Source organism: Streptomyces sp. NPDC015345 (assembly GCF_043078805.1).
In the GTDB taxonomy this organism is placed as follows: domain Bacteria; phylum Actinomycetota; class Actinomycetes; order Streptomycetales; family Streptomycetaceae; genus Streptomyces.
Genome location: NZ_JBIBTX010000006.1, coordinates 432,745 through 656,002 on the forward strand (window position 1 = coordinate 432,745; position 223,258 = coordinate 656,002).

Sequence of the window (223,258 nt, forward strand, 5' to 3'; positions counted from 1 at the left end):
CGCTACACCGGACAGGAGGACATCGCGGTCGGCTCGCCCGTCACCAACCGCACCCGGCTGGACATCGAGCAGCTCATCGGGCTGTTCGTGAACACGCTCGTCTACAAGACCCGGCTGGCCGGGGAGCCGGACTTCCGCGAGGTGCTGCGCCGGGTGCAGGACGTGGTGAACGGCGCCCACCAGTACCAGGAGGTCCCCTTCGAGGCGGTCGTCGAGGCCCTTCAGCCGGAGCGGTACCTCAGCCAGAACCCGCTGTTCCAGGTCTCCTTCAGCTATCTGCCGGCCCGTGAGCTCAGCTCCGGCGAGGAGCTGACGGTCGAGGCGATCGAGGGCATCCGCAACGACACCTCGAAGTTCGACCTGTGGATCAGCGTCGTGGACCGCGACCGGGACTTCCTGGTGGAGGTGGAGTACAACTCCGCGGTCTTCGACGAGGACACCGTCCAGCGGCTGCTCGACGGCTACCGGGTGGTCCTGGAGGCGGTCGCCGCCGACCCGGGCCTCGGTGTCGGGGAGCTGCCGGTCATGCCCGCCGCCGACCGCGAGCGCCTGGAACTGGAGTGGAGCGGCTCGCGGGCGCCCGCGCCGAGTGCCGAACCGGTCGCGCTGCTCCACGAACTGTTCCAGGAGCGGACGGCCGAAGCACCCGGCGCCATCGCGGTCAGCCACGACGGGGAACACGTCTCCTACCGCGAACTCGACGGCCGGGCCAACGCGCTCGCGCACCGGCTGCGCCGCCTCGGCGCGGGCCCCGGCACCCTGATCGGGCTCTGCGCCGAGCGCTCCGTCGACCTGGTCGTCGGCATCCTCGGCATCCTGAAGTCCGGCGCCGCCTACCTGCCGATCGACGCCAACCACCCGCCCGAGCGCGTCACCTACCTCCTGTCGGACAGCTCCGCGCCCATCCTGGTGACCCAGCCGCACCTGGTCGACGGTCTGCCCGAGCACACGGCCGAGCTGGTGGTCATCGACGGGGCGACGGACGAGCGCGCCCCCGAGCGGGCGCCCGGCGCCGGACCTGATGACCCCGCGTACGTCATCTACACCTCCGGCTCCACCGGAACGCCGAAGGGCGTCCTGGTCAGCCACGCCAACGTGGTGCGGCTCTTCTCGGCCACCAAGGAGTGGTTCGACTTCGGGCGTTCGGACACCTGGACCCTCTTCCACGCCTTCACCTTCGACTTCTCCGTGTGGGAGCTGTGGGGCGCGCTCGCGCACGGCGGAAGGCTCGTCGTGGTGCCGCACTGGGTGAGCCGTTCCCCCGAGCACTTCTACGAGCTGCTGCGGGACGAGCGGGTCACCGTGCTCAACCAGACACCGCTGGCCTTCCGCCACCTGTCGGACGTGGAGCGCGGCGCCCTGTGCCTGCGGGTGGTCGTCTTCGGCGGCGAGGAACTCGACGTGCGAAGCCTCGGCCCGTGGTTCGACCGCCACGGGGACCGCTCGCCCCGGCTGGTGAACATGTACGGGATCACCGAGACGACCGTCCACGTCACCTACCGCCCGGTGACCCGCGCGGACGTGGACGGCGCCGTCGCGCACAGCCCGATCGGGGTGCCCATCCCGGACCTGGAGGTGCGGGTCCTCGACGGCTATGGGCAGCCGACGCCGGTCGGTGTGCGCGGCGAGCTGTACGTCGGCGGAGCCGGTGTGACCCTCGGCTATCTGAACCGTCCGGAACTGACCGAGCAGCGCTTCCTGCGCGACCCGGACGGCTCCCGCTGGTACCGGAGCGGCGACCTGGTCCGCTGGACGGCCGACGGAGAACTGGAGTACCTGGGACGCGCGGACGACCAGGTGAAGATCCGCGGCCACCGCATCGAACTCGGCGAGATCGAGGCGGCCCTGGCCGGGCACCCGCAGGTGGGCGAGGCCGTGGTGCTCGCCCGGCGGGAGGCCGCGGGGACGGGCGACAAGCGCCTTGTCGCGTACGTCGTGCCGGGTACCCGCGACGACGAACAGGACGGCGACGCCGCCGGGGGGAGCGCTGCCGAGGACGCCGCCGACAGCGCGACGCCCCAGGGCACGGAGTGGGAGGCCGTCTTCGACCGCGTCTACGGGGAGGGCGGCGAAGGGCCCGCCGACTTCAAGATCAGCGGTTGGGACAGCAGCTACGACGGTGGCCCGCTGCCGGAGGAGGACATGCGCGAGTGGGTGGACACCACGGTCGAGCGCATCCTGGCCCTGCGGCCCCGACGGGTCCTGGAGATCGGCTGCGGCACCGGCCTGCTGCTCTCCCGCGTCGCCCCGCACTGCGAGGTGTACCACGCCACCGACATCTCAAAGGCCGCACTGGATCACGTACGGACACAACTGGTCCAGCAACGCGCTGAGTTGAGGCACGTAGAACTGCACAACGGAGGCGCGGACGACCTCGCGGCCTTCCAGGAGCGGGAGTTCGACCTGGTGGTCATCAACTCCGTGGTCCAGTACTTCCCCAGCGCCGGCTACTTGCGCAACGTCCTCGGCGAGGCACTGCGCCGCGTCGACGACGGCGGCACCGTATTCGTCGGAGACGTCCGCAACCTCGCCCTGCTGGAAACCTTCCACACGGAGGTCGAACTCCACCAGGCGGGCCCCGCGCCGAGCGACGAGCGGCTGCGCACCCGCGCCCGCCGGCGCGTCGCCCAGGACCAGGAGTTGGTGCTGCACCCCGACTTCTTCCGGGCCGTGCAGCAGGAGGAGCCCCGCCTGGCGGACGTGAGGACCCAACTGCGGCGCGGGGAGCACGAGAACGAGATGACCCGCTACCGGTATGACGCCTACCTGCGCGTCGGTGGCCCCGCCGTGGCCCCCGCGACCCCCGACGACCGCATCGAGTGGTCGCGGGGCGAGGACGTGCTCGCCACGGCCGAGCATCGGCTGCGCGCCGAGCCGGGCCGGGCCCTCGCGGTACTGGACGTGCCCAACGCCCGCCTCGCGGCGACGGTCGGCGGCCACGGCGTGCAGCCGGAGGAGTGGTGGCGGCTGGCCGACCGGCTGGGGTGCTCCGTCAGCGTCGACTGGATGCCCGACCGCACCGACGGAAGCTACGCGGTGCTGCTGAGCCCCAAGGACGACGAGCACGACCGCGTCGCCGTGGAGACGCCCGCGCCGACGGGCCGGTGGCCGGAGTACGCCACCGACCCCGTGTTCAACCGGTGGGCGCGAGCCGTCGTGCCCGAGCTGCGCGGATACCTCAAGGACCGGCTGCCCGACTACATGCTCCCGGCCGCCTACGTCCCGCTGAAGAAGTACCCGGTCAACGTGAACGGGAAGCTCGACCGGGCCGCCCTGCCGGAGCCGGCGGCCGAGACGCTCGACGAGTCCGGTGACACCACCGAGCCTCGGACCCCGGTCGAGCGGACCATCGCCGACATCTGGACCGAGGTGCTGGGCGTGGAGCCGATCGGCGCGGGCAGCAACTTCTTCCGGCTGGGAGGCGACTCCATCCACAGCATCCACGTGGTGTCCAAGGCCCGCGACCGGGGCCTCGAACTGACCCCACAGATGATCTTCCAGTACGACACGCTCGCGGAGCTCGCCGCCGCCGTGGCGGCGAACGGCACGGCGAGCGCGCGGACCGAGGCCGAGGACGATCCCGGCGACCGGGACACCGCCGCGCGACTGGCCGAACTCCGCGCGGACCCGGACGTCGAGGACGTCTACCCGGTGGCCCCGTTCCAGGAGTGGGCCCTGCGCCGGCTGCGTACGCCCGAGCCGGGAATGTTCCAGGTCCACCGGCTCACCGCGGTGCCGCTCGGGATGGCCGACAAGGACGACTTCCGGAGCTTCTTGGAGACCCAGGCCAGGACCTACCCCACGATGCGGACCTCCTTCCGGTGGATCGGTCCCGACCAGGCCGTCCAGGTGGTCCACCGGAAGCCGCGGGTCGAGCTGGACTTCGTGGACTGGCGGGGGCTCACCCCCGCCGAACAGGACGAGGCACTCGAACATCACCTCAAGGCGGACCGGGAGCGCGGCATCGAGCCCGAGGAGCCGGGCGCCATCCGCTACTTCGTGGCCGACGTCGACGACCGCACCTGCGTCATCGTGGTGAGCCTGAGTTATCTGTGCCTGGACGGCTGGAGCTTCGACATCATCGCCAACCAGGTGGACCGCGGCCTGCCCGCGCTCGCCGAGGGCAAGCCCCTCGCACTCGAAGAGGGACTGCCGTTCAAGGAGTTCGTGGCGGCGGTACGCGGCGCCGACCAGCGGGCCGCCGAACGCTACTGGCAGCGCGCGCTCGGCGGCCTCCCGGGCCCCACCCGGCTCTCCGAGCGGGTGCCCGGCAACGACCTCGGCACCGAGAGCGGATTCGGACGGCAGTGGTTCGCGCTGCCCGACCGGCTCGCGTCCCGGCTGCGCGCGGTGGCCCGTGAGCACCGGCTGACCCTGAACGTGCTGTTCCAGGCGGGCTGGGCGGCCACGGTCGCGGCCTTCGTCACCGCTGACGGGGAGCGGGCCGACCTCACCCACGGCGTACTGTTCACCGGCCGTTCGGCAGGCCCCCAGGGGGTGGGGGACATGGTCGCCCCGACCCTGAACATCCTGCCGCTGCGCACCCGCGTCGACGCCGCCGAGCGGCTGCCGGAGTACCTCGCGCGCGTCAGGGACGAACTGGTCGCGATGAGCGGCCACGAGAACACCCCGCTGCACCGGGCGCTGGCCTGGGCCGGACAGCCGGACGACACCCTGCCCACCGAGAGCTACGTGGTGTTCCAGAACGTCGGCCTCGACAACTCCGAACGGTTCAGCGCGGCGTACTACATCTCGCGGATGGGGTTCCCGCTGCGCCTGGACGTCTTCCCGACCGAGACGGTCAAGCTCCACATGTCGTACTACCGGGAGCGGTTCACCGACGCCACGATCACGCGCCTGCTGGGATCCTTCACCTCCGTGCTGGAGTCACTGGCTGCCGAAGGGCCCCTGAGCGTGCGGGACCTGATGGCGGCGGCCCGCCGCGAGAGGCCCGCGCCACCAGGCATTCTCTCCTTCCGCGAGGGCGAGTTCGTGGTCAGGGACGTCTGCGCGCTGCTGGAAGAAGCCGAAGGCGTGGCGGAAGCCGGAGAGGCGACGGACGTCGGAGAGGCGGCGCGGTGACGCCTTCCACCGTGTTCATGTTCTCCGGGCAGGGCTCGCAGTACCAGCGGATGGGCCAGGGCCTGTACCGGGCGGAGCCGGTGTTCCGGGAGACTCTCGACCGTCTCGACGCCGTCGTCGAGACGGAACTCGGCACGTCCGTACTGGGCCGGATGTACGCCCCGGGCCACGGGCCCGCCGAGCCGTTCGACGCGCTGATCTACACCCATCCCGCGATCGTGATGGTGGAACTCGGCCTCGCCCACACCCTCGCCCGGTACGGCATCCGGCCCGACCTGCTGCTCGGCGCCAGCCTCGGCGAGTTCACCGCGGCCGTCCTCGCGGGCGCCCTCGACGCCGAGGAGTGCCTGCGGCTCCTGGTCCGCCAGGCCGCCGCGCTGCGTGACACGCCGCGCGGCGGCATGCTCGCCGTCCTTGACGACGAGGCGCTCCACAGGGACATCCCGCTGCTGCGCGAGCGCACCGAGGTCGCCGCCCGCAACTACCCCGGCCACTTCGTGCTCTCGGGCGCGCACGACGACCTGGCCGAGGCCGAGGAACTTCTGCGGGCACGCAAGGTGGTGTGCCATCGCGTCCCGGTCCCGTACGCCTTCCACTCGCGCCGGATGGACGCGGCCGAGCCGCTGTTCAGGGACGTCATGGCGACGGCCGACCTGAAGCCGCCGAGGATCCCCGTCGTGTCCTGCGCCACCGCGGGCGAGGTCGACCGGATCACCGTCGACCACCTGTGGCGGGCGACCAGGCAGCCCATCGAGTACGCGGCGACCCTGGCCGCCCTGGAGCGGCTCGGCCCCCACCGGTACCTCGACCTCGGACCGTCCGGCACCCTGCACAACTTCGCGCGGGCCGGCCTGCCCGCCGACTCCCGTTCACGGTCGTTTCCGCTGCTCACCCCGCTGGGCGACGACACCCGCTCCCTGGCCGCCGTACGAGCCGCCCTGCCGGCCGCCGCACCCCCGGCCACCCCCGCAACCCCCGTATCCAAGGACGGCGTCATGAAGGTGTACGGATTCCCGGGCCAGGGCAGCCAGGCCAGGGGCATGGGCAAGGACCTCTTCGACGAGTTCCCCGAGGAGACCGCCGTCGCGGACGCCGTCCTCGGGTACTCCGTCCGAGAACTGTGCCTGGAGGACCCGCGGCGCGAGCTGAGGCTCACCCGGTTCACCCAGCCCGCGCTGTACATCGTCAGCGCCCTGACCTGGCTGCGCGAGCGGCGCGAGGACCCCGGACCGCCCGACTTCCTCGTCGGCCACAGCCTCGGCGAGTACGTCGCGCTGTTCGCCGCCGGAGCCTTCGACTTCGAGACCGGACTGCGCCTGGTGGCCCGCCGCGGCGAACTGATGAGCCGCGCCGAGGACGGCCGGATGGCGGCCGTGCTCGGCTGCGACCTCGCCAGCGTCGAGCGGGCGCTCACCGAGAACGGTCTGACGGGTCTGGACATCGCGAACCACAACGCGCCCACCCAATTCGTCCTCGCCGGGCCCACCGAACAGATCGCCCTGGCCAAGCCGGTGTTCGAAGCACTCAAGGTCCACTACGTGCAGTTGAACGTCAGCGCCCCCTTCCACTCCCGCTACCTGCGGGACGTGGCCGACGAGTTCGCCCGCTACCTCGACGGGTTCGCGCTCCGCGACCCGGAGATCCCCGTGATCTCCAACGTGCAGGCCCGGCCGTACGGACCCGGTGAGGTGAAGCGGCTCCTCGCCCGGCAGATCTCCTCCCCGGTGCGATGGACGGACACCATCCGCTACCTGATGGCCGAGGGCGACTTCGAGTTCCGGGAGCTGGGTCCGGGAGCGGTGCTGCGCAAGCTCGTCACCAGGATCAAGGCCGAGGCGGAACCGCTGGTCACGAGGGCCGAAGCGGCCCCGACCGAGGAGCCGCCCGCCGCAGCGGCCCCGGCCGAGGAGCCCCGCACAGAAGCGGCCGTCGCCCCCCGCGCACGGCCCGGCGACCCCGCGGCCCTCGGCGCCGGCACGTTCCGGGAACGCTACGGCCTGCGCTACGCCTACCTGGCGGGCTCCATGTACGGCGGGGTCTCAGGCCCGGACCTCCTGACGCGCCTCGCGAAAGCCGGCGGCATGGGCTTCTTCGGGACCGGCGGCCTGACCCTCGACGAGGTCGAGGCGGGCCTCGACGCGGTCCGCACCGACCTCGGGGCGGACGGCCCCTACGGCGCGAACCTCCTCCACCAGCACGCCGACCCGGGGCGCGAGTCGGCGCTGGTCGACCTCTTCCTGCGCAAGGGCGTGCGCACCGTCGAGGCCTCCGGCTTCCTGCGGATCACCCCGGCCCTCGTCAAGTACCGGCTCGGCGGCGGCCGCGTGCTCGCCAAGGTGTCCAGCACGGACATGGCGGCCGCCTTCCTCGCGCCCGCCCCGCGCAGGGTCGTCCAGGAGCTGATCGACTCGGGGCAGGTCTCCGCCCGCGACGCGGCACGGTTCGCGGACGTGCCGCTCGCCGACGACCTCTGCGTCGAGACCGGCTCCGGCTGGTACGACGCCGTCGGCAGCCTCACCACCCTGCTGCCCGCCGTGCTCCGCCTGCGCGACGCCGCGTCCGGAGCGGGCCCGAAGGTGCACGTCGGCGCCGCCGGCGGCATCGGCGGCCCGGAGGCTGCCGCCGCCGCGTTCCTGCTCGGCGCGGACTTCCTGCTCACCGGCTCCATCAACCAGTGCACGCCCGAGGCCAACACCAGCACCGCCGTCAAGGAGCTCCTCCAGGACCTCGACGTCCACGACGTCGCCCTGGCGCCCGCCGCGGAGATGTTCGAACTCGGCGTACGCGCCCAGGTCGTCAAGCGCGGCGTGTTCCTGCCCGCGCGCGCCGGCAAGCTCCACGAACTCTGGCGCCGCCACGACGCGCTCGGCGACATCGACGCGGCGACCCGGCGTCAGATCGAGGAGAAGTTCCTGCGCGGACCGCTCCCCGATGCGGCGGCGCCCGGGAGCGGCGACCCCAAGCGGCAGATGGCCGACGCCTTCCGGACCTACCTCGACCGCGGTTTCCGGCTCGCGCTGCGGGGCGAACCGGGCAGGACCGTCGACTACTTGATCTACTGCGGGCCCGCGATGGGCGCCTTCAACTCCTGGGTGCGCGGCACCGTCCTGGAGTCCTGGCAGTCGCGCCACGTCGACGCGATCGCCGAGCAGCTGATGTCTGAGACGGCCGCACTGCTGCGCGAACGCGCGGCCATGTTCGCCGCACTGTGAGCCGAGCAGCAAGGGAAGAGGGTACGACCGTGAGTGCGCACGACGGCACCGAAGTGTCCGGGAACGACATCGCCATCGTCGGCATGGCCGGGCGCTTCCCCGGCGCCGACAGCGTGGCCGAATTCTGGGAGCTGCTGCGGGCGGGCCGCGAGGGCATCGCCCGGTTCAGCGACGACGAACTCGCCGAGGCCGGCATCCCGGCCGCCGTGCGCTCCGACCCGGCGTACGTCCCCGCGCACGGCGTCCTGCCGGACGTCGACCTCTTCGACACCGGGTTCTTCGAGTTCACGCCCGCCGAGGCGGAGGTCATCGACCCGCAGCAACGCCTCTTCCTGGAGAGCTGCCACACCGCGCTGGAGGACGCCGGCTACGACCCGCGCCGCTACGACGGACTGATCAGCGTCTACGGCGGCGCGGCGATCAACACCTACCTCCAGCAGAACGTCCTGCCCCGCGTCGACCAGACCGCGACCTCCGACCACTTCAAGGTGATGGTCGGCAACGACAAGGACTTCCTCGCCACCCGCGTCAGCTACAAGCTCGACCTGCGCGGCCCGAGCTACAGCGTCCAGACGGCCTGCTCGACCTCCCTGGTCGCCATCCACCTGGCCTGCCAGGGGCTGATCAACGGCGAGTGCGACATGGCGCTCGCGGGCGGCGTGACGGTCAAGCTGCCGCAGACGCGCGGCTATCTGTACGAGGAGGGCGCGATCCTCTCCCCGGACGGAAAGGTGCGCACCTTCGACGCCGACGCGGGCGGCACCGTGCTCGGCAACGGCGTCGGCGTCGTCGTCCTCAAGCTCCTGGCGGACGCCCTCGACGCCGGGGACACCGTCCACGCCGTGATCAAGGGCACCGCCACCAACAACGACGGTTCCCTGAAGGTGAGTTACGCCGCCCCCGGCAAGGAGGGCCAGGCCGCCGTCGTCGCCGAGGCCCACGCCGTCTCCGGCACGGAGCCGGCCGACGTCTCGTACGTCGAGGCGCACGGCACCGCCACCCGCCTGGGCGACCCGGTGGAGGTCTCCGCGCTCACCGACGCCTTCCGGCGCGGCACGCGGGAGAGCGGCTTCTGCGCCATCGGCTCGCTCAAGTCCAACGTCGGCCACCTGGACGCCGCCGCCGGTGTGGCCGGGGTGATCAAGACCGCGCTGATGCTGCGCCACCGCTCCCTGGTGCCCACCCTGAACTACGAACGCCCCAACCCGGCCATCGACTTCGCGGCGACGCCGTTCTACGTCAACACCGAGACCAAGCCCTGGACGGGGCCGGGCCCCCTGCGGGCCGGGGTCAGTTCGTTCGGCATCGGCGGCACCAACGCGCACGCCGTCCTTGAGGAGCCCCCGAGGCCGGAACCGTCCGGCCCCTCCGTGAGGGACGAGCAGCTGCTCGTCCTCTCCGCGAAGACCCGCACGGCCCTGGAGACCCTCACCGACGACCTCGCCGACCACCTCGACCGCAACCCCGGCACGGACCTCGCCGACACCGCGTACACCCTCGCGATGGGCCGCCGGGCGCACCGCCACCGCAGGGCCGTCATCTGCGCCGACGCCGCCGAGGCCGTACACGCCCTGCGGGAGCGCACCGAGCCTGCCTGCGCCACCGGAGACGGCGAACACCCCGACGAGCAGCGGACGTTCACGCCCGGCGCGGAGCTGTCGGGGCGTGCCCTCCTGGACGCCGTGCGCGCCGCCTGGCTCGCCGGGGCGGACATCGACTGGGCCGCGTTCTACGCGGACGAGCGCCGCCGCCGCGTCCCCCTGCCCACCTACCCCTTCGAAGGCAGACGGGTCTGGCTGGACCCCGAGGCCCCGGACGCGGGCGACCGCACGCCCGATGCGTTGCACCCGCTGCTCGGCGGCAACGTCTCCACCCTGGCCGAGCACCGCTACGCCACCACCTTGACCGGCGGCGAGTTCTACCTCGCCGATCACCGCGTCGACGGCGTGCCCCTCATGCCGGCCGTCGCCTACCTGGAGATGGCCCGCGCCGCGGGAGCACTCTCGCTGCCCGTCGGCGCGTCGCACGGCCCCACCCTGAGCAGGGTCTCCTTCGAACGCCCGCTGTCCTTCGCCCAAGGACCGCGCACGCTGCACACCCGGCTCACCCCGCACGGCGACGGCGCCCGCTTCACGATCACCGCCACGGCCGACGACGACGAGGGCGGCGCGACGGGTGAGCCCGCCGTCTTCGCCCGCGGCGAGCTCACCGCCGCCGCCCCCGCCGCCCCGTCCGACGCCCTCACCCCCGCCGATCCGGCCGCACTGGCCGAGCGGTGCCCGGACCGGCTCGCCGCACCCGAGCTGTACGCACTGCTGCGCGCCCGCGGCCTCGACTACGGCCCGGCCATGCGCTCCCTGCGCGAACTGCGGCGCGGCGAGGACCAGGCACTCGGCGGCCTCGAACTGCCCGCCGCCTGCCCGAAGGCCGGCCGGGACGACGCCCACGCCTTCGTCCTGCACCCCTCGCTCCTGGACGGCGCCCTGCACGCCGTCGTCGGCCTTCTCGCCGCGCGCGAGGACGACGCCACCACGTATCTCCCGCTGGCACTCGGCCGACTGGAGGTGTTCGCGCCGCTGCCCAGGCACTGCCTCGCGCACGTCACCCTGACCGCTCCGCACGGCACGGGCGAGAAGCAGACCAAGGCGGACGTCCGTCTCCTCGACACCGAGGGGCGGCTGCTCGCCAGGCTCGCCGACCTGTCCGTCCGTACGCTGCGCGGGGACCGGAACCGGCCCGGGACCGCCCTGTTCCGCGGCGCCTGGGAGGCGGCGGAAGCGGCCCCCGCGCCCCTGCCCGCCGGGCCGCTCCTGCTCCTCGCGGACGGCCCCGCCCGCCGCGCCGAGCTGACCGAAGCCCTGCGCGCCGCCGGTGCCACGGACCCCGAGGTGGTCCTCGTGACCCCGGGCGAGCGGTTCGCGCCGGTGGACGGCCACCACTTCACCGTGGATCCGTTCCGCCAGGCCGACTTCGCCGTGCTCCTCGACCACCTCGCACAGGCGGACCTCACCCCCACCGCCGTCCTGCACACCTGGTGCGACACCGGCGACCCCGGAGAAGCTGCCAGCCCCGCCTCCTCTCCCGACGGCGGCCCGCGCACGGTCTTCGCGCTCACCAAGGCCCTCCTCGAACGCCGCGGCGTCCACCGCACCGCCCTGCTCATCGCCCATCGCACGGACGCCGCCGGGGCCCGCCCCGCCGAAGCCGCGCTCGCCGGATTCGCCCGCAGCACCGCGCTGGAGAACCCGCGCCTCACCCACCGCCTGGTCGGTCTGGACACAGGCACCCCGCTGCTGCCCACGCTCGTCACCGAACTGGCCTGCCTGGACGACGGGGAGACCGAGACCCGGTACGAGGGCGGCGCCCGGCGCGCACGGCGCCACCAGCGCCTCGAAACGGCGCCCGCGAGCGGCACCGCGATCAGCGACGGCGGTGCCTGCCTCATCACCGGCGGCGCGGGCCGCCTCGGCCTGGCCGTGACCGAACACCTCGCGGCCCGGGCCGCGGGCCCCCTCGTCCTCATCGGCAGGAGCGCGCCGGGCCCGGACGCCGAGCGGCGCCTCGCGGCGCTCCGCACGGCCGGGCACGACATCACCTTCCGGCGCGCCGACGTCACCGACGAGGAAGCCCTGCGCACGATGCTCGACGCCGTACGCGCCGACCACGGGGCGATCCGCGGCGTGGTGCACGCCGCGGGCACGCTGCGCGACGCGTACCTGCTGCACAAGAGCTGGGAGGAGTTCACCGACGTCGTACGCCCCAAGGCGGACGGCGCGCTCCACCTCGACCGGCTCACCGCCGACGACCCGCTGGACTTCTTCGTCTGCTTCTCGTCCATCGCCGCCGCCTTCGGCAACGCGGGCCAGAGCGACTACGCGTACGCCAACGCGTTCCTCGACGCCTTCGCCGAGCGCCGCCGGGCACAGGTGGCCGCGGGCCGCCGCTCGGGCCGCACGCTCTCCCTCGGCTGGCCGCTCTGGCTGGACGGCGGGATGCGCCAGGACGAGGACGCCGTCCGGGCGCTGCGCCACCGCGTCGGTCTGGCCCCGATGGCCACGGCCGACGCCCTGGCGGCCCTCGACGAGGCACTGCGCCAGGACGGCGGCGCGATCCTGGTCGCCCACGGCGAACCGGACCGTATCGCGGCGGCGCTCGCACCGGCACCCGCACGCCCCGCGCGCCGCCGGCCGTCCGCCCCCGGGGCGGCGGCCCGCACCGGCCCGTCCGAGGCGGAGCTCACCGAGTGGGCGGGCACCTTCCTGCGGGAGCTGCTCGCCGAGCGGACCAAGCTCGACGCGGCGGAACTCGACCTGCGGGTGCCGTTCGACCGGTACGGCATCGACTCGCTGATCATCACCCAGCTCAACGTGGAGCTGGAGCGGCACTTCGACGACCTTCCCAAGACCCTGTTCTTCGAGTACGCCACGCTGGAGGAACTGGCGGGCTATTTCGTGGCCGAACACGCCGCCCGCCTCGGCGAACTGGCCGCCCCCGAGCAATCACCGTCACAGACCGAGAACGCGGCCGACGTGGACGGTACGGTCGCCGGGCTCGCGCCCGCCCTCACGCCCACCGCCCCCGCGACGACCACCCCCTCCGAGCGTGACAGCGAGAATGATGACGACGGCGCCGTCGCCGTCATCGGACTCACCGGCCGCTACCCCATGGCCGACGACGTGGACGAGTTCTGGGAGAACCTCGCCGCGGGCCGCGACTGCGTCACGGAGATCCCCGCCGACCGCTGGGACCACGACCGCTACTTCGACCCGGACCCGGCTGCCCGCGGCCGCGCCTTCTCCAAGTGGGGCGGCTTCCTGCGCGACGTCGACCGCTTCGACCCGCTGTTCTTCGGCATATCGCCGCGCGAGGCCGAGCTGATGGACCCGCAGGAGCGGCTGTTCCTCCAGAACGCCTGGCATGTGCTGGAGGACGCCGGATACCGCAGGGACGAACTGTCCGGCCGCAGCGTGGGTGTCTTCGTCGGCGTGATGTACGGCGAGTACCAGCTCTACGGCGCCGCCGACGCCGAGCGCGGCGGCATCCGCGTCACCGGCTCCTCGTTCGCCTCGATCGCCAACCGGGTCTCGTACACCCTGGGCCTCAACGGGCCGAGCATCGCGCTCGACACGATGTGCTCCTCCTCCCTGACCGCGATCCACCTCGCCTGCGAGAGCCTGCGCGGCGCGGAGAGCGAAGTGGCCATCGCGGGCGGCGTGAATCTCTCCCTGCACCCGTACAAGTACGTCTTCCTCAGCCAGGGCAGGTTCGTCTCCGCCGACGGGCGGTGCCGCGCCTTCGGCGCCGGGGGCACCGGATACGTCCCGGGCGAGGGCGTCGGCGCGGTCCTGCTCAAGCCCCTGGCCGCCGCCGTGCGCGACGGCGACCACATCTACGGCGTGATCCGCGGCCACGCCGTCAACCACGGCGGCCGTACGAACGGCTACACCGTGCCGAGCCCGCACGCGCAGGCCGACTCCGTGCGCCGGGCCCTCGCCGGGGCGGGCCTCGGACCGGCGGACATCGGCTACGTGGAAGCGCACGGCACCGGCACCTCGCTGGGCGACCCGATCGAGATCGCCGGACTCGCCAAGGTCTTCGGCTCCGCGCGGACAGCGGGCCGGCGGTGGCCCATCGGCTCCGTCAAGTCGAACATCGGCCACCTGGAATCCGCGGCGGGCATCGCCGGACTCACCAAGGTGCTGCTCCAGTTCAAGCACCGGCGGCTGGTCCCCTCGCTGCACGCCGATGAACTGAACCCGAACATCGACTTCGGGCGGGCGCCGTTCGCGGTGCAGCGCGACACGGCCGACTGGCCCGCCCCCGCCGGGGCCTCGGGCCCGGCGCCCCGCCGCGCCGGACTCAGCTCCTTCGGCGCGGGCGGCTCCAACGCCCACCTGGTCATCGAGGAGTACCCGGCCGGACCCGAACGCACGGACGAACCCGTGGCCGCGCAGCGGTTCGCCGCGCCGCTGGTCTTCCCGCTCTCGGCGCGGGACACGGAGCGCCTGAGCGAGTACGCGGGCCGCCTCGCCGACTTCGCCGAACGCGACCACGTACGCGCCGTCGACCTCGCCCATACGCTGCAACACGGCCGCGAGGTGATGGAGGAACGCCTCGCGGTGGTCGCCGAGGACGGTGCCGCCCTCGTCCGGGCCCTGCGCGCCCACCAGGACGGCACGCCGTGCGCGGGCCTCGTCACAGCGGGCGAGGCCGCCACGGCCCCGGGGGCGGGCACCCTTGCCGCCGACCACCCCGCCCTCGCCCTCGCCGTGCGGTGGACGCGCGACGGCACGGCCGACTGGGACGCGCTCGCCCCGGCGCAGGGCGCGCCGCCGCGCCGTATACCCGCGCCGCACTACCCGTTCGCCCGCGAACGCTACTGGGTGCCCGCCGCCGACCGGCGGGACCAGCCCGGCACGGCCGCGGCACCCGCCCGGCTCCACCCGCTCCTCGACGCCAACGAGTCCACGCTCGACGAGATCCGCTTCCGCAGGACATTCCTGCCCGCCGAGCCCCTCGTACGCGACCACGTCATCGAAGGCCGGACACTGCTGGCCGGAGCCGCCTGCCTGGAGATGGCGAGGGCCGCGGCCGCCCTCGCCGGGCTCGACGGAGCGCTCGGGCTGCGGGACGTGCTCTGGGGGCGGCCGGTGGCGATCGGCGACGAGCCGCGCGACGTCTTCGTCAGCCTGGCCCGGACCGGAGACGCACAGCCGGGCGGCGCGGGCGCGAGCCCAGAACTGGCCTTCACCGTATGGACGTCAAAGGGCGCGGAGCGCACCGTGCATGTGCGCGGCACGGTGTCCGGCCGAGCCGCCGTGCGTGCCGTGGCAGCCGCCGTCGATCTCGATGCCCTGCGCGAGAGCTGCCCCGAGCACCGGGACGGCGCCGCCGTCCAACGCGCCTACCAGGCAGCGCACTTCGGCTACGGTTCGGCCTTCGACGTCATCGAAGAGGTCCACTTCGGCCACGGCAGCGCCCTCGTCCGCCTCACGCTGCCCGAACCGGACGCCGCCGACGCCGGGACCGCGACGACGCTCCTGCACCCGGCGGTGCTCGACGGCGCGCTGCGCGCCTGCCACTGGGCGGACCGGCCGCAACCGGAACAGAGCCAGAACCTCGCCGTGCCGTTCAACCTCGGCACACTGGAAGTCCTCACCGAACGAGGGCAGTTGCCCCGCGAGTGCTACGCGCACGCCGTCCCCGCCCGCCACGCCGACGCGGCGAGCGGACTGCGCCGGTTCGACGTCAGCGTCCTGGACGCCGCGGGCGTCGAACTGGTCCGCGTCGAGAACTTCGGGGGCCGCCATCTCACGGCCACACCGCGGCAGCCGCAAGAAGCGGCGCCAGGGACCAAAGCCGGAGCCCCCTTCTTCTACGAGCAGGTCTGGCAGGACCAGGATCTCGCGCCGCGCGCCCCCGGCGGCGCCGACGCCCTGCTCGTCCTCGGGGACACCGGCGAGGTCGCCCGGAGCCTTGCCGCGCGGGCCGGTTCGCCGCGCGTCATCGACGTACGGGCGGCGACGGGGTTCGAACGGACCGGGCCCGACCGGTACACCGTCGACCCCACCAGTTCCGCCGACTTCGAACGGCTCCTGCGGGACCTGGAGGGTGACGGCGTCCGCTCCCTCGACCTCGCCCACCTCTGGGGCCTGAGCGCCCCGCAGGTCGGACACGGACGCGACGGCGCGAGCCAGGAGGCGGGTGCCGCCCTCGACGAAGCGTTCGCGCGAGGGCTGTACTCCCTGCGCGCCCTCGTCCGCGCGCTCGACACCGTCCGGCTCCCCGGCCGGACGCGCTGCGCCTACGTCCTGGCCGAGACGGAGCACGGGCCCCGCCCCGACCAGGAAGCCGTGGCGGGCTTCGCGCTCTCGGTCCCCGGGGTCCTGCCGCGCTTCGAACTGTCCACCGTGGCCTGCGCGGACGGACTCGCCGATGACGCCGCCGCCCTGCCGGACCTGCTGGCGGCCGAACTGGCGCAGAGCGGCAGGCAGGCGGGCGTGGAGGTGCGGCACTCGGCGGCGGGCCGCCAGGTCCGTGTGCTGCGCAGGGCGGACCGGACCGCCACCGCGCCGACCGACCGCACCGACCCGCTCAAGCGGCACGGCACCTATCTCGTCACCGGGGGGACCGGCGGCATCGGCCTGGAGCTGGCACGCCACCTGGCCGCGACGCACCAGGCCGGGCTCGTGCTGGTCAGCCGCTCGGCCGAGCGCCCCGAGGCACGCGCGGCGGCGGACGAACTCGTCGCGCTCGGCGGTCAGGTCCTGCTCGTGGCCGCGGACGCCGCGGACCCGCACGGCATGCGGACGGCGGTCGCGCGGGCCAAGGAACGCTTCGGCCACCTCGACGGTGTCTTCCACCTCGCGGGCGCCGCCGACCAGTGCTCGGTGCTCGAAGCGGACCTCACCCGCTTCGCCGACCTGCTCGCGGTCAAGGCCCACGGCGTGCGGCTGCTCGACGCGCTCACCGCCGACGAGCCGCTCGACCTGTTCGTGGTGTTCTCCTCCATCGCCTCGGTCCTCGGGGACTTCGGCGCCTGCGCCTACGCCGCCGCCAACCGCTTCCTGGACTCCTACGCGGCGGGCCGCGCCGCCCGCGTGCGCGACGGCCTGGCCTCGGGCCGCACCCTCTCGCCGGCCTGGCCGCTGTGGCGGATCGGCGGCGTGGACGCCCTGATGGGCGAGGAGGAACGCGCCGGATACCGACGCCGCACCGGTATGCGGGAGTTCACCGGCGAGGAGGGCATACGGGCCCTGGGCCTCGCCTGGCACACCGGCCTCACCCGGCCGGTCCCGGCCATCGGCGACCCTGCGACCGTCGACCTGGCCCTGGCCCCGCAGGTCGGCGAGGCGCCTGGCAAGGCCGCCGCGCCGGCCCGCGAGCGGACCGTGGCCGCCCACTGTGACGTGGCGCCGGACCCGGCGCTGCTCGGCCGGATGCGCGACCACGTACGAGGCCTGCTCGCGGACGTGCTCGGCCTGGCGGCGGAACGCATCGACGACCACACGGCCCTGGATGCGTACGGTCTCGACTCCGTGCTGGTCATGGAGACCAACGAACACCTCGACAGGGACTTCCCCGGCGCGCGCGGAACCCTCCTCTTCGAGTACCGCACGGTGCACGAACTCGCGCGGTACCTGCTGAGTGAACACGCCGACGCGGCAAGGAAGTTGTTCCCGAGCGAGATGCAGGGGGCACCCCAGACACCCGAGACGCCCGGGGCGTCGGCCGCCCCGCCCCGGTCCCCGGCCCGCGAGCTCACCGTCAGCACCCCCACCACCCCCACCACCGACATCGCAATCATCGGCATCAGCGGCCGCTACCCCCAGGCCCGCGACCTGACGGAGTTCTGGGAGAACCTGCGCCAGGGCCGCGACTGCGTCACCGAGGTGCCCCGCGACCGCTGGGACGCCGACGCCCACTTCGACGCCGACCACACGACCCCGGGCGCCAGCTACGGCAAGTGGGGCGGGTTCCTGGCGGACGTCGACGCCTTCGACTCGCTGTTCTTCCGCGTCCCGCCGTCCCAGGCCAAGCTGATGGACCCGCAGGAACGCCTGTTCCTGGAGGCCGCCTGGTCGGCGCTGGAGAACGCGGGCTACCCGCCGTCCCGCCTGCCGCGCCCCCGCTACGGCGGCCAGGGCCGCGACGTCGGGGTCTTCGCCGGTGTCATGTGGGGCGACTACGCCCAGCTCGCCGCCGAGGAGTCCGCCAAGGGCAACCACCACACGGTCCTCGCCAACCGCTCCGCGATCGCCAACCAGGTGTCGTACTTCGGTGACTTCCGCGGCCCGAGCGTGGTCGTGGACACCGCGTGCTCGGCCTCCCTGGTCGCCCTCCACCAGGCCTGCGAGAGCCTACGCAGAGGAGAGTGCCGCTACGCCCTGGCCGGCGGGGTCAACGTGTCCGCGCACCCGCTGAAGTACGCGCACCTGAGCCGGATGCGGATGCTCTCCACGGACGGCAACTGCCGCTCCTTCGGTGCCGGTGGCAACGGCTACGTGCCCGGTGAGGGCGTCGGCGCCGTGCTCCTCAAGCGGCTCTCGGAGGCCATCGCCGACGGCGACCACATCCACGCCGTCATCAAGGCGACGGCGGTCAACCACGGCGGCCGCACCGGCGGCTACACCGTGCCCAACCCGCAGGCGCAGCAAGCCCTCGTCGAGGAGGCCCTGGACCGGGCGGGCATCGACCCGCGCACCATCGGCTACGTCGAGGCGCACGGTACTGGGACCGCCCTCGGCGACCCCATCGAACACACCGCCCTCCAGCAGGCGTTCGCCGGAGCGGGACCGGCGAGGGGCAGCATCGCCCTCGGCTCGGTGAAGTCCAACATCGGCCATCTGGAGGGCGCGGCGGGCATCGCCGGGGTCACCAAGGCCGTCCTCCAGCTCGGCCACGGCGAGCTGGTCCCCTCGCTGCACTCCGAGGAGACCAACCCGATCATCGACTTCGACCGTTCCCCGTTCCGGGTGCAGCGCGAACTGGCCGCCTGGCCGCGACCCGTCGCCGTGCAGGACGGGGCGCCGGTGGAGCTGCCCCGGCGGGCGAGCGTCAGCTCCTTCGGCGCGGGCGGCACCAACGCGCACGTCGTCCTGGAGGAGTACCGCGCCCCGGCGGAGGGGCCCGCCATGGCGGCGGCGCCGCACGGCCCGGAGCTGATGGTGCTCTCCGCGCGCGGCCCCGAGCGGCTGCGGGCCTACGCCGCCGCGCTCGCCGCCCACCTGCGCCGCGAGCGGCCGGGGCTCGCCGAGGTGGGGCACACCCTGCGGGCCGGACGGGAAGCCCTGCCCGAGCGCCTCGCCTTCCTGGCGTCCGACGTCACCGACGCCGCCGAGAAGTTCGCGGCGTTCGCCGACGGGGACGCGGGCCCGTGGGCGATCCTCGGCAACGCCGAACAGCACACCGCGCTCGCGGACGTGTTCACCGAAGGCGCGGGCCCGGACTTCCTGCGCACCTTGGCCGCCGACGGCGACCGCGCCCGCCTCGCCCGGCTCTGGGTCTGCGGCGCCTTCGCCGACTGGAACGCCCTGGACGTGGCGACGCCCGGCCCGCGCCGGACGGTGCCGCTGCCGGGGTACCCCTTCGAGCGGCCCCGGCACTGGCTGCCGGTCACCCGCACCGCGCACACGCCGCCCGGACAGCCGACTCCCCGGAACGTACCCCTCATCCTCGCGCCCACCGATCCGGTCGTACGCGACCACGTCGTCGCGGGCCGTCCGGTGCTGCCCGGCGTCGGCCATCTGGACCTGGTCGTCCGTGCCCTCGGCGAGGGCACGGTGCGCGGCTTCCGTGACGTCCGCTGGACGGCGCCGGTCGAGGTGCCTGACGACGGGACCGAGCTGACCCTCACGACCCGCCCCGAGCAGGACACCACCGGGCAGGCCACCACAGGCCACGCCACTACCGGGCACGCCGCCACATCGCTCGGCTACCGGCTGACCGGTACCGCCGCGACGGACGCCCCCGTGTACTCGCTCGGCCAGGTGCTCGGCGCCGTACCGGAACGCTCCGCCCCCCTCGCGATCGACGCGATCAAGGCGGAGTGCCCGCACGAGACGGGCCCCGAGGAGCTCTACGCGAGGCTGCGGCGGCGCGGCCTGCCCTACGGCCCCTTCTTCCGGCGCGTCACCCAGGCGTGGACCGGCGAGCGGACCGCACTCGCCCGGCTGCGCCGCCCCGAGACACGCCCCGGCGACACCGACCACCCGGGCCCCCTCGACCCGGGCACGCTCGACGCGGCCCTGCACCCACTGGACCTGCTGCTCGACCACGGGACGGACACGGATCCCCGGCCGCTCCTGCCGTTCGCCGCGGACCGGGTGGAACTGCACGCCCCGGTGCCCGCCGAAGGCTGGACCCACATCCGTGACCTCGGCTCCCACCGGTTCGACGTGACCCTCACCGACGACGCGGGCCGCGTCTGCGTACGTGTCATCGGCCTGGCGCTGCGGGAGCCGAGAACGGCGCCCGGCATCGACTACCGCCCCCGCTGGACGCCCGCGCCCCCACTCGGCACCGGGCAGGACACCACGGCGCCCCGCGCCGTCCTCACGCTCGCCACGCCGGAGTCCGCCCCCCTGACGGACGCCCTGGAGAACGCCTTGGCGACGGCCCACCCCGACGCGCGCCACGTACACCTGAGCATCGGCGCCCACGGCCTCGACGAGCGGGAAGTGGCCGAGGCCCTGGCCGACGCCCCCCACATCGACCTGGTGTACTTCCTCGGAGTCGGCGGCCCCGACGCACTGCCCGAGAGCGCGCGGGAGGTGTGCGAGGCCCAGGACCGGGGAGTCGTCTCCCTGTACCGCCTGGTGCGGGCCCTGAACCGCGCGGGCATGCTCGACCGGCCCCTCGGCCTCAAGGTGCTCACCGCCGACGCGCTGCCGCTCGGCGAGGACGACAGGGTGCGTCCCGCGGCGGCCGGGCTCATCGGCTTCTGCGAGGTCGCGGCCAAGGAGTTCCCGCAGCTGAGCACGGCCTGCGTCGATGTGCGCAGCGGTGAACTCGCCGATGCGGTGAGCGCGTTCGTGGCCGAACCCGTCCGGGCCAAGGCCCGTCCCGTGTCCCTGCGAGGCGGCGTACGACGGGAGCGGCGCCTGGAAGCGGTACGGCTGCCCGCCGCCCCGACCCGCTTCCGTGAGCGCGGGGTGTACCTCGTCATCGGCGGCCTCGGTGTGCTCGGCCGCGACACCGCCCGCCACCTGGCCCGCACCTACCGCGCCCGCCTCGTCCTGATCGGGCGCGGCGCACCCGACGAGCGGCGCCGCGCCGACCTCGCCGCCCTGGAACAGCTGGGCGCCGAGGTGCTGTACGTGCCGTGCGACGCCGGCGACCCGGCCGCGCTGCGGCAGGTGGTGGACGAGGCCAAGGCCCGCTTCGGGGCGCTGCACGGCGTGATCCACTCCGCGATGGTGCTGGTCGACAAGCCCATCAGGGACCTCTCCGAGGCGGAGCTGCGCAGCGCCCTTGACGCCAAGGCCGACACGGTGTGGAGCATGTTCCACGCCCTGCGCGGCGAGGCCCTCGACTTCGCGCTGCTGTACTCCTCCGCCGTCACGCTGGAGGGCAACCACGGCCAGGCCGGATACGCGGCGGGCTGCCATGTCGCCGACGCCTGGGCCCTCGCCGCCGCGCACACCGCGCCCTACCCCGTGCGAATCGTCAACTGGGGCTACTGGCACGCGGCGGGCGACGCCCACCGGGAGCGCGTCCTGCGCCGCTTCTCCGCCGCGGGCATCCGGCCGATCAGCGCCGAGGAGGGCATGGCCGCCGTCGAGCGGGTGCTGTCCGGCGAGCTGCCGCAGACGCTGGTGGTCAAGGCCGAGCCGGGCATCCTCGCCGGCCTCGGCGTCGACCCGGGCACCGTGCTGCGGCCCCAGCCGCGCCGACGCCCCGTGACGGCCGCGCCCGCCCTGCCCCGCGGCGGGGCGGACACCCCCGCACCGGCGGCGCCGGAGAGCGCGTCCGCGCGGACCGAGCGGCTCGCCCGGCGGCTCCTGGTCGGCGCCATGCGGACCATGGGCGTCCTGCACCGCCCCGGCGAACGCCACACCCGCGAGGGGCTGCGCTCCCGCCTCGGTGTCACCGCCGGGCAGGGGCGGCTGCTCGACCTGCTCGTCGACATCCTCCTGCGCGGTGGCCATCTCCGGGCCGAAGGCGCCGAGTTGGTGGTGACGGACCGGGTCGAGGAAGCGGACCTGCTGCGCTGCATCGCCCAACCCGAGGAAGCGGTGCGGCAGCTGTCAAAGCGCCACCCGGAGTCGGCTCCGGTGACCACCCTGCTGCTGCGCTGCCTCGACGCGCTGCCGGACCTCCTGACCGGGAGGCGCGGCCACATGGAGGTGCTCTTCCCGGGCGGCTCCTTCGAGCTGGTGGGGGCCGTCTACGCGGGCGACCCCGTCACCGACCGGTGCAATGATCAGGTCGCCGACACCGTTCTGCGGTACGTGGAGGAGTGCCTGCGCGTCCGGCCCGGCGAGCGCGTCCGGCTCCTCGAAGTCGGGGCGGGCACCGGCGGCACCAGCGCACGCGTACTGCGCCGGATCGCCGAAGCGGGCCACGGCGGCCACGTCCAATACGTCTACACCGACGTCTCCGAAGGGTTCGTGCGGCACGGCCGCAAGCGCTTCGGCGGCGAGCACCCCTTCGCGGCCTTCCGCGCACTGGACATCGAAAGGGAGCCGCGGGAGCAGGGCATCGAGCACGGTGGCTACGACCTGGTGCTCGGCACGAACGTCCTCCACGCGACCGGGCGGATCGACCGCACCCTGGCCCACATCAAGCAACTTCTGGGCGCCGACGGCGTGTTGGTCATCAATGAGGGCGTCGAGCCGCGCGACCAGATGTCGCTGATCTTCGGTCTCGCCACCGGCTGGTGGCTGTACGAGGACGCGGAGTACCGCCTGCCCGGCTCACCCCTGCTCTCCACGGCCGCCTGGCACGACGTCCTCACCCAGAACGGCTTCCGCGGGATCGCGGCGCACCCGAGCCCGGACGGCGGTACCTACCAGCGAGTGCTGGTGGCCACGAGCGACGGCCTGGTACCCGAGACCACGCCCGGACCCGCCCCCGGGACCGCCCCCGAGCCGCCTCGCACGCGCGCGCCGAAGCCGCCGCGCACACCCGCGCCCCCGACCGCCGCCCCGGACGCGGCGCGCGTCGAGGAGGACCGGGTCAGGGCGGTCTTCGCCCGGGTCCTGGAGATGCCCGAGGACCTTCTCGACCCCAAGGCCACCTTCGAGAACTACGGCATCGACTCACTGGTGGTCCTCAGCCTGACCAAGGAGCTGGAGCAGGAGTACGGGCCGCTCCCGTCGACCCTGCTCTTCGAGCACATCACCATCGAACGCCTCGCCCGCCACCTCGCGGCCCGGCAGGACGGACGATCCGGAGAGACACGAGAGACACGAGAGACACGAGAGGCGCAGTCGGCAGAGGGGACGGAGGCGACCGGTGCCGTGGCCTGCGACCCGCCCGAGGAACCCCCGGCGGGACTCGCGCAGATCGTCGACGGTCTCTCCGACGCGGACGTGGACCGCCTGCTCCAACAGCTCGGCGCCGTTCTCCAGGACCAGGAGGAGCAGCGATGACGACCCCCTTCACCGCCGTCCTGATCGGCGAGGAACCCCTCCTCGCCGAATGCGGGGAGCACCTGCTGACGCGTGGCCACCAGGTGGTCGCCGTGGTCGCCGCCGACCCGGGCCTGCGCCGCTGGGCGGACGGGCACGGCCTGACCGTGCTCGACCCGGGCCGTGACCTCGCGCGACGGCTGCGCCCGCTGCGCTTCGCGTATCTGTTCAGCATCACCAACCTGCGGATGCTGTCCGACGAGGTCCTGGCGCTGCCCGAGCGGATGCCCGTCAACTTCCACGACGCGCCGCTGCCCCGCCTCGCGGGCCTGCACGCCACGAGCTGGGCCGTACTGGAGGGCGCCACCGAGCACGGGGTGACCTGGCATGTGATGGAACGCGAGGCGGACACCGGCGACGTGCTCAAGCAGCGCGCGGTGCCGGTCGGGCCGGACGACACGGCCTACACGCTCAACCTCGCCTGCTACGAGGCGGCCGCCGCCTCCTTCGGCGAGCTGGCCGACGAGCTGGCCGCAGGGACGTACACGCGCACCCCGCAGGACCTCTCCCGGCGCACGTATAACGGCCCGCACGACGGCCCGCCCCGCGCAGGCCTGTTCTCGTGGCGGCGGCCGGCCCGGGAACTCGACGCGCTCGTACGGGCCACGACCCTCGGGCCGCACCGCAACACGTTCGGCCTCGCGCTGCTGGCCCTGGGCGAGCGGCTGTTCGCCGTGCGGGGCGCGGAAGTCACCGAGCGCCCTTCGACGAGCCCGCCAGGGACCGTGCTCGGCGTCGACGACGAGGCTGTCGTCGTCGCCACCGCCGACCTCGACGTGCGGCTGACCGGGCTGGCCGACCTGGACGGCGGCCCCGCGACCGGGGCAGTGGCCGGCCTGCGCCCCGGCGACCGGTTCACGGAGTTCGACGACGAGGCCAGCGAGCGGTGGGCGGCCACCGCCCGCGCCGCCCGCCGCCACGAGCCGTACTGGCTGCGGAGGCTCACCGCACAGACCCCCCTCGAAGTGCCCTGGCCGGCCCAGGACACCCAGGTCACGGGGGAGGCGGGCGGCGACCACCCGGCACCCGGCGCCGGGACCCTCGCCCGGGCCGCAGTGCCGGGCCACGTCCTCGCGATGGACCGGCAGGAGGGCAGGGCCTGGCTGCTCGCCGCCCTGCTCCTGTTCCTCGGCCGGATGGCCGGGGAGCCCGTCGGCGGCCACGACGTCGGGCTGCGCCTCCCCGCCCCACAGGGAGCCACGGGGCGCCCCGGGCCCCTCCTGGAGGACGTGCCCTTCCGCGCCCCCGACGTCCCGGACGGCGCACCGCTGGACGCGCTCCGGGCCGCCGTCGCCGGGCACCTCGCCGACCTGGCCCGACGTGGCGCCCCGCTGCGTGGGGTGCACCTGCGCGACCCCCGGCTGCGCGAGCGCTCAGCCCTCGCGGGCACCGCCCTGCCGATCACCGTGGACCTGAGCGACGGCCGCCGCCCGGCGAACCGGAGCGACGGCCCGGCCCTGACCGTGCGGCTCGGCGGCCCCGACGAGCCGCCCCGCAGCCTCTCCTTCGAACCGGCCGACCCCCGTATGGCGGACGCCGCGCACCAACTGGCCACCCGCTTCGGCCGGTTCCTCGGCCACGCCGTCGAACGGCCCGACGAGGACGCCGGTCTGCTGCCGCTCCTGAACGAGGACGAGAGCCGCCAGGTCCTCGAGGCGTGGAACGACACTGCCGCCGACTATCCGCGCGACCTGTGCGTCCACCAGCTCTTCGCTCAGTGGAGCCGACGCCAACCGGACGCGCCCGCCGTCCGGTTCGGCGAAACGGTCCTCACCTACGGCGAACTCGACCGCAGGTCGGACCGGACCGCCCACCGCCTGGCCCGCCTCGGCGCGGGCCCCGGCACCCTCGTCGGGGTCTTCCTGAACCGCTCGGCGGACCTGATCACGGGCCTGCTCGCGGTGCTGAAGACGGGCGCGGCGTACGTACCGCTGGACCCGGTCTATCCGCCCGAGCGGATCCGCCACATGCTGGAGGACTCCGGGGCGCTCCTGGTGCTCACCGAGTCCGCGCTGTCCGACGCCCTGCCCCACGGCTGCCCGGCCCGGCCCGTGGTCATCGACGAGGCACCGGAGGGCCATGACACCCAACCACCGGGCGACCTGCCGTCGGACGCCACCGGAGACTTCCCCGAGCGCGCGTCCGCCAAGGACCCCGCGTACGTCATCTACACCTCCGGTTCCACCGGGCTGCCCAAGGGCGTACGGGTCGGCCACCGGGCGCTGACGAACTTCCTGTGCTCCATGGCGAAGGAGCCCGGCTTCGGCCGCACGGACACGTTGCTCGCCGTGACCACGGCCTGCTTCGACATCGCGGGCCTTGAGCTGTACCTGCCCCTGGTGACGGGCGGTGAGGTGCGCGTCGCCCCGGCCGAGACGGCCGCCGACGGGTTCGCGCTGCGCGAGCTGGTCGAGGCGTACCGCCCGACCGTCATGCAGGCGACCCCTGTCACCTGGCGCATGCTGATCGGCGCGGGCTGGCGGGGCGGCCCGGAGCTGACCGTCCTGTGCGGCGGAGAGGCCCTGGCGGATGACCTCGCCGCCGAACTCGTCCGCCGCGCGGGCCGGGTGTGGAACATGTACGGCCCGACCGAGACCACCATCTGGTCCTCCCTCGACCGCGTGGCAGCGGGACGTCCCGTCACGATCGGCCGCCCGCTGGCCAACACGCGGATGTACGTCCTCGACGAACGGCTGCGGCCCGTGCCGCCGGGCGCCCCCGGCGAGCTGTTCATCGGCGGCGACGGCGTGGCCGACGGCTACCACCGGCGGCCCGAACTCACCGCCGACAGGTTCCTCGACGACCCCTTCGCGCCCGGCCGTGTCTACCGCACCGGCGACCTGGTGAGGCAGCTGCCCGACGGCCGCCTGGAGTACCTGCGCAGGGTGGACAACCAGGTCAAGCTGCACGGCTACCGCATCGAGCCCGGCGAGGTGGAGACCGTCCTGCGCGACCATCCCGCCGTCGCCCGGGCCGCCGTGGTGGTACGCGACGACGAGCCCGGCGGCGCCCGGCTGGTGGCGTACCTCGTGGCGCGCGACGCGCGGCGGCCCCCGGCGGCAGCCGAGCTGCGCGTCCACGTGCGGGAGCGGCTGCCCGCGTACATGGTCCCCGCAGCCGTCGTCGTACTGCCGCGACTCCCGCTGACGCCGAACGGCAAGCTCGACCGCAAGGCCCTGCCCGCGCCCCACAGCGGGGCGGCCCTCGCGGGGCACGACGGTGACGCGGTCCCGCGGAGCGCGCTGGAGCGGCGGATCGCCGAGATCTGGCAGAGCGCGCTCGGCCTGGAAGGAGTCGGCGTCGACGTCAACTTCTTCGACGCGGGAGGCGACTCCCTGCGGCTCACGCACGTGGTCGCGCGGCTCAGGGCGGAGCTGCGCCCCTCGCTGCGCCGTCTCGACATGTTCCGTCACCCGACGATCCGGACGATGGCCCGCCACCTCGCCGAGGGCGAGGCACCGACCGCACCGCCCGCGCGCGGGCGACAGCCGTCGGGCCGGGACAGGTCCCTGCTCGGAGCGCGCCGGCGGAGGTCCGGCGCCGAACGCTGAAGCCCGCCAGTGGCCGGGCGGCCGGCATCTTTCCAAGGAGGCATCGTGGAACCCACCGTCGTTCGCTGCAAGATCTGCTCACTCAAGGACGGGCACCCCGGAATCGTTCTCGACGACGAACAGGTCTGCAATCTGTGCAACCTCGACTTCGCGGGCGATCTGCTCGTCAACTACAAATACACCAATGAGGTGTTCGCCGAATTCCAGGCCGCGGCCCCGAATCCGCGGGGTGACTTCGACTGCCTCTTCATGTACAGCGGCGGCAAGGACAGCACGTACATGCTGGACAAGTTCGTCAATGAATACGGCAAGCGCACCCTCGCGTACACCTTCGACGTCCCCTTCGAGAGCACGCACGCGGCGCAGAACATCAAGCTCGCGCAGGAGAAGCTGCCCGCGACGTTCGTGGTGGACGCCGACGACGACAACATCAAGAAGATGATGCGGGACGTCTTCAACCGGCCGCGTCCGAAGAAGCCGGGGCAGTATCTCGACGAGAAGCTGCCCTGTGTCTCCTGCCGCACCTTCTTCGTGATCCGGGCCATCCTGCACGCCTTCCGCGAGCGCATCCCCTACATCGCCCTGTGCGCCGACCCCCAGCAGATCCTCACGATGGAGTCGAACGTCCGCGAGGTGGTCCGCGGCTTCTACAAGTCCTTCGGACCCGACCTCGCGAGCGAGCTGTTCAACGGCGAGATCGAGGAGATCCTCTTCGCCGAGGACGACGAACTCCCCAAGATCGTTTTCCCTTTCATCGCCATGCGGCACGACTACGACCCGGACCGCATGGTCGCGGAACTGAAGGAGAAGGGCCTTTACGCCTCTTCGCCGATGGAGACGCACTGCACGCTGTTCCCGCTCCTGAACTACTACTCGTTCAAGAACTGGGACTGCATGTTCTACAAGCTCAACGCGTCGAGCTACACGCGGGCGGTGAGCCGCAACAAGGACTACGACCGCTCCACCTTCAGCATCAAGTTCCCGCGCTCCCTGGAGCTGCCCGAGGTCGAGGAACGCCTGAAGCAGGTGGTCCTGGAGATCGCCGCGGGCGAGGGGGACCGCGAGCGGCACCGGGAGGCGCTGGTGGAGCTGTTCAAGCAGATGGACACCACCGACGACGGAGCCAGGTTCATCGCGGAGACATTCCTGGACATGCGCAAGGTCGCGGCGGACCTCGGTATCAAGGTGGGTTGAGGAGAAGAGATGAACGACCAGCGAACAGAGCAGGGCATACGGCAGGAGCAGGCGGACCCCGAGGTCAGGGACGCGGACATCGCGATCGTCGGTCTCGCCTGCCGGTTCCCCGGCGCCGACACCCCCGACAAGTTCTGGCGCGTGCTCAGCGAGGGCCGCGAGACCCTCACCTACTTCTCCGACGAGCAGCTGCGCGCGGCCGGAGTGAGCGAACAACTCCTCGCGGACGAACGGTATGTGAAAGCCGGCCAGGTGGTCGACGACGCCGACAAGTTCGACGCCGGCCTCTTCGGCATCACCCGGGACGAGGCGGAGCTGATCGACCCGCAGCAGCGCCAGTTCCTGGAGTGCGCCCTTGAGGCCCTGGAGCAGGCCGGATACGACCCGCAGCGCGACGAACAGCAGATCGGCGTCTACGCGGGCGTCGGCATGAACACCTATCTGCTGCACAATCTCGGCGAGCGCTACCGCACCGCGTCGTCCGTCGACCGCTACCGCATGATGATCACCAACGACAAGGACTTCGTAGCCACCCGCACCTCGTACAAGCTGAACCTGCGGGGCCCGAGCGTCAGCACCAACACCGCCTGCTCGACCTCCCTGGTCGCCGTGCACCTCGCCTGCCTCAGCCTGCTCTCCGGCGACTGCACCATGGCGCTGGCGGGCGCCGCCCACATCCAGGCCGAGCAGGGCGAGGGCTACCTCCACCACGAGGGCATGATCTTCTCGCCCGACGGGCACTGCCGGGCCTTCGACGCCAAGGCCCAGGGCACCGTCATCGGCAACGGCGTCGGCGTCGTGGTCCTCAAGCGCCTGAGCGACGCGCTGGCCGACGGCGACACCGTGCACGCGGTCATCAAGGGCACGGCCGTCAACAACGACGGCTCGGACAAGACCGGATACACCGCGCCGAGCGTGCAGGGACAGGCCGCCGTCGTCGCCGAGGCCCAGCAGATCGCCGACTGCGCCCCCGAGACGATCTCGTACGTGGAGACGCACGGCACCGCGACCCCGCTCGGCGACCCCATCGAGATCGCCGCGCTGAACCAGGCGTTCGGCCGCGACGGCGAACCGCTCGCCCAGGCCTCCTGCGCGATCGGCTCCGTCAAGACCAACGTCGGCCACCTGGACACGGCCGCCGGCATGGCGGGCCTGATCAAGACGGTCCTGATGCTGAAGAACCGCACCCTGGTCCCGAGCCTCTACTTCGACTCGCCCAACCCCGAGATCGACTTCGCGGCCGGCCCCTTCTACGTCGGCACCGAGACCAAGGAGTGGCCCGCGGGGCCGACACCGCGCCGGGCCGGCGTCAGCTCCTTCGGCATCGGCGGCACGAACGCCCACGTGATCGTCGAGGAACCCCCCGCGCCGCTCACCGCGCCCGACCCCGACACCCGCCCGCGGCTCCTCGTGCTCTCCGCCCGCACTCCGGCAGTCCTCGACGCCGCGACCGCGGAGCTGGCCCGTCACCTGCGCCAGCACCGCGACCTCGACCTGCCCGCCGTGTCCCACACCCTCGCGGTCGGGCGGCGCGTCCACACCTACCGGCGCGCGCTCGTCGCCACCGGCGTACGGGACGCGGCGCTCGCCCTGGCCCTCGGCGACGAGAGCCGCCTGCTGACCGGCGACCCCACCGCCGAACAGCCGGTCCTCGAACTGCTCCCCGGCGACGCGCGCGAGCACGCCCCAGGGCACGCCGCCGCGCTGTACGAGGAGAACCCCGCCTTCCGCGCGCACTTCGACCAGTGCGCCGCCGACCTCGGTACGCCCGGCGGCGCCGAACTGCTCGGCGCGCGGAGTCCCCTGGCGGCCTTCGCCGTGCAGTACGCCACGCTGCGGACACTGGCTGGCTGGGGCATCCGGACCCCGGTGGTCGCCGCGGACCGCACGGAGCTTCCGGACGCGGCGCTGCGCCTCCTGGAGCGGACCGGCGCCCAGCACGCCGCCGCGCACGGCAGGCCCGCCCTGCCCCTGCTGCCCGAGGCGTCGGCGTCGGCCGTCGGCACGGCATTCCTCCTGGACGTCCTCGGACGGCTGTGGACGGCGGGCCAGGAGGTCGACTGGGCGGCGTTCCACGAGGGCGAGCGGGTGCGCAGGGTGCCGCTGCCCAGCTACCCCTTCGACCACCAGCGGCACTGGATCGAGCCGCACGACAGCACGTCACCGGCCGCGCGGCCCGCGGCCGAGACCCTGCGGGACCGCTTCGAAGGGCGCACGGACGCGGAGAAGACCGCCCTGCTCACCGGCTTCATCCGGCAGGAGATCGCCGCGGTGCTCGGCGCCCCGGACCCGCGGACCGTGGACCTGGACACCAACCTGTTCGACATGGGCCTGGACTCGCTGATCCTCATCGAGGTCATCGCCAAGCTCGGCGAGGAACTCGCCCACCCGGTGCGTTCCTCGGCGTTCGTCGAGTACCCCACGGTGCGTTCGTTCGTGGCCGACCTCCGCGGCGAACTGGGCATCGGCCAGGAGATGGCGGCGCCAGCCCCCGCCGCCGAGGGACGGCTGTCCCGCCGTGCCCAGCGGGCCGCGGCGCGCCGCCCCGGGACGTCGTGACCGCTCGCGCCGTCCGGTGACCGGCCGCCGCCTCCGGTGAGCGAGCCCGCGGGCACCCGCCCGCGGGCTCAGCCGTCCGCGCCGTTCTCGGGGTCCGCGACCCGTGCCGAGAGGCCGTAGTCCAGCTCGGCCCCGTCGACGAGCAGGGCCTCGACGGAGCGCGTCGCGGGGTCGATGTCGGCCTCCATGCCGTCCCCGACGTACCGGGGGTAGCCGGAGGCGCCGGTCTCGCCGGTGGCCACCACGACGGCCGAACGCAGGGCCCCGCGGGTGTCGACGGTGGCCGTGCCGTCCCCGCCGAACTCGGGAACCAGCAGAATCTCGTAGCGCTGCGGATCATTCCTCATGCGACGACGCTAGACAGGAGTGGCGCCCGCCGCATGTTCTCGCCGCCCTGGCGCGGGCCGTCGCGTCCGCCTGCGGAGGTCACCAGCGTATGGCCGTGAAGTCCACCGGGCGGGGCCGCAGCGTCGCCGTCCGCGCGGTCAACGACCGCATGCGGGCCGCCATTTCGTCGGCGGGCAGGTGCTTGCGGTCACCGTGTCCCGGCAGCAGCCACTCGAAACGGAGCCGTTCGGCCGTGCGGGCCAACGAGGCCGCCAGTTCCTCGATGGAGTACCAGGTGACACTCTCGGCCACCTCGATGTCGCCCGCCGAACGCGACCAGTAGAAGCTGTCGCCGCTGAAGCAGTACCGCTCGTCGGCGACGTACAGCACGCTGCCCCGGGTGTGGCCCGGCAGCGGATGGGCGAGGACCCCGTCGCCGATCTCGACGCTCTCCGTGGCCCGCAGGACGCGGTCGGCGCCGGGCGCGGCGTCCAGGTCTCCCTCGTGGATCCAGAGCCGGGCCTTGAATCGGTCGGCGTAGCGGCGGCCATGGGCGGCGTGGTCGCGGTGGGTGAGGAGTACGTCGGTGACGGGACCGATCCGCTCGTACCGGGCGGCCAGCGCTTCGCTCCAGCGCGGGGTGTCGACCATCATCAGCGTCCCCGAAGGGCGGCGCAGGAGGTAGGAGTTGGCGCCCGCGTTACGAGTGGAGTTGTGCCCGCAGAACAGGACCGTGTCGTCGATCGGCAGGGGGTAGGGGTCCCACCGCTCGTCCAGCCGGCCGGAGGCGGGCCGGATGGAGCGGGTGTGACAGGCGAACGCGGCGGCGTGGACGCGGCGTTCCTCCGCCGCGTCGCGCGGCTGGCGGAGGAGTTCGGAGCGGCCGTCGACCTCATGGATCAGGTCGGGCGCGAGCTGCCGGGCGACGTCGCAGTTCGTGCAGCGATCGTCCACGTACCAACCGGAGGCCGGGGGCTGGGCGGCGGGGGCGTCGTTCACGGTGGGACTCGCTTCCTGCGGGGGAGTGGACCGGGTCTCTCCCACCAGGGGTATCCCGGGGCGGGACCGAAGTGGAAGGGGGGCGCGCCCTTGTTTCCCCGGCCCAGAGCGCCTCTCGCCGCGTGCGACCAGGTGGAGCAGTCATGGCGTGTGCATGCCAAGCTCATGCTCCAGGCGCCCCTCCCTTTCGCCCCCATGTCAGGACGGCACAGACTCCCTGCCCCACAGCTCGACCCGGTGCGCCCCGATCAGCGCCCGGACGCGGGCCAGGACCTCCTCGACCGGCAGCGCGTCGACGCGCCGCCCGTCGCGCAGCCGCAGGGCGACACGGCCATCGGCGGCCTCCTTCGCCCCGATGACCAGCTGGTAGGGCACGAGCCGGGCGGCCCGGACACGGGCACCGAGGCTGCCGTGCTCGGGACCGGCCATCTCTGCGCGCAGCCCGAGCTCGGCACACCGCCGCAAAACGACCTCCGCTTCCGGGAGTTGGGCCTCGGAGACCGGAAGAACCACCAGCTGGGTGGGTGCGAGCCAGGCGGGGAAGGCGCCGCCGTGCTCCTCGACCAGGTGCGCGACGGCTCTCTCGACGCTGCCGATGATGCTGCGGTGGACCATCACCGGGCGGTGCTGCGCGCCGTCCGCGCCGATGTAGTGCAGGCCGAACCGCTCGGGCTGGTGGAAGTCGACCTGGATGGTGGAGAGGGTCGACTCCCGGCCCGCCCCGTCGGCGACCTGCACGTCGATCTTGGGACCGTAGAACGCGGCCTCACCTTCGACGGCCTCGTACGCCAGGCCGCAGCCGTCGAGTACCTCGGTCAGCAAGGCGGTGGAGCGCCGCCACTTCCCGGGATCGGCGACGTACTTGCCCCCGGGGCCCGGCAGCGAGAGCCGCAGGCGCGCCGGGCGGACGCCCAGCGCCTCGTACGCGCGGCGGATCATCTCCAGAGCGGCCCGCGCCTCGTCGGCGACCTGGTCCAGGGTGCAGAAGATGTGCGCGTCGTTGAGATGGATGCTCCGCACCCGGTTCAACCCGCCCAGGACGCCGGAGAGTTCGGCGCGGTACATGCCGCCGAGCTCGGCCATGCGCAGCGGAAGCTCGCGGTAGCTGTGGGAGCGGGAACGGTAGATCACCGCATGGTGTGGACACAGGCTCGGCCGCAGCACGATCTGTTCGCCGCCCACGTCCATGGGCGGGAACATGTCGTCGCTGTAGTGCGACCAGTGCCCGGAGATCTCGTACAGCTCCCGCTTGCCGAGCACCGGCGAGTACACGTGCCGGTATCCCGCCCGCCGTTCGGCGTCCCGGATGTACTCCTCCAGCGCGTGCCGCACGGCGGCGCCGTCCGGCAGCCAGTACGGCAGGCCCGCGCCGATCAGCGGATCGGTGTCGAACAGGCCGAGGTCGCGGCCGAGTCTGCGGTGGTCGTGCATGGTGGTCTCCTCGCGGACAGCGGGCAAGTGACCCCATGCCGAAGCCCCGGGGCACTTGCCCCGGGGCTTCGGACTGAGACATCGGTCAGCGCGCCGGGACACTCTCCGGCGTCGTCGTCCTCATCGCGGCGCGCTTCATGCGGACGACCGTAACAGGGCTGCCCCCGTCGCGAAATCGATTAATGACGTACGTCGGACGCCGTAGGTCACCTGCGCCCGCCCCGCCGCGTCGTACGGCGCCAGCCGAAGGGGCCGGGCAGATCCATCGAGGTCGTACGCCGGCCCGTGCTGCTGTGGGTCCGGCGGGGGCCGTGGTGGCCGCCGGTGGTGAGGGACCAGGAGCGCTTGTTGATGTTCAGACGCACCCCGGGAAGTATCCGGAAACTCTTGCGGAACGTGAGTGGCATGGACTCCTCCTAGCGTCCCGCCACGGGTACCCCGACCGGGGCGGCACCTCACGCGCGCGCCGACGTATGCGGCCCCCGAAAGCGCCCTCGGCGTAAGGGCGTTGGGATATCCCGCTACTTGTCGGGCAGGGGGAGCCGCAGACCCTCCCAGAGGCGGCGCGTGTCGGCCTCCGGATCCTCGTGTACGGCGGGCGCGTCATCGCCCAGCCGCATGACGGACCGCCGCTCGCCGTAGGCGGGCCAGGGCGGCAGGGCGCCGCCCGGGGCGTCCGGGCGCCCGGTCCCGGCGAACGAGATCCACGCCTCGCGCATCTGACGGGAGAGGTCCTGCGGGGCGTCGGGGCCGAGGAGCGGGTCACAGAGGTTGCCGAAGACGAAGCCGACGTCCGCCAGGTGGCAGGCGCCCAGAGCGCCGTCCAGGACGGGCGTGGGCCACGCGAACTCGTACACGTAGGTCCGCGCACCGAGCGCCACCCGGGCCTCGGCCACCCGGAGCGCGGGGATGCGATAGGCGTGGTCGGTCATGGCCGCGGAGAGCAGGTCGCCGGGGCAGGCGTCCGGACGCGTGGCCGCGTAGACGGCGCGGGCCTTGGCGGGGTCGTCGAGCCCGAGCCCGGCGAGGAGGCCGTGCAGCACGCCGTCCGTGATGCGCGGCGCGATCCCCAGGGGGACGAGGAAGAGACGGAACTCCTCGGTGGTCGTACCCGTGAGGAGATCGATGTCCGCGCCGGTCCCGCCGGCGATGGCGTCGACCGGCCGCTCGGGCAGGGTGGCCCCGTCCACCACGGGCAGCACCGTGGTGCCGCCGCCCGCCGACTCGCCCCACAGCCCGGGGTCCTCGGCCCGCGCGATCTCCCGGCCGAGCGCGCTGTCGGCGGCGACGAGCCGCTCGGGCGGTACGCCGGCCAGCCCCTCGCGCGTCGGCTCGGCCCCGGCGAGGGCGGCCAGCCGCTCGGTGACGCGCCGTGCGACGCTCTCCGGATGGCTGTGGTGCCCGGCCCCGCTCTGCGTGATCGCACGGCGGAACAGCCCGCGGGCCCGCGGCATGGTCATCAGCGCCGTGATGCTGATGGCGCCCGCGGACTGGCCGAAGACAGTGACGTTGTCCGGGTCGCCGCCGAACCCGGCGATGTTGTCCCGCACCCATTCCAGCGCGGCGATCTGGTCCAGGAGACCGAGGTTGGCCGTGCCGTCGGGCAGCAGCAGGAAACCTTCCGCGCCGAGGCGGTAGTTGAGGGTGACGCACACGACGCCGTCGGCGGCGAGGCGTGTCCCGTCATAGGCGGGCAGGGAACCGGACCCGTTGCGGAACGCGCCGCCGTGGATCCAGACCATCACCGGCAGCCGCCCTCCGGTACGGCCCGGTGCCGGCGTCCATACGTTGACGCTGAGGCAGTCCTCGCCCGGCTCTCCCGCGTCCGCCAGCAGGTCGGCCATCGCGGGGAGATAGCCCGGCTGGGGCGCGGGCGGGCCGGGGCTGAACGCGTCCCTCACCCCCGACCACGGCTCCGGCGCCTCGGGCGGCCGCAGTCGGCGCGGACCGAAGGGCGGAGCCGCGTAGGGGATGCCCGAGAACGCGGTGACCTCGCCCTTCACGCGGCCTCGTACCGGGCCCGCCGTGGTGGGGACGGTGGTGAACATGGAGTGCCTCGTCACGTCGTCGATCTTCCCGGCCCATCCTCACGGCGGCCCCCGAAACGGACAACTCATTTTCTTCGTCCTGTTTCCTCGTCCTGTGAAAGTGGTCACAAGGCCCGAACTCATGATCGGGGTCGGGTGCCCATCGCGCACCGAGTTCGCGTAAGGTCGCGGGTCGGCCACCCACGGCCGACCCGAACCACACCGTCACCGAACAAGGAGTCGCAGGTCATGCCGGCCAATGACGCCGCCCAGGCGCCGATCTATGAAACCCTCGTCCAGGAGCACGGCGACGTCCTCGCCACGGCTCGCAAGGCCGCGGAGGAGACCCAGCAGACGGCGCAGGACGTACTCGACTTCAGCACCCCGCCCCGCGTGAACGTGCCCGCGGAGCCCGCGTCCTGATCCGGCCCCGGGGCACCGTTTCGCGCCGAGGGCGGCCGATCGGCCAGGATGAGGCCATGGACTACGAGTTCTGGAAAGAGATCCACGACCGCGGCGGCATCCCCGCGGTCAGGAGCGCGCTGGCGGACCTCCCCGAGGACCTGCCCCCGCAGGAGGCGGGGGCCGCGGCCGAGCTGGCCCTGAAGGTCATCGAGGAGGACATCGCCCGCATCAACGCCCGCGCCGACGAGGCGGAGTCGAGGGCCCGCGACCTGGCGGAGCAGACCCGAGAGGTGAACCGGCAGCTCACGGAGAACGCCCCCCGCGGCTCGCACGAGGCCTGAGGGGAGCGCGCCGCGCCGCTTCGAACACCCGGGTACGTCGGGCAGGGCGCGCGAAGTGCGGCACCGCCGAACGCGGAGCCGGTATACGCGGGCGTGGCGGGTGCACGCCGCCGCATGTGCGGGCCGACCGGCCCTGCAACCGGCGGGCACTGCGCATGCCGTCCGGTTGAGCGCCCGGGTCCACTGCGCATGCCGTCCGGCCGAGCGTCCGGGGCCACTGTGCATGCCGCCCGGCCGTACCTCCGGGTCCACTGTGCGTGCCGCCCGGCCGAACCTCCGAACCCACCGTGCGCGCCGCCCGGCCTTACCTCCGGACGCACCGCGTCACCGGGCGGCAGCGGCCGGCCAGGAGCCGGGCCTCCGCCCGCGTCACCCCGACCGAACCGCACCGCTCCACCGCCGGCACCGCTCCACCGCCCGCCCCGCCCGGCGCTACCGCCCCGCCCCGGCGGCGAGCCGTCACGTGCGGGCCATGAGCCGTACCATCGCCGTGTCGTACCGCGCCTGGAGCCCCGCGTCCGCCGAGACGCGGAGCAGCGCGCCGAGGGCCCGTACCGCGCCGTCGTCGTAGCCGCACGTCTCCGCCTCCAGCGCCGCGTTCTCCAGGCGGCGGATCCCCTCGGTCTCGTCGCCCATGCCCAGCAGGGCCTCCCCGATCGCGGTGAGCAGCAGCACGCGGGCCGCCGCCGACGCCTCCGAAGGGCCCTCGAGGTCCAGCGCGGTGATGGCCGTCTCGTGGGCCGCCTGCCACTCCCTGGCGTCCAGCCGATGCCGGGCGAGGTGGCACAGGGCGAGGCGTTCGGTGTGCCGGTCGCCGACGCTGTGCGCGAGCTCCGCCGCCAGCGCGCACCCCTCTGCCGCCTCGTCCGGGCTGCCGAGCGCCGCCTGGGCGAGCGACAGGTTGATCAGCGCGGTCGCCTCGCCGCGCGTGTCCCGTGCCCGCGCGGCGAGCACCGGCGCGGCCTCCAGGTGGACCAGCGCCTCGTCGACGCGGCCCTCCTCGGTCAGCACCCACCCCAGCAGGGCCAGGACCCGGGACTCGGCGCGCGGGTCACCGTCGGCCCGCGCCGCCTCCAACGCCGTACGGAGCAGGGGAGTCCACCCGTCCCGCACCCGCCATACGATCTGCGGCCACATCCCGAGGATGATCCGCCACGTCCTGCCGTGCAGCCCCGCGGTATCCGCCGCGGCGGCCGCCAGCGTCAGGTCGTCGCGCTCGGCCGCGTACCAGGCCATGGCTTGCTCACGGTTGGCGAACTCCCGCAGGGCCCGGGGCGGGCGGAAGTCCGCGGGCAGGGCGAAGCAGGACTCGTCGCCGGGCTCGGCCGCGTCGGCGGCCGCCAGCGCGGTCGCCACGGTCAGGTCGAGCACGCGCGGCAGGGCCTCCGCCCCGGCATCCAGGTCACGCGCGTACAGCCGTACGAGATCATGCAGCGTCCAGCGGTCCGGCCCGGCCCGCACGACGAGGTGCGCGGCGGTGAGCTTGTCCAGCGCCGCCTCGGCGGTCGCCGGGTCGGTGTCGGCGAGGGCGGCCGCCGCGTACCGGTCGACGTACACGCCCGGATGGCGCCCGAGATGGGCGAACTGCCGCGCCGCGTCCGTTGGGAGACGGCGCACCGTGAGCCGCAGCGCGGCGCCCACGCCCGTGTCCTCCACGTCCAGGAGGCTCAACCGGCGCGATTCGTCGGACAGTTCGGCGCACATCGCGCTCAGCGGTGACTCCGGCTGGTCCGCGAGCCGCGCGGCGGCCACCCGCAGCGCGAGGGGAAGCCCACCGCACAGCTCGGCCAGGCGCCGCGCGGCCACCTCCTCCGCGAGCACCCGCTCCGTGCCGAGCACCGCGGCGAGCAGAGCGGTGCTGTCATCTGGTTCGAGTACGTCGACGGGTACGGGACGCGCGGCGTCGGAGGCGATCAAGCCGCGCAGCCGGTACCGGCTCGTGACGACGGTGACGCAGCGGGCACCGCCCGGCAGCAACTCCCTGACCTGCTCGGACGCCCGCGCGTTGTCGAGGACGACCAGCAACTGCCGCTCGGCGCACAGGGAGCGGAACAGCGCGGACGCGGCGCCGGCCGACTCCGGTATCCGGCGCGGCGCGACCCCCAGCGCCAACAGGAACTCACGCAGCACCTCCAGCAGGGCCGGCTCTCCGGTCTCGCTGAAGCCGCGCAGGTCGGCGTAGAGCAGACCACCGGGAAACTGCTCGCGGTTGCGGTGCGCCCAGTGCGTCACCAGCGCCGTCTTGCCGACGCCCGCGGGCCCGGTGACCAGACAGACGGGCGCTTCACCGGCGGCGGCCCGGGACAGCGCGGTCAGCTCCCCGCCCCGCCCGTGGAAACCTCGGGGCATACGAGGCAGCAGGTCGATCGTGCCGGGCGGGAGCGGCTGCGATGCCCCGAGCACCACACCGGGCAGGGCGGGCGGGGATGCCGCGGGGGCGGGCGCGGGCGGCGCGGCGGCCACCGGGGGAGGGGGAGCCGCCACCGCGGTGCCCCTTACCGCCGCCTCCTTGCGCTCACCGTCGATCCCACCTGAACCCGGACCCGGGCCGCCCGGATCCTCCTCCTCGCCCGTCCCGCGCAACGCGGCCGCGTAGGCGTCGGCCAGCTCCCGGCCGGGGTCGACCCCCAGCTCGTCGGCGAGCAGCCGCCGGGTGCGGTGGAACCAGTCGAGCGCCTCGGTCCGCCGCCCCGCCCGCTGCAGCGCCCTCATCAGCGCTGCCGACAGCGACTCACGCAGCGGATGGACGCCGGCTTCCGCCCGCAGCACGGCGGCGGCCCGCGCGTGCTCGCCCATGCGCGCGTAGGCCCCGGCCAGCGACTCCACGGAGGCCAGCCGCAGCTCCTCCAGCGCCTGGGCGGCGGCTTGCAGTGGCTGACTGGGATACGCGCCGGTCAGGGCGGGTCCCTGCCACAGCGACAACGCCTCCTGATACATGGCCACGGCGTCGGCGGGCACCCGCTGACCGCGGGCCAGCGTCACCAGCTCCTCGAAGCGGTGGGCGTCCAGCAGCGACTCCGGCATCCGCAGGACGTACGCCGTGCCCTGGGTGACGAGTTCGACGCCGAACATCTCGGCCTCGGCGCCCGCGAGCAGCACCCGCAGCCGCGACACATGGCCCTGGATGACACCACGGGCCCGCGCCGGCGGCTCCTGGTCCCACAGCGCGGCCGTCAACTGCTCCACCGGAACGGGATGGTTGGGCCGCAGCAACAGCGCGGCGAGCAGGCTGCGCCGCTTGGCGGGACCGAGCGGCAACACACCGACCTCAGTGGCCACGGAAACCGCTCCGAGCAGCCGGAACTCCACTGGTGCAACTCCTCCTGCGAGAAAAGATCCAGATTACCGGAGTCGTACACCTGTCCCATCGCCGACCGCGGACGGCCTGGCTGTTGTTTGTCCCGCTTCGTTTTCGCTCTCAAGGGCGGTTTGCCTGCCGATCCGTTGCTGATCTTGAGGAGCGTGTGGCTCTCTCGTGAGCAGCGCTTGTGCGTTCGCTCTGGTGAAGGGGTCGAGTGGCTGTCGAAGCGTTCGCCGACGTCGGGCACGGTGTTTTCGAGGTCGAGTACGTCGATGAAAACCGCGTACGCCGTCGTGAGCCCCTGTCAGCGGTGTGGACGGCGAGGTTCGAGTCATTGCCGCCGGTGCGGAAGGTGCGTACGTACGCCGGGCAGCAGTCGGTGACCCGGGACCACTGGTCGACGACGATGAGGAAGTCGCTTGCCGGCCTGCTGGCCGCCCCGGGCTCTCGGGACCTGCCGTTCACAGGCCACCCGGCGGACATGCGGATCTTCATCGACGAGGTCCGAGCGCGCGTCCTGCCCGGCTATCAGTACGACTACGACGACAAGCGTGACCCGCTGGTGCGCTGGATCGCGCAGCAGCACCGCCGGCGCACGCTCCCCAATCCGATGGCTGCTTGTCCGTGACAGTGATCCCCGCGTTCTCCGGAAAGCGCCTCGTCCTCGCGCGGCACCGCCGTCGGATGACACTGGCTGCGCTCGCCCGCGCCGCCAAGCTGACGACGCACAGCGTCACTCACTTCGAGAACCGCCTGAAGTACCCGTCACCCCAGTCCCTGGACCGGCTGGCCGGCGCTTTGGACGTCACCCCAGAATTCCTCTTGGCCCCGCCGCCCCGCCAGATCCTGCCTGAAACGATGAGCCTGCGAAGCCCGACCAGACTGACCGCGCGCAAACGCTACAGCGCCGTCGCTGTCGCAGAGCTCACCGTCGCCTTGGTCCCATGGATCGAAACGCACCTGTGGCTGCCATGCCCCAACCTGCCCTCCTGGCCGCGGCTCGACCCCGAGTCCCTACGGGCCCACTGGCAGATGGGCGACGCCCCCAGCGGCCCGCTGACGCCGCTCCTCCAATCACACGGCATCCGCATCTTCGCTCTCCCGCCCGACTGCGGCGACGTCGGAGCCTTCTCCACACGCCAGACCGGGACACCATTCGTCTTCCTCCCGCCACATTTGGACGGCGGTCAGGCACGGCAGCACCTCGCATACGAACTCGGCCAACTCGTACTCGGCCACAACCGGCCAGGCGCACCTTGCGCGCCGGCATCCACGCGCAGACCACGACGCCCGTGAACAGGACGAGCACGCCCTGGCACACCGGCCTGGCAGCAGGAGGAGCCCGCGACCAGCCACATGGCGAAGGTGAACGTCCGGCCGCGAGGCCCGAGCTGCGCACCAACCGCCCCTTGTCGACGCCCTTCCCGGTCCGGACGGCAGGTGGCGGCACAACAAAAGGGGCAACCCCGTCGGCCGGGTACACGCCTTAGCGGCCGCCCAGCCCCTCCCGCTGCCGCTGCCGCCTGGGCGCCAACGCCTCCTGGGATTTCGTGGACTGCGGTGTTCACCGTGAGCGCGGTATGGGCAGTGCGGAAAGGACCGGGATGTGGACGGAAAGGGCAGATTTGTCAGGGTGGCCTCGGGGCACACGGATCACCGTGACCCGTTGATCACCGAAAGGCGACCGGCGGGCACGTGACCGAGTCGTGCGCCGGCCGGGGAAATGCATGCGGGTCCTGGTTCGGTCAGGATTCGAGGAGGGCCACCGCCCCCACATGCCGACGGCCTGCGTCTTTTCCACCAGGAGGACCTCATGCTGGACCACACGCTGCCGCTCCTCGCCCAGGGCTACGCGTGGCTCCCCGACCTCACCCGCCGCAAGGGGCCGGGGCCCGTGCGCACCCGTCTGATGGGCAAGCCGGCCATCGCGCTGCGCGGTCCGGAGGCCGTCCCCTTCTTCTACGACGAGAACCACGTGCGCCGCCGCGCGGCTCTGCCCGAGCCCGTCCTGAGTACGCTCTTCGGCAAGGGCGCGGTGCACACCCTGGACGGGGAGGAGCACCGTGAGCGCAAGGCCATGTTCGTGTCGGCGCTCAAGGACGCCACCGCGGTCACCGCGTTGGCGGAGCGGGTCGCCGAAGAATGGGAGCGGGCCGGCAAGGAATGGGCCGACCGGTCCCACGTGACGCTCTTCGACGAGGTGAGCCTCCTGATCACCCGGGCCGTCTGCGCCTGGGCGGGCGTCCCCCTGACACGGCACCCGGACGCCGGGCATCCCGACGGCGAGCACCTGCACGCCGAGCATCCTGGTGACCGGCACGACCGGCACCCGGACGACGAAGCGGACCGGACCGCACACGACCTCGTGGCCATGGTCGACGGATTCGCCACCGCGGGACCCCGCCACTGGAAGGCGCGGCGCGCCCGCAAGCGGCAGGAGGAGCGGCTCGCCCGCCTGATCGAGGACATCCGGTCGCCCGGCCACGAGGCCTCGGACCCGCCGTCCGTGGCCGAGGCCGTGGCCGCCCACCGCGAGGCCGACGGGCGGCTGCTCGACCCCCGCACGGCCGCCGTCGAACTCCTCAACGTCCTGCGCCCGACCGTCGCCGTCACCTGGTTCACGGTCTTCGGCGCGCACGCGTTGCACCGGCACCCGGACCTGCGCGAGCGGCTGGCCACCGAGGGCGAGGGCTATGCCCGCGCGTTCGCCCACGAGGTGCGGCGCTTCTACCCCTTCGCGCCGTTCGTCGCCGGCCTCGCCCCGAGCGACCTGGACTGGCACGGCGAGCGCATCGCCGAAGGCTCCATGATCCTGCTCGACCTCTACGGGCAGAACCACGACCCGGGGCTGTGGGAGGCGCCGTACACGTTCGACCCCGAGCGGTTCACCGGCCGCGAACCGGGCCGCGACGAACTCGTCCCCCAGGGCGGCGGCGATGCCTCCGCCGGGCACCGCTGCCCGGGCGAGGACGTCACCCTGGCGGTGCTGACCACGCTGCTGCCGCGCCTCGCCCGGCTCGACTACCGGGTACCGGAACAGGATCTGCGGATCCCGCTGCACCGGGTGCCGACCAGGCCCCGCAGCGGCTTCGTCATCACGGACGTACGCGCACCCGCCCTGATGAGCCCCGATGAACTGCCTCGATGAACCGCCCCGATGAACGCCCCGACCGACACCCCGGAAAGAACGGTGTGAAGCCATGGCGCGTGCCGCGCTGTTCGACGTCGACGGAACCCTCGCCGACACCAATCACCTCCATGTGACCACCTGGTGGGAGGCGTTCCGCCAAGCCGGCCAGAACGTCGCCATGCACGACATCCACCACGCCATCGGCCTCGGCTCGACCGACCTCATCGCCCACCTCCTCGGCGACGAACGCGACCGCGGCCTCGACGACGAGATCAGCGCCGCGCACAGCACCCTGTACGCCACGTACTTCGACCGGCTGCCCGCGCTGGAGGGCGCACGCGAGTTGCTGCACGCCTTCGACGGACGCGGGTGGCGCGTCGTCCTCGCGACCTCGGCGGGCGGCGGGGAGCTGGGCGCGCTGCGTCGGGCCATCGACGCGGACGACGTGATCGCCGGCATCGCGAGCGCCGACGACGTGTCCTCGGGCAAACCGGCCCCCGACCCCGTGCGGCACGCCCTGGACATCGCGGGATGCGGTCCGGACGAGGCCCTGTTCATCGGCGACACCGTATGGGACATGCGGGCGGCGTCCCGGGCGGGAGTACGGAGCATCGCGCTCCTCTCGGGAGGCATTCCCCGCGGTGATCTGGAGGAGGCCGGCGCCTCGGCCGTGTACGCGAACCCGGCGGACCTGCTGAACCAGTTGGACGCCGAGGTCCCCGCCGGCAAGGCATGACCTGACGGAAGAGTCTGACGGGAGTCAAGGAGACCGACCGGCCGCACCCCAATGCGGCCGGTCGGCGAGGCCTGCGTCCACGTGCCGTTCTGACGCTTAGCTCCCCGCGGGGCGTGTGCCCCATGAGCACGGAGATACTCCCCGAGCCGCTTTGCGAGAAGGCTGTTTGGCCACAGGTTCGAAGGGCAGGCGGATAACGTGCTTCGGACCGGAGGCGCGTTCGCGGGAGCGGTGTGTTGCCTCCCGGTGGATGCCTGTCACCGGGGCGCCTCCGATTCTCGCGGTCACTGTTCGGCACCGTTGAGGAGCGAATTTCTGATGCTTACCGACCTGACTGCTTACTCCGCCCGTCGTCGTACGGCGACCCGGCACCCCCACAACGACGCACCTGACACCGCCGAGGAATTCGCCCGCCTCGCCACTCTTGAGGACGGGCCCGAGCGCGAAATCCTCTGCGAAGGACTCGTCGAGGCCTGGCTGCCCATGGCGCACCGGATCGCCGGCCGCTTCCGCAACAAGGGGGAGAGCCTCGAGGACCTCCAGCAGGTCGCCGCGATGGGCCTGGTGAAGGCGGTCAACCGGTACGAGCCCGGACGCGGCGCCTTCGAGAGCTACGCCGTGCCCACCATCACGGGTGAACTGCGGCGGCACTTCCGCGACCGCATGTGGGACGTGCGTGTGCCCCGGCGCGTCCAGGAACTGCGGAACAAGGTCCGTGTCGCGCGCCGCGAGCTGCTCGACCGGCCCGGCAGCGGGCCGGAGCCCGGCATCACCGAGATCGCCGAGCACGCGGGGCTCACCGAGGACGAGGTCAGGGACGGCATGGAGGCCATGGAGGGGTACAGCGCCCTGTCGCTGGACGCCGAGATCTCCTCCGCCGACCCCGACGGCTTCAGCCTCGCCGACACGCTCGGGGCGCCCGATCCCGCGTATGACTGCATCACCGACCGCGAGGCGGCCAAGGCGGGCCTGCGGCAGCTGCCGGAACGCGAGCGGACCATCTTGTACCTGCGCTTCTTCGAGGACATGACGCAGAGCCGGATCGCCGAGGAACTCGGCATCTCGCAGATGCATGTCTCGCGGCTGATCAGCCGCAGCTGCGCCCGCGTGCGTGCCGAGGCCGACGCCGGGTACGACGGCGCCGAGCACGCCCACGCCGCATGACCCTCGCGCACCGGAGCCACAGCCAGAGCCACAGCTGGAGCCGCGGCCGGGTCGTCGGCCCGGACCGCGGCCGCTACGCCCGGTTGACGGAGGCCCGGATTGGACGGCGCGCCTCCAGGGAACGCGTGTCCCATGTCGCCTGATCACACCCGCGCCCCCGTACTGGAAGCTCTCGCCGAATACCGCGACAAGGGCCGGATCGGCTTCACCCCGCCGGGCCACAAACAAGCCCGCGGCGCTGATCCGGCCGTGCGGGAGGTGCTCGGCGACGCGGTGTTCCACGGCGACCTGCTGGCCTCGGGAGGCCTCGACGACCGGCGCACCCGGGGCGGGGTCCTGGAACGGGCCGAGCACTTGATGGCGGACGCCGTGCACGCCGAGCACACCTTTTTCTCCACGTGCGGCAGTTCGCTCTCGGTCAAGGCGGCCATGCTGTCCATCGCGGGCCCGGGGTCGAAACTGCTCGTCGGCAGGGACGCGCACAAGTCCGTCGTCTCCGGGCTGATCCTGTCCGGGATCCAGCCGGTGTGGGTCGAGCCGACGTGGGACGAGAAACGCCATCTCGCCCACGCGCCCGGAGCCGAGGCCTTCGAGGCGGCGTTCGCCGCCCACCCCGACGCGAAGGGCGCGCTGGTCACCAGTCCGACCCCGTACGGTGCCTGCGCCGACCTGAGGGGCATCGCGGATGTCTGCCACCGCCGGTCGCGGCCGCTCGTCGTGGACGAGGCGTGGGGCGCGCACCTGCCGTTCCACCCCGACCTGCCGTCCTGGGCGATGGACGCGGGCGCCGACGTCTGCGTCACGAGCATCCACAAGATGGGCAGCGGTCTGGAACAGGGCTCCGTCTTCCACCTCCAGGGCGACCTGATCGACCCGGAGGACCTGGAGAACTGCGCGGACCTCCTCGGCACCACCAGCCCCTCCGTCCTGATCTACGCCGGTCTCGACGGCTGGCGGCGCCAGATGGTCCTGCACGGCCACGAGCTGATGGGCCGGGCCCTGGACCTCGCGGCCGAGGCGCGCGCGGCGATCGAGGAGATCGACGGCCTGCACGTCAACGACCGCGTCGACTTCTGCGGACCCGGACTCGCCGCGGACTTCGACCCCCTGCCGGTCGTCATCGAGGTCAGCGGCCTGGGCACCAGCGGATACCGGGCGGCGGACTGGCTGCGCGAGCACCACTGTCTGGACGTGCACCTCAGCGACCACCGCAGGATCAGCGCCCAGATCACCCACGGCGACGACCGCGAGACGACCGGCAGGCTGCTCACGGCCCTGCGCGAGCTGGCCCACGCCGCCCCGCGCCTGCGCCCCGCACCGCCGGTGGAGGTCCCCTCCGCCGACGAGCTGCGCATGGACCAGGCGATCCACCCCCGCGACGCGTTCTTCGGCGTCACCGAGGACGTGCCGGTGACCGAGGCGGTGGGCCGCATCGCCGCGGAGATGATGACCCCGTACCCGCCCGGCATCCCCACGGCACTGCCCGGCGAGCGTCTCACCGAGCCTGTCCTGCGCTATCTCCGCACGGGTGTGGCGGCCGGGATGAACCTCCCCGACGCCAAGGACAGCGAACTGAACACGGTGCGGGTCGTCATCGAGTAGGCCCAGCCGCACCTACCGAGCGCCCGCCCCGAGCACAGAGAACACCGAGGAAACGGAGCACCACTCATGGACCCCATGGACGAGCGCAACCCCCCGTCGCCGGGCCAGGACGGCCCGCCCGTGCCCAGGGACCTGCCGGACCAGCAGGCCTCGGACGAGCGCGACCCCTGGGAGGTGGACGAGGAGGCGTCCACCACAGGCAACAGCCCCGACGACGCGGACGAGGACGTGCCCGACACGGACGAGGCGGGCACCGGCCGACGCGGCTCGGCCGAAGCCGAGACCTCGCCCACCGAAGACCCGGAGCCACAAGAGCCCACCGCCTGAGAGCAGCCTTCCAGGCGTACGTGGTTCTCCCCGACGCCGGGCCGCGCGGCACGCTCGCCGTGCCGCGCGGCCCGTCATGGGTGACGCTGGTAGGACGCGTACGCCGGCGGAGGAGACCGGCGGCCGGAGGTGCCGATGGAGCCCGTGGAGGCGCTGGAACGGATCGCCTTTCTGCTGGAGCGCGGCCGCGCCCCGACCTACCGCGTGCGGGCCTTCCGTACCGCGGCGGCGGTCATCGGCGCCCTGCCCGACGGCGAGGCCGCGCGGCGCGCCGCCGACGGGACGCTGGAGTCGCTCAAGGGGGTCGGGCCCAAGACCGCCGACGTCGTCCGCGAGGCGCTCGCCGGTGGTGTGCCCGGCTATCTCGAACGGCTCGAAGGCGAGGCGGGGGACCCGCTCGCCGAAGGCGGCGCCGCACTGCGGGCGCTGCTGCGCGGCGACTGCCACCTGCACTCCGACTGGTCCGACGGCGGCAGCCCCATCGAGGAGATGGGCCGGGCCGCACAGGCGCTCGGCCACGAGTGGGCGGTGCTCACCGACCACTCGCCGAGGCTCACCATCGCCCGCGGACTCTCCCCGGAGCGGCTGCGCGAGCAACTGGACGTCGTGGCCGACCTCAACACCCGCTGGGCGCCCTTCAGGCTGCTCACCGGCATCGAGTGCGACATCCTCGACGACGGCTCCCTCGACCAGGAACCGGAACTGCTCGACCGCCTCGACGTGGTCGTCGTCTCCGTGCACTCCAAGCTGCGCATGGCCGCCGCCGCGATGACCCGCCGCATGGTCGCCGCTGTCAGCAACCCCCGCGCCGACATACTCGGCCACTGCACCGGACGGCTCGTCACCGGACGCGGCAGGCCCGAGTCGACGTTCGACGCCGACGAGGTGTTCGCCGCGTGTGCGGCGGCGGGCACCGCGGTGGAGATCAACAGCCGTCCCGAGCGCCTCGACCCGCCGCGCAGGCTGCTGCGCCGCGCCGTGGACGCGGGGGTCCTGTTCTCCGTGGACACCGACGCGCACGCCCCGGGCCAGCTGGACTGGCAGATCTTCGGGTGCGCACGGGCCGAGGAGTGCGGGGTCCCCGCCGAGCGCGTCGTGACCACCTGGACGGCGGAGGAACTGCTGGCCTGGACCCGCGAGAGCCGGGGGAGAGCCGCCTCCTGACGACGCGCGCCCGCTACAGGGCCCCTTCGGCGGCCGCGAGCACCCGGTCCGGCGTGAGCGGCAGTTCGCGCAGCCGCGCGCCCGTCGCGTGGTACACCGCGTTGCCGATCGCCGCTGGCGTCCCGACGATGCCGATCTCACCGATGCCCTTGCTGCCCATGGGGTTCAGGTGGGGGTCCTCCTCGTCGACCCAGTGCGCCTCGATCGCGGGCACGTCCGCGTGGGCAGGCACGTGGTAGGAGGCGAGGTCGGACTCCGCGAAGTCACCGAACGCCTCGTCCATCGTGCTGTGTTCCGTGAGCGCCATCCCCAGCCCCATGGTCATCCCGCCGATGAACTGGGAGCGCGCTGTACGGGCGTTGAGGATGCGCCCGGCCGCGTACACACCCAGCAGGCGGCGCACACGCACCTCACCGGTCACCATGTCGACACCGACCTCGGCGAAATGCGCGCCGAACGCGTGCCGCGCGTAATCGCTGTCCGCGTCCGCGGTGCCCGCAGTGTCGGCGCTGGCGCCCACTCCCTCCGGCGGCAACTGCTGCCCGTGCTGCCCCGAGAGGCGCTCGGCCAGCCGCGTACACGCCTCGTGGACGGCCCAGCCCCAAGAGGCGGTGCCGGAGGAGCCGCCGGCCAGCGGCGCGTTGGGGAGGTCACTGCTGCCGATGTCGGCCCGCACCCGCTCCACCGGCACGCCGAGCGCGTCCGCGGCGACCTGCGCGAGCACGGTGCGCGCACCCGTACCGATGTCGGTGGCGTTGACGCGGACCACGAAACTGCCGTCCGGGTAGGCGTGCGCGCTCGCCCGGGACGGCGCGGCGAGCACGGGATACGTCGCGCAGGCGACGCCGCTGCCGATCAGGACGGGTCCCTCGGCGCGCGAGCGGGGCCGCGGATCGCGCGTCGACCAGCCGAAACGGCGGGCCGCTTCGCGCAGGCACGCGGCGAGGTGCCGGCTGCTGAAGGGCTTGGAGCTGTCGGGTTCCTCGCGGGTGTCGTTGCGCAGCCGCAGCTCGACGGGGTCGAGGTCGAGGCGGACGGCGAGCTCGTCCATCGCCGACTCGAGCGCGTACATGCCGGGCGCCTCACCGGGCGCCCGCATCCAGGAAGGGCTCGGCACGTCGAGCGGCACGACCCGGTGCGTCGTGCGGGCGTGTGGCGAGGGGTACATGACACGGGTGGCGGCGGCCGCCGTCTCGACGAACTCCTTGACGCGCGAGGTGTGCGAGGTCACCTCGTGGATCACGGAGACCAGCGTGCCGTCCGGCCGCGCGCCAAGCCGCAGCCGCTGGATCGTCGGCGAGCGGTGGCCGACCACGGTCGCCAACTGCCGCCTGGGCAGGGAGAGTTTCACGGGGCGCCCGGTCGTGCGCGCGGCCATGGCGGCGAGTACGACGTGCGGCCGGGGCGTGCCCTTGGAGCCGAAGCCGCCGCCGACGTGTTCGGAGACGACCGTGATCCGCTCCTCGGGCAGCGCGAACATGCCCGCGAGGGTATCGCGCACGGTGGTCGCGCCCTGGCTTGAGTCGTACACGGTCAGCCGCCCGTCGTCCCAGCGGGCGGTCGCCGCGTGCGGCTCCATGGGGTGGTTGTGCAACGGCGGTACGCGGTAGACGACATCGACCTGCGCGGGCGCGGAGGAGAACGCGCCGTCGGCGTCACCGCGGACGTGCTCGCCCGAGGTGCCGTCGGAGTCCTCGGGCACATAGGCGTCGGCGTGGCCGGCGGTCAGGGTGACGTCGTGCGGCTCCTCGGCGTAGGTGACCTCGACGGCGGCGGCGCCTTCGCGGGCGGCCTCCAGCGTCTCGGCGACCACCAGGGCCACGTACCAGCCGCGGTGGGGCACATGCGTGTCCTGGAGCACGGCGAGCGTCGCGTCCTCCGGCTCGACCAGGCGCGGCGCGTTCAGATGGCTGAGGACGTCGATGACCCCGGGCAGGGCGAGGGCCGCCGTGTCGTCGATGGCGGTGATCTCACCACGCGCCACCGTGGCGGGGACCGGCCAGGCGTACGCGCATCCGTCGGGCGTGTGCTCGGCGGCGTACCGGGCGGCCCCGGTGACCTTGGCGGGGCCTTCCCTGCGCTCGGCGGGCGCCCCGAGAGCGCTGGTGGTGTCCGGCATGAGGTGTTCTCCCTGGAGGGCGGAGGAGGGGCGGGGACCTGGTCAGGAAGCCGGGGGTCTGCCGGCCAGGCGCCGCAGGACGTCACACGCGAGATTGCGGGCCAGCGGCACCTTGAACGCGTTGTCCCGCAGCGGCTCGGCCGCGTCGAGTTCGGCCTCGACGGCCTGCCGGAACGCCTCCTCGCTCGGCGCGCCGCCCAGCAGCGCCCGCTCGGCCCGCCGCGCGCGCCAGGGCCGGTGCGCCAGGCCGCCGAACGCGATCCGCACCTCGCGTACGACGGAACCCTCGACGTCAAGGACCACGGCCACGGAGGCGAGCGCGAACGCGTACGAGGCGCGGTCACGGGCCTTGCGGTAGGCGGAGGGCAGTCCCGCGGTCACCGGCGGGAGCAGGACGCCTGTGATCAGCTCGCCGTGCTTGATCTCGGTGTCCAGGTCGGGACGGCCGCCGGGCAGCCGGTGGAACTCCGCCGCGGCAACGCTCCGCCGCCCGCCCGGCCCGTACAGCTCCACCTGGGCGTCGAGCGCGGCGAGCGCGACCGCCATGTCGGAGGGGTGCGTCGCGATGCACTGCGGCGAGTGACCGAGGACCGCGTGGTCGCGGTGGACACCGTCCCGGGCCCCGCAGCCGGTGCCCGGCTCACGCTTGTTGCACGGCTTGCCGAGGTCCTGGAAGTAGGGGCAGCGGGTGCGTTGGAGGAGGTTGCCGCCCGTGGTCGCCATGTTGCGCAGCTGGCCCGACGCGCCCGCGAGCAGCGCCTGGGACAGCACCGGATAGCGCTCGCGCACCAGCGGGTGGGCGGCGAGGTCGCTGTTGCGCACCGTCGCCCCGACGCGCACGGACCCGTCGCGAAGCTCCTCGACCGCGTCCAGGGGCAGGGCGCTGACGTCGATCAGCGTCCGGGGGCTCTCCACGCCCAGCTTCATCAGGTCGACGAGGTTCGTGCCGCCGCCGAGGTAGCGGGAGGTGGCCCTGCCCGCGTGCGCCGCGGCCGCCTCGTCGACGCTGTGCGCGCGTACGTACATGAAGGGCTTCACCGGGTCACGTCCTCCACGGCTTCGACGATGTGCGGATAGGCGCCGCAGCGGCACAGGTTGCCGCTGAGCCGCTCCCGGATCTCGTCCCTGGTCAGTTCCACGGGGGAGCCCGCGGGCGCCTGCGGGTCCGTGACGTGCGAGGGATGGCCCGCCTCGGCCTCCGCGACGGCGCCGACGGCCGAACAGATCTGCCCCGGGGTGCAGTAGCCGCACTGGAAGGCGTCACGCTCCACGAAGGCCCGCTGGAGAGGATGCGTCTCCGCACCGTCGGCCGGGCGCAGACCTTCGACGGTCGTGACGTCGCACCCCTCCTGCGCCACGGCGAGCAGCAGACAGCTGTTCGCCCGGCGTCCGTCGACGAGGACGGTGCAGGCACCGCACTGGCCGTGGTCGCAGCCCTTCTTGGCGCCGGTCAGACCCAGCCGCTCGCGCAGGACGTCCAGCAGCGTCGAGCGGTGGTCGACGGTGACGCGGCAGGGCCTGCCGTTCACCGTCAGGGGCACTTCCGAGTGGAACGCTTCGGTTCCCATGAGACTCTGCTCCCTCGTCCTCCGTGGTCCGTGCGGTGACCGCTTATCCAGCCTGGGGCAGGACACACGTTCCGGCATGCGGAGAGGGCCACATCGGGGCGCCGGCCGTGGGCCGCCCTTCGTGTCGTCAGCCGCCCTGACCGGTGATGTCGACCATCCAGGTGATGCCGAAGCGGTCCGTACACATGCCGAAGACGTCCCCCCACATCTGCTTCTCCAGCGGCACGCTCACCGAGGCCCCGGCGGACAGCTTCTCCCAGTACCCGCGCAGTTCGGCGTCGTCGTCGCCGCTCAGGCTCACCGAGATGTTGTTGCCCGGCCTGTGGTCGTCCGACGGGGTGTCGGCGCACATCAGGGTGAAGCCGCCGGGGGTCTCCAGCATGCCGTGCATGATCTTGTCGGCCAGCGGGCTGTCCTGCTGGCCGAACTCGGCATAGGTGTTCAGCGCCAGGGTGCCGCCGAACACCTCCTTGTAGAACTCCAGCGCCTGCCGGGCGTCACCGGCGAAGGAGATGTAGGGGTTGAGGCGCGAGGTCATGCATCCTCCCGGGAGCAGGGTCATGGACCGGATATGCCGGATGTATCGGACTCCGAGGAAGCTAGCGCAGGCCACTGACAATGGCCTGCGCACGCGCCCACCCGGGCGGCGAACGGCTTCCCCGTTCCGCCGGACGGTCACCGGCGGCGGAAAACGCCCGGCAGCACGTGTGGGCGTCCCGGGGGCGGGCAGGCGTCGGGTGCAGGGGTGACAACCTGACGGGCGCCGCCGATGGTCAGTGGGCGGCGCCACCTGTGAGCTGAGCGGCCGCGCCTTCGTGGGACAGGGCGCGGCCGCTCACGCGGTTCACCCGGCTACCGGGCGTCGCATATCCGGTCGCGCCCGGGCAGCTTGCCCGTGGCCAGGTAGTCGTTCACCTGCCCGTCCACGCAGGCGTTGCCGTAGTCGCCGTAGACACCGTGCTGGTTGGCCCCGGGCACGGTGATCAGCCGGGAGCGCGACCACTGCTTCCGCACCTGCCGCGCCCCGGAGTACGTGGTCCGGGTGTCACCCGTGGCGTTGACCAGGAGCGCGGGCACGTCGTTGTCGACCACGGTCGGCGCCTCGGCGGGGCGGTCCCAGAACTCGCACGCCGTGATGTTGTGCGTCAGGGGACTCGCGAAGGGAGCCGTGGCCCGGTCGGCCTGAATGGCGCGCCAGTAGCTCTCGGTCCCGCGCCGGGTCGCGACATCCCCGCAGAGTATGGCCGCCTGCGCACTGCCCTGGTGCGACCCCGCCTCGGTCGTCATGGATGCCAGGATCCCCGCCAGCCAGGGCTTCGGCGTCACTCGTTCACGGTCGGCCGCCCGTGCGAGGGTGCGGGTCGCGGTGGCCAGCTCGGCCCGGGCCGTGTCGAGATCGCTCCCGAGACCCCCGAAGAAGACGATCGGCAGGAAGTGTTCGTCGACGCGGAACTTCCCGACCCGCAAGGGCTTCTCGGCCGCGGCCTCCTCGATCCGGTCCACCGTGGCCAGCACGGCCTCAGGGGTGCGGCCGAGGCCGTACGTCTCGTGGCGCGCCGAGGTCCAGGCCGCCCAGTCGCCGAGGGCCCGTTCGTTGGCCGCGGTGGAGTCCGCCAGGAGCGTCTGGCTGTACCTGGCGGGGGCGATGACTCCGTCGAGCACCATGCGGTCGGTGCGGCCGGGGAACAGCTCGGTGAAGACCTGACCGAGGTAACTGCCGTAGGAGAAGCCGAAGTACGAGATCCGCTTCTCGCCCAGCGCGGCCCTGACGACATCCATGTCACGGGCGGTGTTACGGGTGGTGACGTACGGCAGTACGTCACCGTTGGTGCGCCGGCACCGCTCCGCGAGGTCGCGCCCACGGGTGACCGACCGCTTGAAGCCCGCCCGGTCCTGGCCCGCCGAGAAGACCATCGAGCCGACGTCCCAGCCGCAGTCCAGCGGCGTGGAACGGCCGACGAACCGCGGATCCACGCCGATCAGGTCGAACTTCCCGGCGGTCTTGCCCATGAACCCGGCCATGCCGGGCGGCATTTCGAGGCTCGGCCCGCCGGGGCCGCCGTTGTTGAGCAGCATCGCGCCGACACGGTGCGCGGGATCGGTGGCGCGCAGGCGGGAGATGGCGACGGTGATGGTCCGGCCGTCCGGATCGGAGTAGTCGAGGGGCACGGTGATGTCGGCACACCGGGCACCCGCGGCGTCGAGCTTCTGTCCGGCGGTGTCATCGGGGCCGAGGGAACAGTCCTGCCAGTCGACGGCCTGGTCGTAGTACCGGCCGAGCGGCTCGGCCGTGGACGAGGCCGCCGCGGGCAGCGTCCCCGCCCCGACGGCCAGCATCGCCGCGGCGGCGACGGCGACGCGTAAACAAACGTTGATTCTCATGCACCGCACGCTAGGCGCGGCGCCACCCCCGGCTCACTGCGGTCCGCCCCCGAATCTTGCCTGGGGCCAGCCCCACCCCGCGGAGCTACCTCGCCAGCTCCGCGCGGATGGTCTTTCCGGTCGCACCAAGCGTGACGCTCACGACCGTGGCCAGATTCCGCACCATGGGCCAGCCGAACCCGCCCGTTCCCCCCGCGAGATCGGGGGTCCGCTCCCGGGGCGGCCGCGGATCGGCGTCGGACACCGTGATCGTGATGACGTCGGGCAGCGCCTGGAGCCGGAGCGAGCACAGGGCGCCACGGGCGTGGCGCACCACGTTCGTGACGAGCTCGGAGACGATGAGTTCGACGCTCGCGGCGGTCTGCTCACCCACGGCCGGGTCCAGCCCGGCGAGGAAAACCCGGGTGAGGTCCCGCGCGTCGGTGACGGCACCGGGCTCCTTGTCGAAGGTGGTTGTCCCAGGCGGCCCGTCATGCAGCCGTGTCCGTTGCGCCGGCATGAGCCTCCCCTCCTCCGGTTTCCTTCTGCGCGATGGCCGTACGAGGGGAACCCCTGCCCGAAAAGCGACAGGTTTAATGCCCCCGAAGTGGCCGGAAAGTGTCGGTTGCCGAACTGTTGCACAAACCCCGGCGGCTCAGTCGCCGCCGTCCCGGCACTCCACGTGGCCCCAGCCGTGCGCGTTCTTCGCGATCTTCTCCCCGGCGGCGTACGGCTGCCCGCAATGGCAGCGGCCGGGGAACTTGGCCTTGATCACGGGGCCCGGGCCGGTCTTCTTCGCGCGGGCGGCGGCCTTCTTGGGGACGCGGCTCGTGGGGGAGGCGGTCATCCGCTCCGCGCGCGGCTCGGGGATCTCCGGCGCGCCGTGGGCGGTGCCGGCGGGCTGCTGGGTCGTCGCGGCGTCGCTGGCCGCGACGTCGGCGATCGCGTTGAGGTGGTCGCCGTCCACCTGGTGGGCGGCGACGTGCCGGAACGTCACGGCGCGCCCCTGCAACAGCGCGTCGATGCGTACGACGATGTCCTTGTTGGCGACCGGCTTCTTCGCGGCGGTCAGCCAGCCGTTGCGCTTCCAGGAGGCGATCCACTTGGTGACCGCGTTCATCGCGTACTGACTGTCCATCCGCACTTCGAGCGGCACCGCCGGGTCCGTGGACTCCAACAGCTCGGCCAGCGCGGTCAGTTCGGCCACGTTGTTCGTCGAGTGGCCGAGCGGACCGGCCTCCCAGCGCTGCGGGCGGCCCTCGGCGTCGGCGACGACCCAGGCCCAGGCCGCGGGCCCGGGATTCTTCTTGGCCGCTCCGTCACAGGCGGCAATGATCAAGTCAGACATCCCCCGATGATTTCATCCGCCGCCCGGAGCCGGGACGCCGGACACCCACACGGCGCGCGGGCGTCGCCCGGGACCGGCTGACTTCACGGGGGGAGACTTCCGCGCTGGGCCAGCGTCCACAGTTCCAGGTACGCCCGCTGGATGAAGCCGCCGGACAGCGACGGGCTCGTGTTCGCCAGGGCGGCGAAGGCGATCCGCGTCTGGGGACTGAAGCCCGCGAAGCAGGTGAAGCCCCGGGTGCCGCCGGAGTGGTGGTAGAGGTCGTGGCCGGGGCGGGGCCTGATGTTCCACACCAGGGAGATCCGCGTGCCGGCGCCCGGCAGCGCGATGCGGGGCACGGTGACGTCGGTGAGCGCGGCCCGCAGCGTCCCGGGAACGTCCGGTGGTACGGCCCCGGGGGCGCAGAGGCAGTCCAGGACCGTCAGCAGGTCCCGGGCGCTGGACCGCACGGCCCCCGCACCCGCCATGGTGGCCATCTGCCAGCTGGGGCGCGCCCTGCCGTGCCAGTAACCGGTGGCCTGCGGCTGGTCGGCGGCGCAGCTGGTGCGGGTCAGGCCGAGTGGGTCGAGTACGCGTTCGGCGAGCAGCGGGGCGAAGGCGCCTGCGGGGCCGTGGGCGGCGCGGACCAGCAGCTCACCGAGCAGGCCGACGCCGTAGTTGGAGTAGCGCACCCGCATGCCGGGCGCGGCCCGCGGCCGGGTGCGGGCGAGGGCGTCGAGCAGCGCCTCGGGGGAGAAGCCCGCGTACGGATTGCTGAACCAGGTGGGCACGCCGCTGCGCAGAAAGCCCGGGGGCAGCCGGGGCAGGCCCGAGGTGTGGGTGGCGAGGTGGAGGAGGGTGATGGGGGAGCCCCGCAGGTGCGGGAGCGCGGAGCGGGGCAGGAAGCGGCTGAGGGGATCGGTGTACGCGACCTCGCCGCGCGCGACCATCTCGGCCAGGAGCAGCGCGGTGAACGTCTTGGTGAGCGACCCGATCTCGAAGCGGGTGTCGGCGTCGGCGGGCGTGCCGCCGCACAGCGCGGTCTCGCCGGTGGTGAGGAGGGCGTGCTCGGGGCCGCGCCGGACGGCGAGCGCCACGGTGCTCGCGCCGGGCGCGGCCTCGCGCAGGGCCGCGAGGGTGTCGGCGGCCCAGGTGGGGCTGTCCGGCGCCACCACGGGCTCCGCCCGGCGCCCGGCGCGCCGCGGACCACGGAGCCTCACCGCGCACCCGCCGCCCCGCCCAGCGTGCGGGAGAGCGCGAGGGTGCCCGCGACCGCGGCGACCACGGCGGTGTGCTGGTGGTCCCGGAACCGCTGCTCGGGATCGTCGGCGACGGGATCGCCGTCACGGGGCAGGAGGCCGTCCGCGTGCTGTACCCGGGCCAGCCGCTCCCAGTCCGCGGGGTCGCAGTACGGCTCCCGGAGACAGCAGCCGACGATCATCAGCTCGGCGACCAGGTCCCACTGCTCGATCTCGGCCCAGATGTCGATCCACACGGGCAGCCACGCCGACACGTACGCGGCGATGTCGTCGGGCAGGCCCGCAGGGTTGGCGGCCCAGTCGGTGAGGTGGAAGACGGTGTGGGTGACGCAGTAGCCGGCCATCCAGTCGATGAGCCAGGGTTCGGGGGTGCCGCCGAGCCAGGTGGCACGGGTCAACGCCTCCCAGTCGTAGCCATGGCTTCCCTGGTCGAGGCCCACGACGCGGGCCGCGTTGGCGACGGCGAGTCTGCGGTTGGGGAGGATCTCGACGCCCCGGAACGAACGCAGGGCACTGGTGTGGGCGAGCAGCCGCTCCAGGCGCTCGTGCCGGAAGCCGCAGCGGGCGAAGGGCGCGTACGTCTCCAGGGGGTCGGTCGTCATCGAGTGCCGCAGCATCCGCTCATAGAGCATGTCGCCGTCGCCGAGCTGTCGCCAGCAGAAGGCCATCAGCTCACGGGCCCGGTCCAGGGCGGTGCTGCCCGCCGCCGACTCGCGCAGGACGAGGGAGGCGGCGAGGGCGGTCTCGCCGAGCGGTTTGTAGACACTGTCCGGGTCGCCGAGGTCGGCGGTGGTGTCGGGCGGCAGCCCGCCGAGCTCGCGGTGGGTGTGGAGCCAGGCCAGGGCCTGTGTGCTCACCTGGTGCGCGGTCTGCGTCACGGACGCCGTCATGGGGTCTCCAGGTCCGGGGTGAGCAGCCGCCCGGCGATCGCGACGTCGAGCGCGAGCCGCGGGCCGCCGCCGTGCAGGCGGAGGTGTTCGACGAGGGGTGCGGGGTCGAAGGGGAGCGGCACGCCCTCGGCGCTCAGCAGGGCCAGCCAGCGCGCGATCCTGGCGGCGGTCGGGAAGTCGCGGCGCAGCGCGGCGCGGGTGGCGCCCCGCGCGAGGGCCAGCGGGGCGGCGCGGGCGGCGTCCAGGACCGGCCCTTCGAGGCCCGGCAGGGCGAGGGGCGCGAGCTGTCCCATGCGGACGGACCAGAGTTGCCAGCCGGTGTCGGCGTCCGTGACGTGGGCGGTTGCCGGGGTTGTGGTCGTGGTGGCCGGGCCGTGGTCCGGTTGGGCGAGTGCCGGGGCGCCGGTGGGCCGTGGAGCGAGAACGCCCCCGTCCGGGTCGGGGATCGCGCTCGCGGCGGGGTCGGTGCAGCGGGCGAGCAGCGTGGCGGTGGCCCAGTCACGCCAGGCGACGAGCCAGGGCTCGGCGGCACCTTCCGGGGGTGGGGGAGGGGTGCTCACCGCGGCCGGGAACACCACGAAGGACTGCACGACGGCCGCCGCGTCCTGGGGAGAGAACGCCGCGTCCCCCAGCAGGCAGGGGGCGAAGAGGTCGGCGCCGATGACGCGGACGGCGGCGAGGGCGGCCTTGGGGTCGGCGGCGGCTTCGACGTGTTCGGCGACCATGGCCGTGCCCCCGATGCCATGGAGGGCATCGAGGGCACGAAGAGCCAGGTCAGCCGCTGACGCAGCGTAAGCGGCCTGCGACTGATCGGGACTCACTTGTCCTTCGGCTCCTTCGGCGCCTTCGGCGAAAGAAGTGCCAGCAGGAGAAGCTGGCCCTGAGCCTGCGGACTGTAAACAGGCGCGTCGCTCAGGTCGGTCTCCGGCTCCACCATCGTCGTGCCGAGTGCCGAGACATCCGTCGGAGTGACGAGAATTGCCTTGTGCTGAGCAAGCATTATGCCTCCTCGAAGGAGAAAGTCGTCGTCACTATGTCCAGTGACGCCCACCCTCGGACTAGTTTAGGACAATTAGCCCATGTTGTCCGCTTAGTTCAAAACGCGCGCAGTTGAGTAAGGGTGTACATACCGTCAGTCGCGGCGTCAGCCGCACCTTTCCCGTTACCTGAGTCGGCCTCTGCGCGGTTCAGGACGGGATTGCGTGCGTCCGGCCTTCGGAGTGAGGGCGGGCATCTGCGCCGCGCCAAGAAGGCTCGTGGGGCGGCGAGTTGGTGTCCCGTACGTGTCCCGTACGTATGCGTCAGGACCCGTCGAGCGGGAAGTGCGACAACATGCCTACGTCCGGCGTGAGTTGGGGAAATCGACACCCAAAGCCCCCTGCGGAGCGGCATGGAGGGTCCCACACAGCGCCGATGGGGCCGAGCAGGCATGACCGCAGCTCGTCGCCGCCACCCCTTGGCCCACGTGACGCGGTGCTTCGACGCGACCACGCACAGCCGAACGGCGTACCGGCGGAAATTCCCTACCGCGGCGGCCCGAAAGCGCGGAGACTCTCGGTCATGACTGACATGGGGGCGTTCCGTGAGGCGATCATCGCGTGGGCGGCCGGAGGCGCCGGGGACCGGGCACGGGAGCTGGCCGCGACGCTGCCCGTGCGGGCAGTGGTCCTGCTCGAAGGGCCGAGCGACGCGGCGGCAGTCGACGCGCTGGCCGCGAGCCGGGGCCGTGACCTGGCGGGCGAAGGGATCTGCGTCCTGCCGATGGGCGGCGCGATGAGCGTCGGCCGCTTCGCCGGCCTCCTCGGGCCGACCGGTCTCGGCCTGCGTCTCACGGGCTTGTGCGACGAGGCGGAGCGCTCCTACTACGTCCGCGGCCTGGAGCGGGCCAGCGCGGCGGGGGAGAAGTTCTTCGTCTGCGCGGCGGACCTGGAGGACGAGCTGATCCGCGCGCTGGGCGTGACACGGGTGGCGGAGCTCGTCGAGGCGGAGGGCGACCTGCGCGCCCTGCGGACCTTCCTGAACCAGCCCGCGCAGCGCGAGCGCACTTCCCGGCAGCAGCTGCGGCGCTTCCTCGGCACGAAGAAGGGACGCAAGATCCGTTACGGCCGCGTCCTCGTCGAGGCTCTCCCGCCCGAGCGCGTACCGGCCCCCCTCGACGACCTGCTCGCCGGCCTCTGACCGCCTCACCGACGCCGTACCCGGATCTCGTCCGATCCGGCCGCGCGTCAGCTGCCCGTCAGGGGCGGCGCGCACACTCGGTGGGCCACACCATCTGGCCGACCCCGGAAGGCCACACCGTCGGCCTTCCCGCTTCCTGGAGGAGATCGCGTATGCCCTCTGTGTTAGATCAATACGAAGCGCGCGCCGAGGCGGGGAGGAAGGCGTTCGCCGACCATCCCGCCGTCCTGGAACTGGGCTCACCGCACATCGACACCGCGCTGTTCCTTCAGTGGCACTACCGCTACTGCCTGCACGGCGTCCACGTCACGCGCGACATGCAGCGCGTCATCGAGACCGCCGGCACCCGGGCACGCGCCGCGGGCCACGACTCCGTCGGTGAAGGGCTCGTCAAGCACGCCCGGGGCGAGACGGGTCACGATCTGCTGATGGTCGACGACGCCCGCTCCACCGCCTCTTTCCTGGGCGCCAAGGGGGGCGTCGTCCTGGACACCGAGGACATCCTGAAGAACGCGGCCGCGCTCCCCTCCGCCGCACGCTACAACGCGCTGTTCGAGCGTCTCAGCGGAGGTGACGAGCCGGTGTGCACCGTCGCCGCGCTCTACGAGATGGAGCAGCTCTCGGCGGGCTTCGCCGTCGACCTCGTCGTCAATTGCAGGCGCACCATGGACGACGACCCCACGCGGTTCACCTTCCTCGACGAGCACGTCGTCGTGGACGTCGGCCACATCGCCCTGGACCGCCGCATGCTGGAAACGGCCCTGACAGACCGCCCGCAGCTGCTCGACGCAATGGTGGAGGCGGGCACCGAAGTGCTCGCCTCCTACGCGGAATTCGGGGGCGAGTGCCTCGAATTGGCCCGCGCTGACCTCGCCACGGCCGCGGGTCACTGATTTCACCCGCGGTCCGCGGCGCCTAGTTCGCCGCCGACTGCCGGGGTCGGTGGCCGACCCGTTCCGGCGTCGCTACCAGTAGTGCCGTCGGCCACCCACAGCGTGGCCGACGGAGCCGAGAACCCACAGGGCCGCACCGATGATGACCAGGATGAGACCGATCGTCCACAGGATGGAGATACCGGCCACGAGGCCGATGACGAGCAGGATGATTCCGAGTGCGATCATTGGACCCTCCGAACCCTCTGACTGAATTCAAGTATGCGCCTTATGGCTGCTGGGCGACAGTGGTGCGGCGAGGCACCTCAGTGATGGCCGTGCGCGGTATCGGAAGCGCCGCCGAAGAGCCGCGCGATGGCACGGAACGGAAGCGTCACCACGGTGGCGATGGCGCCACCGATGGCGCGGAAAACGTCTGCAATGGCCTTCAGCATGTCTGACCTCCATGACATCGCATCTCGGCTCGCAATTGATTAATTGCCGCACGGTGCTTAACAGGCTGTTGTCTACCTACCGGTTGCCCCGCGACCGCCGACAGAAACTCGTCGGTATACACGCCTGACACTCCTGCGAAGCCGTCCGAAAATTCTGTGATTACCGCCCGTCCGAGGGGGCACAAGGGGACCGCCAAACGGCGAATCCCGCACCAGAACAGCGATTCCTCGCCCCGGACGGAAGGATCACGACGTGCTCAGGCCCCACCCCTCCTTCGTGCACGACCTGCTCGAGACCCACGCGACGCTGCGCGCCCGGCAGGCCCAGGAAGATTCCGCCGAGGTCCGCCGCCGGCTGGACGACGTCACGTACACGCTCTGCGTGTCCACCGGCACGCGCACCCTCGACGCGGCCCTCGCCTCGGCCCGCGCCCAGCTCACCGGGGTGGTCTCCCAGGCGGACTCCGGCCTGGCCGCCTGAGCGGCCGACGGCTCTTCCGCAGCGCCAAGCAGTTCTTCAGCGGCAAGGAGTTCTTCCGTTTCGCCCCGTGGCCTTCGGGCACACGGGGCGGCAGCCGCAGGGCGAGCGAGGCAGCCGTCGCGCGTGCCATGCCACTGGCGCACGGCACCCCTGGACGGACGTATGCCTGTTTGGGCTCGACCTCCTGAGGCCATGGCTGTGACACCCCCCTCCCTCACAACTGGAGCACCCATGAGTGACGAGAACCGCAACGACATCCCGGGAGCGCCGACCCCGCAGCCGCCGTCGGTCGATGAGCCGACCACGCCGCACGAGCCCCTGCCCCCGAAGCACGACCAGGAGGCCCCGGAAGCGGTCTCCCCGACGGGCAAGCCCACCGGGGCCCCAGCCTCCGCGCGCGCCCAGAGCGGCGCCTATCTGACCACGGCGCAAGGTGCCCGCCTGTACGAGACCGACCACTCGCTCAAGGCCGGTGCGCGCGGCCCGGTGCTGCTCCAGGACCACCACCTGCGCGAGAAGATCACCCATTTCGATCACGAACGCATTCCCGAGCGGGTGGTGCACGCCCGCGGCGCGGCGGCGCACGGCATCTTCAGGGGGTACGGGACGGCCGCGAAGGTCACCAAGGCGGCGTTCCTGGCCAAGGACGCCGAGACGCCGGTGTTTGTGCGGTTCTCCACCGTCCTCGGGTCGCGCGGCTCGTCGGACACGGTGCGCGACACACGAGGATTCGCCACGAAGTTCTACACCGAGGAAGGCACCTTCGACCTCGTCGGCAACAACATTCCGGTCTTCTTCATCCAGGACGCCATCAAGTTCCCCGACATCATCCACGCGGGGAAGCCGCACCCCGACCGGGAGATCCCGCAGGCCCAGAGCGCGCACGACACCTTCTGGGACTTCGTGACCCTTCATACGGAAGCGGCGCACCACACCCTGTGGAACATGTCCGACCGGGGGATCCCGCGCTCCTACCGCATGATGGAGGGCTTCGGGATCCACACCTTCCGGCTCGTCAACAGCGAGGGCGCCACCACGCTCGTCAAGTTCCACTGGAAGCCGAAGCTCGGCGTGCACTCCCTGACCTGGGAAGAAGCGCAGATCACCAATGGCATGGATCCCGACTTCCACCGCCGCGACCTCGCCGACGCCATCGAGGCCGGGGCCTTCCCGCAGTGGGAGCTGGGCATCCAGGTGTTCCCCGACAACGCCGAGCAGACCTTCGAGGGCATCGACCTGCTGGACCCGACGAACATCGTGCCCGAGGAACTGGCGCCCGTGCAGCCCATCGGACTGCTCACCCTGAACGCCAACCCGACCAACTTCTTCGCCGAGACCGAGCAGGTCGCCTTCCACCCCGGTCACCTCGTCCCCGGCATCGACATCACCGACGACCCGCTGCTCACCGGCCGCCTCTTCTCCTACCTGGACACCCAGATCAGCCGGCTCGGCGGCCCCAACTTCGCCCAGATCCCCATCAACCGCACCCACGCGCCGGTCAACGACATGTTCCGCGACGGAATGCACCAGACCGCCGTCCACGCGGGGACCGCGCCCTACCGGCCGAACTCCCTCGACGGAGGTTGCCCGTTCCTGGCGGGAGCGGACAACGGCGCGTACATCGAGGTCCCTGTCGACGTACCGGCGGCGAAGAAGGTCCGCGAGGCCTCCGAGTCCTTCTCCGACCACTTCAGCCAGCCCCGGCTCTTCTGGCTCTCCATGACGCCCGTCGAACGGGAGCACATCATCGCCGCCTACACCTTCGAACTGAGCAAGTGCTACGAACAGGCCATCAAGGAACGGGCGTTGAAGGTCCTGGCCAACATCGACCCGGAACTCTGCCAACAGGTCGCCGACGGACTCGGCCTGCCCGCGCCCGAGGCGACGGTGCCCCTGGCCGACGTGGCGCCGAGCCCCGCGCTCTCCCAGATCGGCCGGACCTGGCCCGTGGAGGGCCGCATCGTCGGCATCGTCGCCGGTCCCGAGGCCGACCTCGAAGGAGTCGGTTCCGTACGCGCCGCCGTACTCGACGCGGGTATGGTCCCGCTGATCATCGCTCCCACCGGCGGCCGACTCGGCTCCGGGAAGGACGCGCTCGACGTGCAGCGTACGTTCGCCAACGCGCGGTCGGTCGAATTCGACGCTCTGCTGCTCGCGGGCACCCCGGCGCCCGGGGCCGACGCCTACGGGGCCAGGGACGCCAAGGCGGGCGAGCCGTCAGGCCCCGGTGCCGCCGCCACCGACCCGCGAGTCGTGCTGATGGTGTCGGAAGCGTTCCGCCACGGCAAGGCGATCGGCGGCTGGGGCGGCGCGGAGACGGCGCTCGAAGCGGCCGGGATCACCGACACGGCACCGGGCGTGGCGCTGGCGAGCGACGGAGTGAGCGCTCTGGAGCAGGTGACCCGACTGCTCGGCGAGCACCGCGTATGGGACCGCTTCCCCGCCGCGGTCTGACCTTTGCCGATCAGGCCCCGGGTCGTCACCCGGGGCCACGGACTGACTCGGTGACCCGGACGGGAGCCCCGCCGTGGCGGTGGGCGCCCCGGGGAGTGCCGCTTCCAGCTGGTCAGGGCCGTGCTTCCATGGTCACGCGACCGTGAATCAGCCATGTATCAGCTTTGTGCCGGCGGGACCGACCCGTCCCTGCCGACCTCGACATCGACCACGACCCCATAGTGGTCACTGGGCCAGACCCCGTCGACAGGCCGGTCGAAGGCGAGACGCGCGGCACGGACCTCACACCGCGCCTTGGGATGCGCGTGCCAGGAGCCGGTGAACACATAATCGAGTCGGCGCCGGTGCCCCGGCTGGCGCACGATCTGGTCGAACAGGGCGGCGGCGTTCTCGTTCTGGGCGCTCCAGGTGTACCCCGGCCCGTCACCCGCGACCTCCCAGGCGTCGTGGTAGTGCACGCTGCGCCCGGCGAGCGACTGGCGCCCCGTGAGATAGCGGATGCTGGCCGCGTCGGGTCCTGCGTTGAAGTCACCGGCGATGATCGTGGGGAGGTCCGTGCGGTGCCGGGCGTCCAGATCGCCGAGCGCCACGGCCTGCTGCTCACGCACGGCTTCGGCGTCCAACCGCCATGACGCGGTGGCGGCGATGAACAGCAGCTCGCCTTCGCCCGGCAGGGGAACCTTGACCGCGAGCGTGCACCAGGGCACGTCACCCGCGCCGGCCAGGCGCAGATCGAGGACTTCCACGATCTTGTGGGGCCACCGGGTGGCGACCGCGTTGCCGCCGTAGCGGTCGACAAACGGCGGTGCGTAGGACATCACTTCCGACTGGTGGGTGCAGTGCAGTCCGGTAACCGCGACCAGCTCGTCGAGGTGCCGTGGGCTGCCCCCGTCGACGACTTCCTGAAGTGCGACGAGGTCGGGGGCCAGTCGGCGCAACTCCTGGTTGATCAGGCCCAGACGCCTGGGGTCACCCTCGTTGTTCTGGACATTGATCGTGACGATCCGTAGACGCATGTGTTCGCTCGCTCCAGCTTTCTGATCAGGCGTGTGATGGGGGAGGGGGAGACGGGGGAGAGGACGGGCGCCCCCTCATATGACCGTCGGACGTCAACACGTCGTCCACGGCCGGAGTTTCTCGGGATTCCGTACCGCCCAGATGCGCTTGATCCGATCCCCCGCGACATCGAACGCGATCACCGAGATGGTCACACCGTCCTGCTGCGCCACGAGCCCGGGCTGACCGTTGACCGTGCGTTCCAGGAACGTCACGGCCGACGCCGCATGGTCGAAGACATGGACCAGACCGTGCGCGATCCGGTCGCCGCCCTCCACCGGATGGAGCGCGGCACTGACGAGACCGCCGCCGTCACCGATCGCCGTGGCATCCGGATCGAGGAGACCCACGAGAGCCTCGACGTCCTTGGCCTCCCAGGCCTCCTTGAAGGCCCTGACGATGTCCGCCTGCCTGGCCTTGGGTGTCGCGAACTCCTGCGAGGCGTGGACGCGGCGACGGGCGGAAGAAGCCAGCTGTCGGCATGCCGCGGGAGTACGCCCCACCACCTCCGCCACCTCGGCGAAGGGGTACCGGAAGACGTCGTGAAGGATGAACGCCACCCGCTCGGCCGGAGTCATCGATTCCAGAACGACCAGAAACGCCATGGTGATCGACTCGTCGAGCGTGACCCGGTCGGCCGGATCAACATTCGCGCCGCCCGACCGTCCGCCGATCCACTCCGTACGGTCCGGCAGCGGCTCGGGGACCCACTCACCCACGTAACTCTCGCGCCTGGCCCGTGCCGAGCCGAGCAGGTCGAGGCAGATCCGGCCGGAGACCTTCGTCAGCCAGGCGCCAGGAGACTCGATCCCGTCCCGCTGCCGCGGGGACATGGCGTACCAGCGCGCGTACGTCTCCTGCACGACATCCTCCGCGTCGGCCAGCGAGCCGAGGAGCCGGTACGCGAGATTGATCAGCTGGCGCCGCTCACTCATGATCGCGTCCAGGCCCGGGTCGCCGTGATCTGCCTCGGACGGGGTGCTGCTGGTTCGGGTGGTCATGGTGTGGCCGACTCCCATGGTCGCGTCTGCCTTCACTCGTACGGCGGCGCGTGCACCGGCTCGTACGACTGCTTTCACCAGTACGACGAGTCAGCGCCCCGGATTGTGAGACCTACGGCTGTATCCGGCGCGCCGGGAGAGACGCACGTCACACCTGGGTAGCCCTCACATGTCGAGGGGCTGCGTCGTCGGTGAGGTGTCACAGCAGGCGCAGCAGAGGAGATCAGCATGGAAGCCCGTCTCGACTATCTCGGCAACCCCTCGGCGGGGAAGTTCTTGAAGCACCTCGTCTCCGCCGGCCGGGCTCTTCTGGATTCGAACGTGTCCCTCACCACCCAGGAATTGATGCGGATCCGCGCGAGCCAGATCAACGGCTGCGGTCTGTGCCTCGACATGCACACCAAGGAAGCGGCCGCGGCGGGGGAGAGCGCGGTACGCATCAACCTGGTCGCCACCTGGCGCGAAGCGACGGTGTTCACCGACGCCGAGCGCGCCGCCCTGGAACTGACCGAGCAGGGCACTCGCCTGGCCGACACCCCGGGCGGTGTCAGCGACGAGGCCTGGGCGAACGCCGCGAAGCACTACGACGAGGACCAGCTCGCGGACCTGGTCTCCGTCATCGCGGTCATCAACGCCTTCAACCGCCTCAACGTCATCGTGCGGCGCCCTGGCGGCGACTACGAGGCCGGCCAGCTCTCCTGACGGCACCGCACGGAGGGCGGGACGAAACCAGCGGATCCTCGTCCCGCCCGCCCTTTCGCCGCGAGAAATGCGTGTCCAAGACGCATAAGAGGCCCAACACATACAAGGGGAAGGGAAGAAGCCGATGAACCATCTCCAGAACATCGCCGACCGGTTCGAGATCGAGGCGCTGCACGGCGAATTCAGCGACGCGGCCATGATGCGCGACTACGACCACGTCGCCTCACTGTTCACGCCCGACGGCGTACTGCGGTTCCCCGACACCAAGGTCGAGATCATCGGCCGCGAGGAGATCCGCGCCGGCGCCGAGCGGTTCCAAGACCTGTGGGAGTACTTCGTCCAGACCACGCACCCCGGCGCGATCCGCGTCCACGACGACGACACCGCGACCGGCCGCGCCTACATGACGGAGTTCGGGCGCATGCGCGACGGCAGCTCCCACCAGAACCACGGCATCTACCACGACCGCTACCAACGCACTCCGGAAGGCTGGAAGTTCACCGAGCGCACCTACGAGGTGCGTTACCTCGACACCACCCCGCTCCCCGGCACCGCGCAGAATGTTCCAGGAGTCGGCTGAGATACATGTCCATCCTGCCGAGGGTGGCGACGGCCCGAGGGGGCGTCCGCGGAGTCGCGGTCGCGGAACTGCCCATTGCCAAGCAGGGGCTCAATCGGCGGCGGAGAGTATCCAGGCCAGGATCACGAGACCGATGGATGCGGGGGCCAGTACGAGTACACCCAGCAGCGGCAGGAATCCGATGAGGCCTTCGCGGATCTTGCGGCCGGCCTGAAGACGGCCGTGCGGGCGGGCCAGTTCCGCCCGCAGGTCCAGGCGCTCGGCGGCGCGATCGGAGACGACCACTCCCGCGCCCTGCCGCCGTCTCATGAGCGCGCGCCGGACCAGCGCGTCGACGGTCTCGTCACCGCCCTGGAGTTTGTGCAGGATGACCCGCACGCCGTGCGCGTCCGTCAGGACCAACCGGTCGTCGTTCCGCGTCTGTCCCGGCACTTCGAGGCGGCCGACCTTGGTGAGCCGGCCCAGGTCGATGGTGCGTCGTCCGGTGAGAGTGCGGGCGGAGAGCAGGTCACCGTCGTGCGTGCGGGCGTGCCAGCCCATGTGGGCGTAGAAGGCCACCATCGGACTGACGATCAGCGAGAACATGTTGAGGAAGAGGAACCCCTCACTGATCAGCTCGGCCCGGACCAGTACCACCGGGGCGGCGAATGTGAGGAGAGGTATCAGCAGGACGATGAGGTCGACGACCCGCCGACCGGTGCGTCCTTGACCGGCTGCTGCCTGGGCGCCCTCGGCGGAGTCCGGGGCGGCGGCACGAGAGTTGAGCGTCACGGTCGTGACGCTATCGCACCCGGCGCTCCACTCCTCGCCGAGGCCGCCTGGCTGTTTCGCCACGTTTCTCAGCGACGTCCGTCCGCCGTCAGCCGGCGTTGTCCGACTGCGTCAAGGTGTACATGACCGACCGCTGCTGCTTGTGACGCTGGACGCGTCCCTTGGCGACCAAGGCCTCCAACGTGTTCCGTACCACCTGCGGTGACGGGTCGCGGGTCGGGTGCTTCTCCAGGAGCTCGTCGCGCAATTCCTTTGCCAGGCGCGGTTCTTCATGGCCCTTCAGCAGTTCCATCAGCAGGTCCCCGAGCAGAGGCTCGAGCGACTTCCCCTTGGCGCCGCTCTTTGCCCTGGCCCCGGCGGGAGCCGACTTGCTCTTGCCCGATGCCGACCGCTGCTTGGGCGCACCGGCCTTGCCGCGATGCTTCGCTTTCGCGACCACCGGCTCACCCTGCGCCTGCTCCGGGAGCAGCCGCGAGGCATCCGCGAAACCCTCGTACCGCTCGGCGAGGTCGAGAATGTCCGACAGCAGGGCTTCCTCCTGCTTCAGCAGCTCGATCTTCTTCGCCAGCTCCTCCTGACGCCTGCGGTTCGCCTCCAGGTCCGACGCGGCTTGTTCCACGTACCGCGACCGGAGGGTGGCGGCTGATTGGCTGCTCACAAACGTTCACTCCTTCTGCTATGGACGATGCGCGTGGGATCCAGGCCTGAGGTCCCGCGCGGATGACTGCCGACGCCAGATGGCCGTCGACCGTGTTCGCCCATCACCATAGGCGCAAATGTGCCTCTGTATGTAGGCACTGTCGACCTCTCACCCGTTGGGGAAGAACGACTTCGTCCGTACGTCCACCGGTGAGACGGCCGCCGACCGCGGCCGCTCGCTCTGCCAGCTGATACGTAGCTACTCACACGTATCCGTTCATACACGGTAGTTGTCTCAGACGGTCACGGAAGGCGCGGTCTTCTCCGCGCACGGCAGGCGGCGGTTCACACCGATCGCGGAGAGGAACCGCTCGTCGTGGCTGACCACCATGAACGTGCCCTGGTGCGAGTTGAGCGCGCTCTCCAGCAGTTCACCGACGAGCGAAGCAGAGGGCGCGCCGGAAGTGGTCCGGTTTCGAGGCGGCACGGGCAGGGTGTCGAGGCCTCATACGTGGCTCGGTGACGGCCACACGTGTCTGTACGAAGGGCAGGTATTCGACAGCCTCGCGGAGGGCGCCGCCTACACCGAGAGCGCCGGCTTCGACACGATCACCGCGCGCGGAGTCGCCGCCGAGGTGCTGCCTGCGGACCTCATCTATGTCGGCTTCTCGCTCGGCGTCCTGCCGGCGCGGAAGCCGGCCCAGACTCGCCCCGACAGCAGCCTGCCGTCCTACGACGAACAGCCCGCGACGCAGGTCCACCACCGGGTGCTCGGCTTCCTCGACCGCATGAGATGCACGCGGGCGCACACCTACGGCAACCCGATCCACACGTGCTCCGGCCCGCGTGCGAGGATCCCGGGATGTCGATCGTCGTCCACCCCGTTCAGCAGTTCACCTCACCCGGCGAGGTCACCCCCGCGACGCGGCAGAAGCTCGCCGCCTGCTGGGTCGATGTCACCAACGCCGGAGGAGCTGCGGGCTTTCCTTTCCCTCCCATCGACGAGACGCATGCGGCTCCCGCCGTCGACGCGATCCTCGGCACCCTGGCCCCCGCCACCAACCGCCTGCTCACCGCGACCTCTGACGGCGAGCTGGTCGGCTGGCTCAACATCAGACGCGACGCTTCCGAGCTGATCGCCCATTGGGGCACGCTCCATCACGTACAGACCCGACCGTCCGTCCGGGGCCTCGGATTCGGGGCTTCTCTCATGAGCGAGGCCCGCAGAATCGCCCGCGAGGAGATGGGTCTGCGGCAGCTTCGCCTCGCCGCACGGGGCGGTGCGGGTCTCGAGGCCTTCTATGGGCGCCTCGGCTGGCGAGAAGTCGGCCGCTGGCCCGGCGCCCTCCGCTTGTCCGTGGACGACTACCGCGACGAGGTCCTCATGGTCCTCGACCCGCTCTGAGCCACACCTCTCCTTTTACCAGTGCCTCAAAGGGTCGGCGGGGCGGCCTGAGACCGGCCGCTGTCAGCCCACGCGGTAGCGCACCGGAAGGGACAGCACACCACGGATGATGCCGGAACCGATCCAGTCGAGCGAGTCCAGCGGGACGGCCAGTTCCAGTTCGCGGACGCGGGACAAGAGGATGCGCAGGGCGATGGCCGTCTCCAGCCGGGCGAGCGGCGCGCCCAGGCAGTAGTGGATGCCGTGCCCGAAGGCCAGGTGACGGGCGCCCGGCCGGGTCACGTCGAGGACCGCCGGGGCATCGCCGTCCACCTGCGGCGCGTCGTGTCCCGCCGAGCCGAGAGCGACGGAGATCATGCTGCCGCGGGGGATCGACACCCCGCCCAGTTCCAGGTCCCGCGCCGCGTAGCGACTCGTCGAGCGCTCTACGGAGGTGTCGTGGCGCAGGAACTCCTCCACCGCTCCGGGCAGCAGCTCGGGCCGCTCGCGCAACAGCCGCAGCTGGTCCGGGTGTTGGAGCAGAGCCAGTACGGAGTTGCCCAGGAGGTTCACCGTGCTCTCATGGCCCGCGACGACCAGCATCATGGCCGTGCCGACCAACTCCTCCTCGGAGAGCCGGCCATCCTCCTGATCGCGTACGGCGACCAGAGCGGAGAGCAGGTCGTCCTCAGGGCGGCGGCGTTTGTCCGCGACCAGCTCGGCCAGCAGCCCGTGCAGAGCGGCCAGGGCCGGACGGTGCTCGGGGGAGGCCACCTGGAGCGCCTGCCCCGACCAGCGGCTGAAGTCCACGTGGTGCCGCTGCGGAATGCCGAGGAGTTCGGCGATGACGGTGGCGGGCAGCGGGGCGTTGAACGCCTCGACGAGGTCGAGTTCGCCCGACGGCGGCATCGCGTCGATCAAGTCGTGGGCGATCTGCTCGATGCGCGGTGCCATGTCGGCCGTACGACGTGGGGTGAAGGCGGCCGCCGCCAGACGGCGCAGGCGGGTGTGCTCGGGCGGGTCGGCCTCCATCATCTGGGCGCCGAGTCCGACCGAGGGGCGATGGAGGACGTAACCGGCGGCGGCCAGGGCCTCGGCGGCGGGCGTGGAGTCCTTGAGCAGGGCGGGATGCGTCAACGCCTCCCGGGCCAGCTCGTATCCGACGACCACCCAGCCCTTCAGCCCTAGGTGGAACTCGGCCGGATGGATGGGGCCGAGTTCCCGGAGCCGGGCGTACCGCGCGGGCGCGTCAGCCTTGAAGGCGGGGTCGATGACCACCCTGCCGTCCTGATACGGGCAGTGCTCGTGCGGGCTCATGGCGCGTCTCCCGGGTCGGCCGTGCGGTGGTGTCCGGCCCATGCCCGGACACCACAACGGACGGCGATCGTACTGCCGTTGTGGTGAGGACGGTTCGCGCCCGCTTGCGGGTCCGGCACGGTCGCTCTGCGGGCGCTCGCTCGCACTCATTCGGGGTGGCCCGAGCACCTCGGCTCTTGCCCGCGCATCAGCACCCGGGGTCCGCTCGGATCAGTCGGTGGGCAGCTTGTGGACGGTGGTGTCGTCGGGGTCGAGCTGTCGCCCGTCCGCGGACAGCACTTCCAGGGGGCGCAGGCGCTGCCCCCGCCGGCGGTCGACCAACTCCGAGTGCGGCTCGCCGGGAGCGAAGAAGTTCTGCTCGCCCCACTGCCGCAGCGCCACGATGACGGGGAAGAGCGCCTTGCCCTTCGCGGTCAGTACGTACTCGCGGTAGGCGCTGCCGTCCGAGGCGGGGACGGACTCGAGCACGCCGCCGGCGACAAGGGTGCGCAGCCGGGCGGTGAGGATGTTCTTCGCCACGCCAAGGCTCCGCTGGAACTCCCCGAAGCGCCGGCTTCCGTCGAAGGCGTCCCGCACGATCAACAGGGACCACCAGTCGCCGATCGCGTCCACCGACCGGGCGACGGGACATTCGCTGTCGTCGAAGCGCGTCCTGGTCACCATGGCTTCCCTCACTCCCAACATTGGTTGCAACATGCTACCAAAAAAGTTACCGTCACCGCAGTGGTAGCAAGTTGAAACCAGATATGCGGAGGTGAGCCGATGCCCGGCAACGGCGAGGCTGCAACAGGACGGACGGGACGGACAGAGCAGACAGGGCGGAGAAGACAGGCAGGGCGGACCAGGGGCGAATTCCGCAGCGAAGAGAGCGCCGCGTCGTCAGCCCTGACCCGTGGCGTCATCATCCTGTTCGCCATCGCCTGCGGGGCCGCGGTGGCGAACGTCTACTTCTCCCAGCCGCTCCTGGTGACCATGGGCCACGACCTCGCCATGAGCCCGGCACTTGTCGGCAGCGTGGTCACCCTTACACATGTCGGATACGGGCTGGGCCTCTTCTTCCTCGTGCCGCTGGGCGACATGGCCGACCGCAGACGGCTCGTCGTCGCCCAATTGCTGCTCCTGGTGGTGGCGCTGACCGTCATAGCCACCGCCCGCACGGCGGCGATCCTGCTCGTGGGCATGGCCGCGACCGGGCTTCTCGCGGTCGTCACGCAGACGTTGGTGGCCTTCGCGGCCTCGCTCGCCCCTCCCGCCGGGCGCGGACGGGTCGTCGGTCTGGTCACCAGCGGCGTGGTCATCGGAATCCTTCTCGCCCGTACCGCATCAGGGCTCATGGCGGATCTCGCGGGCTGGCGTTCCGTCTACCTCGCCTCGGCCACGCTCACCGCTCTGCTCGCCCTGGTCCTGTACCGCGCACTGCCACGCCACACCGACGCTTCACCGGCCACCCTGCGCTACGGGCAGCTCCTGCGCTCTACTCTCACCCTCTTCGCACGGGAACGACTGCTGCGGCTCCGGGCCGCGTTCGGACTGCTGATCTTCGCTGCTTTCAGCACCCTGTGGAGCAGCGTCGCGCTGCCGCTCAGTGAGGCCCCGTACTCCCTGTCCCACAGCGCGATCGGAGCGCTGGGTCTGATCGGTGTCGTCGGCGCTCTTGCCGCGACCGTGGCGGGCCGCCTGAACGACCGCGGGCATTCCCGGCGGACCACCGGCATCGCCCTGACGCTGCTCTCCATCTCGTGGCTACCCTTGGCGTTCACCCGCAGCTCACTCTGGGCACTGTTCGTCGGGGTGATCCTTCTCGACCTCGCCGTGCAGGCGGTCCATGTGACCAACCAGACCCTGATCTACGCGTTGCACCCCGACGCGGGCAGCCGGCTGATCGGCGGATACATGGTCTTCTACTCCCTCGGCAGCGCCACCGGCGCCATCACCGCGACCTCCCTCTACGCGGTGGCCGGATGGGGCGCCGTCTGCGTGCTGGGCGCCACGTTCAGCTGTCTTGGCCTCGCATTGTGGGCGTACACGCGGCATGACATCCCGGACGCCGGCGTCGAAATGCCCTCTCACAGCGGGAGTTGAGCACAAGCCCTCGCGGTCGCAGTCGAACTTTGGCTGACCACGGCGACAGCGCCGGGTCAGTCGGCCGACCGCCGACGCGCTGTGATCCCGGACAGGATGAGGTCGATGCCGGCGAGGAACTCCTCCCGGTCGTCGTGCTCGCGCAGTTGACCGGCGACGCTCCGGGTGAACGCGTACTCGTCGGGGTCGAGTTCCGCCCATGCGGCCGCCACGGAGTCGAGGAACTCGGTCCGGTCCGTGTCCCGCTGGAGCGCCCGGGTGTTGGCGGCGTTCTGGCCCGCCACTCCGAGGATGTAGCTCATCAACGCGGACGCGGCGGTGAACTGGGCGGCCGCGGGCACGCGGAGCGCCTGGATCTGGCGTCCGATGCGTTCGAAGACCCGCAACATCGGCGACTGCGACGGGGTGCGGGCGAGCTGTGTACCGACCCAGGGGTGGGCATCGATGGCATCGAACACGCCGAGTGCCAAGGCGCGGATCGCTTCCTGCGGCGTCGCGTCGGTGTCGTCACCGGGGATGGTGGTGGTCATGACGGCGTCGATGGCGGCGCCGAGGAGTTCGCTCCGGCCCGTGATGTGCCAGTAGATCGCTCCGGGGCCGGTGGCGAGGTGCTTGGCCAGGGCGCGGAAGGTGAGCCCGGCCTCACCCGCCGTGTCGAGGAGTTCCACGGCGGCGCTGACGATGCGCTCCCGTGAGAGCGGTTCCTGTCGTCGTTCGGGACGGCTCGGGCTGGTTGCCATGCCTGCACTTTAGACGCTGTGGAACGCCGTTCCATCTTGACAATCTCTGGAACGCCGTTCCAGTGTGGGTCTGGAACGGCGTTCCAGGGGTGTCCTGCTGAGCGAGCCGGTGCCCGGTGCCCCGAGGCTGCTCCGTGTTCGCCCACCGGTCCTCGATCAGAAAGGAAGAAGACCATGACCACTCCGGTCACGATCATCGGCGGAGGGCTCGCAGGCCTGACGCTCGCACGCGTCCTTCACGTACACGGCATCGAGGCGACGGTCTACGAAGCGGAGGCGTCACCATCGGCTCGCACCCAGGGGGGCCTGCTCGACATCCACGTCCACAACGGGCAGCTCGCGCTCCGGGCGGCCGGGTTGTTCGAGGAATTCCTCGGCATCGTCCACCAGGGCGCCGAGGCGTCCCGCGTCCTCGACAAGGACGGAAAGGTCCTGCTGGAAGAGCGTGACGACGGCACCGGCGGGCGGCCCGAGGTGCCTCGCGGAGCCCTCCGGCAGATCCTGCTCGACTCGCTGCCCGCCGGCACGGTCCGTTGGGGGCACAAGGTCGCCGCGGCCCGCACACTCGGGGATGGCCGGCACGAGGTGACGTTCGCGGACGGGACGACCGTGACGACCGGCCTGCTGGTCGGCGCGGACGGCGCATGGTCCCGGGTCCGCCCCCTGCTGTCCGACGCCAGACCCCAGTACGTCGGGACGTCCTTGATCGAGACCTACCTGTTCGACGCGGACACCCGCCACCCGGCCTGCGCCCGGGCCGTCGGTGACGGCTCGCTCTTCGCGCTCGCCCCCGGTCAGGGGATATCCGCCCACCGTGAGCCGGACGGCGTCCTGCACGCCTACGTGACACTCACCAAGCCGCAGGAGTGGATGGACGCCATCGATTTCACCGACGCGGGCGCGGCCACGGCCCGTGTCGCCGCGGAGTTCCACGACTGGGCCCCGGAACTCACCGCCCTGCTCACGGACGGCGAGACCGCCCCGGTCCCACGCGCCATCCACGCCCTGCCGGTCGACCACCGTTGGGACCGCGTGCCCGGCGTGACGCTGCTCGGCGACGCGGCCCACCTGATGGCCCCGTCCGGCGAGGGGGCGAACCTCGCCATGTACGACGGCGCGGAACTGGGCAAGGCCCTCGCAGCGCACCCGGGCGACGTCGAAGCCGCACTCGGCGCGTACGAGAACGCCCTGTTCCCGCGCGGCGCCGCCGCTGCCGCCGAGGCTTCCCGCGTCCACGAGCTGTGCCTCGACGACAACGCCCCGCACAGCCTCGTCAGCTTCTTCACGCACGCGCAGGCGGGCTGAACGCGATCCGGCCGGTGACTTCGACTTCCCCTGGCCTGCTGCCGCAACCGCATGAATCCGCCGTCGCAACGCACCCGACCCTTGGCCATTCCCTAGACGGCCCTATAAATTTAGTGTGCTCTCTAAGTTTTGGCGAAGGGCGGGGTACGTGCGATGCAGACGGCCGAAGGGGGACTACGTGAGCAGCACAAGGCCCGGCGGCGAGCTCGGATCCTCGACGCGACCCGGGAACTCCTGCGGGACAGCCCGGAGTCGGTGCTCAGTACCGAGCGGATCGCCGAGCGAGCGGAGGTCGCCCCGGCCACCGTGTACAACCTGATCGGCCCGCGCGAGAAGATCTGGGAGGCGCTCGCCGCCGGGTTCATGGACGAACTCGAACGCCGCCTGGCCCTACTGGGGGCCGGTGACCCGCGGGAGGTCGTCCGGTCGACCGTACGACTGTTCGTAGAGGACCCCATCGTGTCGCGGCGCATGGTGCGTGAGTGGGCGAAGAGCGGCCTCGTACTCGACCGCAGTCCGCTCGCCCAGCTTCGCCGCGCAATGGCCGAGGCGCAGACACAGGGCATCCTGCGCGCCGACATCCGTACTGACGCGTTGGCCGCCGCCGTCGGCACCTCGTGCGTGGGCGCCCTGCATCAGTGGGTCGCTGCCCTGATCGACGACGACCGGTTCCTCGCGCGCGCTCTGTTCGCACTGGACGTCGCGCTCGCCGCGGCGGCCGCCGACCTCCACCGGGACCGACTGCTGGCACCGCTGCGGACACGAGGCACGTCATGACGGCCGACGCACTCTCACGGCCCCGAAGCTTCGCGGGCGGAGGCGGGATCCGGCTCGCGGCGGACACGTGGGGTGAAGCGTCCTCGCCCCCTCTCCTCCTGCTGCATGGCGGCGGCCAGACACGACACGCCTGGGGCCAGACCGGCCCTCGGCTGGCCGAGCTGGGATGGCGGGTCATCGCTCCGGACCTGCGCGGGCACGGCACCAGTCAGTGGTCGGCCGACGGTGACTACGACCTCGACCTGTTTGCCGATGACGTGCGGACACTGGTCGCCGAACTCGGCGACCGGCCGGTGCTCGTAGGGGCCTCGCTCGGCGGTCTGAGCTCGCTGCTCGCCGCCGGAGAGGCACCCCGGGCGGCGATTCGCGCTCTGGTGCTCGTCGACGTCGCCCACCGGCCGGATCCGCGCGGGGTACGCCGGATCGTCGAGTTCATGCGCCATCGACCGGACGGCTTCGCGAGCGTCGAGGAGGCGGTCGCCGCGGTCTCTGCCTACCTGCCGCACCGCACACGACCGTACGACCCGGAGCGGCTGCGGAACAATCTGCGACGCCACGGTGATCGCTGGGTCTGGCACTGGGACCCCCGGGTGCTGGCCGGCTTCGAGGGCCGGACGGACCCGCCCGGCATGGCGGAGCGTCTTCTTGACGCCGCCCGCCACGCCGACGTGCCGATCCTGCTCATCCGCGGCGGGCTCAGCGACGTGGTGCGCGAGGACACCGCCGTGGAGTTCTGCGACAAGGTCCCGAACGCGCGGTACGTCGATGTGGGCGACGCCGGGCACATGGTGGTCGGCGACCGGAACGAGCCCTTCATGGACGAGCTCATCCCGTTCCTGGAAGGCATCGACTAGCGACTGAGGGCCGCGCCCGAGTTGGCGTGCCGGACAGGGGGCTCGGGTTCAGCTTGCGGTCGAGTCCTTGGTCAGCGCGTCCATGAAGAGGTCGACGAGCGGACGCGCTTGCTCCTTGGTGCCGTGCTGCACGGAATAGGCGATGCCACCCATGAGAAGCAGGACATTGTCCGGGGCGACGTCCGTTCGCAGGCTTCCGTCTCGGGCGCCGGCCGCGAGGAGGGTGGCGACAGCGTCGGTAAGGAGCGTGCGGCTGTCGGAGTATGGATCGATGCCGGAGGCGATGACCGCGTTGAGGGCTTCGGACATTCCGCTCTTTGCCGTGGCGTAGTGGATGAAGTGTTCCATCCACATCCGGGTGGCCTCGGCGGCCGGGTGCTGGGTGAGAAGGTCGTTCACCTTCTCGCACACCTGGGTGAGTTGGCGCCGGTAGGCGGCGTCGATGAGGACTTCCCGAGTCGGGAAGTGCCGGTAGAGCGTGCCGACACCGACGCCCGCCTGCTTGGCGATGGCGGCAGGCGCGGTGTCCAGCCCCTGCTCGGCGAAGGCCCGCGCGGCGACCTCCAGCAGGCGCTCCCGGTTCTGCAGCGCGTCACTCCTGGTGCGGCGGGGTGCGGCGGGCATGCGGGTTCCTTCGATGTCGGTGTCCCCATTGCTTTCCGGAATCCGTTCCGCTTAACTTTGAACGGAATGGATTCCGGTATGACTCTACTTCAGGAGGCCCCCATGCCCGCTCCCTCCGACAAGGCCTTACGCCACTGGTTCGTCACCGGAGCCTCCGGTGGGCTGGGCCGCCATCTCACCGAGCACGCCCTCCGGAACGGCGACCGCGTTACGGCGACGGTGCGCCGCCCGGCAGCTCTGGAAGACCTGCGCGAGACGTACGGCGACCGGCTGACCATTGAGATCCTCGACCTCACGCGGCCGGCCGATGTGGACAAGGTGATCGGCAGGACTCTCGGGTCCGGGCCGGTGGACATCGTGGTCAACAATGCCGGATACGCGGTTGTGGGCGCCGCCGAGGAAATGACCGTCGAGCAGATTCGCGACCAGATCGAGGTCCTCCTACTCGCGCCGATGGTGATCACCCGCGCCTTCCTGCAGCCGATGCGTGAGCAGGGAGGTGGCCGGATCATCCAGATCTCCAGTGTGGGCGGCCAGGTCGGTATCCCCACTCACAGCTCCTATCACGCGGGCAAGTGGGGGCTGGAGGGCTTCACCGAGAGCGTTAGCCGCGAGGTCTTCGACTTCAACGTTCACCTCACTCTGGTCGAGCCCGGCGCCACCCGTACCGGCTTCGCTTCGGCCCTGCGATACACCACCGAAACGGCCGTCTACCGCGACAATGCCGTCGGCCGGACCCGGCGCTACCTCGAAACCGCGGACGAGAGCGTCTTCACCGGCGACCCGGCCAAGGTCGCCGCCGCCATTTACGACACCACCCGCCATCCGAGCCCGCCACTGCGCCTGACTCTCGGCTCCGACAGCTACAGCGCAATCCACGCGGCACTCACCGAACGTCTCACCGCGCTCGAGACCCAGAGGGATCTCGCTGAATCTGTCGCCTTCACCAACTGACCCGCCCCACCGGCACGACCCGTCAGGAAATCTCGCCGCCATCACCCCAGCGGTTTCGCAAGCGGCGAAAGCAGGTAAACGGCACCGTAATGGTGTGCCCCGGATTCACGTTCAGTGTTGTGCCTCGGCCGGGGCGTTGAACGTGATCCAGGTATCGGGCGGCAGGTCCGGACGCCCCGGAACGGGCCTGCGTTCCTCGGTCCACGCGTCACCGGCGATCTCGGTGGCAACGCGCCGCCAGAATCCGACCGCGGCGACGTTGCGATCCTGGAAGGCGACTTCCCACGGCCCCGGGTGTTTCGCCACGACCTCTCGAACGGCGCGCAGTCCGATCCCTGTCCGGCGTGCCCCACGAACAACGAAGAAGCTGTTCAGGACGCGTGTCGGAGCAGTCAGGCTGCGGACGAGAGCGAGACCGACGGGGGAGGAGCCATTGGACAAGAGGTAGGGCGCCCAGTCGGCCTGCGCAAAGGCGGCTTGAAGCCGATCACTCCGGAAGGTTCCGTCGGGGTTGGGCAGTGCGCCGCTGAACTCGGACATGTCATGCCGGAAGAGCAACCAGAGGCGCTCCAGTATGGGTTGGTCGGTCACATCGGCCAGGCGCGCGGATACGTCGGTCATCAGTCTCCCTCGTTGCGACATGAAAAAAGCCTCCCTGGCGGACGCGGAGGCGGGGCCCGGCCGGGGAGGCTTGAGTGCTGAAAGGGAACGTATCAGGTCCACCTCCGCCTGTCGCAGGCGTCGCTCACACGTCCCGGCGGCACACCACGGTCACCGTCACGGCCACCGCCACCAGCGGCCACACCGCGAAGACCGTCCACGCCTCGGCGGGCGTCACCGGATACTTCTCCGCCAAGCCCGGCACGGAGGGGTTCTCCACCAGGCGCCGCCATGCGGAGAGCAGCATCGCGTTGCCGATCTCCTTGACCCACCGGTACGTGTCGCCCTGCAAGACCGCAGGCAGCAGCAGAAGTGTGCCGACCACCGCCACGACCGTGCCCGCGGCATGGCGAATGGCCGCGCCGAGCGCCATGCCGACCAGCGCGCACACCGGAGCGAGCAGCGCGGAGGCCGCGATGGCGCGCACCGCTCCGGGGTCGCCGACCGACAGGCCGCCCTCCTCGCGGAGCAGCGCCTGCGTCACACCGAAGGAAACCCCCGCGACGATCACGCCGAGCACGCACAGCACCGCCGCGACAACGGCCGTCTTCGCCGCGATCACCGCGCGGCGGTCCGGCACGGCCGTGAACGTCGTACGGACCAGGCCGCTGGTGTACTCGCCGAAGACGCAGAGCGCCCCCACGGTGGCCGCGATGACCATCCAGAGCTGCCAGGCCGGTTCGACGAAGGCGGCGTGCAGCGGGTCGAACCGGAAGTGCCGCTCGGTCCCGGCCGGAGGCTGCGGCATGCCCGCGAGCCGACGGGCGTTGGAGCAGGCGGAGTTCGCATTGATCGCGATCACGACGAGGGCGCCACCGCCGAGCACCCAGTACGTGGAACGCAGCGAGCGGAGTTTGATCCGCTCGGCGGCGAGGAGGTCGGTGAAGCGGGCGCGGAGCGCGGTGGTGCCCGCTTGGCCCCGGGCCTCCGTGGTGGGCGTACTCATCGTGCTCCTTCCGCGAGGCGCTGCCCGCGCTCCTCGTGCTTCTTTGCCGGGCTTTGGGGCGCCCCCGTGAGGTAGTCCACGCGGTCGGCGGTGAGTTGCATGAACGCCTTCTCCAAGGAGCGGCCGCCGGAGGCGAGTTCGTGCAGCGGGATCCGGTGGGCGCATGCCAGTTCGCCGATGCGGGCCGTCGGCAGGCCGGTGACCGTGAGCAGCCCCTCGCCGTCCGCGAGGACCGCGGCGCCCTCGTCGGTCAGGACGGTCGCGAGCCCGGCGGCGTCGGGGGTCCGCACGGTCACGTCGGGCCGGGACGCACGGGCCGCGAACCGAGCGACGCTTTCGGCGGCGATCAGTTCCCCGCGGCCGATCACGACGAGGTGCTCGGCGGTGTCCTCCATCTCGCCCATCTGGTGACTGGAGACGAAGACCGTGCGTCCCTCACCGGCGAGCCGCCGGAAGAGCCCGCGCATCCACAACACGCCTTCCGGGTCAAGCCCGTTGAGCGGCTCGTCGAACAGGAGGACCGGCGGGTCGCCGAGCAGCGCGGCGGCGATGCCGAGCCGCTGCCTCATGCCGAGCGAGTACCCGGACACGCGTCGCCGCGCCGCCTCGGCGAGGCCTACCTCGGCCAGGACCTCGGCGACCCGGTGGCGCGGGATTCCGTTGCCGCGGGCGAGTGCGGCCAGGTGGTCCCATCCGCTGCGTCCGACGTGTACGTCGCCCGCGTCGAGCAGCACGCCGACGTGGCGCAGGCCGCGCGGTCGGTCGCGGAACGGTCGTCCCCCGATGGTGGCGCTACCGCCGGTGGGACTCACCAGGCCGAGCAGCATGCGCAGCGTGGTGGTCTTGCCGGCGCCGTTCGGCCCGAGGAAGCCTGTCACGCGCCCCGGGCGCACCGTGAAACTCAGGGCGTTCACCGCGGTGGTGTCGCCATAGCGCTTGGTCAGTTCATGTACTTCGATCACGGTCCGAATCTGTCGCGGGCAGGGCGACCAGGGCATCGGCCGGGCGGCCACATCTGCGGGCTGGGCGGTAGCCCGTGGGCGTACGTCCGGGGGCCATGTCCCGCTGATGGCGCACGCACCTGTGTCTCGCCGCACAGGCGCTGCTCCTCCGCCGTGAACCACGATGTCGATGGGCGGTACTGTCGGCCGATGGCGTCTGACGAGTCGAGCGCGTGCCCGCTTCACGGTTCCGGGGTGACCGGGCAGAGCCTGGTGGGCCGCCGGGTCGTGAAGGTCGTCGCGTCGTGGCACGTATACCGCGGCGATGACCCGGCGGGCCCGCTGGAGGTGTGGCTGATCGATGACCGAGGTGTCGCCGTTCGCATCACGACCGGATCGGATTGGTGCCTGATCGCAGAGGAGTCGGAGCCGCACGCGGGCTACGACATGGGCGACTCGGGGCTCGTCACGGTGGGAGCGATCAGGCAGGAGACACCGTTCGCGGACCACATCGGGGAGAGTGTTCTGGCGATGCGGGAAGACCACGTGTCGAACGCCGGTCGCGTCGCCCTGGAGCTCTCATTCCCCACCGGCGGCGTCCGTTGTGAGAGCTGGGCCGGGGACCTCCGCCTGTCTGCGACCGGGCGCCATCCGGGATGGCCGACGTGAACGTGACGTGGGTGCCCAACCGGCCGATCGGTGGCTCGTCACGAAAGCTCTGGTCAGCCAGGGCTGCCGTATCGGGTTTCGCTGACGGGTCTATCGATGCGGTAGACGTAATGGGCGCGGTCGTCGTCCGGATTGTCAGGGGTCAGATCGGCGGTACCGACCCTGAGCAGTCCGGCCTTCTCCAGGGCACGCCATGACGCGCGGTTGGCGGCGTGGACCGGGACGACGACGGCGGACGCGTCCGGGTGGTCGGTCCATGTGGCCGCCACGATCTCCCGGATGATACGGGGGCCGAGTCCCTGCCCTACGCGTGCGGGGTCGCCGAGCAGGTAGTCGATCGTGACCGCCGTTGCGGGGAGATCGACCTGGGCGGCCATCTCCGCGAGGTAGTCGGGGTAGTCCGCGAATCGACACCGTTGGACCAGGGCGACGGGCGCGCCGTCCAGCATGACCAGGAGATCCTCGGACGGCTCCTCGCCGCGCGTCGCCGGCCCGAAGTCCCGCGCGACCGCCTCCACGGAGGTGTCGTGGCTCCACCAGCGGGCCACATGCGGTTGCATGAGCCACCGCCGCAACAACCCGAGGTCTCCCTCGGTCACCCTCCGCCACGTGATCACCGCGACTCCTCACCTCCTCACCACCGCGCCACATCACGCCGACCCTAGCCAGCGGCTCGCCACGCAGCCACCGGGTAATGGGTTCATGACCGCCGCCGTGTGCGGGGAGGCCGCGCTGATGCGGGCCTGGGGACACACGGCCCCGGCGAGCTGGAGCGGATGCCGCTCGCCAGTACCGGTAGCCCTGCGGACGTGCCGCGGTCGGTGCCGGCCAGTGCTCCATGTGGCCTCGACCAGCGAGACGGCTCCGTGCCGCGCCCGGCCGTCACGCTCACCCGCTCAGCGAATCGACAGGTCGAAGTACGGAAGGGCGGACGGCTGCTTGTGCGAGGACGAGTTCCCGCGCGGTCTCCATGTCGCTGAACGGGAGCAGTTCACCGCGGACGGCCTGGTGCGGTTCGCTGCCCTTGCCGGCGATGAGGACGGTGTCCCCGGGACCCGCCGAGGACAGCGCGAAGGCGATCGCCTCACGACGGTCGGCGAGCCGCTCGAACGGCGTGCCGGTGGCCGCGAGGCCCGGGGTGATCTGGTCCAAGATCGCCTCTGGGTCCTCGAAGCGAGGGTTGTCGCAGGTCAGGACGCACAGATCCGAGTGGGTGCCCGCGATGCTCCCCATCTCGACCCGCTTCGTGGTGTCCCGGTCGCCGCCGCAGCCGAAGACAGTGATCACCCGGCCGGCTGCGTAGCCGCGGATGGTGGTCAGGACCTTGTCCAGGGAGTCGGGGGAGTGGGCGTAGTCCACGATCACGGTGGCGCCCTCAGGGGTCTCGAAGCGTTCGAACCGCCCGGGGACGGGCGGAAGCTGAGCGAGCGCGCCGACGAGGGCGTCCAGGTCGTGCCCCAGTACGTGGCAGGCGGCGAGCGTCGCAAGGGAGTTGGCCACCGAGTACCGGCCCGGGAACGGTATCGCCGCCGGATACGCCCGCCTCTCGTGGTGCAAGGTGAACCGCGTACCCGAGGCACTCACCACGAGGTCGGTCGCGCGGTAGTCCGCCGGTGCGTCGAGAGCGTAAGTGGTCACCGCGCCGGGCATCATGGCCGCGATCCCGGCCCCCACCGGGTCGTCGGCGTTGACCACCGCGTGCCGGCACAAGCCCTGGAAGAGCCGGAGTTTGGCATCCCGGTAGTCGGCCATCGTCCCGTGGTCGTCCAGGTGATCCTGCGTCAGATTGGTGAACACGCCGACATCGATGAACGTCCGGTCCACCCGGTGTGTCAGCAGGGCCATGGAGGTGGCCTCCAGGACCACGCTGCCGGCCGCGCGGTCGCGCATGTATCCCAACAGGTACTGGAGGTCAGGCGATTCCGGCGTGGAGAGCACCGAGTGCGGCATGCGGATCTGTTCGTCGCCGATCCGGCTGCCGGCCGTCCCGATGACCCCCACCTTCGCTCCGGCGGAGATCCGCAGGGCGGATTCGATCATGTACGAGACGGACGTCTTGCCGTTGGTGCCGGTGATCGCCACCATGTCCATCCGCCGCCCCGGTTCGCCGAAGTACCGGGCGGCCACCACCGCGGCAGCCCGTCGCGTCTCCGGCACCCGCACGACGCACCCGTCCGCGGGCCACGGCATCGCAGGCGGCGTCGGATCATCCCCTTCTACGATGACGGCGGCGGCCCCGCGGGCGAACGCGTCGGTCACCGAACCCGGCCCACCCTCCTGGTGACCGGGTACGGCGACGAAAACGGAACCAGGCAGGACCCGGTCCACGTCGAAAGTCACACCGCCGGTGATCGCGGTCGCTCCCGGGTCGCCCCGCAGTGCGTGATGTGCGTGTCCGGCCAACAACTCGCTCAGCTTCACGATGATCCCTTCGAAGTGGCGCGGCCCGCGCGTGCGGTCGCAGCCAGGCGGCAGCACCGGCGGGGGCCGGAGAGCTGTGATGGTGACGTGGAGCGGAAACGGAGAGCGTCCGGCGGGCCGGCGAAAGGCGCTGGACCCGAGGGAGAAGATCCGGCGCACGCCACGGAGGGAGCGACGAGCCGGTGCGAGATTCGCTAGCCGTGGTCGTGCAGCGCGATACGCCGGGCCCCGGGCGTGCGGTGGCCCGCCGCGGCAACCGGCCGTCCGGCGCCGGGGCGCGGTTCAGAGGCGGCCGACGGCCGGCTCTGCCTCATGCAACCCGTGTGGCCCATGTGGTCGAGTGTACGGCCGCCGAGAAGAGGACAGCGAAAGAAGGCCCGGGCGAAGGCCGGAACGAGCTCCTCTCCCGGAACGAGCCTCGGGAGAAGTCGTATCCAGTCGTTCCCGTACCCGTCCGGCAGTGACGTTTCTGTGGTGAAAGTGCTGCACCGGGAGGGTGAGAGTAGCGCGGGTCGGGGAGTTCCGCTCTCGACGCCGAGATCATCCTGTCCCGGCATCCCTCACCTGAATCCCCCACCTGAATCCCCCACGCGAATCTCTCTCCCCCCACGATCAGGAGCCAGGCGTTGAAGCACGGAACGAAGTTGCGGGACCGGATCGCCACGCCGGGCACGACTCCTCTGATCGGCGTGTACGACATGTACTCCGCATCCGTCGCCGCCGGTCACTACGACGGGATGTTCGTGTCCGGCTTCGGCTTCGCCGCCTCGTACTACGGGCTGCCCGACATCGGCTTCATCGCCTGGCCGGACATGGTGGCGTTCACGCAGCGGCTGCGGGGCGCGTTCCCGGGGCACCACCTGCTCGTGGACATCGACGACGGGTACGCCGATCCCGAAGTGGCCTGTCACGTGGTGGAGAGCCTGGAGCGGATCGGGGCTTCCGGAGTGATCCTGGAGGACCAGAAGCGGCCCCGCCGGTGCGGGCACGCGGACGGCAAGCAGGTGCTGCCGCTCGACGAGTACCTGACCAAGCTGGAAATGGTGCTGCGGACCCGCAGGGACATGGTCGTGGTGGCCCGGACCGACGCGACGGACGAGGCCGACATCATGGAGCGCGCCAGGTGTCTGGCGGCCACCGACGCGGACGTGGTCCTGGTGGACGGCGTACGCGACGTGGAGGGCATCCGCCGGATCCGCGAGGTGGTCGACGGCAAACCCCTGCTGTTCAACCAGATCGCCGGTGGCAAGTCCCCGCGGCTCTCGCTCGCCGAACTCACTGATCTCGGCATGGACGTCGCCATCTACAGCACGCCCTGCCTCTTCGCCGCGCACGAGGCGATGGAGGCCGCGCTCGCCGAACTGAAGCGGGCCGACGGCAGGTTGCCGTCCGTCGACCCCGTCCGCGGCATCGGAGTCGCCGCCTCGACCCGGCTCCTGGAACGGAACATCGCCCGCCACCACCCCAAGGGTGCGGAAGATGCCTGAGCCTGGCCGAATTTCGACTTGCTAAGGCGAGACGACGAGACGCCACCCCCCGTTTCGCGGAACGGTTAGGTTAGGCTAACCTCTGCCGCGTGCATGTTGGTGAAGAGACCGCCGAGGCCACGCGCCCCCAGGGTCATGAACTGTCGGCCACGGGTGTCACCGTGGCGTACGAAGGCGTCGACGTCGTCCACGACGCCGCGATGACGCTGCGCCCGGGCGAGGTGACCGTCCTGGTCGGTCCGAACGGCAGCGGGAAGTCGACGCTGCTGCGCACGCTCGCGCGCCTCCAGCGGCCCCGGACCGCCACCCTTGTCATCGACGGCGAGACCGACGGCCTGGCCCTGAGCCCCCGCGAGTTCTCCCGGCACGTCGCGCTGCTCACCCAGGGCCGCCCCACGCCCAGCGGACTTACCGTGCGGGACGTCGTCGAATTCGGCCGCTACCCGCACCGGGGCCGCTGGGGCAGGACCGACCCGGGCGGCCGGGCCGCGGTCGACCGTGCCCTCGCCATGACCGGCGTCGCGGACCTCGCCGAACGTGGCGCCGAACACCTGTCCGGCGGCCAGCTCCAGCGCGTCTGGCTCGCCGGCTGCCTCGCCCAGGAGACGGGCGTGCTCCTGCTCGACGAGCCGACGAACCACCTCGACCTGCGCTATCAGGTCGAACTCCTCGACCTCATGCGGGACCTGGCGGACGACCACGGGATCGCCGTCGGAGCCGTCCTGCACGACCTCGACCAGGCGGCCGCCATCGCCGACCGGATCCTGCTGCTGGACGCGGGGCGAGTCGTCGCGGACGGCGACCCCACAGACGTACTGACACCGCAGCGGCTGACCGACACGTACGGCATCCGCATCGAAGTCGACTCCGACCCCCTCTCCGGCCGCCTGCGCACCCGCGCCATCGGCCGCCACCACTCGCGAAGCGAAAGGCTCAGCACCACCTCATGAGACGCCTCCTGTTCACCGCGGCGGCCGCCACCGCCGCGGCCCTCGCCCTGTCCTCCTGCGGCACCACCGAGCCCGCCGCCGACGACGCCAAGAAGAACGCCTCCGCCCTGACCCTCACCGACGGCACCGGCACGAAGGTGAAGCTGGACGGCCCGGCGAAGAAGGTCGTCGGCACCGAGTGGAACGCCGTGGAGAGCCTGATATCGCTCGGCGTCGACCCGACCGGCGTCGCCGACGTCAAGGGCTACAAGACCTGGGACACCGCCGCCCCGCTGAAGAACGACCCCAAGGACGTCGGCACGCGCGGCGAGCCGAGCATGGACACCATCGCGTCCCTGAAGCCCGACCTCATCATCGCGACCACCGATCTGCCGGCCGCCGCCGTGAAGCAGATGCGCAAGATCGCCCCGGTCCTCAACCTCCGCCCCGCCGACGCCGCGGACCCCATCGGCCAGATGACGGAGAACCTCGACCTCCTCGCCAAGGCCACCGGCACCACGGAGCGGGCCACGAAGCTCAAGAAGGACTTCGAGGCGAAGCTCGCCGAGGGCAAGAAGAAGCTCGCCGCCGCCGGTCACGGCGGCGCGAAGTACGCCTTCGCCGACGGCTACGTCACCGGCAATCAGACCTCGATCCGGCCCTACACCAGCGGTTCGCTCATCGGAGCCGTCAACGAGAAGCTCGGCCTGAAGAACGACTGGACGGCCAAGGGCGACAAGGCCTACGGCCTCGGCGCCACCGACGTCGAGGGCCTCACCAAGCTCGACAGGGACGTGCACTTCGCCTACATCGGCAACGACGGCGACAAGAGCAGCAACCCGTTCACCGGCGTCCTGAAGAAGGACAAGGTGTGGACGTCGCTGCCGTTCGTGAAGAAGGGCAACGTGCACCGGCTGCCCGACGGCATCTGGATGTTCGGCGGCACCGAGTCGATGAGTCAGTACGTCGACTCCGTCGTCGAGGCGCTGAAGAAGTAGCACCATGGCCGTCACCGCAACCACCCCCGCCGCCCGCCCGTCGACAGCCGCCTCCCGTACGGGTGCGGCCGCGGTGACGGCCGCACTGGTCCTCCTCGTCGCCGCGCTCGCGGTCGTCGACATCACCCAGGGCACGGCCGCCGTCGGCCCCTCCGAGGTGTGGAAGGCGTTCACCGGCAGTGCCGACACGGCCGACGCGTCCGTCGTCGTCGCCTCCCGGCTGCCGAGAATGACCGCGGGCCTGCTCGTCGGCGCCGTACTCGGCATGGCGGGCGCCGCCCTCCAGGCGGTCAGCCGCAACGTCCTCGCCTCGCCCGACACCCTCGCCGTCAACGCGGGCTCGTACCTCGCCCTCGGCGTCGCCGCCGCCACCGGCATATCGCTGCCGCTCCTCGCCTCCTCCGGCATCGCGTTCATCGGCGGCCTCGCCGCGGCGGCCGTCGTCCTCGGCCTGTCCGGCCTCGGTGCGGGCACGGTCCGCCTCGTCCTCGCGGGCAGCGCCCTCACCCTCGGCCTCACCGCCGTCACCGAGGGCCTGCTCCTGCTGTTCCCCCACGAGACCGAGGGCCTCTACAAGTGGAACCAGGGGAGCATCGCGCAGAACGGCTTCGACGGCGTACTTCAAATGCTGCCCATCGGCGCCGCCGGACTCATCGGTCTGATCCTGCTCGCCCGCAGGGTCGACGCGCTGGCCCTCGGTGACGACGCCGCGCACGGCGTCGGTGTCCCCGTGCGCTCCACCCGCGTCGTCGCGGTCGTGCTCGCCGCGCTGCTCTCCACCGCCGCTGTCACCCTCGCCGGACCCGTCGGCTTCGTCGGCCTGTGCGCGCCCGCGCTCGTACGCCCCCTCGCCCGCAGGTTCCGGGCCTTCACCCGCTCGCGGGCCCGGCTGCCGTTCGCGGGTCTCACCGGCGCGGCCCTGGTCCTCGGCTCCGACGTGCTGCTGCGCGCCGTCGTCCCCTCGGACACCGCGGTCGCCGTGCCCACCGGCGTCGTCACCAGCCTCGTCGGCGCGGTCTTCCTGATCGTCATGGCCGCGCGGGCCAAGGACACGGCGGCCGCCGCCCCCGCCGACAAGCTGCGCATCCGCAGCAGGACCGTCTTCGTCGTCACGACGACCGTCCTCGTCGCCGCGCTGATCGGCCTGGTCATCGCCGCCGTACTCATCGGGGACAGCAAGTTGCTGATGGGCGACGTGGTCAACTGGGCCCAGGGCAGAGCCGGGCAGACCGTCACCTTCGTCCTGGACACCCGCGTGCCGCGCGTGATCGCCGCCCTCTGCGCGGGAGCGGCACTCGCCCTCGCGGGGACACTCATCCAGGCCGTGACGCGCAACCCGCTGGCCGAACCAGGCGTCCTGGGCGTCACCAACGGCGCCGCGGTGGGCGCTGTCCTGCTTGTCACGACCGTGCCGGTGGCCGGTTCCTGGAGCATCGCCGCGGGCGCGTTCGCGGGCGCCGCGGTCAGCTCCCTGCTCGTCTTCGGCCTCGCGGCGAGGGGCGGGTTCCAGCAGAACCGGCTCGTACTCGTCGGATTCGGGGTCGCCACGGGAGCGACGGCCGTCATCAGCCTGCTCATCATCCTCACCGACCCGTTCAACGCGACGAAGGCACTGACCTGGCTCGCGGGCTCGACGTACGGGCGGACGCTGCCCGACGTGCTGCCTCTCGCGGCCGTCCTCGCCGTGGGCCTGGCCGTCGCGGTCGTACGACGCACCGAACTCGACCTGGTGTCACTCGACGAGGACACTCCGAGGCTGCTCGGCCTCGACCTGGGCCGCGGACGTCTGGGCTTCCTCGTCCTCGCCGTCCTGCTGAGCGCCACCGCGGTATCGGCCGCCGGCACGATCGGCTTCGTCGGGCTCGTCGCGCCGCACGCCGCTCGGGCCCTGGTGGGCCGCCGACACGCTCGGGTGGTGCCGGTCGCCGTCCTCCTCGGCGCCATCCTCGTGTGCGCCGCCGACCTGGTGGGCCGGACGGTCATCGCTCCTGCCCAGCTCGGCGCCGGGCTCATGACGGCCGTGATCGGCACGCCGTACTTCCTCTATCTGCTCGTACGCAGCCGTCGATAGGGAGCCCGAGGAGCCCGGGGAGTCGGGGAAGAGGGTGTCCGGAGGCGGACGCGTCAGGGCAGGGCACGCGCCCGGACCGTCGGATCCGCGGCCGTGCTCGCACGCGGCTGCAAATGTGTGCAGGGCCCGGCGAAGCCCTGCGGCATACGCATACGGTGCGCGAGGTCACGCGCCAGGCGTCGCGTGAGGCGGCTGTACCAGTCCACATCCGGGTAAAAGGCCCGCAGGTGGGAGACGGCACGTGTCCCCAGACCGCTGTCCTGAAGCGGGCCGGTCACTTGAGCGTGAGTCACCACACCGCTGCCGCACTCTTCGCAGACCTGGTAGTCGAGGCGGCCGACGACGCGGCGCCCGTACACCAGGAGCAGGGAGCGCGCTTCGTCACCCGTCGGTGCGGGGGAGTGGAGGATCTCCACGTCGCGGTAGGCGAGCAGCCGCCGGTGCAGCCGGCCACGGCGACGGCGGCGACGAGCGTGACGGGGCTCTCCGCGGAGCCGGGCGCCGGGCAGAGAGGCAATGGGCGCGAGAAGGTTTGTCCCAAGCATCCCTTGCGTCTACCCCCGCCCGGCGCGAGCACTCCGGTTCCCTCCGAAAGCCGCGCGGTTCAGGCGTGGGACAGGGCGAACGACACGAGGAAACCGCACACCGTGATCAGCCCTATGGCCAGGTGAGCGTTCTCGAACGCCTCCGGGATCATCGTGTCGGCGATCATGGCGAGAATCGCGCCGGCCGCCACCGCGGTCACAGCCGCCACCACCGCCGTGGACATCCCGCCCACCACCGCGTACCCGAGCACCGCCGACACGGTACTGGCCAGGGCGATCACCCCCCACACGCCGAACACGTACGTCTTGCCGCGCCCCGCCCGCCTCATCCCGGCGGAGCTGGACAGGCCCTCGGGCACGTTGCTGATGAACACCGCGGCCACCGTCGCCACACTGACCGCACCGCCCTTCAGCAGGCTCACCCCGATGACAGCCGACTCCGGCACACCGTCCAGCAGGGCCCCCAGCGCCAGCGCCAGCCCCGAGCCGCCCTGTTCGGACTCGGAAGGCTGCTTGCCGTGGCCGCTGCGCTTGCGGTGGCGGGCGCCGCGCCGTGCCAGCCAGGCGTTTCCGGCCGTATAGGCGAGTGCCCCGGCCACCGTGCCGATCGCCGCCGGTGCGAGGCCGGCCTCGTCGTACGCCTCCGCGACCAGTTCGAAGGACACGGCCGACAGCAGGACTCCCGCACCGAACGCCATCACGGATGCCACCAGCCACTGGGGCACCCGGACTCCGTACCCGATCACCGCCCCCAGCAGCAGGGCGGAACCGGCCACAAGGCCCCATACACCGGCTTCGAAGATTTCAGGCATGCGATCTTCCCTACCCGCTCGGCGCCGTACGCCACGCGGATCAACCGGACGGTGTGCCGGGAGACCACACGCCGAACCACTGCTCGGCGCCGTGGTCCTCGTACCGCTCCACCTCCGTGAAGCCCAGCTTCGCCGCGAGGCGCATCGAGCGATCGTTGGCGGTCTGGGTGCGGAGCACCACCGACTCGCCGGGCTTCGCGTCGGCGAACCAGGCGAGTGCCGCCGCGCACGCCTCGGCGGCGTATCCCCGTCCCCATGCCTGGGGCAGTAACAGGTACCCGAGCTCGGTCCTCCCGACGTCCGGACGTATGTGGCCCGGACGGTCTGCGTGCGGATCGAGCATGACCTCGCCGATCATCGCTCCGTCGAGATCGATGACGAAAACCCCGGGGCGCCGCCCGGGCGGCGGATCCTGGTTCGGTCATGGCGGGCAACCTACCAACGCCCGCTGGGCGGCGGGTGGTTGCAGGACCCGGTGCCGTCCCCGCTCGTTTGCCGCGGCGCCGCAGGAAAACGATTGACGCCGAGGTGTCGCTCGTGAACGATTCCGGCCCGTGACAACGGATACCAATCATGACCAGGCCGCCCACGGACGAGGCCCTTCGGCTGACCGCCCGCTCGCCCTGATCACCGGGGTCGGCCGCACCGTCGGCATCGGCGCGGGCATCGCCCTTCGGCTGGCCGCATCGGGCTGGGACATCGCCTTCACGTACTGGACCCCCTACGACGACCGCATGAGCTGGGGCAGCGAGCCCGGCGCGACCGAAGCGATCAGCCGATCGTTGGCCGAACACGGCGCGTCCACCACCGCGATCGAGGCGGATCTCGCCGACCCGGACACCCCGGCACGCGTCTTCGACGAGGTCGAACAGCGGATGGGCGGTGTCACCGCGCTGGTGATGAGTCACTGCGAGTCCGTCGACTCCGGGCTGCTCGACACCACCGTCGAGAGTTTCGACCGGCACTTCGCCGTCAACGCGCGCGCCACCTGGCTGCTCATTCGCGAGTTCGGACGCCGCTTCGCCGCGGAACGGGGAACCGGCCGGATCGTCGGCCTCACCAGTGATCACACCGTCGGCAACTTGCCCTACGGGGCCAGCAAGGGCGCCCTGGACCGCATCACCCTGGCCGCCGCCCACGAACTCGCACACCTCGGCGTGACCGCCAACGTGATCAATCCCGGGCCCGTCGACACCGGCTGGATGCCCGAGGAAGTCCGTGAGCACTGCGTCCGCAGCACCCCGCTCGGCCGACTGGGCACCCCGCAGGACACCGCGCACCTAGTGGACTTCCTGTGCTCCAAGGAGGGCGAGTGGATCAACGGTCAGCTGCTGATGAGCAACGGCGGCCTCGCATAGGCGCCGAAAGGCCCCGGGAACACCACATCCCCGGGGCCCGGCCGTCTGGACTCGCGCTGTCGTGATCAGCACCAGCTGCCGTCGTTGGGGAGGCGGGAGAACGCCTTCCAGGCGGCCTTGGTCTTGGTTCCGGCCACGCCGTCGATGCCGCCGGTGTCATAGCCGATGTCGACCAGGAACCTCTGGAGGCCCCGGATGGTGTTGGGGCCCACGGCGCCGTCGACGGCTCCGGCGTTGTAATCGCGGTCGTTGAGGAACAGCTGCCAAGCCTTCCAGCTGCTGGTGCCGAGCTGGCCGTCGATGGCACCAGGGTTGTACCTACCGCGCGGTGCGGCGTCGCGGACGTAGCACTGCACACTCTTGCCCTCGGAGATGGAGAGGCCGAGGTTGTTGACGGCTTGGATGGTGGCGGAACTGCTGGGCTGCTGGGTGGGCGCGGCGACGGCCGCTGTCGCGCCGGCGACGGTGCCGAGGCTGAGGGCGGCAGCGGTGAAGGTGGTCAACAGCGCTCTCGTGAGCATGCGCGATGCCATGAGTGTCCCCCTTGGTGGGCCAACGGTCGGAGCCGGCTGAGGTACGTACCGGCGGCGCAGTGTCTAGCAGCTCGGTCACGGACGGGCGAGGGGCCGGTGAGGGGTTGCCCCGTGAATTGGACAGGCTCGTATAAGACGGCAGTCCCTGGGCGCGAAGCCGACGAGGTAGGGGGAACGGCCTGATGGCTGACGTCGCTTGTCGGTTTATCGGCCAGATCGGACGAGGCCGCGCAGTATGGGATACGTGCGAATGACGGGAAACCGCCCCGGGCTCAGCCGCGGCACGCCGGACCGGCCAAGTCCGGTAACCGCGAGGCGCACATGGGCGGAGGCCCTGATCGTCGGGGAGCCGCGCAGTCGGCCGGCGGTGGGTTGACTCGATTTGACCCAGCGGGTTGACTACCTCAAATCCGTTGAACGGTCACATGAGTGAGGGGTTTTGTGAGGGCGGGTCGGCGAAGTGAAACGGCGTCGATCAGCTGGCGATTCCGCGCACTTGTGGCAAGTTATGCCGTTTCCGCCTATGGGAACTTCCTCAACCTGATCGCCCTGAGTCTGTTCACGTACGAAGTCGTGGGCAGCGCGTTCGGTATCGGCGTGGTGATGGCGCTCCGGTTGTTCTCCGGCATGCTGGCGGGCCTGGGCGCGGGCGCGCTCACCACGGCCCTCGGCCGCCGCACCGTGATGGTGGGCGCCGACGTGGCGCAGGCCCTCGCGATGGCGCTGCTCGCGGTCAGCGCCCGTGATCCCTCGCTCACCCTCCTCCTGGGCGCGGTCATCGTCCTCGGCGCGGGGAACACACTCTTCACGGTGGCGCTGCGCAGCGCCGTGCCGGTGCTCGTCGGGCACGACGGGCGCTCGCGGGCCAACGGGCTTCTGGTGGCGGGGCGTTCGGCTGCCACCGTCCTCGGATACGGCTCGGCTGCGGCCGTCATCGCCTCCGGCGGGTACGCGCTCGCGTTCGCGGTCAACAGCGCCAGTTTCGTGGTGTCGGCGGTGGTCGTGCTGGTGCTGCGGCCCCGCACCGACGCCGAGGGCGCGACGGACGAGGGACCTCCGACCGAGTCGGCCCCCGGGCGGCGGAAGACCGGGGCGAGGCTCGGACTTGCGGGAATCCCCGCGCTGTTGGCCGCGGCGCTCCTGCTGCGGGGCACCGACGCTTTTGCCTCCTCCTCGCACAACGTGGCCCTGCCGATCGTGGCCGGCCTGGAGTCCCCGGACAATCCGGCGCTGTTCATGACCCAGTTCTGGGTGGCCTGGGCCGTGGGCGCCCTCCTCTCCCACCAGGTCCTCAAACGCTTCCAGCCCGCAAAGGCATACGGTGAGCGCGCGTTCGCGCTCGGAACCGCCGCCATGGCGGTCTTCTTCGTGCTCGTCTTCACGGGACTTCCCGCCCCCGCCCTGATCCTGGTGGCTCTCGCGGCGGGAATCGCCGACGGCTGTACCGAGATTGTGTACGTCTCGCGCCTACAGGCCGCGCCGGAGCGGGAACGCAGCCGGCTGTTCGGCATGTCGGCGTCCGCCGAGACCGCCGGCTTCACCCTCGGCATGATCGCTGCGGCCGCCGCGCTGGAAGGCTTCCCCGTGCTCGCGGTCGTCGCCGCCTTCCACGGAACCGCTCTGTGCGGGGCATTGGCGCTGCTGGCCTTCGCCGCCGCGCGCCGTCGCGGCGCTGCCATGCCCCCCGGTCGCGACACCCGCGGCCCTGGGTCCAAGACACCACTGACAGCTGAAGCAGAAGGGGACGGACATGACGCGCGTACGGGGGCAGGCCCTCTGCCGGGGTCCTGAGCCAGAACTCGACGGGGACGACCCTCGTGACGCGATCCGTGCCCTGCTCGGGGCGGCGGCCGCCGACGAGGAGGTGGGAGTGGTCACGGTGGGCCCCGAGGGGCGAACCGAGACGCAGACATACCCCCAACTCCTCGACCGGGCACGGCGATTCCTCACCGGGCTGCGCGCGCAAGGCGTGCGGCCGGGGGACACCGTGGTGCTGTGCGGGCTGCCGCTCGACGTGTTCTTTCCGGCCTTCTGGGGCTGCGTCCTCGGCGGCGCCGTGCCCGTGGCCATCGCCGACCCGCCCGCGGCGGGCTCCGTGGCCGCCGAACGGCTGCGCCACACCCGCGCGTTGCTGAAAGACCCCCTCGTGCTCACCGACGCCCCGGGCGCCGCCGCTCTCGCGGGCCTCGGTCAGGGCGAGCGGGTGTTCGTCGCCGCCGACTTCCTCCGGCATCCGCAGTCGTACGACCACCACGAGCCCAAGGCGTCGGACACCGCGCTGCTGATGCTCTCCTCCGGCAGCACGGGCGCGCCGAAGGCGGTGCGGCTCACGCACGCCGGGCTCGCCGACTTCGCGGCCAGTACCCGCCGGATCCTGCCGGTGCGGGCGGGTGACACCTTCGTCAACTGGCTGCCCCTCGACCACAGCGGGGCGTTCCTGCTCTATCACGTACTGCCGGTGTTCGCGGGCTGCGCCAACGTGCACACGCCCACCCGGACGGTCCTCGCCGACCCGCTGCGCTGGCTCGATCTGCTCCACGAGTACCGCGCCCAGCACGGCTGGGCGCCCACCTTCGCGTACCGGCTGGTGGCGGACGCGCTCGCCGAACAGCCCGACAGGCGCTGGGCCTTGAGCGGCCTGACCTCGCTGGTGTGCGGCGGTGAGCAGATCACGCTGCCGGTCCTGCGGGCCTTCCTCGACGCCACATCGGACTTCGGTGTCCGCGAGCGTCACCTCGTCCCGGTCTGGGGCATGGCCGAGACGGTCACCGCGATCACCTACGGACGCCTCGACCGGCCGGGCACCGTGCACCGCCTGGTCAAGTCCAGCCTCGGCGGGGAGCTGCGGAGCGCGGACGCGGACGCTCCGGACAGTGAGTGCGTGACCTTCGTCGCGGCCGGTTCGCCCGCCCATGGCACGTCCCTGCGGGTCGTCGACGACGGAGGACGGCCGCTGGAGGGCGGCAGGATCGGGCAGTTGCAGGTGCACTCACCCATGCGTCTGACGCCGGGCTACGTCGACAACCCGGACGCCGACGCATCGGCCTACCCCGAGGGCGCCGACTGGTTGGACACCGGGGACCTGGCGTTCCTCGCCGAGGGCCAGGTCGTCATCACCGGCCGCCGCAAGGACGTGATCATCCTCAACGGGAACAACGTGTACGCCCACGAGATCGAGGCCGCCGCCACGACCGTGCCCGGGGTACGCGTCGGCGAAGTGGCCGCCTGCGGGATACCGGACTCCGGCCGCGGCACGGAACGCCTCGCTGTGTTCTTCGTCGGCCGGGGGGACGAAGAGGACGCCCGCATCACTCGCCAGGTGAAGGCGGAGCTGTTCACACGCCTCGGCCTGACCGCCACACACGTGCTGCCCGTCCCCGTGGAACGGTTCCCGCGCACACCCGCCGGCAAGGTGCGGCGCGCCGAGCTGCGCGACCGGTTCATCGAAGGAGACCTGCGCGCGGCCCCCCGCGCCGCCGCCGTTTCCCAAGGTGCCGGGGACCGGAGCGGTGACACGGGGCGAGCGGTGCGCGAGGAGCTCACCGCCGTGCTCGGCCACCCGGTGCCGGTGCACCTGCCGTTCTATGAACTCGGGCTGACATCCGTGCAGTTGCTCCGTCTGCGCGGACGGCTCGAAGAGCGTCTGGGGCGGGCGATCGCCGACACCGCGCTGTTCGAACACCCCACGGCGGACGCGCTCACCGAGCACCTCATGCACCTCGCCGAGCAACCAACCCCGTCACGAACGGGGCCCGCGCGCCAGCCCGAAGAGGCCGGGAGGGGCGCAGACCAGCGGGTCGCGATCATCGGGATGGCGTTGCGCTTCCCCGGCGCCGACTCGCCGGACGCCTACTGGCGGAACCTGCGTGACGGCGTCGACTGCCTCACCGTCTTCGACGAGGGCCAACTGCGGGCCGCGGGCCTCACGGCCGAGCAGGCGGCGGCCGCCGACCGGGTGCCGGTCGCCGGGGTCCTCGACGGCGCGCTGGACTTCGACACCGACTTCTTCGGGCTCACCCCCAAGGAAGCCCGGCTCACCCACCCGGCACACCGCCTTTTCCTGGAGTGCTGCCACCGGGCGCTGGAGGACGGCGGCTACGCGCTCCCGCAACAGGACACCAGGATCGGCGTGTTCGCCGGTTCGGGCATGCACCTCTATGACCACCAGCAGACGGGATCTCCCTCGTACGCGTACGCCGACGGGGGCGCCGCATACGCCGACGCCGACGGGGACCCGGTCACCGGGATGCAGAGCACGATCGGGCAGCAGCCGGACTTCGTCGCCACCCGGGTCGCCTACCGGCTCGGCCTCACCGGTCCCGCCATCGGCGTGCAGACGGCCTGTTCCACGTCACTGGTCGCCGTGCACCTGGCGGCGCAGGCCCTGCTGACCGGTGACGCGGACGTCGTGCTCGCCGGTGCCACGGCCGTGCACCTGCCGCAGGAGACCGGCTACCGCAGCCACCCCGACTCCATCCTGTCCCCGACCGGCCGATGTCGCGCCTTCGGCGCCGACGCCGACGGCACCGTGGGCGGCAACGGAGTGGCGGCCGTACTGCTCAAACGCCTCGACAGGGCACTGGCCGACGGGGACACGGTGCACGCGGTGATCCTGGGCTCGGCGGTCAACAACGACGGCGCCCGGAAAGCCGGTTACACCTCCCCCGGAATGGCCGGACAGGTGGCGGTCGTCCGCGACGCGCTGCGCCGGGCCGCCGTCCCGGCCGACACCGTCACCTACGTGGAAGCGCACGGCACCGGCACGCCGCTGGGGGATCCGGTGGAGTTCGAGGCGCTGGGGCGGGCCCTCGGCGTGGACACGAGGCGCACCGCGTTCTGCGCCGTCGGCTCGGTGAAGCCGGCCATCGGACACCTCGACAGCTGCGCGGGCATGGCGGGCCTGATCAAGACGGTACTGATGCTGCGGCACCGCACCCTGGTCCCGACCCTGCACCTGACGCACCCCAACCCCCGGCTCGGCCTGGAGAACGGCCCCCTGAGGCTCGCCACCGAACTGCGGCCATGGACCGTGCCGGACGGGACGCCCCGCAGGGCCGGGGTCAGTGCTCTCGGCGTGGGCGGCACCAACGCCCACGTCATCCTCGAACAAGCCCCGGCCCGGCGCCCCAGGCCCACGTCCAGCAGGCCCGCGCTCGTCCCCGTCTCGGCACGCGACGCCCAGGCGCTGGGGGAGCTGACCGCTCTGCTGAGCGACCGCCTGCGGAACGCGCCGGACACGGGCCCCGCCGACGTGGCGGCCACGTTGGGGCGCGGCCGTCCGCACCGCGCCGCGCGCACGGCCGTGGTGGGTGCCGACGCCGGTGAACTCGCGCGAGCCCTGGAGCAACCACCGGCCGCCCTCTCCCCGTTCGGACCGCTGACGTTCGCCTTCTCCGGCCAGGGCAGTGCGCGCGCCGGCATGGCCCGTGGGATCTACGACGCGTTCGCCGAGGCCCGTTCGGTGGTGGACCGCTGCGAGCGTGTCTACGCCGATGAGTTCGGCGGCACGCTGATGCCGCTGCTGCTCGGCGAGAGCGGTACCGGAGATATGGGCGGTGCGGACGGCGGTGCCGACGGTGACGCGGACCGGGTGTGGCCCACGGAAGTGGCCCAACCCGCGTTGTTCGCCCACCAGGCGGCCCTGCTGGCGGTCTGGCGGGCCTGCGGGGTGCGACCCGCCATGGTGTTGGGCCACAGCGTCGGCGAGTACGCGGCGCTGCACGCGGGGGGAGCGCTGAGCATCGACGACGGGCTGCGCCTCACCGCTCGGCGCGGTCATCTCATGCAGCGGAACAGCCCGCCCGGCGCGATGCTCGCGGTCCGCACCGACCCGACGACCGCCCAGCGCGTCGCCGAGGCTTCCGGCGCCGAGGTCGCCGTGGTCAACGGGCCCCGCTCGCAGGTTCTTTCCGGGACGCCCGAAGCCCTCGACGAGGCGGCGCGCCTGCTGGACCGTGACGGCATCCGGTGGCGGCCTCTGCCGGTGGACCGGGCCTTCCACTCGGCGGGGCTCGACGCCGCGCTGTCCGCGTTCCGCGCGTCGGCGGACGAGGTGTCGTACGCGCCGCTGCGCGTGCCCCTCGTCAGCTGCCTCGACGGCGAGGTGCGCCCCGTGGGCTGGTCCCCCGACGCCTCGTATCTGTGCGCGCAGGCACGGCGGCCCGTCCGCTTCGACCTGGCCTTGGCCACGGCGGCGGGCGGGGGCCGGGGCGGCTTCGTCGAGCTCGGCGCCGGGGACACGCTCCGGGGCCTGGGACGGCACTGCCTGCCGGAAAGCCGCTGGCTGCGAGGCCAGGGGGAGGGGAGCGGGGCCGCGGTACAGCAGCGCGGCATGCTGCACTCGCTCGGCGAGCTGTACCGCGCGGGGACGGACCTGGACTGGTCGGCCCTCGCACGCGGCGGGGGCCGGATCCCGCTGCCGGGGCATCCGCTGCGCCGCCGTGAGGTGGCTCCCGCCCGCGTCTCCGCCGCGGCCCGGGACACCGCGGCCCGCGACACCATGACCCCGGGCACCACGGCCTCGGACACCGCCGTGCCGGTCGCGCACGCGGCTCCGGACGAGCCGACCCCCGTACTGCCCGACGCCGCACCCCTGCTCGGCATCAGGGAGATGACCGCGGACCAGTTGGGCGCGGACATCGCGGACGTCACGCCGGACCGCTCGTTCTTCGAGCTGGGCGCGGACTCGCTTTCCCTCATGGGGATGGCCAAGGAGCTCGATCGCCGCTACGGCGTGCGCGTCCCCGTACGCGAGTTCTTCGATACGGCGGACACGCCGCGCAAACTGGCCGACCGCGTCGCGCAGCGGCAGGCCGAGGCGACCGGGCTGCCACCGCGCACCGCTACGTCGGCACCCGAACCGGAACCGACGCCCCCACCCGCGCAGGCCCCGCCCGCACCCGAGGCGCCCGCCCTCCCGCGGTCCGGCCCCGCGGGGGCCTCACCCGACCTGCACGACCTCTTCGCGCAGCAGCTGGAACTCACGCGGCACCTGATCGACCAGGTGACCGGCGTCGTCAACCGGCAGACGGAGGCCCTCGCCGCCGCCAGGCCGGCGCCACCCGCCGCGCCCGCCGAACCCCTCACCGTTCCCGCTGCCCCACCGGAACGCGCTGTACCGACTGGCCCGCCGGTACATGCCGTACCGGCCACCACCCCGCCGGTATCCGACCTACCGGCCACCACCGACGCGCCGGACTTCAGCCTCTACTTCTTCGGCGACTACCCGGACGACGCGGCCCACGACAAGTACGCCCTGATCATGCGGGCGGCCGACTTCGCTGACCAGCACGGATTCCACGCGCTGTGGTTCCCCGAGCGGCACTTCAACTCGTTCGGCGCGCTCTTCCCCAACCCCTCCGTCCTCGCCGCCGCCCTGGCGGCCCGCACCCGCCGCGTCCGGCTGCACGCCGGTTCCGTGGTCCTGCCGCTGCATCATCCGGTCCGGGTGGCGGAGGAGTGGTCGGTGGTCGACAACATCTCCGGTGGCCGGGCGGGCATGTGCTTCGCCGGCGGCTGGCACTCGACCGACTTCGCGCTCGCCCCCGACGTCTTCGGACGCCACCGCGAGGCCATGTACGAGCAGCTGGAGACCGTGCGTCGGCTGTGGTCCGGGGAGGCCATCACCCTGACCGGCGGCGACGGCGAGCCCGTCGACGTCCAGCTGCACCCGAGGCCCCTTCAGGACCAACCGCCCCTGTACGTAGCCGTGGTGGGCAACCCCGAAAGCTACCGGCGAGCCGCCGCGAACGACCTGGGCGTCGTCACCAACCTGATGGCGCAGACGGTGGAGCAGCTGGCGGAGAACATCGCCCTGTACCGCCGCACCCGCGCCGAGCACGGCCTCGACCCGGCGGCGGGCCGTGTCGTCGTCCTCGTACACACGTATCTGGAGCAGGACGCGGCGCGGGCACGCGCCGAGGCGTACCGGCCCTTCGTGTCGTACCTGCGCTCCTCGCTGTCCCTGTTCGACCAGGTCACCAACAGCCTCGGCTTCGACGTGGACCTGGCGAACACCCCCGAGGAGGACGTGGAGTTCCTGCTCGGCCGCGCCTACGAACGCTACTGCGACACGCGCGCCCTGATCGGGGACGAGTCGACGGCCGCCGAGACAGTGAGCCGCTTGAGGGCGGCGGGCGCGGACGAGATCGCGTGCTTCGTGGACTTCGGTGTACCGGCGGACAAGGTGCTCGCCGCCCTGCCCCTGCTCGACGGCCTGCGCTCCCGTCGGCGCGATGCCGAAGCGGAGGGGAACGCGCGTCCCGGTGGGCGCAGGCCGCTCACACCGTCCCAGCGCCGCATCTGGTTCCTGGAGCAGCTGCGCCCCGGCACCAGCATGTACCACGAGCCCAAGGCGATCCGTCTGGACGGGGCGCTGAACACCGAGGCGCTGTGCTGGGCCCTCCAGAAGGTGGCCGACCGGCACACGGCGCTGCGGACCGTCTTCCGCGACGCCGACGGCACCCCCTACCGGCAGGTGCTAGAACGGATCACACTCGACTGTCCGGTGGACGACCACACCGGGGCGGGTGAGGAGGAGGCGCTGCGGGCCGCGATGGCCACCGAGGGCCGCCGCATCCTCGACCTGCGCGAGGGCCCGCCCCTCGCGGTACGGCTGCTGCGCCTCGCCCCCGAGCGGCACCTGCTGTTCCTGCTCGCCCACCACATCGCCTTCGACTCCTCCTCCACCGAGGTGTTCACCCGCGACCTGGCCGCCTACTACCGCTCCTGGCCCGACGGCGAGCCCCGGCTTCCGGCGCTCCACGACGACATCACCGAGGACGCTCCCGACGCCGCGACGGCCGCGGAGAGCCTTGAGTTCTGGCGGTGCGAACTGGCGGACGTACCGGACCTCGACCTGCCCGCCGACCGGCCGCGCCCTCCGGAGCGCACAGGTGAGGGGGCGAGCCTGACGTACACGTGGGACGCCGAACTGACCGAGGGCATCAAGAAGTTCGCCGCGTCCCAACGGGCCACCGTCTTCATGGCGCTGACCGGCGCCATTGGTGCCGTACTCGGCCGCTTCGCCGGGCAGGACCACTTCGCGCTCGGGACCGCGGTCGCGGCCCGGCCCGAGGGCGCCGAGCACGCGGTCGGGCTCTTCCTCGACACCGTTCCGCTGCACCTGGACCTGAGCGGCGATCCGGACTTCGCGACCCTGCTGCGCCGCGTCAGGAACACCAGCACCACCGCGTACGAACACCGGGCCCTGCCGTTCGACGAGCTGGTCGGCGCGCTGGCGCCGCGCCGCGACCCGGGCCGCAATCCGCTCTTCCAGGTCATGGTGGAGTACGAACAGGAGGCCGAGGTCGATTTCGACCCGCCTCGCCTGGCCGCGACGCTCCTGGACGTGCCGAGCGAGCGGGCCCCCTTCGACCTCAGCATCTACCTGACACACCACCGCGCGGGCCTGCGGTTCATGGTGGAGTACGACACGGCACTCTTCGACGCGTCCACCGCGCGCCGTTTCGTGGAGTACGTGGAGCAACTGCTGCGGCGGGCCCTCGAAGCGCCCGACGTCCCGGTCGCCGAGCTGACCGCCCCCTCGCCCGCCGACCGCGGCACGCTCGCACGGTGGGGCGGACTGGAGGAGCAGGCACCGTCCGGCCCCGGCAGCCTGCACGGCCTGTTCGAGGAGCAGGCCAGGTCCAGACCGGCCGCGCTCGCGCTCATCGGCGACGAACGCGCCGTCTCCTACGGCGAGTTGGAGGCGCGGGCCAATCGCATGGCCCACCGCCTGCGTCGGCTGGGCGCGGACCGCGGGGAGCGCGTGGCGGTCCTGCTGCCGCGCGGTCCCGAGCTGATCTCCGCGCTGCTCGCCGTACTCAAGAGCGGCGCCGCCTACCTGCCGCTCGATCCGTCCGCCCCGACACGCCGGCTGAGCGGGCTGCTCACGGACGGCCGCCCCGTGCTGCTGCTCACCTGTGCCACCGTGCTCGCCCGGCATCCGGATCTGGCCGCCCACGCGCCCGGCGTACTGCTCGCCGACGCCGACGCCGGCGACAACAGCGACAACAGCGACGACAGCGACACGACGCTCCCGGACACACCCCCCGACGTCGAGGTGCTATCCGAGGACCCGGCGTACTGCATCTACACCTCCGGCTCCACCGGCCGGCCCAAGGGTGTCGTCGTCCCGCACCGGGGCCCGGCCGCCCTGGTGCGCGGGCAAGTGGCGCGGCACAGGCCGCTGCGCACCCTCCAGTGGACCTCGCCCGCCTTCGACATCAGCGTCCAGGAGATCTTCACGACGCTCGCGTCGGGGGCCGCCCTGGTCCTGATCGACGACGAGGTGCGGCACGACCCGGCCGTGCTCACCCGGACGCTGCGCCACCACGAGGTGCAGCGCCTTTACATGCCGAGCACCCCGTTGCGCTACCTGATGGACACGGCGCCCGAACTGCCCGCTCTGCGCGAGGTGGTGCAGTGCGGCGAGCCCTTGCAGGTCACCGCCGCGCTGCGGCGCTTCCTGGCCGCCCACCCGCGGTGCGTCCTGTACAACCAGTACGGCCCCACCGAGACCTCGATCGTCGTCACCTCGCACCGCGTCGTGCCCGAGGGGGAGGAGTGGCCGCCCATCGGGACCCCCGTGCCCGGCGCCCACATCAGGCTCGTCGCTCCAGACGGGCGCGAGGTGCCGGTGGGCGCCGTCGGTGAGATCCACGTGAGCGGTGTGCAGGTCGCGCACGGCTACCACGGCCGCCCCGAGGAGACCGCGGCCCGCTTCGTCGACGACGGCACCGGCACGGTGCACTACCGCACCGGCGACCTCGCCCGCTGGCGCTCGGACGGCACCTTGGAGTACCGGGGCCGGGTCGACGACCAGGTCAAGATCAGGGGCCACCGCGTCGAACCCGCCGAGCTGCAAGGCGCGTTGACCGCTCTGCCCGAGGTCAAGGACGCGGCCGTCGTGCCGCGCCACGACGCGCACGGCGACATGGAACTCGTCGCGTACGTCGTCCCGAGGCACACCGGGACCGACCTGGCCCGGCTGCGGTCCGCGCTCGCCGCCGAACTCCCCGACCACCTGGTCCCGGGCCGCTGGGTGGCGCTGGAGCGGCTGCCGGTCAACACCTCGGGCAAGCTCGACCGGCGCGGCCTCCCGGATCCCGAGACGGCGGACGCCCCGCACGTCTCGGGCGCTGAACCCGCCACCGCCCGGGAGAAGTCCCTGCACGAGCTGTGGTGCGCCGAACTCGGCACCCGGTCCTTGCCCGTCGACCGCTCCTTCTTCCAGCTGGGCGGGCACTCGCTCAGCGCGATCCGGCTGCTGCACCGCATGGCCGAGGAGCTGGACCTGCACCTGTCGATGGCGGACTTCTTCCGAACGCCGACGATCAGGGGCCTGGCGGCACGGGGCGGCGGCGGGAGCACGGGCCCGGACGAGGCGGTGGCCGCCGCCGTCCCCCTGACCTCCAGCCTGCGCCGGCTGTGGCGACGCCACCACGAGCGCGCCGACCCGGCCGTCTACAACGTCACCCACCGCCTCGACCTGCGAGGGGAGTTGGACCCCCGCCACTTGGAGCAGGCGCTGTCGGCCCTCGTCGCCCGGCACGACGCGTTGCGCGCCCGGTGCGTCGAGCGGGCCGGGCAGCGGCTCTTCGAGGTGCTTGCCGCGGTACCGGTGGAGGTGCCGGTCACCGATCTGACCGCACACGGCGACGACGCCGAGGCCGTCGCCGACTGGTGCCGGGGCGAGGCGTCGCGGCCCTTCGCGCTGCACCGGGCCCCGCTGTTCCGCTTCCGCCTGGCCCGCCTCGCCGCGGACCGCTGGGTCCTGCTGGCCGTACTGAACCACGCGATCTGCGACGGCTGGTCGATGACCGTGCTCTGGCAGGAGCTGCAGGAGCTGTACAACGCCGCCTGCCGGCACACCGCCCACGAACTCCCGCCGCCCTCAGCACAGTTCACGGACGTGGCGCGCGCCGAACACGCCCTCGCTCCCGACCGGCGTCGATACCTGGAGGAGTACTGGCGCCGTGAACTCGGCGGGGCACCACTGACGTTGGACCTTCCCTACGACCATCACCGCCCGGCCGCCCTGTCGGGGCGCGGCGCGCTGCACACCCTCACCCTTGAGGAGGGCACGGCCTCGCTGGTCGCAGAGACGGCGGCAGACCTGGGCACCACTCCGTACGTGATGTGGGCGGCCGCCTTCGCCGCCTGGGCCGCGTCCGTGTGCGGCGGCCCCGACGACGTCGTCCTCGCCGCCTCCAGCGCCAACCGCGCCAAGCCGGGCCGTGAGGGAGTCGTCGGGTTCGTCGGTGACGCGGTGCTCCTGCGTGCCCGGATCGGTGACGCCGGCGTCTTCGCGGACCTGGTGGACCAGCTGGGCGGCACGCTGTTCAGGGCGCTCGACCACCAGGACCTGCCGTTGAGCGAGGTGGCCGGACTGCTGGAGGAGCGCCTCAGCTCCGCGCTCTTCCCCACGGTGCTGTTCACGGTGGTGACCGCCCGGCCGCCCGCCCTGGAGCTGCACCGTCTGTCCGCCGCCGTCGAAGGTGTCGCCGTGCGCGCGGCGGCCCGCAATGAGCTGTACGTCGTCGTGCACCCCGGACCGGAGAAGACGACGCTCACTTTCGAATACTCGACGGACCTGTTCGCCCCCGCGACCATCGAGGCCTGGATGTCCGACTTCGCCCGGCTCCTGTCGCTGGCGGTATCCGACCCGAGGACCCCCATGGCGTCGCTCGTGGCGAAGCGACGAAACGTCAGGGAGGAGGTCTGACCGGAGGGCCCCGGGCGGCGGTCAGGCGGTCAAGCGGGCGATCTCCTTCGGATCGAGGCCGGTCAGCTGGGCGATGCGCTGCGCCGGCATCCCCGCGGTCAGGGCCCGGTGCACGAGGGCCTCCCAGTCCTGGGTCGTCTCCCGGAACGCGAGCAGTTCGCTCTCCAGGTCCGTGACGGCCTGAGGCGCGCACTCCTGCTGGACCTTCAGCGCCTCCTCCTCGCTCAGCGGCACCGGCAGCCGCTCGGCATCCTCCGGGATGAGCGCCTGTGCATCGGCGGGCAGGATTCTGACCTGTTCCGAGGAAAGGGAGACCTCGTGGGCTTGCAACCAGCCCTGCACGGCTGGGGTTTCCGTGCACTCCAAGGCGCCGACGGCGGCGAGGGCCGCTCCCAGTCGAGGGTGCCGGTCGGGAAGGAGGAACAGGTATGCGTCATCGGCCATCGCGGGATATCGCCTTCTCGTTCGTACGTCAGCCGGGCATCGATGCCGGGCTCAAGCGAACACGTTCCCGGCGGTCGGCCGGTTCACTCAGACCTACTGACCCGACAAGTGACGGCCGAGCAGGCCGAAAGCACCCGGCAGCCCGGTCTCGCATCGTGGTCACTCTCTGGACCGAGGGGCTGGTCACTGTGTTTACATGCGCGTCATACTTGCGGCTTGCGCGTCCCGCGCACGGCAATGGCGCCGAGCGCTCCGACCGGGCTGCACCGGAGCGAGCGGCGTCCCTGACCGGATCGCCGGTGTCAGCCGTGCCAGAAAGGGCCCCCTTTGACCACGCGACCCGATTCGAAGTCAGCGCTGCCGGCGCTCTCGCGGCTGCTCACCGAGATCGAACACCGCAACCCGGCCCAGCCGGAGTTCCACCAGGCCGCCCGCGAGGTGTTGGAGACGCTGGCGCCGGTCATCGCGGCCCACCCCGAGTACGCCGAAGCCGGGCTGATCGAGCGGCTGTGCGAACCGGAGCGGCAGATCGTCTTCCGGGTGCCGTGGCAGGACGACCGCGGTCGCGTGCGGGTCAACCGCGGCTTCCGGGTGGAGTTCAACAGCGCGCTCGGCCCGTACAAGGGCGGCCTGCGCTTCCACCCGTCGGTGAACCTCGGCGTCATCAAGTTCCTGGGCTTCGAGCAGATCTTCAAGAACGCGCTGACGGGCCTCGGTATCGGCGGCGGCAAGGGCGGCAGCGACTTCGACCCGCGCGGACGCAGCGACACGGAAGTCATGCGCTTCTGTCAGTCGTTCATGACGGAGCTGTACCGGCACATCGGCGAGCACACGGACGTACCCGCGGGCGACATCGGCGTCGGAGGCCGGGAGATCGGCTACCTGTTCGGCCAGTACCGGCGCATCACCAACCGCTGGGAGGCGGGCGTCCTCACCGGCAAGGGCCGGAACTGGGGCGGCTCCCTGATCCGTCCGGAGGCGACCGGATACGGCAACGTCCTCTTCACGGCGGCGATGCTGCGCGAGCGCGGCGAGACCCTCGAAGGCCGGACGGCGGTCGTCTCCGGCTCCGGGAACGTCGCCATCTACACCATCGAGAAGCTGGCCGCGCTCGGCGCCAACGCCGTGACCTGCTCGGACTCCTCCGGCTACGTGGTCGATGAGAAGGGCATCGACCTGGACCTCCTCAAGCAGGTCAAGCAGGTCGAACGCGCCCGCGTGGACACCTACGCCGAGCGCCGCGGCGCCTCGGCCCGCTTCGTGCCGGGCAGGCGGGTCTGGGAAGTACCGGCGGACATCGCCCTGCCGTCGGCCACCCAGAACGAGCTGGACGCCGACGACGCCACCGCTCTGATCCGGGGCGGCGTGAAGGCGGTCTCGGAGGGCGCCAACATGCCGACGACACCCGAGGCCGTACGCCTTTTCCAGCAGGCGGGTGTCTCCTTCGGGCCAGGGAAGGCGGCCAACGCGGGCGGCGTCGCGGTCAGCGCATTGGAGATGGCCCAGAACCACGCCCGTACGTCGTGGTCGGCGGAGCGCGTCGAAGAGGAACTGACGCGCATCATGAACGACATCCACAGCACGTGCCACGAGACCGCCGAGCGCTACGGCGCCCCCGGGGACTACGTGACGGGCGCGAACATCGCCGGCTTCGAGCGGGTGGCGGACGCGATGTCCGCCCAGGGCGTCATCTGACCGGTAGGGCAGCCGCGGGCGGAGGGCGGCGAGCAGGTGCGTTCACCAGGTCCGGGCGCCCTGCTCTCGCCTCGCCCGCGGGCGCATCAGGCCGGGTCGGACCGCCGACCGGCCGCTCCCTCGACGTGGACGCCCAGCTGGTCGGCCACGGAGGAGAGCGCCGGTCCCAGCGGCAGTGCGACCCGTGTGACGGCGTAACGGTCACCCCGGGTGGCATCCCGGTTGACGATCACCACGGGCTTGCCGGCCTCGGCCGCCTGGCGGACGAACCGCAGCCCGGACATCACCGTAAGCGAGGAGCCGAGGACCAGGAGCGACGCCGCCTCGCGGACCAGGGCGCGGCAGCGCTCGACCCGCTCGGGCGGAACCGTCTCGCCGAAGAACACCACATCCGGCTTGAGGATGCCGCCGCAGACAGTGCAGGGCAGCACGCGGAAGTCCCCGACCTGTTCGTCGGTGAGGTCGGCGTCGCCGTCCGGGTTGATGCCGGCGGCCACCGGCGCATAGCCCGGATTGGCCTCCTCCAGCCGCCGGGCGAGCTCACCGCGCGGGCTGAAGGCGCCGCAGGACAGGCAGACGACCCGGTCCAGGCTCCCGTGGAGTTCCACGGCGTCCCCGCTGCCCGCGGCCTGGTGCAGGCCGTCGACGTTCTGCGTGATCACGCCGGTGAGCAGTCCGTGCCGCGCGAACGCGGCCACGGCCCGGTGCCCGGCGTTGGGCCGGGCCCGGCCGAAGGTGCGCCACCCTAGGTGACTGCGCGCCCAGTACCGACGCCGGGCCTCATGGCCTGCGGTGAACTCCTGGTAGGTCATGGGGGTGTGCCGGCTCAGGCTTCCGCCCTCGCCCCGGTAGTCAGGGATGCCGGACTCCGTCGAGATACCCGCCCCGCTGAGCACCAGCACACCGCCGACGCCCAGCACATCGACGACCGGCCCCGGATCCGTCGTACCCGGCGGCAGGTCCTCGGCAGGTGTCCAGCTCAGAGTAGGGCGCATACGCATGCCGTCAGGGTACGGAACACCGGCGGTACGGCACCGGCGGTACGGCACTGGCGGTGTGACACTGGCGGATGTGGCGGACAACGTACGGCAGACGGACCGGCGCCTGGAACGGGCCATCCTGGACCTGCTGGAGCGCCGCGGCCCGACCGCGACGATCTGCCCCTCCGACGCCGCACGGGCGGTGTACGGAGGGGACGACGACGGCTGGCGCGCGCTGATGGAACCGGCCCGCCGCGCTGCCCGTCGGCTGGTCACGGCCGGCGAGGTGGAGATCACCCAGCGGGGCCACCCCGTGGACCCGGCGGACGTCCGTGGCCCGATCCGTATCCGCCGCGTCCGCCGCTGACACGCCGCGCGGGCCGGAGCGTGCTCAGGCGGTGGTGCGGAAGGGTCCGGTCACCTCGTAGGTGATGCCGCCGGAGGAACTTCCGGACGTACCGCGCTGGCTGGAGAAGTACAGCCGCTTGCCGTCGGGGGAGAAGGCAGGACCGGTGATCTCGGAGCCGGACTGGCCGGTGACGCGCAGGAAGGGGGCCACGACTTCGGCGGGGGTGATGACGCAGATCTCCATGTTGCCGCCGTCCTCGGCGACGAACAGGTCTCCCGAGGAGCTGCCGGTGACGTTGTCGACACCGGTCAGTGGCGCGCTGCCGTTGGTGACGAGGCTGTCGTCGTAGGCGAGTTCGTAGGTGCTGCTCCGCAGGTTGAGCCGCCAGACGCGATTGTCGCCCTTGGTGGTGAACCAGACGGTGTCAGAGGCGTAGTGGCAGCCCTCGCCGCCGTTGAAGATCTTGGCGCCGGAGACCTGGTCGCGGGTGTAGGTGGGGGAGCCGTCCGGGTCGGGCACGTTGGTCCAGGTGAAGGAGCCGGTGGTGCCGGTGCCCGCGACCAGTACCTGGAGGGTCCCGGATGACAGGTCGCCCCAGGTGGCCGGGATGAACCGGTAGAAGCAGCCGTCCGACTCGTCCTCGGTCATGTAGATCACCTTGCGCACCGGGTCGGCGGCGGCCGCCTCGTGCTTGAACTGGCCCATCGCGCCCCGGCGCACGGCGGCCTTCGCGCCCCACGGGTCGGTCTCGTAGACGTAGCCGCGGCTGACTTCCTCGCACGACAGCCAGGTGTTCCAGGGGGTGGCCCCGCCCGCGCAGTTGTTACGGGTGTTGGACAGCACCCGGTAGGCGCCCGTGACAGATCCCGACGCGTTGAACTTGACGGCGCTCGCCCCGCCACCGGTGGCGAGTTCGGAGTTGGATACGTATATCCAGCCCGTGCCGTCGGCGAAACAGGCACCGCCGTCAGGGGCGCCGTGCCACGTGTACGAGGTGCCGGAAACCGTCCGGCCCGAGCGGGCTATGACGCGGCTGGTGAAGCCGGACGGAAGCATGATGCCGTTGGCGTCGGCGGCCAGCAGACCGCCGTAGGGGCCGGTCCCGTTCTGGGCCGGGGCCGCGTAGGCGGCGCCGTGCATGAGGGTGCCTCCGAAGACGGCGGCAGAGGTGCCGAACACCGCACCACGCAGGAAATTGCGACGGTCCACAGATACTCCTACACCGAGGAACGAACGATGAGTTGACGGGCGTCGCCGACTGGTCACAGGGACCGTAGAGGCCCCGACCGGGCAGGGGCAGGGTCGAGTGAGCCAACTTTCCCCGGCGAACCGATGCGCAAGTGCGGTGCGGAGGTTGCCTGTCCGGCACCAAATGAACTGCGCGGGAACCTTTGAGGCCCGAGTGACACATGGCGTTCACGGGCAAGGCGGCAGTCGAGTGGACCCGCCTGCGACGGTTCTGTCCGGGCAGGGCTCGCGGTGAGCGCGGCTGCGGGGTCGTGTGGGGTGAGGCAGGCTGGACGCATGGACAGTTCCGATGCTCCTGGGGCGAGGTCGCGCCGGTTTCCGCCGGCGCCCCGGAGCGTGGCGTCGGCCCGGCGCTTCGTCGGGACCGCTCTGGAGGGAGCCCCGTCGGAGCTGGTCGACACCGCTCGGCTCCTGGTCGGCGAGCTGGTGACCAACGCGGTGCTGCACGCGCGCACCGAGGTCGAGGTGGCGGTCCTGCCTCGCGGCGGCGGCGCTCTCGTGAAGGTGAGCGATCTCTGTCCCGCACGCGGCCTGGTGCCCCTCGGCGGCCGCCCGTACGCGGGCACGGGGCAGGGCCTGCGCATCGTCGAGGAGCTCGCGACCCGTTACGGAGTGGACGCCGACGGGCAGCGCAAGACGGCCTGGTTCGAACTTCTGCCCGATGACCGCGGGGGCCCCAGGAGTCCTGAGGGCCCCGACGGCGCTGGTGGTGCTGGTGGTGCTGATGGTGCGCCGTCGTCATCGTCGGGGTGGAAAGCCGGCGCGCCACCCGCCGATCCCCGCAATCCCCGCAATCCCTGCGACCCCTGCACGACCGTGGACCTGGTGGACATGCCGCGCGACCTCTGCGCGGCCTCCGAACAGCACCGGCACGCACTGCTGCGCGAACTGGCGCTCGCCATGGAGGGACGGGACGACCCCGAGGTGCGGCCGGCGGACCTGGCCACCGCTCAGGACACGAACAACCTGGTCAGCGCCTGCCTGCGGGCCGCCCTTGAGGAGCACCACCCTCAGACGAACATCCTTTCCCTGACCTTGACGGTACCGGCGGACGCCGCCCCCGCGGTGAACACGCTGCGCCGTGTCCTCGCTGTGGCCGAGGACGCGGCCCGTGAGGAGCAGCTCCTCACCCTGCCCTCCCTGCCGCTCAACCGCCTCTTCCGCAAATGGGTGCTCGAACAGATCATCGGCCAGCTCGACGGCGGCTCGGCCGCCCCCTGGACCCTGCTGATGGTTCCTCCGGAGCCGGGCCTCAGCACCTCGGAGCTGGTGCCGTGGGACGTGGGGCACCTGCGGACCAGCAGGGTGCCGACCATCGCCGCCGACGAGACGAACCGCATCGTCGCGGCGAACGGACCGGCGGCGGACCTGCTCGGCTGGGACGCCGACGCGCTCATCGGGCAGAAGCTGACCGTGCTCATCCCCGAACACCTGCGCGAGCGCCACCTCTCGGCGTTCACCTCTCTGCTGCTCACGGGCGAGGCACGCATCCTGGGCCGCTCGGTGCCGCTGCCCGCTCAGCACCAGGACGGCCACCTCGTCCCCGTACGCCTCGTCATCCGGACCCAGGAGCTGACCGACGGCCGCACCGTGTTCGTGGCCCACCTCGTTCCCCGGGGAGCCGCGCCGGCCGACTCCGGAAGGAACCGGCTCACGGTCGCGCAGGAACTCCCCGCCGGACCCCAGCCGCCGACCGCCCCGGAACGCGACCGACTGCGCAGCGGTACGCGGACGGACATGTCGCCCCTCGAACGGCTCACCCTGCTGGCCGACACCGGCAGTGCGCTGAGCAACACCCTCCACCTCGGCGCGGGACTCCAACGGGCGGGCCAGGTCATGACGGAACGCCTCGCCGACTGGTGCACGGTGGACCTGTTCGACGACGAGGCCCGCGTGGACCGGGTCTGCGTCGCCCACCGCGATCCGCCCCCGGGACTGCTCCCCGAGGCGTACGAGGGCAGACTCCCGCCGCTGACCGAGGGCGCGCGGGGTCCGCTGGCCCGCGTGCTGCGCGGCGCGGGCCCGCTGCTGCTCACCGAGGTTCCCCCACCGAGCCCGGACGGGAACCCCCTGGACGCCCAGTACGCGGAGCTGTTCGAGCGGATGGGCGCGACGAGCGCCATCGTCGCGCCGCTCAGGGCGCGCCGGGAGATCTTCGGCGCCCTGACCGTCGCCCGTACGAGCGGGAGCCGCCCCTTCACCCAAGAGGATCTGTCCCTCGTCGACGACCTGGTCCGCACCCTCGCCCTCGGAGTGGACAGCGCCCGCCTCTACCAGGACACCCGGAATGTCGCCGAACGCCTGCAACGGGCGCTGCTGGCCAAGCTGCCCGAGGTGGAGCACCTGCCGATGGCCGCACGGTACGCGCCGTCCTCCACCACCGCGCAGGTGGGCGGCGACTGGTACGACAGCTTCGTCGTGGCGCACGGGACCGCGCTGGTCATCGGCGATGTCACCGGACACAATCTCGACGCGGCCATCGCCATGAGCCAGCTGCGCAGCATGCTCCGCGGTATCGCCATCGACCGGCAGGAACCTCCCGAAGCGGTCCTGCGCCGCCTGGACCTCGCCAACCACAGCCTGTACAAGGAAGCCACCGCCACCTGCTTCTACGGTCTGATCAAGGGCCCCGCCGAGGGGCCCTGGCAGTTGCACTACTCCTCCGCCGGGCATCCGCCGCCGCTGCTGACCACCGCCGAGGGAGGGACCCGTTTCCTCGAAGAAGGGGCGGGCCTGTTGCTCGGGGTGGACCCCGACATGCCCCGTCCCGACGCGACCGTCGAACTCCCGGCTCACTCGACCCTGTTGCTCTACACCGACGGCCTCATCGAACGCCGGGACGAAACCCTCGACGACTCCATGGCCCGGCTCGCCGAGCACACCGCCGCCCTGGCGGGTGAACCCCTGGACGTGTTCTGCGACGAACTCCTGATCCGCCTGGGCGCCGACAGCCCTGACGACCTCGCCATCCTCGCCGTCCGCCTCACACCTTGCTGAACGCCTCACCTCAGCCCTGCGGGTCGGCGCCGAAACGGGTGGTTCGCTTCGCCTGGCTTTCAGCCCCCTGGGCCTGGCGGTGCTCCGGTTGGCCACGGGCGAGCCCAGCCATCGCGAAGGCGGTGAGGCGAGCCCGATATCCGGACGCCAAGCGCATCACCACGTCCGCCCGGGGCAAGTGACAGGAGTGGCAGGCGTCGCTCGGCGGGCGGACGCTGAGACCGCAGGTGAATGAACAGCCCGTCAGCGTGCGGGCGGAATGATGAGCCTTTGGAGGTGGACATGGACGACGAGGACATCGCGGCCTTCACCACACTCGCGGACCCCTCCGTGTACGTGGTCACCGCGGCGGCGGACGGACAGCGGGCCGGCTGCCTGGTCGGCTTCGCCAGCCAATGCTCACTGGACCCCGTCCGCTTCGCCGTGTGGCTCTCCAAGGCCAACCACACCTACCGCCTCGCCCTGGCAGCGCACACCCTCACGGTCCACCTGCTGCCGCGGGACCGACATGACCTCGCCGCACGCTTCGGCTCCCGTTGCAGTGCGGAGACCGACAAATTCGACGGTCTCGCGTGGCACGAAGGGCCGGAGGGGGCCCTCGTCCTGACCGATGCCCTCGCGTGGTTCACCGGGCGGATCCATGACCGGTACGACGGCGGCGACCACGTCGCCTTCGTCCTCAACCCGATCGCCGCCGCCCACGCCAAGGAGACCGCGGAAGACCAGGGCAACCAGGCCGCACTCACGCTGCACGACGCGAGCGACATCACCGCCGGGCACCCGGCCTGACCCCCCGGGAGGGGTGGCCTACGACGGCCTCCACGCGTCCGACGGCAAGCTGCCCCCAAGATGATGTCAGGCCGTACGAACCGGCTGGTCACCCGCCGGTGCTGACTCGGCGGGGCTGGAAGCGGCAGCCTGCTTCGTCGGATATGACACCGTCGCGCAGGCCGTCCTCACCGTCGCAGGACCTGACGACCCGGCGGTACAGCAGGGCCTGTTCCGCCGGGCCGGGGAAAGCGCCGGGGGGGAGAGGAGCCGGGCCTCGTAACCGAAGAAGAGGTTGAGGCTCACGGCGTTCCAGGCAGGGTAGGCGGCGATGACCCCGTCGAAGTCGGTGGGCCATCGCTGGGCGACGGCGAGCGCTTCGCGTCCGCCGCTGGAGCCGCCGGCGATGTACGTGTGGGCGGGGGCGGAGCCGTAGTGCGTGCGGATGATGTGGCGCGCGGCATCGTGGGTCTTCTTCAGCGCGTCGCCGGCGAAGTTGCGTACGGCTTCGTCGTTGAGGCCGAAGGAGCCGTCCAGGGAGGTGGTCGGTTCGAAGTCCGGCGCCGCCCGGTGGCCGGAGTCACCGGCGTAGGTGGCGTAGCCGCGGCCGAGCGGGCGAGGGTTCGAACATCATCGACTTCATGTTTCACTGCTGCGGCAGGGCGACGCGCAGGGTGATGTCGGGTGCCGCCGGGTCCACCGGGTGGATGACGGCCTCGACACGGCAGTACGCACCGGTCGCCGAAGACCCGCTGTGAGCGAGAGCACCGAGGTGTTCGACCAGACCGGCATCACGGCCGGAATTATCGCTTCCAGCGCCTCAAGGACCTGCTGCTTGACGTCAAGCCGCTCAGGAACGGCTTCGAGAACGGCATCCACGCCCACCACCATGTCCGACAGGGTTCTCGCTGCCGTGATGCGTGCGGCGACCGGCACGGCGTCGTCCGGCGGCATCTCACAGCGTCCGAGTGCCCGCAGGACGCGTTCGTCGAGTGAGGCCAGGGTCGCGCAATCCGCGTCGTACACGACGACATGGTGCCCCGCCACGGCGAGAGCGACAGCGATCCCATGCCCCATAAGCCCACCGCCGACGATTCCGAACCGAGTCATATGCCGGCCTCCGAGACTGGGCAGATATGTGCGTTGACATGTGTACGTGGCCCTCGTCGCACCGGCTGCCGAGGACCCGAAATGCGCGATACGCAACTGGCGCAGGCCGGAGTGGCGGCTCCACACGCACGGCGGCCGGCGGTCACGACAGCCGCATGTCTACGAGAACCGCATGTCTACGAGAACCGCACGGCGCCGACGGCGCCCGCCGCGCCGCTACGACGGTATGACGCCGCCGAAAGGCGCTACGAGAGGAGCAGCGCACACATGTGAGGCGCTGGAGGTGTGCCGAGTGCCCACTCGGCGCCCGCGTGGCCGCGGCGCCGAGTGGGCCGCGCCGGCCGTGCCGCGTGTGCAGGGACGGTACGCACGCGCCTGACGCGCATCCCGGTGAGTGAAGCCGAGGCGTAATGGCTGGAGCGGACACCACGGGAGGCGAAAGACGTCCACGGCACCCATCTGCCTGCCGCGACAGGTGGTTCTAGCGTGCTCTGTGGCACACCACCCCCGACTCCTGCCGGCGCCTCTCCGAGCGCGAGCCGCACATCAGCGCTCGGTGACCGCCCGGCAGTAAGGAGCATCACATGCTGTTTGCGTCCACCAGGCACAGCGGGACGGCATCGACCCACACCGGCGACCGGTGCCCCGTCGGCGCACGGCGGCTGCGCGGCGCCCCCCTCGCGGCCCTGCTGACCACGGGCCTGCTGTGCATGGCTTCCCAGGCGTCCGGAGCAGTGCCCCGGCCCGCCGCTCCCGCCGCCGGACACGACCCCGTCATCATGATTCCAGGCATGACTGGCTCCACGGCCAACATGAACCCCATGAAGTCCGACCTGCAGGCCAACGGCTGGCCCGCGGAACGGCTGTTCACCTGGACGGACAGCAGCTCGATGACACAGGACCTGGCCAAGGCCGCACGGGAGCTCTCTGCCAAAGTCGACCAGGTCCGCGGCCAGACCGGGGCCGACAAGGTCGTCCTCGCCACGTGGTCCGCCTCCACCCTCGCCGCCCGGTATTACATCAAGGACCTCGACGGCGCGGACAAGGTCTCCCAGTACATCGGCTTCGCCGGACCACAGCACGGCACCACCAACAACGGCTGCCAGTGGTACGTGTCCTGCCAGCAGTTCGCCTCCCCGAACACCGCGTTCCTCAAGGCCCTGAACAATCCCTCCGAGGTCCCCTCCAACGACAAGATCGACTACCTCACGATCAGGTCGACCCAGGACCGCAACGCCACACCGACCGACACCGCGATGCTGGCCGGCGCGGACGAGAACTACCTGATGAGCGGACCGACGGCACCGAACCACCTCATGATCATCTCCAATGGCACGGCGTTGGCGAAGATGCGCTCGTTCATCAGCGCGCACGAGAACGACTGACGCCGACCTCGGCGTCTCGACGTGACGGGTTACCCGATGACGCACAAATCCGTGAACGTCCCCGGGTTCCGTCGTTCTGCCCCGGCGCTGGGTCGTCGAACGCTCACACGCCTGGGTCATGCACGCCCGTCGGCACGCGCGGGACTACGTACGGCTCGTCCAGCACTCGGAATCCCTCATCACCTGGGCTGCAACCACCCTTATGGCCAGGCGAATCACCCGCCGAAACTCCCGCAGGAGCGGACAGCCGCCCTCCCTCGAAGCCCAACGCGATTGATCATCTTGGTACTGACGGTCATCAGTCCCACCAAGGGATCACCGGGCCTCAAGCCAACCTCATCGTCGCACCACCACAACGGCTCCACAGGGCTATCCGCACCAGGGGGCTCGGCGTCAGCCGTCGGCACGGAGCCGTCCGCAAGGTCAATACGGGGTGTGTCAGAGCCGTCTCGTGGTGAACAGGTTGGTTCCGTACACCGCGTCCACTTCCTTCCGCTCGGTTTCGGTGAATCCGACCTTGGCCAGCACGCGGCGAGAAGCGGTGTTCCAGTCCCAGACCGTGGCCCACAGACGTTCGTACCCAGATGATCTCGCCCATTCCAGAACCGCCAACGATGCCTCGGTCGCGTATCCCTGACGCCAAACTCGGCGTAGCAGCTCGAATGCCAGTTCAGGTTCTCCTGCCGATCCTCGCTCGCTGTCGACCAGTCCGCAGTAGCCGATGACGTCACGAGATGCTTTCCGCTCGACCGCCAGCAACCCGCTCGACCACAGCTGGTTGGTTCGGATCGAACCCTCGAGCTCCTCGACCGTGGGGTGGCCGTTGGCGTCGATTCGGCGGTGCGGCGGCACTCGTGGATCACGTTCGGTCCACAGCTCATGCTGGACGACGGCCTCGGCTACCCGCCAAGGTCTGAGCAGCAGGCGACTTGTCTCGAGTACGACCTCACTGCCCGGAACCGCGTCAACTGTCATGGCCGCAACCATGGCACGGGTGAACGCGCTGTCGTGCCACGGGGTGCACTTGGTCCTCCCGATCATGGGCGCTCGATAGGTGGGACAACCGGGATCAATCCCTGAACATCTGCTTCGACGTGCACGTTCGGCTATACCCGGTGGGCCACGTTGCTCCATACACCGACGCCAGGCTCGTTTCTCATGCCTGCCCGGCGCCTCGCCGGACGCCGGGTGTCTTGCGCTGCCCATCGAGCCGCCTTCGGATCGCCTCGTTCGAATACTGACCTGAGAAGACTCTCCATCCGAGGTTCAGACACAGGCACTCAAGGACGGATCAGCAAGCGGTGGCGGGAACTCGCACGGAGGCCAGCACCGGCAGGTGATCCGTGGCCGCGCGCAGATCCTGTTCCCGAACCCCGGGCAGGCCCATCGGCACTCCGCACCCCAGTACCTGCACCCCCGGTGTGGCGAAGACGGCGTCGATGCGCTGGAGCGGGTCGCCCAGCCGGGTGGTGTGCTCCCGCCCCCACGGTTTCGTCCCCCAGCCGTCTTGGAGTGCGTTGCTGAGCAGGCCGAAGGTGCGGCCGTCGGGTCGGTCGTTGAAGTCGCCCCCGACGACGGCGTACGGCTCCCCGAGGGCGGACAGCCTCTCCAGCAGCAACTCGCCCTGCGTATAGCGCTCCTGGTCGTCAATACTCAGGTGACAGCTCAGGACCCCCAGCCGGGCCCGCCCGAACCGCAGCACGGCGGTCGAGAAGCCACGTTGATGCAGCCCCGGGGTGCGGGGCAGCAGGATGTCTTCGGTGCGCTCCACGTGGGCACGGAGCGAGGAGAGGATCATCGGGCCGGAGGCGGTGGCGCCGCCCGAGACGTACACGAGCCCGCTGGTCCGCGCGAGACGGGTGGCGGCCTTGCGCCAGCGGAAGAACCGTGGCGCCTCCTGAACGCAGACGACGTCGGGCCGGCAGGCCCGGATGACCCGAGCGAGGGCCGCGACGTCGTCCCGCATGGAGCGGACGTTGTAACTGAGCACGCGCACGATCGCGCATCCGTCTCGCTCCGTCGTCGAATCGGGCAGGTCCTGCACACTGTTCGTCTCCATACGCCTCATTCTCGCCGCGACGGCGAGGTACGAGACGGCGGTCGCGCAGGTCGTGCAGGCTGGACTCGAAGCGGGCGTGGCGGCGGACGAGCGTATCGGCTAGGCGATGGCAGAGATCGACCACCGCTGCGAAGGCCCCCCCGTGCACGTCGACAGCTGCACCCGGTCGTTCGTGTTCCTGGCCAGGCACGTGCCCGTCACCGAGTTCTTGATCAGCGCACCCAACGTGTCGTTCTTCTGCACCGACCAGTACGCCGCCGCGTCATCGGCCAGGCACGGCTTCATCGCGATCAGCCCGTTCCGCGCCGTGAGGCACGACCCCGTCGCCTTCTGACGCAGTGCCGTGTACGCGATGCTGTCGTCCCAGTACCACGTCTGGTAGTCGCCGTTGTTACAGCCGAAGACATACGGCCCGTAGTCCGCCCGATAGTCCAGGCATTTCCCTGAGTACGGCATCCCCTCGAACGCCGACCTGGCAGCCGCCGCACTGGCCGACGTCGCGTTCAGCCCGATCGTCATCCCGGCAACCGCAGCGATCACGGCCAACCTCTGCCACACCATGAGACCCCCCGCCCGGCAGGACCGGAACGAATAGAGTTGAGCGACGCATGACAGTAGGAGTCTCCCGCAGCGCGAGGTTCGTGCGCCAGTACGAAGCAGTCGGCAATGCTCAGTTCGTGTACGAACCGGCCCGGGCCGTCCAGCCGGAAGGGCCGGAGCTGTCCCAGCCGAGCAGGGAGGGACGGCCTCCCGGCCGCTTGTCTCGCGGTAACGTACCGAAACTCGCTTAGCATCTCTTGCCATGAGCGACCCGGCGTCTCTTCTTGACTGGCTGCAGAACTGGTACGCGCAGCAGTGCGACGGTGACTGGGAACACGAGTGGGGCGTGAAGATCGCCACGCTCGACAACCCTGGCTGGACCGTCAGCATCGACTTGGAGGAGACCGACCTCGAAGAACGCGAGTACCCCCGTCAGGAGATCAACCGCACGCCGCGGGACTGGGTCTGGGCCTGGACCGCCGAGAAGACCTTCCGCGCCGCGTGCGGCCCCGGCAACCTGGCTGAGGCCCTCACGCTGTTCCGTACCTGGGCGACCGTGATCGCTGCCTGACTCTCCGGCTGTCGTTCATAGTCTCTGCGGTCGGACGGTGTCCCGTACCGCCTCGGCAAGCGACCGCCCTTCGGGTCATAGACGCGCGGCGGTGGCGGCCGCCGCATGACGCCTGCCTGGACCGTCCCATTTGCCGGCCCCGAAGTGGAGCCCGCCGCGGCTTCGTCAGCGGCTCAGCGCGGCTGAGGCATGGCCATCCCTCGGAGCAGGACCTGCGTGGCCTCCCACAAAGTGTTCTCCAGGTCGAACGGCGACCTGGCCAGACTCCAGCGGAGCACCATGCCGTCGATCATGGATGCGAACGCCAGGGCGGCAGTGTGGGTGTCGGGCGTGCCAGGGCCGGCACCGCTCACCTGGGCCAGCAGAGTCGCGATGTGCTCGACGAACTGTTCGTGATGGGAGTCGAAGCAGGCGCGGATGTCGGGGATGGTGCGGCCCAGGGCGAGCAGTTCCAGGGCCAGGGGAGCCCGGTCGGGATTCTTCGCCAGGTCGCCGGCGAACGCACGCACCAGATGCTGCAAGCGGTCGGCGGCCGGTGTCTCGCCGGCCATCGCGGCCTGCATGGCGTCGGCTTCGTGGGTCAGCATCTGATGGACGAGGCCGGTCGCCAGCTCCTCTTTGCTCTTGAAGTACCAGTACAGCCCCCCTTTGCTCACTCCTGCGGCCTTCACGACGTCGTCCATGCGGGCGTTGTGATACCCCTGCCGCGCGAAGACCGCGGCAGCCGCCTCGAAGATCTGGGTTTTCCGGGCCGCGACACGATCCTCGTCAACTGCCATGAACATTCGTCCTTCGTGACCTGCTGAGTCTCCGACCGGAAGACATGGAAGCGGGGATCGTTTCCATTACCGCCAAAAGTATCACTAGACCGGCTGGTCGGTCTAGTGCCATACTCGACTCGACCGACCAGTCAGTCGAGTAAGGAGTGGCGTATGTCCCCCCGTACGCAGCCAGGGAAGCGCGGCCACGGCCCGTCCCTCCTGTACCGGCTCGGAACCTGGTGTGCCACGCACGTGTGGAAGGTCCTGGCCGTCTGGCTGGTGGTGCTTGTGGCGGGAGGGTTGCTGGTCCCGAAGTTCACCGACAGCCTCACAGGCTCCTCCCTGAAGGTGAGCGGCTCGGAGTCGGCCCGGGCGGAGGAGGTGATGAAGGAGGACTTCGACAGCGCCGTCACCGAGGACATCGTGGTGGTCTTCGACTCCTCCACCCGCTCGGTGAAGGACGCCGCGTTCCGGGACGTCGTCCAACGCGGCATCGCGGAGCTGCGCAAGCAGCCCGGCGTCGCCGGCGTCGAGGACCCGTACGCACCCGGCGGTGAGGCGCAGATCGCCCCTGACGGCCGCACCGCCATCGTCCTCGCGGGGCTGACCGGGGACGAGCGTGCCCGGCAGGGCAACGCCCCGGACATCCAGCGGGCGTTGGACGGCATCCAGGGTGACCGCGTCGACGTCATGCTGACCGGCTCCAGCGCGCTGAACGCCGCCGTGGTCGAGCAGGAAGACAAGGACCTCGCCCGGGCCGAGTCCATCGGCGTGCCCATCGCCCTGGTCGTCCTTCTGATCGCGTTCGGCACCCTGGTGGCGGCCGGCCTGCCGATCCTGCTGGGCGTGGCCGCTCTGATGACCTCGTTCGGCGTCCTGGGCGCGCTCAGCTATCTGACGAGCTTCGACACCTTCGTCCAAGCCGTCGTCACCATGCTCGGCCTGGCACTGGGCATCGACTACTGCCTGTTCATCGTCACCCGCCAGCGCGAGGAGCTCCAGGCGCGGCCCGACCGCCCGATCGCGCAGACGGTCGGCGCCACCATGGCCAGCGCAGGCAAGGCGGTGCTGTTCTCCGGCTTCACCGTACTGATCTCGGTCGCGGGTCTGCTCCTGGTGCGCGCACCCGTGTTCCGGTCCATGGCCTTCGGTGTGATGGTGGCCGTCGCCGTGATGCTCACGGTGGCGATGACCCTGCTGCCGGCCGTGCTCGGCCTGTGCGGCACGAAGATCAACCGGCTGGCCGTGCCCGGCCTGCGACGCGCTGTCAGCCACCCCGACCCGGAGCACTCGATCTGGGCCCGCTGGACCAAGCTGGTGCTACGGCGACCGCTGCTGATCGGCGGTGCCGCCGTCCTGGCGCTGGGCGCGGCCGCCATTCCGGTCACCGGTCTCAAGCTGGGCTTCGACGTCGGGGCCAGTGCCGTCGCCGACGCGCCGGCGGGCGCGGGATACCACCTCGTCTCCGAGAAGTTCGCTCCGGGCGCCGCCACACCCATCCAGGTCGTCGTCACCAAGAAGGAGGGCTCCTTCGACGACGGAGACCTCGCCGCGATGGACCGGCTCGCCACCCGGATCGAGGACCACAAGCAGGTCGACAGCGTCCTGTCGGTCACGGGTCTCCTCAAGGAACGGACCGGACGCGGTGACGTCAGCGCCCTGAAGGCGGCCCTGGCCGAGGACGGTGGCTCACTGGACCGGATCGTCAACTCCCGTGCGGACGCCGCCATCCTCACCGTCTTCTCGAAGGCGGCACCGGATGCGGACGAGGCCATCGACCTGGTGCACTGGATCCGTGACACCGCCGCTCCGGGCGCGGAGAGCTCCGCCGGCGGACTGACCGTCGCCACCGGCGGGCTGACGGCGCAGACCGTCGACGTCGCGGGCGAGATCGACCGCTCGACCCCCTGGGTACTGAGCGCCATCCTCGGACTGTCCTTCGTGCTGCTCCTGCTCGCCTTCCGGAGCCTGCTGCTGGCGCTGAGCGCGATCGTGATGAACCTGCTGTCCGTCGGCGCCGCCTTCGGTCTGCTCACCTGGGTCTTCCAGGAAGGCGCGGGGGAGTCGCTGCTGGACTTCACCAGCCGCGGCTTCATCCAGGCGTATCTGCCGCTGCTGACCTTCGTGGTGCTCTTCGGACTGTCCATGGACTACGAGGTGTTCATCATCTCCCGCATGAAGGAGGAGTGGGACCGCACCCGGGACAACACCCGCGCCGTCACCGTCGGCACCGTCCACACGGCAAAGGTCATCACCGCGGCCGCCGCCATCATGGTGGTCGTCTTCGCCGCCTTCATGATCACCAAGGTGGTCGAGGTGAAACAGATGGGCTTCGCCCTGGCCGCCGCGGTGCTGGTCGACGCCACCCTGATCCGCGTCGTCGTCGTCCCCGCCGCCATGCGCCTGGCGGGCGATGCCAACTGGTGGTTGCCGGGCTGGCTGGACCGCGTCCTCCCGCGCGTCGACCTCACCGAAGGCCCCGGCCCGGCCCCGGCCGACAAGGGCGGCGACGGCGACCCGGCAGTACCCGCTCCCGCGCAAGCAACGAGGGCATCCGGCACACCTGGGGCATCCTCCAGCAGCTGACCGCAAGCCTTGCGTACACCAGGAGCAGACATCTCTGACTTACTGCCGACGCCGACCCGGCGGTGGCTTGGCTTGGTCTGCCTGACCGCGGCACTGCTGATCATCGGGCTGGAAGTCACGGTCCTGACGGTCGCGTTGCCGACCCTGGCCACCGCCGTCGGCGCCTCCACCTCCGAATTGCAGTGGATGACCAACGCCTTCACCCTGCCGTTCGCCGCGCTGCTGCTGCCCTCGACGGCGCTGGGCACCCGAGGTCGCAAGCCACTTCTGATGACCGGTCTGGCGCTCTTCGCGGCAGGCTCCGCCGTCGCCGTGCAGGCCGACAGCGCGAGTGCCCTCATAGCCTCCCGGGCCCTCATGGGGGCCGGTGCGGCGGCGGCCGTACCGCACGCCCTGTCGCTCGCACCGAGCCTGGCGTCACCGGCGGGCCGACAGGCGGCGGCCGCGCTGGCCTCGGCGGGTTTCGCCCTCGGTCTGCCACTCGGTCCCGTGGTCGGTGGCTGGCTCCTTGTGACCTTCGGATGGCAATCGATCTTCGTGGTCAACGTCGTGGTGATTCTCGCGGCCTTGACCGGAGCCGCCCTGGTGGTCCCCGAGCCACGCCGACGTCGCGTCGAACCCGTGGACGCCGTCTGTACGGTACTTGTCCTGACCGGGACCTCGGCTCTCGCGTACGCGGTGACCGAGGCGACCGTACGGGGCTGGGCCCACCCGGTGATCCTGCCCGTGTTCCTCACCGGTGCGGCGCTGCTGTCCGCGATGGTCATCCGGCTGATCCGCACACGGTCACCGCTGGCCGACGCCGCCCTGTGGCGTCACCGGCGCTTCACCTGGTCGATCTGCACGCTGTCCTGCGTCACGCTGCTGCTGCTCGCGCTGCTGTTCATGATCCCCCAGTACTTGCAACAGGTGCAGGGATACGACGCCTGGGCCACCGGCCTGCGTCTGATGCCCATGATGGCCGGGCTTGCCCTGGGGGCCGTGGTCGGCGGCCGTCTCGCGACCGTCGTCGACGCCAAGTGGACGCTCGTCCTCGGCATGCTGTTATGGTCGCTCGGCCTCGGGTGGATCGGGCGGCTGAGCCACGGCAGCTCCTATCCGGCCGCCGCCGGCGCTCTGGTCACCACCGGCCTCGCGCTCGGATTCACCCTGCCCACCGCGCTCGGAGCGCTCACCAGCTCGCTGCCGCCCGAGAAGGCCACGACCGCGCACGCCCTCGCCGACGCCTGTCGGCAGATCGCCGCAGCCCTCGGCATCGCCGTGCTCGGCAGCGTCCTGAACGCCACCTACCGGAAGGAGTTACGTGCGGAGGCGCCCGCCGATTTGGCCGACGGGGTGGTGGACGAGGCCCGTCGGAGCATCGCCGGCGCCGCCGATGCCGCCGCCACCCTGCCCGCGCGCGAGGGCGAGGACCTGGTCACCCTCGCGCAGCACGCCTTCGTCACCGGGATGACGACCACGGCCCGGATCGGCGCGACCATGACCGTCGTTCTGACCCTGCTCCTCGTGGTGTGCATGCCCACCGTCCGGCGTGAGCCGATCCGCGCTGCCTGAGAAGCGGACACACGGAAAGGCGGCGCCCCCGCGATTCCCGCTCACGCGGTGGGGCCGCCGCCGACGACTCCGCTGGACTCACCTCGCGCTGACGCGCGCCCGCACCCCCGGACTCGGCCGCAGGTTCACCAACAGCTCCGGCGTCACCTCCGCGCCCTGCGGAAGCAGATCGAACGCCAGGCGCTGATGGAGCACCACGGTGAGCAGGTGCCCCTCCATCATCGCCAGATGGCTGCCCGGACAGACGTTCCCGCCCGTTCCGAAGGGGAGGTAGGCGCCCTTGGGCAGTGCCTTCTCCCGTTCCCGGCTGAAGCGATCGGGGTCGAAGCGCTCCGGATCGGCGAACACGTCGGGATTCCGGTGGAGGCTGAAAGCATTGAGGAAGACCATGGTCCCGGCAGGAACCGCGTATCCGCCGACCACCGTGTCCCTGATCGCCTGCCGGGGGATCACCGCCGCCGGCGGGTAAAGCCGCATCGCCTCCTTGAAGACCTGCAAGCAGTACGGCAGTCGGGGCAGGTCCTCGAAGCGCACCGACCTCTCGCCCAGGACCGTGTCGATCTCGTGCCGCACCCGCTTGAGGACACCGGGGTGCCGGGCCAGCAGATAGAGCGTCCAGGCCTGCGCGTCGGCCGACGTCTCCTGGGCCGCGCCCCACGCGGTCAGCACCTCGTCGAGCAGCGGCTCCCCGCACATCGGGGTGCCGTCCTCGTAACGGGACGCCATCAGATCGCCCAGAATGTCCTCAGGGAGCTCGGCGCCGCCCTCCGCGGCCTCCTGCCGCTCCCGGATGAACTGGGCGATCCACGCACGGATCCCGGTCATCGCCCGCCGCGCCCGCCGGTTGCGGGGCACGGGCACCCACAGAGGCAGCGCCGCCGGACTGGTGATGGCGTACATCTCCCACTCGAACGCCTCGGTGATGGCGTCCGCCAGGGCCCGGTTGTCCCGGCTGGAGGCGGTGAAGAGGAGCCGGCTGACGATGTCCATCGTCAGCGTGTTCATCTCCGCCACCAGGTCTACGTCGACGCCCTCGCGCCAGCGCTCCGCCACGCTCTCCGCCGTCGAGACGATGGCCTCCGCATGGCGGGATATGCGGCGCGGCGAGAAGTGTGGCAGCACCAACCGCCGCTGTTTCCTGTGCAGTTCGCCCTCACTGGTGAGCAGGCCGTTGCCCATCAGCGGGGTGAGGGCGCGCGTCTGCCGCTTGCCCCGGCCGAAACCATCGGCGTTCTCGATCAGTACGTCGCGGGCCGCGGCCGGCGTCGAGACGGTGACGGCCAGGCTTCCGCCGATCCGGAAGCCCATCACGCCGTCCGAGGCAGAGGCGATCCGGTGCAGGGTGGCGATGGTGTCGGCCTGGAGTGCCGTGGCGTGTCCGAGCAGCCCACCACCGGGCGCCATGGGCAACCGACGAGGGCGGGACGACTGCCGGTCTCGTGACGGAACCACGGTGGTCATGTCGACACTTCCTTCAACGGCGAGCGCTCCAGCAGCGTCCCCGCCTTCTTGTGGGCACGGGCCTCCCGCAACAAGCGGCGCAGCGAGGACGTCAGGCCCGGGCTCTCGGTCAGCCGGTAGGCGGAACCCTCCGGCAGGCCGGCCACCAGACGGGCATGGGCCTGCGGGAAGCTGTGATAGGGCAGTCCGGGCATCAAGTGGTGCAGGGCGTGCAGCCGCAGTCCCACCGGAGCCCACAACTCACCCAGCAGCCGGGCCCGCGGATGGTTCACGGTGTCCATCATCTGCTCCACGACGCTCATCTCGTCCTCGTCACCGAGGTAGCGGTGCGCGGCCAGCAAACGCAGCGAGTTGAGCAGCGCGACCGTGACGAACAGCGCGTACCACTGCGCCAGTCGCGCCGGCGGCACCACACCCACCGCCAGCAGGGTCGCGGCCGTCGCGATCCAGGCCAGACAGAGCAGCTCCTGGCCGCGCCACAGCCACTTCTCCTCGTCGGTGGGCTGCCGCCCCCGGTACTCGAAGTCGAGCTTCAGGGCCGAGACATTGCTGTACAGGTACTCCCGGATTCTCGGCACGAACCACGACAGCGGCGTGAGCACGGCGAACCGGTACGGGCCGAAGAACGGCAGGAACAGCGGCGTGATCAGCAGCCCCACGATGTTCGACGGCGCCATCCGCGCCAGTGGCAGATACTCGGCGTCCTGCGCGGTGCCGTACAGCTTGCGGTTGTGGTGCTCGCCGTGGCACTCGTACAGGAAGACCGGCACCATCATGGGGATCCCGAACACGGCGTTCCACCACATGCGGAACGAGCCGAAACTCTTCTTCGCCCTGAAGTGCGCGATCTCATGGATGAAGGCGAAACAGCGATACGTGGCCAGGACCGAGACCAGGAACGCCGCCACCCCCGCCACCGTGAGCCCGCCCAGCGGCTGAACCGCCCAGAACGCCACGCCCGCCAGCAGCACACTGAGGGTGAAATCGGTCCAGTAGACCGCCATCCGCGGGCGGAACAGCCCGCGCAGAAGGTCGTGCGCCTCCTTCACGGAGAACCGTCCCATCGCGGTGACCATCTCCGGTTCCCACGGGATCGCCGTCTTCCGCGTCTGCTCCCCGGTCGTCATCAGGCGCCTCCCTGCCGGCGTCGCCGCAGCGCCCGACGCACCTTGCGCACCCGGGTGTCGGCGATGTCCAGGAGTGTTCCCAGCGATGTGACGGCGACGAGCATCGGGCCGGAACCCGCCGGTATCACGGGGCGGTACTCGGTGCCGGTCACCTGCATGAACTCGGGCTCCTTGATGGCGGGCAGGGTCAGATCGGCCCGCTCCATCCGGTGCACGTACGGCAGCCGCCAGATGCCGGGGAGGGCGGCGTGCGCGCGCATGCCCGCCTTGGTCGGAGGCAGCTTCTCGCCGTTCTCCAGCCGCCAGAGGGCGCGCCGCTCCAGGCCCTCGTGCCACTTCTCCACCAGTCCCGCGACCCGGTGCGGATCCAGGCGGTGCCAGGGCGCGGACTGCGACAGGAACAGCCGTCGCTCCAGCCCCGCCCGCAGCCGGGCGTGCTCCACGCTCTCCTCGTCGGTGCGGCCGCCCGTCTCGGTCAGCCAGCGCGAGATGCGGAACCGTCCCAGCAGTGCGGCCCCGAAGACCATGTAGTCCAGGAGGTGGTCCATGATGAAGAAGCGGCTGTCGGCGAGGGCCGGACCGTACTTCGAACGCACCATCGAGCGGATGATGCGCCAGTCCGCCGTGGCGGCACGGTTGACGTGGTCGAGGTAGTCCATGTCCAGCCGGCCCTGCTGTACGTCGCGCTGGGCGATGTTCGCCAGATGCCAGGCGGTGGCCATGGACAGGCTGATGCCCTGGCTGTAGAAGGCGTCGATCATCGAGGAGGCGTCGCCGACCATGGCGTAGCGCTTGGGGGAGATGAAGGTGTTGGTCATGCGCTGGACGTCCCGGTAGGCGCTGAACTCCAGGACGTTCTCCTCCTGGAGCCAGTCAAGCAGCGGGTAGCGGCGCAGGACCTTCCAGAAGACCTCGCGGGCGTTGCCCTCCTCCGGAGGACGCTGCTGACTGTAGGTGATGCCGACGCTGATGCGGTCGTCCTTCAGGCGGATGAGCCAGATCCAGTAACCGTCGCCCCACAGGTGCACGGTGGTGCGCTCCCGCTCGGTCACCTCCCCGTCGGGGAAGGCGAACTTCCAGCGCTCGTCGAACATGTCCTGGGTGCAGTGGGAGAACTGGGCCCAGGCCGCCGTCGTGGAGAATCCGTCCTCCAGGGGGATGTCATGGCCGAAACGGCGGGCCAGCAGACGGGTGCGGCCGGTGCAGTCGGTGATCCAGCGGGCCGAGATCTTGCCGCCACGGTCCTTGTCCCGGGAACTCCAGTGCAGGGTGTGGTCGTTGCCGTCCTCACCGAGGGTGATGTCCCGGACCAGACCGCAGTCCATGAACCTCAGCCCCGGAGTGGAGCGGGCGCGTTCGCGCAGCACCGCCTCGATCTCGGGACGGACGATCTGGGCGTCCTTGAACATGGTGCGGTGGAAGAGGGGATCCTCGATCCTCTCGATCCAGCGCGCGGGCAGCGCGCTCTGGAAGCCCCATTCGGAAACCGAAGCGTCGAAACTGGTGCGGCCCTCAAGGCCGTGCACCATCCAGAACCCCTTCTTGCCGAAGGATTTCTCCAACGACTCGTCGAGCTCGCCCAGGGACCGCAGGAAAGCGTTGGAGTACACCAGCAGGGACTCACCGACCTTGTAGCTGGCCTGCTGCTTCTCCGTCGGCTGGTCGATACAGACCACCGACAGGCCACGCTTGGCCAGTGCGATGGCGCTGATCAGACCGACGACACCGTGGCCGACGACACAGACATCGGCGCGCACTTCCTCGTTCCGCGCCGCTCCGTCCTGTTCACCGGCGGGTGCGACGGCTCGGACACCGGAGCGGGCGCGGGAGGCGGACTTGGTGTGGGTCTTGTCGGAGTTGGACACCGGGTTCTCCTCAGTCCGCGATTCGGGGAGCCAGACGGGCGAAGCGTCGCGCCACACGACGGTGCCGATGGGCGAAGAGCTGCTGCACGGTCCGGCGGTACACCGGGGTCATCGGCCGCAGGTGCGGCTTGAGCACATACGTCAGGCGGTCGGAGAGGACCGTGCCGCCCTCCTTGCCCTCGATGACCCGCTCATGGATCCAGGCATGCGCCGACGCCATCCGGGACACCTCCAGGAAGCGCCGGCCCTCCTCGCGCTCGGCGATGACGACATCGTCGTAGTCGTACGGCAGCAGCCGGCCCAGCAGGATCCAGGAGCGACCCAGCGGCTGCCCGAGCGGCACCCGCGCCAGCGACGGCGTGCCGATCCCCTGCATCCGCTTGGGCAGGGTCATACGCATCACGGGGGAGAGTTCCGCGTTGATGCCGACGACCTCGGTGGCCCCCTGCCACACCTGGGCCGGATCGGCGCCGGGCAGGAACGTGGAGCGGTACACCTGCTGCCAGCGGGAGTCGGGCACGCGCTCCAGGTCGGGATAGTAGGCGAGCACCGACGGGGCGGGGCGGTAGGACGATCGTGGCGCGGTCGTCGCCGGTGCCTGACCGGCGTCGTCGAACGTGTCATGCATGAGGGCCTCCCTGCCGCTGGTGATCGGTATCCGTCGGCAGGTACAGCCGGTAGCCCAGCTTCCGGGCCTCGTCCCGGAGCATGCGCACCAGATCGACGGAGAGCTTGTCGCCGTGACTGACGACGGGGTCGTGCAGGCGGTGGGCGAGGACCATCGTCTCGGCGGTGCAGGCGTACGTCACACCGCTGGGGACGCCGAAGTCGACTCCCAGGTCCCGGCCGCCGGGCAGCTGCACGAGACCGCCCGCGACCACCCGCAGATCGGGCCGGGCCGCCTTGAGCCGCGGGCCCACGTTCGGTGGCTGCGACACGTCGCACACCGCGGCGCCCCGCCGCACCAGCTCCGGCCGGATCAGCTGGTCCGGCGTCGACGTGGCGGCCAGGACCAGATCTCCCGCCGGCAGGACAGCCTCGGCGTCCACGGACGCGGTCAGCAGCCCCTGCTCGACGAGATCCGCCGCGATGGCACGGGCGCTCGCGCCGGAGGACGCCCGGGTGCGCACCGACCGGGCCAGCGCACCCGCGTGGGGCGCATCGTCGGCCTCCATCAGGTGCCCGACCACGGACTCCAGCGCGGCGGCCAGCCTGCGCTCACTGCGCGCCCGGTTGGCGGGGTTGCCCACCAGCACCAGCCGGCCGACCTTCTCCGAAAGGAGCAGGCTGGACGCCAGGCCGATCGCGCCGGCGCCGCCGAGCACCACACAGCACGCCTCGCCCAGCTCGATGTCCTGCTGCCGTGCCGCCTCCTCCAGACCGTCCACCGCGGCCGCCACGGTGTAGGCGTTGCCGGTGGTCACCGGAACCGGCACGTCCCGCAGTGCCGTGGCGTTCGCCGTGACGACCGAGGTGTAGGCGCCGAGGCCCACCAGCTGCGCGCCGCGTGCCACGGCGTCGTCGACGGCCTCCTGCACCAGCGCCGTGGACTGCGCGCTCGGCATGTCCAGCAGCCGCTGTGCCCCGTAGGGCAGCGCGAAGATCTCACCGTAGGAGCTCTCCCCGGTGTCGGTCTCCACCCGGCACCGGCCGACCAGCATGGCGGCGGCGGTGTCCACGTTGCGGCACTGGTTCATCCGGTCGAACAGCACCCGCACCTGCTCGCCGGGGAGTCCGAGGCGGCCGTCGTAACTCTCGTAGCTCGCCAGGTCCGTGGGGTGGGCGATGAACGCCCAGCGCGGCTCGCCCTCACGCGGCCGCAACCGCGTGGGACGCGGCGTGGCGGACGCGTCCTCCGTGGGGAACGCAGCGGCCGCGGGCCGTTCGGAGGCGGGCCGTTTTGAGGCGGGCAGGAGGTGGGCGAAGAACCGTGCGCTGTCCCCGCGTTCGATCACATCCAGGCCCCGGTCGAGTGCGCCCAGCAGAGTGTCGCAGTCGGCCCCGGAGACGTTCAGCGGAGGCTCGACCCGCAGCACGCTGTTGGCGAAGTACGCGGGCGCCAGGCGGATGCCCTCGTTGCGCAGCAGATAGCCGCACAGAAACCCGGCCAGCCCCTCCTGATCGGCCAGCGAACGGAACAGGCCCTGCCGCGCGTGGAGGTCAGGGTCGTCGGAGAGCTGTACGCCGAGCAGCAGCCCCTGGCCACGTACGTCCGCGACCAGCTCCGGATGCCGGGAGGCCACCTCGCGCAACCCGGCCAGAAGATGATCGCCGCGCCGCGCCACCTGCCGGACCAGCGCCCGGTCGTCGGCGGTGAGCAGTTCGACGGCGCCCACGCCGACCCGGGAGCAGAAGGCGTTGCCGCCGAAGGTCGAGGTGTGCCGGAGGCCGAAGTTCTCGGAGAGGCTGTCCTGCCCGAACACCACGGCCCCGATCGGCACCATGCCGCCGCCGAGCGCCTTGGCCAGCGGCATGATGTCCGGGACCACGTCGTGGTGCTCGCACGCGAACAGGCGCCCGGTGCGCCCGAGTCCGGTCTGCACCTCGTCCACGATCAACTTGGCGCCGTACCGGGTGCACAGTTCACGCGCGGTGGCGAGGTAGCCCGGCGGGGCCGGAACGATGCCGCCTTCGCCCTGGACCGGCTCGACGATGAACGCGGCGATGTCCTCGGGATGCTCGCCGAAGATCTGCCGGAGGGCTTCGGGGTCTCCGAAAGGGATGTGGTGGAAGCCGGCCGAGGGCGCGCCGAAGGGAGTCTGGTAGCGGGGCCGCCCCGTGGCGGACAGGGCACCGAGGGTCTTGCCGTGAAAGGAGTTGTGCGTCGAGACCACCAGACGGCGGCCGGTGGCGGCGCGGGCGAGCTTGAGGGCGGCCTCGACCGCTTCCGCACCGCTGTTGCACTGCCACACCTGGTCGAGATGGCCGGGTGCCACGGCGGCCAGCCGCTCCGCGAGCAGCGCGGACGCGCCGAGGACCGAGGGCAGGGTGATGCTGGGTTCCCCCGAGTCCCGGACGGCGGATATCGCCTTCCACATCTCCGGCGGGTTGTGCCCGAAGGGCAGGGCTCCGTAGGCGCCCGCGAAGTCCAGGTACTCGTTGCCGGCGCCGTCGTAGAGCCTGGTGCCCTCGCCCCGCACGTAGTGCACGTCGATGCCGAGGCCGTCGAGCATGCGGGCGATGTAGGGGTTGGCGTGACGGCGGTAGCGCTCGGCGGTCTCGTCCCGGGCCGCGACGCTGCTCAGCCGGGCCCGCAGCGCGGCACGTTTGTCTTCGGCGGTGCTGGTCAGTGGGGTCGAAGCCACAGTTATCGTCCCTCTTCGGAGTCGAGTGCCGCCATCAGACGGTCGAGTTCTTCCTCTGACAGTTCGTCGAGGTGGTCCAAGGCGTGCCGGGCCTCGGCCGAGGTGGGGGCGCGGGTCCCACCGGCTGTCGCAAGGGTGCGGGCCACCTCTCGCAGCGTCGCGCCCTCGGTGAGCACCGTGATCGGAATCGCCGCGCCCAGGTCGCTCTCCAGGCGGTTCTTCAGCTCCACGAAGGACACCGAGTCGACGTCCAGGTCCCGCGCGGACCGGTCGGGGACCAGCGCGGCGGGGTCGGCACGCATGATGTCGGCCAGGTGCGTGATGAGCCGTTCCAGGACCGAGTCCACGTCCAGAGCCGGCGTCGGCGTCTTCTTGCTGTCCGGCCCGTCATCTGGCGCGCTGTCGGTTTCGGTGCCGGAGACCCAGTACGAGCGGTGTTGCCATGGGTACGTGGGCAGCGGCACCATCGGACACGGGCCAGGGAAGACGGCGGACCAGTCCACGTCGTTCCCGGCCGTCCACAGCTGGCCCAACGCCGAGTGCAGGCATGCCAGTTCGTCCTGGCGTCGGCGAAGCGTGGCCACCGTGTGGACGCGGATGTCTCCCGGCCTCGCCTCGGCCAGGCGCCGCATATGGGGCAGGAGCGCGGGGTGGGGGCCGATCTCCACGAAGCAGGTGATGCCGTCGTCGATCATCGCCTCCACGGCGTCGCTGAAGCGCACGGGATAAGTGGCGTTGGCGGCCCAGTGCGCCGCGGTCAGTTCGCCGGCCGGGTGCGGGGCCCCGGTCACCGTCGAGTACAGCGGGATGCGGCCGGCGGCGGGCCGCACGGTCCCCAGCTCCTTGCGCAGCTGCTCCGCGGCGGCGCCGAGTGCCGGGCTGTGGAAGGCGTAGTCCGTGTCCAGACGGGTGACGCGCCAGTCGGACAGGTGCGGCAGCAGGGCCTCCGTCTGCGGTGCGGGCCCGGCGATCACGGTGCCCTCCGGCCCGTTCACCGCCGCGATGCCCACCTCGTCGCCCGGCCCGTCGGGGTGCTGCCCGCCCCGGGCCAGCGCCTCGGCCACCTGCTCGGACGGCGCCCGCACCGCGTACATCGCTCCGCCGGAGGCGTGCATGTGGAGTACCTCGCTCCGAGCGATGATCACGGCCACGGCCTGCTCGCGGGTCAGTGCCCCGCATGCGAGTGCGGCCGACACCTCTCCCACGCTGTGTCCGCAGACCGCCCCCGCCGCCAGCCCCCAGGCGTTCAGCCGCGCCGTGAGGGCCGCCTGCAGGGCCGCGATCGCGAGTTGCGCGAAGCGGGTGTCGCGCAGCGCCTCCTCGCAGCGGGGGCTCGCGAGCGTCTTCATCAACGGCGGACCGCCCGCCGCGGTGATCGCGCTGTCCCAGGCGAGGAGTTCGTCATGGACGAGCGCGTCCCGCTCCGCCAGAGCCACGCCCATCCCGGCCCACTGGCCTGCCTGGCCGGAGTAGACGAAGCCGATGCTCTGCGGTACCGAGGGCGCCCCGGAGGCCAGGCCGCCGTGACTGTCCGCCGTACGGCGCAGGGCCTCGGCCAGCAGCTCGGGGGCCGCCGCGGTCACGGCCGCGCGCCAGGGGTGGTGCTGGCGTCTGCGCGCGGCGGCGGCCATCACATCGCGGAGCTCCGCGCCGCCCAAGTCCCCCACGTGAACGGCGAATTCCCGCAGCGCGTGGGTGAGCGCCGGGCCTGATCGCGCCGAGACCAGCAGCAGCACGGGCTCCGTGCCGGTATCCGGGCGGGGCACGTCCTGAGTGGCGCGCCGGTGGTTGCGGATGGCCGGGACGGCGTCGGGGTGGGCGACGATGAGATGCGCGTTGGTGCCGCCGAAACCAAAGGAGCTGACGGCGGCGTACCGCTTCTCGGACGGCTGCCACGCCTCCAGGCGGCGGGGGATCTCGAAGCGTTCGCCTTCCAGCTCGATGAAGGGATTGACCTCCTTGAGGTTGATCTGCTCCGGCAGCCGACCGTGGCGCAGCGCCCCGAGGGCCTTGATCAGCGAGGCGACTCCGGCGGCGGACTCCAGGTGCCCCAGGTTCGCCTTGACCGAGCCCAGCCAGCAGGTGGGATCCTGCGTGCCCCGGCCGCCGTAGACCGCGCGCACGGCCTCGTACTCGATGGGGTCGCCCAGCGGCGTACCGGTGCCGTGCATCTCGACCATCGTGATGTCGCCCGCGCCGAGCCCCGAGGCGTCGAGCACCTGGCGCATCAGCTGTTCCTGCGCGACGGGCGAGGGCGCCGTGAGGCCGTTGGTGCGGCCGTCCTGATTGGTCGCGTCGGCGAGGATCACGCCCTCGATCGGGTCGCCGTCCGCCAGCGCGTCCGACAGCCGGCGCAGGACGACCAGACCGGCGCCCTCGCCGCGCACCATGCCGTCGGCGTCCATGGCAAGGGCCTTGGTGCGTCCGTCAGGGGCCAGCGGCAGCGCGCGCCCGGTCATCGTGGTGGACAGCGGGGACAGGATGAGGTTGACGCCGCCGGCGAGAGCCCGGTCGCACGCGCCGGACCGCAGGGCCTGGCAGGCGAGGTGCACGGCGACGAGCGAGGAGGAACACGCCGTGTCCACGGCCATGCTGGGCCCGCGGAACCCGAACTCGTAGCTGAGCCGGTTGGCGATCAGGCTGCGTGCCCCGCTGCCGGTGGAGAGCCTGCTGCCGATGTCATCGCTCGCGGCGAGAGAGGTCAGCATGTAGTCCTGATGGCCCACGCCGACGAACACTCCGGTGGCGGACCCGGCCAGCTGTCGGGCCGGCCACCCCGCGCGCTCGACGGACTCCCACGCGATCTCCAGGAGAACGCGTTGCTGCGGGTCCAGCAACTTCGCTTCGGCGTCACCGATGCCGAAGAAGGCGGCGTCGAATCCGTCGACGTCGTCGATCTGCCCCGCGTACTGGGTGAGCCGGGCGAATCCGGGGTCGTCGAGGCCGGAGAAGTCGATGCCGGTCCAGCGCTCGCCGCGCAGCGGCCGTACCGCGTCGCGGCCGTCGGCCAGCAACTGCCAGTACTCCTCGGGGCTTTCGACCCCGCCGGGCAGGCGGCAGCCCGAGGAGACGACGGCGATCGGCTCCGTCCGCGAGCGTGCTTCCAGTTCTGCGACACGCGTGCGCAGCGAACGGATGGTCTCCGCCGCGCGCAGCAGTGCCTGTTCGGTCGTGGTGTCGGTGGTCATGCCTTCCCCCGTGGCGGGCCGTCGAGTTCTGCCAGCAGCCGGCTCAGGGCGTCCGAGCCGGCCGCCGGTGGTGGCTCCACGCGCTCCGCCACCGTCGCGTCCCGAGCGGCGCCGGGCGCCGACCCCCGGGACGGTTCCGTGTTCCGCACGATGCGCCCGAGCAGTGCGTCGGTGAGCTGGCGGATGGTGGGATGCGCCCAGACCAAGGTGGCCGAGAGCCGGATGTCCAGCTCCTTCTCCAGCCGGTTGCGCAGTTCCACACCCATCAGCGACTCCATCCCCATCTCGGCGAAGGGCAGGTCGTCCGCGGCGCCCACGCTCAGTCCGTTCGGCAGGACGCTGTCGAGCGCGGCGCGCAGCCGGCTCCCGAGAACCTGCACCCGTTCGGCGTCGGAGGGGAGCGAAAGCAGCGTCTGGCGCAGCTCACCACCGGGCCTGGGACGGTCGTCCGAGCCGACGGAAGCGAGCCCCGCCGGATGATCGGTGCCGGTGCGCCGCGACAGCTGTGCCAACGCCAGATGCTGCACCTGCGCCAGCAAGTCGCCCGCCGTGGAGACGAACGCCAGATCCATGACCACCTCCCCGTCGCACTCCCGCAGCTGTCCTTGCGCCACGGCGCTGTCCGCCGTCCACAGCTCCGCCGAGGTGTGCACGGCCGTCACGCGGGAGACCGCTACCTGCTCCGGATCCAGACCGGGCCGGTCGGCCAGCAGCGCCCGCGCCACGGCGGGGAGCGCCCGGTCCAGCACACTGACCAGCGAGGCGGGCGAACTGCTCGGTGGCGGGGTGGGCACGGTCACTTCGCACCGGGCCGTCGCCGTGATCTCCCGCAAGGGGGCGGGCGGCCGGACGCCGACCGTGCACGCCGCCGCCGTCGTCCACCGGCCGGCGCGCCGATAGAGGAACCGCACCGCCGCCGACCGGGCGGGCCGCGACCCGTCCCCGCCCAGGTGCACGACCAACTGCCGCGCCACACCGGACTCGGCGGGCAGCGGCCGGTGCATCTCCAGGTCCTGTACGCACCGGGCATCCTCGACGCCGGCCTCCCGCGCCGACCAGAGCGCCGCCGCCACCAGCTCCGGCACGGACACCACGGGCTCGCCCGCCACCGTGTGGCTCTCGCGCGTCTCGGGGAGGGCCAGGCTCGCGAGGTACGTACCCGGCTGGAAGGACGCCTCCGTGAGGGCACCGGGTCCGGCGCCCCTCACCCGGTCGGACGGCTCGGCCGCCGGGGCCCGGTAGACATGGGTGCGCCGGAAGGGATGGACCGGAAGGAGTGCCGCCCACGCACGGGTTTCCGCGTCGGCATCCGCCCGCAGGTCATGGCCCTGCTCGAACAGGGCCGCCTCCACCTCCCGCAGCCGGAGCTCTCCGCGTTGGTCGCGGTGCCCCGTGGAGATGGCCACCGTCCCTTCGCCCAGCGCTTCGAGAGACTCGCGCAGTGCGACGAGCAGCACGGGATGCGGACTGATCTCCAAGACGTGGGCGACGCCGTCGTCCGCCATGGCCGTGACCGCTTCCCGGGCACGGACCGGATGAGTGAGGTTGTCCTGCCAGTACCGCGCGTCCAGGGGTGCCTCATACAACCCGCCGACGACCGAGGAGTAGAACGCCGGTCCCGAACTCTGCCGGGGCGCGTCCACCTGGCCAAGCACCCGGCCGAGCTGTGCGGCGGGCGCCTCCATCAAGGGGCCGTGAGAGGGATAGTCGACCTTGACCCGGCGGGTGTCACATCCCCGCCGTTCGAATTCCGCGAGAGCCGCCGCCAGCGCGTCGGCGGCCCCGGAGACCACACAGGAGCGGGGGCTGTTGTCCGCCGCTACGGTGACGGGGCTGCCCGACCGGCGCAGGATCTCGGCGGCTTCGCGCGCGCCGGCCTCCACGACGGCCATGCCGCCCGTGCCGCGAGCCGCCTCGACGGCGTCGTTGCGGGCCCGCAGAACCCGGCAGGCGGTGGCCAGATCGAGCCGGTCCGCCACGACGGCCGCGCTCAGCTCACCCATGCTGTGGCCGGCCACGGCATCGGGTCGGATCCCGAGATGCGCCAGTTGCGCGGTCAGAGCGAGCTGCACGGTGAAGATCAGGGGCTGCGCCACACAGATGTCGTCCAGGTCCTTCGGCTCGGTCCGCTCCAGTGCGGCGAGCGGACTCCAGCCCAGCATGGGCGCCAGTACGGCGTCCACCTCACGCACCCGGGCGGCGAAGGGCGGACAGGCGCGCAACAGTTCGCGGCCCATCCCCTCCCACTGCGAGCCGTGCCCCGAGTACACGAAGCCCACGGACGAAGGCGAGCCGGTCCTCGCGCGCACGGCGCTCCGGGTGCCACCCGCGATCGCCGCCAGTTCACCCAGCAGCTCCTGCCGGTCGGTCGCGACCACCCCGGCGCGCCACTCGAAGGCCGTGCGGTGGGCGGACGCGGCGCGGGCTGCCTCGCGTACCTGCTCCCAGGATTCGAGGGCGCCCATCCGGTCGGCCCAGTCGCCGGCCGTCGCAGCCAGCGACTGGGCGCTCCGGGCCGACAGAGGGAGCAGAACGGGCCCGGAGTTCGCCCGCGCGCCGTCCTGCACGGGGGATGGTCGGCGCGGCGCGCGGGCGAGTACGAGAGAGGCGTTGGTGCCTCCGAAACCGAAGGAACTGACGGCGACCGTGGAGGCGTCCGTCGGCAGGTCGGTGTGGTCGGCCGACATCGAGAGGCCGAAACCGTCCAGGTCGATACGGGGGTTGACCTGCCGCAGATGGGGGTTGCCGGGCACGACGCCGTGCCGCAGCACCAGCGCTGCCTTGATCAGGCCCAGAACGCCTGCCGCCGCCTCCAGGTGGCCGATGTTCGCCTTGATCGATCCCACGGGCAGAGCGGGGCGGTCCTGCCCCACCGTCCGGTTCAGCGCCGCGCTCAGCGCCCGCCCCTCGATGGGGTCGCCGAGCGGGGTGCCGGTGCCGTGCAGTTCGACGTAGCCGAGGCTCTTGGCGGAGGTCACTCCGGCCTGCCTCAGCGAGCGCACGATCAGCTCGGTCTGGGCGCGGCCGCTGGGCGCGGTGAGCCCGTTGGTACGTCCGTCCTGGTTGACGGCGGATCCCTTGATCACGGCGTGGACGTACTCGTCGGCGGCGAGGGCGTCCTCCAGACGGCGCAGGACGACGGCCCCACCGCCCTCGGAACGGACGTAGCCCTGGCCGGAGGCGTCGAAGGTGCGGCAGCGGCCGTCGGGGGACAGTGCGGTCAGGCCGGCCGCGCCCAGCTGTGGGACCGGGGACAGCAGCGCGTTCACCCCGCCCGCGATCGCAAGGTCGCATTCACGTGCCCGAAGACTCTGGACGGCCAGGTGCACGGCGACGAGGGAGGATGAGCAGGCGGTGTCGACGGTGAGCGAAGGGCCTCGCAGGTCCCACAGATAGGAGAGGCGGTTGGCCGTGATGGCGTGGGAGAGGCCGGTGTTGGTGTAGGGGCCCTGCATGTCCTGCGCGGACTGCCCGCCCAGGAGCATCGCGTGATCGTGCGTGGCCTGGCCGAAGAAGACCCCGGTCCTGCTGCCGAGCAGGTCGGCCCGGACGATGCCGGCGCATTCCAGGGCGCGCCAGGCGACCTCCAGCGCCAGTGCCTGCTGAGGGTCGATCCGAGCTGCCTCGCTGGGCGAGATGCCGAAGAATCCGGGATCCCAGCTCTCCAACTCGTCCAGGAAACCGCCCCATTGGGCTCCGGCGGCCTGCGAGCCGGCCGAGGTCACGCCGGTGTACAGGGGTTCCCGGCGGCTGGGCACCGGGGTGATCTGGTCCCGCCGCTCGTCCAGCAGCCGCCACAACGCCTCGACGGTGTCGGCGCCGGGGACCCGGCAGCCGAGCCCGACGACGGCGACCGCGCCGTCCTTGCCGTCCTCAGCCACGGGTGGGCTCCGGCGTCGCGAGGGTGCGGGCCAGGAACGCCGCCAGGCTGTCGACGGTCGGATGGTCGAAGAACCACTCGGTGGGCACCTCGACCCCCAGCTCCTCGGTGACCGTGCCCGCGAGCCCGATCAGGGCGGCGGAGTCCAGGCCGAGATCCACGAAGGCGGCATGGCGATCCACCCCTTCCTTTGGGGCGAGACCCAGTTCGCCGGCGATCGACGCCTGTACCAGGGCCGCGATGTCGCGCTGAGTGATGGTGGCTTCGGTGGTCACCGCTGTCCTCCCTCGCTTGTCTCTCCCCGGTGCCAGAGGGCCACCGGTTTGAACTCGCCGGCGCTCCAGCGCTGGGCCGCCTCGGCCCGCCGAAGCTTCCCGCTGGTCGTCCGCGGCACCGCTCCGGACCGGACCACCGCGACCGCCGCGGGAGCGATCCCGTGCTCTTCCAGGACCGCCCCGCGAACCGCCGACAGGACGGCGGCGCAGTCCACCCCGGGGCCGTAGGCGAGCAGTTCGCAGGCGAGCACCACCTGCTCGTCCTGGTCCCCCTCGTCGCGCGTCGCGAAGGCCACGGCGCGCGCCACCAGTCCATGGCAGCCCTCCGCGGTGGCTTCGAGGTCCTGCGGATGGTGGTTGGTGCCGCGATGGATGATCACATCCTTGATGCGGCCCGCGACGCACAGCTGGCCTTCGTGCCAGACCCCGAGGTCCCCGGTGCGCAGGAAGCGACGTCCGCGGAACCCTGGCTCGTCCACCGTCGCCTCGAAGGTCTCCCGGGTGACCTTCTCGTGTCCCCAGTAGCCGCCGGTGACACTGGGACCGCTGATCCAGATCTCACCGACCTCGCCCGGCGGGCGCCTCCGGGACGTCTCCGGATCGACCACGGCCACCTCGATGTCCGCGGCGATGGTGGTCCCGCAGCCCACCAGGTCCGTCCGCGTGGCCCCGGGCCGCGAGCCCTGCACCGTCCCATTCGCGGCGCCCGGCGTCTGCTTCTCCACCTCGCCGAGCACCGGAGCGGCCTGCCGGTCCAGGCAGGTGACGACCAGGGTCGCCTCGGCCAGGCCGTAGACCGGCATCATCGCGTGGGGGTTGAAGCCGTACGGCTCGTATGCCTCGGCGAACGCCGTTACGGTCCTGCGCCGTACCGGCTCGGCGCCGTTGAGAGCGTGCCTGAGCCCCGACAGGTCAAGGCCCTCGCGGCGCTCCTCCGCAACCTTGCGCACGGCCGTCGCGTAACCGAAGTCGGGAGCGATGGTGAAGCTGGAGCCGGTGTCGCTGAGCGTCCGCAGCCACCCCAGCGGGTCGCGCAGGAAACCGGTGGGCGTCGACATGTGAAGGCGCATGCCGGCCGTCAGCGGATGGCAGACCATACCGATCAGGCCCATGTCGTGGAACAGCGGCAGCCAGCCCGCCGCCGACTGACCGGGCCCGGTTCCGAGATTGCGCCGGATGTGCGCGATGTTGTGCGCGAGGTTGGCGTTGGAGACCATCGCACCCTTGGGACTCGACGTGGAGCCCGACGTGTACTGAAGCAGCGCCAGATGCCGCGGCCGGGTCCGCACCGGACCCGCCTCACCGCCGGCCTGCCAGGGGATCTCGTCCGGTGCGATCACCAAAGGAGCCAGTGCGGCGGCGTCGGCGACGGCCCGGACCCGGGAGCGCAGCTCCGGCGCCGTGATGACGGCGGATGGTTCGCAGTCCCGCAGGATCTGCTCCAGCCGGTGGTCCCACGCTCTGCCGGCCCGCATGGTCGACATCAGCGGCGGATGGAAGGTGACCGCCACGGCGTCCGCCAGCAGACATCCGAAGAACGACGCCACGTAGTCCACGCCGTCGGGCAGCGCGATCAGCACGAAGGGCCGGTCGTGCGTACGGGGAGGCAACTCGTGCAACACCGCGCCGACCGCCGCCGCCTGAGCGTACAGCTCGGCGTAGGTGCGTCGGTCCTGAGCGCCGTCGGACCGGTCGTAGACGAGCGCGGTGGTGGCCGACAGCCGCTCCGCGTGCGAGGCGAGGGCGTGGCCGAGGGTGTGGTGCTCAGTCGCGGTCCGCGACGCTGCGGAGGGCATTGCCCCGCCTCCTTTCGGGCCCCAGGGCGCCTATCAGCCCGTCGACCTCCAATTCGGTGAGCCAGTTGTCGACCGCGGCGATGGAATCGTGCAGCGACGTGGGGCGGAACCCCAGCTCGCGCTGGGCTCGGCAGGTGTCGTAGAAGAGCCGGTTGACCGACAGCGCCGCGTTCTCGGGGACGAGGAACGGCGACCGCATCGGGTCCTTGCGCAGTGCGGCCACGATCGCGCCGACGCGGCCGGCGGCCCGGACCACGCTGTTGGGCACCGCCCGCTTCGGCGGCGCGCACCCCACGACCTCCGCCACCTGGTGGAAAAGTTCGCGGTAGGTGAGGTTCACCGACGAGACGATGTAGCGGGATCCCGGCTCGCCGCGTTCCATGGCGGCCCGCATGCCGAAGTTCATGTCCTCGATCGAGGTGAAGGCGGCGCCGCCCAGGGGATAGGCGACGAGCTTCCCCTGCCGGGCACTGCCGATGAGCATGGCCCAGCCGTAACGGCGGTCGCTGTACGGGGCGATGCAGGCACTGAGGTTGACGATCACCACTTCCGGGCCGCCCGCCCGCCATCCGCGCAGCAGTTCACGTTCCCCGGCCCGCTTGGTGATCATGTAACTGTTCCGGCAGCTGGAGCGGGAGATGTCGAAGTTCTCGTCGGCGATCTCGCCGGGTGCGGGATAGCCGATGGCGGAGATGGAGGAGGCGTGCACGATCCGGCGGACCCCGGCCGTCGTCGCGGCCTCGACGAGGTTCGCGCAGCCGGTGACGTTGACCTCCTTCATCAGGGAGTGCAGCTTGTTGAGCGTGATGGCGATGCCGGCGAAGTGGTAGATCTCGTCGATGCCCTGGAGGGCGCTCTCCAGCGAGGCGAGGTCGGTCACGTCGCCCCGGCGGACCTCGCACCGGTGCAGATGGTGCTCCAGGCCGCCCGGCCCCTCGCCCGGGCGCAGCAGGCAGACCACGTCCGCGCCGGACTCGATGAGGTGGCGGGCGAACGCCGAGCCGAGACTGCCGGTCGCTCCGGTGATCATCACGCGGGTCACGGCGCGAGGTCCTTCCCGTAGACGGCGTAGGTACGCGCGGGCCCGGTCTTGGTGTGTGCCAGATAGGCCCTGCTCTGCCAGTTGTGCTCGTGGATCCACGTGGTGTGCATGTCGCGGTAGGAACCGACGCGGCCGAGGACGACCTTCGCGACCTCGCCGACCAGGACCCGTCCGACGCCCTGGCCCTCGAACTCGGGGCGGGCGCCCATCATCAGCACCACGGTGCCCCGGATGTTCGCCTTGAGTTCCTCGTAGCGGGCGGCGAACTCCTCGGTGACGGTGCCGCCGGCCACCTTCAGCAGCGCGTTGCCGTCGGCCGCGAGCATGACGAAGGCGACGGCCCGGCCCTCGTGCTCCACGATGCGGGTCAGGCGCGGATCGATGAGCTCACGCAGCTCGCCCAGCTGGAACCGCAGAACGGGCTTGCTGATCGGGACCATGTCGTGGTTCTCGGCGAACGACGCCGCCAGCAGCCCCTGGACGAGGTCGACCTCGCTGTCCCAGCGCTCCGGATCCAGGTCCCGCACGGTCAGGCCGAGCCTGTCGCAGAGCTCCTCGCCCCGGCGGACGAGCGGCTCCATCATGCCCGCGTCGCGCCCGGCGACCCAGCTGAAGGTGTTCGTGCGGAAGTCGGGCCCGTAACCCGCGCCCTCCAGGAGCCGCCGGTAGTAGGGCGGGTTGTGCGGCTGGAAGACGGCCGGCTGGTCGTCGTAGCCCTCCACCAGCAGTCCGAACTCCTGCGTCGCGCAGTACGAGTAGGGGCCGGCGGCCCGTTCCATGCCCCGCTCGGCGACCCAGTTCTCGGCCGTACGCAGCAGCGCCGAGGCCACCTCGGGGTCGTCCACGCACTCGAACCAGCCGAAGAAGCCGGTCTTGCCGAAGCGCTCCACGTAGGCGGGGTCGATGGTGGTGGAGATCCGGCCGACGCTCTCGCCGGCGGAGTCGACCGCGAGGAAGTGCTCGATCTCCGCCTCCGCGAAGTACGGGTTGACCGCTGGGTCCATGAAACGGCGAATGTCCGAGGACAGCGGAGGAACCCATTGGTCATCGCCGAGCTCACGGTAAAGGCGTGGCGCGAAGTCGATGAATTCATCGATCATCTCGTCGCCGCGAACAGGAACCACTGACGGCACGGCTATTCCTCCCTGGCGGAAAAGCTGAGGGCGTTTTCGGAATGATGCGCAGTGAAGCACGGTGGTGCGCGCACGGGCAATGAATTCCTGGCCGTCGGGCCCGTAATTGACCTGACTCACCGCCTTGACCTGCACCAATGCTCGCCGACATGGCATTCGTTCCCATCTAGGCGCCGTTAATGGTAGTCATTTTCAGCCTTGTCGAATGAATTCTGACAGCCTGTAGAAAACGCCTTGAGGTCGTGTTAGTTTCTCCGCCGAAGGAGGTGATGGGCCATGCGGAAAAGTGCTGTTCTCTGCGGTCTCGGCGCCTATCTGCCGGAAAAGGTGGTGACCAACGACGACCTCGCGAAAATCATGGACACCACGGACGAGTGGATAATCAGCCGTACCGGAATCCGAGAACGCCGAGTCGTCGGACCCGGCGTATCGACCGGAGACCTCGCCGTTCACGCCGGGGCTCGGGCACTGAAATCCGCCGGCGGTGAACCCGCCGATCTGGTGATCCTCGCGACGAGCACGCCGGACCACCCGTGTCCCGCCACCGCGCCCTTCGTGGCGCACCGGCTGGGCCTCGTGGACGCCCCGGCGTGGGATCTGTCCGCCGTGTGCAGCGGCTTCCTGTACGGGCTGACCGCCGCGAGCAGCTTCATCACGGCCGGCAGCGCGCGACGGGTCCTGCTCATCGGGGCGGACGCCTTCTCCACGATCCTGGCGCCGGCCGACCGCGGCACCCGGCCCATCTTCGGGGACGGGGCGGGCGCCGTCGTCCTGCGCCCCGGCGACCCGGACGAGCCCGGCGCACTGGGGCCCTCGGTACTCGGCAGTGACGGCTCGCTCAGGGAGCTGATCACCGTACGGGCCGGTGGGTCCAGGGAACCCCTCGACCCGGCCGATCCGGAACAGGAGGGCCGGTACTTCACCATGCGGGGGAGGTCCGTCTTCCGGCACGCCGTCGCCCGTATGACCGCTGCCACCACGGAGGTGCGCGAGCGTGCCGGCTGGCGCCCCGAGGATGTCGACTGTCTCGTCGCGCACCAGGCCAATCGGCGCATCCTTCAAGCCGTCGCCGAGCGTCTGGTGCTGCCCATGGAGCGCTGCGCGCTCCACCTCGACCGCGTCGGGAACACGGCCGCGGCATCCATCCCGCTCGCCATGGCCGACGCGGTCGCCGACGGACGGCTCAAGTCCGGACACCGGGTGCTCCTGACCGCCTACGGCGGGGGAGCCACCTGGGGCGCGGCCGCGCTCACCTGGCCGAGCATCACACCGCAGCCCGCCTGACGCCATCGCGCCAGGCATGTCTCACGCCCACAACCACACGTTGCACGCCATACGCCCCATACGCCATACCTCACACGTCATACGACTGAAGGGAACACCGTGACTGCCTTTGTGCACCCCTCCGCCGAGCAGCTCCAGGACCAGCTGCGCTCCGAGCTCGTCACGCGATTCGGTGTCGAGGGCACCGACGTCACTCCGGAGATGACCTTCGGAGATCTCGGACTCGATTCCCTGGCGCTGGTGGAACTCTCCGATGTGCTCCAGAGCGTGCTGGAGGTCCCCATCGCCGACGATGACTTCAACGGCGAGCAGAAGATCGCCGACGTCGTCACGCTCCTCCAGGACAAGCTGATCGAACACTCGGGCGCTCAGGGCCAGGTATGAGTCACGCGCCGCACATCCGAGCTGTCGAAGGGGCAGATGTGACTGCCGTGCCTGCTGTGACGGGCGTGACTGCCAGGCCGTCGCGGGGCGGCCCGAGCGGGCGCCGAACGGAGCCCTTCCACGCCGCCATCACCGGGATCGGCATGATCACCGCGGCCGGCCAGGACACCGCCCGAACCTGGCAGGCCGTCGTGGAGGGCCGCCCCACGACGGCGGTGATCCCGGAACTGGCCGGGATGCCGGTCCAACTGGCCTGCCAGGCCTCGGCGTTCGACGGGGACGCGATCCTCGGCCGACGAGCGGCCTGGCGACTGGACCGCTGCACCCAGATGGCCCTGGTCGCGGGCCGTGAGGCGGTCGCCGACGCCGGGCTCATCCTGGGGGAGTGGGACGGGACTCGCGTCGGCACCGTGCTCGGCTCCGCGCTGGGCGGCATCGGCACCTGGCAGCGCGAGTACGACCGGCTGCGCGAGCTCGGACCCGAGCGGATCTCGCCGCTGACCATCCCCATGTCCCTGCCCAACCTGATCGCAGGTCAGATGGCCACCGACCTGCACGCCCGCGGACCCAGTCTGGTCACCAGCACGGCCTGCGCGTCCGGGACCACCGCGCTCGGAATCGCTCGTGACCTGCTGCGTCACGACAGTTGCGACATCGTGTTCACCGGAGGCGCCGAGTCCGGCCTCGTGCACTCGGTCGTCGCCGCCTTCGCACGCGCGGGAGCACTGTCCCGCAACACCGCCGACCCCGACAGGGCCTCGCGCCCCTTCGACGTCGACCGGGACGGATTCGTCATCGCCGAGGCCGCCGCCATCCTGGTTCTCGAACACCCCGACCACGCGCGTGCACGGGGCGCCCAGGTGTACGCGTACGTCAGCGGATACGGAGCGTCGGCCGACGCCGGCCACGAGACGCGCCCCGACCCGCAGGGAGCGGGCGCCCAGCGCGCGGTGGAAGCCGCCCTGCGGGACGCCGAGTTGTTCCCGACCGAGGTCGACCACGTCAACGCCCACGGAACGTCGACGCCGCTGAACGACCTCGCCGAGGGGCGGATGGTGCGGCGCGTCATCGGCGGGCACCCACTGGTCACCGCGGCGAAAGGGGTCACCGGTCACTCCCTCGGAGCGGCCGGAGCCGTGGAGGCCGCGCTCACCGCCCTCACGCTCAGGCACCAGATCGTGCCGCCCACAGCGGGCCTGCGGGAGACGGACCCGGCCGTCGATCTCGACGTCGTACGAGACACCGCACGCGAGGAGAGGATAGAGGCAGCCCTGAGCAATTCCTTCGGATTCGGCGGCCAGAACGCCGCTCTCATCCTCACCCGGGCTTAGGGGCTGCCATGCGACACGTACAGCTGGCCGCCGCGGACGCGAATGTACAGTTGGTCATCGATGTGCTGCCCGCGCTCCTGGTCATTCTGGTCCTCTCCGCCCTGTGCGGAAAGCTGTTCGCCATGCTGGGACAGCCCCGGGTCCTCGGCGAGATGGTCGCCGGCATCCTGCTCGGTCCCACCCTGCTGGGACGGGTGGCACCAGATGTCCAGAACTCGTTGTTCAGCGCGGAGGTGAAGCCCGTCCTCTACGTGCTCAGCACGGTCGGGCTGACGTTGTTCATGTTCCTCGTGGGCCTGGGCCTGGACCATCACACCGCCCCCAAGGGCTACCAGGGCACGGCCGTGTACATCGCCGTGGCGAGCATCCTGCCCGCGATCGTCGTGGGGTGCGGGGTGGGCCTGCTCTTCTACGAGAGCCTCTCGCTCGACGAGGTCAGCCCGGCGATGTTCGCGCTGTTCGTCGGCGGAGCCCTCTCGGTGACGGCCTTCCCGATGCTCGCTCGCATGCTGTTCGACAACGGGTTGGAGCGAACTCCCCTGGGGATCCTGGCGCTTTTGGCCGCGGCAGTCGACGACGCCGTCGCCTGGTGCCTGCTGGCCTTCCTCATCGCCTTCCACAAGGGCGGGGGTTTCGACGAGAGCATGCGTACCGTGCTGCTCGCCGCGGCTTTCACCGTCGTCGTCATGACCGCTGGCCGACGCCTGCTGGGCAAGCTGGGCGAACGGGTGGAGCGCGGCGGCATGCTGACCAGCGGTCAGTTCTGCGCCGTACTGGTGATGGTGCTCAGCGCGGGCCTGATCACAGAACAGATCGGTGTCTACGCGGTGTTCGGCGGGTTCCTGGTCGGTCTGGCCATGCCCCGCGGTGCGGTGCTCCGACGCGCCCTGCGCGAGCGTCTCCTGGACACCGTGCAGGTTCTGCTCGTACCCATCTTCTTTGCGTTCTCCGGCCTCAACACCAAGATCGACGGGTTCACCGAGGTCGCCACGGTCGTCCCGCTCCTCGCTCTGATCCTGGCCGCCTTCGTCGGCAAGTACGTGGGCTGCATCGCGGTGATGAAGGCGCGGGGCTTCAGCTGGCGCGAAGGGTCCGCCATGGGCTCCCTGATGAACGCCCGGGGGCTCATGATTCTTGTTTTCATCAACGTGGGGTTTGCACAAGGCGTCATCGGCCAGGAAGCGTTCTCCCTATTGGTGCTGGTCGCGCTCGTCACGACTGGTAGCGCGCTCCCGCTGTGCAAACTCTCGTTGGGCGGAAAATGGCCCCCGGCGAACGACGATGACCAGAACCGAGCGGTATCGGTTAGCGTGGAGAGCAGAACCAGCATTTGAGCGCTCAAACATCCGAGTGACTGATGAGCGATGCAGCTACGTGAAGCCGACGGGGGAAGGCTGCAGATGGAGCACGCTGGCCTATTGAGAACTGTTGTCGGGTGGCTGCTGCCCCTGTTGATGTGCGGGCACGCGCTGATGGGCCATGCCGCACCACTGGCGCAGTCCCAGACGCCACCCACGTCGGCCGCGGCGCCTGCTCTGAAACAGGAGGGCAGCGAGAGGCACCAAGACGAGCCCTCGGCTCCCGGCGCGGTCTGCGAGCGCGAGGGTGAGGTGGCCCTTCAAACGCAGCGGATGTCACATCCGTGCGCCACCGAGCCACCGCCCTTGGCCTCACTGGACCCACAGACGAGCAAGGCGCCACGCGCCCCACCGTTGGGGCGCCTCGCGGCACGTCAACCCACACTCCTGCACGACAGCACCACCAGGTCGAAGCTTCAAATGTGGTTGCTCTGACACGGCCACGATCAGACGCGTTCTGTTCGTACACCGCCGCGACAGAGGGACGACATCATGCACACGCACACCCCACGTTCATCCCGGTCGGCTCTGCCGCGCCAGAGCCCGCGAACTCGCGACCGACTGGGCAAGGAACTGCCGAAGGTCCTGTTCATCTCCTGCACGGAATCCCGACTGGCGCCGCAGAGGTTCGTCGCCCACCCGGACCAGATCTACGAGGTGCGCAACATAGGGAACATCGTCCTCCCCTACAACCCCCGCATCGTCTCGGGAGACATAGCCACGATCGAATACACGCTCACCCTCCCGAACCTCAGCGACGTCGTCATCTCGGGGCACTCCGGCTGCACCGCGGTCGCCGCACTGCTCGCCCAGAAAAGCGTCTCCTCCAGCATGCGGAGGTGGCTCTTCGTCGGGAACTCCCGGGCGGCCAGCCGAGAAGCCGTCGGTGCGCGGATCGGCGCGGTACTCGACGCCGAGGCATGCGAGCGAGCGGCCCGCGCCCACCTGCTGACACAACTGGCCAACCTGGCCGGCTACCCCGGTCTGGAGTCCGGCCGGCGAGGCGGGGACCTCCGCCTGCGGGCGCTGTTCCACTCCTCCGAGACCGGAGCGACCGACATCTACTCCCCGCGGGACAACTCCTTTGTCCCGCTGACTCATCAGGTGGCCGGCGCGGCGCGGTGAACAGAGCGTGGCCGGCCCCGACTCCTGCGACCGGCTCGTCGGCGGCTCCGGCTCCTCGAAGCCGGCATCGGGCCCTGCGTCACCACCCAGGGCCGCGGTGGCTGGACCGTCCGCGAGGCCGAGCGGCCCGGGCACGCCGAGAGCACCACTGCCCGGCTCGACTGCCACGGTCCCGACCCCTGCTTCCCGGTCACTGTCGCCGACGGCCCGGCGAGCACCCACCCGAGCTTCATCTCCACGGCGGGTTTCCTGCACGCCTTCCGGTGTTACGCGTAGAGGGGGATCACCCCTCCCGAGATGGTCCACCGTGCAGGAGGTATTCATGACCACCGTGGTCAAGGACATGCTCGACGCGTACCCCGCCGACCTGGGCGGTGTGGACCGCGCGAAGCTGGCCCGTTGTATCGAGGAGTGCGTTGCGTGCGCCCAGGCGTGCACCGCGTGTGCGGATGCCTGTCTGTCGGAGGACATGGTCGCCGAACTGACCAAGTGTGTGCGCACCGACGCCGACTGCGCCGACGTCTGCGCCGCGACCGCCGCGGTGCTCTCCCGTCACACGGGTTACGACGCCAACATCACCCGAGCTGTCCTCCAGGCGTGTGCCACCGTCTGCAAAGTCTGCGGCGACGAGTGCGCACGGCATGCCGGACAGCACGACCACTGCCGCGTCTGCGCCGAGGCATGCCGCCGCTGCGAGCAGGCATGCAACGACCTGCTCACCTCCCTGGGGTGACGTCCGCGCCACCGGCGCGGCCCATGCTCGGACCACCGCAACCGCGCGGGCCAGCCGCGGGCCCTGCACGCCTATCTGCGCCGGCAGTGACCGCCGCCCTGCGCATGCGGATATCGCAGGAGCCACCCGCGACGTCGCGACAGCCGCGCGCCCCGACTCACCGATCACGTCACCGCGACCGGCCGCGCTCTCCCCGCCTGGCTACGGTCACGCCTATGCCTCCGGGCCGCGTGAATGGTTCCGGAGCTGTCGCCCGAGGAGGTGGGCAAGGCCCTGGCGGGTGGCGGCGATGACGACCCGGTCCTGCGGACGCAGCACGTAGCCGGGGTGGAGTCGCCAGACCAGACCCGTCGGGCGCTCGGTGCCGTCGTCGGCAGGGGCGGGCGCCAGGTCCGGTAGACGCTCGTCGGGCGCTGCGGAGGGTCTCTGAAGCCGCGAAAGTCCACCGCGCGCACGCCCTGCTCGCCCTCACCAGCAACGACACCACCAACCTCGAAGCGGCCCTCTACGCGCGGCAAACCGTCCCTCGCCCTTGCGCGCCGACGGGTCAGCGTCCTGTGGCCATGATCCGGAACACATCGCCGTTCCAAGTCCCCGCTACCTCACATGGCCACGGCTGATCGAGCCGGGGAGCAGTGCTGCGTGTGAGCGGGACTCGGCGCGTGTTCCACACCCCGCGGTTCGGCTAGAGATCCACGAGCCACGGATGCCCCGGGTGTACACGCGCGAGTAGCCCGGCCAGGGTCTCGCGCTGAGCCCGGGTCATGTGCGGGAGGATCGCGTCGAAGTCTCGCTGATCCTTTCGGCGGGCGTGCTTGGCCTTGAACAGCAGTACCAGTTCAGGCGCCAGATACGGGATGCGGTCTCGGGTGTGGTGGATGATGTCGCTGTAGGGAAGCCGAATCTTCTCATCACGTCGGTAGATCCAGGTGTCGCCCTCGTGTGGCTCCCGGAACACGTCGAGCAGGTACTTCCCGGTGGCCGGATCGCGCAGCCATGTCTGATGTACGGCGGCCAGCACCTCCGGTGTGGCGTTCTCCCAGATCCGGCCGCTGCCTGCCGCGTCGAATACGTATCCGGGAAAGTGCTGACGGACCTCGGGGAAGCTTGCGGCCGGAACAGCGATCTCGATGTCGCCGTGAACGCGTGTCTGCCTGCCCAGGAACAGGTCCAGAGCCCATCCTGCGGCCACATACCAGGGCGTGCGAACCCCGGCCAGCCGCCGCGCGACCTCGTTCGGAGTCCAGGACGATGACCACCTGGCGTGGAGGCCATCGATCTCGTCGGGGGACAGCTCGATGCCGCCGCTGGGCAGTTGCTCGCTCACCCAGAGGAACCTATCAGCGGTCTCCAACGCCTGGCCGTGTCGTCAGCATCATACGCCGGCTTGACATCGAGATCGGGGAAGTTTGGGACCTCCGTTCGTCGAACTCGGCGGGTTGGATGCTGGAGGTAAGTGGCCTCTGGCGGCGCGGTCCGGCGGCATTTCCCGGAGTGCGGGGTGCCACTGGCCCCGACGAAGTCGGCGGCAGCGGTGCTCTGTTCGGGTAGCTGCCGGGCGCGGAGGTGGCGGGCCCGGGAACAGTCCCGACGCGCGGTCGTCGACGACGGCCAGCTCGCCATCGACCAGCTCCTGGAACGGCTCACCGACGTCCCCACCCCCGCGGACCGGCCCCCGACAGATCGGGTTGTCGGCCGCCACGACGTCCTGCCGATCATCGACCAGGGTACTGACAGCCTGCTGCAAGCCGTCGAAAGCACGAGAGATCCATGCCCCGCACAAAGCGGGGCATGGACCTACGCTCGGAGCTGCTTCCACCACCGGTGGAGCAACAACACGCTGAGGGGATCTGCGGCGAGATCGAGCGGATCGCAGGCGTGATTGCTCGCGGCGGACCGGCAGACGACGCCATCGCCGCCTTCAATGAAAGAAACGCTTGACGCACTGATGTCCCACAGGACGCCCTGTCGGACGCCACGCTGTGTTTTCAGGGGGTCAGCCGAACTCACCGGCCTGTGCTCCCGCACGGAAAGCTGCCCATTCTTCCTTGGTGAAGCGCAGATCACCACGGGCAGGGTCCTTGGAGTCGCGCACGGCTACGGCCCCGTGAGGAAGCGAAGCCATTTCCACGCAGTCACCATTGGCCAAACTGAAACTGCTCTTGTGCCACTCTGCCCCGTCCAGCTCCACGGCGTACAGGTCTTGCTTGCGCATAGCGAACCTCCCTTGGCCGCCCTCTTCCCACTCTCCGTGCATGGAGGGGTTACGGCGCGGCGGTTAGGCCGAATGGGGGATGTGACCAGTCTTCGGGTTCCCAGCTGGGTTTTGAGCCTTGAAGACTTTCGGCCTACCCGCTCAGATGCGGGGTGGGGCAAGGCTCGACCACCAGCCCTGCGCGGCAATTGGTGGCAATGCTCGGCGCGCAGCCTCGTGCAGATGTGCGGATCAAGGCGATCGGAGATACTCGTGCGTGGTGACGTCGGCATGTGCCGGCACGCACAGCAGCCCGTTGAACAGCGGCTTGTCGACGGCACGCCATCCGAGATCCTCACATCCGGAGGTGGACCATGGCACGACAGTCCCCCCGCAGGGCCGCCCTTCTCGTCGCCGGTTTGATGGCCGCGACCATGACCCCCGCCCTCGCGGCGAGTCCAGCTACCGGGCAGGCGGCTCCGTGCCAGGCGGGCGCCCTGACGCCATCTTGGGCGTCGGGTGGCTCCGCCAAGCCCGGAGGCGTTCCGGATGAGCAGGTGACCGCCGTGGTGGCACTGAAGAACACCGGCTCCCGTGCGTGCACGGTCCACGGCTACCCAGAGGTGACTCTGAAGATGGGTACGGAGACAGCCGGAGTGCAGACCGAAACCTTCCGCGAACAGACGTCCGTCCGGTCCAAGCCGGTTACCCTCGCCGCAGGTGCCTCCGCCCGGTTCACTCTCACCTTCCTCTCGGCGAAGGAGAGTGAGGACAATGTCATCGTTCCGGGGGTCGCCGCGATCACTCCCCCCAACGGCAAGGCCTCGAAGGACCTGAAGTGGCGCTGGGGCCCGGTCCTGCGCCAGGAAGCAGCCACACACCCGGGCAACTTCGTCAGCCCTGTGACCAGGTGAGGCCGGCGGCACCGTGCTGCTGGACCTGCGAGCGGGGTGTTCACATGTTTCGACAGCGCCCAGACAAAGGATGCCCGTCATGAGCACGGGCCGGCCCCTTCGTCCCGTCCGGCCCGCGCACTCGGCACCTGTGGTGTTCGGGGCTGGAGCAGCCATCGCGTACTGGGCGGGATGATCGGGCTGGGCGGTGCCGGGTTCCGCCTACCACTGCTCATCGGCCTCTCCTCGGGTTCGCCGGCTGCCGGTACGGCGGCCAGCCGACGGGCAAGGGCGACCAGGACCACGGCCAGGCTCAGCGCCTTGTTCACGATGACGGCGGAGAGCGCCCTCAGGTGCGGGCTGTCCCTGCCGCAGGAGCCGATCGAGAGCGGGCTCCTTCCCGCCGTGGTCACCAGCACCATGTCCCTCCTCCTGGTAGCGCCGGTGCACGGCAGTGTGGTCGGACTGTCGCGAGTGTCTGAGCGAGGTTGCACAAGTCGTGTCGCAGAGAAAACCCAGTGGTGCTGGGTCGCCTCCGGGCTGACGATCGCCAAGTTCCATGGACACGGGTCCACCACCCAGACGGACTTCTGCAACCGGGCCCAGCCTTCTTACGGCTGCAACAACCAGAGCCCGCCACACTCGACGACATGGCCAGGCGCCGGAGCAGTCTCGGCATGGCCCGCACCGGCTCGGGTCTGAACAGCGCGGCGACGTTCAACCAGGTGTACACCGACGTCAAGGCAGCCCGACCGGTCGCCGCCCGCATCGGCCGGACGTCCCGGTGGCGGCCACATGAACCTCGTCTACGGCTTCGACACGTCGAACACCACCATCGCCGTCGCCGACCCATGGCCGGACACCGCCATGTACACGTGGTGGAAATACAACGACTACGTCAGCAACGGCTCGTCCAAGTGGACACACTCCCGCATCGGCATCTCCCGCCAAGGCAGGCGATGTGCGCGACACCCCCCACCCAGGGCGGCGGCTGGCACCTGGCGGCCGTACGCGAGGGTGACAGCCACGTCTCATACGCGGGCAAGGCCACCGTGGGAACGCTGGTCTTCACCGAGCCCCAGATCCGCGGCTGGTAGGAGGACGGCGCGTCGGCCACCACCCCGCTGCTCATCGGCGGTTCCGGCGCGGCACTCGCCCTGGCTGAGTCCCGGCCTGAGTCGGTGTCCCACGATCACGATCGGCGGCGGGCCGAGCTGTCGCCCCCTCACTCCGGAAGCCCTCACCTGGAAGCTCCCGAAGCCGCCCGGCAGCGGGGCGGCCCCGATCAGGCACGGTCGGGACACCCCAGCGCCGACGCAGCGCTGGCCGCAGACAACCGCACCGATGCACAACCGCACCGGTGCCTGAAGCGCTCGCTGGCCAGGGCGGCGTTAGTAGCCGTGTAGTTGATGTGGCCGCCCTCCTCAGAGTGCGGGGCGGTCGCTTCGTAATAGTCGCGGGCGCAGGCGCCACTCTGCCTCCCACGGCTCGACATCCGTCCATCCCAACCCGAGGGCGATCTCGTCCCAGGCCGGTGCGAATCCGCACGGATCAGGTCCGGCATCTGGTAGCGCAGCCCTCGGACCCCGGCACTGAAGGTTGCGGGCAACGACACGTGATACGCCTCCGGACAGCCCGCGCAGAATCCGCGCGCCACACCGACATGCCACCCTTGCTTCCCTCATCGCTGCGTTACCGCGACAGCGGCTTCCGCTACCGGGGCGGATGGGCGATGGCCCTGCTTCGCTTGGCGTAACCCGTCTGGCGGCGCCGCGCTGTTCCTTCGAATGCGAGAGGTGTCGGCGTCGGCCGTCCTACGGGGTGCACCTGCGGGGTCACTGCCAGCCGCAAGGGGTCCGACGGTACTGGCCGGCCATGGTCACGGGCTACTCGCCAGCCGGCTACCGGGACTTCGACTGGTTCCGCTGCCGCGCTCCCGATGACTCTGGAGGAGGCAGTTCACGCTCTGTCGGCGGATGCTTCGGTGGCCGCGGAGTGGAGACGGGAGGTCGACCGTCTGCTCGGCGGGGGCGACCCGCTGTCGGTCTGGCCTGCGTCGGCCAAGACAGGCATGACAGGCGCCGACGTCGACCTGCGGTGGCAGGCGCTTCCTCCGCGGGTCCGATCTTGAGCCCGCCTTCAGGATGATCAAGCAGACACTGGGCTGGACCTAGACCCGCCCGAAGCGACCGATGAGGACGTGTCCGTTCTCCGCAAGGCGCCCCACAGGTGCCCGGTGCGCCGATGAATCCTAGGTCACGAGAATGGGGCGCCGGCCAGGGCGTTCACGCCACTCCTCAGCCTCGGCGTGCCACGCGAATCTGACCAGATGCCCGTTCCTGCGCACTGTCGTCGCCGTCCAGTGGCCCCCGTGCTCCCAGTGGATTGTCGCTGCCGTGCCAGGGCGTCGGTCGGCTTCGCTGACTGGCGCATCGGCGTCACAGAGCGCGGGCAGCTGGGCCAGGGCTTCGGGCGCGATGTCCACTTTCATCTCGATCTGCCAGCCATCCTCCGTGCGCAGATGGATGGCGTGGACGTCGTCGGCGGGCTCGTCCAGGCTCGCCCGGGCCTGGCGCCCGATGAACCGGCGCAGGATCTCGCGGGTTCCCGTGCTCATCCCCGTCGCAAGGGCGTTGCCGAAGTACGTGGAGATGGCCTGCAAGAACGGCGTGGCCGCCATGCTTGCTACGACGAGCACCACGTCCGACACCACTTCAGCAGGGGCCGCGGCATCCTGGCTGTCGTCCGAGGGGTCCGGCACATCCGGGACGTCATTCCGGTCGTCGCTGCTCATGAACCCCCCGCTTGATCACAGCCAGGTGCAAGACATCGTGTGCTCAGGGTACTTGCCCAGCAGAGCAGGTCGCCGCCCCCGGCAAGAGGAAGGAAGGCATGTCGATGGCAGAGCTGGCTGCTCCTGGTGGCGGCGGCCCTGACTTCCTTGGCTGGGGCCAAGTGATGTTCACGGCACGGTAGTTGCCATAAAGATCTTCTTCCTGGTGCACTTCGTGCGCGGTCGCGGCAAGCAACCCTCCGTCCAACGTCCCTCCGTCCAACGCCGCTCCACCAGTGGCATCCGATGCGCCCCTCACCGAGTGGCACGCACGACTGCTGCTGAGCGGGAGGCAACCTCCCCGTCGTCCCGGGTACGAGGGAGCTGGACCAGGCAGATCGAGGAAGCGGGAGCAATGCGGATAGGGCGAATAGGGGAGACGCAGCCTCAGGCGTTCAGTGCTCTGAAGAGCGCGTACGAGGCCTTCGCGCACGTGGTGGCATCGCTCGGTGAGGAGGAGTCCTGGCTGCCGACCGGATGCGTGGGGTGGGCCGTACGGGATCTCGTCTTCCACTGCTTGGGCGACGCCCAGAGAGGGCTGGTGGCTCTGCACACGCCGGCTGACGGGCCTGCGGACCGCGATGCCATCACGTACTGGGCGACCTGGCAGTCAGGTACGGCACGTGCGGCGAGTGAGCAGCGGCATGCCCGGGTGGCCGCCAGCATGTTCCCGGAGTTCGGGCAACTGCGCGAGCTGTATCTGGCGACCACGGCGGCAGTCGTCATCGCGGCCGAACGCAGCGATACCCGGCAGCTCATCAGCACACAGGGGCATGTACTTGCCGCCGATGATCTGATGGCGACCCTTGCTGTCGAGGCCACGATTCATCACCTCGACCTCGTCGCTCATCTTCCAGCGACTGCGCCTCGGCCGGGAGCCGCCGGGCTGGCGTGTGTACGGGGGACAATCGACGGCCTTCTCGGGCGCCCGGCACCCGAGAACTGGAGCGATGAGCACTACGCGCTGGTCGCAACCGGCCGGTTGCCGCTGACTGCCGCGGAAAGACACTGGTTTGGCGCCGACGCTGATCGGTTCCCGCTCTTCGGGTGACCGCTGTGGCGCGGGAGGCGACAACACGATCGCGGGGAAGGCCAGTGTTCCAGCCCCCGCGATCCACTGGGCCGCACCACGGCCTACGACGTGGCCGGGCAGTTGCTCAGCCGCAAGCACTCCGACGGCAACACCAGCGCCTATACCTACGACAACGACAGCCGCACCGCGACGACGGCGGCCTACAGCAAGACCACCACGTACGCATGGGGCTAATGAACGCGGACGCGTGGCGGAATATCTGCGAATGGCACCTGTGATCAACGCTCTCATGGATTCACCGAGGACGGCGTGGGAACCGAATTCTCCGTTACGCACAAGGCTGAGCGGTCCGGTTCCCCGACGCCGAAAAGAGGATCGGCCCGCGTCGAGCTGGTGACTCGAAGAGTCTCGCCTCCGGGGCACTCCGTGGCCTAGACGACGCCGAGCAAGCGGCGCTCCCCCCGGACCATGAGCCCGACCTGCCCGTTCCGGGCGGCCGACGGCTCGTCGCACCCGACCTGATGGCGCAAGCGGCCCCACCGCCGGCCGAGGCGAGCGGAAGCAGGCATGACGGGATCCGACCGGCCGCGGAGCGCCCGAGCCGCTCTCCGTGAGGTAGGACATGCGGACGGTGGACAGAGCATCTGGGTCACGGTACCCACGTGTCGACCTCTCGACGGGGCCGCGGCCTTCTTGCACACTGACCGCCACGGCTTCGGCCGAGTCGCACGGTCGGGAAGCGGTGAGGGCCCCTTGGATGACTCGCTCGTACGTGAAACCCGGCGTTCCGGGCCCGTGCTGGGCCGCGCACTGCGAATCCTCGGTGCCTTCAGCGCGAACTGCCCGGAGTTGACGCTGAGCGAGCTGTCCCGGCGTTCCGGGCTGCCGGTGTCGACGGTGCACCGGATGCTCGGTGAGCTGATCGCCTGGGGAGCGCTGGAGCGCGGTGACAAGGGGTGTTACCGCGTCGGCCTGCGACTGTGGGAAGTGGCCTCTCTCGCGCCACGCGGCCAGGGCCTGCGCGAGCGGGCCCTGCCGTTCCTGGAGGACCTGTCCCAGATCACCCGTGAGAACGTCCAGCTCGCGGTGCGCGAGGGCGTAGAGGTCGTCTTCGTCGAGCGCATCGCGGGGTCCGGCGCGGTGCCCGTGCTGACGCGCGTGGGCGCGCGTTTCGCCCTCACGGCCACCGGTGTCGGGCTGGTGCTGCTCGCGCACGCTCCCGATGAGGTGCAGGAGCAGGCGCTCGCCGGCCCCTTCGAGCGCTTCACACCCAGCACGGTCACCGACCCGCGGGAGCTGCGGCGCATGCTGGCCGACGCCCGTGCCCATGGCTATGCCGTCAGTGACCGCCAGGTCACAATGGACGCCCTGTCGGTCGCAGCCCCGGTGCACGACAGCGGCGGCGCGGTGGTCGCCGCGGTCTCGCTGGTGGTACGCCACGGCAGCACCTCCGCGCACGCGCTGGCCCGGCTCGTCTGCATGAGCGCTCGGGCGATCTCCCGCGCCATGACCACACCACCGGCTCCGCGGCTCTGAACCGCGCCGGCTCCGAGGGCCGTGCCCCCCGTTCCTCAGTGCAGTCCGCCCGGGAGTTCGCAGAAGTTTCCCGGCATCCGGAAACGCACCTGGTGGCCCGCGGGCGCCCGGCCCACGATGGTCCGCACCCCGTCGACGCCCGGACCACTCCGAAGGGAACTGTCATGACTGCTTTCGTACGCGATCAGTGGTACGTCGCCGCCTACGGCCGCGAGGTCGGGCGTGAGTTGCTCGGACGCACCGTACTGAGCGAGCCGATCCTGCTGTACCGCACGGAGGACGGCCGGGCGGTGGCAATGGCGGAGCGCTGTGTGCACCGGCGCTTCCCGCTGTCGCAGGCGCCGAGCCGGCTGGACGGCGACCGCGTGGTGTGCGGATACCACGGTTTCACCTACGGCACCGATGGCGGCTGCGTCTCCGTGCCCGGTCAGCGGCGCGTCCCGCGCACGGCGCGCCTGAAGACGTACCCGGTGGTCGAGCAGGACTCCTTCGTATGGGTGTGGATCGGCGACCGCGAGCCCGGTGACACTCTGCCGCCCCGCGCCCCGTGGATGGACTCGCCCGACTACACCGTCGTGTCGGGCATGGAGCCGATCGACGGCGACTACGGTCTGCTCGTCGACAACCTCATGGACCTGTCCCACGAGACTTACTTGCACGGCGGCTACATAGGCACTCCCGAGGTGGCCGAGACGCCCATCACCACCGAGGTCGACGACGCCGTCGGCATCGTCCGCGTGAGCCGCCACATGGACGACGCCGAGTGTCCTCCGTTCTACGCGCGGTCGACGGGCATCGAGGGCCGGATCACCCGCCGGCAGGACATCGAGTACCACGCGCCCTGTCTCTACGTGCTCCACTCGCGCGTCGCTCCCGTCGGCGCGCCGGGCCCGCATCCGGACGGCAGCGACCCCCATGCCTTCCACGTGGAAGTCGTCTACGGCATCACGCCGTCGACGGAGAAGACGACGTACGACTTCTGGGGTGTGGCCCGCGACTTCGCCCTCGACGATCAGGACGTCACCGACTACTTGCGGCACAGCAACCACACGGTGGTCATGCAGGACGTCGTGGCCCTCAACGTGCTGCAGAAGTCCCTGGACACCGAGCCGCCCGGTTACCAGGAGCTGAGCATCAACATCGACACCGGCGGCCTCGCCGCCCGCCGCATCCTCGCCCGTATGGCCCAGGAGAGGGACGCGACGCAGGCCCGGGCGATGGTTCGATGACCCCGCTCCACTCGCCCGTCCTCCCCGGTGAGAACGTCCACCGCATCCACTGGATGCAGGGAACCGACCGGCTGCTGGCCGTCTGTCACTGCGACGCGCAGCGGGAGTTCGAGGACCCGGTGGCACTGTGGGTCCGGCTGCTGGGCCACCCCGAGGGCCACCATCCCCGCCCCGTCCCGGAGCCCGCTCCCGCATCCGCCCCCAGCTCCGCCCCGTGGCCCTCGCCCGAAGACGCCTCCGGCCCGGAAAGAGAAGCACCATGACCATCACAAGCCTGCGACACACCGCGGTCGAACTCGACCTGACCCTGGTGCGCAAGGAGACGCTCGCCGAGGGCGTCGTCGGGCTCAGCCTGACCCACCCCTCCGGCGGGCGGTTGCCCGCCTGGAGCCCGGGCGCCCACATCGACCTGGTACTGGGCCCCGGCCTGGTCCGGCAGTACTCGCTGTGCGGCGACCCGAGGGACGCCTCGCTCCTTCAAGTGGCCGTGCTGCGCGAGCCGCAGAGCCGGGGCGGCTCGCGCTATGTGCACGAGACGCTGGCAGAGGGCGACACGGTCAGGGTGTACGGCCCCCGCAACCAGTTTCCGCTGGTCGACTCACCCCGCTATCTGTTCATCGCCGGCGGCATCGGCATCACCCCGGTCCTGCCGATGATCGCCGCCGCCGAGCAGCGGGGCGCCGACTGGCGGCTGGTCTACGGCGGACGCAGCCGCGCCTCAATGGCCTTCACCAGGCAGCTCGTCAAGAACCACCCCCACCGCGTGGAACTGTGCCCCGAGAACGAGAGCGGCCTCCTCGACCTGGCAGCGCTGCTCGACAGCCCCGCCCCAGGAACCCTCGTCTACTGCTGTGGTCCCGGGCCGCTGCTGGACGCGGTGGAGCGGCGGTGTGTCTCCTGGCCCAAGGGCACGCTCCGCGTGGAGCGGTTCACGCCGAGGGCGGGGGAGCGCGACGCTCCTTCGGGCTCCTTCGAGGTGGCACTCTCCCGCAGCGGCATCACAGTGACCGTCCCACCGGACAAGACCATCCTCCAGAGCGTCGAGGAGGCGGGCGTGCAGGTACTGTCCTCGTGCCGGGAGGGCACCTGCGGCACCTGCGAGACCACAGTCCTGGACGGCGCGGTGGACCACCGCGACTCACTGCTCTCGCCGGCCGAACAGGCCTGTCACGACACGATGTTCATCTGCGTCTCGCGCGCCGCCTGCCCGCGTCTCGTCCTGGACCTGTGAGAGTCCGTAGTCCCGCGTCAAGGGCCGCGCACTCCCGCGCGAAGTTCTCGTGGTCAAGACCCGCCACCACTTCCACGGCGAGCAGCAACTGCTGCTCGCCGTGGTGCGTACGGGCACGAGCGGCTCGACGAGCAGTGGCTGCGCGTGTCCGGCTCCGAGGCCACAACCCCTGACCACCCCGCCCACGACTTCTTCAGCCACTGGCAGGAGGAGGGGATGCGTGAACTCGCTGACCGTCTGCGGGACGGTGCCGAGTCGGGTGAACTCGAAGCGGGTCTCGACCATGAGAGCATCGCGCGCGAGTGCGCGGCACGGGACTGCGGACCCAGTGGCCGAACAGTGGCCGCTCCTTCGACCTGACCGCCGTGACGCGCGACCGGGGCCGGTGATCAGCCCTTGCGTCGATTCCGCGGATCACGCAGGCGTGGCGCGGTGCCGGGCAGGACAAGCGACCAGCGGCTGTCCGTATCCTCGACCGCACCGGCGGAGGCACCCTGGGCGCCGCGCCAGGCCGAACCGGACATCCGCAAGGAGCTGGTCCACATCATGCGGGCCTACACCTACTACGACCCGGTCATCGCGCCATACGGCGACCGTACGCAAGCCCGTATCGAAGCCGCGCGGTCCGCGCGCCCCGCGCCGCGATCGGCCACGGAAGCGAGGGGACGCTCCAGAGTCCGGGGCCGGCTGTTGATCGGCCGCACCCTGTCCCGTACACGGTCGACCCCGAGGACCGCGACGTGGCCTCAAGGGCCGCGGACTCCTCCCCTCCTGCCCGATCGGGGCGGGCCCGCTCACCCGCCGCGCCGACGCCGGGTCCGCGCCCACCTCGACGACCATGTACTTGCTGCCGGAGAACACCCAGACCCTGCCCGGCACACCCGGAACCGGCACCACCGCATCGACGTGTGAGCCGGCGGCCGGGTGCGCGAAGCACCGAGGCTCCCCCTTGGTCGGGCCTCGTGCGAGGCGCTGGGACAAAGAGGTGATCCAGTCAACGGGTGGTCTCTCGCTGACCTCCGGGCAGACGCGGTGAACTGGTGCGTCAGGGAGAGAAGCAGGCACTGGAGCTTTGCGCCGCTGCCCCGGATGACGTACGTGTTCCGCTGCCCCGGATCAGATGCCGGACGCGCTCCGTGCCCCCGCTATCCGCAGCCGCTGCGTATTCAGGGCCGCTCGACGTATGTGCACAGCAGCCAAGACGCGACCAGCGCCACAGCGAAGGAAACAACGGCCATCCTCCCCGGCCCCCACGACCGATATCCGTAGAGGTCAGGTGCAGCAGGCACAGCCGGGCTCGCAGCCGCAGGTGTCGGTCTCGGCAGCGGCTTTCGTGCTGACGGTGGGCATGGGGCCGCAGCAGGTGTTTCCACGCCAGGCTTCGCGGCCTTCCTTGACGGCGACGGCGGCGATGACGAAGGCGGCGATCGGGTCGGCCCAGGACCAACCCAGCAGGCTATTGGCGATGAGTCCGGCCAGGAGGACGGCGGAGAGGTAGGTGCAGAGCAGGGTCTGCTTGGAGTCGGCGACGGCGGTGGCAGAGCCGAGTTCGCGTCCGGCCTTGCGCTGGGCGGCGGACAGGAACGGCATGATCGCCAGTGAGAGTGCGGCGATGACGATGCCGGGCGTGGAGTGTTCGACTTCGCCGGTGCCGGTCAGGACCCGGATGGCGTCGATGGCGACGTAGACCGCGAGGGCGAAGAAGGAGAGGGCGATGATTCGTAGGGTGTGCTTCTCGCGTGCTTGGCGGGCCTCGTGGTCGGGTGCGGAGAACTGCCAGGCGACCGCGGTGGCGGAGGAGACCTCGATGACGGAGTCGAGGCCGAAGCCGACCAGCGCGGTGGAGGACGCGAGGGTGCCGGCCGTGATGGCGACGATTGCCTCGATCACGTTGTAGGTGATCGTCGCGGCGACCAGCAGCCGTATTCGCTTCGTCAGGACAACGCGGCGTGCCGGGGGCGGTTCGAGGGATGTCGCGGTCATCAGCAGCAGCCCTTCGTCTCGGCGTCGACGCAGGTCCGGTCGGTCTCCACGGCGACAACCGCGGTGCGAAGGTCGCCCAGCGCGTGACCGAGCCGGGGGTCGGCAAGCTCGTAGCGGGTCCGGCGACCGTCGGGGACGGCGACGACCAGACCGCAGTCACGTAGGCAGGCCAGGTGGTTTGACAGCCGGGTCCGCGAGACGCCGATCTTGTCGGCAAGGTCGGACGGATAGGCGGGGGCATCCCGCAGGGCCAGCAGCAGCTGGCAGCGGATGGGGTCGGCGAGAGCACGGCCGAAGCGCGCGAGCACCTCGATCTCCGGGGCGATGGTCAGCACCCTCCGACGATACACAGAATACTGAATTCAGGAAACCCTGAACTATTATGGTGCTCGACGGCCCGGGATGCGGTCGGCGATGCATGTGACGGCGGCGGCTTCGAGTCTCTCCAGCAGCCGCTGGTCCTTGAGGGCCATCTGACGGACCCACACCGTTCCTCATCCTGCTGATCGCGGCAGGCTGGGTCGCCGCCCTGACGAGATGACGACCGACGGCTCACGGATTATGGTCCGCACTGCTCACCGGGGATGCGGCGGCAGGACGGGCGAACGCCGAGTACGTAGGAGAGCTGATCGCGGTCCACAACGCCCACGCCACCATCGGTACGTGTGCCGGCAGCACCAAGGTGGGCGACACAGTCCGGCTCAGCGCGCCACGTCCCCCGGGCTGGCTGCTGTGGTCCCGCCGCTAGATCAAGAGTGATGGGAAGTACACGGCCCCGCGGCCTTCGTAGCCTTGGACGGCCGCGCCTTCGCCCGCTCGGTGTCGGTCTTCGACGGCCGCCGCCTGACGGGCGATGTCGAAGAGGCGACGACCCTGGGTGTGACCGTCCGTTGCGGGAAGGGCGGTTGCCGTACCTCGCCTGGCGTCCGGCGCACGCTCCTTGGGCTGTACACGGTGGGCGGGCGGCGTGACGTTTCGCGTGAAATTCTCCCCCGTGCGGGTGAGTTGAGGTCAGGGCTCCTGCCGGGGAGCACGCCGGGGCGCTACAACCGTACCCATGATCAACAGCCCGCTGCGCATCGCCTCCGTGTTCCTCGTGGCCGCGGTGCCGCTCCTTCCCGTCCCCGCCGTCGCGAAGACCGCAGCCCCACGACCCGATCCAGTCGTGTTCGTCCACGGCTTCGCCTCCGACGGCTCCACGTGGAAGGACATGGCTGGCCGCTTCCGCTCCGATGGCTGGCCTGTCGGCCGCCTGCACCAGTGGAGCTACAATCCGGCCCAGTCCAACGCCACCACCGCCCGCCAGCTGGCCCGGAAGATCGACCGGGTGCTGAAGGCGACGGGTGCCAGGAAGGTCGACCTGGTCACGCACTCGATGGGCGCCCTGTCCTCCCGCCATTACCTGAAGAACCACGGTGGCCTCGCCAGGGTCGACGCGTTCGTGTCCCTGGCCGGCCCCAACCACGGCACAGACCTCGCTCGCTGGTGCGGTGACCCCTCCTGCGTCGAGATGCGCCCGAACTCCGTGTTCCTCAAGGCCCTCAACGCGGGCGACGAGACACCTGGCGCTGTCCGCTACGCCACCTGGTCCTCACCCTGCGACCAGGTCGTCGCCTCGGCCAGCACCGCCCTGTCCGGTGCGACCAACCACAAGACCGCCTGCCTGTCCCACACCCGCCTACACGCCGATCCGGGCGTCTATAAGGAGGTGAAAGACCACGTCGGCTGACTGGTCCGCTCCCGACGGACTATGCGGGGACCCGCGCCCGCCGCGGCGATCAGCCCTCCCATAGACAGGGGCGGCGGTTGGCCGGTTGATCGGACATGCGACAACGCGAAGAACGATTCATGTTGAGTACGGTGAAGCGTGCCGTGACCATTGCCGCGGTTACCGGAAACCTGCTGGCCGTGTCGGCCGTGAGTGCGGGCGCGACCAGTGTCATCGGCGCCGGAAACAGCGCCCATGACAACCACTGCGCCAACAGCGGCTCGGTACGCAGCACTCAGCCGAGCGAGCTCTCCCCAGGAGCCGCAGCAGGCAACGTGCTGGCCGTTCTGTTGAGCGCTCCGGCCAATCAGTGCGGTGAACTTGGCCTGCCCAAGGAGGACAAGGCCGAGCAGCCTGCGGAGAACGTCCACATCGACGTCGCGGAGTGATCGTCCGACCTCCTCGCGAACTCGACAGTCCGCGTGACCGCCGAAAGAGCTGGGCGAAGCCCAGGAGAGCTTCCTGCGCTACCTCTACGGAGAGCTCGGCACCCGGACCGTGGTGTTGCCGGGGGCCTCCAGCGGAGGGGCGGCATCGGTTCAGGGCGTCAGTGCGCTGCCGCCCATGGGCAGCCACGCAGGTGGTCGACGCTGGTGCCGGTGAAGCGAGCGGTGGCGGTGGCGGTGGCGCCTCGGCGTACCGGCAGGTGGAAGGGGGCTCTCCAGGGGCGGGCGCTCGGAGCGCTCCTGCGTGCAGTTGTGCATTCCGTCGTGGGGCGCGCTCGACACCCGGCACCGGTCCGACACAGGGCAGTTGCCGCCTGCCGCGCACGAATGCGGCCCGCGTGATGACGCCGCGCGGATCGAACCGCCGTGACCGGCCTGGAGCTGATGACCGCGCTGCACCCGCCGACCCGTGCCTTCGAACCGGACGCACCGGGCAAGCGGCTCTCCGAGCGCAACCCCGGCTCTCTGGGCAAGGATCCGGTGGACTGCGCACCGGCCTTGGGCGCCGACGCACGTCAAGAACCCCGTCTTCGAACCGAACGCGCCCTGTTCCTGGCTGGTCGACCTGAGCCACGTCGACCTGTCCCGCGTGAAGGTCGCCAAGGACAAATGGGCGCAGCTGGACGCCGGGCTGCTGACCAGTCCGTTCCCGCCGAAGGGCGAGCGCCCGGAAGGGCCGGCCCTGGTACGCCACGCCGACCCTCGCGTACTCGCGTACGCAGTGGAGCTCGGTTACGACGTCGCGCCGATCGAGGCGTACGTCCGCCACGACAACGGCCGCCGCCACCTGGACGCCTGGTACGACCGACTGCGCGATGCCCACCTCACGACGGTGGCCGACCTCGGCGTGCACGCGGACCTGTCGTCGGTCGACTTCCTCGCGGCGATGGACGGCTACCGGTGGTTGGTACACACCTACGCACATCTCGTAGTTCCACCGAAGCAGACCGCGAACGGGTGCCGGCCGGCCCTGCCGGCCCCGCGCCTGCATGCACGCAGGCCGGTTGTGGGCTGCGGAAGGCCGACGGCGTCCTTGGACGGCTCAGGCCGAGTCTTGGCCGAAGCCCCCTGCCCGGCTGGCATTCTGACGTTGCGTCAGCAGCAGCCCTCGTAGCGGAGTTGCCGGAGCAGTGTGCAGCGAGACTCTCCGGCCCGGGCTGCGGCTTCAGCACGGGCCCCATGTGCCGTCCCGGTAGGCGTCCTGGTTGTGGGCCGCGATACGCCGCAACGTTTCCGGCGGCGGCCGCTGTCTCCGAGGTCACGCCGGGAACCACAGACGCAGACGTCCTCGACAGCACGGCCGCGCCTGTCCTCCTCGACCTCACCTGCACCGCGTGCGGAAGGCGCGCGCTGAAGACACCGGAGGCCTGGACGGGGGAGTGCACGGCGCGGGGCTCCCTCCCGGTCTCGGCGGACAACGCCGGGGTGGGGCGCGGCCACGCGAGCGTCTCACGGCCGTCGCCCGGGACACCCGGCTCCCTTCGGAACTCCCGAACTCCGGGACACGGCGAGCCAGGACCACGACAATGGCGGCACGGTCCATAGTCGCCACGATGGTTGCGCACCAAGGGCATCCCGGCATCCCATGTGTGCGCGGGGAGGGAAAGGGGAGGGAAAGACGTGAGTGGGAGCCAGCACCCGTCGGACGTGTCGGGCAGGCTGAATACCGGTGTCGCGCACAATGCCCGGGTGTGGAACTACTGGATCGGCGGAAAAGACCACTACGAGGTCGACCAGCGGGTCGGTGACCAGGTCGCCGAGGTATTCCCCGTCATCCGGGACGTGGCGCGCGCGGACCGCGGCTTCCTCCGCCGGGCGGTCGGTTTCCTGGCCGCGGAGTGCGGAGTGCGGCAGTTCCTGGACATCGGCACCGGGCTGCCGACCCTGGACAACACCCACGAGATCGCGCAGCGCATCGCGCCCGACTCCCGGATCGTCTATGTCGACAACGATCCCATCGTGCTCGTCCACGCCCGCAGCCTGCTGGTCGGCACCCCGCAGGGAGCCACCGATTACATCGATGCCGATGTGCGTCGTCCGGACAGGGTCATCGAGGGCGCCGCAGCGACTCTCGACCTCGACCGGCCTGTCGCGGTCATGATGCTGGGCATCCTCAACTTCGTCCTCGACACCGCCGAGGCGTCGGACATCGTGCGCCGCATCATGGCATCGGTGCCCTCCGGCAGCTATCTCGCCGTGACGCACCCGACCACAGACAGCGACCTCGGCGGTGAGGGCAACGTCGAGGCCATGAAGTTCTGGAACGAGAACGCCACGCCGCCGATCACCGCCAGGAGTCGTGCGGAGATCAGCGCGTTCTTCGACGGTCTGGATCTCCTCGCCCCGGGTCTCGTGTCGTGCTCACTGTGGCGCGCGGCGTCGGAATCTTCCGTCGTACTGCCTCAGTTCGGCGCGATTGCTGTGAAGCCCTGACCGGATGAGCGCTGTCCGCGGGGTCTGACTGCCGGCCGGGCCTGACCCGGCCCTGCTGTTGTACGCGTCCCAGCGATGACCAGCCCAGCGGCCGGAGCCGAGAGCGAAGTCGGCATCGGCTCGCCTCTCCGGTGCGTGACCGGGCAGGGGCGTTTGTACTTGACGCGGGACGGCCGTCATGCGCAGCCGCCGGGTTGCCCATGACCTCCGCAAGGCGGCACGGCGCGTCGTCCTCGGGCCGAGGACGGGGTCGAGCGGCCGGCCGAGGGGACAGCCGCTCCGAGCGTGCCGCGGCGTTCGCCTGACATTGCACGTGGCTGTGTCGTCGTACTGCGTGAGACCGCGTCCTCCTGCGGCACAGGACCGGTTCGTACATCACACACAGCGCAGCAAGCTCATGGACGACGAAAGGGAACGGGAACTGCCATGTCACCTTCAGCAAAGGCAGGCCGGGCACTGGTGGTCGGTCTCGGGATCTCGGGCATGGCCACCGCTCTGCGGTTGCGTCAGGCCGGTTGGGAGCCGGTCGTGGTCGAACGGGCTCCCGCCCGGCGTTCGGGCGGCTACTACATCGTCCTGTTCGGCTCCGGCGTCGCCTCGGCGCGGCGGCTGGGCGTACTGGAGGGGATCGGTGACCGCGGCGGGCCGCAGATCGCTCTCTACGACGTCGATCGGAGCGGCAACCGTCGTCCCAGAGTGAACCTGGGGTCGCTGGCCGGAGGGCCCCGGCCGCTGCTGCGAGGTGACGTCGAGCGGGGATTGTTCGCGGCGTTACCGGACGATGTGGAGATCCGCTTCTCCACCGTGCCCACCCGCATCGCCCAGGACGAGTCCGGCGCGTACGTCCGCCTGCGCGACACCGAGGCCGACACCACCGTCGAGGAGCGCTTCGACCTGGTCGTGGGCGCCGACGGCATGCGCTCCACGGTGCGCGGGCTGGCGTTTGAGCCGAAGCGCTACCTGTATCCGCTGAACTACATGATCGGCGTCACGCTCCTGGACGGGCCGGTCGACGGCTTCGGCCTGTCCGAGGGGATGATCCTGGCCGAACCAGGGCGTTCGGCGTGGGTTTTCCCCTTCGCCGACCGGGCACCGAGCCTTCTGTTCTCGTACCGCACCCATGACGTGGACGCCGAGTTCGGCCGCCCGTCGGCCGAGTCCATCCGTGCCGCGTTCGGCCCCGAGCCGACGGGCCCTCTGCTGGAGGGCCTGCTGGCACGGTACGAGCGGGCCCCTGACGCTCTGTTCGACTCGGTGCAGCAGGTACGCATGCCCAGCTGGTACCGCGGAAGGGTCGTCCTGATCGGCGACGCGGCCTGGTGCATGACCCTGTATTCGGGCATGGGTGTCTCCGCCGGAATCGCCGGCGGTGAGCTGCTGGGAACCATGCTCCAACGTCACCGCGGCGACGTGTCCGGCGCGTTGCGGGCCTGGGAGGAGCGGATGCGGCCGTTCATTCGCCACCAGCAGGACAGTGCGCTGGTGGCCGGACGCCGGATGTTCACCCCGCTGGACCGCAAGGAGCTGATCGTGCGCGCCGGTGTGAGTCGCCTGATGCGCGCGCCCGGCCTCGGCAGGACCATCTGCAGGAAGCTGCTCGACAGCAAGGACATGAGGGCGAAGAACGCGGATGTCGCCGCGCCGTGGGCGTAGGCCGCCCCGTCCCTGGAATGCCTCTCGGTCCCGGGACGAGGCGGCCGGCGGATCTGCGGCGGGAAAGCTGCGGCGGGGCGGCTCCCTCAGCGGGCCGCGCCGCAGAATTCGGCCTCCGTGATCCGCTGCATGGACGTCGCGTCCCAGTCGCCGTTGTAGTTGAAGGCGAGTTGGTGGCGTCCGTCCTCGGTGGTCACTGCCATGGAGAGCCAGCCGACCATGCCTCCACCGTGGCCCCAGAGCGTCCTTCCGCAGCTCGTCTCGATGCGGGTGAGGCCCAGCCCGTAGGAGATGTCGGTGGGTCCGGGTGTGACGGCGGTGGTCTGCATCGCCTTCAGCTGCTTCGACGGCAGGAGCTTGCCCCCCAGCAGGGCACGGTAGAAGCGGTTCAGGTCACCCGCGGTGGAGATGATGTCGCCGTCGGCCCAACCCTGCGAACCGTTCATCTCGGTGATGTCATCGATCCGTTCGGGCTTCGCCTCGAACAGCTTGGAATAGCCGCGGCTGCTGGGGCGGGGCAGGTGGATGCTGTCCCCGGGGTTGGACGTGTCCTTCAGCCCCAGCGGCTTGATGATGCGGTCGCGGACTTCGTCCTCGTACGTCCTTCCGCCTGCCTTCTCGATGATCAGCCCGGCCAGGACGTAGTTGGTGTTCGAGTACGCCTGCCTGGCGCCGGGTTCGAACAGCGGCTTGTGGGAGAGCGCCACCTTCACGTGCTTCGCGGGCGGCAGAGTGTCGTAGCGGTGTTTGAGGTAGCCCTCCTTCAAGTACGTCTTGCCGTACTTCTCATCGGCCAGGTAGTCGAACAGACCGCTGGTGTGGTTGAGGAGTTGCCGGACGGTGATGGAGCGGCCGTCGTTGCCGTTGCCCCGTATCAGGCCCGGCAGGTGTTCATCCACCTTGTCGTCGAGGCTGAGTCTCCCCTCCGTCTCCATTTGGAGCAGGACGGTCGCCACGAACGTCTTGGTGATGCTGCCGACACGGAACTTGTCGTTCTTGCCGCGCGGCGCACCCGACTTCAGGTCGCCCACTCCGGACGCCGACTTCCAGACACCCCTGGCGTCACGCGCCTGAGCCGTGACGCCGGGAATGCCTGCCCGTACGGCCGCGTCCATCGCGCGCTGCGTTGCCCGGTGACCGGGCCCCGCGGGAGGTGTGTCCGTCGCCGCCTGGGCGGGCATCACGAAGGCCGCGGCCGCCATCGCCGCCGCCGCGATGCCCACCACACCGACCTTCGTGTTCTTGCTCGACGCCATTCCGTGCTCCTCGCAGTCGTCCGCATCAGATCAAGCCGTACTCGTCGCGGGTCCCTGGCAGCCGAGGGGTGTCACCGACCGCGTTGCGCGAGAGCCGCTTATGTACCCAGACCACAGACCACACCCAAGAGGTTGAGGGGACCCGGCGAAAGATCGCGACGAGCAACCGGACCGGTGGCCCTCCATCGCGCTCAGCCAGGCAGGATCCTCTGGTGCACCGCGCCTACGACGACGCTGAACTGCTCGCCTTGGTCCGCCGCCACGTCACGCCCGGCCGCCGCTGCATGAAGCTCGGCGGCGGTCTGCTGCGCCTGGAAGGGCGCGAGTACGACCGGGGTTCGTCGCGGGACCATGCCCGCGGGCGCGGGAATGGTCCCGCGACCCCGACAGTGGATCCTCAGCGGAGACGACCTCTACCCGATCGGCGAGACGTGGGGCACCGAGAAGACCGACGCCTACCAGCCCATCCTCCTCGGCACGGAATCCCGGTGCCCGAAGCAGACCGAAGCAGGTCCGTGAAGAGCTGCGGGATTCGATGTGACCACCCGCCGATGGGCACCGGTCGCGAGAGGTCCTGCCGCTACCTCGGCATCAGGGCTGTATCGGTGACGTGGACTGTCATGCGGGGCGGAGGAGCGCTGCCGCTTGCGCACGTGCGTCGGCCAGCCAGGCGGCGCGTTCTTCGGGGAGCGAGCCGGTGACGGTGCGGAAGACGACCCTGCGTACGTCGGAGACCCCCACGTACGGCAGCACGCATGCCGCCCAGACACTCTGCAGTGGATCACCGAATTCGCTCTCCTCCCGGTCGGCGGGAGTATCGGAGGTGTTCAGCACGAGGGCTCGGCCGGCCTTCAGCAAGCCGGCGGGTTCGCCCTCCGCCGTCTCCAGCTTGTACGCGACCCCCGGCGCCAGGACCCGCTGCACCCAACCCGTGAGGACAGCGGGCGGCATACCCCACCAGTTCGGGTGCACGAACACCATGGCGTCCAAAGTGGACAGCTCTTCCCGGTGCAGCGCCAGCTGCGCGTCGTGGGATTGCCCTGCCGATTCGACCGTCCCCGTCTCATCGGCGGAGAGCAGAGCCGGGAACCCTTCCGCGTAGAGGTCGTGCACCACCACCTCGGCTCCTCCCTCGCGCAGCTCTTCAACCACGGCGTCGAACACGGCGTGGTTGAAGCTCCCCGGACGCGGGTGAGCAAGATAGACCGCTACGCGCATGGTTCCCCCAGTCGACACAGACGACGTCGGCCCCGTCGGATGGGAGCCAGACACTGGAGCGCCGCAAGGCGCCTGATCACCATTATCCGTATCTCCTTTGCCGACGAGGCCGGTGCGGAGACCTTGAACTGCCGACCAGGATCGGCAAGTGTGAGGGCCCAGCCTCAGGTACCGCTCGGCTGGATCATCTTCCGGCCGGTGGTGCTTCCGCCGTCCAAGGTGACGACTGCCGGCGTTGTTGAGCAGGGCGACACCTCCACCCCGATGGGCCGGGGAGGCACCGTGGGAGAGGTCGCCGCCGCAGCGCTGTACCTGGCAACCGAGGCCACCTTCACCACGGGCGTGGAACTGCCCGTGGGCGCCGGGTTCGGTCAGGGGGCCTCGGCGAATGATCCCGGTGCTCGGTAGGCAGGGTTCTCCTGCCACCGGCTGATCACTCGCCTGGCCAAGGTGGTGATGCCCTCAAGACTCTGTGACCTGGGCCGGTGAATGCTCGGGGTGGCACTGCCGCGGTGTGGACCATCGGGATGGCCGCGTCCCAGGCCGCGGCCCGGCCGAGGGCGTCGATCGCTCGTCGTCGAGTTCGGGCGCGTCGACGCCCCGACCTCGGGAACATCCGCGGCGGAGTCGTGCAGGCTCCAGCTCCGGGGCAACGGCCCCGGTCAGCAGCGGCCTACCCTGTTTCGCCGCCTGCACCGTAAAGCCGCCGAGCCAGTGATCATGTGGCGGAGCCGCCGAAGGCAGGCACAGTGACGTAGCCGTATCCGGCCGACAGCAACACCGTCTCACCGGCACACACGCATGGCTCAGGCCGAGACAGGCGTACGCGACAGGGCTGTGCGCAGTGCGAAGACACCGAGCAAGCCCCCTGCCGCGAACCGCTGAGCGGCCATCACGCGGGGCCGAGCGGCCAGGAACCCCGACACCCGTGCCGCGCCCAGCATGATCAATGCGTTCACGGAGAGTCCCACGACGATCTGCACACCACCGAGCTGCAGCAGTTGTGCCCAGGCCGGGCCCGCCTGCGGGTCCATGAACTGAGGCAGAAGAGCGGCGTACAGGAGAGCGATCTTGGGGTTGAGCAGGTTGGTCAGGAGCCCCATCGAGAAGAGGCGGGCGTCGGATGCGGGAGGCAGGTCCCGGGCCGGAGCGAAGGGTGAGCGGCCACCGGGCCTCAGCATGTCCCAGGCCAGGTACGCCAAGTAGGCGGCTCCGGCGAGCTTGACCACCGTGAATGCCAGCGGTACGGCGGTGAACAGGGCCGACAGGCCGGCGGCCGCGGCCAGCAGATAGCACAGGAATCCCACGGCGGTCCCGGTCAGGCTGATCAGACCCGCCCTGCGGCCTTGGGTGATCGCGCGGGAGGCGAGGTGGATCATGTTCGGTCCGGGAGTCAGGGCCATGCCCAATTCGACCAGGGCCACTCCCCCCACTGCGGCCAGGCTTATCACTGGTCAACTCCCTTGCATTCGCCGGCGCTCGGCGTGGGGCGGCATCGGCTGCGACGGACGAATGCGACGCACCGGCAGTGCCTGCGTCGCGTGCCTCAGGATACGGCCCCGCCGTCCGCTGTCTCCTCGCACCCTGACTCCAGCTGACCGACGACCCGAGCCGACGCCGAAGCTGGTCGAGGACAGACCACCGCAAGTGCCAGACCGCCAGGCCCTGTCCGGGATCCTCTTCCTGCTTCACACCAGCATCCAGTGGGAGTACCTACCCCAGGAACTCGGCTTCGGCTCGGAAATGACCTGCTGGCACCGCCTGGCAGCCTGGTGGGCCGACCAGACATCCGCGCAGGTAGCTGGCCTTTAGGTGATTCACCTGGGCAAGTCGGCGGATGAAGGAGCCTGTTACCTCACCGAGTCGCTGTGAGACCTGGACGGGGAGCCGGGCCAGATGTTCGGGCGGTGCGTCGGTCACCGGGCGGCCGACGTCTTCATCGGTTTCCTTACGGTGCTGACGACGACGTCGTCCTGACCACCGAGCTCTCCCGGTGGCCCGGCGGCCGCCCTGTTCGACCTGCGCCCATACGAGCCCTGCCCGCAGAGGCCCGGCGTCGCGTGCCGCTGCTACTGCTCCGGTGTTCTCGATTCACAGCAGCGTCCACTCGACTCCAGCCCGCCATCCGGCTGCGCGCGGTCGTAGCGGCCCTGAGAGTCGGCGCGGGCCGCTACCGGACGGGGCGCCGCAGGTGTAGTACGTGTTGGTCGTGACGGAGTACGTATCCGCCGTCACCGTCGTGCAGGTGCTGCTGGATGTATGCCTTGACGGCGTCCCGTGTGGGGGAGGTCCCGCCGGGGATGCTGAGGTGGAAGTCGGCGACGGTGACGGCCTCGTCCAGATCACGGCTGCGGTAGCGGGCGGGCAGGGTGTCCAGTTCCATGTCGCCGAGCAGGCCGGGGGGAAGGACGGTCAGGTCGTCGGCCAGTTCCCTCAGGTCGAAGCGGAGCCCGGTGAAGTGGTGCACCATGCGCATGCAGGCCTGGTCGGGATTCTGTAGTAGGACGAGCAGGAGACCGCCCGGCGCCAGCCATTCCATGATGCGTGACACCGTCGCCACCCATTGGGCGCGCGGGACGTAGTACAGCACGTGTGAGAGCAGGGCCAGGTCGGCCCGCGCGTCGATCGTCGCTTCCAGGACGGGTTCGGCCAGCACCTGGGCCTGTGGGCACGTCAGTGCCAGGGCACACCGCATCGGCTCGCTGGGCTCGATGCAGACGGTCCGTTCGAAGTGCGGGGCGAGTTGCCGGGTCGTGGTGCCGTCGGCGGGACCCACATCCAGCAGCACCCGCCGGGTGGGCAGCTGTTCCACGATGTTCTGCAGGTAGGCGTGGGTGGCGCTCTTCTCGTCCGACCCGGCGAGGAACCGTGTGTAGGCCTCTCTGTAGGCGTCTTCCTGCGTCCGCAGCGTTCCCGCTTCCGCGGTCTTCCGCAGTTCCACTTCCGTGCTCCCTCGAATGAGGCCGCATACCTGCCTTGCGCGCCGTCGGCAATTTGGCACGACAGTGCCATGGTCAGCCCGGTTGCCTGGTGAACGGCACACGTCGACGGGCGGCGGGACGGGGCGCACCGAGGCAAAACTGCGCGGTGCGGGTAAGCGTCGGCCGCCCACCGCGTGCCGAACCGTGCGCGGGAGCGCGGTGAGTGCACTGCTCTCCGCCCTGGCCGGGGCCCTTTTGCTGCCGGAGTGGCCGCGGTCGACCGGCGAAGGTCCGGTGTTAGCCCCCCTTGAGGGCCCTGACGTGCGAGCCGTCGATCACGGCGTCGTCGATGTCCAGCGGATCCGCCGTGCGGAGTTCCGCGAGGAGGATGGCGCGCAGGTGGGGCCGGACGCCGGTCTCGGTCCAGTCCCGCAGACGTCGCCAGCACGTCACCCGGCTGCAGTCGATCGTCTCGGTCAGCACGTCCGTCCACGACAAGCCCGTGCGTGGTGCGTAGACGATCCCACGCAGAGCCGCGCGGTCATCCGCTGGTAGGCGGCCGGGATACCGCCGACGCCGCAGCGGGCGAGGAGAGAGCAGCGGGGCCACGCGATCCCACAGGCCATCAGGCACAAGATCATCCGCTACCTGTAGGACTCTGCCGCCCGCCCAACGGCCAAGCTCCTGAACTGAACCGAAACTGAACCGAAACTCATTCTGAACTGATCGGTAAGGGAGGTCTTCCCCGTGGGGTGCCTGCGGCCGGTGGTCCGCGCCCATGCGACGAGCCGTTTTCGCGAGCCGACCGGAGCCGAATGCGGGCGGCAGATTCCCGGAGCCGCGCACACGTGGGAACCGTGCGCAGTGGGCAGAGCGCAGGGGCGGGCCGATCAGTTGGCCGACGTGTTCCGTGTCATCTCGGCTGCCTCGGTGATGGCGCGTCGTCTGAGATCGCCGAACAGCTGCATCGTGGCGGCGGCCAGGACGTCGTCCCCGCCAACAGTCCGCCCGTCCCCGCGACGGGTGGACAGGGTGAGCAGGGGGTCCTTGAGCAGCGGGGCCGGGGCCGACTCGCCCGGCACCACCAGACTGACCGTCCCGAAACGCCTGACCCCGCCGTCGCGGACGACCTTGGCTGCGTCCCGGGCCAGGGCCGTCAGGAACACGCTCGCGATTCCGTCCAGGTCGCGGACCATCACCGGGACCGCCCTCACCCCCCGGCTCCCCAGCAGCTTTCTCACCCCGGCCTCGAACCGGTGGGCGCCGGCCACACCAATCGGTGTACGCGCCCCGCGGCGCTCACGAAGAGACACGAGCGCACCATCGGCGTTGCGCACCTCGCCCATCAGGCCGTGGAAGGTCGGGCTGTGCAGGTACCACGCCGATCCCACATCCACCTCGACGTTCCGGTCGATCGCCGAGATGAGGTCCTTGGGAATCAGCCGCTTCCTGCCCTCCTCGACCGCCGCGCTTCTCGCGCCGTCGATGATCTCCCTCAGCACGGTCCGCGTCACCGACGCGGCGGCCCACGCGGCCGGCCGGGAGACGTGCAACGAGGTCACGTCCCTGAACACCGCTTTGACGAGCTGAGGCTTGAACGGCAGGTCGGTCACGACGGAAGCGGTCCGCGGACCGCTGCGCTCGGTGGGCAGGGGTTGTGCGGTCATTCGAAGAATGTGCTTTCTGCTGTCGGAGGTGTCAGTGGCCCATGCCGCACCGGACGGCGAGGCCACAGAGCTCTGCGGAGGGCGCCGAGCCGACACAGGGGGCCTGCCGGGCGGGGCCAACGGCACGCGGTGGTGCAGGCGGCCCCGCCCGGATTCTCGGCGTTCCGGCGACCGGGCGTGCGGCAGGGGGGCCACCCGGGCGACGCGCTGTGGTGCGGCGCCGTGCCGGTCAGGCGATCTGGTACTGCCGACTTCCAGGAAGTGGCGCGGCGCTTCGGGTGTGTTGTCGTCCAGGGCGGCGTTGGCCGCCGCGCACAGGGCCGGGCTGATGGACGAATCGGCGAGGATGCGGGCGATGGCGACGCGGTCGTCCTCGGCCTGGGTGATGTGGTAACCGGTCTCCAGCCAAACGCGCATCGCCTCGGGGTCGTTGGCGTCCGGGAGGGCCTTGGCTTCTCCTGTCACACGCCGACCGCTGTCCGGGTCGGCGAGGATCCGGACTGAAGCCACCCTCAGGTCGTCGGCGTCCGGCTCGTCCGCGGACGAGGACACCGCGGGCACCGTCACCGCGGTCGGTGCCCGCCGTGGCGGCGAAGGACGGGGCGGCGAGCAAGAGGGCCGGGGCAAGGACCGCGGCGATGCCGGACGCTACGTGATGCAGTGACAAGGGGAATGCTCCTCTTCGTTGGCGACGGAGGTGAGTTGAGGACGCCTCAGGGCGTTCACTTGGGTGATGCTGTCACCTGGGTCTGACAGCGGCAGTCGCCCTGCTGCGGTCGCAGGGCACCGTCGCCGCGGACTTGGCCGGTGTCTCATGGCGACGCGCCTTCGAGAAGGGTTGCCCTGAGCGCGGCTCGTGGCTGTCGGGGCATGATCGGGGCGTGACGATTCCTGGGGGTCGTGGTGTGGTCCGAGCGTGTGGTGGTGTGCGACGGGGTTCGGCTTGGCTGCCGGCCTCGGGGGGCGGGCCGGGGAGGCGCCGGGAGTCACCAAGACGGTCATCACCGTGGCCGCCGGCCTCGGCGTCGGACTTGCCGGGGTCATCACTGGCCAGGACCGGGAGTGGGTTCAGGAGTGGCCGCCGACACGGCACTGCTGATCACCGCGGTGGCTTCGTTCACTTCAGGCGACAGCCTTTGTCCACCGGTTCGAAAGGCAGTTGACGGTCAGCGACGGCTCGTACGTGCATGAGAAATGACGTCACAGCGTGGGACGACCCGCCGCCCGGAGGCACCCCTTGCGTGGTGACGCAGCGCGCCGTCGTGATACGGCAGTGATTGAGGAGTGCGGTGTGAGTGTGCTGGTGCCTCCCCATGGAGGACCTTCTGCAGCTACACCGGTCACTTCTGGGATGCCGGGACGAGAGCGGGCGCGGCCTTGAAGGAGATGGCCTCCATCAGCGGCTTGCGCTTGGTGTTGTGGAAGGCCGCGATGCGCCACTGGCCGTCCGACTCCCGGACCAGGGTGTAGGTCTGGACCTTGGTCAGTTTCTTTGGCTTGCTGCCTTTGTAGCTGTCGCCCCGGCCGGTGATCACGGCGGTGTCCGGACCGTAGAAGCGGATGTCCAGGATCTCGTCGGCGAGCTGTGTGCCCTTGAGGAATTTGGCGAACAGCGTGCGGTGGCTGTCGATGATGTCCCGGCGGCCCTGGTAGTACGTGCCGACGAAGGTGACGTAGGTGGCGTCCTGCGTGAACTGCGCACCGTAGGTGTCGGCGTCGTGGCGTCGCCAGGCGTCGACGAGTGAGGCGATCACTGTGGTGACTGCATTCCGGTCGTCCGTGGTGGTCATGGAATCCTCCAGGTAGCTAAACTAGTGCAGATATTGCATGTAGACAGTATCTGCACGTGTGCAACTATTTACGCAAGGGGTATCCAGGGATATGGCAGACCCGACGCCGGCAGATGAGCACTTGATCTTCCGTCAGTACCTCGACGCCGTGGGACTCCACGGCATGGCCGGGGCGGAAGCGGTGGGGCTCGGCGCCTCCGAGTGGTATGCGCTCAGCCAGATCGCTTTGGAAGGCACGCTCACCTCGGGAGAACTGGCCGCACGCACCGGTCTTACCACCGGGGCGACCACTCGCCTCATCGACCGCCTGGAGCGAGCCGGATTCGTCCGCCGGGCCGCCGATCCGGATGATCGACGCAAGGTCATCGTCGAGCCGGTGGCCGACTCCCTCGACCAGATCGAAAAGGTGGTCGGGCCTGCCCGCCGCCGGATCGCCGAGGTTCTCAACCTGTACACGCCAGACCAACGCGCTGTTCTCTTCGACTACTTCACTCACGCCGCCCCTGCTTTCCGTGCGGCCACCGAGGAGATCCGGGACGCGGCAGCACACGGTCGTCAGCGCAAGGGAGGCGCGGCGGCTCGCCGCTCGTGAGGGCGGCGAGCCGCCGAGTCGGAACCGGCGGTGTCAGCTGGACTTGGCTGCCTGCTCGGCGCGGGCTCGGGTGCTGGCGAGGCGGTAGGAGTCGGGGCCGGTTTCGATGATGGTGCCGTTGAAGGTGAGGCGGTCGACGATGGCCGCGCGGAGGCGGGGGTCGGTGAAGGTCTTGGTCCAGCCGCCGAAGGACCGTTGGAGGTGATGGCGACACCGTTCTTCTCCTCGCGCTCGGTCAGGACCTGGAAGAGGAGTTCGGCGCCGCGACGGTCGAGTTCCATGTAGCCGAGCTCGTCGATGCACAAAAGATCAACGCATCCGATGAGGCCGTGACGGCGCACAGACCGAGTGCGGCGGAGGCAGCGGCGGTACGAAGACGCATGAAGTTCCCCCTACGCGCACGCACAAGTAGAGGAACAGGATCCGGACGGCGATCAGGCGCAGCCGGGCCCCCCAGATGCTGCTCCGGCCGGTGACCAGCGGCCGGAGGGGCTTGTTGACGCCGCAAGGACGAGGTCCGTGCGCAGCACACCACGCGCGAAGCAGCCGTTGCCGCCACCGGGGGAGTGCGACCATCACGACGAGGAGTGCTCCGCCCCCGTCGGGGCGGCCGGGTGAGGCTCGGCGGGGAGGAAGGTCACCTGGGGGGCGCCTGTGCGCGGATGGACGGTGACCTCGCCCATCACGCCGTAGACCTCATCCAGGAGTTGCGGCGTGAGGACGTCGGCGGGCGGGCCCGCGGCGGTGACTTCGCCGTCGCGCAACACGTAGAGGCGGTCGCAGTAGTACGCGGCCAGGTTCAGGTCGTGCAGGGCGACCACGACCGTCGCGGGCAGCCGCCGCAAGGCGCCGAGGACCTCCAACTGGTGGCGGATGTCCAGGTGGTTGGTCGGTTCGTCCAGGACGAGGAGGGACGGCTGTTGGGCGAGAGCGCGGGCGATGAGCACGCGTTGGCGTTCGCCGCCGGAGAGCTGGTCGAAGGAGCGGTGGGCCAGGTCGGTGGCGTCCACCGCGGCAAGCGCCGACGTGATCAGAGCGGCATCCTCGGGGGTGTCCCCGTCGAGCAGCCGTTTGTGCGGGGTGCGGCCCATCGCGACGACCTCACGCACCGAGAGGTCGAAATCGGCGCCCGACTCCTGCACCACCGCGGCCACCGTCCGGGCGAGTTGCCGTACGGGCAGCGACCAGGCGTCGGTGCCGTCGACGCTCACCCGGCCGGTCACGGGGCGCAGGACGCGGTAGACGGCGCGCAGCAGGCTGGACTTGCCGCTGCCGTTCGGCCCGACCAGTCCGATGACCTCGCCGGGGCGGGCGGTCAGGGAGACGTCCTCGACCAGGCGGTGCGCGCCGGCGGTGAGAGTGACCCCGTCGATGACGAGTCGCGTGCCGGTCATGCCCCTCCTCGGTCGGTGGTCCGCCGGGCGTCGCGACGCATCAGCCACAGGAAGAACGGACCGCCGCACAGAGCCGTGAGCACGCCCACGGGGATTTCCATGGGTGCGGCGACGATGCGTGCGGCGATGTCGGCCCAGATGAGGAAGACCGCGCCGCCGAGGGCGGCCGTCGGCAGGACGCGGCGGTGGTCGCCGCCGACGACGAGGCGGACGATGTGCGGCAGCATCAGGCCGACGAAGCCGATCGGTCCGGCCGCAGCGACCAGGATGCCGGTGACCAGAGAGAGCAGGACGAACATGCGGGCGCGGAAGCGCGCCACGTCCAGCCCCATCGTGGTCGCGGCTTCCTCGCCGGCGAGCAGCAGGTTCAGATTGCGGGCCTGCACCATGAGGATGCCGACGCCCAGGAGCACAGCGGCGCTGGGCAGCCAGAGGGTGTCCCAGTTGACGCCGCCGAGACCGCCGAGGGTCCAGGCGAGGACCGCGCGGGCCTCGTTGCCCCGGTCGGTGGTGAGCAGCAGCAGGTCCAGTACGGCGGTGAGCACCGCGGCGATGGCCACACCGGACAGGACCAACCGTGCCGAGGTGATCCGGCCGCCGGTACGGGCGGTGGCGTAGACGAGCAGCAGTGCGCCCAGCGCACCCGCGAACGCGGCGGCCGACAGCGACACCGGCCCGAACCAGGTCACCCCGAACACGATCACTACGACCGCGCCCAGGGATGCCCCCGAGGAGACGCCGAGCAGGTAGGGCTCCGCGAGCGGGTTGCGGATAAGGGCCTGCAGGGCGGTGCCCACCACGGCGAGCCCGGCGCCGGCCACCGCGCCGAGCAGCACCCGCGGCGCCCGTACGTCCAGCACGATGGTCTCCCGCGCCCCGGTCCAGTCCGGGGTCGCCCAGTCGGCGCCCAGCGCGTGCGTCACGATGCCCCATACCTGGCCGGGCGGCACCCGCACCGAGCCGATGGCCAGGCCCGCCGTGGCGGAAACCACCAGCAGAACGGCCAGGACGACGAGGGTGACGGCGAGAGTGGCCGGGCCCGTCCGCCTGTCGCCCTGCTGTCGGCGTCGCACGGCCCGCTCGGCGCCGGTTTCGGTGGCGGGGGCCGTCACGCGAAGCTCTTGGGATGGATGCCGCGGGCCAGGTCCTCCACCGCGTACGCGGACCGCACGCCGACGAGGGTGGCGGTCAGCGGCAGGACGACGAACCGCTTGTTCTTGATGGCGGGCACGTCCTCGAGAGCGGGCTGCGAGAGCAGGAACTTCTTCTTCTGCTCGACGCTTCCGGCGCCGGCGTAGTCGTAGATGGCGATGACTTCCGGCTTGCGCTCGACGACCTGCTCCCAGGAGACGTCGCCGAAGACGTCGTCGAGGTCGGCGAAGACGTTCTCGCCACCGGCCAGTCGGATCACTTCGGTGCCCAGGCTCTTGCCGCCCGCGGTGAAGGCGGACTTGTCGCCGCTGTCGTACACGAAGACGGGCACCGCGGGCTCGCCCTTGACGGCCGTCGCGGGCTTGTCGACTCGTGCCTGGAGCTCGGACACCAGCTTGTCCGCCCGGTCGGACACCCCGAAGATCCGGCCGACGGCGCGGATCTCCTCGTAGGTGTCCTTCATCGTCACGCGCTTCTTGCCGCAGTATTCGCGGTTGAGGTGGGTGTCGATGCCGGCGTCGGCGAAAGCCTTGCGGGAGCGGCCTTCGTTCTCGGCGAAGGCGCTGCCGTAACCGCCGTAGACGAGGTCCGGCTCGGCGTCCAGGACGGTCTCGAAGGAGGGTTCCCTCTTCGCCAGTTCCGGGATCGACTCGAAGTCCTTCTTCAGCTCGGGCAGGACGGCGGAGTCGGGGAAGGCGGTGCCGACCATACGGTCCTTCAGCCCGAGGGCGAGCATCAGTTCCGCAGGGTGCTGGTGGATGGTGACGACGCGGGAAGGCGGCTTGTCGTACGTCGTCTTCACGCCGCAGTTGTCGATGGTGACGGGGAAGCCGCCGGCCGAAGATGCCGTGGCCTTCGCGTCCTGGGCGGTGTCCTGCGACGAGCCGCAGCCGGCGGTCAGCAGGGCAGCCGACAGGGCGACGGCCGCGGCCGTGACACGCAGGGCAAGCCGCCTGCGGGGAGAGGTGAACAGCGGGGGACGGGACGAACCGTCGTACACGTTGAGCCTCCTGGGGAGTCCGCGCTCCTCGGAACGGGCCCGCGACAGGCCAGTGTCCTGACTCCCGGATCGACGCTCCCCCTGCCTTCCCGCGCGGCGCGCGGTGGCGTGTCGAAGGGTGCACTCCCCGGTCACAGTGGCGGGACCGTGCCGGATTCGCACCGGCTTCCTGTCTCCCGTCGCGGCGATGACCAGGTGATACTACGGTCCGCCGAGCACAGGCCAAAAGGGCGTACGCCCCCGCGCGCACGCCCCCGAGCCCGCCGTCACACCTCGCGGACCGCCCGCAGCACCAGCCGCTCGGCGTTCTCGTCGTAGGGACGGCCATCGAAACCGCCGAAGATCTCCACCCGGCCGAAGCCCGCCTCCTCCACCATGCGTCGTAGCTCGACCGCGCTGTACACGAACCACACCAGGGTGGCCCGCGTCACCTGATCGCCCCGGACCAGGACCCAGTCGCTGCGCAGCCGCGCCCAGTCGTCCAGCACGGTGTCGGTCTGCACCATCAAGTCCTCGCCCCGCTGCACCACCTTGGGCGGGGTGACCCTACGGGCCAGCAGTTCCTTGCCGGCGAGGTCCAGGACGAGCGTGCCGCCGGGGGCCAGACAGGAGTGCATGGTGCGCAGCACACGGGCGTTGTCGGCCGGGTCCTCGAAGTACCCGAACGAAGTGAACATGCTGAGGACGACATCGAAGGCGCCCGGCGCCTCGTACTCGCGTGCGTCGGCCTGGACGTACCGGACCTGGGCACCGGTGCCGGCCGACCGCTTCCTGGCCCGGTCCAGCATGGCCGGGCTCAGATCCACTCCCGTCACATCGCAGCCCCGGTCGGCCAGCGGCACGGTGAACACACCCGGTCCGCAGCACAGGTCCAGTACCCGGGCGCTTGCGGGGAAGGACAGCAGGGGAGAGGTGTGAAGCAGTTCCTCGGCCTGCGCGTAGCGCTGCTCGGGGAAGAGGAAGTCGTAGAACTCGGTCCAGAAGCCATCGTCCTGGAACCCGCCCGTTCGTGCCATGCGGTCTCAGTGCTCCTTCGTCGTCGTCATCATGCGGGTCGGGTGTCTTGCCGGGCGCTCGCGCAGCGCCAGCAGGGCCGGAGGCAGCAATACGCACTGGGCGGCGGCCAATAGCCAGAACCAGCCGGTGTTCCCCGCCTGTTCGGTGAGGCCGTACACCTGTCCGCCGAGCACTCCGCTCGCGCAGGCGCCGAGCCCCGCGGCCAGTCGCTGCTGGCCGAAGACCACGGCGTCCGAGCGTGGGCTGTGGTGCAGCGCCTCCAGGTCGTTCTTGAGAAACAGGACGATGTCGCCCAGGGTGATCAGTGTCCCGCCCGCCAGCAGCGCGGGCCGGGTGCCGATCGCGAGGACGGCAAGCCCAGCGGCCAGGCCCGCGAAGCCGATCACGAGGGCTGTCGCGTAGGGCATGCGCCGGATCAGGCCGGACGCGAGGGGCTGTACGACGATGACCACGGTGAAGCAGAGCAGCAGGACCAGGCTGTAGAACGTGCTGGAGGCCCGCTCGACGGCGTACACCGCCAGGAAATGCTGGAAGTGGAAGTAGAGGTAGAAGGCGAGCGCGTTGGCGGCGAACGGCAAGGCCGCCACCCCGGCCAGCAGCCCCTGCCCGGCCGACTGCCCGCCGGACTCACGCGCCCCAGCCGCCGCCGGGAGGCGCGCGTGGCCCACGGTGACCAGGACGAACAGAGCCGTGACGGACACGAACAGCCAGCCGGGTGAGGACAGCACGAACGGCCCGGCGACCAGCGGCCCCACCGCCATGCCCGCGTTGAGGGCGGCATTGCCCGCCGACAGGAACGCCGGGCGGCGCTCGTCGTCCACGCCGTGCACGAGGTACGCCTTGTTGGCGGGCAGGTACAGTGCGGCGCCGCAGCACGTCAGCACCAGCGCCCCGACGGCGAGCGGCGGCCAGCGCAGGGCCAGTAGGAGGCCGACGAATCCGGCGGTGCGGATGATCAGTGCCCACAGCATCGTGCGGCGCAGCCCGATCCGGTCCGCCAGGGCCCCGCCCACGACCCCTCCGGAGAACTGCACGAGGGACGCCACGGCGAGCACGACACCGACCGTGCCGAGCCCCATCCCGAGCCGTTCGTGCAGGAACACCGACATGAACGGCAGGACCATGAAGCTGCCGAGTGGGATCAGGAACGAGCTGAGCAGCAGGAAACGCAGCGGTCCGTCGAGCGGGAACAGCGCGGCCCGCAAGCCTTCCCCGCCTGATACGCGTTCACCCACCGGACGCCTCGCGGTCGGGGGCGTCGGTCGGCGGAAGCGGCTCGGTGAGCACCCGTACGGCGTTGGCGGCGGCCACCGCGTGGTGCGTGGCCAGTTCGGCGGTCTCGGCCTCCGCGCAGACGATGCCCGCGTAACCGCGGCTGTCGGCCAGGTGTTCGATAGGGTCGCCGACAGAGGTGACCGGGTACCAGGCCGGAGACCCCGGCATGTCCGCCAGCCGGTCCAGCCCGGCGACGCCGGTGAACACCCCGGGCGCGGCCGGGTAGCCCAGCACGAAGGCGACGGCCGGACCGCCGGGCAGGTCCGCGTCCATCAGCCGGGGACGGCGGCCCAGCGCCGTCTCGATCATCGCCTCGTACACGTTGACACCCAGCGCCCGGCACATGCCCTCGCCGACCAGGGCGCCACCGATCCGGGGGTTGATCTCGACGACCTCCGGGCCGCCGGTGGTCAGGACGAACTCCACGTGCGCGAAGCGGTCGGTGTAGCCGATCGCCGCCAGCACCTCATCGAGCCATCGCTCCAGGATGTGCCGCCGCGCCTCTGGGAAGGCCACGGGGAACGCGGTGATCTCCTCCCGGAAGTACGGCTCCGGTGACATGAGCCGGCTGGAGACGCCCAGCAGCCGGGTCCGGCCCGCCCAGGTGAGGGTCTCGGCGCTGTATACCGGTCCGCTGAAGTACGGCTCCGCGAACAGCCGTCCCTTCAGCTCCCGCCCGGTCGCCTCGTCCAGGGCCGCCACCAGTTCCGGCTCGTCGCGGACCAGCCAGACGTTCTGACTTCCGGTGCCCGCCGTGTCCTTCAGGACGGCGGGCAGACCGACCTCCTTGAGCACCAACTCCTCCCCGTGTTCCGTGACGCCCACCGCTCGTCCGCGCGTCAGCCCGGCCTCGTACAGCCGGTTGCGTACGGCCGCCTTGTCCCGGGTCAGCCGCAGGACGGCAGGATCAAGGCCGGGCAGACCCAGCCGTTCCGAGAGTTCGGCGCCGACGAGCGTCCAGGTGTCGGTGGAGCTGATCAGACCGCGCAGCCCGGGAGTCCGGTGCAGCAGGTCCGCCACGTGTTCCACGTCGAAGGTGTCGACCTCCACGACGTCGAGGGCATCCGGCGAAAGCCGCTCCAGCTCGTAGGTGTAGTACGACGGGTCGCGGGTGAGCAGTACCAGTCGCTCGCCGAACGCGTCGGCGGCGCTTACCAGATGTCCGATTCCGAAGGTGAGGGACTCCAGGCAGACGACGCTCATGCCGCTCGCTCCTTCCAGTCCGCCGGGCAGACAGCGCGTCGCCAGGACATCGTGGACCAAGGCATCGTCATCTCCTCGGGTCCGGATACTTCGACGGGTTTCAAGGCGGCGGGGTCCAGGGCCTCCGCGTGCCGGGCGAAGACGCGCTCGGCGTAGCGGTGTCCGGTGTCGGCGCCGATCACCAGGTGCAGCCGGTCGGGGTGGCGGCGCGCCTCGTGCGTGGCTGCCAGGTATCCCGCGCCGGTGGACAGCCCCGCGAAGACGGCGTGCTCGCGCAGCAGGGCGATCGTGCCGGACATGGCGTGGGTGAAGTCCAGCCAGTGGAGGGCGTCGTAGAGGTGGTGGCGGACGTTGTCGAAGACGATCGACGACCCGATGCCGGCGATGATCGCCTCGGGGTCCTGGTGGTCCTGGCTGCCGAAGGTGACGCTCCCGAAGGGCTGCACGCCGACCAGCCTCACCGAGGGGTCCGTGGCGCGCAGGCGCTCCACGAGGCCGCCCGTCGAGGCCCCGGAGCCCACGCCTCCCACGACGGTCAGCGCGGCCTGGGGAAACGCGGTCGTGATCCGGTCGGCGACCTCGTGGTAGCCGAGGTAGTGGATGTCGTCGTGGTATTGGCGCATCCAGTGGCAGCCCGGGTGTTCGGCCAGGATCTCCCGCACGCGCCGCACGCGTAACTCCTGGTCCAGCTGCAGGTTCTCCGAGGGCCTGACCTGTTCCACGGTGGCGCCGAGAATCTCCAGCTGGGCGCGCGTGGTGGTATCGACGGTGGTGGACGCGACGATGTGGCAGCGCATGTCGTAGCGGTGGCAGGCCAGTGCCAGGGCGTAGGCGTAGATGCCGCTGGAGCTGTCGATCAGGGTCTGTCCCGGGCGGACCGTGCCCCGCTCCAGGAGGTGGCGGACGGCGGCGAGCGCCGAGTAGATCTTCATCGACTCGAACCGGATCAGGACGAGACCGTCGGTGAGCCGGACGAGGTCGGGGATTTTCAGGGCATCGGCGATGTGGGGGTGAATCACCCGTAACCTCCTTGGGCGAAGGAACACTGGTGGCCGAGCGAGTGGAGGTAGGCGGACAGGTCCGACTCGACGTCGGAGCCGGGGCGGTTGGGGAAGAGGCAGCCGATCAGGCAGCCCGTGTGGGCGACGAAGGTGCCGTCGGCGACGAACCGCTCGCGGTGGGCGAGCATGCTGTCGAACGTCGCCTTGGGCAGCACGTTCTGCGACAGGGCGGCGCTGGCCGAGTGGCCGGAGGCGAAGCCTTTGAACGGATCCGTCCGGCAGCGCTCGTACTCCTCCCCGTGCCGCCGGTATTGCTCAAGGAGAAGGTCGGTGACGGTGGTGGTGTCCACCGTCCCGGGCCCGGTGATGTATGCGGTGTGGAAGCCGATGTCCGTGCCCAGCCGCCGGATCACACGGTGTCGGCCGCTGAGGTACAGCGCGAACTCGCCGAGAAAGACACCGTCGGCCCGCTCGATCCCCGTCAGGATTCCGAGCACCACGCCCGTGTCGTACGGCAGGGCGAAGAGCCGGAACAGACAGCGTGGTGTCGCCACGATGTCGGCGGTGGAAGTCGCCGTCCGCAGCGGGCCCTGACAGAGCTCGCCCAGGGTGCCGTGGCAGACGCCGGACACGGTGCGTCCCGGCTGCTGCCGCGTCTCGCCGGACTCCCGGGCGGGTGTCAGCATCGTCCCGTCCGGTCCGCCGAAGGGCAGGCCGACCGGCATCTGGCACGGATGACGGGAGCTCGCGTGGTCACGGACATGTGCTCCTCCTGGTCCCGAATCCCCGAATGAGGACGGGAAGGAGGCGTGGCGCAGCAAACGCCGCACAGCCGTCCGTACCGCCAACCCAGTCCTCGAGGTCACCGTGCACAACCCGCGTGTCAGGCGCGGGCGCAGTGGCAGGTCTTCGGACTCGTGGGCCGGCTCACCGGAGATCCGGCGGGCACCTACCGGCCATCGCTTCCCCGGCCCCATTCAGACATGGGCCCAGTGCTGTTGACGGCTTTCGTTCCCACTCACCGCTGCGGGACAGTCCCGGATTTCCACCGGGTTCCCTCTTGCGTCGCGCCGCCGAGTGCCCGGTCGGACAGGAGGCGCGAACCGACTGCGCGCATCAGCGTAGGGCGGCTCACGCCACCGCGGCAGGGGCACACCCCCGGTTGTCCGAATGTGACGGTACACGGGACGGCATCCGAATCCATGGCAGCCAATCGTCCGCAGAAGATGCTCTGGCCGGATGTGGACTCCGTAACTTCGGTCACCTGGGCCACACTTGGTTCTCCCATGACACTGCACACCGCCCGTCGGTGTCCCGCGCCCCGGAAGGCTCAGGATGCTGCGAGAAATGACGCCGGGAGACGACGGCGCGATCGAGCCGCCCTCTCGCGACCGGCGTCCGGCTGACCGCGTCTCCCTGCGCGCCGATCTGCGGGCCGCGCTGCCCGACGCGGGTGCCGCGGTCCTGGTGACGGTGGCCGTCTTCGCGTTCCTGTACGTGCGCATGGAGTCGGGTGACTCGGCGACGGTCGCGGTCATGCCGTTCATGGACGACCCGGCCACGTACTGGATGTACCTGCTCAGCCAGGCATTCGGCTGGTCGGGCCTGCTGTGGGCCTGGGGCACGGTCATGCTCGGTCTGCTGCTGTCCGGGCCACGCCCCGCCCGGCCACCGGTCTCCCGGCAGGTCCTGGAACGCTGGCACCGCACCACGAGCCTGACCGCGATGGCCCTGATGTTCGCCCACGCGCTGATGTTCGCGGCCGAACTCGTACGCTACGAGGCCCGGCTGGCTTGGGCCGAACGGCTGTGGGCGGGATTCGCGGACACGTTCGTGCCCGGCTGGTACGACTCCGGCACCGGCCAGATCGCCATCCCCATCGGCCAGGGGGCCCTCTACCTGGCCGTCCCGCTCGGGCTGCTGTTCTACGTTCGGCACCGCATCGGCGCGAACACCTGGCGGCGATTGCACCGTTTCGTGATCGTCGTGTACGTGCTGAGCGTGTGGCACACCCTGTTGTACGGCACCAACGTCTGGTACGGCGAGTGGCCGCGCACCGTTCTGTGGCTACTGCAACTCCCCGTCGCCGCCTTGCTGTTGCTGCGCCTGCTGCGGCCCGCCCGGCGGTCCGAGCAACTGGGCCCACTGAGACGCCGCGAGGGCGTCTCACTGCTGGGCCGGGCTGTGCGTGCCGCCGGACGGGTAGCCGCCGGGGCGGTGGTGGTGGGTCTGCTCATCGTGGTGGCGTCCGGCCATGACGGGGGCCGGGAACGGCCGGCCGAGCCGGCCTCGACGAGCCCGCACGCTCACGAGCCCGAGTGATCCACGGCGCTGCCGGTCTGGTGCGGCCCGCGAGCACGACCGCCCGCATATGGGTGACCGGTTGGTCTCATGACTGTGGCTCGGCCTGGTCAACGACCCGGCCGCGACGGAGGACATCACCGCCTGGGTACGGGCAGGCGGCCCCGGCGTCGCTCCCCGACCGGAGATCCTGGACCTGTCCGCCTTTGCCCCACCGCGCCGCCGCACGGCTCCGTGAACGGCGGACAGCGCTGCGGGTCAGAGAGGCAGCGGGGCGAGCCCGCGGGCGGGATGGCGCGGGCCGATGAAGACGACGATGCCCTTGCCGCCGGGGGAGGGATGGGTGGCCTGGACCCAGCCCTGGCGGCGGTAGAAGGCCATGGCCTGTGGTGCCTGGACCGAGGTGAGCAGCCAGGAGCGGCCCTCGGGGGCGCCCTCGGTGACCGCCGCCAGTAGGTTTCCGGCGAGCCCGCTGCCGTGCGCGCCGGGCCGTACGGCGAGTTCGTCCACCTCGAAGGCGTCGCACAGCCAGTCGTTCGTCCGCCGAGCACCGAGACCCGCGGCGGCCTGCGGATAGCAGCGGTCCGTGGGGAAGGGCGGGAGAGTGGTCCACCCGCTGGCGAAGCCGAGCACGTCCCGGCCGGCGAGGGCCAGCGCGGCGGTGAAACCGGGGCGCCGCGCGTCATGGTGGAGGCGCTCGGTGAACTCGGAGGCCTTCGCCTCGTCCTCGTTCCATGGCGGCGCGCTGAAGGCGTCGACGTAGACCGATCGTAGGGCGTCGGTGTGGGCGAGGACATCGCCGCCGCGCAACACCTGCACGACGGGAACCAGCGGGGAGTTCACGAGATCCTCCTCCTTCTTGCAACAGAGTCCTTATTGCAACCAGTGTGCAATAAGGACTCCGAGGTGATGCAGGGGGTATGTCAGGAGCCAGACAGCTCACCACGGACGGCGCGTGCGGCGGCGACCAGGTTCTCCAGCGATGCGCGGGTCTCCGGCCAGGCCCGTGTCTTCAGGCCGCAGTCCGGGTTGACCCACAGGCGGTCGGCGGGGATGGCCTCAAGGCCGGTCCTGAGCAGCGCGGCCGCCTCCTCGGCGGAGGGGACGCGCGGCGAGTGGATGTCCCAGACACCGGGGCCGGCCTCGCGGGGGTAGCCGTGCGAGGCGAGCTCGTGGGCGACCTGCATGTGGGAGCGGGCGGCCTCCAGGCTGATGACGTCGGCGTCGAGGTCGTCGATGGCCTGGACGATGTCGCCGAACTCGGCGTAGCACATGTGGGTGTGGATCTGGGTGTCCGGGCGTACGCCACCGGTCGTGAGACGGAACGCCTCCGTCGCCCAGGCGAGGTAGGCCGGGTGGTCGGCGGCGCGGAGCGGCAGCGTTTCCCGCAGGGCGGGCTCGTCGACCTGGATGACGGCCGTGCCCGCCGCCTCCAGGTCGGCCACCTCGTCGCGCAGGGCGAGGGCGACTTGGCGGGCGGTCTCACCGAGCGGCTGGTCGTCGCGGACGAAGGACCAGGCGAGCATGGTGACGGGCCCGGTGAGCATGCCCTTGACGGGCCTGGAGGTCAGGGACTGGGCGTACGTCGTCCAGCGCACCGTCATCGCCTCGGGGCGGGAGATGTCGCCGGCGAGGATCGGCGGCCGGACGTAGCGGGTTCCGTACGACTGGACCCAGCCGTGCTGCGTGGCGAGGTAGCCGGTGAGCTGTTCGGCGAAGTACTGGACCATGTCGTTGCGTTCGGGCTCGCCGTGGACGAGGACGTCGAGGCCAGCCTTCTCCTGGTACGAGATCACTTCTTGGATCTCCGCCTTGATTCGCTCCTCGTAGCCGGCCGCGTCGATCACAGCAGCACGCAAGTCGGCGCGGGCAGCGCGCAGTTCGGTGGTCTGCGGGAAGGACCCGATGGTGGTGGTCGGCAGGAGCGGCAGGCCGAGGCGGGACCGCTGGGCGGCGGCCCGTCCGGCGTACGGCTGGGACCGGCGGGCGTCCGCGTCGGACACCGCGGCGGCGCGGGAGCGGACGGCGGGGTCGCGGGTGATGGGGGAGTTGGCCCGGGAGGCGAGGACGGCCCGGTTGGCAGTGAGGCGGCCGGTGATGGCATCGGTGCCCTGGGACAGGCCCGCGGCCAGGGTGACGATCTCCGCCGTCTTCTGCCGGGCGAAGGCGAGCCAGCGCAGGATGTGCGGGTCGATGTCCTTCTCGGCCGCCGCGTCGAGCGGCACGTGGAGGAGGGAGCAGGAGGCGGAGACGTCGACGCGGTCGGCGAGGCCGAGCAGAGTGCCGAGCGTGGACAGGGACTTCTCCAGGTCGTTGCTCCAGATGTTGCGCCCGTCGACCACGCCGGCGACGAGCCGCTTGCCGGGGAGACCGCCGGCGGCGGCCAGCGCTTCCAGGTTGGCGGCGGCGGGGCCGGTGAAGTCGAGCGCCAGTCCTTCGACGGGTGCCTTGGCGAGGACGGGCAGTGCCTCGCCGAGGCGGTCGAAGTAGGTGGCGACGAGCAGCTTCGGCCGGTCGGCGAGACCGCCGAGGTCGCGGTAGGCGCGGGTGGCCGCGTTCAGTTCGGCGGGGGTACGGTCCTGGACCAGCGTCGGCTCGTCGAGCTGGACCCATTCCGCCCCGGCGGCCCGCAGGTCGGCCAGCACCTCGGTGTACACCGGCAGCAGCCGGTCCAGCAGGGTGAGCGGGTCGAAGTCCGCGGCCACGCCCGGGGCCGGCTTGGCGAGCAGGAGGTAGGTGACGGGACCGACGAGCACCGGCCGTGCGCTGAGCCCGAGAGCGAGGGCTTCCTTGAGTTCCGCGACCTGCTTGCGCGCGTCAGCCGTGAAGACGGTGTCGGGGCCGAGCTCGGGCACCAGGTAGTGGTAGTTGGTGTCGAACCACTTGGTCATCTCCAGCGGCGCCACGTCCTGGGTGCCCCGCGCCATCGCGAAGTACCCGTCGAGGGCGTCCGCCTCGACGGCGGCGCGGTGGCGCTCGGGAACGGCGCCGACCATGACGGTGGTGTCGAGGACGTGGTCGTAGTACGAGAAGTCGCCGGTCGGCACCTCGTGGAGGCCGGCGCCGGAGAGGTGCTGCCAGTGGGTTCGGCGCAGTTCGGCGGCGGTGGAGTGGAGGGCGTCGGCGGTGACGCGGCCCTTCCAGTACCCCTCGATCGCCTTCTTGAGCTCCCGCTTCTGCCCTTGACGGGGGTAGCCGTACACGGTGGCCCGCGCTGCCGTGGCTGCTGACTTCGTGGTCACGGAGATCTCCTTCGCGAGATGAATCCCTGAGATCCCGGGGACGGGACGAGAGCGCGAAGGGGCGAAAGACCGCCAGGGGCGAGCGCGCGGCGCGGCGCGGTCGTCCGCCTGGTTGTGTTCGCCGACCCGCCCTCGAGGTCACCGGAATATCCGCGCGCGGAATCGTCCGCGTGCGGGCAACGGGCAGGTCTTCGGACTCGCGGGCACGTCCTCCTTGGGGGAGGGCACCTACTGGCCGTCGCTTCCCGGGTCAGGTACTCGGACCCAGTGCGTATGACGGCGGTCGTTCCCGCTCACCGCTGCGGGGCAGTCCCGGATTCCCACCGGGTTCCCTCTTACGACGCCTCCCGCCTGGCGGACGGGGCGAACCAGCTGCACGCGCCACCTTAAGGGCACCGTCCAGGGCGTGGTGGCTGTTGTCCACGATCCGGATCGTGAAAATGAGACACCTCGGCTGTCAGGGGGCGAGGGCGAGCCGAAGGGGCGGGAGGCGTCACTTCGCCTCCCGCCCCTTCCGCGTGGAGCGCCGGATTCTCGCCGCAGCGGCCTCATCGGGTGAGCACAGCCCAGCTCCCTGCCGCGGTCGACGTCCGTAGCGGACGGGTGGCGGTTCCTGCCCTCCTGCTGGCGGACCAGTTCGCGTAGCAGGCCGTTGGGCTGGGCGAGACGCCGTCCTTCTGCCACTTGGCGAAGTAGCCGTAGACGCTCTGGTGCGGCGGGAAGTCGTGTGGGGGACAGACCCACTGGCAGCCGGTGCGGTCCACATGGAGGATCGCGTTCATGATCTCGCGCAGCTCATGCCGTGGCGGCGGCCGAAGTCCAGGGCGCGGCCGTGACGTTCGAAGCGCCAGGCGGACAGCACCGGCTCGATCAGCTCCCAGCGGGCATCCGTCAGATCACTTGGATACGCGCAGCACCAGACCCACTCGACGATCTTTCCGTGAACCTCAAGGAGCCACAGGGCGGTGTGCTGGCCGACGTCTAAAGAGGTACAACATTTGCCTACAGCTTGTAGGTGTATCTATATTGGCCATAGGCATACCTGAGGTAGGTGATGGTTATGGTTCGGGCAGGACTGAACCCGGAGCGGCTGACGCTCGCTGGAGCGGAACTCGCCGATGAGGTCGGTTTCGATCAGGTGACCCTGTCCGCGCTCGCCCGGCGTTTCGACGTGAAGCCGGCGAGCCTGTACGCGCATGTGAAGAACTCCCACGAGCTCAAGACCCGGATTGCGCTGTTCGCGCTGGAGGAACTCGCCGACCGGGTCGGCGACGCCGTGGCCGGACGCGCGGGCAAGGACGCCCTAACGGCCTTCGCGAACGCCTACCGGGACTACGCCCGGGTGCACCCCGGCCGGTATGAAGCAGCGCGGTACCGGCTCGACCCGCAGACCGCCGCGGCCAGCGCCGGCGTCCGGCACGCGCAGATGACACGGGCGATCCTGCGCGGCTACGACCTGGCCGAGCCGGACCAGACGCACGCGGTCCGCATGCTGGGCAGTGTCTTCCACGGCTACGCCTCCCTGGAGGCAGCCGGTGCCTTCGACCACACCGACATCGCCGCGCAGCAGTCCTGGGCCTGGGCCCTGGACTGCCTCGACGCCGCGTTGCGGAGCCGGACCACCACCCCCTGACCGGCTGCGTCACCTGGGCCGGCTTACCCATGCCGGCCCAGGCACCCACCCCTGAATGAGAAGGCTTTGAGGCAATGAGCATCGAACAGAACCTGATCACCACCCCCCTCACCGCCGACTTCCTGCGCGGACACCTCGACGTGGAAGAAACCGCCCACGGCCTGCTACCGCACAGGCTGCCCGCCTGGGCGCGCCGCCAGATCCCCGACGACCTGCTTGCCGTGGCCGAGGTCCAGCCCTCCGGTGTCCGGCTGGCGTTCCGTACCAGCGCCACCACCATCCACCTGGACACCCTGCCGACCAAACGCGCCTACCGGGGCTTCCCGCCTCCGCCGGACGGCGTCTACGACCTCTTGGTCGACGGCCGCCTCACCGCCCAGGCCACTGTGGACGGCGGGAATCTGCGCACCGTCACCGACATGCGGACCCAGACCGCGGAATTCACCCCGGGCCCCGTCGGCACCGCCCACTTCACCGACCTCCCCGTCGGCGAGAAGGACATCGAGATCTGGCTCCCGCACGCGGAGATCACCGAGGTCATCGCCCTGCGCACCGACGCCCCCGTCGAGCCGGCCCCGAAGACCGGGCGCCGGGTGTGGCTGCATCACGGCAGCTCCATCAGCCACGGATCCAACGCCGTCTTCCCCAGCACCATCTGGCCCGCCCTGGCCGCCTCCGCAGGCGATGTGGAGCTGATCAACCTTGGATTTGGTGGCAGCGCACTGGTCGACCCGTTCACCGCCCGCGCGATCCGCGACACCCCCGCGGACCTGATCAGCCTCAAGCTCGGTATCAACGTCGTCAACAGCGACGCCATGCGCCTGCGCGCCTTCGCCCCCGCCATCCACGGTTTCCTCGACACCATCCGCGAGGGCCACCCCACAACCCCCCTGCTCCTGGTCTCCCCTGTCCTGTGTCCGACCCACGAGAACACCCCCGGACCTCTCATGCCGGACCTCTCCGATGGAACCCTGAAGTTCAAGGCCACCGGCGATCCGGCCGAGACCGCCGCCGGACGGCTGACGCTCACGATCGTCCGCGACGTCCTGGCCGACATCGTCAAGCAGCGGTCCACCGAAGACCCCAACCTCCACTACCTCAACGGACTTGACCTCTACGGCGAGAGCGACCACGACGAGTTCCCCCTGCCGGACGCGATCCACCCCAGCCCCGAAGGCCACCGCCGCATCGGCGAGAACTTCGCCAAGCGCGTCTTCGCAGACAACGGGCCCTTCGCCGTCACAACTGGGTGACCCGTATACCCGCGGCCGGCAGGGGGCGTGATGGCTGGCTGCCCTGTACCGCACCACTTCGTAGGCGAACAGGACTCGGTCACACATGGGCCCTCGCGGTACGCCTGGCGGATCTGGCGCCGCCGTGGCAGATCGCGCGGGCGAGCCGGTGGCGGATCTCCCGGACGGTGAGCTGGTCGCCCATGCCGCCGGGAAAGAGACCGACTATTCACATACTTCCGTGGTGAACTGGTGCAGGCGGGGGATGACGCCCAAGTGGCCGGTCCCGAAGCTGTTGTCGCAAGCCATCGGTGAGAGGCTCGGCCGGCCGTCACGTTGGGCGAGATCGGTATGGGCGAGGCGGAGACAATCGACGCGGATGCGGGGTTGGATTTCCCGCGAGACCCCGCCGACGCCGTGCGCGTCCCCACTGCGTTCTGGAGTTCCGTGAACCGCCGCGACTTTCTGGCCGGATCTGGCTTCGCCGTCTCCGCCTTCACCACCCCCGTCACCAGATGGCTCGTCAACCCCACCGACGGGGTCGCCGACCACCGTGGTGGCGGCCAGGTAGGGCGGGCCGACCTCGACGAACTACGCGAGGCCGCCGACGACGCGAGGCGGTGGGACTCCAAATACGGCGGCGGGAACTGGAAGGCCAACTCCGTCACCGACTGCCTCGACCACCGGGCAGGACCGCTTCTGCAGGGCTCCTTCTCCGAGGTGATCGGCCGCGAACTCTTCAGCGTGACCGCCGAGTTGCCGCGCCTGGCTGGGTGGACGGCCTTCGACGTCGGCCAGCACGATGCCGCCCAGCGGCACTTCATCCAGGCCCTCCGCCTCGCCCGCGCCGGCGGGGACGTGCAGCTGGGCTGCTATGTCCTGACCACGATGGCGATGCAGGCCCTGATGCGCGGGTTTGGATCCGAGGATGTGGACATGGCCCAGGGCGCCTTCAACCGCGCGAAGGGCCAAGCCGTCCCCCGCGTCCTGGCGTTCACCAAGCTCATCGAGGCCCGAGCTCATGCCCGCGAGAACGACCCCCGGGCCGCCTCGAAGGCCCTGAAGACCTCCGAGGACCTGCTGGACCAGGCGAAGGACGACAGCGGCGACGAGCCTGCGTGGATCGACTTGTATCACCACGCCCGCCTCTCAGCGGACGCCGCCGAGATCTTCCGCGACCTGAAGAGCCCGAAGATGGCCCTGGCCTGGAATCAGCAGGCCGCCGCCATGCCGACCGGCGCGTTCACTCGTTCCGTCGGTATGCGGCTCGCCATCGTCGGGACCGCCCACCTGCAGGCCCGTGACCTCGACCACGGCCTCGAGCTCGGCAACCGCAGCGTCGACATCCTCGCCCGCGTCCAGTCGAGCCGGGCGAAGGACTACGTCCGCGAGCTCAATGCCGCCATCGCCCCCTGGCGGCCTCAGCCAGCCGTCCGCGAGTTCATCCACGGCACCCGCAAAGAACTCGGCGTCGCCGCGTGACTGCGTGCGCTCTCTAGGTGGTGCCGGTCCCGCCCGCTACGGCGGGACCGGCACCACATGTCGGTCTCTCGGCCAGTGGAGGACACGAGTGTCGCGCTCGCGGATGGCGTCGCCCCGTGCCCGCAGTGCCGACCGGACACGCCGCTCGGCGTACTGGAGTAGAGGACTGTCGCGACCAGGATGCCGCTACATAAGATTCGTCGATGTTCTTAAAGGGCGCGGTCTCGGTGAGTTTCTTGGTCGGCACAGTGGGCCTGGCGTGGGCGATCTCTGGCTTCATGGATGCACCCCCGTGTTCAAAGGGGCGAGGGTGTCCCGCTGCCCCAAACTCGGGCATGTACATGGTGGTGCTGTTCATCAGTGCCATCGTTCTCACCCCTGGCTTCGCGCTCGTTATACGCTGGCTGGACTGGAGGCCGCTGATGGGATTGCCCGTCGGCGGCGTCATCGGTGCGGCCGTGGCCTTGAGTAGCGGTCGGAGCCTCGGATACTGGATCGCGGCTGCGGCGCTCCTGGTGGGTGCCGGCGGTATCGCGACGGGGCTGTCCGTTGCGATCCGCTCTATCGCGACACCCCCGCAGCTCACCGGCTGAGAATGTCGTGGCGTGATCGACATGCTGCCGCCGGGCTGGCACTGCACCCTGGGGGCATGGCGAGCGCTCCGATAGTCGTCCATCCGCCTTCCCGCACTGGCGGCCGGCGGGTTACCGCGCGTGGGCACATCCTTGGCCTGGCGCACTCGGATCGCGACGTCGCGGAGTTCCTGCGCCGGGCCGGGATGCCGGACGCGGAGCAGCTGCTCGACGATCCGGCGTGGGTGACGTGGCGGGGTGGGCATGCGCACTGCTACGAAGCTGCGTGACCGACCGCTAGGCGACGACCGCGACCAGAAGAACGAGCGTGAACAGCAGCGCGGCGAAGGACATCAACCCGGCGAGCCCTGCGACCGACCCCATGACCTGGCATGACCTGCTGGCGTCGCCTGGCGGCCTTGAAAGAGGCCGGCGTCTGGGAACAGCCGCATGTGCCGTTGCTGGAGAGGCTGCGGTCGAAGACCCAGCTGGACTGGGAGCGGGCGGTGATCGACTCCTCCCACGTGCGGGCCGCCCGCAGGGGCCCAAGAGCGGGCCCAGCCCGGTCGACCGCGCACGGCCGGGCAGCAAGCACCACCTCATCGTCGACGGCCAGGGCATCCCGCTCGCAGTGTCGCTGACCGGCAAAAACCGCAATGACGTCACCCAGCTGCTGCCCTTGCTCGACAAGATCCCGGCCGTCGCGGGCCGAGTCGGCAGACCGCGTCGGCGCCCGGATGCGCTGCCGGCCGACCGCGCCTACGACCACGACATCTACCGGCGCCAGCTGTGGCAGCGCGGCATCCGGCCTGGCGGCACCGGCCTGGGTACCTTCCGCTACGTCGTCGAGCGCACCATCGCCTGGCTCCACGGCTTCCGCCACCTACGCATCCGCTGGGAAAGACGCGACGACATCCACGAAGCATTCCTCGGCCTCGCCGTCTGCCTGATCACCTACCGCCACGTCCAACGGCTTTGTTGGGGACAGTTAGGTCCTGTGCCGGAAGTGCTCGGAGTTGCCCGCTGCGGCGGCATGGGCTCACTCCTTCAAGATGTAGAAGTGGATGGGGGTGTTCGGCGTGAAGCCGATACGCGGGTATACGGGGGCCCCGGCGACGGTCGCATGCAAAGTGGCGCGGGTCAGCCCGGTGGCCCGGGCACCCTCGTACAGTGCCTTGCGCGTGACTGCCTCGCCGTAGCCCCTGCGCTGCCACTGCGGGTCGGTGGCGACGAAGGCCACGAAGAGACGGCCCTGCACTTCGACCGTCGCGGCGCACGCCACCGGAACGTCGCCTCGCATGCCCAGGTACGCGTACACCTCGCTCTTCCAGTGCGCGGACCCGACCAGGCCGTCGCGGCCTTCCTCCAAGGGGAACCCGTAGGCGCGCGATTGAAGGTCCGCATAGGACCGCAAGTGCTCGTCGGTGCGCACACGCACGAAGGTCAGGTCGGGGTGGACCGGGTCGGGGACGGGCAGCAGGTCTCCGGCCATGCCCCTGCCGGGGAAGGCGTACTGCAGGCCGGCCTGGTCGGCCGCCGTGGCCAGCGCGGCGCGGGCCTCGTCGTCGAGCAGGCCCTCGAAGAGCCACAGGAAGCCCGGGTGCTTCTTCCCGCGCATGATGTCCGCCGCTTGGCCCAGACGCTGGGCGACGAGATCCGCTCCTGCTCCTGGCTCGGTCAGGGTGATGCAGTTGTAGAACGAGAATCGGCAGTCGGCCCAGCGGACGGCGATGCCGGGGAGGTCACGTACATCCGCGTCCGCATCGCGGTCGAGCACCATGGCGCGCCAGGCCACGGTGAGTTGCTCTGCCGATTCGATGGACTCCGTCAGGCCAGTCACCGTACTCCCCGGGATCGTTGAGGTCTGATGTTGTTGGGATTGTTGAGGTTGTTGCGGGCGTTGAGGTCGTGTCGTCGTCATCAGATGATGCCTTCGAACCGATTGTCCTCGGCTGGGGAGTGGGATCGGGGCACGTGGTAGGAGCTGCGCCCGAAGCGCCGCCACAGGGCGGCGATGAGGAAGGCCACCACTACGGCGACGGGGGTGTAGTTGAAGGTGGTGGCGGTGATCGGGCTGCTCTGCGGCAGCAGGAACAGCACCGTGACCGCAGCCGCCCACACCACCGCCACCCAGCCGATGGGCCGGCTCCAGCGGCCCAAGTGCCAGGGTCCGGGGGTGAATCGATCACGGTGCAGCAGTCGCAGCAGCACCGGGATGGCGTAGGCCGAGGTGAACCCCACGACCGAGATGGCGGTCACCGCGGAGAACGCCGTGTTGGAGTACAAGGAAGGCAGTGCGAGCACGAAGGCCACGGCGACCGCGAGCCAGACCGCGTTGGCGGGGATGGCGGTGCGGCGGCTGACCTTCTTCCAGCGCGCCGATCCGGGCAGGGCGCCGTCCCGCGAGAAGGCGTAGATCATCCGGCTGGCGCTGGCGGTCACGGTGTATCCGCACAGGAACTGGGCCACGATGATCACCAGTAGCAGGGCCTTGGCCGCGGCCATGCCCAGCGCCTCCAGAAGGATCTGCGCCACCGGTACACCGGTCGGACTGTCCAGCGTCGTGGTGTAGTCCTGGACGGCGAACAGCAGCGTGGTCAGCAGGATGCCGCCGGCGATCCAGGACACCGCCACCGAGCGGAAGACGCCGCGGGCCGCGGCGACGGAGGCGTGGTTGGTCTCCTCGCTCAAGTGGGCCGAGGTGTCATAGCCGGCCAGGGCGAAGACCGGCAGCAGCATGCCCAGCAGAATCACGTACACCGGGGCGCTCCAACCGGTGTTGTTGGTGAACTCGGAGAAGACGAAGCCGGCCGACTGGTGGTGGGAGGGCACGAGCGTCAGGGAGCCGATGATGACGACGGCCCCTGCCAGATGCCACCACGCGCTCAAGGACGTCAGGATGTTCATCAGCCGGGTGCCGAAGAGGTTCAGGATCGCGTGCAGGGCGAGGATGACCGCGTACAGGGCCAGCAGGGAGCCCGGGGACGGCGTGTAACCGAATTGCAGGTTCATCCACGCCGCGGTGAACGTCGCTATGCCGTAGTCCTGGGCGGCGATTCCGCCGAGCAGGCCCAGGAGGTTGAGCCAGCCGGTGTACCAGCTCCAGCGCTCGCCTCCGAGTTGACGGGCCATGTAGTACAGGCCGCCGCTGGTGGGGTAGCGGGAGGTGATCTCCGCCAGGGAAGCGGCCAGGCACAACACCAGCGGCCCGACGGCGAGCCAGCCCCACGTGATCACCGCGGGGCCTCCCGAGTTGAGGCCGTAGCCGAACAGCAGCAAGGTCCCCGACATGATCGAGATGACCGACAGGGAGGCCGAGAAATTGCCGAAAGCCCCCATACGGCGGTGCAGTTGCTGGGTGTAACCCAGCGACTGGAGGAGGCGCGCGTCCTCCTCGTCGTTGTCGACCGGGTTCGGCTGCTGGCGCGGTGTTCTTACCGAAGTCATTGGTTCTCCGCACGGGAAAGCTGACGAGCTGACATGGGGGACACGGGTGACATGAGGGGCGGCAGGTGGTTACCGGGCCGTCGACCTGACGGGGTGGGCCGGGTCGGCGGTCATGGGTGTTCTCCCGTATGCCGCAGGTGGGATCTCAGGCAGGCGACACGGTCCTCCTCGAATGCCTTCCGCCACTGGTCCTGCGGGTACCGGGCGTCGTAATGCCACGGGGCGGGGGTGGCGAAGTCGCCGATGGCGTCGAACACCTCGGTGGCCCACTGAGCGAAGCCGCCTCTCGCCAAGGCGTAGGCGAGGTAGTTCAGATCCAGCTGGGAACTGGTGGCGGGCTCGCGCTTCCGGAACCAGCCCTCGAACGCCTGCGTGACCGCCCGGGTGATGTCCTCCTTGGTCCACAGCAGGTTCAGCATGACCTCGGCGCCGTTGTCCCGTCGCTCCCGGTGCTCCTGTACACGGGCGTAGAGGGGCAGCAGAAGCAGTGGCGAGTCGGGCGGTGCGAAGGAGGCCGCCCAGCGGGCGAAATCCGTCGCGACGGCCTGCCGCCCCGCCGGGCCTGGGCGGGCCTGGAGCGCCTGGGACATGCGGTGCCATGCTTCGCGGTTGAACGGATCTCGTCGGTGCACTTCGGAGAGCAGGCCCCACGGCCCGCCGGGCAGCAGATACTCATGGGGCGGGGGAGCCACCTGGTGCTCCGGGTAGCGTCCTGCGATGTCCGTTTCGGCCAGGGCCAGGCGGCATATCCAGGGCACCGAGTCATGCGGATTGCCCTCACTCGCCTTGTGGCACGCGTCCCGGGCCCGGGCCACCAGCTTGTCCAGGTCCCCCGCCTTCCGGTAGTCGCGCGCCCAGTTCTTCCGGTGGGCCTGCAGCACTCGTTCGGTGGCGACCCTGGCGTACATCACCCGGGCAGCGAGGCTCTCCGGTTCCTCTTTCAGCCACAACTCCACGACGTTGGCCTGAGCCGCGACAACTCCCAGCACCTGCGTACGGGATGTCCACTGCGGCCAGTTGCCCGTCCGGGCCAGCACCTGCCGCATCCGCAGCCAGTAGCCCGCCTGAATGTCCTGCACTGCCGCAGAGAGGTCCGTGTCTCGACCGGCCGGGTTCACCCCGCCGGCCGGGGCGGAAGTCTCCATCAGCGCCCCCCTGGCCCGGCGGGCTCGTGCGGTGCCCGCAGTGGCACGTCGTGCGCCTTCAGTCGGCATTCCTGCGCCCGACAGGCAGCAGGGGCGGCGTCCTCGGGCGCGACCCGGTGGCGCAGCGCGCGGCCCGGCTGCGCGAGGCTTGCTCTACGCGGGGTCGCGTGCCGACCGCTGCCTCCCTGAGCGCTGCGGCTCGCCGGGCGATGCGAGCATGACAGCGACCGGTGTGCACTGGCGGGCATAGTCAGAAGGACTCTCGGGGCAGTCGGGACGGGGTGGCACGGTCATGCGGAGAAGAGCGGGGTGGGCGGAAAACAGCGGGGTCATGCGAAGAACAGCGGGTCATGCCAAATGCAGCGGTGTAGGCCGACGAGATACAGCGGTGTAGGCCGACGAGCAGCGCAAAACCGACCGTGGCGCATATCCCGGCCGACGGCTCCCGCCCGTAGCCGGTAGCGAGTGCATGACAGGTACTTAAGTGCCTGGAGAGGCGCGTGACCAGAGAATCCAAGATTGTTCGGCGGTTCAGACGCAGGTTTCGGCCATGCGGGAAGAGGGCGTCGCCATCCGTGATCAGACCGGTCGCCCGCAGCGACTTGGACGGCACGCCGCCGCGGGGACTGGGACGCTCGGAGCCACGTACTCACGGGCACGGGATACAGGTCCGCTGCCCTGAGCGGAGGCGGGCGGACCTCTGGTGTGCGGACGGATCTTTGGGGTGCGGGGCGGACGGTTGAGCACCCGAGACGAACCAGCCGTACGGTCCGACGTGGGAACGCGCGACCGCCCCCTCACCGACCACTCCGCGCCCCCGCGGCCCCGCGCCCACGCCGAGCGCGCCCAATCCGTCCCGGACCCGCTGAGACCGGCCGGACAACACGTCCTCAACTGCGGGGTGTCGCCGGGTGGGTAGCGAGATTGCGCATGAGCGAGTTGCCTACGGAGCGGGCAAGTGGCCTACGCGATAGGGGAGTTGCGACACATGGCGGCGCGTAGGTGGCGTGAAAGGCGCTGCGTTCCAGCGTGCAGGGGTGCGCCGGTGACGGGCCTTCAAGGCGCGGACTCATTCGGCCAGTTCGGTACGGTGGTCACTGACTGTGAGCAGAGGTCATCGTGGGTGAAAATGCGCCGAGATCTGGGCTTCAGGTGGTTCGGGCCGGGTTCAGACTCACGCCCCCCCGAAACTGCGGCCGGGTCGTCCTGGGGCACCGGCGGCCAAGCGGCCACGGACTACAGCCAGTTGAAAGCCACCCCCGCACTCCTGGGCAGCCCAACCGCGCGATTGGCTCGACAACGCGCGCCATTAACGTAAGGCCTACTTTGTGGAGGGGGCGAGAGCCCTGTTCCAGGCGACGAGGCGACGAGGCGACGAGACGGCGAGGCGACGAGGCGGCGGAGCTGAAGGCCGTCGATGGCGATGGCTGTGCCGTACGTGGTCGATCAAGGCGTCGGGAGTCGGTTGCGTCAACTGCGTACGAGCCACGGTGCGGATGAGTATCCGCGCCCATGCCATGGCGGGGCCGGCGGAGCGAGGATCGTGCATACCGACGACGGAAGGGATCGACGATGAACCCCGGTACCTACGCACGCTTGTACGGCCCTGCGCAGCCCACACCGCGCTCCGGGCGCTCCGGGCGCGCGGGTCTCGTCGTGGCGGTGGGCGTGCTCTGGGCGCTCACTTTGGCATCGCTGGCCTGGATCACGTTGCTCGTGGGTTTGGCCGCGCTCTGGGGTGCGGCGGAGGGCGCGGAAGCCGGCGCCTTTGTCCTGCAGTACGCGGCGATCGTCGCCGGTGCTGCCGCGGCCTTGACCGCCCTGGTGTTCGCCCCCGGCGTCCGCCGTCTGTCATGGGCAAGCCGCCTGTTCCTGGCGGGCGTCGTGGCTTGCCCGGCCGCCACCGGCTTTGCGTTCTGGTCGTGGGCCCACACCGGCTGACTCCCGCGTGTGTCGGAAGTGGTCCAGCTTGGCTGATGTGACTGGGCGGGGGCGGAGTTATCGATATGTCGGTCCGGTGGAGCTGCAGTTTGCGCTCCGGTCTGGTGACGGCGGGCGTTGTATTGGCTTGGCGGGTGACCTCGCCATTCGTTGATGGCGGTGACGAGGACAGTGGCCTCGGAGCGGACGGCGAGCTCGGCGCGGGGGCGGCGCGGACCTGGTGGGGGCGGACGCGTGGCCGACCCGGCCTGACCCTGACCCGAGGCGGGGCACTTGAACCCTTTTGCCAGCACAGGCTGGAACCTCCAGGTCCTCAACGACGAGGTGGTCCTGTACGACGCCTCCGGCGACACCCTGCGCTTCAAGAAGGCCGCGGACGGCACCTTCACCACGCCCAAGGGTTACTCAAGGAGCTGAAGAAGAACGCCGACGGCACCTACACCGTCACCAACTGGAAGTCGCACTCCAAGGACACCTACAACCAGCACGGCACGCTGACCAAGGTCACGGACAAGAACAAGGGCACCATCACCGTCACCCAGCACGACGAGGGCGGCGAGCACAAGGGCTTCAAGCTCACCGAGACCCGCTCGGGCCGCTGGATCGACCTGCTCAAGACCGACGCCTCGCAGTGGCAGGCCAAGGACAACTCCGGCCGCACCGCCGTCTTCGACCTCGACCCTGACGGCAACCTCCACAAGACCACTGACGCCGAAGGCAAGACCACCACCTTCGGCTACGACACCTCCGACCGCCTGACAAAGATCGCCACGGCGGAGGGGCGGGTCACCGTCTTCACCTACGACGATGCCAACCGCGTCACCTCCATGCTGCGGGCCACCGAGCTCAACGGATCCGGCCACACCGGCCCCACCTGGACCTACACCTACAGCGCGGACTCGCCCACGGCAGCGGGCACGACCACCGTCACCGATCCCGAGAAGCACGCGACGAAGCACCAGCACGACGGCGACGGCCAGGTCACCGCAGCCACCGACGCGATGGGCACCGGCACCACCGGCGGCAATGTGACGGACTACGGCTTCAACATCCGCAACAACCTGGAGTCCGTGAAGTCCCCGACCGGCGGCAAGGGCGTGGCCAGCTGGCGAACCGTCGCCGGCGGATGTGCCGAAGGAGGCCACGAACGCGGACGGCGAGAAGACCGCCTTCACCTACGACACGGCCGGCAACACGAAGTCGGTCGCGCAGACCGGCACCGGCGGCGGCAGCGTCTCGTACACCTACAACCCGGCCACCCCCGACTGCGGCGGGTTCGAGGGCCGGCGGTGTGCGGCCGAGACGAAGATGTCGGCGACGAAGACGGTCAAGACGTCCCTCACCTACGACAGCAAGGGCAACCTCACCAAGGCCGTCCCGCCCAAGCCGCTGGGGGAGACCACCTTCACGTACGACAGTCTCGGCCGCACCGAGACCGTCACCGACGGCCGGGGCATCAAGAAGGTCTTTACCTACGACAACCTCGACCGGATCAAGACCGTCTTCACCACGAACGACACGGTCCGCTACTGGTACGACGGCGACGGCAACCTGCGCCACCGCGACGATCCACCGGCACCATCATCTACCAGTTCGACCCACTGCAACGCGAGACCATCCGCACGCTCCAGGACGGCTCGCAGACCCTGCTCACCTACACGCCCGCGGGCAACGTCGACTACTACCAGGACCCGGCCGGGAAGACCGACTACACCTGGAACGAGGTCAACAAGCTCAAGGAGCTGAGGGACCCGGCGGGCAAGGTCACCACGTACAAGTACAACAACAACGAGGTCCGCACCGAGACCGCCTACCCCGGCGGCACCGTGCAGACCGTCGACGTCGACAACTCCAGCCGCCCGAAGAAGATCACGGCCAAGTCCGCCAAAGGCACCCTGGTCGACCTCGCCTACACCTACGGCTATGGCACCGACGCCGCCACCGACGGCGACAAGATCCGCACCCTGACCGACGACGTCGCGGGTACGAAGACCAGCTACACCTACGACGGCGCGGGCTGCTTCTCCTACGCGGCGGAGAACAAGGGCACCACGCTCAACTCCTCCTGGCAGTACTGCTACGACCTGGCCGGCAACCTCACCAGCCAGGGCACCGAGAAGGGCTGCCCGCGCGGCACCACCTACAGCATCAACGACGCCCAGCAGATCACCGCCAAGAACGGCTCTTCCACGAACTGGTCCTACGACGCCGAGGGAAACGAGACCGCGGGAGCCTCCACACCGGACGGCACTCGCACGGGCGAGAAGTGGTCGGATCACAGCCAGTTCACCTCACTGACGGTGGGCGGCACAACCTATGCCGGCCAGTACGGTTCCACCGACCAGAGCGAGCGGATCAAGCTCGACGACACCTGGTTCCATAACGGGCCGCTGGGCCTGTCGGCCACCTCAACTGCCGGGCAAGACACCGGCTTCAACCGTGAACCCGGGGGCACACTCAACTCCATGCCCCGGGACGGGAAGACGTACTTCTACCTCACCGACGCGCTCGGCTCCGTCGTCGCGGTCACGGACGAGTCCGGAACCAAGGTCAACGACTACTCCTACAGCCCCCGCGGCGTCACGCGCGCGGCCAGCAGCGAGAAGACCACCCAGCCCTACCGGTTCGCCGGCGGCTACCAGGACCCGACCGGCCTGTACCACTTCTCGGCCCGCTACTACGACCCCAACATCGGCCGCTTCAACAGCCCCGACCCCTCCGGCCAGGAACAGAACCCCTACCTCTACGCCGAAGGCGACCCGGTCACCCGCATCGACCCGGGCGGAACGCTCAGCCTCGACGGAGTGATGGACACAGTGGGGAAAGCCGGTGACGCTATCGCCGCCGGGGAATTCGTCGGGCAGTTGGCGACCGGTGACTACAAAGCAGCCGCTGGAACGGCAATCAGCTTCGTGCGGACAAAGCCTTCACCGCAGGCTGTACATACCTGACCGGCGGAGCAGGAGCCATCCCCTGTGCTGTCGGTGGCATGGCCGTCGGCGAGGCCGCCGGCTCAGCGTACGAAGACGCCACCGACTGACCCGCGGGAAACTCGAACCGACCAGGGAGAAATGATGCTGTCCTTCGCTGATTCGTCCGAGCTGGCGTATAAGGGGCTGGACGGTATTCCTCTCTGGCTGTTGGTAGGGATTGCCGTATCGGCCTTCATCATCTTCGGGATCACGCAGGCTCGCAAGAGAAAGTAAACCCTGACACCAGGGTGCGAGCTGCCCGACAACGGGCTCCCGGTGCGCCAACGTACCCGAGTGCCCAACGACACCGATACACCACTCGCCCAGGCCCTGTGCTGCATCCCCGATCGACACCGAACGGATGCGGCACAGGGCTTGCGCCGCACATTGCGCTTAGTCAGCACCCGTGCTCCCCGTTGCTGGCGCGCAGGTCCGGGTCGTCCGCCAGGGCACGCAGCATCGCGGCAGTCTGAGCATCAGTGAGCACGGCCCCGGAGGCCCGGCGGCGCGCGTCATCGGCAAGGCCGAGCTCGGCTTCAACGAGCATCGCCGCAGGTGTGTCAGCGGCGGGCGTGCCGTCGGGTGTGCGGCCAAGGCAGAGGACCGGCTCGGGCAGGTCACCGCAGCGAGAGCAGCGCAGCTCGTCGGGGATGGGCTCGGGCATCGCGCCTCCTTGACCTGCAGTATGCAAACTTCGCTGACACTAACTCGCGTTCGTCAAGATCCGGTGGCAAACGGTCAGGGTTCACTGGCACGGGACACGGGCGTCGACTCCCGGTTGCCCACGCGCTCCCCTCGAACGCGCTTCGTACGTCATCCGTCCGCGTGGGCGACGGAGTGAGAGGAAGAAATAGTGAACCTGGAAAAGTATGCCAGCGGCGTTAAAAATGCCTTATGGCTCACCTTTTCACTCGCCTTCTGATGAACTTGGCAGAAGCACTGTGGCACCCGGCTGGCAGCGCGTGGCTTGCCATACGCGTCGCAGTGTCACTGCTTTTCACCGTTGCCCTGATCGCATGCATAGGGCTTTGGTTGGTTCGTCAACGGCGACATAAAACACAAACAAAGTAAACGAGGGCCCCGGCCAGGCGTCTGATCGGGGTCGTCGAACTTTCCGGTCATCCGTCGGCTCAGTCCAGTACGCCGAGCGCGGTGTCGGGCCAGTTCGAAGCCCTGCTGCCAGGTCCTCGCCTGTACGTGCCGGTGGCCGCGGCCAGACCTCTGGCCACGGCCACCGGTGTGTCCGGGGTCAGGTGCTGACGCGCAGGTGATCCTGGCGGGCCTGGACCAGGCCGCGCCATGCGGAGCGGACGTCGGCCTCGCTGGTGAGCCAGCGGCTGATGGAGGGTTCTGGCAGGGGCAGGGCGGCCATGAAGTGGGCGATGTCGGCGTAGTACGCGTAGTCGCCGCCGCGGGTGAGAGCGCGCAACCGGCAGATCGCGGCGCTGATCTTGTCGTGGTCGTCCTGAACGGAATGGTGGAAGCACAGGGCCAATTCCAGGGCGGCTTCCGCGGCTGTCAGGCCGGCGTCGCTGATCTCGGTACGCAGGAGGCGTACGGGCTCGAGGCTGCTGAGTGCCCCCGCGTCCCGGATGACGGCGGCGATCTTCGTGGTGAGGGTCGTGGGCGAAGATCGAGCCCCGTCAGCAGCTGGCCGACGAGGTGGAGTTCGTCGTCGGTCGTCTCTGGGTCGGTGAAGGCCAGGACAAAAGCGCGCTGGGTCTGGCTGGTGGCGCGCTCCCCGGCGATGCCATGCTGCTCGGCCTGATCCCGGGCTGTGGCGTAGGCGGCGGCCGCGCGAGCCATGTCGCCGTGCGGCCAGGAGATGTCGCCTTCGACGCGGTGCTGGCGCCCTTCCCAGCCCAGGGTCTGCGCGGTGTCGTGCGCGGTGGGGAAGTCGCCGGCGAGGCGTGCGAGGTGGGCCAGGCCGCGGCGGGCCGCGGGGGCCAGGCGGCCGCCGCCTTCGGCCACGAGCTGTATCCCGTGGCGGGAGGCGGTGGAGTCACCGAGGCCGCGGTGGGCCTTGGCGAGGTAGTAGACGCCCACCTCGTGCAGCTCGGCGGGGAGCAGTTGGCTGCTGGTGACGGCGGTGAGGCGGGAAGCGGTGACGGAGCGGTGCTCGTGCTGGCGCCGGGCGAGGGCAGCGAGGAGTTCGACGAGGGCGTCGGCCGCAGTCCCCAAGCCGTCGGTGCGGTCCGGCTGAGCAGGTGGGGCGAGGGGCTCCCATACGGAGTCGCTGACGTAGGCCCAGGCGGCGTCACTGAGCCAGACCAGTCCGAGGCCGAAGTCCCGGGCCAGGGAGAGATCTTGGCGCAGGCAGGCGACCAGCAGCATCCGGCCCTGCCCGGCGATGCCGGCACCGGCCCACTGGGTGCCGAGGGCCGCCAGGGCGCGCTCGGCCGCCCCCTGCCAGTCGTTGTCCGTCCAGCGGTCGTCGGCCTGGTCGTCGGCGCTGCGGATGGTGGAGCGGATCAGCCCGTGCAGGTGGTAGGGCCACAGGCCGAAGGCGTTCTCGCGGACGAAGAGCCGCTTGATCAGCCGCAGGGCCCGTGCTTGATGGGGCAGGCCGGCGGCCGCGGTGGCGAGGTCGAGGTCGAAGGCGTCCAGCAGAGCCACGGAGCGCAGCACGTGCCGCTCGTCGGCGGTGAGGTCGGACAGGGTGCGGGCGATCGGCACCGGGAAGTCGTGGTCGAAGTCGGCCGGCTGCGGTGTGCGGCACGGTGCGGCGGATTTCCAGGAGCCGTATCACCGACAGGTCGAGGTAGAGCGGCAGTCCGTGGGAGCGGTCGCTGATGGTCTGCCGGATCTCCTGGCTGATGAGCGGTTCGCCGTCGCGGGTGAGTCGACGGGCGAGGTGGTCGTCGCAGTCCTCGGGGGAGAAGTCACCGACCAGGACCTGCCGCCCGTGACCGAGGGACGGGCGGGCGGCGCGGGCGGCCGGGACAGCGGCGGGAGCTGCCAGGCCGGGCAAGGCGGCCGGGCCGGTGTAGCCGAGCCGCCCTTGGAGAGCGGGGTCGGCCCATTGGAGGCGGGAGCGGCCGGTGATGAAGAAGAAGCAGCTCGGCATCAGCCACACCACCCGCTGGATCAGGCGCTCAAGGTCGCGGTGGGTGCGGTCGCCGACGTCCTCGAAGGTGTCCAGCAGGATCACCGGCATGACGCACTGGTCCACCGGGAGCCGGGCGAGCTCCGACGCCAGCAGATGGGGATAGAAGGACAGCGCTTTCAGGTCCGCCTCGGCCTCCAGGAAGTCCGCCAGCCGCGCGCATCCGGCGAGCGCCGTACGGTCTGGCGCCGCTCGCGCAGCGCCCCGGTGAGGGAGCCGATCACCGCACCGACCGCCGTGCCGACGGTGCCGGGCAGGAGGAGGGCCTGGGCGATGTCGGCGAGAGCGGACCGCATCTGCTGCGGCATCGCCTTGCCGAACCGTGTGCCCAGTCCCCCGCGCCGCAGATACTCCTCCAGGCTTTCGCCGGGGTGCTGGTTCTCCCAGTAGCGGCGCAGGGCGATGGCGAAGGCGGGCAGGGGGCGGCCGAGTTCGGCGAGCACGGCGCGGATCGTGAGGATGACGTCCCGGAAAGGGAGCCATGGAGCAGTCACATGAACAGTCCAGGTTCTGGGAGCAGTTCGAGAACGATGTCGACCGTCGGATGGTCAGCGATGTGTGCGGAGGCATCCGCCGGATCACCGACGACAAGATCGGTGATCCGGCGGAACTGATCGCCATGGGCATCGCCGGAGCTGAAGCCGCCGAGGGTGTTTCCGCCGGAATGGAGACCCAGTGGGCGCTGTATACCCCCCCCAGCACACCGCCGTGGTAGCAGCGACGCTGATTGGCCAGATCGACGCCGCTGGGCACGCTCTGGAGCAACTGGGCGAATATCTGCACACCATGGCCGACCGCGGGGACATCGCGTTGCCGGAGTACAACAAGGCAGGCGACGAGCAGAACCTCAAGGACGCCCAGATGCAATCGGATACGCCGGAGAAGAAGCCCGGGCAGTCGTACATGGAAAAGCCACGGACGCGGTGCTGGTACTCGCCGCAGCCCCCTACCTCGGCAGGCTGCCACACAATCGGGCCGCGCCCACCTCCTTCGGGAAGAAGTTGTCGACGTCGCCCAGTCGCCCCCCCCGCGACGAGGCGGAAGTTGACTGGCTTGTTCTTTTTCTTCCGGCCCCGAATGGCGACTCGAACTATGTCGCTCACCTGGGCATTCGCCGGACGTGAGGGCGGCCTTCGCTTGATCCTGTGCTTCGTCACAGAGATACGGGCTCAACCGAAGGCTGTTGTCATGAGTGTGGTGTGCCGCGATACCCGGCGCGAAGCGTTCGCGGAAGCGTCACGCTTGCCTACGTTGTTCTGCGGGACTTGGTGAGCCCTTCGTATGGTTCACCTACCCAAGGGTGTCGGGTGTGGCTTTCACGCTTCTGCCGTATGTGGCTTCCCCGGATTGGCCACCCGGCGCCCCACGACGACTCCGCTGCCAATTGGGAATTGCGAATGATCGCTCTGTAGGGAATCGACAGCGAGGCCGTCGTCTGTGGGAGGAACCAACAGCACACCGCACGGAGGCATCACATGGCCGCGATCTGGGCCAGCATCGACGCAGGTAAGACCCATCACCACTGCGTCGCGATCGACGAGAGAGGCCGCCGGCTGCTGTCGCGACGCGTTGCCAACGACGAACCGGAACTGCTCGAACTCCTCGCCGACGCCCTGGCCCTGGGTGAAGAGGTGACCTGGGGGATCGATCCGGCCGACGGCGGGGCCGCCTTGGCCATCACGATCCTCTTGAACCACGACCAGCCACTGCACTACATCTCCGGCCGGGCCATCCACCGTGCCTCCGAGAGCTACCGCGGCGAAGGCAAGACCGACGCCAAGGACGCCGCCGTCATCGCCGACCAAATTCGCGTCCGCCGAGACCTGCACCCCTTGCGGACCAGCGACGACACCGTCACCGACCCTCAAGATTCTCACCGTCCGCCACATGGACCTTGTGGCCGACCGAACGCGGGTCATCAACCGCCTACGCGCTCAACACAGCGGTATCTGCCCGAGTTTGGAACGCGCACTGGACCTCAACAACACCGGACCGCTCATCCTGCTGACGGGCGACCAGACCCCTGCTGCCCTGCGTCGGCTCGGTGTCCGGCGGCTGGAGACCTGGCTACGTAACCGCAAAGTCACCCGTGCCGATCGGCTCGCCCCAGCGGCCGTGCAGGCCGCCGAGCGCCAACACACGAGCCTCCCTGGGGAGAAACTGGCCGCCCAGACGGTGCACACGCTGGCGAGGGAGGTGATGGACTTCAACGAGCAGATCGCCGAGCTCGACAAGCGCATTGAGGCCCGGTTTCGTGATCACCACTCCTTCGACGTGATCACCAGCATGCCTGGCCTGGGCGTCATCCTCGGCGCCGAGTTCCTGGCCGCCACCGGCGGCGACATGGCCGCCTTCGGTACACCGGACCGGCTTGCGGGCTTTGGCGGCGTCGCTCCGGTGCCCGCGACTCCGGGAAGATCAACGGCAACCTGAAGCGACCCCAGCGATACAACCTCCGCCTGCAGCGTGTCTTCTACACCTCGGCGTTGTTCAGCATTCGCTACTACGAGGACTCCAGGCGCTTTTACGACCGTAAGCGAGCCGAAGGTAAACGCCACGCCCAGGCCGTCCTCGCCCTCGCACGCCGCCGCGTCAACGTTCTCTGGGCCCTCCTCCGCGACGGACGGTGCTACGAGCCCTCGCCGCCGGCGGCGCTTGCGGCGTGATGCCTCAGTCTTGCCGCCGATCTGCCGGGTCAGCGGTAACACGGTCGACTGACAGGCAGGCTTGCGGGAGTATCCGCTTACTGGCATCCGACGGTGAGGAGCCCGTTGATCACTCAAGGAGTTAAGGTCCCGGCGGAGTGCGACGCCTGCGGTGGCGTGCTGATACGCGACGTTGGCCAGTACATCGACCAGGGGCAGTTGTGGTGGGGCATCGATGGCGCCTGCACTGCCTGCCCTAACGGGTGGTGCGATCAGGACTCAGGCGGAGCGACTCCGGAAGAGATCAGGAATGCCCTGCTGGCAGAGCATGGGCCCGTACGGCTCCATCTCGCGGACGACGAGTCGAGCCTCGTCCCCGCCCTGCGAGTCCTGCGCGAGATGCTCCATCTGTCCCTGGGCCAGGCACGGGTGATGGCCAGTGCGCTCCAAGAGACTGGCCTGGTTGGCACGCTGGTCGAGATGGAGTTCATTGCCGACGGGCTGCAACGCCGATCAGTCGATACAAAGATCGAGAGGTGCGAGACACCGGCCGACTGGACCCCTACGCACCCAACCAGAACGTCTTGACAAACGGCATTAGGAATCCGGTCGGAGTTGTACGCGTCGATGACTGCGCGGGGCGACGACGCCGACACCAGCTCTGACCGGGCCTTCTGGCATACGTTCGGCCGGGGCGAGGCAAGCATCAGATGGTGCCGGGCTGGCTATATTCGGTGGTGGCCGCTCTGGAGACGGGCCGAACCTTGTGGACGGCGGTGCTTGATGCGGTCCGTCTGGAGCCCGGTGCGGATGTTGCTGCGGTGACCACCGTCCAGATCCGCGAAGTTGTCGAACGGCTCATCGCTGCCGACCAGTGGAAGGACGGTGATCCTGAGGTGCTGGTGGTGCTGGACGCGGGCTATGACGCACCTCGCATCGCCCATATACTGGGCGACCTGCCGGTGCAGATCCTCGGCCGCCTGCGCTCGGATCGCGCGATGCGACGGCCCACGCCGCCGCGGATCTACGACCCCAAGGGCGGACGGCCGCCGAAGCACGGTGGCGAGTTCGTCTTCGGCGACCCCACGAGTTGGGGCGCCGAACAGGCCGTGACGACCACGGACACCCGCCTCTACGGGAAAGCGACCGCGCAAGCTTGGGACCGGCTGCACCCGCGGCTGACCCACCGGACGGCACGGCTCGATCACGTTGGCCCACTGCCCATCATCGAGGGCACTGTCATCCGCCTGGTCGTGGAGAAGCTGCCTAGAGGCGGAGTGAACAAGCCAGTCTGGCTCTGGTGGTCGAGAACCGGGGCCACCGGCAAGGACGTGGATCGCTGCTGGCAATCATTCCTGCGTCGCTTCGACCTCGAGCACACGTTCCGCCTCTTCAAGCAGACACTCGGCTGGACCAAGCCCCGACTTCGCAGCTCAGAAGCAGCCGACCGCTGGACATGGCTGTTGATCGCCGCGCACACCCAGCTCCGGCTCGCCCGTCTCCTCGCCGTTGACCTCCGGCGTCCCGGGGAGAAGCCAGCCCAGCCGAACAAGCTGACGCCCGCCCGAGTCCGGCGGGGGTTCAGAAACCTCCGAGCGAAGACCGGCTCTCCAGCCGGGGCACCGAAACCGTCCCAGCCGGGCCCCGGCCGGCCACCGGGCTCGAAGAACCGCCGCCCGGCCACCCGTCACGACGTCGGCCGGATCCTTGCGATCGGCAAGGCATACAAGAGCCCCGCCCACCACAAAGTCGGCACAAAGCCCCGACGTGTCACACCAGCTCCGACCTGACGGGAGACCACGCCTGCTCGGTCCCCATGCATCAAGCAGGATGGGGAACATGGACCCGAACGGAAGCCGCCCCCTTGAAGACCTTGTGCACTGGAACGGTGAGCTCTCCGACCTCATCGGAAATGCCCGGCGCGGTGAACCGACATCGATCGTCACTTTCCGTCGTGGCCATGCCCTGGCCGCTGCGGAGAAGGCCACTGCTGGACTCGCCAGCCCCAGCCAACTCATCGACTGGGCACAGGCGGTGCATTTCGAGGACCACGTGGACGTCGAGGAAGAACACCAGGACCTGCTGACTCAGTTCCTCGTCGAAATCTCGACCCCCGAGCTGTTCGAACCGGTCACCCACGAAGTCTGCCAACGATGGCTACGTGCCCTGCAGATATCGATGGCCTCCGATGCCGAAGCGGCCGAACGTTAAACAACAAGCTCAGTAGCTGTCTCTCAACCTGAGCACCCCCGGCCCAAGCCACCCGCCGGAAGGGGACGGCGCGCGCCTATCACGGCCGAATGGTCCGTTGCTCCCCTGACTCCCAGACGCCATCCTCGAGGAACTGACCTGCCGTCAAACACCTTCCGGCATGCCGCGCCCTCCCCGGGAACGCGTGCCGGACAGACCCGGGGAGGCTCCATGAAGAAGCCGATCACCTGCGCGGCTGCGATCCTGCTGGCCGCGTCGACCCTCACCGTCGCCACGCCCGCCGCTGGTGCGGTCACCACCGGAACCACCGGGGCCGCCGTGTGCACCAACCCATCGGTGCGCCTCGGCGAACCCGGATACGGCTACACCGTGGCCGGGCGGACCTCGCCCCTGCGCACCGGCCCCAACGCCGACTGCGGCGTCCGCAAGACCCTCCCTGCGAACACTTACTTCGACATCGACTGCTCGTACCACAACGGCTCGAACTGGTGGTACTACGGCACAGCACACGGCCAGGGCGGACCCTGGTACGGCTGGCTCTACAGCGGGAACATCGACGACCTCTACGACTACGAGAGGTTCATCCTCTGCGGCTGACACCCCCGACGGGAGACAGTGCGGGAACCGGTCGGTTCCCGCACCATGCCTGGGTGATGGCCATGTCGGTGGCAGCTGCGAGGCTGGCCGGATGAACGCCGATGACGAGCAGCTGCTGCGCGGGCCGGGTGTACGGCTGTGACCACGACGCCCCCCACCCCGGCCCGCTGCCGCACCAGACCTACGCCGCGCTGGTCGGCGGGCCGCTGGGCCGACTGCTGCTCGACATTACGGACTGGCAGCAGGAGGGGATAGACGACGGCGTCACCCTGATGACCGCGGGAGGGCTAACGGGTCAGCCGAAGAGCGCGGACCAGCCCTCGGCGTCCTGGTCGATGTCGGCGATCCGTACCCCGTAGCCGACGAAAAAGTTTCCGGGGTGAGAGTGCCGCTCCCCGACATATACGCCCAACCCTCCAGTCGAGGCCTCCCGGTCGACCGGGAGTGCGATCGATGAGCGGAGCCCCGGAGCAGCCAGGTCCAGCAGGTGTGCTCAGCTCGATGAAGCGGGATCCATGGATCCCAGGTATGGAGTCGCTGATGCGTCGGCGGACATGCCCTTCCGAATAGATCAGGTCGGGACGCTGCAGAGCGATGCCATCGACGACGGACTCGTACAGCACCGCTTCTGGGTAACCCCAGAGCATGTACGACATGGACGCGTACTCCTGGCGGCGGCTCAGCACACACGGAGAGACGTACGTGCCCGGCTCAAGGCGTAGCAGTGCCACGTCTTGGGTGGGGTGAGGGCTCGATCCCCTGGACCGCGGCGGGCTGCCAGGCGCCGTCCGTGCCACGGAAGAGGACCGCCGCCATCCCCGCCGCCCGGCATCACGCCGTCCTCACTTTGATCGACAGCGGTCTCGACCTCACCCACCATCTTGAGGCCGGGCAGCTTGTCACCGCCTTGGCCATGGCCAGCCCCTAGGGCGCCGAGGGTTAGTCGGCGCCGGGCGGGTTTGGTCTCCCGGTGATCTACTGTTCCGGGTCGTCAGCAGGGCGGTAGACAGCTCGATCGGTGTCCAGGCGCTGGAGGATGCCGTCTGCGGCGAGGTCACGCAGGATCTGCCGGGCGCGCTTCTCGTCGACGGCGTGGCCGATCTCGTGGAGCGCGGCGACGGAGCGCTGCGCGTCCCACTCCCCGCCCTCGCCGGTGATCGCCTCGGCTAGGCAGTCCTTCTGGCTGGCGAGCTCGCCCTGCTGGTGGGCGGCGACAGCGGCCTGGAACGCGGGAAGGGCTTCAGCGCGGATGCGGTAGCCGGCGACCTTTCCGAACCCGGGGCCCTCGGCGAGGACGGGCGCGATCTGGTCCGCGATCCACCAGTTGCGACGCACGCCGCGCTTCAGGGCGGCCTTGAACGCACCGCTGCTGCCGGTGAGCTTGCCCTCGCCGTGCGGACCGCGCAGGACATCGGCTGGCACGTAACCGTCCTCACGGGAAGCGGCCTCACGCAGGATGCGCTGGGCGGTCGCCGGCAGGGAGAGGTAGTAGCGGGAGGCGGTCTCCGGGTCAGCCCAGTCGGAGGCAGGGCCAGCAGTCTTCAAGCTGCCGGCGTGTTGGGCGAGCAGAGCTAGGAGGGCCTTCTGGAAGGCGGGATCGGGATCTTCAACGATCAGGTGGAGCTTCACGTCATTTCCTTGCTGAAAGAAGCGAATAAGAGCGCACCTTGCGAGCGGGACTGTAGCGCGGAGGGTGCACGCGATACAAGCCCTTAGGCTCGTTTTCCCTGCCATGGAAGACGTGAGTCTGGGCGTGCGCGCATCGAGGGCAGGGGCCCACGGCGTACAGGTGGGTGAATCGCTCAGCCTCACCGTGCACCACAGGTGTTGCACCGGCTATGGTCGCTTCGACCGCTTCTGAGCTGCGTGGATTCGAATCGCACGCTCGCGGCGCCCCGGAGAATCGTCGGCGACTTCGACTGCTCGGGCGAGGACATCGAGCGGGACTGGGTGGCGCGCACCGGCTGCTGGAGCCGGACGGAACGGGTCCTGCTGACCTACGACCAGGTCCGCGCCTGCGAACTGCCCGCGGCCGAAGGCAAGCACGGCGACCCGCGCTGGCCGGCCTTCGCCCGCCGATACGGGTTCAACCCCCGTCGTCCGGTGCAGTGGGAGGACCAGGCGCTGGAGCCGGACGAACTCCAGCGCCTGGTCCTCGCTGCCGTCGCCCCGTACGTCGACCGCGACGTCCTCGCCCGGCAGATCGCCCGCGAAGAAGAGCAACGCCGCGCCCTGACCACCTTCCTGGAGGGCTGGGGCCCAGCGAGCAGGGGAGAACCGACGTAGTCGCCGTTCTCGCTCTGGGAGACTGAGGGCCACCATTCCAGCGGCGAGGAGCGAGCGCATGGCGGCGAAGAAGGTTCCGGCGACGTTGGTCCGTCAGGCCCGGGACCTGATCGAAGAGTTCAACCGCGCGGTGCTAGAGGACGGGAAGGACCTGTCGGCGCCCGCGCTGTCGGAGGCTACGCAGGCGCTGAAGTCGTTGGTCGAGCGGCTTCCACAGGCATTCGGGCAGACTGCCGACGCCCTGGAGCTGCTGGCCAAGAACAACAAGGTCACGGTGGAGCAGGGCGACCCGAAAGAGGAGGTGGCCACGACCGCTGCGGAGCTCCGGACCGTCGCGGCTGACAGCAAGCAGCTGGCCAAGAGCCTCGCCAACCCGGCGTCGGCCCTGTTCTTCATGGGTGGTCGCTGACCATGCCGAGCCTTCCCTCGCCCGACGAAGTCGAAGCCGCCCGCACTCCCGCCGGCGGCTGGAAGCGTGACCAGCTCGCCGCCTGGGGCGTCCCGTGGCCCCCGCCCAAGGGCTGGAAGGACGAGCTGGCCGATCGTTGGAGGGCCGCGCGCCAGGACGGTGCACCGCTGCCGCCCCTGCCCAGCCCGGCCTCAACCGACTTCGCACAGGACACGCTCGACTTCGGCTGACCAGATGACAGCGGGCCGGGCGCGCAACGCAACGAACACCACCGCCAGCTGCTCCTCCTCGATCGAGGAGGAGCACCTCGGCCTGCCACCTATCGGGCGCGCAGCCAGAGCGCGGCACCGGCGAGGGAGAGCAGGCCGGAGCGATCGGTGATCGGCTCGTAGCGGGCGCCGGGGATCCTGGAAGGGGCCTGGGTCAGGACTGCCCCGACCTCGTGGGCGCCGGGCTGACCCCCGGACCTGTCCCAGGCCAACTCTGGCAGGCCCCGGAGGGCTTGCTCGGTCCACGACGGGCGAATGTACAACTCGCCCCACAGCAGCGCTGCTCTGGCCATCAGAGCGCTGCGCAGGAGCATGCACGGGCGAGGCGCCCAGTGCTGCTCCAGAAGCGTCTCGCTCGGGTGGAGATCGGCACGGTCCCACAGAGGCGTATAGCCAGGCTTCCAGTGCCACCGCGTATCACCGCGGAAGCGTTGGGCGAAGTCGCGACGGCTGCCGCCGGGGGAGCGCGAATCGATGAGGTCGAGGCGCCCGCCGGTGGGCAGGTGCGCCAATCGCAGGCGTCGCACTCCGATGCCCTCGAGCCTGAGGCCCGGGATTCCGTGCGGGCCGTGGGCTTCGGTGGTCAGGGGGAGGATCCGCGAGGCTACACGGCAAGCCGTGTTGGTGTGGATGTCGAGCCGGCCAGGGTGGGAGACGACGACATTGACATACGCGCTTGTGCTCGACATGGATGCGCCGATCGGCGTCTCCAGCGGATGCGAGGCGCGCAGCGTGGTTAGCAGGAACGTGGCCAGAACTGCCTGGAAGGCGTGCTGCGCGGCACTGTCGGCGTGGTCGATCGAGATTCGCCCGCTGCTGTCCCGCACAACGGCTCGACAGTCGGCGTTCAGCTGGTCGAGGAGCAGCTTTCGCTGAGCGCGGTCCTGGGTGTGAGGCGACACAAGGGTCCCGTTTCCGCGGCCGATCACCCGGGCTTTATCCGGCCGCTGGGCACAGGGCATCGAGGAAGAAGTGCATCAGGGCTTACGCGGGACACGGGCATCGCACCCTCAGAGGCTCACCTGCAGCTCCGCCCGGGCGGAGCGCCAGCCTTCGGACCGTCCCAGCCCGCACGTCACACTCTAGGCGGCCGCGTGTCCTGTTAAGCGGCGACACGCCACCGCTTCTTCTGGACCCAGCCTTCACCGACGAACCACGATGACGTCGGCCTGTTGGTGTCCGATCCCGACGGCGGCAAGGGCCTGGAAGTTCGTGAACCGCGCGTCGGTGGCCTCGTGCTGGTGGTGGCTGGTGTGCGCCAGCTCCTGGCCGTACGCGTCGGCGTTTGGGTCTCGGTGGCGGGGGTGCGCATGATGCGTCAGCTGGTGCGCGGTGTGGTGACGGGGTGGGCCAGGACGCCGACGGCCTGGCGGGCGGTGCTGCTCCTGACCCACGTGCTGGTGAAGCGGACCTGATCGGCCGCCCAGTCGCCCGCCCGCTGCCACGGGCGTAGCCGGCCGAGCAGACAGCCGGCCGCGAGCGCGGCGGCCGCGGTGACGACGACGCCCACCATCACGACCATCGCATCCCGATGGCGGACAGCAGCTCCATCCGCTCCGGCGTCAACGTCGCCGCCCTGCTGCGCTGGTTCCCGATCCAGGCCCCCAGCTTGTGCTCCCGCTCCTCCTGGTCCTGGCCGACGATCCGCTCGACGTGCTTCCTCGGGACCTTCAGGTGTCCCTCACGCTCGTAGAACTGCTTGGCGGCCTCGTAGTTCATTGCCCACTTGTCGGCCTGCGTACGGCGCTTGGGCTTCTCGTCCTCAGCTGCGGGCTCGATCCCGAGGACCTGCTCGCACATCCACTGCTGCACGGTCGTGAGCTGGTCCCACCCGTACCGCACCGATGTCACCCACCGTCCGAGATCCTCGCCCTGGCGCACGACGTCGCCCGCCTCGGTGGGCAGCGCCTCGCCTGCGTCCAGGTGCATCCTCACCAGGTGGAAGCACCGCTGCCACGTCACCGGCCAGCTCGGGCACCAGGATGCGTCGATGTCCTCCAGCTGCTCGCGCCGCTCGTCCGACAGGGCCCCGGCCGACGACTGAACCGGCAGCCCCTCGGCACGCCGCTGTTCGATCTCGGCCGCCTTGCGGGCGGCGGCCCGCGCGTTCTTCAGGAAGATGCCCACCTTCGCGCCCTGGAAGGTGGCGTCCAGCGGGGCCAGAAGGTGGCCGTGTTCGGCGGCCCATCCGCGCGCGGCAGACAGCCCTTCCTCCCACGCGACGTCGAAATGGGACCAGATCATGCCGAGCTTCTCCAGCTGCGCGATGCGGTCCTCGTCCATGTCGCCGCGGGCGTAGAACCGCCTTGCGTCGGCGGTCCACTGCCCGAGCGGGAACCCGGCGAGCGAGGCCGGCCACCCCGCGCCTTCCGCCTCCTGGTCGTCGACGGCAGGCACCCGGAACGTGAACGGCACCTTCAAGTCGCCGTGCAGGCGGGCGTAGATCACGGCGGCCTCAACCCCGCGCCGCCAGTGCTCGTGCTCCGGGTTAAGGACCCGCAGGTTGATGAACGCGGCGAGGGCGGCCGGGTCGCGCGGCGTGGAGAACTTCAGCAGAGCCTTGGCGGGGGCGCTCACGCCTCCGGAGCCCTCGCCGCTCCCGCCCGTGCTCTTCCCGCTCTCGTCCTTGGCTACGGGCTTGTAGCGGCTCGGGGCCTGCTGCTCCGCGAGACTCTCCACGATCCGCGCGTCGTGCGCCCGCAGCGCCTCCAGCAGCTTGGCCAGCCCGCCGAACGCCCGGCTCGTGAGCATGTTGTCCGCCGTCTCGCCCGGCCCGAGCAACACGGGCACCACGAGCGAGGCGACCTTGCCCTCGCCAGGCTGCATCCGCAGCGCCCGGCCCACAGCCTGGACGAGGTCGGGCATCGAGCCGCGTACGTCCGCCCAGTACACGGAGTCGCAGTTTTTGGTGTCTACGCCCTCGCCCAGGACCTTCACCGAGCACAGGAAGCACTTCTCCACGACGGTGCCGTCCGTGGCGATCCCGGCCGCGAACTCCCCGAGCAGCCGGCGGCGGTGGAGCGGCTTGTGGTCGCCGCACAGCCAGTCCGCCCAGATCGTCTTCGGGTACAGCTCCGGGTCGGATGCGTGCAGCTGCGCGGCGACGTCGGGAAGGCCGGCCGCGAACGCCTCGGCTTCGCGGATCTGATGGTGGAAGACCAGCGTGCGCCGGAAGTTCTCCTCCGCCGACGCCTTCACCAGGGCGGTCTGCAGGGCAGCGAGCCGCGCCCCGCGGACCTCTGCCGACCGGCCTTCGGCGCCCAGGAGCTGCGCGGCCTGGAGCGCGGTGTCGATGACGTCCACGCATACGACCTGATAGGGGGCACAAATCCCCCGATCGATGGCCTCCGAGAGCGTCAAAGTGAACGCCCGGCTGCCGAAGGGGCCCTCCGGGTCGTCGTCCATGCTCGCGACCAGCTCGCCCGGTGCGCCGGCCTCGTCCTCGTCCCCGAGCTGCCACAGCCGGGGCGTGGCCGTCATGTACAGACGGCGCAGGGAGGGGATCTTCTGGTTGTCGTGGACGACCGCCCACGGCTTCCCGATCCGGCCCGAAACGCGGTGGGCTTCGTCCACGACGATCAGGTCCCAAGCCGCGAGGCCCCCGGCGTGCGCCCGCTCCAGCGTGCCCAGCCCGAGGCTGGCGTACGTGGCGTACACGGTCACCTTGTCCAGGCCCCGCGTCCACTCCACCAGCTCGTCCACGTCCGTGGTGTTGGGGAAGGACACCTCCTCACCTCGCAGCGAGGACACTCCGATCATCGGCCCCCGGCGTCCCCCCTCACGCCACGCGGCCTCGGTCTGGGCGAGCAGGTCCAGCGAGGGCACGAGCACCAGCACACGGCCCGCGTGGAGCTCCTCCGCGCTGCGGACCGCCACCCGGGTCTTCCCGGACCCGGTCGCCATGATCACCTGCGTTCGAAGTCCCCGTTCGGGCACCAGTGATCTTGCAGGCAATTCGAGGGCTCGCACGACCGCGTCAATGGCTTCTCGCTGGGCTGCCTCGCGCTGGTCAACGCGGTCTGTGCTCGACATATTCGCCTGCCTTCTCCTGGGATGCCGCCCGGTCGATTCGAGCGGCGGGAACGGGAAACCTGCACTTAGAGGAGCCGTGAGGGATACGGTTGGACGGATGCGATCGGCTCGGTGCTCTGCCTCACCAGAGCACCGGCAAAGCCGGGGGATGGATCTCGATACCCCTCCGGAGGGGTCGGGAGTGGTGCGCTCTGAGTCCATAGCTTATCTCGGTCCCAAGAATGAAGCACACTAAGCCGATACTTCGCGATCGCTACAGATGTGGCGGATTTGACGCGCGCAAGGGCTCTGCCTCAGGTCAGAGAGGGGCGAAGCTGACCGAAGCTTCCCCACGCATTGTTTGATCGGACTGCAGGATTCTATGATCGAGTCATGGCGACACAGGGAAAGAGCAGCTGGTTAGCTGTCGGGGTTTTGGCCTGCGGGTTCGCTGTGCTCATTGCTGCGATGGGTGCAGTGTCCTGGTATCAGGATGAGCAACAGAGGCCGGCTAGGCCTGCGTCGGATGAGCTGACTCTCTCAAAGGAGCCGTACATATCCATCTCGGGCCCAGGTGTGCGAGGTTCCATAAGTAACTCATCCGGTCTTTCATGCTCATACGTAGTTAAGGTGCGAATATCAGGTACAAACTCCTCGGGGGAAGGGGTTTCCGCCGAGGGGGCCGAGCGAGTCTTCGTTGCCCCAGGAGACGACGAAGAGTTCGTTGTGGGCGTCGTCGAGCGCCTGGGAGGCGATGGCATGGACGACGTGGAAAAGGTGAAACTCCTGTCAGTTGATCGCTCCTGCTCAGACTGAAACGCTATGGCGGTCCTGAAGCTTGCCCGACTACCTGTCCCTCCCCTCCTTTTGCTGCCGCTTGGGCCGCAGGCCCGTGGGTGGGCCGCGCGGAGCGTGGCACGCCTGGCCCGCACGGGGGAGTAGAACGCGCCCTGTGTGGCTGGAGCGCAGCGGAGGCCACGGGGCGGCCGGAGGCCGGCCCCGGCCCGCAACGCGGGCCGCCTGCCCTGCGGTTGGGTGGCGGGCGCGGAGCGCGTGACACCCGGCGGTGAGCGGAGCGAGCCGCCTCCGCTCACGCGGAGCGGGAGCGGCCGGTGAGCGGAGCGACCCGGCTCGCTTCTTCGGGCGCAGCCCGAAGGGACCCGCTCCGCGGG

General features: G+C 70.7%; 172 protein-coding genes, 17 pseudogenes and 3 riboswitches (1 of these 192 cut by a window edge). Of the genes and pseudogenes, 92 read left to right on the forward strand and 97 right to left on the reverse strand.

The features are described from left to right. The 6 genes in view from ACF062_RS26045 to ACF062_RS26070 are tightly spaced (at most 45 nt apart) and all read left to right on the forward strand, a layout consistent with a single transcriptional unit that may run on beyond the window. Positions 1-5,082: the 3' portion of an amino acid adenylation domain-containing protein gene (locus ACF062_RS26045; RefSeq protein ID WP_392141700.1), read on the forward strand. Its footprint begins 900 nt before the window's first position; the window shows 5,082 of its 5,982 coding nt (coding positions 901-5,982); its start codon lies off the left edge, out of view; its stop codon occupies positions 5,080-5,082. Next, entirely contained in the window at positions 5,079-8,294 is a 3,216-nt protein-coding gene (gene fabD, locus ACF062_RS26050) for an ACP S-malonyltransferase (protein WP_392141702.1), read from the forward strand. The genes ACF062_RS26045 and fabD overlap by 4 nt, the downstream gene beginning before the upstream one ends. Before the next feature lie 29 nt (positions 8,295-8,323). Next, positions 8,324-23,389 (forward strand): SDR family NAD(P)-dependent oxidoreductase, encoded by a 15,066-nt coding sequence (locus ACF062_RS26055; RefSeq protein ID WP_392141704.1) that lies wholly within the window; start codon positions 8,324-8,326, stop codon positions 23,387-23,389. Continuing rightward, positions 23,386-26,979 carry an amino acid adenylation domain-containing protein gene (locus ACF062_RS26060; RefSeq protein ID WP_392141706.1) on the forward strand — a complete coding sequence of 1,198 codons (3,594 nt, stop codon included), beginning with the start codon at positions 23,386-23,388 and terminating at the stop codon, positions 26,977-26,979. The genes ACF062_RS26055 and ACF062_RS26060 overlap by 4 nt, the downstream gene beginning before the upstream one ends. A 45-nt stretch (positions 26,980-27,024) precedes the next feature. Then, on the forward strand, positions 27,025-28,173 hold the full coding sequence (locus ACF062_RS26065) for an OzmP (protein WP_392141708.1): 1,149 nt from the start codon (positions 27,025-27,027) through the stop codon (positions 28,171-28,173). Between the two features lie 9 nt (positions 28,174-28,182). After that, on the forward strand, positions 28,183-30,732 hold the full coding sequence (locus ACF062_RS26070; protein WP_392141710.1) for a type I polyketide synthase: 2,550 nt from the start codon (positions 28,183-28,185) through the stop codon (positions 30,730-30,732). A gap of 68 nt (positions 30,733-30,800) precedes the next feature. On the opposite strand, the gene ACF062_RS26075 is transcribed toward ACF062_RS26070, so the two are convergent. The 5 genes from ACF062_RS26075 to ACF062_RS26095 form a co-directional block, all read right to left on the reverse strand. Then, positions 30,801-31,079 (reverse strand): hypothetical protein, encoded by a 279-nt coding sequence (locus ACF062_RS26075; protein WP_392141712.1) that lies wholly within the window; start codon positions 31,077-31,079, stop codon positions 30,801-30,803. A gap of 79 nt (positions 31,080-31,158) precedes the next feature. Continuing rightward, a complete protein-coding gene (locus tag ACF062_RS26080) occupies positions 31,159-32,058 on the reverse strand; it encodes an MBL fold metallo-hydrolase (RefSeq protein WP_392141713.1) in 900 nt (299 codons plus the stop codon). A 198-nt stretch (positions 32,059-32,256) separates the two neighbouring features. After that, on the reverse strand, positions 32,257-33,489 hold the full coding sequence (gene thrS / locus ACF062_RS26085) for a threonine--tRNA ligase (protein ID WP_392141715.1): 1,233 nt from the start codon (positions 33,487-33,489) through the stop codon (positions 32,257-32,259). A gap of 206 nt (positions 33,490-33,695) precedes the next feature. After that, on the reverse strand, positions 33,696-33,896 hold the full coding sequence (locus ACF062_RS26090) for a DUF4236 domain-containing protein (protein WP_223778678.1): 201 nt from the start codon (positions 33,894-33,896) through the stop codon (positions 33,696-33,698). Between the two features lie 114 nt (positions 33,897-34,010). Then, on the reverse strand, positions 34,011-35,552 hold the full coding sequence (locus tag ACF062_RS26095; protein WP_392141717.1) for a carboxylesterase/lipase family protein: 1,542 nt from the start codon (positions 35,550-35,552) through the stop codon (positions 34,011-34,013). Between the two features lie 213 nt (positions 35,553-35,765). Between ACF062_RS26095 and ACF062_RS26100 the strand changes: the two genes are divergently transcribed. Both ACF062_RS26100 and ACF062_RS26105 read left to right on the forward strand, forming a co-directional pair. Continuing rightward, complete coding sequence (locus ACF062_RS26100; RefSeq protein WP_320588854.1) at positions 35,766-35,939, forward strand: hypothetical protein; 174 nt, start codon at positions 35,766-35,768, stop codon at positions 35,937-35,939. A 56-nt stretch (positions 35,940-35,995) separates the two neighbouring features. After that, positions 35,996-36,262 (forward strand): hypothetical protein, encoded by a 267-nt coding sequence (locus ACF062_RS26105; protein ID WP_392141719.1) that lies wholly within the window; start codon positions 35,996-35,998, stop codon positions 36,260-36,262. A 459-nt stretch (positions 36,263-36,721) separates the two neighbouring features. Here ACF062_RS26105 and ACF062_RS26110 read toward each other — a convergent pair whose 3' ends face one another. After that, positions 36,722-39,571 carry a BTAD domain-containing putative transcriptional regulator gene (locus tag ACF062_RS26110; RefSeq protein ID WP_392141721.1) on the reverse strand — a complete coding sequence of 950 codons (2,850 nt, stop codon included), beginning with the start codon at positions 39,569-39,571 and terminating at the stop codon, positions 36,722-36,724. Positions 39,572-39,777: 206 nt separating this feature from the next. Here ACF062_RS26110 and ACF062_RS26115 point away from each other — a divergent pair, with 206 nt between their 5' ends. From ACF062_RS26115 to ACF062_RS26150, 8 genes are all read left to right on the forward strand, one after another. Continuing rightward, a complete protein-coding gene (locus ACF062_RS26115; RefSeq protein ID WP_392141723.1) occupies positions 39,778-40,191 on the forward strand; it encodes a hypothetical protein in 414 nt (137 codons plus the stop codon). Continuing rightward, on the forward strand, positions 40,188-40,859 hold the full coding sequence (locus ACF062_RS26120; protein ID WP_392142041.1) for a helix-turn-helix domain-containing protein: 672 nt from the start codon (positions 40,188-40,190) through the stop codon (positions 40,857-40,859). The genes ACF062_RS26115 and ACF062_RS26120 overlap by 4 nt, the downstream gene beginning before the upstream one ends. A 517-nt stretch (positions 40,860-41,376) precedes the next feature. Beyond that, positions 41,377-42,711, forward strand: coding sequence for a cytochrome P450 (locus ACF062_RS26125; protein WP_392141725.1), 1,335 nt, complete (start codon positions 41,377-41,379; stop codon positions 42,709-42,711). A gap of 52 nt (positions 42,712-42,763) precedes the next feature. Further along, a complete protein-coding gene (locus ACF062_RS26130; protein WP_392141727.1) occupies positions 42,764-43,429 on the forward strand; it encodes an HAD family hydrolase in 666 nt (221 codons plus the stop codon). Positions 43,430-43,747: 318 nt separating this feature from the next. After that, positions 43,748-44,593 (forward strand): SigB/SigF/SigG family RNA polymerase sigma factor, encoded by an 846-nt coding sequence (locus ACF062_RS26135; protein ID WP_392141729.1) that lies wholly within the window; start codon positions 43,748-43,750, stop codon positions 44,591-44,593. Positions 44,594-44,725: 132 nt separating this feature from the next. Beyond that, positions 44,726-46,195 carry an aminotransferase class I/II-fold pyridoxal phosphate-dependent enzyme gene (locus ACF062_RS26140; RefSeq protein ID WP_392141731.1) on the forward strand — a complete coding sequence of 490 codons (1,470 nt, stop codon included), beginning with the start codon at positions 44,726-44,728 and terminating at the stop codon, positions 46,193-46,195. Positions 46,196-46,261: 66 nt separating this feature from the next. Continuing rightward, the gene (locus tag ACF062_RS26145; protein ID WP_392141733.1) at positions 46,262-46,522 is read left to right on the forward strand and encodes a hypothetical protein; all 261 of its coding nucleotides are present in this window, start codon (positions 46,262-46,264) and stop codon (positions 46,520-46,522) included. Positions 46,523-46,657: 135 nt separating this feature from the next. Further along, positions 46,658-47,686, forward strand: coding sequence for a PHP domain-containing protein (locus tag ACF062_RS26150; RefSeq protein WP_392141735.1), 1,029 nt, complete (start codon positions 46,658-46,660; stop codon positions 47,684-47,686). 13 nt (positions 47,687-47,699) lie between these two features. Here ACF062_RS26150 and ACF062_RS26155 read toward each other — a convergent pair whose 3' ends face one another. The 11 genes from ACF062_RS26155 to ACF062_RS26205 all read right to left on the reverse strand — a co-directional run bounded on the left by ACF062_RS26155 (position 47,700) and on the right by ACF062_RS26205 (position 58,210). After that, the gene (locus ACF062_RS26155; RefSeq protein ID WP_392141737.1) at positions 47,700-49,805 is read right to left on the reverse strand and encodes a xanthine dehydrogenase family protein molybdopterin-binding subunit; all 2,106 of its coding nucleotides are present in this window, start codon (positions 49,803-49,805) and stop codon (positions 47,700-47,702) included. 42 nt (positions 49,806-49,847) lie between these two features. After that, positions 49,848-50,843 (reverse strand): FAD binding domain-containing protein, encoded by a 996-nt coding sequence (locus tag ACF062_RS26160; protein WP_392141738.1) that lies wholly within the window; start codon positions 50,841-50,843, stop codon positions 49,848-49,850. Then, the gene (locus tag ACF062_RS26165) at positions 50,840-51,373 is read right to left on the reverse strand and encodes a (2Fe-2S)-binding protein (RefSeq protein ID WP_392141740.1); all 534 of its coding nucleotides are present in this window, start codon (positions 51,371-51,373) and stop codon (positions 50,840-50,842) included. Before ACF062_RS26165 ends, ACF062_RS26160 begins: the two co-directional genes overlap by 4 nt. A 127-nt stretch (positions 51,374-51,500) precedes the next feature. After that, complete coding sequence (locus ACF062_RS26170; protein ID WP_223778692.1) at positions 51,501-51,911, reverse strand: VOC family protein; 411 nt, start codon at positions 51,909-51,911, stop codon at positions 51,501-51,503. 314 nt (positions 51,912-52,225) lie between these two features. After that, positions 52,226-53,755, reverse strand: a complete 1,530-nt coding sequence (locus ACF062_RS26175) for an alpha/beta hydrolase (RefSeq protein ID WP_392141742.1) — start codon at positions 53,753-53,755, stop codon at positions 52,226-52,228. A gap of 85 nt (positions 53,756-53,840) precedes the next feature. Continuing rightward, on the reverse strand, positions 53,841-54,254 hold the full coding sequence (locus ACF062_RS26180) for an ATP-binding protein (protein ID WP_392141744.1): 414 nt from the start codon (positions 54,252-54,254) through the stop codon (positions 53,841-53,843). A gap of 135 nt (positions 54,255-54,389) precedes the next feature. Next, on the reverse strand, positions 54,390-55,082 hold the full coding sequence (locus ACF062_RS26185; protein ID WP_392141746.1) for a ribonuclease H: 693 nt from the start codon (positions 55,080-55,082) through the stop codon (positions 54,390-54,392). Between the two features lie 83 nt (positions 55,083-55,165). Beyond that, on the reverse strand, positions 55,166-56,233 hold the full coding sequence (locus ACF062_RS26190; RefSeq protein ID WP_392141748.1) for a serine hydrolase domain-containing protein: 1,068 nt from the start codon (positions 56,231-56,233) through the stop codon (positions 55,166-55,168). Between the two features lie 44 nt (positions 56,234-56,277). Beyond that, positions 56,278-57,210: a DUF6895 family protein gene (locus ACF062_RS26195; protein WP_392141750.1), complete on the reverse strand. Its 933-nt coding sequence runs from the start codon at positions 57,208-57,210 to the stop codon at positions 56,278-56,280. Beyond that, the gene (locus ACF062_RS26200; protein WP_392141752.1) at positions 57,207-57,935 is read right to left on the reverse strand and encodes a hypothetical protein; all 729 of its coding nucleotides are present in this window, start codon (positions 57,933-57,935) and stop codon (positions 57,207-57,209) included. The genes ACF062_RS26195 and ACF062_RS26200 overlap by 4 nt, the downstream gene beginning before the upstream one ends. Positions 57,936-58,027: 92 nt before the next feature. Then, entirely contained in the window at positions 58,028-58,210 is a 183-nt protein-coding gene (locus ACF062_RS26205; protein WP_392141754.1) for a hypothetical protein, read from the reverse strand. A 560-nt stretch (positions 58,211-58,770) separates the two neighbouring features. On the opposite strand from ACF062_RS26205, the gene ACF062_RS26210 reads away from it, so the two are divergent. Next, positions 58,771-59,388, forward strand: a complete 618-nt coding sequence (locus tag ACF062_RS26210; protein WP_392141756.1) for a TOPRIM nucleotidyl transferase/hydrolase domain-containing protein — start codon at positions 58,771-58,773, stop codon at positions 59,386-59,388. Between the two features lie 152 nt (positions 59,389-59,540). After that, positions 59,541-60,281 (forward strand): iron-containing redox enzyme family protein, encoded by a 741-nt coding sequence (locus ACF062_RS26215; protein ID WP_392141758.1) that lies wholly within the window; start codon positions 59,541-59,543, stop codon positions 60,279-60,281. Positions 60,282-60,353: 72 nt separating this feature from the next. Here ACF062_RS26215 and ACF062_RS26220 read toward each other — a convergent pair whose 3' ends face one another. Together ACF062_RS26220 and ACF062_RS26225 are read right to left on the reverse strand one after the other, a co-directional pair. Next, positions 60,354-60,509 carry a DUF6131 family protein gene (locus ACF062_RS26220; protein WP_205035160.1) on the reverse strand — a complete coding sequence of 52 codons (156 nt, stop codon included), beginning with the start codon at positions 60,507-60,509 and terminating at the stop codon, positions 60,354-60,356. A gap of 77 nt (positions 60,510-60,586) precedes the next feature. Then, positions 60,587-60,715: an LPFR motif small protein gene (locus ACF062_RS26225; protein ID WP_263303391.1), complete on the reverse strand. Its 129-nt coding sequence runs from the start codon at positions 60,713-60,715 to the stop codon at positions 60,587-60,589. 253 nt (positions 60,716-60,968) lie between these two features. Here ACF062_RS26225 and ACF062_RS26230 point away from each other — a divergent pair, with 253 nt between their 5' ends. Both ACF062_RS26230 and ACF062_RS26235 read left to right on the forward strand, forming a co-directional pair. Then, positions 60,969-61,196 (forward strand): DUF5133 domain-containing protein, encoded by a 228-nt coding sequence (locus ACF062_RS26230; protein ID WP_356572412.1) that lies wholly within the window; start codon positions 60,969-60,971, stop codon positions 61,194-61,196. A gap of 231 nt (positions 61,197-61,427) precedes the next feature. Further along, on the forward strand, positions 61,428-63,650 hold the full coding sequence (locus tag ACF062_RS26235; RefSeq protein ID WP_392141761.1) for a catalase: 2,223 nt from the start codon (positions 61,428-61,430) through the stop codon (positions 63,648-63,650). Between the two features lie 158 nt (positions 63,651-63,808). On the opposite strand, the gene ACF062_RS26240 is transcribed toward ACF062_RS26235, so the two are convergent. Next, complete coding sequence (locus ACF062_RS26240) at positions 63,809-64,666, reverse strand: endonuclease/exonuclease/phosphatase family protein (RefSeq protein WP_392141763.1); 858 nt, start codon at positions 64,664-64,666, stop codon at positions 63,809-63,811. A 93-nt stretch (positions 64,667-64,759) separates the two neighbouring features. After that, positions 64,760-65,707, reverse strand: coding sequence for an RNA polymerase sigma factor SigJ (sigJ, locus tag ACF062_RS26245; RefSeq protein ID WP_392141764.1), 948 nt, complete (start codon positions 65,705-65,707; stop codon positions 64,760-64,762). 228 nt (positions 65,708-65,935) lie between these two features. Here sigJ and ACF062_RS26250 point away from each other — a divergent pair, with 228 nt between their 5' ends. Beyond that, the gene (locus tag ACF062_RS26250) at positions 65,936-66,409 is read left to right on the forward strand and encodes a carboxymuconolactone decarboxylase family protein (protein WP_392141766.1); all 474 of its coding nucleotides are present in this window, start codon (positions 65,936-65,938) and stop codon (positions 66,407-66,409) included. 124 nt (positions 66,410-66,533) lie between these two features. Next, positions 66,534-66,989 carry a nuclear transport factor 2 family protein gene (locus ACF062_RS26255; protein ID WP_392141768.1) on the forward strand — a complete coding sequence of 152 codons (456 nt, stop codon included), beginning with the start codon at positions 66,534-66,536 and terminating at the stop codon, positions 66,987-66,989. A 90-nt stretch (positions 66,990-67,079) separates the two neighbouring features. Here ACF062_RS26255 and ACF062_RS26260 read toward each other — a convergent pair whose 3' ends face one another. The 3 genes from ACF062_RS26260 to ACF062_RS26270 all read right to left on the reverse strand — a co-directional run bounded on the left by ACF062_RS26260 (position 67,080) and on the right by ACF062_RS26270 (position 68,886). Continuing rightward, the gene (locus ACF062_RS26260; RefSeq protein WP_392141770.1) at positions 67,080-67,760 is read right to left on the reverse strand and encodes a hypothetical protein; all 681 of its coding nucleotides are present in this window, start codon (positions 67,758-67,760) and stop codon (positions 67,080-67,082) included. 88 nt (positions 67,761-67,848) lie between these two features. Further along, entirely contained in the window at positions 67,849-68,418 is a 570-nt protein-coding gene (locus ACF062_RS26265) for a BlaI/MecI/CopY family transcriptional regulator (RefSeq protein WP_392141772.1), read from the reverse strand. Between the two features lie 276 nt (positions 68,419-68,694). Further along, complete coding sequence (locus ACF062_RS26270) at positions 68,695-68,886, reverse strand: hypothetical protein (protein WP_392142049.1); 192 nt, start codon at positions 68,884-68,886, stop codon at positions 68,695-68,697. A 375-nt stretch (positions 68,887-69,261) separates the two neighbouring features. On the opposite strand from ACF062_RS26270, the gene ACF062_RS26275 reads away from it, so the two are divergent. Further along, entirely contained in the window at positions 69,262-69,804 is a 543-nt protein-coding gene (locus ACF062_RS26275; RefSeq protein WP_392141774.1) for a GNAT family N-acetyltransferase, read from the forward strand. Between the two features lie 63 nt (positions 69,805-69,867). Here ACF062_RS26275 and ACF062_RS26280 read toward each other — a convergent pair whose 3' ends face one another. Both ACF062_RS26280 and ACF062_RS26285 read right to left on the reverse strand, forming a co-directional pair. Next, positions 69,868-71,100 (reverse strand): cytochrome P450, encoded by a 1,233-nt coding sequence (locus ACF062_RS26280; RefSeq protein WP_392141776.1) that lies wholly within the window; start codon positions 71,098-71,100, stop codon positions 69,868-69,870. A 210-nt stretch (positions 71,101-71,310) separates the two neighbouring features. After that, on the reverse strand, positions 71,311-71,763 hold the full coding sequence (locus ACF062_RS26285; protein ID WP_223778716.1) for a helix-turn-helix domain-containing protein: 453 nt from the start codon (positions 71,761-71,763) through the stop codon (positions 71,311-71,313). 99 nt (positions 71,764-71,862) lie between these two features. Here ACF062_RS26285 and ACF062_RS26290 point away from each other — a divergent pair, with 99 nt between their 5' ends. Continuing rightward, a complete protein-coding gene (locus ACF062_RS26290; protein WP_392141778.1) occupies positions 71,863-73,182 on the forward strand; it encodes an MFS transporter in 1,320 nt (439 codons plus the stop codon). Between the two features lie 56 nt (positions 73,183-73,238). Here ACF062_RS26290 and ACF062_RS26295 read toward each other — a convergent pair whose 3' ends face one another. Beyond that, on the reverse strand, positions 73,239-73,922 hold the full coding sequence (locus ACF062_RS26295) for a TetR/AcrR family transcriptional regulator (protein ID WP_392141780.1): 684 nt from the start codon (positions 73,920-73,922) through the stop codon (positions 73,239-73,241). A 174-nt stretch (positions 73,923-74,096) separates the two neighbouring features. On the opposite strand from ACF062_RS26295, the gene ACF062_RS26300 reads away from it, so the two are divergent. From ACF062_RS26300 to ACF062_RS26310, 3 genes are all read left to right on the forward strand, one after another. Continuing rightward, positions 74,097-75,227, forward strand: coding sequence for an FAD-dependent oxidoreductase (locus ACF062_RS26300; RefSeq protein WP_392141782.1), 1,131 nt, complete (start codon positions 74,097-74,099; stop codon positions 75,225-75,227). Positions 75,228-75,380: 153 nt separating this feature from the next. Continuing rightward, positions 75,381-76,004 carry a TetR/AcrR family transcriptional regulator gene (locus ACF062_RS26305; protein WP_392141784.1) on the forward strand — a complete coding sequence of 208 codons (624 nt, stop codon included), beginning with the start codon at positions 75,381-75,383 and terminating at the stop codon, positions 76,002-76,004. Beyond that, complete coding sequence (locus tag ACF062_RS26310) at positions 76,001-76,858, forward strand: alpha/beta fold hydrolase (RefSeq protein WP_392141786.1); 858 nt, start codon at positions 76,001-76,003, stop codon at positions 76,856-76,858. The genes ACF062_RS26305 and ACF062_RS26310 overlap by 4 nt, the downstream gene beginning before the upstream one ends. 48 nt (positions 76,859-76,906) lie before the next feature. Here ACF062_RS26310 and ACF062_RS26315 read toward each other — a convergent pair whose 3' ends face one another. After that, complete coding sequence (locus ACF062_RS26315; RefSeq protein WP_392141787.1) at positions 76,907-77,482, reverse strand: TetR/AcrR family transcriptional regulator; 576 nt, start codon at positions 77,480-77,482, stop codon at positions 76,907-76,909. Between the two features lie 102 nt (positions 77,483-77,584). Here ACF062_RS26315 and ACF062_RS26320 point away from each other — a divergent pair, with 102 nt between their 5' ends. Further along, positions 77,585-78,436 carry an SDR family oxidoreductase gene (locus tag ACF062_RS26320; protein ID WP_392141789.1) on the forward strand — a complete coding sequence of 284 codons (852 nt, stop codon included), beginning with the start codon at positions 77,585-77,587 and terminating at the stop codon, positions 78,434-78,436. Between the two features lie 111 nt (positions 78,437-78,547). Here the strand turns inward: ACF062_RS26320 and ACF062_RS26325 are convergent, their stop codons facing one another. From ACF062_RS26325 to ACF062_RS26335, 3 genes are all read right to left on the reverse strand, one after another. Continuing rightward, positions 78,548-79,057, reverse strand: a complete 510-nt coding sequence (locus ACF062_RS26325) for a GNAT family N-acetyltransferase (RefSeq protein ID WP_392141791.1) — start codon at positions 79,055-79,057, stop codon at positions 78,548-78,550. Positions 79,058-79,181: 124 nt separating this feature from the next. Next, positions 79,182-80,042 carry an ABC transporter permease gene (locus ACF062_RS26330; RefSeq protein ID WP_392141793.1) on the reverse strand — a complete coding sequence of 287 codons (861 nt, stop codon included), beginning with the start codon at positions 80,040-80,042 and terminating at the stop codon, positions 79,182-79,184. Next, positions 80,039-81,004 carry an ABC transporter ATP-binding protein gene (locus ACF062_RS26335; protein ID WP_392141795.1) on the reverse strand — a complete coding sequence of 322 codons (966 nt, stop codon included), beginning with the start codon at positions 81,002-81,004 and terminating at the stop codon, positions 80,039-80,041. The genes ACF062_RS26330 and ACF062_RS26335 overlap by 4 nt, the downstream gene beginning before the upstream one ends. Before the next feature lie 189 nt (positions 81,005-81,193). Between ACF062_RS26335 and ACF062_RS26340 the strand changes: the two genes are divergently transcribed. Further along, a complete protein-coding gene (locus tag ACF062_RS26340) occupies positions 81,194-81,652 on the forward strand; it encodes a hypothetical protein (RefSeq protein ID WP_392141796.1) in 459 nt (152 codons plus the stop codon). A gap of 53 nt (positions 81,653-81,705) precedes the next feature. Here ACF062_RS26340 and ACF062_RS26345 read toward each other — a convergent pair whose 3' ends face one another. Both ACF062_RS26345 and ACF062_RS26350 read right to left on the reverse strand, forming a co-directional pair. Then, positions 81,706-82,269, reverse strand: a complete 564-nt coding sequence (locus tag ACF062_RS26345; RefSeq protein WP_392141797.1) for a GNAT family N-acetyltransferase — start codon at positions 82,267-82,269, stop codon at positions 81,706-81,708. Positions 82,270-82,540: 271 nt separating this feature from the next. After that, positions 82,541-84,073: a UDP-N-acetylmuramoyl-L-alanyl-D-glutamate--2,6-diaminopimelate ligase gene (locus tag ACF062_RS26350; RefSeq protein ID WP_392141799.1), complete on the reverse strand. Its 1,533-nt coding sequence runs from the start codon at positions 84,071-84,073 to the stop codon at positions 82,541-82,543. Positions 84,074-84,699: 626 nt separating this feature from the next. Here ACF062_RS26350 and ACF062_RS26355 point away from each other — a divergent pair. The 4 genes from ACF062_RS26355 to ACF062_RS26370 all read left to right on the forward strand — a co-directional run bounded on the left by ACF062_RS26355 (position 84,700) and on the right by ACF062_RS26370 (position 89,558). Further along, the gene (locus ACF062_RS26355) at positions 84,700-85,560 is read left to right on the forward strand and encodes an oxaloacetate decarboxylase (protein ID WP_392141801.1); all 861 of its coding nucleotides are present in this window, start codon (positions 84,700-84,702) and stop codon (positions 85,558-85,560) included. Positions 85,561-85,649: 89 nt separating this feature from the next. After that, entirely contained in the window at positions 85,650-86,510 is an 861-nt protein-coding gene (locus ACF062_RS26360) for an ABC transporter ATP-binding protein (RefSeq protein ID WP_392141803.1), read from the forward strand. Then, positions 86,507-87,487 (forward strand): ABC transporter substrate-binding protein, encoded by a 981-nt coding sequence (locus tag ACF062_RS26365; RefSeq protein WP_392141805.1) that lies wholly within the window; start codon positions 86,507-86,509, stop codon positions 87,485-87,487. The genes ACF062_RS26360 and ACF062_RS26365 overlap by 4 nt, the downstream gene beginning before the upstream one ends. Positions 87,488-87,491: 4 nt before the next feature. Continuing rightward, complete coding sequence (locus ACF062_RS26370; RefSeq protein ID WP_392141807.1) at positions 87,492-89,558, forward strand: iron ABC transporter permease; 2,067 nt, start codon at positions 87,492-87,494, stop codon at positions 89,556-89,558. A 53-nt stretch (positions 89,559-89,611) separates the two neighbouring features. Here the strand turns inward: ACF062_RS26370 and ACF062_RS26375 are convergent, their stop codons facing one another. The 3 genes and pseudogenes from ACF062_RS26375 to ACF062_RS26385 all read right to left on the reverse strand — a co-directional run. Continuing rightward, positions 89,612-90,103, reverse strand: coding sequence for a hypothetical protein (locus ACF062_RS26375; RefSeq protein ID WP_392141809.1), 492 nt, complete (start codon positions 90,101-90,103; stop codon positions 89,612-89,614). A 59-nt stretch (positions 90,104-90,162) separates the two neighbouring features. Beyond that, positions 90,163-90,915: a ZIP family metal transporter gene (locus tag ACF062_RS26380; protein ID WP_392141811.1), complete on the reverse strand. Its 753-nt coding sequence runs from the start codon at positions 90,913-90,915 to the stop codon at positions 90,163-90,165. A 40-nt stretch (positions 90,916-90,955) separates the two neighbouring features. Beyond that, positions 90,956-91,318, reverse strand: a pseudogene (locus tag ACF062_RS26385) (GNAT family N-acetyltransferase); the annotation flags it as partial. A 151-nt stretch (positions 91,319-91,469) separates the two neighbouring features. Here ACF062_RS26385 and ACF062_RS26390 point away from each other — a divergent pair. Further along, the gene (locus ACF062_RS26390) at positions 91,470-92,273 is read left to right on the forward strand and encodes an SDR family oxidoreductase (protein WP_392141813.1); all 804 of its coding nucleotides are present in this window, start codon (positions 91,470-91,472) and stop codon (positions 92,271-92,273) included. Between the two features lie 65 nt (positions 92,274-92,338). Here the strand turns inward: ACF062_RS26390 and ACF062_RS26395 are convergent, their stop codons facing one another. Then, positions 92,339-92,806: a peptidoglycan-binding protein gene (locus ACF062_RS26395; RefSeq protein WP_392141815.1), complete on the reverse strand. Its 468-nt coding sequence runs from the start codon at positions 92,804-92,806 to the stop codon at positions 92,339-92,341. A 498-nt stretch (positions 92,807-93,304) separates the two neighbouring features. Between ACF062_RS26395 and ACF062_RS26400 the strand changes: the two genes are divergently transcribed. Both ACF062_RS26400 and ACF062_RS26405 read left to right on the forward strand, forming a co-directional pair. After that, complete coding sequence (locus tag ACF062_RS26400) at positions 93,305-94,597, forward strand: MFS transporter (protein WP_392141817.1); 1,293 nt, start codon at positions 93,305-93,307, stop codon at positions 94,595-94,597. Beyond that, on the forward strand, positions 94,557-105,533 hold the full coding sequence (locus tag ACF062_RS26405; RefSeq protein ID WP_392141819.1) for an amino acid adenylation domain-containing protein: 10,977 nt from the start codon (positions 94,557-94,559) through the stop codon (positions 105,531-105,533). The genes ACF062_RS26400 and ACF062_RS26405 overlap by 41 nt, the downstream gene beginning before the upstream one ends. Positions 105,534-105,554: 21 nt before the next feature. Here ACF062_RS26405 and ACF062_RS26410 read toward each other — a convergent pair whose 3' ends face one another. Next, a complete protein-coding gene (locus tag ACF062_RS26410) occupies positions 105,555-105,977 on the reverse strand; it encodes a DUF6003 family protein (RefSeq protein ID WP_223778735.1) in 423 nt (140 codons plus the stop codon). A gap of 327 nt (positions 105,978-106,304) precedes the next feature. Between ACF062_RS26410 and gdhA the strand changes: the two genes are divergently transcribed. After that, positions 106,305-107,672 (forward strand): NADP-specific glutamate dehydrogenase, encoded by a 1,368-nt coding sequence (gene gdhA, locus ACF062_RS26415; RefSeq protein WP_392141821.1) that lies wholly within the window; start codon positions 106,305-106,307, stop codon positions 107,670-107,672. Between the two features lie 86 nt (positions 107,673-107,758). Here gdhA and ACF062_RS26420 read toward each other — a convergent pair whose 3' ends face one another. Beyond that, a complete protein-coding gene (locus ACF062_RS26420; protein WP_392141823.1) occupies positions 107,759-108,673 on the reverse strand; it encodes an NAD-dependent protein deacetylase in 915 nt (304 codons plus the stop codon). Positions 108,674-108,743: 70 nt separating this feature from the next. On the opposite strand from ACF062_RS26420, the gene ACF062_RS26425 reads away from it, so the two are divergent. After that, positions 108,744-109,019 carry a DUF3253 domain-containing protein gene (locus ACF062_RS26425; protein WP_392141825.1) on the forward strand — a complete coding sequence of 92 codons (276 nt, stop codon included), beginning with the start codon at positions 108,744-108,746 and terminating at the stop codon, positions 109,017-109,019. A 24-nt stretch (positions 109,020-109,043) separates the two neighbouring features. On the opposite strand, the gene ACF062_RS26430 is transcribed toward ACF062_RS26425, so the two are convergent. After that, positions 109,044-110,210: an alkaline phosphatase PhoX gene (locus tag ACF062_RS26430; RefSeq protein WP_392141827.1), complete on the reverse strand. Its 1,167-nt coding sequence runs from the start codon at positions 110,208-110,210 to the stop codon at positions 109,044-109,046. 315 nt (positions 110,211-110,525) lie between these two features. Between ACF062_RS26430 and ACF062_RS26435 the strand changes: the two genes are divergently transcribed. Continuing rightward, a complete protein-coding gene (locus ACF062_RS26435) occupies positions 110,526-113,246 on the forward strand; it encodes a SpoIIE family protein phosphatase (RefSeq protein ID WP_392141829.1) in 2,721 nt (906 codons plus the stop codon). Between the two features lie 282 nt (positions 113,247-113,528). Continuing rightward, positions 113,529-114,035, forward strand: coding sequence for a flavin reductase family protein (locus ACF062_RS26440; protein ID WP_392141831.1), 507 nt, complete (start codon positions 113,529-113,531; stop codon positions 114,033-114,035). A 66-nt stretch (positions 114,036-114,101) separates the two neighbouring features. Here the strand turns inward: ACF062_RS26440 and ACF062_RS26445 are convergent. Continuing rightward, positions 114,102-114,575: pseudogene (locus ACF062_RS26445) on the reverse strand (tannase/feruloyl esterase family alpha/beta hydrolase); the annotation flags it as partial. Positions 114,576-114,653: 78 nt separating this feature from the next. After that, the gene (locus ACF062_RS26450; RefSeq protein WP_392141833.1) at positions 114,654-115,124 is read right to left on the reverse strand and encodes a 3-hydroxyacyl-CoA dehydrogenase NAD-binding domain-containing protein; all 471 of its coding nucleotides are present in this window, start codon (positions 115,122-115,124) and stop codon (positions 114,654-114,656) included. 584 nt (positions 115,125-115,708) lie between these two features. Here ACF062_RS26450 and ACF062_RS26455 point away from each other — a divergent pair. Further along, complete coding sequence (locus ACF062_RS26455) at positions 115,709-116,509, forward strand: esterase/lipase family protein (RefSeq protein WP_392141835.1); 801 nt, start codon at positions 115,709-115,711, stop codon at positions 116,507-116,509. A gap of 64 nt (positions 116,510-116,573) precedes the next feature. Then, positions 116,574-116,774, forward strand: a pseudogene (locus tag ACF062_RS26460) (IS5/IS1182 family transposase); the annotation flags it as partial. A 173-nt stretch (positions 116,775-116,947) separates the two neighbouring features. Here the strand turns inward: ACF062_RS26460 and ACF062_RS26465 are convergent. The 3 genes from ACF062_RS26465 to ACF062_RS26475 all read right to left on the reverse strand — a co-directional run bounded on the left by ACF062_RS26465 (position 116,948) and on the right by ACF062_RS26475 (position 119,108). Continuing rightward, positions 116,948-117,484: a GNAT family N-acetyltransferase gene (locus ACF062_RS26465; protein ID WP_392141837.1), complete on the reverse strand. Its 537-nt coding sequence runs from the start codon at positions 117,482-117,484 to the stop codon at positions 116,948-116,950. 316 nt (positions 117,485-117,800) lie between these two features. Then, positions 117,801-118,568, reverse strand: coding sequence for an endonuclease/exonuclease/phosphatase family protein (locus ACF062_RS26470; RefSeq protein ID WP_392141839.1), 768 nt, complete (start codon positions 118,566-118,568; stop codon positions 117,801-117,803). 99 nt (positions 118,569-118,667) lie between these two features. After that, the gene (locus ACF062_RS26475) at positions 118,668-119,108 is read right to left on the reverse strand and encodes a ricin-type beta-trefoil lectin domain protein (protein WP_392142043.1); all 441 of its coding nucleotides are present in this window, start codon (positions 119,106-119,108) and stop codon (positions 118,668-118,670) included. A gap of 262 nt (positions 119,109-119,370) precedes the next feature. On the opposite strand from ACF062_RS26475, the gene ACF062_RS26480 reads away from it, so the two are divergent. Next, positions 119,371-119,679 (forward strand): immunity 53 family protein, encoded by a 309-nt coding sequence (locus tag ACF062_RS26480; RefSeq protein ID WP_392141841.1) that lies wholly within the window; start codon positions 119,371-119,373, stop codon positions 119,677-119,679. Positions 119,680-119,852: 173 nt separating this feature from the next. Here ACF062_RS26480 and ACF062_RS26485 read toward each other — a convergent pair whose 3' ends face one another. Continuing rightward, positions 119,853-120,458 (reverse strand): TetR/AcrR family transcriptional regulator, encoded by a 606-nt coding sequence (locus ACF062_RS26485; protein ID WP_392141843.1) that lies wholly within the window; start codon positions 120,456-120,458, stop codon positions 119,853-119,855. A 153-nt stretch (positions 120,459-120,611) separates the two neighbouring features. Between ACF062_RS26485 and ACF062_RS26490 the strand changes: the two genes are divergently transcribed. Both ACF062_RS26490 and ACF062_RS26495 read left to right on the forward strand, forming a co-directional pair. Next, positions 120,612-123,026: an MMPL family transporter gene (locus ACF062_RS26490; RefSeq protein WP_392141845.1), complete on the forward strand. Its 2,415-nt coding sequence runs from the start codon at positions 120,612-120,614 to the stop codon at positions 123,024-123,026. A gap of 72 nt (positions 123,027-123,098) precedes the next feature. Then, complete coding sequence (locus ACF062_RS26495) at positions 123,099-124,580, forward strand: MFS transporter (protein ID WP_392141847.1); 1,482 nt, start codon at positions 123,099-123,101, stop codon at positions 124,578-124,580. A gap of 78 nt (positions 124,581-124,658) precedes the next feature. Here the strand turns inward: ACF062_RS26495 and ACF062_RS26500 are convergent, their stop codons facing one another. The 11 genes from ACF062_RS26500 to ACF062_RS26550 are packed head-to-tail and all read right to left on the reverse strand — an operon-like array spanning position 124,659 to position 143,523. Then, on the reverse strand, positions 124,659-126,041 hold the full coding sequence (locus tag ACF062_RS26500; RefSeq protein ID WP_392141849.1) for a cytochrome P450: 1,383 nt from the start codon (positions 126,039-126,041) through the stop codon (positions 124,659-124,661). Then, positions 126,038-127,168, reverse strand: coding sequence for a fatty acid desaturase family protein (locus ACF062_RS26505; protein WP_392141851.1), 1,131 nt, complete (start codon positions 127,166-127,168; stop codon positions 126,038-126,040). The genes ACF062_RS26500 and ACF062_RS26505 overlap by 4 nt, the downstream gene beginning before the upstream one ends. Then, on the reverse strand, positions 127,168-129,033 hold the full coding sequence (locus tag ACF062_RS26510) for an NAD(P)/FAD-dependent oxidoreductase (RefSeq protein ID WP_392141853.1): 1,866 nt from the start codon (positions 129,031-129,033) through the stop codon (positions 127,168-127,170). Before ACF062_RS26510 ends, ACF062_RS26505 begins: the two co-directional genes overlap by 1 nt. Before the next feature lie 10 nt (positions 129,034-129,043). Further along, positions 129,044-129,661 carry a hypothetical protein gene (locus ACF062_RS26515; RefSeq protein WP_392141855.1) on the reverse strand — a complete coding sequence of 206 codons (618 nt, stop codon included), beginning with the start codon at positions 129,659-129,661 and terminating at the stop codon, positions 129,044-129,046. Then, the gene (locus ACF062_RS26520) at positions 129,654-132,338 is read right to left on the reverse strand and encodes an aminotransferase class III-fold pyridoxal phosphate-dependent enzyme (protein WP_392141857.1); all 2,685 of its coding nucleotides are present in this window, start codon (positions 132,336-132,338) and stop codon (positions 129,654-129,656) included. The genes ACF062_RS26515 and ACF062_RS26520 overlap by 8 nt, the downstream gene beginning before the upstream one ends. Positions 132,339-132,340: 2 nt before the next feature. Next, positions 132,341-135,526: a type I polyketide synthase gene (locus ACF062_RS26525; protein ID WP_392141859.1), complete on the reverse strand. Its 3,186-nt coding sequence runs from the start codon at positions 135,524-135,526 to the stop codon at positions 132,341-132,343. Continuing rightward, complete coding sequence (locus ACF062_RS26530) at positions 135,523-139,407, reverse strand: type I polyketide synthase (RefSeq protein ID WP_392141861.1); 3,885 nt, start codon at positions 139,405-139,407, stop codon at positions 135,523-135,525. Before ACF062_RS26530 ends, ACF062_RS26525 begins: the two co-directional genes overlap by 4 nt. Continuing rightward, a complete protein-coding gene (locus tag ACF062_RS26535) occupies positions 139,400-139,681 on the reverse strand; it encodes an acyl carrier protein (RefSeq protein WP_392141863.1) in 282 nt (93 codons plus the stop codon). The genes ACF062_RS26530 and ACF062_RS26535 overlap by 8 nt, the downstream gene beginning before the upstream one ends. Continuing rightward, positions 139,678-141,477 (reverse strand): fatty acyl-AMP ligase, encoded by a 1,800-nt coding sequence (locus tag ACF062_RS26540; RefSeq protein WP_392141865.1) that lies wholly within the window; start codon positions 141,475-141,477, stop codon positions 139,678-139,680. Before ACF062_RS26540 ends, ACF062_RS26535 begins: the two co-directional genes overlap by 4 nt. Beyond that, positions 141,446-142,519: an SDR family NAD(P)-dependent oxidoreductase gene (locus ACF062_RS26545; RefSeq protein WP_392141867.1), complete on the reverse strand. Its 1,074-nt coding sequence runs from the start codon at positions 142,517-142,519 to the stop codon at positions 141,446-141,448. The genes ACF062_RS26540 and ACF062_RS26545 overlap by 32 nt, the downstream gene beginning before the upstream one ends. Then, the gene (locus ACF062_RS26550) at positions 142,516-143,523 is read right to left on the reverse strand and encodes a hypothetical protein (protein ID WP_392141869.1); all 1,008 of its coding nucleotides are present in this window, start codon (positions 143,521-143,523) and stop codon (positions 142,516-142,518) included. The genes ACF062_RS26545 and ACF062_RS26550 overlap by 4 nt, the downstream gene beginning before the upstream one ends. A 405-nt stretch (positions 143,524-143,928) precedes the next feature. Between ACF062_RS26550 and ACF062_RS26555 the strand changes: the two genes are divergently transcribed. From ACF062_RS26555 to ACF062_RS26580, 6 genes are all read left to right on the forward strand, one after another. Next, positions 143,929-144,936: a beta-ketoacyl-ACP synthase III gene (locus ACF062_RS26555; protein WP_392141871.1), complete on the forward strand. Its 1,008-nt coding sequence runs from the start codon at positions 143,929-143,931 to the stop codon at positions 144,934-144,936. Positions 144,937-145,035: 99 nt separating this feature from the next. Then, positions 145,036-145,320 carry an acyl carrier protein gene (locus ACF062_RS26560; protein ID WP_392141873.1) on the forward strand — a complete coding sequence of 95 codons (285 nt, stop codon included), beginning with the start codon at positions 145,036-145,038 and terminating at the stop codon, positions 145,318-145,320. A 65-nt stretch (positions 145,321-145,385) separates the two neighbouring features. Further along, positions 145,386-146,651: a beta-ketoacyl-[acyl-carrier-protein] synthase family protein gene (locus tag ACF062_RS26565; protein WP_392141875.1), complete on the forward strand. Its 1,266-nt coding sequence runs from the start codon at positions 145,386-145,388 to the stop codon at positions 146,649-146,651. 8 nt (positions 146,652-146,659) lie between these two features. Then, the gene (locus ACF062_RS26570) at positions 146,660-147,985 is read left to right on the forward strand and encodes a cation:proton antiporter (protein WP_392141877.1); all 1,326 of its coding nucleotides are present in this window, start codon (positions 146,660-146,662) and stop codon (positions 147,983-147,985) included. A gap of 516 nt (positions 147,986-148,501) precedes the next feature. Then, entirely contained in the window at positions 148,502-149,134 is a 633-nt protein-coding gene (locus tag ACF062_RS26575) for a carbonic anhydrase (protein ID WP_392141879.1), read from the forward strand. Between the two features lie 322 nt (positions 149,135-149,456). Then, positions 149,457-149,867 (forward strand): four-helix bundle copper-binding protein, encoded by a 411-nt coding sequence (locus ACF062_RS26580; protein ID WP_392141881.1) that lies wholly within the window; start codon positions 149,457-149,459, stop codon positions 149,865-149,867. A 213-nt stretch (positions 149,868-150,080) separates the two neighbouring features. Here ACF062_RS26580 and ACF062_RS26585 read toward each other — a convergent pair. Both ACF062_RS26585 and ACF062_RS26590 read right to left on the reverse strand, forming a co-directional pair. Next, positions 150,081-150,278 (reverse strand): annotated as a pseudogene (locus ACF062_RS26585) (hypothetical protein); the annotation flags it as partial. Positions 150,279-150,552: 274 nt separating this feature from the next. Beyond that, a complete protein-coding gene (locus tag ACF062_RS26590) occupies positions 150,553-151,194 on the reverse strand; it encodes a nucleotidyltransferase domain-containing protein (RefSeq protein WP_392141883.1) in 642 nt (213 codons plus the stop codon). A 464-nt stretch (positions 151,195-151,658) separates the two neighbouring features. Between ACF062_RS26590 and ACF062_RS26595 the strand changes: the two genes are divergently transcribed. Then, positions 151,659-151,808 carry a hypothetical protein gene (locus tag ACF062_RS26595; protein WP_392141885.1) on the forward strand — a complete coding sequence of 50 codons (150 nt, stop codon included), beginning with the start codon at positions 151,659-151,661 and terminating at the stop codon, positions 151,806-151,808. Between the two features lie 55 nt (positions 151,809-151,863). On the opposite strand, the gene ACF062_RS26600 is transcribed toward ACF062_RS26595, so the two are convergent. Continuing rightward, positions 151,864-152,082 (reverse strand): DUF397 domain-containing protein, encoded by a 219-nt coding sequence (locus ACF062_RS26600; protein WP_392141887.1) that lies wholly within the window; start codon positions 152,080-152,082, stop codon positions 151,864-151,866. 353 nt (positions 152,083-152,435) lie between these two features. Between ACF062_RS26600 and ACF062_RS26605 the strand changes: the two genes are divergently transcribed. Next, positions 152,436-152,975 (forward strand): DUF4232 domain-containing protein, encoded by a 540-nt coding sequence (locus tag ACF062_RS26605; RefSeq protein ID WP_392141889.1) that lies wholly within the window; start codon positions 152,436-152,438, stop codon positions 152,973-152,975. Positions 152,976-153,052: 77 nt separating this feature from the next. Here the strand turns inward: ACF062_RS26605 and ACF062_RS26610 are convergent, their stop codons facing one another. Continuing rightward, entirely contained in the window at positions 153,053-153,376 is a 324-nt protein-coding gene (locus tag ACF062_RS26610) for a hypothetical protein (RefSeq protein WP_392141891.1), read from the reverse strand. Positions 153,377-153,913: 537 nt separating this feature from the next. Between ACF062_RS26610 and ACF062_RS26615 the strand changes: the two genes are divergently transcribed. After that, the gene (locus ACF062_RS26615; protein ID WP_392141893.1) at positions 153,914-154,051 is read left to right on the forward strand and encodes a hypothetical protein; all 138 of its coding nucleotides are present in this window, start codon (positions 153,914-153,916) and stop codon (positions 154,049-154,051) included. A 902-nt stretch (positions 154,052-154,953) separates the two neighbouring features. Further along, positions 154,954-155,125: pseudogene (locus ACF062_RS26620) on the forward strand (transposase); the annotation flags it as partial. 80 nt (positions 155,126-155,205) lie between these two features. Here ACF062_RS26620 and ACF062_RS26625 read toward each other — a convergent pair. After that, complete coding sequence (locus ACF062_RS26625; protein ID WP_392141895.1) at positions 155,206-155,748, reverse strand: hypothetical protein; 543 nt, start codon at positions 155,746-155,748, stop codon at positions 155,206-155,208. Positions 155,749-156,142: 394 nt separating this feature from the next. On the opposite strand from ACF062_RS26625, the gene ACF062_RS26630 reads away from it, so the two are divergent. The 7 genes from ACF062_RS26630 to ACF062_RS26660 all read left to right on the forward strand — a co-directional run bounded on the left by ACF062_RS26630 (position 156,143) and on the right by ACF062_RS26660 (position 161,176). Then, on the forward strand, positions 156,143-156,838 hold the full coding sequence (locus ACF062_RS26630; protein WP_392141897.1) for a maleylpyruvate isomerase N-terminal domain-containing protein: 696 nt from the start codon (positions 156,143-156,145) through the stop codon (positions 156,836-156,838). Between the two features lie 90 nt (positions 156,839-156,928). Continuing rightward, positions 156,929-157,054, forward strand: a complete 126-nt coding sequence (locus tag ACF062_RS26635) for a hypothetical protein (protein WP_392141899.1) — start codon at positions 156,929-156,931, stop codon at positions 157,052-157,054. A 519-nt stretch (positions 157,055-157,573) separates the two neighbouring features. Next, positions 157,574-158,356 (forward strand): IclR family transcriptional regulator, encoded by a 783-nt coding sequence (locus tag ACF062_RS26640; RefSeq protein ID WP_392141901.1) that lies wholly within the window; start codon positions 157,574-157,576, stop codon positions 158,354-158,356. Between the two features lie 164 nt (positions 158,357-158,520). Beyond that, positions 158,521-159,585, forward strand: a complete 1,065-nt coding sequence (locus tag ACF062_RS26645) for a Rieske 2Fe-2S domain-containing protein (RefSeq protein WP_392141903.1) — start codon at positions 158,521-158,523, stop codon at positions 159,583-159,585. Further along, complete coding sequence (locus ACF062_RS26650; RefSeq protein WP_392141904.1) at positions 159,582-159,848, forward strand: hypothetical protein; 267 nt, start codon at positions 159,582-159,584, stop codon at positions 159,846-159,848. The genes ACF062_RS26645 and ACF062_RS26650 overlap by 4 nt, the downstream gene beginning before the upstream one ends. Continuing rightward, positions 159,845-160,816 carry a PDR/VanB family oxidoreductase gene (locus ACF062_RS26655; protein ID WP_392141906.1) on the forward strand — a complete coding sequence of 324 codons (972 nt, stop codon included), beginning with the start codon at positions 159,845-159,847 and terminating at the stop codon, positions 160,814-160,816. The genes ACF062_RS26650 and ACF062_RS26655 overlap by 4 nt, the downstream gene beginning before the upstream one ends. Positions 160,817-161,032: 216 nt before the next feature. Then, a complete protein-coding gene (locus ACF062_RS26660) occupies positions 161,033-161,176 on the forward strand; it encodes a hypothetical protein (RefSeq protein WP_392141908.1) in 144 nt (47 codons plus the stop codon). Positions 161,177-162,088: 912 nt separating this feature from the next. Here the strand turns inward: ACF062_RS26660 and ACF062_RS26665 are convergent. Together ACF062_RS26665 and ACF062_RS26670 are read right to left on the reverse strand one after the other, a co-directional pair. Further along, on the reverse strand, positions 162,089-162,799 hold the full coding sequence (locus ACF062_RS26665) for a cation transporter (protein WP_392141910.1): 711 nt from the start codon (positions 162,797-162,799) through the stop codon (positions 162,089-162,091). After that, positions 162,799-163,134 (reverse strand): ArsR/SmtB family transcription factor, encoded by a 336-nt coding sequence (locus ACF062_RS26670; protein WP_392141912.1) that lies wholly within the window; start codon positions 163,132-163,134, stop codon positions 162,799-162,801. Before ACF062_RS26670 ends, ACF062_RS26665 begins: the two co-directional genes overlap by 1 nt. Positions 163,135-163,856: 722 nt before the next feature. Between ACF062_RS26670 and ACF062_RS26675 the strand changes: the two genes are divergently transcribed. The 5 genes and pseudogenes from ACF062_RS26675 (at position 163,857) to ACF062_RS26695 (ending at position 169,099) form a co-directional block, all read left to right on the forward strand. Next, positions 163,857-164,528 carry an esterase/lipase family protein gene (locus ACF062_RS26675; RefSeq protein ID WP_392141913.1) on the forward strand — a complete coding sequence of 224 codons (672 nt, stop codon included), beginning with the start codon at positions 163,857-163,859 and terminating at the stop codon, positions 164,526-164,528. 143 nt (positions 164,529-164,671) lie between these two features. Then, the gene (locus ACF062_RS26680) at positions 164,672-164,956 is read left to right on the forward strand and encodes a hypothetical protein (RefSeq protein ID WP_392141915.1); all 285 of its coding nucleotides are present in this window, start codon (positions 164,672-164,674) and stop codon (positions 164,954-164,956) included. Between the two features lie 286 nt (positions 164,957-165,242). Continuing rightward, positions 165,243-165,971: pseudogene (locus ACF062_RS26685) on the forward strand (transcriptional regulator); the annotation flags it as partial. A gap of 662 nt (positions 165,972-166,633) precedes the next feature. Then, the gene (locus ACF062_RS26690; RefSeq protein WP_392141917.1) at positions 166,634-167,446 is read left to right on the forward strand and encodes an SAM-dependent methyltransferase; all 813 of its coding nucleotides are present in this window, start codon (positions 166,634-166,636) and stop codon (positions 167,444-167,446) included. Positions 167,447-167,872: 426 nt separating this feature from the next. Then, a complete protein-coding gene (locus ACF062_RS26695) occupies positions 167,873-169,099 on the forward strand; it encodes an FAD-dependent monooxygenase (RefSeq protein ID WP_392141918.1) in 1,227 nt (408 codons plus the stop codon). 86 nt (positions 169,100-169,185) lie between these two features. Here the strand turns inward: ACF062_RS26695 and ACF062_RS26700 are convergent, their stop codons facing one another. Next, complete coding sequence (locus tag ACF062_RS26700; RefSeq protein WP_392141920.1) at positions 169,186-170,355, reverse strand: serine hydrolase domain-containing protein; 1,170 nt, start codon at positions 170,353-170,355, stop codon at positions 169,186-169,188. Between the two features lie 369 nt (positions 170,356-170,724). Here ACF062_RS26700 and ACF062_RS26705 point away from each other — a divergent pair, with 369 nt between their 5' ends. After that, on the forward strand, positions 170,725-170,874 hold the full coding sequence (locus tag ACF062_RS26705; RefSeq protein WP_392141922.1) for a hypothetical protein: 150 nt from the start codon (positions 170,725-170,727) through the stop codon (positions 170,872-170,874). A 99-nt stretch (positions 170,875-170,973) separates the two neighbouring features. Here the strand turns inward: ACF062_RS26705 and ACF062_RS26710 are convergent, their stop codons facing one another. Then, positions 170,974-171,573 carry an NAD(P)H-dependent oxidoreductase gene (locus ACF062_RS26710; RefSeq protein ID WP_392141923.1) on the reverse strand — a complete coding sequence of 200 codons (600 nt, stop codon included), beginning with the start codon at positions 171,571-171,573 and terminating at the stop codon, positions 170,974-170,976. Positions 171,574-171,723: 150 nt separating this feature from the next. Here ACF062_RS26710 and ACF062_RS26715 point away from each other — a divergent pair, with 150 nt between their 5' ends. Continuing rightward, the gene (locus tag ACF062_RS26715; protein ID WP_392141925.1) at positions 171,724-171,981 is read left to right on the forward strand and encodes a hypothetical protein; all 258 of its coding nucleotides are present in this window, start codon (positions 171,724-171,726) and stop codon (positions 171,979-171,981) included. 398 nt (positions 171,982-172,379) lie between these two features. On the opposite strand, the gene ACF062_RS26720 is transcribed toward ACF062_RS26715, so the two are convergent. Next, on the reverse strand, positions 172,380-173,024 hold the full coding sequence (locus ACF062_RS26720) for a LysE family translocator (RefSeq protein ID WP_392141927.1): 645 nt from the start codon (positions 173,022-173,024) through the stop codon (positions 172,380-172,382). Between the two features lie 202 nt (positions 173,025-173,226). On the opposite strand from ACF062_RS26720, the pseudogene ACF062_RS26725 reads away from it, so the two are divergent. Continuing rightward, positions 173,227-173,346 (forward strand): annotated as a pseudogene (locus tag ACF062_RS26725) (transposase); the annotation flags it as partial. Positions 173,347-173,743: 397 nt separating this feature from the next. On the opposite strand, the gene ACF062_RS26730 reads toward ACF062_RS26725, so the two are convergent. The 5 genes and pseudogenes from ACF062_RS26730 to ACF062_RS26750 form a co-directional block, all read right to left on the reverse strand. After that, positions 173,744-174,514 (reverse strand): class I SAM-dependent methyltransferase, encoded by a 771-nt coding sequence (locus ACF062_RS26730; protein WP_392142045.1) that lies wholly within the window; start codon positions 174,512-174,514, stop codon positions 173,744-173,746. A gap of 234 nt (positions 174,515-174,748) precedes the next feature. Further along, positions 174,749-175,127, reverse strand: a pseudogene (locus ACF062_RS26735) (transposase); the annotation flags it as partial. Positions 175,128-175,384: 257 nt separating this feature from the next. Beyond that, positions 175,385-176,161 carry a hypothetical protein gene (locus ACF062_RS26740; protein WP_392142047.1) on the reverse strand — a complete coding sequence of 259 codons (777 nt, stop codon included), beginning with the start codon at positions 176,159-176,161 and terminating at the stop codon, positions 175,385-175,387. Between the two features lie 300 nt (positions 176,162-176,461). Further along, a pseudogene (locus ACF062_RS26745) lies at positions 176,462-176,578 on the reverse strand (hypothetical protein); the annotation flags it as partial. Between the two features lie 923 nt (positions 176,579-177,501). Beyond that, positions 177,502-177,951 carry an SgcJ/EcaC family oxidoreductase gene (locus ACF062_RS26750; RefSeq protein WP_392141928.1) on the reverse strand — a complete coding sequence of 150 codons (450 nt, stop codon included), beginning with the start codon at positions 177,949-177,951 and terminating at the stop codon, positions 177,502-177,504. Positions 177,952-178,042: 91 nt separating this feature from the next. Between ACF062_RS26750 and ACF062_RS26755 the strand changes: the two genes are divergently transcribed. After that, positions 178,043-178,543 carry a MarR family winged helix-turn-helix transcriptional regulator gene (locus ACF062_RS26755; protein WP_392141929.1) on the forward strand — a complete coding sequence of 167 codons (501 nt, stop codon included), beginning with the start codon at positions 178,043-178,045 and terminating at the stop codon, positions 178,541-178,543. Between the two features lie 33 nt (positions 178,544-178,576). On the opposite strand, the pseudogene ACF062_RS26760 reads toward ACF062_RS26755, so the two are convergent. The 9 genes and pseudogenes from ACF062_RS26760 to ACF062_RS26800 all read right to left on the reverse strand — a co-directional run. Then, positions 178,577-178,863 (reverse strand): annotated as a pseudogene (locus ACF062_RS26760) (ATP-binding protein); the annotation flags it as partial. 255 nt (positions 178,864-179,118) lie between these two features. After that, complete coding sequence (locus tag ACF062_RS26765; RefSeq protein WP_392141931.1) at positions 179,119-179,937, reverse strand: ABC transporter ATP-binding protein; 819 nt, start codon at positions 179,935-179,937, stop codon at positions 179,119-179,121. After that, positions 179,934-181,049, reverse strand: a complete 1,116-nt coding sequence (locus tag ACF062_RS26770) for a FecCD family ABC transporter permease (RefSeq protein ID WP_392141932.1) — start codon at positions 181,047-181,049, stop codon at positions 179,934-179,936. The genes ACF062_RS26765 and ACF062_RS26770 overlap by 4 nt, the downstream gene beginning before the upstream one ends. Then, positions 181,046-182,089, reverse strand: a complete 1,044-nt coding sequence (locus ACF062_RS26775; RefSeq protein ID WP_392141933.1) for an ABC transporter substrate-binding protein — start codon at positions 182,087-182,089, stop codon at positions 181,046-181,048. The genes ACF062_RS26770 and ACF062_RS26775 overlap by 4 nt, the downstream gene beginning before the upstream one ends. Before the next feature lie 29 nt (positions 182,090-182,118). Continuing rightward, positions 182,119-182,300, reverse strand: a riboswitch (cobalamin riboswitch). Between the two features lie 55 nt (positions 182,301-182,355). Continuing rightward, complete coding sequence (locus tag ACF062_RS26780) at positions 182,356-183,105, reverse strand: class I SAM-dependent methyltransferase (RefSeq protein WP_392141934.1); 750 nt, start codon at positions 183,103-183,105, stop codon at positions 182,356-182,358. A 6-nt stretch (positions 183,106-183,111) separates the two neighbouring features. Then, positions 183,112-184,311 (reverse strand): MFS transporter, encoded by a 1,200-nt coding sequence (locus tag ACF062_RS26785; RefSeq protein ID WP_392141936.1) that lies wholly within the window; start codon positions 184,309-184,311, stop codon positions 183,112-183,114. A gap of 22 nt (positions 184,312-184,333) precedes the next feature. Continuing rightward, positions 184,334-185,584 (reverse strand): ATP-grasp domain-containing protein, encoded by a 1,251-nt coding sequence (locus ACF062_RS26790; protein ID WP_392141938.1) that lies wholly within the window; start codon positions 185,582-185,584, stop codon positions 184,334-184,336. Continuing rightward, entirely contained in the window at positions 185,581-186,603 is a 1,023-nt protein-coding gene (locus tag ACF062_RS26795) for a cysteine synthase family protein (RefSeq protein ID WP_392141940.1), read from the reverse strand. Before ACF062_RS26795 ends, ACF062_RS26790 begins: the two co-directional genes overlap by 4 nt. Then, positions 186,600-187,310, reverse strand: coding sequence for a hypothetical protein (locus tag ACF062_RS26800; protein WP_392141942.1), 711 nt, complete (start codon positions 187,308-187,310; stop codon positions 186,600-186,602). The genes ACF062_RS26795 and ACF062_RS26800 overlap by 4 nt, the downstream gene beginning before the upstream one ends. Before the next feature lie 178 nt (positions 187,311-187,488). Continuing rightward, positions 187,489-187,647, reverse strand: a riboswitch (cobalamin riboswitch). 273 nt (positions 187,648-187,920) lie between these two features. Between ACF062_RS26800 and ACF062_RS26805 the strand changes: the two genes are divergently transcribed. Further along, positions 187,921-188,907 (forward strand): ferric reductase-like transmembrane domain-containing protein, encoded by a 987-nt coding sequence (locus tag ACF062_RS26805; RefSeq protein ID WP_392141944.1) that lies wholly within the window; start codon positions 187,921-187,923, stop codon positions 188,905-188,907. A 73-nt stretch (positions 188,908-188,980) separates the two neighbouring features. Beyond that, positions 188,981-189,124 (forward strand): annotated as a pseudogene (locus ACF062_RS26810) ((2Fe-2S) ferredoxin domain-containing protein); the annotation flags it as partial. Positions 189,125-189,144: 20 nt separating this feature from the next. Here ACF062_RS26810 and ACF062_RS26815 read toward each other — a convergent pair. The 3 genes and pseudogenes from ACF062_RS26815 to ACF062_RS26825 all read right to left on the reverse strand — a co-directional run. Beyond that, positions 189,145-189,729, reverse strand: coding sequence for a GNAT family N-acetyltransferase (locus tag ACF062_RS26815; protein WP_392141946.1), 585 nt, complete (start codon positions 189,727-189,729; stop codon positions 189,145-189,147). An 80-nt stretch (positions 189,730-189,809) separates the two neighbouring features. Beyond that, positions 189,810-192,128 (reverse strand): 5-methyltetrahydropteroyltriglutamate--homocysteine S-methyltransferase, encoded by a 2,319-nt coding sequence (gene metE, locus ACF062_RS26820; protein WP_392141948.1) that lies wholly within the window; start codon positions 192,126-192,128, stop codon positions 189,810-189,812. A 185-nt stretch (positions 192,129-192,313) separates the two neighbouring features. Beyond that, a riboswitch (cobalamin riboswitch) is annotated at positions 192,314-192,466 on the reverse strand. Positions 192,467-192,710: 244 nt separating this feature from the next. Then, positions 192,711-193,062: pseudogene (locus ACF062_RS26825) on the reverse strand (transposase); the annotation flags it as partial. Positions 193,063-193,188: 126 nt separating this feature from the next. On the opposite strand from ACF062_RS26825, the gene ACF062_RS26830 reads away from it, so the two are divergent. The 6 genes and pseudogenes from ACF062_RS26830 to ACF062_RS26855 all read left to right on the forward strand — a co-directional run. Beyond that, positions 193,189-193,761 carry a TetR/AcrR family transcriptional regulator gene (locus tag ACF062_RS26830; RefSeq protein WP_392141950.1) on the forward strand — a complete coding sequence of 191 codons (573 nt, stop codon included), beginning with the start codon at positions 193,189-193,191 and terminating at the stop codon, positions 193,759-193,761. A 74-nt stretch (positions 193,762-193,835) separates the two neighbouring features. Continuing rightward, positions 193,836-195,014, forward strand: a complete 1,179-nt coding sequence (locus ACF062_RS26835) for a GDSL-type esterase/lipase family protein (RefSeq protein ID WP_392141952.1) — start codon at positions 193,836-193,838, stop codon at positions 195,012-195,014. Between the two features lie 426 nt (positions 195,015-195,440). Further along, entirely contained in the window at positions 195,441-196,475 is a 1,035-nt protein-coding gene (locus tag ACF062_RS26840) for a sporulation protein (RefSeq protein WP_392141954.1), read from the forward strand. A gap of 341 nt (positions 196,476-196,816) precedes the next feature. Next, the gene (locus tag ACF062_RS26845; RefSeq protein ID WP_392141955.1) at positions 196,817-197,068 is read left to right on the forward strand and encodes a hypothetical protein; all 252 of its coding nucleotides are present in this window, start codon (positions 196,817-196,819) and stop codon (positions 197,066-197,068) included. 56 nt (positions 197,069-197,124) lie between these two features. Beyond that, complete coding sequence (locus ACF062_RS26850; protein WP_392141957.1) at positions 197,125-197,337, forward strand: hypothetical protein; 213 nt, start codon at positions 197,125-197,127, stop codon at positions 197,335-197,337. 99 nt (positions 197,338-197,436) lie between these two features. Next, positions 197,437-198,017 (forward strand): annotated as a pseudogene (locus ACF062_RS26855) (IS5 family transposase); the annotation flags it as partial. Positions 198,018-198,086: 69 nt separating this feature from the next. On the opposite strand, the gene ACF062_RS26860 reads toward ACF062_RS26855, so the two are convergent. The 3 genes from ACF062_RS26860 to ACF062_RS26870 form a co-directional block, all read right to left on the reverse strand. After that, positions 198,087-198,887, reverse strand: coding sequence for a GNAT family N-acetyltransferase (locus tag ACF062_RS26860; RefSeq protein ID WP_392141959.1), 801 nt, complete (start codon positions 198,885-198,887; stop codon positions 198,087-198,089). Positions 198,888-198,967: 80 nt separating this feature from the next. After that, entirely contained in the window at positions 198,968-200,494 is a 1,527-nt protein-coding gene (locus tag ACF062_RS26865) for an amino acid permease (protein WP_392141961.1), read from the reverse strand. Between the two features lie 110 nt (positions 200,495-200,604). After that, positions 200,605-201,573 carry a hypothetical protein gene (locus ACF062_RS26870; RefSeq protein WP_392141963.1) on the reverse strand — a complete coding sequence of 323 codons (969 nt, stop codon included), beginning with the start codon at positions 201,571-201,573 and terminating at the stop codon, positions 200,605-200,607. Positions 201,574-203,211: 1,638 nt separating this feature from the next. On the opposite strand from ACF062_RS26870, the gene ACF062_RS26875 reads away from it, so the two are divergent. Together ACF062_RS26875 and ACF062_RS26880 are read left to right on the forward strand one after the other, a co-directional pair. Beyond that, a complete protein-coding gene (locus tag ACF062_RS26875) occupies positions 203,212-203,580 on the forward strand; it encodes a hypothetical protein (RefSeq protein WP_392141964.1) in 369 nt (122 codons plus the stop codon). Between the two features lie 306 nt (positions 203,581-203,886). Further along, positions 203,887-206,620, forward strand: a pseudogene (locus tag ACF062_RS26880) (RHS repeat-associated core domain-containing protein); the annotation flags it as partial. A gap of 329 nt (positions 206,621-206,949) precedes the next feature. Here ACF062_RS26880 and ACF062_RS26885 read toward each other — a convergent pair. The 4 genes from ACF062_RS26885 to ACF062_RS26900 form a co-directional block, all read right to left on the reverse strand. Then, on the reverse strand, positions 206,950-207,216 hold the full coding sequence (locus ACF062_RS26885; RefSeq protein ID WP_392141966.1) for a hypothetical protein: 267 nt from the start codon (positions 207,214-207,216) through the stop codon (positions 206,950-206,952). A 585-nt stretch (positions 207,217-207,801) separates the two neighbouring features. After that, a complete protein-coding gene (locus ACF062_RS26890) occupies positions 207,802-208,047 on the reverse strand; it encodes a hypothetical protein (RefSeq protein ID WP_392141968.1) in 246 nt (81 codons plus the stop codon). 23 nt (positions 208,048-208,070) lie between these two features. Continuing rightward, entirely contained in the window at positions 208,071-209,228 is a 1,158-nt protein-coding gene (locus ACF062_RS26895) for a hypothetical protein (RefSeq protein WP_392141970.1), read from the reverse strand. 549 nt (positions 209,229-209,777) lie between these two features. Further along, positions 209,778-210,152, reverse strand: coding sequence for a hypothetical protein (locus tag ACF062_RS26900; RefSeq protein ID WP_392141972.1), 375 nt, complete (start codon positions 210,150-210,152; stop codon positions 209,778-209,780). Between ACF062_RS26900 and ACF062_RS26905 the strand changes: the two genes are divergently transcribed. Both ACF062_RS26905 and ACF062_RS26910 read left to right on the forward strand, forming a co-directional pair. After that, complete coding sequence (locus ACF062_RS26905; protein ID WP_392141974.1) at positions 210,140-210,373, forward strand: hypothetical protein; 234 nt, start codon at positions 210,140-210,142, stop codon at positions 210,371-210,373. The two genes, ACF062_RS26900 and ACF062_RS26905, sit on opposite strands and share 13 nt — an antisense overlap. A gap of 760 nt (positions 210,374-211,133) precedes the next feature. Further along, positions 211,134-212,324 (forward strand): annotated as a pseudogene (locus ACF062_RS26910) (IS110 family transposase). A 258-nt stretch (positions 212,325-212,582) separates the two neighbouring features. On the opposite strand, the gene ACF062_RS26915 reads toward ACF062_RS26910, so the two are convergent. After that, a complete protein-coding gene (locus tag ACF062_RS26915; RefSeq protein ID WP_392141975.1) occupies positions 212,583-212,711 on the reverse strand; it encodes a hypothetical protein in 129 nt (42 codons plus the stop codon). Between the two features lie 237 nt (positions 212,712-212,948). On the opposite strand from ACF062_RS26915, the pseudogene ACF062_RS26920 reads away from it, so the two are divergent. From ACF062_RS26920 to ACF062_RS26935, 4 genes and pseudogenes are all read left to right on the forward strand, one after another. Then, positions 212,949-214,093, forward strand: a pseudogene (locus ACF062_RS26920) (transposase); the annotation flags it as partial. Between the two features lie 49 nt (positions 214,094-214,142). Continuing rightward, positions 214,143-214,514: a hypothetical protein gene (locus tag ACF062_RS26925; RefSeq protein ID WP_392141976.1), complete on the forward strand. Its 372-nt coding sequence runs from the start codon at positions 214,143-214,145 to the stop codon at positions 214,512-214,514. A 210-nt stretch (positions 214,515-214,724) separates the two neighbouring features. Beyond that, positions 214,725-215,111, forward strand: a complete 387-nt coding sequence (locus tag ACF062_RS26930; RefSeq protein ID WP_392141978.1) for a hypothetical protein — start codon at positions 214,725-214,727, stop codon at positions 215,109-215,111. 91 nt (positions 215,112-215,202) lie between these two features. Further along, positions 215,203-215,470, forward strand: a pseudogene (locus tag ACF062_RS26935) (hypothetical protein). On the opposite strand, the gene ACF062_RS26940 reads toward ACF062_RS26935, so the two are convergent. After that, on the reverse strand, positions 215,399-215,908 hold the full coding sequence (locus ACF062_RS26940; RefSeq protein WP_392141979.1) for a trypsin-like peptidase domain-containing protein: 510 nt from the start codon (positions 215,906-215,908) through the stop codon (positions 215,399-215,401). The pseudogene ACF062_RS26935 and the gene ACF062_RS26940 overlap by 72 nt on opposite strands. Here ACF062_RS26940 and ACF062_RS26945 point away from each other — a divergent pair. Then, the gene (locus ACF062_RS26945) at positions 215,902-216,039 is read left to right on the forward strand and encodes a hypothetical protein (protein WP_392141981.1); all 138 of its coding nucleotides are present in this window, start codon (positions 215,902-215,904) and stop codon (positions 216,037-216,039) included. The genes ACF062_RS26940 and ACF062_RS26945 overlap by 7 nt on opposite strands. A gap of 47 nt (positions 216,040-216,086) precedes the next feature. Here ACF062_RS26945 and ACF062_RS26950 read toward each other — a convergent pair whose 3' ends face one another. Next, positions 216,087-216,740, reverse strand: a complete 654-nt coding sequence (locus tag ACF062_RS26950) for a hypothetical protein (RefSeq protein WP_392141983.1) — start codon at positions 216,738-216,740, stop codon at positions 216,087-216,089. Positions 216,741-216,977: 237 nt separating this feature from the next. Here ACF062_RS26950 and ACF062_RS26955 point away from each other — a divergent pair, with 237 nt between their 5' ends. Genes ACF062_RS26955 through ACF062_RS26965 form a run of 3 tightly spaced genes read left to right on the forward strand, consistent with a single transcriptional unit; the run spans position 216,978 to position 218,036 of the window. Further along, positions 216,978-217,397, forward strand: coding sequence for a hypothetical protein (locus tag ACF062_RS26955; protein ID WP_392141985.1), 420 nt, complete (start codon positions 216,978-216,980; stop codon positions 217,395-217,397). 58 nt (positions 217,398-217,455) lie between these two features. Beyond that, entirely contained in the window at positions 217,456-217,806 is a 351-nt protein-coding gene (locus ACF062_RS26960; protein WP_392141987.1) for a hypothetical protein, read from the forward strand. A gap of 2 nt (positions 217,807-217,808) precedes the next feature. Further along, positions 217,809-218,036 (forward strand): hypothetical protein, encoded by a 228-nt coding sequence (locus ACF062_RS26965; protein WP_392141989.1) that lies wholly within the window; start codon positions 217,809-217,811, stop codon positions 218,034-218,036. 89 nt (positions 218,037-218,125) lie between these two features. Here the strand turns inward: ACF062_RS26965 and ACF062_RS26970 are convergent, their stop codons facing one another. The 3 genes from ACF062_RS26970 to ACF062_RS26980 form a co-directional block, all read right to left on the reverse strand. Further along, on the reverse strand, positions 218,126-219,004 hold the full coding sequence (locus ACF062_RS26970; protein WP_392141991.1) for a hypothetical protein: 879 nt from the start codon (positions 219,002-219,004) through the stop codon (positions 218,126-218,128). A 389-nt stretch (positions 219,005-219,393) separates the two neighbouring features. Continuing rightward, positions 219,394-219,597 (reverse strand): hypothetical protein, encoded by a 204-nt coding sequence (locus ACF062_RS26975; protein ID WP_392141993.1) that lies wholly within the window; start codon positions 219,595-219,597, stop codon positions 219,394-219,396. Continuing rightward, entirely contained in the window at positions 219,588-222,107 is a 2,520-nt protein-coding gene (locus ACF062_RS26980) for a Helicase associated domain protein (protein ID WP_392141995.1), read from the reverse strand. The genes ACF062_RS26975 and ACF062_RS26980 overlap by 10 nt, the downstream gene beginning before the upstream one ends. A gap of 372 nt (positions 222,108-222,479) precedes the next feature. Between ACF062_RS26980 and ACF062_RS26985 the strand changes: the two genes are divergently transcribed. After that, a complete protein-coding gene (locus ACF062_RS26985; protein WP_392141996.1) occupies positions 222,480-222,902 on the forward strand; it encodes a hypothetical protein in 423 nt (140 codons plus the stop codon). Positions 222,903-223,258: the final 356 nt, after the last annotated feature.

Coding starts and splice junctions, on each gene's coding strand:
- ACF062_RS26835 (WP_392141952.1), top strand. CDS start 193,836: ATGAGCATCGAACAGAACCTGATCACCACCCCCCTCACCGCCGACTTC.
- ACF062_RS26960 (WP_392141987.1), top strand. CDS start 217,456: ATGGCGGCGAAGAAGGTTCCGGCGACGTTGGTCCGTCAGGCCCGGGAC.
- ACF062_RS26070 (WP_392141710.1), top strand. CDS start 28,183: ATGAACGACCAGCGAACAGAGCAGGGCATACGGCAGGAGCAGGCGGAC.
- ACF062_RS26625 (WP_392141895.1), bottom strand. CDS start 155,748: ATGAGCAGCGACGACCGGAATGACGTCCCGGATGTGCCGGACCCCTCG.
- ACF062_RS26525 (WP_392141859.1), bottom strand. CDS start 135,526: ATGACCACCGACACCACGACCGAACAGGCACTGCTGCGCGCGGCGGAG.
- ACF062_RS26875 (WP_392141964.1), top strand. CDS start 203,212: ATGAACCCCGGTACCTACGCACGCTTGTACGGCCCTGCGCAGCCCACA.
- ACF062_RS26410 (WP_223778735.1), bottom strand. CDS start 105,977: ATGGCCGATGACGCATACCTGTTCCTCCTTCCCGACCGGCACCCTCGA.
- ACF062_RS26130 (WP_392141727.1), top strand. CDS start 42,764: ATGGCGCGTGCCGCGCTGTTCGACGTCGACGGAACCCTCGCCGACACC.
- ACF062_RS26175 (WP_392141742.1), bottom strand. CDS start 53,755: ATGAGAATCAACGTTTGTTTACGCGTCGCCGTCGCCGCCGCGGCGATG.
- ACF062_RS26925 (WP_392141976.1), top strand. CDS start 214,143: ATGGACCCGAACGGAAGCCGCCCCCTTGAAGACCTTGTGCACTGGAAC.
- ACF062_RS26440 (WP_392141831.1), top strand. CDS start 113,529: ATGGACGACGAGGACATCGCGGCCTTCACCACACTCGCGGACCCCTCC.
- ACF062_RS26365 (WP_392141805.1), top strand. CDS start 86,507: ATGAGACGCCTCCTGTTCACCGCGGCGGCCGCCACCGCCGCGGCCCTC.
- ACF062_RS26800 (WP_392141942.1), bottom strand. CDS start 187,310: ATGCCGGTCGGCCTGCCCTTCGGCGGACCGGACGGGACGATGCTGACA.
- sigJ (WP_392141764.1), bottom strand. CDS start 65,707: ATGACCACCCGAACCAGCAGCACCCCGTCCGAGGCAGATCACGGCGAC.
- ACF062_RS26235 (WP_392141761.1), top strand. CDS start 61,428: ATGAGTGACGAGAACCGCAACGACATCCCGGGAGCGCCGACCCCGCAG.
- ACF062_RS26550 (WP_392141869.1), bottom strand. CDS start 143,523: ATGGACCCAGCGGTCAACCCGTACTTCGCGGAGGCGGAGATCGAGCAC.
- ACF062_RS26060 (WP_392141706.1), top strand. CDS start 23,386: ATGACGACCCCCTTCACCGCCGTCCTGATCGGCGAGGAACCCCTCCTC.
- ACF062_RS26515 (WP_392141855.1), bottom strand. CDS start 129,661: ATGCATGACACGTTCGACGACGCCGGTCAGGCACCGGCGACGACCGCG.
- ACF062_RS26790 (WP_392141938.1), bottom strand. CDS start 185,584: ATGAGCGTCGTCTGCCTGGAGTCCCTCACCTTCGGAATCGGACATCTG.
- ACF062_RS26310 (WP_392141786.1), top strand. CDS start 76,001: ATGACGGCCGACGCACTCTCACGGCCCCGAAGCTTCGCGGGCGGAGGC.
- ACF062_RS26905 (WP_392141974.1), top strand. CDS start 210,140: ATGGAGCAGTCACATGAACAGTCCAGGTTCTGGGAGCAGTTCGAGAAC.
- ACF062_RS26380 (WP_392141811.1), bottom strand. CDS start 90,915: ATGCCTGAAATCTTCGAAGCCGGTGTATGGGGCCTTGTGGCCGGTTCC.
- ACF062_RS26075 (WP_392141712.1), bottom strand. CDS start 31,079: ATGAGGAATGATCCGCAGCGCTACGAGATTCTGCTGGTTCCCGAGTTC.
- ACF062_RS26655 (WP_392141906.1), top strand. CDS start 159,845: ATGACCATCACAAGCCTGCGACACACCGCGGTCGAACTCGACCTGACC.
- ACF062_RS26540 (WP_392141865.1), bottom strand. CDS start 141,477: ATGCCCTCCGCAGCGTCGCGGACCGCGACTGAGCACCACACCCTCGGC.
- ACF062_RS26500 (WP_392141849.1), bottom strand. CDS start 126,041: ATGACCACCGTGGTTCCGTCACGAGACCGGCAGTCGTCCCGCCCTCGT.
- ACF062_RS26915 (WP_392141975.1), bottom strand. CDS start 212,711: ATGGAGCATCTCGCGCAGGACTCGCAGGGCGGGGACGAGGCTCGACTC.
- ACF062_RS26090 (WP_223778678.1), bottom strand. CDS start 33,896: ATGCCACTCACGTTCCGCAAGAGTTTCCGGATACTTCCCGGGGTGCGT.
- ACF062_RS26210 (WP_392141756.1), top strand. CDS start 58,771: ATGACTGACATGGGGGCGTTCCGTGAGGCGATCATCGCGTGGGCGGCC.
- ACF062_RS26165 (WP_392141740.1), bottom strand. CDS start 51,373: ATGGGAACCGAAGCGTTCCACTCGGAAGTGCCCCTGACGGTGAACGGC.
- ACF062_RS26420 (WP_392141823.1), bottom strand. CDS start 108,673: ATGCGTATGCGCCCTACTCTGAGCTGGACACCTGCCGAGGACCTGCCG.
- ACF062_RS26140 (WP_392141731.1), top strand. CDS start 44,726: ATGTCGCCTGATCACACCCGCGCCCCCGTACTGGAAGCTCTCGCCGAA.
- ACF062_RS26465 (WP_392141837.1), bottom strand. CDS start 117,484: ATGACAGTTGACGCGGTTCCGGGCAGTGAGGTCGTACTCGAGACAAGT.
- ACF062_RS26865 (WP_392141961.1), bottom strand. CDS start 200,494: ATGACTTCGGTAAGAACACCGCGCCAGCAGCCGAACCCGGTCGACAAC.
- ACF062_RS26485 (WP_392141843.1), bottom strand. CDS start 120,458: ATGGCAGTTGACGAGGATCGTGTCGCGGCCCGGAAAACCCAGATCTTC.
- ACF062_RS26575 (WP_392141879.1), top strand. CDS start 148,502: ATGCACACGCACACCCCACGTTCATCCCGGTCGGCTCTGCCGCGCCAG.
- thrS (WP_392141715.1), bottom strand. CDS start 33,489: ATGCACGACCACCGCAGACTCGGCCGCGACCTCGGCCTGTTCGACACC.
- ACF062_RS26240 (WP_392141763.1), bottom strand. CDS start 64,666: ATGCGTCTACGGATCGTCACGATCAATGTCCAGAACAACGAGGGTGAC.
- ACF062_RS26830 (WP_392141950.1), top strand. CDS start 193,189: ATGGTTCGGGCAGGACTGAACCCGGAGCGGCTGACGCTCGCTGGAGCG.
- ACF062_RS26275 (WP_392141774.1), top strand. CDS start 69,262: ATGTCGATCGTCGTCCACCCCGTTCAGCAGTTCACCTCACCCGGCGAG.
- ACF062_RS26595 (WP_392141885.1), top strand. CDS start 151,659: ATGGACCTACGCTCGGAGCTGCTTCCACCACCGGTGGAGCAACAACAC.
- ACF062_RS26185 (WP_392141746.1), bottom strand. CDS start 55,082: ATGTCTGACTTGATCATTGCCGCCTGTGACGGAGCGGCCAAGAAGAAT.
- ACF062_RS26765 (WP_392141931.1), bottom strand. CDS start 179,937: ATGACCGGCACGCGACTCGTCATCGACGGGGTCACTCTCACCGCCGGC.
- ACF062_RS26675 (WP_392141913.1), top strand. CDS start 163,857: ATGATCAACAGCCCGCTGCGCATCGCCTCCGTGTTCCTCGTGGCCGCG.
- ACF062_RS26325 (WP_392141791.1), bottom strand. CDS start 79,057: ATGACCGACGTATCCGCGCGCCTGGCCGATGTGACCGACCAACCCATA.
- ACF062_RS26470 (WP_392141839.1), bottom strand. CDS start 118,568: ATGGAGACGAACAGTGTGCAGGACCTGCCCGATTCGACGACGGAGCGA.
- ACF062_RS26985 (WP_392141996.1), top strand. CDS start 222,480: ATGGCGACACAGGGAAAGAGCAGCTGGTTAGCTGTCGGGGTTTTGGCC.
- ACF062_RS26645 (WP_392141903.1), top strand. CDS start 158,521: ATGACTGCTTTCGTACGCGATCAGTGGTACGTCGCCGCCTACGGCCGC.
- ACF062_RS26220 (WP_205035160.1), bottom strand. CDS start 60,509: ATGATCGCACTCGGAATCATCCTGCTCGTCATCGGCCTCGTGGCCGGT.
- ACF062_RS26580 (WP_392141881.1), top strand. CDS start 149,457: ATGACCACCGTGGTCAAGGACATGCTCGACGCGTACCCCGCCGACCTG.
- ACF062_RS26695 (WP_392141918.1), top strand. CDS start 167,873: ATGTCACCTTCAGCAAAGGCAGGCCGGGCACTGGTGGTCGGTCTCGGG.
- ACF062_RS26605 (WP_392141889.1), top strand. CDS start 152,436: ATGGCACGACAGTCCCCCCGCAGGGCCGCCCTTCTCGTCGCCGGTTTG.
- ACF062_RS26225 (WP_263303391.1), bottom strand. CDS start 60,715: ATGCTGAAGGCCATTGCAGACGTTTTCCGCGCCATCGGTGGCGCCATC.
- ACF062_RS26300 (WP_392141782.1), top strand. CDS start 74,097: ATGACCACTCCGGTCACGATCATCGGCGGAGGGCTCGCAGGCCTGACG.
- ACF062_RS26555 (WP_392141871.1), top strand. CDS start 143,929: ATGCGGAAAAGTGCTGTTCTCTGCGGTCTCGGCGCCTATCTGCCGGAA.
- ACF062_RS26155 (WP_392141737.1), bottom strand. CDS start 49,805: ATGCCGGACACCACCAGCGCTCTCGGGGCGCCCGCCGAGCGCAGGGAA.
- ACF062_RS26570 (WP_392141877.1), top strand. CDS start 146,660: ATGCGACACGTACAGCTGGCCGCCGCGGACGCGAATGTACAGTTGGTC.
- ACF062_RS26630 (WP_392141897.1), top strand. CDS start 156,143: ATGCGGATAGGGCGAATAGGGGAGACGCAGCCTCAGGCGTTCAGTGCT.
- ACF062_RS26205 (WP_392141754.1), bottom strand. CDS start 58,210: ATGCTTGCTCAGCACAAGGCAATTCTCGTCACTCCGACGGATGTCTCG.
- ACF062_RS26285 (WP_223778716.1), bottom strand. CDS start 71,763: ATGGTGACCAGGACGCGCTTCGACGACAGCGAATGTCCCGTCGCCCGG.
- ACF062_RS26885 (WP_392141966.1), bottom strand. CDS start 207,216: ATGCCCGAGCCCATCCCCGACGAGCTGCGCTGCTCTCGCTGCGGTGAC.
- ACF062_RS26450 (WP_392141833.1), bottom strand. CDS start 115,124: ATGACTCGGTTCGGAATCGTCGGCGGTGGGCTTATGGGGCATGGGATC.
- ACF062_RS26170 (WP_223778692.1), bottom strand. CDS start 51,911: ATGACCTCGCGCCTCAACCCCTACATCTCCTTCGCCGGTGACGCCCGG.
- ACF062_RS26295 (WP_392141780.1), bottom strand. CDS start 73,922: ATGGCAACCAGCCCGAGCCGTCCCGAACGACGACAGGAACCGCTCTCA.
- ACF062_RS26375 (WP_392141809.1), bottom strand. CDS start 90,103: ATGCTTGGGACAAACCTTCTCGCGCCCATTGCCTCTCTGCCCGGCGCC.
- ACF062_RS26490 (WP_392141845.1), top strand. CDS start 120,612: ATGTCCCCCCGTACGCAGCCAGGGAAGCGCGGCCACGGCCCGTCCCTC.
- ACF062_RS26755 (WP_392141929.1), top strand. CDS start 178,043: ATGGCAGACCCGACGCCGGCAGATGAGCACTTGATCTTCCGTCAGTAC.
- ACF062_RS26405 (WP_392141819.1), top strand. CDS start 94,557: ATGACGCGCGTACGGGGGCAGGCCCTCTGCCGGGGTCCTGAGCCAGAA.
- ACF062_RS26740 (WP_392142047.1), bottom strand. CDS start 176,161: ATGACCGCACAACCCCTGCCCACCGAGCGCAGCGGTCCGCGGACCGCT.
- ACF062_RS26750 (WP_392141928.1), bottom strand. CDS start 177,951: ATGACCACCACGGACGACCGGAATGCAGTCACCACAGTGATCGCCTCA.
- ACF062_RS26600 (WP_392141887.1), bottom strand. CDS start 152,082: ATGCGCAAGCAAGACCTGTACGCCGTGGAGCTGGACGGGGCAGAGTGG.
- ACF062_RS26195 (WP_392141750.1), bottom strand. CDS start 57,210: ATGACGGCGTCCGTGACGCAGACCGCGCACCAGGTGAGCACACAGGCC.
- ACF062_RS26340 (WP_392141796.1), top strand. CDS start 81,194: ATGGCGTCTGACGAGTCGAGCGCGTGCCCGCTTCACGGTTCCGGGGTG.
- ACF062_RS26255 (WP_392141768.1), top strand. CDS start 66,534: ATGAACCATCTCCAGAACATCGCCGACCGGTTCGAGATCGAGGCGCTG.
- ACF062_RS26660 (WP_392141908.1), top strand. CDS start 161,033: ATGCGTGAACTCGCTGACCGTCTGCGGGACGGTGCCGAGTCGGGTGAA.
- ACF062_RS26780 (WP_392141934.1), bottom strand. CDS start 183,105: ATGGCACGAACGGGCGGGTTCCAGGACGATGGCTTCTGGACCGAGTTC.
- ACF062_RS26100 (WP_320588854.1), top strand. CDS start 35,766: ATGCCGGCCAATGACGCCGCCCAGGCGCCGATCTATGAAACCCTCGTC.
- ACF062_RS26370 (WP_392141807.1), top strand. CDS start 87,492: ATGGCCGTCACCGCAACCACCCCCGCCGCCCGCCCGTCGACAGCCGCC.
- ACF062_RS26215 (WP_392141758.1), top strand. CDS start 59,541: ATGCCCTCTGTGTTAGATCAATACGAAGCGCGCGCCGAGGCGGGGAGG.
- ACF062_RS26125 (WP_392141725.1), top strand. CDS start 41,377: ATGCTGGACCACACGCTGCCGCTCCTCGCCCAGGGCTACGCGTGGCTC.
- ACF062_RS26480 (WP_392141841.1), top strand. CDS start 119,371: ATGAGCGACCCGGCGTCTCTTCTTGACTGGCTGCAGAACTGGTACGCG.
- ACF062_RS26315 (WP_392141787.1), bottom strand. CDS start 77,482: ATGCCCGCCGCACCCCGCCGCACCAGGAGTGACGCGCTGCAGAACCGG.
- ACF062_RS26200 (WP_392141752.1), bottom strand. CDS start 57,935: ATGGTCGCCGAACACGTCGAAGCCGCCGCCGACCCCAAGGCCGCCCTC.
- ACF062_RS26330 (WP_392141793.1), bottom strand. CDS start 80,042: ATGAGTACGCCCACCACGGAGGCCCGGGGCCAAGCGGGCACCACCGCG.
- ACF062_RS26710 (WP_392141923.1), bottom strand. CDS start 171,573: ATGCGCGTAGCGGTCTATCTTGCTCACCCGCGTCCGGGGAGCTTCAAC.
- ACF062_RS26615 (WP_392141893.1), top strand. CDS start 153,914: ATGTGCGCGACACCCCCCACCCAGGGCGGCGGCTGGCACCTGGCGGCC.
- ACF062_RS26435 (WP_392141829.1), top strand. CDS start 110,526: ATGGACAGTTCCGATGCTCCTGGGGCGAGGTCGCGCCGGTTTCCGCCG.
- ACF062_RS26650 (WP_392141904.1), top strand. CDS start 159,582: ATGACCCCGCTCCACTCGCCCGTCCTCCCCGGTGAGAACGTCCACCGC.
- ACF062_RS26455 (WP_392141835.1), top strand. CDS start 115,709: ATGCTGTTTGCGTCCACCAGGCACAGCGGGACGGCATCGACCCACACC.
- ACF062_RS26135 (WP_392141729.1), top strand. CDS start 43,748: ATGCTTACCGACCTGACTGCTTACTCCGCCCGTCGTCGTACGGCGACC.
- ACF062_RS26305 (WP_392141784.1), top strand. CDS start 75,381: ATGCAGACGGCCGAAGGGGGACTACGTGAGCAGCACAAGGCCCGGCGG.
- ACF062_RS26705 (WP_392141922.1), top strand. CDS start 170,725: ATGGTCCCGCGACCCCGACAGTGGATCCTCAGCGGAGACGACCTCTAC.
- ACF062_RS26665 (WP_392141910.1), bottom strand. CDS start 162,799: ATGACCGCGACATCCCTCGAACCGCCCCCGGCACGCCGCGTTGTCCTG.
- ACF062_RS26250 (WP_392141766.1), top strand. CDS start 65,936: ATGGAAGCCCGTCTCGACTATCTCGGCAACCCCTCGGCGGGGAAGTTC.
- ACF062_RS26320 (WP_392141789.1), top strand. CDS start 77,585: ATGCCCGCTCCCTCCGACAAGGCCTTACGCCACTGGTTCGTCACCGGA.
- ACF062_RS26850 (WP_392141957.1), top strand. CDS start 197,125: ATGGCGAGCGCTCCGATAGTCGTCCATCCGCCTTCCCGCACTGGCGGC.
- ACF062_RS26290 (WP_392141778.1), top strand. CDS start 71,863: ATGCCCGGCAACGGCGAGGCTGCAACAGGACGGACGGGACGGACAGAG.
- ACF062_RS26975 (WP_392141993.1), bottom strand. CDS start 219,597: ATGGTCGTGATGGTGGGCGTCGTCGTCACCGCGGCCGCCGCGCTCGCG.
- ACF062_RS26395 (WP_392141815.1), bottom strand. CDS start 92,806: ATGGCATCGCGCATGCTCACGAGAGCGCTGTTGACCACCTTCACCGCT.
- ACF062_RS26805 (WP_392141944.1), top strand. CDS start 187,921: ATGCTGCGAGAAATGACGCCGGGAGACGACGGCGCGATCGAGCCGCCC.
- ACF062_RS26980 (WP_392141995.1), bottom strand. CDS start 222,107: ATGTCGAGCACAGACCGCGTTGACCAGCGCGAGGCAGCCCAGCGAGAA.
- ACF062_RS26180 (WP_392141744.1), bottom strand. CDS start 54,254: ATGCCGGCGCAACGGACACGGCTGCATGACGGGCCGCCTGGGACAACC.
- ACF062_RS26505 (WP_392141851.1), bottom strand. CDS start 127,168: ATGACGACCGGGGAGCAGACGCGGAAGACGGCGATCCCGTGGGAACCG.
- ACF062_RS26845 (WP_392141955.1), top strand. CDS start 196,817: ATGGTGGTGCTGTTCATCAGTGCCATCGTTCTCACCCCTGGCTTCGCG.
- ACF062_RS26965 (WP_392141989.1), top strand. CDS start 217,809: ATGCCGAGCCTTCCCTCGCCCGACGAAGTCGAAGCCGCCCGCACTCCC.
- ACF062_RS26930 (WP_392141978.1), top strand. CDS start 214,725: ATGAAGAAGCCGATCACCTGCGCGGCTGCGATCCTGCTGGCCGCGTCG.
- ACF062_RS26150 (WP_392141735.1), top strand. CDS start 46,658: ATGGAGCCCGTGGAGGCGCTGGAACGGATCGCCTTTCTGCTGGAGCGC.
- ACF062_RS26105 (WP_392141719.1), top strand. CDS start 35,996: ATGGACTACGAGTTCTGGAAAGAGATCCACGACCGCGGCGGCATCCCC.
- ACF062_RS26280 (WP_392141776.1), bottom strand. CDS start 71,100: ATGAGCCCGCACGAGCACTGCCCGTATCAGGACGGCAGGGTGGTCATC.
- ACF062_RS26145 (WP_392141733.1), top strand. CDS start 46,262: ATGGACCCCATGGACGAGCGCAACCCCCCGTCGCCGGGCCAGGACGGC.
- ACF062_RS26610 (WP_392141891.1), bottom strand. CDS start 153,376: ATGGTGCTGGTGACCACGGCGGGAAGGAGCCCGCTCTCGATCGGCTCC.
- ACF062_RS26700 (WP_392141920.1), bottom strand. CDS start 170,355: ATGGCGTCGAGCAAGAACACGAAGGTCGGTGTGGTGGGCATCGCGGCG.